The organism is Allosaccharopolyspora coralli, from assembly GCF_009664835.1.
GTDB classification, from domain to species: domain Bacteria; phylum Actinomycetota; class Actinomycetes; order Mycobacteriales; family Pseudonocardiaceae; genus Allosaccharopolyspora; species Allosaccharopolyspora coralli.
Genome location: NZ_CP045929.1, coordinates 399,449 through 627,205 on the forward strand (window position 1 = coordinate 399,449; position 227,757 = coordinate 627,205).

Below are 227,757 nucleotides of genomic sequence, written 5' to 3' on the forward strand. Positions count from 1 at the left end.
TCGCCGCGCCAGCCACAGGAAGTTCTGCGCGCCGCCAGGGCGGTGGAATCCGACGAGGTCCGCGCCGAGCAGGCCACGGACGATCTCGGTCCGCCACGGCAACTGCATGAACAACTCGACCGGCGGGAACGGGATGTGCAGGAAGAACCCGATCCGCAGGTCCGGACGCAGCTCGCGCAGCATCGAAGGAACGAGCTGCAGCTGGTAGTCCTGCACCCACACGGTCGCGCCCTCGGCGCTGACCTCGGCGGTGGCCTCCGCGAACCGCTGGTTGACCCGCCGGTACGACTCCCACCAGCTGCGGTCGAAGACCGGCGAGACCACCACGTCGTGATACAGCGGCCACAGCGTCGCGTTCGAGAATCCCTCGTAGTACTCGCGGAACTCGTCCGACGAGAGCCGGACCGGGCGCAGCGTCATGTCCTCGTCGGTGAACGGTTCGACGTCGACGTCGGCGACACCGGGCCAGCCGACCCACGCGCCGTGGCGTGCCCGCAGGAACGGCTCCAGGGCGGTAACCAGCCCTCCCGGGCTGTGTTTCCATCGTTCGGTGCCGTCGGGGAGACGTTCGAGGTCCACCGGCAGACGGTTCGCGACCACGACGAAGTCGGCCCGCTCGGACTTCTCGCTCACCGGTGTGTTCCTCCTCCGCCGTGCACTTCCCGTGACCCTAACGACTGTTCCTCGCCCGCGCGGGCCGTAAACACGTTCAGTCCAGACGGCGCTCCGCGGGGCGCACGGGCCCGGCCATCCGCGGGCCCGCCATCTTTCGTTCGAGCCGCCCGAGGCCGGTGCGGACCGGACGGGCCAGGAACTCACCGAGCACCACGCCCGCACCCAGCGCGATCCCCGTCGCGACGGCGGTGATGAGCATGGGGACACCGGTGGTGTCTCCGGCGACGGCCAACGTGTAAAGCCCACGGTAGGTGGCCAGCCCCGGCAGCAGCGGCGCCACACCGGCGACAGCGATCACCAATACGGGGATGCGGAGGCGACGCGCGATGATGCCGCCGACGAAACCGACGACCGTGGTCGCGACCGCCGACGACAGGATGGGGCTGGTGCCGGTGAGCTGCAGCAGCGCGAACGTTCCGGCGGCGACCGAACCACCGAGCCCCGCGACGAGCAGCGGTCGGGGCGGCGAGTAGCTGGCCAGCGCGAAGCATGCGGAGGTCGAGGCGCCCGCGAGAGCCATGATCGGCACCCTGAGTGCGGGGGAGTCGATCTGGGCGCCGCCGATGCTTTCGAACGCCCCGCCGACGGCTTCCTGCCCGAAGACCTCCACGGACATGTAGAGCGCGAGCACCACACCCGCGATGAGTCCCGCCGACATCATGGCGATCTCGGCGATCCGGCCGGCCGCGGTCACGTTGTACCCCGTGATCGCGTCCTGCATGGACGCGACGACGGTGAGACCGGACAACAGAACGATGATGCTGGACGCGACGGCGAGCGCGGCGTCGGGCACCACGTTCGTGGAGGCACAGGCGATCGCCACACCGGTGGCTATCGCACCGCCGACGGCCTGCTGGAAGAAGAACGGCAAGGCTCGCTGGTTCAGCCACCGGCCGACGCGGTCGATCAACGCCGTCACCGCTGCGGCGACGAGCGGCAGCCACGGGTCGGAGCCGCCGCCGAGCAGGATCGACAGCGACGCCGCCATGCCCGCCCACGCCATCGTCGCGACCCAGCGCGGGAACGGGTGCGGAGACGTGGTGATCCGGTCGAGCTCCGCGTACGCCTCGGAGGCGGTGATCTGACCCCGGGTGATGCGCCGGACCAGCGATTCGACCTCGGTCAGCCGCGTGTAGTCGTTGGCGCGGTTGCGCACCACGCGCATCGTCGTGATCGGCAGCACCTCGGTGCCGCGATAGCAGGACACGGTGATCGACGTGTAGATGACGTCGACCTCGCAGTGCGGCAGGCCGTACGCGTTGGCCACGCCGAGGATCGTCGCGCTGACGTCGGACGCGCCCGCTCCGCTGGCCATCTGGACCTCGCCGATGCGCAGGCCGAGGTCGAGTACCAGGTGCACGGTCGCGTCGTCCGGCAGCTGCGGCCCGTACACGGCGCTGCGCGACCCGGCGGATTCCTCGGCCGGTCGACGACGCAGCGCTCCCCGAGCGCGCTGCGTGATTCCCACTGCGTGCCTACTTCCCTGTCTTGCCGCGCGCAGGGCGTTGCGCCGTGCACGATCCTCTCGGGGGGCATCGTCGTTCACGACACGACCGTTGCACCTCCGGCTCGTGTCGTCCATCACGAGTTCCCCACACCGCCGCACGGCCCCAGCCCACCCGTGATCGAACCCGCCATCACCGCAGGCCACCACCCCAGCTCAGGTGCCCCGCCAAGATCACCCCCGCGTTCTCTCTCATCCACCAAGTTCCCACCAAACCCATTCAGGTGACCCCCAGCCGCGCCCCGCCCCGTGCGCCCCCGCCGGGTGGCAAATTCGCGCGAATTTGCCACCCCGCCATCCACAGGGGGACCGAGTTGTCCACAGGTACGGCCGGAGGTGCCCGCGCCGCGGAGGGTGAGCGGCCACCGCTTAGGATGACGCCACGCGTCCCACGCGCACGCCGCCGTAGCTCAGCTGGTAGAGCACCCGCCTTGTAAGCGGACGGTCAGGGGTTCGAGTCCCCTCGGCGGCTCCACGATTCACCTGGGAAAACGTCATCGGCAAGCACCACCGGACACGTCCGATGTAGCAACGGATGTAGCAACGCACTCGTTCACAGGTGGTCCTCGAGGCGGTCCAACGCCTCTCGCTGCTCGTCGAGCGAGGCGTGAGCGTAGATGCTCATGGTGATCCGGCTGTCCGAGTGCCCTACGATCCGCGCCACGATGTGCGGCGGCACGCCGACGTCAAGCAGCAGGCTCACGCACGAGTGCCGCAAGTCGTGGAACCGCGTCTCGGGCAGCCCGATCCGGTCACGCAGCGGATGCCAGCTTCGACGCAGATTGCCGGGTTCCAACGGACGACCGATGGTGTTCGTGAACACCAAACCGGAATCCTTCCAGACCTCAGCACTCTCACGCTCCCGAATCTGGCGATCCTGGTGCGCTCGGAGTGCCCGGATACACACGCTCGGCAGCGGGATGGTTCGAGTTGAACCGGCAGTCTTGGTTGGAACTACCATCAACTCCCCGCCGACTCGTTGCAGCGTCTGAACCAGTTCCAACGCCCCTTCGTTGAGGTCGACGTCCTCCCAGCGGAGTCCAAGCAGCTCGGCGCGCCGAAGACCCAGGTAGAGCGCCAGCACATACAAGGCATGCAGGCGGTCATCCTCAGATTCCCGCAGGAGCTTTCTGGCGTCCGCGAGCTCCAAGCCGCGATTAACCCGGTACTTGGGGGTCTTGACCTGCACGAGCGTGGCGACGTTGCGCATGACCAGTTCCTCGCGCATGGCTTGTTGCAGCGCGTTGCGCAAGACGGCGTGGATGAATTGGATGGTGCGCACGGAGAGCCGTTTGTCGCAGCAGCGTCCCAATGCACAGCACTTCTGCTGGTCGACCGGCCGGTCAGCGTCGATGCCGTCGGCGCAACAGCGGCAGTCGTGCTCGAGCCGGGTAAAGAATGCCCGCATCTCGGGGGCTTTGAGGGTGGCGAGCTTCTTCTTACCCAGCCCGGGCACAAGGTAGCGACGAACGACCCCTTCGTAGCCCTGATACGTCTTGGGCCTCCGGTGGCGGACGACATTGGCCAACCAGTGTTCGAGGTAGGCTCCGAGCGTCCACGACTCGGCAGCGACCGGGACGCCGTTGTCGGAGTCGTTGATCTTCTTGCGGAGTTTGCGGTCGGCCTCGGTCTTGGTCTTGGCTGAGACGGTGATCCGCTTGCGGTGCCCGGTCGTGGTTAGCACGTAGGCCGCACCGACCCAGATGCCGTCCTTGCGCTGATAGACCGAGCCTTGCCCGTTCGAGCGCTTCTTGCCACGCTTGTCGGCCATCACAGAGCCCCTTCCATCAGGTGCTCGATGTAGTTGTCGACGGCTTGACGCGGTATGCGTCGTGCTCCTCCGATCTTGACCGAGGCCAGCTCACCGTTGCGGATCAGGTCGAACACGGCCGTGCGACCGACGTCGAGCAGTTTCGCGACCTCTTCCACGCGATACATCAACTTCGTCTCCATCAGTTCATTCCTCCTTCGCAGGTCAGAAAGGTTGTTCGGTGGCTTCCTCCTTGACGGTGTGGCGGTGTTCGCGGGCTTTGGCGGCGGCGGTGTTGGCGAGTTGGGCGTCGGCGGTGGTGTGCCAGCCGATGCCGGCGAAGGTGAGGTGGCCGATGGTGAGGATGTCGGGTTCGTCGCCGGGCTGGACTGTCTTGTCGGGGTAGTCCTCGGCGTGGGCTTGCTGGCGTTTCCAGTTGCGGCGGGCGGCGCGGAGGGTGGCGAGGGTGGTGGAGTAGCGGCGGGATTTGGTGGAGAAGTGTCCGCCGAAGCCGAGTTGGTGTGCCCACCGGTGCAGCCCTGCCCAGGCTTTCTGGAATGCGATGCGCTCGTCGACGTTTTCGTCGAGGCGGGCGATGCCATCCGGTAACTGGCCGATGTACCAGGCGGCGGTGATGAGCCGGCCGGGGTGCGTGTTCATGTCGGCGTAGTAGCCGACGGTGTCGTGGGTGAGCCGGCGGGAGAGGTGCCCGGTGGTTTCGGTGGCTTTGGTGGCGTATTTGGCGAGGTAGCCGGCGACGGCGGTGTCGGTGAGGGCACCGTTGTCGTCGAGGTCCCGGACGGTCAGCCGCACCTGCCGGGTATCGATCGAACGCTCACCCCAGGACAACAGCCATCCGTCGGGTCGTTCGGGGTGGGCCGGGGTGCGGTAGCTGGTGGTCTCCGCGGCTTGGCGCAGGGCGTGTTCGAAGTAGGCGACGTGCAGGCGTGGGTCGGGTGGGGTGATGCAGTCCGGGTCGAGGGGGTCGACGCCGTCGAGACGGACGAGGGCGTGGAAGTGCACGACCCCGCGTGCTTGGAATTCGGCGACTTTGGCGTAGGAGACGCGCAGTTTCACGCCGTAGCGTTTGCCGAGGCGGTCGACTTCCCGGCGCATGTTCTGGCTGGTGTAGCGCCACAGCTCCCCGGCGTAGGCGTTGAACACCACTTGCGCTTGGTGGTCGTAGCAGTCCAAGCAGAACGGCCGGCCCGCGTAGTCATCGCCGGTTTCGTGCCGGCGCAGGCACGAGAACTCGATGCCGTGTTCGCACACGTGCGGATCACGCCGTGGATGGCACGGCTTTCCGGACTTGTGGGCAGTGTGCACGGCCCCGAACGACGGGGCGGCGAGGGTCAGGAACACGGTGGGGTGGTCGGTGACGGTGTCGGGGACACCTTTGCCGCCGAGCAGGCCCGCGTGCACGAGGTGGTAGGTGTCGGCTCGGTAGGTCTCGGCACAGTGCGGGCACACGCTGGCGCGGCGGTTGCCGCAGGCGGTGTAGAGCACCCCATCCGGCATATGTGCGGTGTCGAGGTCGGCGGTCACCTCTCCGGTGCTGGGGTCGGCCGATGTGGTGCGGCCGGCGAGGCGGATGGGGTAGCGGCAGCCGGCGGCCGAAGCGATGTGCCGCAGCCAGCGGTCGTAGCCGGGTTGACTGGCGCGGTGGACGAGGCCGGCGGTGTCGGGTGTCTCGGCGACGGCTCCCGCCCCCAGTACCGAGCGTGTGTGTCCGGTGCTGGGGGTGAGAGTCATGGTCGAGGCGGTCAACGGTTCTCGATCTCCTGAAGTTGGGTTCCGGTCAGGTACAGCCCGCAGGACCGGCAGAGATAGCGGTGTGCCGACTCGTCGGTGTGAGCGGGCGGATGGGCGTCCACTCGGGACAGGTCACTGGGATCGCAGTGCCAGCGATGGGACATCGCGATCTGCGATTCATTCGCCACCTGCACCGGAATCACCCACGGTCTCGGGTGGTGTCGTGGTGCCCCGGGAAGGCCGGATTAGCCTCCAGGTCGCGGGTGGTGGCCCAGACGAACCCGGGAACCGGTTCCCCTTGTGTCCGTAGGACGGGAATCAACCCGTCGGTGTGGACGCATTCGGGGGCGAAGGCTGAATATTGGCCGGTACGGGTGTCGATGCCCAGGCGGAAGCAGTCGACCTCGTTCGTGTCCGGGTATTCGATGAACAGCCACAGTTCATCGACAGCGACGGCCAGTGGATACGTGACGTACATGAGACACACTCCTCCTACGATCGGAATAGCGAGATTTCGTTGCGAGAAACCGAAAAAGGGTGGTTAGTAGGCGATGGTGGTGCGGAGTTGGTGGGCGTAGTCCACGAGCGCGTAAATGTCGGCATCCGAGAGGTAGGCGGATTTCATCCGACGCGGCATGCCACCCTCAGCCAGCAGGAGGCCGATGCCTCGGTCTTCGGGTGCGATATGCGTGGCGGATTGGCCTTGTTTGGCCCAGCCGTGCCCGAGGATGATGTCCGAGGACGCCTCGGTGGTGCAGCGGAACGCGCACCGGAACCCGAACAAGTCCCGCAGGCTGGTGGGGATGATGTCGGCGCTGGGGCGTTGGGTGGCGGCGACGACGATGACGCCGGCGGCACGACCCCGAGCGACCAGGTCACGCACGAGGCGCACGAACTTCTCCTGTTGTTCTTTGCTGCCGATGGTCGCGGAGTAGTAGGCGATCTCGTCGATGACCGCGACGATCACGTCGACCGGGTCGGTCTGGGTGATTTTGCGCCGGCGGACGCGGTCGAGTTCGTCGTAGCGCCAGTCCATGACGCGTTGCAGCTCCTGAAGGCGTGCGAGACCGGCATCGATGTCCGGGCCGACGAACACGTCGGACACGGACTTCCACAGGCCCAACTCGACTTGTTTGCCGTCGAAAAGCCACAGCCGGGTGTCGGTGCACATCGCTGCGTGGGCGACGATGTTGTTCAAAGCGACGGACTTTCCGGAGCCGGGTTCGCCGCCGAGCAGGATGTTGCGGTAGATCAACTCGATGTCCACGCCGTAGCCACGCTCGTCGATGCCGAGATGGACGGGGTCGTAGATGGACAACCCCGACACGGGGACCGGTTTATCCAGGGGTTGGGTGTCAGTCGACATAGTCACTCAGGTCCTCTCCGTTCACGACCACCGCAGCCGCAACGGGCTTCCGGGCGGTCTCAGACGTTTTCGAGTCAGCAGCCGAGGCACCGGTGCGGCGCTCGTCGGCAGGAGTCTCCGAGGCGGCCGTCGGGGCCGGCGGAGTAGGTTTGATCGGCGTCACCGTGGCCGCATCCGGCTCCGCCGGCGCACGGTGTTTCGTGAACCGCGACAACGGCGAACCGACCGCCGAGGCGGCGAGGGGATCGCGGCGGATCACATCGATCGCACACACCGTCGACAGCTTCCGGACCGTGTGCAGCCGGGCGTCCCGGGCCATACACGCTGGGGCGATGTAATCCAGGGCGTCTTCAACGTCCCGAGCGGCCGAACCGGCCGGCAGCCAGACCCAGATCCGTTCACCGGTCTTCGTCGGGCGAGCCCAAAACAACAACGGGTAGTCCCCGTCACGGGTGACCGTGCGGATCTTCGTCTGCCGCAACGACGAGCGGATCCGATGCCGATCGACCACACACCACACGCGCGAGACCACCATCCGCCGGGTGTGCGGTATCGCGAACACGAGTAGTGGGATTCCGATGAGGACACCGCCGGTGAGCCAGGGGTTGCCGAAGGAATCCAGCCAGAAGAACAGCACCAGCCCGAGCACGAGGGTGGTGATTTCGGCGCGCCAGCGCACCAGTGTTCCGAGGATGACGAACCCGACCCACTGTTTCGGTCGGGGCATCATTTCCACCACGTCCACGGTCGCGCCGCGACGGGTGCTGCGAGTAGCCTTAGCCATGCTCAACGCCCTCCCAGGCACAGTTGAGAAGCACGAATGAATGTGGGGAAACGGGGCCGGGTCGAGACGCCTGCCAGCACCCTCGAGCCGGTCCCGTTTCACCTGGTTCGTTAGCGGTGTGCCAGTCCGAATGCGGACTCGGCCTGCTGGATCGACTCCACACAGCCGATCAACACATCAATCACATCGAGCATCTGATCCATCGTGTGAAACCGGACCAACTGCTCACCATCAGCACCATGCAAAACCAACTCGCTGGTGCCGTCGGTGTACTGGATTTCGCGGACGTCGCACTGCATCACAACCGTCCTTCCGTCTCCGGTACGGACAACTGCGAGACCTCGAAGCCAGCCTCGGCGAAGGCGACCTTCGCCATCAGCAGTGAGGCGACGCCGTCCAGATAGGCACGTACACGTGCCATCTCCCGGATTCCATCCCAATCGGGCCATCTACCGGTCTCATTCGAGCGGTAGAGCCGGTTCATCGAGAACACGTGCCAGCTGTGCTTCTCGGCGCACACGGCGCGCCACTGGCACCACCATTGATCGGTCAATTCACTACGAAGCTGCGTCATCACACAAACCTTTCGGTGCGTCCACAAGGGGTGGTGTTCAGGACGCGGCAGCGCCCGAGGACTTACCCGACGCAGTACCGGTCGAGACTGGTGTGATCGACTTCGCGCGATACGCAGTGCCGTTGCGCCCGTTCTGCGCCCACGGAATCGCCTGAAGCTCCGCCGGGGACACCGGCTGACCCTTCGCAACCTTCGGCGGGACAGCACCCGCGACGGTCACGTTGATCACCTCGGCCCCGCCTTCATCCACGGCAACCAGCTGCACAGCAAACAACGGCTCCTTGGTGTTGCGGTCCATCCGCTGCACACCGTTCTGATCATTCTTCGGCTCGGCCTCACGCGAGACCGTGAACGACACCTGCGACACATCAATCAACAGACGCATAACAAAGCCCTCCTCGGCTTTTGTCTACTTTGGTTTCAAACCCCGTCATCGCGGAGTGACACCAGTAGACAGTCGAGGAGGGCGTACGACCCGGACAAACTGTCCGGGTAGGTCTATGAGGGGTCTGGACGGTTCACGTAGGCGTCGTTGACGGTCTGCAGAATCGCAGGCCACGGCAGGTCTTTTCCGGGTGGAGCCTGGCGAGGTTCGTGTAGTGGCCAGACGTCGTCACCGTAGACGAGGTGAACGCCGACCTTCCGCAGAGCCACTAGGTGCTGGTCCCACATGGGTTGCCGAGCATGGGCGGCGTTGACGCGGGGGAACACGACGACGGGCACCACCTGCCCGCCGATGACCTCGCAAGCCGTGGTCAGAAGCTGGTTGTCGGCCAGGCCGAGAGCGAGTTTGGCCACTGTGTTCGCACTGGCCGGCACGACTGCGTAGACGTCGATCGGTGGATGGGGGCTCGATTCCCCGGGCATTCGCGGCTGAATACGCACCTCGTACCCGGTAGCTGCTTCGAGCCTGCGCACCTCACCGAGGTTGTCCAACCACGTGGCGGCGGTGGGGCTGGCAACGATGGCCACCGACCAGCCGGCCTCGATAGCCGGTTGGACGAACTTCTCCCGGATGCGTTCCGCGCCTCCGGCAGCGGTGATGAGCAAGCCGAGGGTGGGGCGCGAGGTGTTCACTGAAGAGCCCTGCAACGCTCGGCAAGTCCGGACAGTGGCGAGGACTTCGCGCCGCCAGTCACCGGTGCTCTGCGATGCATCGCTTTCACCGTTTCGCGGACACCGGGGTTGTGCCGCACGAGCTGGGGAGCCTCGTGTTCGGCGGTCAGCAGGTTCTGCAGAGCCGGTTCGTCCTCGGCAACCATGCTTTGCGCGCGAGCCACGTCGATCATGTGCGTCGCTTGCCGCTCCACGGGCAAGTGCTCTACCGCGATGGACGGACCGTGTTCGACGACGTAGGGCACGTCTCCGAGGTCGAGAGCAGCGGCCAAACGGTGCAGCTCGACGTTCGTTGGCCCGAACCCTGTCTGCCAGTAGTTGCCGTCTTCGTTGAGGCTCCGCGCGACCGAGTGCGCTTGACGGAGCAACTCGGTCGCCGTCTGTCGATCCTGCCGACGAGCGGCAGCGATGGCGGTACGTAGGTGCAACATGCCGAACAGGCTCAACGCGGACGGGTCGCCCTTGGCCATCTGGGGAGAAAGCCAGGTCGACGCGGTGTTACCCAGCGACAGCGCGTCATCGAATCGTCCAACCGCGAGCAGCGCGTGCGTGCCGGCCCGTGCAGCCGAGGCAAGTACGAGCGGGTCGCCAGAGTGATCCGCAGCTTGCATGGCTCGTTCCGCAGCGATCCACGAGAGGTCCGCTTCACCCACCTTGCTCAACGTCGTCGCGGCCAGGTGGTGGGTCCGAGCCGACACAGCCCAGCATGCCCGCACGTCACCCTCGCCAGCATTCGCGGCGTCCTCGAGCTGTTGTGCAGTCTCAATGAGACCGGGAAGTGAGGACACGACACGACCGAGCCTGCCTGATTGGTAGCCGTCCCAGGCTTGCTCGACAAAGTGCGCCGACGAAGTCGGATTCACGTTGATCGGGGCCGCAGCCGCGCCGAACAGGGTGCGGGAGAGCCGACGCGGAGTCATCAGGGCGTCACGAACAGCCGGTATGTCATCGTTCTGCTCGTCGTCTTCCATCAGTACCGGCTGACCGAACAAATCCGGCACAGTCACACGAAGCGCACGAGCAACGTCGGAGATGACGTCGAGCCGACGAATGTCGCGCTCACCGCGCTCGATCTTGCTCAGCCAGGATTCCTTGCGACCAACCAGGTTCGCCAAGACCTCCTGAGTCAGGCCCCGCCTCCGTCGATAGAACTTGATCCGTTCTCCAACGGTCATCTGGTCACCTGCTCCGCGCATGGCTCTGATTTTACCTGGTCAGCACCCGGGGGTACACACCAACACAGGTCATGAGTACAGGAAAACTCCTACACAGCAGGGAAACCGGTTCACGCTGCTTGATCCCCAGCGGATGCGCCAGGTGCACGTGTGCACCCCGCCTTGGCAAGCACGTCCGCGGTCCCATACCACCCGCATTTTGCCTCCAACACCACCTCGGGATCGGCACCGGCCTTCGCGATCTCGGCCGCTAACGTCAGCGGGTCGTTCTCGATGCGAGCGAGGCCCAACCGTTCACCGGCGGCACCCCTGCAGCACGATTACCGCCCGGCGACGGTGCACAGCGATCCCAACAAACTGCTTGCCGTCATACTTCAATACCAGGACCTCCTTCGTCGTGTGAAGTGAGCACCCCGAGCGCTCTCGGACCCAGAAGAGCGGAGGCCCCCGCTCCTTCATCGCATCAGCGCCCGTCCTGCTAGCGGCCCCTGTCAGCGTCGTTGCCTCAATGGAGGTCCCTCTTCTTGCGGCGCACGACTTACCGTAGGTTCAGGCGTCGCCAAACTCGGCGGCGCGCTGTGTCCCATCTCACTTCCGCCGTGGAAGGTGGCGTTCGAGTCGGTTTGCGCTGTAGACACAGCGTCTGTGCGCATTCTGTTCGACCATGCTCGCCCACACCTTTCGGTGATGGCGATCGGCCTACTCCTTGCACTCGTCAGCAGCGCCTCCGGGCTTGCTCAGCCGCTTGCTGTTCGCGCAGTAATCGACGCGCTTGGTGTGGGTGACTCATTGCTCCCACCGGTCCTCGTGCTCTGCACGCTCATTGCTGTCAGTGGCGTTGCTAATGGCGTGAACACCTACTTGCTTGGACGTGTAGGTGAACAGGTGGTCTTCGGTGTTCGTCGCCACCTTTCCTCGAGGCTTGTGCGTCTCCGGGTGCCTGAACTCGACGCGCGTTCTCCCGGCGACCTGATCTCCCGGGCTACTGCGGATACCAACTGGATTCGAACAGCAGCCGCGCTAGCTCCGGTTCAGATTGTCAACGGAACGGTGGGGCTAATTGGGGCCCTTATCCTCATGGCGGTCTTGGATCTGCGACTGTTCGGCGTCACACTAATTGTGCTGATTGTTGTGGGTGGCATCGTCCGCATCGTTATGCCCCGCATTCGAGAGGCCACAGAGCATGCCCAGACTTCTGTCGGACGTGTCGGATCAGCTTTGGATCGCGCGCTCGGCGCGTCGCGCACAGTTAAAGCCGCGGGAGCAGAGGAACGCGAGCAGACGATTGTCGAGCGTGCCTCAGCTGAGGCATACGAGGCTGGCCTCTTAGGGGCCCGGTGGAACGCTGTACTTAGCGTCGTCTCCGAAATGGCATTGCAGGTCTCGTTCCTGATCGTCCTCGGCGTCGGAGGCGCCTTCGTCGCAGCGGGGACACTGTCAGTGTCGACGCTGGTGGCGTTCCTTCTCTATTTGTTCTACATCACCGCCCCCCTCTCTGAACTCGTCCGGGCAACGACCATGATTCAGCAAGGACTCGGTGCGGCCGCACGCGTTTCGGAGGTATACAAGCTAGAAGTTGAGCCTGATGTTGACCACACTCACGCCCCTTCTGAAAAGGAGACGGTAAACGCTCCCGCTCTTGAGTTCGAGGGAGTGCGGTTCAGCTATCCCGGTCGTGAAGAGGTACTCCGCGGAGTCGCGTTTACTGTGCCGGCTGGTTCGCGAGTAGCCCTGGTAGGCCCGTCTGGCGCAGGCAAGTCCACGATCTTTTCTCTGCTGTTGCGGTTTTATGACGCGACAGCGGGGGTCATCCGACTAGACGAGACTGACATCGGTTCCATTAACCGCGGGGCACTACGAAGCCGCATCGGTCATGTCGAACAAGACGCTCCCGTGCTTGAGGGGACGCTGAGGGAGAATCTTTGCTACGCGGCACCGCACGCTAGCGCTAACAGGATCGCTGAAGTCATCCGCGAAACTCACCTGTCCTCTCTTGTTGAGCGTCTTCCGGAGGGAATCGACACCCAACTTGGTGCGCGTGGCGTCACCCTCTCCGGGGGAGAGCGTCAACGCCTCGCGATCGCTCGTGCATTCCTACGGAGGCCGGGATTGCTCCTACTCGATGAGGCCACCGCACACCTCGACGCTCGAACTGAGGATGCGCTGCGAGACACGTTGATGGGCGGCACTACGCATTGCACAGTTTTCGTCATTGCCCACCGCCTGGCCACGGTGCGGGATGCTGACAGAGTCGTCGTTCTTGACCGAGGCTACGTCCGTGCGATCGGAAACCACGAGGAGCTGATCGCACACGATGACCTCTACCACGAGCTCGCCGTCACCCAGCTCCAGTCCGGATGATCGGGTGGTGCGATACAACACGCGGCATGCAGTAGCCGTCCTGCATACGCGCGACACCTGAGGCCAGCGCAGTGGCCGTGCTTGCTTCTGATAACCTGAACTTTGAAACTGCTCACGGTCGGCGGGAGAAAAATGCGTACTGTTGACGAAGGCGTGAGCCCTCGTACACTTTCCCTGCGTCAGCAGTTGGTTCGGTTCGTTCTTATAGGTAGTACTTGCGCAGTGATCGACGCAGGAACTTACTCAATTTTTCTGGCAGCGGGCGCACCTTCGTTCGGCAGCAAGACCGCAGGGTTCATCTTAGGTACCACTGCGTCCTATCTTGTAAATCGGCGGTTTACGTTCAACTCGGACAGCAACGGGCACTCCGTTATGACGGTAGCGCTTTTCGCGGCAGTCTATCTAGCGACTCTTGCTGTCAACGTAGGATCCAATGAACTACTACTCGGGGTGCTCCCCACAGTACCCATCACTGATGGGGAACTGGTACGATACGCGCTTAGCTGGGTGATTGCGCAAGCGCTGAGCACCATTCTCAACTTTATCCTCCTTCGCACTGTCGTGTTCCGTCACTAATTCGCCATTGCAAATCATCCTGACTCTTGCGACGATCGCTTGACCCTGTTTCAGTTTTAGTGAACAACTAAATCAGGCCTATTCGCTTATGGCAGTAGCAATCCTACCGAACTAAGAAAGGGTCACGATGAACGAAAATCAGATGACCGACGAGCCCGTCGCCGCACAAGACTCATATGTGCGTCCCTCGCTGATCGAGATCGGTAGCTTCCGGGACCACACTCGCGGGATCAACGGGACTACTTGGGAACCGCAGCCCCTTACCTGGGCTGGCCCCTGATTTCGGCTCGTCGGACACAGAGGGCTTAATGCTCGAGAACTGCACGAACGGTTCTCCTGGCGGTGAGGCATGGTTCGTCGCATTTCCAGACCAGTCGACCAGCCTCACCGTCGGGGCCGATATCAGCCATCAGGCAACGTCAGTAATTCACCATTCGTCGGGACGACCGTGGATTATCGGCTCGTGGGCCGAATCACAGGTCGCCGCCATTAGACGCGAAAACGCACATATCGCCGTGATTGGGAACGCGGCGGGAGCGCGCAACATTGTTGAGCGTTACATCGACGGCGTCACCAGAATCGAGGACGTCACGCCGCTCGCCAGGGAGCTTCGCGGGTCTTTCTTCATTTTGGCCAAGATTGGTGACCGATGTCGAATCCAGGGTCCTGTCTCTGGGGTCAAGCGGGTGTTTCACTCTGCAAACCGCTCCGGATATTCAGTTGTCGGAAGCCGAAGTGATCTCGTCGCGGCTTGTCTGCCCACCGGCCGAGAGCTCGACTACACATGGCTTTGCGCTCGCTTGGTATACCCGCCGAGCCCGCGATCACTACGCTCTGGATCGCCGTGGCGTGACGTCGAGGCGGTTCCAACCGAAACGTACGCCGCACTTACGGACTCTGGAAAGGTCACCACGCATCGATGGTGGCACCCACCATCGCCCGAGATGACGGTCGCCGAAGCCGCAGAGCCGCTCGGCGAAGCGCTTCGGTCGGCGGTGGCTGCCCGAACCGACGTCGCAGGGCAGAATCTCAGTGCGGACCTATCCGGAGGACTCGATTCCACGCCGCTGTGCCTGCTCGCCTACCAGCTGCGGTCAAGACCGCTCCTGATTACACAGGCGGGTGACGACCGCGCGAACGACGACGCTCGATTCGCTTCCCTTGCGGCAGCGTCGATGCCCGGGTGCAAACACCTCGTCCAGCAACCGCACGAACTCCCGTTACCGTTCTCGGACGCTTTGACAGCGAGTGCCGGACTAGACGAACCTGACTCAGGCTTCCGCAATCGCAGCCGCACCGCGGCCATCGGCCGCCAACTACGCAGCTTTGGCAGTACCATCCATATCGGCGGAGCCGGTGGCGACGAGGTCCTACAGCCGCCTCCAACTTACTTACATGGTCTCATTAGGCGAACCCCCCGCCGTGGCTATCGCTACGTTCAGGCCTTCCGTGCACGCCGCCCGGCCTGCGGCCGCGGCGACATGCTTCACTTCCTCATGAATCAGTCCTCTTACACCGAATGGCAGCAACAGCAGATCGCAGACCTGACGAGCCCCATGCCACGTCATTTGCTGGGTTCTTGGGGGACACCTTTCCGTTTGCCGCCTTGGCTCACCAATGATGCCGTTGAAATTGTTCGGGACTCGCTGACAAATTCACAAAATGATGAGCCATTCGATACAGAGCGTGGCCAGCATGATGCAGCTGAGAGTATAATCAACGCTGGTCGCGTGACCCGAATGACCGGGCAAACTCTTGCACAAGAGTTTCTTTCGTCCGAATTCCCCTTTCTGGATGATCATGTAGTCAATATTGCGCTCTCCGTCCGGCCGGAGGAGAAGGCGGATCCGTGGACTTTCAAGCCCTTGATCCGGGCAGCAATGGAGAGAGAAGTGCCATCCGAGGTTCTGAGCCGATCGACCAAAGCTGATGTGTCGTCCGAAGTTTACGATGGCATGCGAAAATCCCGTGAAGATTTATTGAAGATTTGCACGGAATCCCACTTGGCTGAAGCTGGGCTGCTGGACATAGATTCTCTAGTTGACACTCTAGAGGCGCCACCAAATCCCAACCACCACCCAACCATGCTGAACGAGACACTAGCGACCGAGGCGTGGCTTAGAGCAAACGCTTAAAGCGCGATCAGGAGGACTCGGGTGAAAGTCAACTTATGTCGCCATGTGACCCATTCCGCGTTCCCGGACGGTTCCGCAGTACTTCTCGACGGAAAAGCAGGACGGTACTGGCAACTCAATGAGACCGGGAACCTGATGCTCAAACATCTCCTGTCCGGGCAATCTGCGACAGAGACAGCTCGTCTGATGGGCTCAGAACTTCCTGTCTCCCCTGCGCAGCTGGAGCATGACCTTGCGATATTGATTACTCAGCTCGAGTCGGCCAACTTGGTGAGGCGCAAAAAGTGAGCACGCCAATCCCACTTCCGCCCGCCGCGAGACTGTCTTTGGTCGATCGTGCAGTCGGTCTGACCGCCGTAGGTGCAGCGAGACTCATAGCGCTTACGCCACCCGTCGTGCTCATGCGGCTGCTGCGTCTTCTGCGAACCGGGGCGCGTCCCGCCACGTACCGCGAGGCAGCTCGTGCGCGCGAGATCGTAACCTCGGTAAGCATTATGTGTGCTGGAGAAGGCTGTGTACAACGTTCCATCGCGACCGTTGTGATCAGCCGACTCCGTGGCAGCTGGCCAATATGGCGTTCAGGTGTGCGCCACGACCCGTTCCGAGCACACGCCTGGGTGGAAGCTGAAGGCCATCCGGTTGAAGAGCCCGAAACCACAACTGGGTACACCCCCATCCTCTCGGTCTAGAGCAGGAGTCCGTCCGCAAGACCATGTCCGATTGTCCATCCTCACTTCGATGGCTAGGTCGATGGGCTGCACGCGCCGGTGCAGCTCATGCTGGAGTTGTTGGACGACACGCTGCTTTGGTACGGCGGCCGTGGTGCACGTCGATCAACTGGTTTCTTACCCCGGCATCCCCAAGCCACGCGCCCTTTGCCTGCGTCGAAGACGTTCACGCACCAATGACCGATTCGTGCCCGGTCATGGTCAGCACGTAGGCCGCCCATGAACCGACGGAGGACAACCAATGTGAGGACTTTCTGTACGGTTTCAAGCCGCCCCGGGACGGGGCGGTCGGGCGGCCAACTCCGGCGACCTGGCGCGCCGCTCGTGCCTCGCTCTGCGCCGGGCGGTCGCGACGGGTCGGCACGCCCGCCATCACGTGCGGGGCGTGCGTGAAGGGTGCAGATATCGTCACTCGTCACCTCGAGTCGGTGGTGCCACCCTCTCCGCGCCCGGGATGGTCAAAGCCGAGGTCGACAGCATCAACCCCGCCTTCGGCGTCCCGATCCCGCCGGGGGTCACCTCGACGACGGAAAGGCTGGCCCTGGGTGCGGGGCCGGTAGCGGGATCGGGAGTCCCGGGTTGATGCTGCCGACCTCGGCAGTGCGGCGGGCAAGGACGCGGTAAGGGTGGCGTGCGAGTCATGGCCCGGTGCCGGTAGGCGCACACGGCCGCCGGTTCAGCAACGGCTGTAGCAACCCAGCCCTATCGTGCCGATCCACAAAGGACCAGGCCACGACGATTCCTGCTGGTGTCGAACGAATCCGAACCGACGAGACGTGCGGAACCGTGCCTTGTAAGCGGACGGTCAGGGGTTCGAGTCCCCTCGGCGGCTCCATCGGTGACCAGGGAAACCCCTGGCGGAAGATTTACCGGGGTTCGTTCTTTAGCAACGGCTGTAGCAACCGGCTCAGTCAAGGTGGTTCTCCAGCTTGTCAGGGCTTGCCGTTGCTCTTCGACTGAAGCGTGCGCGTAGATCCCCATCGTCACGCGCATGTCCGAGTTCCCGACGATCTTCGAGACGATGTGTGGCGGGACTCCGACGTCGAGCAGCAAGCTCACGCAGGTGTGCCGGAGGTCGTGGAACCGTTTTTCCGGGTGAACGATCGCCTTGCGCAGGGCGTACCAACTACGCCGGACGTTGTCAGGCTCGGTCGGTGTTCCGATCGTGCTCGTGAAAACCAGGCCGGAGTCCATCCAGACCGCAGCCTCATCACTCTCGCGCTGGTGGCGAGACCGTACGCACCGATAGCCGCTTGTCGCAGCACTGGCCGGGTGTGGCCCCAGGACCTTCTTGACAGTTGGCCAGTTTCCAGCCTTGGACCGTGATCGCATTGGTCGCGGTGCCACGGCGGTCTTCTCAGCGGACGGTGCCAGCCAGTAGAAGGGTGGCCAGCGTGCCGTAGACGCCTGCCGCGAGCCGTTCGAGGAGCGTCCGGGTCGTCGTTCGATGCAGCACCCGGTCCCGGACCGCGCCTGCCAGGTATCCGATCCCGAGATCCGCGAGCAAGCCCAGGGTCTGCAGAATCAAGCCCAGCATGAGCACTGGAGGACCGGATTTTCGGTGGCCTCGCCGAGGAACTGCGGCAGGAACGCGGTGAAAGGGAGCATGATCTTCGGATTGGCGATGTTCACTGCGAAACCACGCCGGAACACGTTGGCCGACTGTTCGGGGGACGGCTCCAGCGGCGACCCGCTCGAACGCCAGGTCGCCCATGCGAGATACGAGAGATACGCAGCGCCGCCGAGCTGGATCACCTCTGCGATGCCCGGCGCAGCGGCAAGGAACGCGCCGACGCCCAGGGCCGTGAGAACGACGTAGACACTGACTGCGGCGGTGATGCCCAAGGCAGCTCGGGTCGCGCCGCCCCGACCGTCTCGCAATCCGGTGGCCACGATGAAGGCCATGTCCGGCCCCGGAGCCAGCAAGAGGACGACGACAGCGGCAATGAAAGCGGGCAGGACACCGAGGTCGACCCACATGTAACCCGTAGACACGGTTTCATAGGTTACGGCGTAGCGGACTGCCCGGGGCCCTGCCTGGGACCGAAGACCTTCGGCGGGCGTTCCGGGTCGCGTGTGTTTCGTCGCGTAGCGTGGCGAGTGATGGCTTTGAACAGCAGCGACAAGGGCACTGAGCCCGAGGGCGAGCAGGCAGACACTTCGGTGCTCGAGTCACAGGACGCGGCACCGGCCGACACGAGCGCTCAGGCGCGCGGCGACGGCAGTGCTGGCGCTGACGACCCTCACAACGTCCCGGCCCAGCCGGGCGGTTCCACGGCCACGGCGACGACCGCCACGGGAGCCTCGGCCACGAGCATGGGAGCGGGGGCTGCGGCCGTCGTCAGCGCCGGGCTCGGGCTGAGTTCCCTGAGCGGCACGTCGCTCGGCGAGATGATGCGTACCCGGCAGGAAATCGTCGGAACGATCGAGCAACAAACCGGCGGGGGTGGTGGCGACCAGATCCAGACCCTCTACGGCGCACCGTGGAACGCGGTCGCGATGGTCAACGGCGTCTTCGCCTTGCTCGCCATCCTCGTCGGTGGGGTCGTGCTGGCCGCGCTGGCCAAGCGGACCGGTGGCGCGCGATGGGTCAACGCCGTCGCACTGGGCGGCGTCGCACTCGGTGTGCTCGGGCTGCTGGTCGCGGGAGGAATGTACCTGGACCTCTTCGCCGGCCCGCCGGTTTTGCCGCAGATGCCCTCCATGCCCGGCGCCCCTGGCTGAGGAACCGCAAGACGTCGGTGCGCCGTGGGCGCAGCGATGAGAGACGACGATGTAGCCCTCGCGCAGCAGGCCAGGAGTGCTCTGGGACGCGGTGAGCGGCGGCGTCTCCCCAGACGGTGGTAAGCGCCCCGCGTCACGCTGTGCTGCGCGTGTCGTCGCACGAGGCTTGCCCGGCAAGCACAATCGACGGAGCAACCGATCCGTCGAGGGGGCCTCATGGCGACGCTGATTGGCGTCCGGACATGGCCGCACGTCGTGGGTGTCTGGCTAGGCTTCCTCGCCGTCGTCGCCGTGATCGCGGTGGTCGGCTCGCTGGCCTCGGTGACCGCGAGCGAGAGCTACACCGAGTTGACCCTGCCTTCGTGGGCACCGCCGTCATGGGTGTTCGGTCCGGTCTGGACTGTGCTGTACGTACTGATCGCCACCGCCGGTTGGCAGCTCTGGCGCAGCGCGGGCCAATGGCGAACGGTGCAGACCGAGCTGAGCCTCTATGCGGTCGGACCGGTGTTGAACGCCGTCTGGACGCCCCTGTTCTTCGGTGCCGGAGCGCCGGTCGCAGCCCTGGTCGACATCGTGCTGCTGGTCGTCGTGGTCGCCGCCACGATCGTCGTGTTCGCTCGCCGGGACGGCGTGGCCGCGCTCCTGCTCGTTCCCTACTGGGCGTGGACGGCCTTCGCGACCGCTCTGAACGCGGCGATAGTCGTTCTCAACTGAACCCCTGGTTTGACACGAGCGCGTCGGCCGGACGAACGCGGTGCACCCCGGCGCCGTGAGCGTCAGTCCTGCGCTGCCGCTGCGAGCCGCGCCCGTTTCCGCGCGGTGACCCGGCTGGGCATGACGCGGTCGAGCTCGGCGTTCACCGCGGCGCCGAGGAGTACCGCGAACGCGGTGAGGTAGAGCCAGAACAGCAGGCCAACCGGGGCGGCCAGGAACCCGTACACGGGGGACTGCTGGAGGATGATCGTCAGGTAGACGCGCAACGCCGCGCTGCCGAGCAGCCACAGCACCAAAGCCAGCACCGCCCCCGGGATGTGTTCACGCCAGGGGGTGCGCAGTGGCACCGCCAACGTGTACAGGGTGGTCAGCACCGCGATCGACCCCAACGCGATCCCCGGCCAGTAGAACCAGTGGATCAGTCCGGACGCTTGTGGTGCGAGCGCGGACAGCCAGCCGGGCCCCACGGCCAGCAACGGCAGCAGCACGATGCCGCTGATCAGCCCGAGGGTGTACAGCAGCAGCGACAGCAACCGTTGGCGAACGATGCTGCGTTGCTCGGCGAGGTTGTACACCAGCGAGATCGCGTCCACGAAGACGTTCAGTGCTGCCGACCCCGACCACAACGCGATGACGAACCCGATCGAGACCACTCCTGCCTGACCGGTACTGAGCACCTCGTCGAGGGTCGGGCGCAGGAGCTGCTCGATGCCCTGCGGCGAGAGGACGGCGCCCGCCGCGGTCTCCAGGGTGCCGCGCACCGCACCGACGGTGTCGGAGCCGATCACTCCGGCGAAGTAGCCGAGCGTGCCGACCAGCCCGAACAGCAGCGGCGGCAGCGACGTGAGCATGAAGAACGCGGCCTCGCCCGCCAGGCCGGTGAGCCGGTGCCGACTGATCACTTCGACGGTGATGCGGACGAGTCGTATCCCGGCGCGGCCGGCGAGGCGCAGCCACGTCAGCCATGTCGGCCTGCTGCTGCGGCTGGCGATCTTCACGCTCCTCCTCCGGTGCCCTCCTGCGGCGGTCTGCGATGCCCATGAGAGTCGCGGAGACGTCCGTTCAGCACGCTGTCGTGATCCAGAACATAGTCTCCTGGCCGGTGGTTCGGGCCGCCCCACCGTGCCGTACCGCTCGGACGTCACGGTTGACTACGACCGTCCTGGGTGGTGAGCAGCCGCGAGTTCCGCTCCTGAGAGGGCATTGTGGAACTTGGGTCTATGGTCCATGACCGGCGTCCCACTTCACGCTTCGCAGCGTTGAGGTCCTCTTGAGTACCACGCGTACACGGCGAGAACCCCTGCCTTGCGAGGCACGAACTCTGAACGCCGGAGCGTCCCACCTTGTCGTGGCTGGTCACGTAGGACCGTGCCCTCCGGGCACAACGGCCAGTTCCCCCATGCACTCTGAGGACGACGAGGTCCCCTGGTCGCCCTCCCGGGAGGCAGACCGGACCGTGTGCAGCGTGCTCGCACGTCGGCGTGTCCGCAGTAGGCCCGATGACGCGGGGAGAATCCTGGAGCCCCCGATGAGTTCCTCCGAACGGAGGGGTCTGACTCCCATGACTGATGACACGACGAACACGCGAACGACGGTCTCGAACATCGGCGTAGCCATGTTCGCCGTCGCTGACCAGGACGCGGCGCGCGCCTTCTACACCGGCAAGCTCGGTTTCGAGCTTCGTGGCGACACCGCGTTCGGCGAGAACGGCGAGATGCGCTGGTTGGAGGTGGCGCCTCCGGGCTCCCGGACCCGGTTGGCGTTGAACCCGGCGATGGGAGGAGCGCCCGGTGGCGGCATGATCGGTGTCGAGACGTCGGACGTGGTCGCCGAGTACGAACGGTTGCGCGCCGTCGGCGGCATCGACCTCGACCCGGAGCCGACGCGCACCTCTGGCGCGCCGCTGCTGTTCATGCTGCGTGACCCGGACGGCAACACCATCGTCGTCGTGGAGGCTCCCGCCGACACGTAGGTGCTCTCGGATGACACACCCCAACGAGGCGAACGGCACTTTCGCCTCACGTGACGAGACGAACGGCACTTTCGCCTCATGTGGCGAGGCGAGCGGCACTTTCGCCTCACGTGGCGAGGCGAACGGCACTTTCGCCTCACGTGACGAGGCGAACGTGCCGCTCACCTGGTGTGAGCGTGGCGCTCGCTCGGTGTGGTTCCGTGTGCGGTCCTTCAGTCGAGGAGTGCGCCGCAGCTGATGTTGGCCGTGGCGGCGGTCATGGTCCGAGCCTTGTCGGAGGCGACGAAGGCAGCGACGTTGCCGAGATCCTCGAGCGACGCGGTCTTGCCGCCGAGAGTCGCCGCTTCGAGCTCCTTCGTGATCGCCTCCTTGTGCGCGAAGTCTGCCGGGATGCTCTCCGGGATGCCGCCCGTTCGCAGGGTCACTACGCGGACCCCGTCCGCCCCGAGCTCGGTGGCGAACTGCCTGCGCATCGCTTCGACGGTGTGCAGTGCGATCTGGAACCCGCCGAGGTAGTGATCGCGCATGGGGTCGCCCTCGCCGCCGAACGCGAGGAGGACGCCCGCGCCCTGGCCGCGCATGTGACGGGCGGCCGCACGCCACACGAGGAACGTCGAACGCACCGCGACGTGGATCGGGCGCTCGAAATCGGACAGGGCCATGTCCGCCATCGGGGTGCCCTGCACGTCCTGTAGTCCGACGAGGGGGAACGCCACGTCGAGGCTGCCCGCACGTGCCGCCACGTCGTCGGCGTGGGCGTGGACGGCGTTTTCGTCGAGCGCGTCGACTTCGGCGGTCTCGGCCGAACCGCCAGCGGCGTGAACCTCTTTCGCCACGACATCGAGGGTGGTGCGGGTGCGCCCGGCGAGGAAGACCCGGGCGCCTTCGGCCGCGAACGTGCGCGCTACGGCGGCGCCGATCGCTCCGGCGCCGTAGATGACGGCGTTCTTGTTCTCAAGCAGCATGTCGACCTCCACGGTGAGTCAGGGCGCGTCCCCCGTACCGACGAGGTAGACCGGCGGAACCGGCGAAAATTGTCGGGGCGCTCGGTATCGTCTCCGGTGTGACGGTCGCGACAGCTGACGACGCCTTTCTCGCGCAGATCGAGCCGCTGCGCCGGGAACTCACGGCGCACTGCTATCGAATGGTGGGCTCGGTGCACGAGGCCGAAGATCTCGTGCAGGAGACGTACTTGCGTGCGTGGCGCGCGCGGGATCAGTTCGAGGAACGGTCGTCGCTACGCACGTGGCTGTACCGGATCGCGACGAACACGTGTCTGACCGCGTTGCGGGGTGCGCAGCGCAGGCCGCTCCCCACGGGTGTGGGCGGGCCGTCGCCGGACGCGCGGGCGACGTTGGCGACCGATACGGACATGCCGTGGCTGGAACCGCTGCCGGACACCGTGGTGTGGTCGAACGCGGCCCCCGACCCCGCCGAGGACGTGGTGACCAGGGACAGCGTGCGCCTCGCGTTCGTCGCCGCGTTGCAGTACCTCACCGCCCAGCAGCGTGCCGTCGTGCTGCTCTGCGACGTGCTGAAGTGGCGTGCCCGGGAAGCCGCGGACGCCTTGGAGGTCAGCGTCGCGGCGGTCAACAGCAGCCTGCAGCGTGCTCGGGCACAGCTGGCGAAGGTCGACGCCGCGGACGTCGAACGCTTGGACAACGCCGACGACCGGGTGCGGGACCTGCTGTCGCGCTATGTCGCGGCGTTCGAAAGCTACGACGTGACCGGGATCGTCGCGCTGCTCACCGAGGATGTGGTGTGGGAGATGCCGCCGTTCACCAGCTGGTTCGTCGGTGCCGACGCGGTTCGTGGTCTCGTCGAGGACCAGTGCCCGGCATCGGCGCCGGGCGACATGCGGATGGTGCCCACCTCGGCGAACGGGTTGCCGGTGTTGGCGGTCTACGAGCGGGACGAAGACGGCGTGCACCGGGCGTTCCAGCTGCAGCAGTTGACGGTGACCGCGGGCGGTGTGTCCCACGTGACCTGTTACTTCGACACGTCGCTGTTCGCGAAGTTCGGCCTGGCCTCCGAGCTGCCTCCCGTGCCCTGAGCGGTCTGCTCCGCGTTCTCCTGGGTGTCGTCGACCTCGCCGGTTTCCGGGGCGGGCAGCTCGGCCGAGACTTCGTAGCCGCCGTCGCGGCACTCCCCGGAAGCGAACTCGCCGTTGAGCAGCGAGACGCGCTCGCGCATCCCGAGCAGCCCGTGACCTCCGCTGGGCAGGTTGGCCCGGGCTCGGAGCCGTGCAGGACCGCCGTTGCGGATGCGGATCCCGGCAGAGTTCGGCGCGAACCGCACCACGACCTCGGTGGACACGAAACCGGCGTGCTTGTGGACGTTCGAGAGCGCCTCCTGCGCGATCCGGTAGAGCGTGCGTTCCACCGGCCCCGGCAGGCCCCTGGCCTCGCCCTCCATCGTCGTCCGCACCGGCAGGCCCGCGTGGCGTGACCGTTCCACCAGGTCAGGAAGGTCCCGCAACGTGGGCTGCGGACCGCGTGAGGACTCTTCGTCGCCGCTGGAACGACGTAGCACGTCGATGACGTCGCGGAGTTCCCCCAGCGCCCGGCGGTTCGTGTCGCCGATCTTGCGCGCCAGCTCGGAGATCTTCGGGTCGGCGTCCGATACGGTCGCTTCGAGCGCGCCGGTGTAGACGACGGCCAAGCCGATGTTGTGCGCGACGACGTCGTGCATCTCGCGAGCGAGACGCGAGCGCTCCTCGGCCAACGCGTTCGCCGCCAGCAGATGCCGCTCGCGGTCGAGGCGTTCGGCGCGCTCGCGCAGATCCTCCACGGCACGGTCCCGTCCCCGCAGGTACATGCCGATGACTCCGGGAGTCACGACGAACGACATCATCATGAACGCCATGTCCCACAGGCTCAGCGGCCCCAGGTCGTCGACCTTCTGCACCAACCACGGATTGAGGTAGTAATTCGCCAGGATCAGCCCCGCGCTGCTCGACGCGGCCACCATCCACGACTTTTCCCACCGGGTGTAGCGGGCCATCGTGCACAGGCACACCGTCAGCATCGGCACGTTGAACCCGACCGCCGTCGCCGCCAGAGCCAGCAGCGTCACCTGCGCCGGGAACCGCCGGCGCGCGATCAGCGCCACGGCCAGCGCGGACATGATCCAGGACGCCCACTCGCCCGCTTCGCCGACGCCGGACTGCCGCACCGCGATCGGGTTCACCCAGAAGATCCCGGCGACGACCATCAGGTCGAACAGCACCGCGCCGGGCGAGGACCACCACAGGAACATCCGTTCCGAGAGCAACCAGCGACCGAGCAGTCGGCTCCGGGCCGTGACCGGGTCGAGCACGCTCAACTCACCACACCGGCGTCGTGCGCGAGGATCGCGACCTGCACCCGGTTCTCGCAGTCCAGCTTCATGAACAGCTGGCTCACGTAGCCCTTCACGGTCGACTCGGTGAGCTGCAACGTCCGGGCGATCGCCGAGTTCGACATCCCGGCGCCGACGAGTTCCAGGATGCTGTTCTCCCGTGGCGTGAGCGTGTCCAGGCGTTCCTGCGCGGCTTTCGCCTTGCCGGGGCTGCCGCCGAACCGGGCCATGACCCGCTTGGTCACCGAGGGGGACAGCATCGCGTCGCCCGCGGCGACCACGCGCACCGCCCGCAGCAGTTCTTCGTAGTGCGTGTCCTTGAGCAGGAAGCCCGACGCGCCGGCCTCGATCGCGGCGTACACGTGGTCGTCGAGGTCGAACATCGTGAGCACCAGCACCTTGGGTGGCGACGACTGGTCCACGATGGCTCTGGTGGCTTCGATCCCGTCCACGTGCGGCATCTGGACGTCCATCACGACGACGTCCGGCTTGCACCTGCGCGCCGCGACCACCGCGTCGGCGCCGTCGCCCGCCTCGTCCACGACGGTGAGGTCCGCGGCGCTGTCCAGGATGACGCGCAGGCCCGCACGTACCAGCTCTTCGTCGTCGACCAGCAGCACGCGAATCACGCGGGACACCGTACCGAGGAACCCCTTCTGCCGACGTGGGACTTTCGTCGGGTATTCGATCTCGGCAGCGGGTGACGCGGGCCGGTCTGCGTGGGTGGTTGCGCGGCGGAGCCGCTGACCCGTCACCACGTACGCGGCTGGCCCTCTGCCTCGGAACCACCTCGCAAGGCCTTCCGCCAGGAGTTCTTCGTCGGTCGTCGGGCGCACAATGCAGGTATGTGCCGAAGCATCAAGACACTCCGCCCGCCGTACGCCGAGCAGGTCACCGACACCGACGTCCGGGCCGCGGCGTTGCAGTACGTCCGCAAGATCTCCGGTTTCCGGCAGCCCGCCGCCCACAACGCCGAGGCCTTCGACAACGCCGTCGACGCGGTCGCTCGGGCCACCGAGGAACTGCTGGATTCGCTGGAGGTCCGGGGCGCCCGGCGCTGACGGGTCTGCTCGGACAGCGACGCTGACCGGGTGTGCGGGTTGGTCTGCGTGAGTGGTTCGTGGCGAAACCTCACCTCGCGGCCGGCTTCGGGATCGTCGACATCGAGTAGCGCCCTGCACCACGTCGACAACCACGTCGCCCCTGGCCTCGCCGGCCACGAGGTGAGAACCCGCCGGTGGCCGGTCTGCGTAGGCGGTGGACAACCCTCGGCGCACTGTTGCTGCCACAGCCTCACGTCGCGCAGCCGCGAAGCGGGAGGTGCGGGCCACGTGAGGGTGACTTGTTGGACGGATCCGTGAGTGCAGCGTGGCGAGTTTTGACCAGGAACTCGACACGCCACCGGATCGGGTGAAATGTGAATCACCACCGTTGTCCGATTTCACCCTCCGCAACTGAGGAGATCAGCGTGGCACTCGCGCGTACTCTGTCGACCCTGGCCGCCGCCGCGCTCGCGGCCGCCACCTTCGCCGCCCCCGCTGTCGCTGCCGACGAACCCTCGGCAGCGCCCGCCCCGTCCGGCGAGGTCAACCCGTACATCATCGACGGTTCCGAGGCCGAGAGCGGTCCGTGGGCCGCTCGCCTGTTCCAGGGCGATCAAGACGTGTGCTCGGCGTCGGTCATCGCGCCCGAGTGGGTGCTCACCGCCCAGCACTGCGTCGAGGGGGCCGGGGACAACATCGGCTTCAACATCGGCGCGCTCGAGCACGCCCAGGGCGAGCGTTTCGACGCCAAGCCGGGTGGGGTGTACGTGCACGACACTGCCGATCTCGCCCTGGTGAACCTCGACCGCCCGACCGACGTCGAGGTCGCCCCGCTGGGCAACCCCGGCGACGTCAACGTGGGCGAGACCGTGCAGGTGTACGGCTGGGGTGCGACCTGCACCGACCGGCCCGAGGGCGAGTGCCAGTCGCCGGTGCTCAAGGTCGCCGACGTCGACGTCACCGACATCGCCTGCCAGGACTACCGCGGTGGCACGGCGGTGTGCGCGAGCCGCAACGACGGCATCACCGCGGGCGGAGACTCCGGCGGACCGATGTTCTCGGGCGACGTCCAGGTCGGTGTCGCGTCGACGAGCGACCGCCAGACCACCACCGCCTACACCAACGTGATCCAGTACCGCGACTGGATCCAGGAGGTCGCAGGCGTCTGATCGCGCCCGCGCGAGGCGAGTGCCCGGTGTCGCTCCGGCGGCGCCGGGCACTCGTGTGTCCGGACGAGAGCATGGTGCCCTTCGCGCTCGTGGCCGGGTGATTCCGGCCGCTGTGACGAACCCGGTCTGGTTCTGCGTCGTGGGCTGTGACACGGTGCGCGGAGTCGCCGGAATTCTTCCGGTGGCCCCGCATGCGAATCTCCGCACGTGGAACGAGCGACGGAGCGCCGGTGTTCGGAGATCGGGACGGGCGCCCGGCTCGACCGTTGCACCAGGGCACGGCCTTGATCGAAATGGGTATCGACCTAAAGTGTGAATTATCGGTAGCACTTTCTCTGCGTGAATTCAACGCCGCTGTCGCGCTCATCACGGGGGGAGTTGCGTTCTTGCTGGTAGCGAGTCCGGGAATCTCTCGTCTGCCTGACGCGCACCCGATGTTCTGTTAACTTGGATAGACATGACCGGCGAGATAACGGCTCAGAACGGCGGCACGCCTCAGGACGCGAGCACGCCGGACGGGCAGCTGCGGTTCGACACTCCGGTCGTGGACGACGGCCCGGCTCTGCACCGGATCACTCGTGATTCGGGCGTGCTGGACGTGAACTCTCCTTACGCGTATCTGCTGTGGTGCCGCGACTTCGCGCAGACGTCCGTGGTGGCTCGGGCCGATACCGAGGTCGTCGGCTTCGTCACCGGCTTCATCCGGCCCGACGCGCCGGACACCGTCGTCGTGTGGCAGGTCGCCGTGGACTCCTCGCAGCGCGGTCGCGGCGTCGCGAGCAAGCTGCTCGCGCATCTGCTCGACCGGATGATTCCGCGTGGAGTGCGCTACCTGGAAACGACCATCACCGCGGACAACGACGCCTCGATCAAGCTGTTCACCGCTGCCGCGCGCGACCGGGGAACCGAGATCGTGCGCAGCGAGCTGTTCGCGGCGGAGCTGTTCCCCGACGCGCACCTCGGCGAGGACCTCTACCGGGTCGGACCGTTCGCCGAGGCCGCAGCGCGGGCGTGAGTCCGGTGTGTGAACGGACAGCAAAGCTTCCTCGCTGGGCAACGATGACGCTGCCCGCCGGGGACCGAGACGTACGAAGCCGGCGGTACCGGCGCACGACGGGTGCGACCGCCAGGCCGAACGGAGGATCGTGAACGACATCTTCAGTGCCTTGGAATCCGAGGTTCGGAGCTACTCCAGAACCTGGCCGACCACCTTCGACCGTGCGCAGGGCAGCTACCTCTACTCCGAGGACGGCAAGCCCTACCTCGACTTCTTCGCGGGAGCGGGCGCGCTGAACTACGGCCACAACAACCCGGCGCTCAAGCGCAAACTGCTCGAGTACATCGAGCGCGACGGGGTGACCCACGGACTCGACCAGGCCACGGTGGCCAAGCGCGAGTTCCTGGAGACCCTGGACGAGAAGCTGCTCAAGCCGCGCGGCCTGGACTACAAGGTCCAGTTCCCCGGGCCGACGGGCACGAACTCCGTCGAGTCCGCGCTCAAGCTCGCCCGCAAGATCACCGGGCGCGAGTCGATCATCAGCTTCACCAACGCCTTCCACGGCATGACGCTGGGGTCGCTGTCGGTCACCGGTAACTCGATGAAGCGGGGCGGCGCGGGCATCCCGCTGGTGCACGCGACCCCGATGCCCTACGACAACTACTTCGACGGGCAGTTCCCGGACTTCCTGTACTTCGAGCGGCTGCTGGCCGACAGCGGTTCCGGGCTCAACGAGCCCGCCGCCGTCATCGTCGAGACGCTGCAGGGCGAAGGCGGGATCAACTCCTCGCGTCCCGAGTGGCTGCGGGGGCTGCGCGAGCTCTGCGACAAGCACGGCATGCTGCTCATCGTCGACGACGTGCAGATGGGCTGCGGCCGTACCGGGCCGTTCTTCAGCTTCGAGCAGGCCGGTATCACCCCGGACATCGTGTGCTTGTCGAAGTCCATCGGCGGCTACGGAAGCCCGCTGGCGATCACGCTGATCAAGTCGGAACTCGACGTGTGGGAGCCGGGCGAGCACAACGGCACCTTCCGCGGCAACAACCCGGCGTTCGTCACGGCCAGCGAGGCACTCCGGCTGTACTGGAGCGACGACGAACTCGAGAAGGGCACGCTGGCCAAGGGCGAGCGCGTCGGCAAGGTGCTCAGCGACATCGAGGACAAGTACGAGGGCGCCGTGTCCAAGGGCCGTGGTCTCGCCAGGGGCCTGGGCTTCGAGGACGTCGAGGTCGCAGGCAAGATCTCGAAGGCCGCGTTCGAGCGCCAGCTCATCCTGGAGACCGCCGGTCCGAAGGACGAGGTCGTCAAGATCATGCCTCCGCTGACGCTCTCCGACGAGGAGCTCGACCAGGGTCTGCACATCATCACCGAGTCGGTGCAGTCGGTGCTCGGCTGACTGTGCTGAACTGATACCCGCCACGTGTGCCGGCCGGCCCGCATTCCACGGGCCGGCCGCTCGTGTTCACGGCGCAAGCATCTTCAAGGAGGAAACGTGATCGTCCGTACTCTCGACGAGATCGAGGACACCGACGCCGACATCAAGACCCCGAACTGGCGTTCCAAGCGGATCATTCTCGCCAAGGAGAAGGTCGGCTTCTCGGTTCACGAGACCACGCTGTACGCGGGCACGGTGAACGACTTCTGGTACGCCAACCACATCGAGGCCGTCTTCATCACCGAGGGCGAGGGTGAGATCGAGGACAAGGCGACCGGCGAGGTACACCAGCTCAAGCCCGGCTCGCTGTACCTGCTCAACGACTACGACAAGCACCAGGTGCGGCCGAAGACGGACATGAAGACCGTGTGCGTGTTCAACCCGCCGGTCACCGGGCGCGAGGTGCACGACGAGAACGGCGTGTACCCGGTGGTCGTCGAGGACGACGAGGCCGCCCCGGCGACCTGATTCCGGTGCCGGTGGTCGTTTCCTCCGGCACCGATTAGAACCCCCACGCGGCGGGTAGCCACGGAACAAGGGTCCAGCGGGACCGTTCCGGGCTGCCCGCCGCTTCGCCGTGCAGCCCAGGTCCGTGTCCGTACTATCGGAAAACACGGCCCACCTCACCGAGGAACCGAGAATGGCGGCGGTGCCGACGGCACCCGGCCGCTCCGGCGGGAATTCGAAGGAGGTGCCGCATCATGACTGTTGCTGCACGCACCCAGGACCGTTATCCGACCCGGGGGACGGAGTCGGCCCTCATGCAACGGGAGGACCCCACGGTGTGGCCGGGGGTGCGCTCCGGCCCGGTCCGTGACGAGGATCTGCACACGCACGAGGCGACGGGTTTTCACACCGTCGAGGGGATGCTCTCGCCCGCGGAGGTTCAGCGGTACTGGCAGGAACTCGAACGGCTCACGCAGGATCCGCGGATCCGGGCCGAGGAACGCACCGTGGTGGAGCCCGGCTCGGACGAGGTCCGGTCGATCTTCGAGGTGCACCGCATCAGCGACCTCATCGGTGAACTCGTGGCGCAGCCGCGAGTGCTCGACCGGGCGCGGCAGATCCTCGGCTCGGACGTCTACGTACACCAGAGTCGAATCAACTACATGCCGGGATTCCGGGGGAACGGGTTCTACTGGCATTCCGATTTCGAGACCTGGCACGCCGAGGACGGGATGCCGGAGATGCGCGCGGTGAGCATGTCGATCGCGCTCACCGACAATTACCCGTACAACGGCGGCTTGATGATCATGCCCGGTGCGCACCGGACATTCGTGTCGTGCGTCGGGCGGACGCCGGACGGCAACTACAAGTCCTCGCTGAAGGAACAGCGGGTCGGTGTTCCGCAGGAGGACGACATCACCCGGCTCGGCTACGAACACGGCATCCGGCAGTTCACCGGGCGAGCCGGTGACGCGTTGTGGTTCGACTCGAACTGCATGCACGGTTCGGGGAACAACATCACGCCGTTCCCGAGGTCGAACGTGTTCGTGGTGTTCAACAGTGTCGAGAATGCTCTGGGCGAACCGTTCGCCGCGGCACAACCCCGCCCCACATTCGTCGCTGCTCGATAAGGTTTACGCGGGGTGCTTTGCGTGGGTGGTCGGGTGGCGTACGTGGCGGAAATCGTTGTCGTCGCCCGGCGCCTGGGAATTGTCAACCTATTGCTGACCCACGCCGACCAGCTGCACGGCGACCGAAGACCAACTCCGAGACTCTGTGACTCACAGACTCCCGGAGTAACAGACTCAGTGCCACACACGCGGAACCGAGTGCCGGGTGGTTCCATGCGCTGACAATCGGCCCGGTGGCCCCTACCGGTGGTTCAGGTCGTGCTGAGCACGAGTGCAGCTACCAGTAGCACGAACATGACCAAACTCAACGCGCCGAATACCGGCAGTGTGCTTGCCCGAGGCTGCTTTTTTCAGGAACTCGTTTTCCATCCGCAGCCGCTGCACTTCGGCTTCCAACTCGCTCAACCGCGCACGCTCCACGGGACTCATCTCGGGCTCGGGTTCCGGGTTCTCCCGCCGCCAGGTGTTGACCCAGTTGCCCAAGGTCCCCTCGTTGATCTGCAACTCCCGGGCCACCTCAGCCACCGGGCGACCAGTGGCAACTACCAGCTGCACCGCCTCGGCCTTGAACTGCGGGCTGAACTTCCGACGCTTCTCCGGCACGGACGCATCCTCTCAGTCGAGAGGCCCTGTCCAAGATCCTTGATACACCTCAGCCCCGACTGGTGGTACACCGGCGATGATCGCGAGGTCGGCTACAACACCGGCAAATACCGCACGCGCGCGGTCTCGAACATGCTGTGGCTGGACGCCGAAACCCTGTCGAGCAAGGACGTCGCGCCCAACAACCGCTACGAGCGCACTGACGATGGGCAGTACCGCTACGACTCGACCCGACAGGCGGACAGTGATGGTCTGCAGGTCAGGGCACTGAGCAACGACGGAGACTACGCCCGCAACGTCATCGAACACGAGGTCGGCATGCCCTACTGCAACCCAGTCGCGGGGATCACCTACGCCAACCAGCAAGACGTTTACCAGAACAACGGACACTGGATTTACGGCTCCCACGACAAGATGCCCGATCACCAGTTCTACCGGGTGGACTTCATCCAGCAGGACCCAAACGACCCAGGTAGTCCGATCATCGAAGAGCGTGACCTGGTGTTCCATCACGAGCTGGAGGACCCCACCTGCCTGGTCGGCCCGGTCTGCGGGTCGTGGCGTTATCAGTACGTCCGCTGATCGCATCCACGTAGGAGGTCACTGGTGAGGAACAACGACCCTTGGAAGATGGCGGCTCGGTGGGGACTGGCGCTCATCATGTTCGGTTTCTTCATGTACTGGTCGGTGTTCCTCGCCAGCCTCGTGGGCTGGAGCCTGGAACCCCGAGGCCTCGAACGAATCACCGCGCGATGGCACATTCTCCTGTTGTCTGTCCTGGCAGGTCTCCTTGCGGTCATCAGCGCGCGGGCTGTGTTGCGCTTCCGGCTGCTGACGAGCTGGCTCGTGCTCGCGGTGGCCCCCGCGTGCTACTTTGCTGTTGTCGAAAGCGGTGCTGTCTGACTCGAAGTCTTGAGCAGGCAACGCCGCGACCAGATGTAAGCAGCCAATGCGCGTCTCCAGGCACGAAAGCACAAGCTGACCGCACCCGCCCGGTCAGCGCTGATCTGTTCGTTGTCCCTGAGACTCCTGTGAGAGCGCCATCATCCGCCCGCTGTGGGGGTTTGCTGGAGAGCTCACCAGTCTCGCACGCGGGATCAAGGTAAAGCAGGTCAACGCGAGCTGACCCCCCGCGGGTAGGCGCACGATCCTGGCTCGCTCTCAGTCACTCTCACGGGGCCATGAATGGCGCTGTCCGCGGCATCAGCGAGTGATGGCCTCGCTGATGCCGGTAGACCCCGTCAGTGACTGGTGATGGGCCCGTCGGCGAGCAATCAGGGGCGGGGCAAACCGCCTGTTCGCCGTCGCCACGCCAACCGTCACTGCCGAAATCAGGCGTGGGCGAAGCCGAGGTAGCGGCGTTCGTTGAAGGCTTCGCCCGAGCAGGAGGCGCCGAGGTCGTGGGCGATGCGCTCGACGACGTCGGCGAGTTCGAGGCGCTTGAGCCAGTCCCGGGGCAGGGCGGCGGTGCCGTGCCGGGCGCCGAGCAGCGCTCCGGTGATCGCCGCCGTCGAGTCGCTGTGCCCGGAGTGGTTCGCGGCCAGCCGGACCGCGTCGGCGAACTCGTCGGCCTTCGGCAGCGCGAGCGCGCAGTAGGCCCCGATCGCGAGCGCCTCCGGCCCGACCCAGCCCTGTCCGAGCCGCTCGACGTGTCCGACGCTCGCGCCGAGCCGGGCCAGTGTTGAGGCTTCGGCGAGCGCGTGCGCCGTCCGTTCGTCCTCGCGCAGGACGCGCCCGGTCGCCTGGTCGATCGCAGCGGGCAGCCGCCGTCCTTGCACGGCAACGAGATGCACGAGCATCGCGTGGGCACCGGCCGAGGCCCATCCGCCCGTGCCGCCGTGGGTGAGGGCCCCGAAACGGCACCCGAGTTCGAAGGCGAGTTCGGGACCGGGCGCGAACCCGGCCGGTGCGGCGCGGTCGAGGCCGCCGCACCCTTGTGAGGTGTTCGCCGGATCGTCCGGGCTGCCGAAGTGGCCCTCTCCGAGCGCGCGCAGGGTCGTGATGCCGGGTGAGCGGTTGGCGTAGAGCTCGGCCTCGGCCAGCAGGCCGGTCGCGCCCGGTGCGGGACCGTCGTCCTGCTGGGTCGTCAACCAGCGCTGACAGGCGGCGGCGACCGAACCGACGGGGTCCCATCGGCGTCCGTGGTTGCCGCTGGTCCACGCGTGCAGGTAGCCCTCGCCGGTGAACAACGTCAACTGGGTGGCGTCGCCGAGCAGTGCCTGCGGTGGTGGTTCGCTGATCCCGGCCGCGCCGTACTCGGCGTGGATGTCGTCGAGTGGCTGGAACTCCACTGGTGCACCGAGGGAATCGCCGAGAGCTCCGCCGAGCAGGCAGCCGATCGCGCGATCGACCACTGTGGACTGTTCTGGTTCGCGGGCGCCGCGCTCGGCGGTCCGGCTTCGAGCGGTGGACACGCGCCGAGCCTACTGGTAGCGAAAGTCGAACGTCAGCGCCTTCCGCGAACTCGCGGGGTGCGGGTGTGACGCGTCCGTTGGGGTGACGAGGCGGCGTGATCGTGCCGATTCGTGCTGGTGCGCGGGTAGATTGCCCTGGTTTGTGCCGTGACCGGCTCGGTCGTCGTATTGATCGGACCCGGTGCGCATGGTCAAATATGAAGGATTATTCGGTTCCCGGGGGAGCATGGCACCGCAGGAGAGCTCGACCACCGCGCCGAGCACGGGCTTCGACTTCCGAGTGCTCGGCCCGCTGGAAGTACTCCACGACGCCGAGCCCCAGCGGCTCGGGCGCCCCCGCGTGCGCGCGACGCTGGCCTGCCTGCTGCTCGAACCGAACCAGGTCGTGTCGATGGACCGGATCATCGAGACGCTGTGGGGGGACGAACCACCGGCGAGCGCGCGCACGATCATCCACGGCTACATCTCCCGCATTCGCAAGCTGTTCGCCGAGAAGGACGACGGCGCCCCGGACGACGTGCCCCAGGTCGTCACGCGCCCGCCCGGTTACCTGATCCGCCTCGACAGCGACCGAGTCGACGCGCATCGGGCGCGTGCGCTGGTCAACCACGCCCAGCACCTCGAACCGGAGGAACGGTCCCGCGTCCTCACGGACGCGCTCACGCTCTGGCGCGGCCCCGTGCTGCAGGACATCGACTCCGAGCGCCTGCACCGCACGGTCGTGCCGAACCTCGACGAGCTGCGGCTGCTCGCGCTGGAAGAACGCATCGACGCGGACCTGGCGTGTTCCCGGCATCAGAGCCTCGTCGTCGAACTGTCCACTGTGGTCGACGAGCATCCGTTGCGGGAACGGCTCGCCGGGCAGTTGATCCTGGCGCACTACCGTTCCGGTCACCGCGCCGAGGCGCAGGCGCGGTACCACGCTCTGCGCGAGAAGCTCTCCCACGAGCTCGGCATCGACCCGGGTCCGGAGCTGCGCAAACTCTACGATCTGCTGCTGCGCGACGATGACTCGCTGCTCACCGGCGAGCAACGCAGGCAGGGATCGGCCGCGGCGCCTGCCCCCGCCGCCTACGTCGCTCGACCCGTACCCGCGGAACTGCCGCCCGCTCCCGCCGGATTCGTCGGTCGCCTCCCGGAGAGCGCCGCCCTCGACGCGATGGTCGAGCAGGACACCGGCACACCGAACCGGCTCGCGGTCCTGACCGGCACCGCAGGGGTGGGCAAGAGCGCCCTGGCGATCACGTGGTCGCACCGGGTGGCTCACCGGTTCCCCGACGGCCAGCTCTACGCCTCCCTGCGCGGATTCGACTCGGAACGGACTCCACTGTCTCCGGCCGAGGCGCTGACGAGCATCCTCAAGACGCTCGGGGTGGCGGCCGACGCGATCCCGGTCGGGCTCGACGACCGGGCCGCGCTGTACCGGTCGCTGCTGGCGGATCGCCGGGTCCTGGTGTTGCTCGACAACGCACGGGACTCCGAGCAGGTGCGGCTGCTGCTGCCTGCCGGAACCAAGTCGCTGGTGGTGATCACCAGCAGGCGCAGGCTCGACGGGCTGGTCGTCGGCAGTGGCGCGGAGGTCCTGCCGCTGGAGACGCTGAGCACCGACGTGGCCGTCGAGTTGCTCGACCGCGCCGGGATCCCCGGGCGATCGACGTCCGAACCCGCCGCGACCCGTCGGCTGGCCGAACTGTGCGGGGGGCTCCCGCTCGCGCTGCGGATCGCGGCAGCACGACTCGCCGTGAGTCCCGGCCGAGGAGCGGGCGATCTCGTGGACGAGCTCACCGACGAACGCGACCGGCTGCACGCTTTCGACGTCGAGGACGCCGACACCAGCGTGCGCCGTGCCTTCGACATCTCGTACCGCAGTCTGCACGCGACGCACGCGAGCACGTTCCGGATGCTGGGGCTGGTTCCTGGCCACACCTTCACCCCGCACGTCGTCGCGGCGTTGTGCGGTACCGAACCGGCCGGTGCCCGCCGGCGGCTGCGGGCGCTCGCGCTCGCGCACCTGGTCACCGAGCCCGAGCCGGACCGGTTCGGAATGCACGATCTGCTCCGGCTCTACGCACGGGACCTGGTGGCCGACGAACACCGCCCGGCCGCCGGTGACGAATCGGCGTTGCGGCGGCTCGTGCACTACTACATGGTCGTCGCCGACCGGGCGCGGCGGTTCCTCCGCCCGCCGCGCGACTCGCTGGATTTCACCGCCGACACCGAGACCGTCTCGCCGGTGATCGGCAGTCGCGCCCAAGCGCTGGAGTGGTTCGACGCGGAGTGGCCGAACCTGGTGGCCACGATCCGCGTGCTGAACGCGCGAGGGATGCACGAACTGTGCTGGCCGCTGGTGCGCTTGCAGTTCAACTACGTGATGGTGCGCTGCCCTTGGGAGGACTGGATCCAGATCTACACCGACGGTCTGGACTCGGCGCGAGCCGTCGACGACACCGTCGGCTCGCTGCTCATGTCCGCCGGGATCGGCGTGGCCTACTCCCGTTCGCAACGTCCGGCACAGGCGCTGCCGCACTACGCCGAGTCCTACCGGGGTGCTCTCGCCGGTGGCGACCCGGGCTGGCAGGCGATGGCGCAGGTCAACATGGGCGCGGTACTGGTGCGCCTGGAACGGTACGACGAGGCGCGCGGGTATTGCTGGGACGCGTTGCAGACCTATCGCACGCTCGGTGACCGGTACCGCCAAGCCGGGGCGCTGAACAACCTCGCCCAGACCGAGCAGGCGGCCGGGCGTCGGGAGGAGGCGCTCTCGCATCTGGTGGAGGCCGAGGCGATGTGCCGCGAGGCCGACGACCTGGAGACGCTCGCCGTGGTGCTCAGCAACTGCGGCGAAGTCAGTCTCGATCTCGGGCGGGCAGCGGAGGCCGAGCGCTATCACCACGAAGCGCTCGACGTCGCGCTCCGGTGCGGTTCGGCGATGCGGCAGGCCTCGGCGTACGTGGGGCTGGGTGACGCGGCCACCGCACGGGGGGACCGTGCGGTGGCCCGGACGCGCTGGGAGACCGCACTCGGCATCCTCGAGACCGTGGCCTCGCGCAGGGCCGGTGAGGTCCACAAGCGACTCGATGAGTTCGTCGAGCACCACTGACCAGCGACGCGACAGGCGTGTAGCGGACGTTTAGCGGTCGTCTAGCCCGGTGTGGAACCGTGATCATCGGTGCGGGTCGACCGTGCGTGACGTGCACCTGGGCGGCCTGGGGGAGTCCGAGGGGGGAACCGTCGCCCGGCCGTCCCGGCCTGTCGTCGCGTGGATGAGCGCAGGCCGGGACGGACCGCCGGGACGCGGTCGGTCGTGACCGCGCCCCGCACGGATGTGGGGGTGAGTGCGGGCCTCCGCGTCGCCGGAGGTCCGCACTCGTCCGTCCGTCGTCCTCACCGACCCTCGCTGCCCGGCACGAGTTCTCGCAGGTCGGGACGCTTGGGGCGGCGCCCGTCGCCGGAGGACCGGCCCTGCAACCGGCGGCCGATCCACGGCGCGAGATGGTGCCGCACCCAGTGCAGGTCTCCGGCGCGCTGCACCTGCCAGGTCTGCTCGCGCCCTGGCGGCAGCGGTTCGCGCCAGTCCGCGTCGACGGGCACGCCGAGCGCCTCGCACGCGCGCAGCGCGACCCGGCGATGTCCCTCCGGCGCCAGATGCAGGCGGTCGTCGCTCCACGCCCGGGAATCCTGCAGGACGGGCATCGACCAGAGATCCAGCACGAGACAGCCGTGGTGTGCGGCGATCGCGTGCACGTGCGAGTTGTAGGTCCCGACGCGTCCGCGGACCCGGCGCATCACCGGGCGCTCGCGCGGGTCGAACCCGGTGCCGACGAGCACCTGCGCACCGGACGCCCGAAGTGTCGCGACCGCATGGTCGAGTTGGGCCGCGAGAGCATCCGGGTCGCCGCTCGGACGGATGAGATCGTTGCCACCCGCCGTGAGCGCGACCACGTCCGGCTCGGCCGAGACGGCGCGCGGCACCTGGTCCTCGATCACCTGGTGCAGGAGTTTGCCGCGTACGGCGAGGTTGGCGTACCGGAACCCGCTCGTTCCGGCGTCGAGCCGCTCGGCGAGCCGGTCCGCCCAACCGCGCACGCCACCGTCCGGGCCCGGATCGTCCATTCCCTCGGTGAAGCTGTCGCCCAGCGCGACCAAGCTCCGCCAGGGGTGCTCCGGAACTCCGTTCCTGCGCATCGTCGGTGTCCTCTCGCCGTGAACCACCGACCGCGGCGGCCGCAATCCGGTGCCGCGATCTCCGGTCACCCTGGCGAAGCGTCGTCGACCTACGCCACCGTCGGTTACGGTCGCGTCGGTTCCGCGCACGGCACCGAGATCGTCGGCGAGGGCGCGTCGTCGCAGCGTGACGAGGCCGTTCTCGATGTGCGCATGCTGATCGTGCGCCCGGCAGCGGCGACCTACCGTGACCAACGGCACGAACGGACGTCGTTTTCCCGCTGTGGCGGAAAACCACCGCTGAGCAGCGTCTCCGCTCGGGCCGCGGGAGGATCCCGCAAAACGGCGATCACCGCGGCGGGCTCCTGCTAGTGTCCTTCGGCGGTAGCAACAGCAATCATGGGGTCACGACCCGGTGATGGCGCGAGTCACGGTGCCCCGAACACCGCACGCCACGATCGGGTCGAGTGGGGAACGGCGACATGCTCGCGCACGTCGGAACCGGGACACCGGGCGGCACGCCCGGCCACGGGAGAACGGCGGCTCACGTCCACCGTGACGGGGTCGCCGAGGAAGGATCAGGGGGAGTGGTGACGTCACCGCAGCATCCGGGGCGGCCGAGCAGGCACGTCGTCGGCCCCGGGGATGTCTCGCGTGGACCGGAGCAGCGTCCCGACGAGTCTGTCCCGCCGGACGGACGGCGCGCGGCGGCGGGCGGTGCACCCGGCGCAGGACAGGGCAACGGGCTCCTGCCGAAGCCCCCGGCTCCCCAGAGCAACGGGATTCCGTCGGACAACGGCGTGCCCCCGAGCCCGTCGCTGCCGCCGAACCCTGCGACTCCGCCCAGCAACGGCGTGCCGCCGAACGCCGGCTCGCCGGCGCCTCCCCGTCCCGTCGCCCCTGCGGCGCCGCGCGCCTTCGATCTGCGCTCGGAGTTCGCGGCGCTCGCCGTCGAGAGCGACCCGTTCGTCTTCTGGGACCGCGCCGAGAGTCTGAACCCACGCTTCGACGCCGAACAAGCCCGTTCCGCTCGGCCTGCGGGGCGTGGCGAGCCGGTGCGGCCCGAGGCCTCCGCGCCGGTGTCGCTCCTGTCGGGCGACCTCGGCGCCGAAGCGCCGCGACGCAACGGCGTCCCGATGGCCCATGGCGAACTGCTCGTACCTCCGCCCGCCGACCAGCCAGGAGCAGTCCCGGATCGGACTGGTCAGCGCCACGACATCGCAGGGGCACTGCCGGTTCCGTCCGAGATGCCCGAGACGTCACGCGAGACAGCCGAAAGGCCCGGACAGGAGTCTGGCTCCGAGGTCGGTCGGTCCGAGACCGGGGCCGAGTCTTCGCTGCCGGAGGTGCCGCGTTTCGGCGGTATGACCGGCCCGCCCCCGAAACCGCGCAGTGCGCGATCCACCGAGCCGGGCCCGGAAGCGAACCAGAAAAGGCCTGCTCCACCCGACTTCCCTGTGGCGCAGGGCGCTGGCGAGCCGGGGTCGTCCGGGGCGCCGGGACCGAGCCACGACGAGTCGCGTCCGCAGCCTCCCGGCGGTTCCTCCGCACCGACCGGCCCGCCGCCGAGCCCGGCGGACGGGCCTGCACACCCGCCGGCCGGGCGCCGCGACGCGGCGAAGCCCGGACGGAACGGGCCCGGACCGAACGGGCCGCTCCCGCCACATCCGGGCCCCGCCGCGGAGGGACCGCCGCGACCTCCGGCGTCCACAACGGACATGGCTCCGCCGCCAGGCCCGCCCCCGCCGCCGGGCGGACCGAACGGACGGCCACCGAACTTTGCCGGCCCGCCGCCCGGTGGCCGCCGCCCGGTGGCCCGCCGCCCGGTGGCCCGCCGCGCGCGGCCCCGCCAGGCGCCGCGCCCCCCGTTCCGCGGGGCCCCGCACGTCCGCCGCTGCCACCTCAAGCCCCTGGGCCGCCTCCGCAGCACCCGCCCCAACAGCTCCCGGAGCAGCAGGAAGAGCAGGCGACGTCCAAACCGGTGCCTGCTCCGAAACCACTGGCTTACCAGCCGCGCGACGACGGCGGCTTCGGCCCCAAGGGCTCCGGTTCGTGGGGCTCGGGCGGTACCCGCAGCAGGCGCCAGGGACGGAATTCCGCCCTGGCCGGGGACGAGGTGACCGAGGCCGACGCGCGCGGCCACGAGTTCAGCACCGGTGGGTACCGGCCGGAGGAAGGCACCGGCAAGGGGCCGCAGTTCCTCGTGGAGGCCGACGACGTCTACGACGAGGAGTACGGCGAGAGCAGACTCGTGGCCCCACCGGTGTTGGGCGAGGCGCCCCCGAGCTTCCGGGACTTCTGATGGTGGACACGATCACGCTGTCGATCCCGGCGGTGGACGTACTCGGCGAGCACCTCGACCTCAACCTCCGGCAGTTCCCGTTCGAGATCCCCCGGCCCGCCGACGATCAGGAACGGGAGCGGGTGGCCGTGCTCGTGCGCGACGAGCTCGAAACCGCGGGGCTCACCCGGTCCGGGCGTCCCGAACCCGAGCTCGAGGACGCGCTCTACCTGCTGTGCAGCTCGGAGGTCGCGATCGCGGTCTCCGGGCTGCTCGACGTCCGCACCGGACACCGGCTCGCGGCGCGGGTCGTGGCCACCGGGGAGGTCGGTGTCCTCGGCCTGCTCGACCGGGGGAACCTGCGGCTGAACTTCCTCGCGCCGGACGAGCTGCCTTCCGCCGCCGTGGGCCTGTTGCCGGACGCCCCGGCCGGCAGCGGCAGTGCCGTCTCGGCCCCGCTGGCCCGTCCCGGTGAGCCCACCGGCGAGGCCTCGGCGGATCTCGCGGCGCTCACCTCCCGGCCCAAGTTCCGCGTCGGCCAGTTCGGCGTCTCCGCCGGGGGCAGACGCGGCCAGCGGTCCCGGCTGCCCGGCCTCACCTGGTTCGACACCGACCGGGGCCGGTACTCGATGAGCACTGAGCCGCGCCCCGACGGGCAGTACCTGGTCGCCGCCCCCGCCGATGGCGCGCGGCTCGTCGGGCTCCTCGGGTCGATGCTCACGCTCGCACAGGGGCGGTGAGGGATTCCTCGCACCGGGTGTGGGGTGACGCCGCGATATCAGGCAGGCTGTGGTTGTACCTGACCGAGGAGTCCGCCCGATGCCCCACCGACGAATGACCGTGGTGCGTTCATGAGCGCGCAGCGGTCGAGCCAGGTCGCGCCGGGTGAACCGGAGTCGCTGACGACGCTGCTCGGCGGCCGGACCAGTGCGATCGACGCCAGCCTGCCACCGGTCGCGTTCGGGCTGGCGTGGTGGCTGTCCGGGCAGTCGGTCCTGGTCGCAGGCGTGGCCGCCGTCCTCGTCGGGTTGATCCTCGCGGTGTGGCGGCTCGTCAGGGGAGCGCGACCGGCGGCGGTGCTGGTGAGCCTGCTCGCCGTGCTCGTCGGGGCGGTGATCGCCGTTCGCACCGGGCAGGCCGTGGACTTCTTCCTGGTCAGGTTGTTGAGCAACGCGGCCAGTGCCGTCGCCTTCGCGGTGAGCGTCGCGGTCCGGTGGCCGCTGCTCGGCGTCGTCGTCGGCACGGTCCTGCGGCAACGCACCCGGTGGCGGCGGGATCCGGCGCTGCTGCGCGCCTACGGACGTGCCAGCTGGGTGTGGGTCGGCCAGTACTTGGTGCGGCTCGTCGTGTTCATCCCGCTGTGGGCGGCGAACTCGGTGCTCGGGTTGACCGTCGCGCAGGTCGTGCTGACCTGGCCGCTCGTGGCGTTGTGCATCGCCGTGAGCTGGTGGGTGCTGCGCCGCTCGCTGCCTGCCGAGCATCCCGGCATCCGGCATCCGCAGGTCGACTGAAACAACGGTGGAACGTGTCCCTGTCTTCCGCAACGACGCTGGTGCTCGGCCTCGACGTCGGAGGCACGTCGAGTCGCGCGGTACTCGCGGATCTCGCGGGCACGACCCTCGGTGAGGGCCGGGCGGACGGTGGGAACCCGAACTCGCATCCGCCCGAACGAGCCGCGCAGCAGGTGACGGCGGCGGCGCGCGAAGCACTCGGCGACACCGAACCGCACCGGATCGCGCGCACGGTCGTCGGCATGGCCGGGGTGAGCAAACTCAGCGACCCGACCGTGGCGGCGGTGTTCCGGAAGGCGTGGTCGGACCTCGGCATCGTGTGCCCGGTCCGGACCGTCAACGACGGCGAGGTCGCGTTCGCTGCGGGAACGTCGGAGCCCGACGGCACGGTGCTCATCGCCGGCACGGGTGCGATCGCCGGGCAGATCCGGGACCACGAGCAGGACCGCGTCGCCGGGGGGTACGGGTGGTTGCTCGGTGACGAGGGCTCGGCCTACTGGCTCGGGCGGGAAGCGGTGCGCACGACCTTGCAGGCGCTCGACCGAGGTGACGATCTCGGTGTGCTCGGCGCAGGCGTGGTCGACTCGCTCGTCGACGAATCCGCGGAGTCGGTCCGCAAAGCGCTCATCACCGGGGCGAACGCGGGCGCGCCGATCGAACTCGCCACCTTGGCGCCGCTGGTGACGACGGCTGTGGACAACGCAGACCCGATCGCGGTCGACATCGTGCGCCGGGGTGCGCAGCACCTGGTCGACACGGCTCGAACGCTGCGTGGAGCGGAGGACACGACGCCGATCGTGCTCGCGGGCAGTCTGGTCGCGTCAGGCAATCCGGTCGGGGACGCGTTGCGTACCGAACTCGCCAACCGGTGCCCCCGCGCCCCGTTGCACGTCGCGGGCCCGGGAGCGTCCGGCGCCGCATGGCTCGCCGCGCGCGCCGTGCGCACCCCTTGAGGCGAACGGCACTTTCGCCTCGTGTGGTGAGGCGAAAGTGCCGTTCGCTCCAGCTCGGGTGTGGTTCAGCGGGTGTGGGTCGTTGAGCGAGTGCGCCGATCCGGTTGAGGCGAACGGCACTTTCGCCTCGTGTGGTGGGGCGAAAGTGCCGTTCGCTTCAGCTCGACCGGGGTCAGCGCGTCCGGGTTTCCTTGCGCAGACCGCGAGGGTGGTCCGGGTCCTCGCCCTTGGCGAGCGCGAGTCCGAGGGCGAGCCGCTGCACCGGGAGTACTTCGAGAACGGGAGCGAGCTCCTCGGCGCACTCCGGAATCTCGATGCGGTGCGAGGCGCCGACGGTGCGGGCGGCGGAGCCGATGGCGCACAGGTCGGCGTCCCGGGCGTGCACGGCCTCGAGCACCTCCCGCATCGCGCCGCCACCGTGACCAGAGCTGATCATGGCGAGCACCGCCGTGTCGGCGTCGACGGCGGCGACGGGCCCGTGGAGCAGGTCTGCGCCGCTGTACGAGCGGGCGGAGACGTAGCTGGTCTCGGCGAGTTTCAGCGCGGCTTCGGAGGCGGTAGCCAGCGAGTAGCCCCTGCCGGTGGTGACGATCTCGTCGGCGAACCGGTACCGCGCGACGGCGTCCTCCACCCCGGTGCGAGTCGATTCCAATGTGGACGATGCGAGGTCGGGAACCGAGGCGGCGGCCGCACCGGAACCGCCCCGCACGGCGTCGACGAGCAGGTACAGCGACAGCAGCGTGGCGCTGTAGGTCTTCGTCGCCGCCACCGCTTGTTCGGCGCCCGCGCGGACGTCGACGGACAATTCGGCCACCGTGTTCAGTTGCGAGTGGGGCGTGTTCGTCACCGCCACGGTCGTGGCGCCGCACTCGCGGGCGGTGCGGGTGACTTCCACGAGATCGGGCGAACCGCCGCTCTGGCTGACCGTGATCACGAGGACCTCTCGCAGGTCGGGCCGGGCGCCGTAGAGCGTGGTGCTCGACGCGGACACCAGCCCGGCGGGCAGTTCGAGCAGCACCTCGGTCAGGTACTTGGCGTACAGGGCGGCGTGGTCGCTCGAGCCGCGGGCGGCCAGCAGCACGAACCGGGGCCGGCGTTCGGTGATGCGGGCGGCGACCTCGGCCACCGCCGCGTGCGCCGCGAGCAGATCGGCGAACATCTGTGGCTGGGCGGCGATCTCGGCGCTCATGTGCGCGCCTGGTCGGGCGTTCGCTTCGTCAGCGGCCTCGGGCATCGGTATCCTCCTAGGTCTAGACCAATCCTAGACCGGCGAGTAGTCTCCCGACACCTGTCGGGCTGCCCGCCTCTACCGGGTCGTGCAAGGCAGTGTCGCGAACAGGAGGGCCCATGCTCGACCCGTCGGCGGCTGGCGGGGCGGACGCCCCGTCGCGCCCTCCGCGTGAGCCCAAGTACTGGGGACTCAAGCAGCACCTGCTCGACAGGGTGCGTTCGCTGCCCGCCGGCTCGCCGATACCCACCGAACGTGCGCTCGCCGCCGAGTTCGACGTGTCCCGTACGACGGTGCGCCAGGCGCTCGCCGAACTCACGGTCGAGGGGCGCCTGGTGCGGGTGCAGGGAAAGGGCACGTTCGTCGCGGCTCCGAAAGTGGCGCAACCGCTCCAGCTCACCTCGTACACGCAGGACACGCTCTCGCAGGGGCGCAGGCCTGCGTCGCGGCTGCTCGACATCGTCGAGGAACCGGCGGACGAGCAACTCGCCCGACTGCTCGGGGTCGGAACGGACGGCATGGTGCTGCGGATGCGCAGGCTCCGTCTCGCCGACGGCGAGCCGATGGCCATCGAGACCACCCATCTGCCGCTGCCCCGTTTTCGCGGCCTCGGTGCGCTGCTCGCCGCGGGCGGATCCCTGTACCGACTCATGCAGGAGCGCTTCGACGTCGAACTGGGCCACGCGGACGAAACCATCGAGACCGCGCTCGCCACTCCCGAGGAAACCGAGCTGCTCGGTGCGGACACCGGGTTGCCGATGCTGTTGCTCTCGCGGCACGTGTTCGACGCGGGTGGAACCACGGTGGAATGGGTCCAGGCGCTCTACCGCGGTGATCGCTACAAGTTCGTCGCCCGCTTGGACCCGCCGCACGGCTGAACGGGTGACCCGTTCACAGTCGAGCCGCAACGCTGTGCCCTGCTGAAACCCGATTTCATTGCCGTTTGTATTCCCGGCGTCCACATTTGAGCCGATTGGCGGCTGTGCGGTGTGAACGGCGGCTGAACACTTGCTGTTCTCCGGGTGGTGATCCACCCCACACAAGAGGAGAACGGAATGGCACGAAGATTCGTAGTCCGAGCGGCTGGGACCGTGATCGTGGCAGCCGGAACGGTGGCGGCATTGACCATGCCCGCGACCGCCGATCAGTCGTCGGAGACCTCGACGACCATCCCCGTCGAGCCCAGTCGGCTGCAGGCCATGCAGCGCGACCTCGGCCTTACCCCGCAGCAGGCCGAACAGCGCCTCGCCGGCGAAGCGAAAGCCAACGCCGCAGACGCGGCCCTGCGTGACTCGCTGGGCGCGGCGTTCGGAGGTTCCCATTTCGACGCCGAGACGAACCGACTCGTCGTCGGTGTCACCGACGCCGGCCGGACGAACGAAGTCCGCGCAGCCGGTGCGGACGCCGTGGTCGTCGACGACAGCAAGCGGGAACTCGACGCCACCGCCGATGCGCTCAGCCGCCACTCCGACGCCGCCTCCGACGGTGTGACCGGCTGGTATGTCGACTCGAAGAGCAACCAGGTCGTCGTGACCACCGCCGTCGGCACCGCCGCTGAGGCGGCCGAGTTCGTGCGCTCGTCCGGTGCGGACACAAGCAGCGTCGACGTCGTCGAGTCGGCCGAATCCCCCCGCACGTACGCCAACGTCTACGGCGGTGACGCGTACTACATGGGCTCGGGTGGCCGATGCTCGGTCGGTTTCGCGGTCAACGGCGGCTTCGTGACCGCCGGGCACTGCGGCACCACCGGAACCAGCACCAGCGAGCCCTCGGGCACGTTCGCGGGCTCGTCGTTCCCGGGTGACGACTTCGCCTTCGTCCGGATCACCGCGGCCGACGTCACCCAGCCGCTGGTCAACATGTACAACGGCCAGGGCCGCGCGGTGTCCGGCTCGCAGGAGGCCGCCGTCGGCGCTTCCGTATGCCGTTCGGGCTCCACCACCGGGTGGTACTGCGGTTCGATCCAGTCGAAGAACCAGACCGTCCGCTACCCGCAGGGCACGGTCTACGGCCTGACCCGCACGAACGTGTGTGCTGAGCCTGGCGACTCCGGTGGCTCGTTCATCTCCGGCAACCAGGCCCAGGGCATGACCTCGGGTGGTTCCGGAAACTGCAGCATCGGTGGCACGACGTACTTCCAGCCGGTCAACGAAGCGCTCAGTCGTCTCGGCGTGAGTCTCAAGACCTACTGAGTCGTCCTCCGCACGCTGACGACAGGTCGGGCCGCGCCGTGATCGGTGCGGCCCGACCCTACTTCGGTCGGAGGTCGGCTCGGGCGCGAGCGATCGGCTCCGGACCAGGTCACGACCGTCCGGTGTCGGAAATGCGCCAAAACGAACCTGTGTTCGGAATCACAGGTGATGATGCTGTCTACCGCTTGGGATGGAGGGCCATCCCGACCGAAGTAGGGAGACAGCATGAGGCGCAGACTCGCGGCCCGCCTGGCCGGATCGGTATTTCTGGCGGCGGGCGTCGTAGGGGCGTTCACCGTGCCCGCGACAGCGAACCCCACCGAGACCATGCCGCAGGGCGCGCTCGACGCCATGCAGCGAGACCTCGGCCTCACCGCCGACCAGGCCGAACAGCGCATCGCCCAGGAAGCCGTCGCGAACGACGCCTTCGCGACACTGAGTTCCTCGCTCGGACAGACCTACGGCGGGTCCCACTTCGACGCCGCGACGGGCAAGCTCGTCGTGGGGGTCACCGACCAGTCGGCGTTCGACCAGGTCCGCGCGGCCGACGCCACTCCCGTCCTCGTCGACGACAGCGAACGGCACCTCAACGCGACCGCCGACGCGCTCTCCGCCGCGGCCGACCGTCAGCCCGAGGGCGTCACCGGCTGGTACGTCGACCCCGCCAGCAACCAGGTCGTGCTCACCACCGCGTTCGGTACCGCCGCCGACGCCGCAGGCTTCGTCGAGTCCTCCGACGCGGACGCCACCTCCGTCGACGTCGTCGAGTCCGCCGAGCAGCCGCGCCTGCTGGAGGACGTGATCGGCGGCAACCCCTACTTCATCGGGAGCGGATCCCGGTGCTCGATCGGGTTCTCCGTCGAAGGCGGTTTCGTGACCGCGGGACACTGCGGTTCGACGGGTGATTCGACCTCGCAGCCCAGCGGCACCTTCGCCGGATCCTCGTTCCCCGGCGACGACCACGGCTACGTCGAGGTCAGCTCCGCGACCCCGGTTGGTCAGGTGAACGACTACTCCGGCGGCACCGTCGCCGTCGCCGGTTCGCAGGAATCCGCGGTCGGCTCCTCGGTCTGCCGTTCCGGTTCCACCACCGGCTGGTACTGCGGCACGATCGAGGCCACCAACCAGAGCGTCAGCTACCCGCAGGGCACGGTGAACGGCCTCGTCCGCACCGACGTCTGCGCCGAACCCGGCGACTCCGGCGGCTCGTTCATCTCCGGCGACCAGGCCCAGGGCATGACCTCGGGCGGGTCGGGGAACTGCAGCCTCGGTGGCACCACGTACTACCAGCCCGTCAACGAGGCGCTGGACGTCTACGGCCTCACCCTGGTCACCGGCTGACGACCGGGTGAGAGGTCGCGTGGGTTGATCTGCGCGGGTGGTTCCGTGGCGGAACCTCAGCGCCCTCCTCGCTGCGGGATCGGTTTCTCGAGTAGCGGCCTACGCTACGAAACCGCTGTCCTCGCGAGGAGGGCGCTGAGAACCCGCGGGCGGCTGGGCTGCGTACGTGGTTACTGCGCAGCGGCTCCGCCGCTGACGAGACACGATGACAGCTCATTCGACCAGGAGTTCTCAGGACAGAGCGGCGCGTAGGGCTTCAGCAGCCGCAGCCGGGTCCTCGGCTTCGGTGATTGCGCGGACGACGACCGCGCGCTGCGCGCCCGCCTCCCGCGCCTCGCTCACGGTGTCCAGATCGATCCCGCCGATCGCGAACCACGGTCGGCCGTGGCCGGAGTGCTCGGCGGCGTGGCGCACCAGGTCGAGTCCGGCCGCGGGACGGCCCGGTTTCGTCGGGGTCGTCCACACCGGACCCGCGCAGAAATAGTCCACACCGGACTCCGTGGCCGCCGAGTCGGCTTGCGCCACGTCGTGCGTCGAACGGCCCACGACGATCCGATCTCCCACGACGCGCCGGGCGAGCCCCACCGGCAGGTCGTCCTGCCCCAGGTGCAGGACGTCCGCTTCGACGGCCAGCGCGAGGTCGGCGCGGTCGTTGACCGAGAGCAGCTTGTCGTGCCGCACACACGCCTCCGCCAGCACCTCCAGCGCGGCGAGTTCGTGGCGCGCCTCCAGCGGCGCCCCGTGCGGCGACTTGTCCCGCAGTTGAATGATGTCCACGCCGCCCGCGAGTGCCGCGTCGGCGAACTCGGCGAGATCGCCCCGCTCGGTCCGTGCGTCCGTGCACAGATACAGCCGGGCGTCGTCGAGGCGGGCGCGAATTCCGTGACCGTCCAGTCCTGGCATGGTCCACAGCCTAGGACCACTCGTGCGCTCGAACCGGTGGCGGTGGGTCACACCGAAGGCTGACGGACGTGCTCCCGGTCGGTACGGTGAGAAGTGGTCCGCACGGGAGTCCGGAGGAACCGGACTGAGAGGGGGCTCACCGCCCCGACCGTCGAACCTGATCCGGGTGATGCCGGCGCAGGGAGCAGGGAAGTGTCGCAGCAACGTTCGCACCGGGTCGCCGTCGTCGGCGGTGGCGTCGTCGGCCTGTCCGTGGCCTGGCGCGCCGCCTCGTCGGGGTCTCGCGTTCGCCTGGTCGACCCGGCCGTGGGCTCCGGCGCGTCGTGGGTCGCGGGCGGCATGCTCGCGCCGATCGCCGAAGCCTGGCCCGGGGAAGAAGAGCTGCTCACGCTCGGTGCCGATTCGCTCGCCCGGTGGCCCGCCTTCGCCGAGGACCTCGCCGCGGACTCCGGTCGCCCGTCAGGGCTTCGCCGCGACGGCACCCTCGTCGTCGGTGTCGACAGCGCCGACCGGGCGGAACTCACGCGCCTCGAAGAACACCTGTCGTCGGTTGGGCGCACCGTCACGCGGCATCCGGGCCGTGAGCTTCGCCGACTCGAACCCGCGCTCGGTCCGGCGGTCCGGGCGGGCCTCGAGGTTCCCGGCGACCTCGCCGTGGACAATCGCGTGACGCTCGCCGCGCTGCGGGACGCGTGCCGGGCACGCGGCGTCGAGTTCGTCGCCGAATCGGCCCGCGCCGTCTCACCCGGCACGGTCGAACTCAACGAAGGGTCGCTGACCTGCGACGTCGCCGTCATCGCGTGCGGTGCGCACTCCGGCTCGCTGCATCCGAAACTCGACGGCAGGCTCCGGCCCGTCAAAGGCGAGATCCTGCGGCTCCGGCACCGGGGCAGCGCCCTGCCGCCGCCGCGCCGCACCATCCGGGGTCCCGTGCACGGCAGGCAGGTGTACCTGGTGCCGCGCGACGACGGGATCGTCGTCGGCGCCACCCAGTACGAAGTGGGGTTCGACACCGATGTCACCGCAGGCGGTGTCCGGGACCTGCTCGCCGACGCCGAGCAGCTCGTGCCCGGCCTCAGCGAGTACGCCGTCGACGAGGTCACCGCGGGCTTGCGCCCCGGCACCGACGACAATCTGCCGATCGTCGAGACCCTCGAGCCCGGCGTCGTCGCCACCACCGGCCACCACCGCAACGGGTACCTGCTCGCGCCGCTGACCGCCGAGACGGCGGTCGAGCTGCTGCAGGACGGAGGACGCACATGACCATCACCATCAACGGCGCCGACCACGGCGTCGAGGCGGACAGCAGCCTCGCGACGATCCTCGCCGCGTACGGCGTCGCCGAGAAGGGCGTGGCCGTCGCGGTCGACGGAGCCGTCGTCCCGCGCGCGTCGTGGCAGGACACGATCGTGCCCGACGGTGCCGCCGTCGAAGTACTCACCGCCGTGCAGGGAGGATGACGTGACCGGCATCGATCCGACCGAACCGCTGGTGATCGCCGGCCGGAAGTTCGACTCGCGGCTCATCACCGGCACCGGCGGGGCGTCGAACCTCGCCGTGCTCGAACGAGCGCTGGTCGCCTCCGGCACCGAACTGACGACCGTGGCGATGCGCCGCTCCGACGCCGAGGGCCGCAGCGGGGTGCTCGACCTGCTCGGACGACTCGGCATCGACGTTCTGCCCAACACCGCAGGCTGCCGGAGCGCCGCCGAAGCCGTCCTGACCGCGCGGCTCGCACGGGAAGCGCTCGAGACGAACTGGGTGAAGCTCGAGGTCGTCGCCGACGACGACACTCTCCTACCGGACCCGGCGGAGCTACTCGACGCCGCCGAACAACTCGTCGACGACGGGTTCGTCGTGCTCGCCTACACCAACGACGATCCGGTGCTGGCGCGGAAACTGGAGGAGATCGGGTGTGCCGCGGTCATGCCGCTCGGCTCGCCGATCGGGACCGGTCTCGGGATCCGCAACCCGCACAACATCGAGATGATCGTGTCCCGGGCGTCGGTGCCGATCGTGCTCGACGCCGGGATCGGCACCGCCTCCGACGCGGCACTGGCGATGGAACTCGGCTGCGACGCTGTGCTGCTGGCGACGGCGGTGACCAGGGCGAACGACCCGGAACGGATGGCTACCGCGATGCGTTCCGCCGTGCACGCCGGCCACCTCGCCGCGCACGCGGGCCGCATCCCGCAACGCTTCTGGGCCCACGCCTCCAGCCCCGACCGCGACACCTGACCCACCCACTCCCACACCTTGTGGACAAAGTCCGCTCTAAGCTCAGCGTTGTGCGGCCTGCGGTCGGGCATAGGGCGTCGACGGTTTCCCTTCCGCCTACGCAGACCGGCCACCGGCGGGTTCTCATCTCGTGGCTGGCGAGGACAGCGTCGACGTGGTGTAGGTGGCTACTCGATGTCGGCGATCCCGCAGCCAGCCGCGAGGTGAGGTTCCGCTACGGAACCGCCAACGCAGATCACCCCGCGACCCTCTCAAGACCACCTATCGGATGCGGTGGCGTTCGGGGCGGACGAAGGAAACGGTGTAGCTCTTCCACGGGTCGTCGTGGCCGAGGGCCCGGTCGATGGCCCCTCGCGCGTGCAACGCGTTCTCCAGCATCGAACTCGCCAACAGCTCGGTCGCCGGGGCGCTGCCCGTCGGCACGTCCGGAATACGCGCCTCGTGCTTGCCGCCGAGCAACGCGTCCACCGCCTGCAACGCCGGGGTCGCCACGGCGCGCTCCTTCTCCGGCCGGAACGCGAGCGAGGCCACGTCCTGGCGCAGCGCGTCGAGCGCGATCGCCGCATCCCGCGTCGCTTCCCGATCCTCGGTCTCCGCGGCCGTGCCGTCGATCAACGCAGGCATCCCGAGCAAGTCCTGGGTACGGCGCAGCGCGAGGACGTGCGCGGACTGGAGCGCCTCGCGCAGGTCCGCGCCCCTGCCGGCGGCACGAACGCTGCGCAGCAACTCCGAGACCGCCCACACCGTCGAGCGCACCGAGCCGCGGACGTTCGGCACCACGCTGCCCGGCAGCACCAGGTAGCTCACGTAGCCGACGATGAGCGCGATCGCCGCGCCGACCGCCGTGTTCCCCGCGAAACTGATCGCCACGTTCGCCAGCGGCCGTCCGAGTTCCATCGCCTGATGGACGACGGTCACGGTGATCAGGGCGCCGAGCAGCACCTGATAGTCCGAGCGCATCCGGTCGGCGCGCAGCATCATGCCCATGATCACCAGCGGAACGAACAGGAACGTTCCCGGTACGAGCGTGATCACGACAGCGAGAGCGACGACCCCGAGCACGGCGCCGCCGGTGCGTTCCAGCGCGCCCGTCATGCTGTCGCGGGCGGCGGGTTGCAGCACCACGTACAGACCGAGCAGCAGTGTCGAGGCCGACGGGTCGCTGAGCAGCAACACGATCACCATGCCGGCGCCGACCGCGAGGGTGCAGCGCAGCGCGTGCCGGAACAGCGACGAGCGCAACGACAGGTGTGCCTTGGCCGCGCCTTTCGCGCGTTCCCACCGGCCGATCCGCGCTTCGGGGGTCGCGGAGATCTCGGACCGTTCCTGCACGGCCGCGCGGATCCGGTCGAGGCCCTGGTTGATGCCGCGCACCGCGGTCGGCAGCTCCTGGCGGCCGCCCTCCAGCACCGCGGCCGCCGGATCACGTCGCGCCTCGGGCGGGAGCCCGGTGCACGCCTTGGCCCGGACGGAGACGGCGAGTTCGGAGGCGATCCGGTCCGCCTCGGCGACGATCCGGCGCAGTTGTTCGGCCTCGGCGCGGTCGGCCCGTCCGGCCTGCGCGAGCAGCGTCTCCCGTGCCGCGCGGAAACGGGACGCCCCGGCGAGCACCTGACCGAGCCAGGTGGCCGCGCCGTCGTTGCGCCACGCCGTCGCGGCGCGCTCGACCACGCCCGGGCCGGGCTCGGTCAGTGTCAGCGCCACCGCGTTCCTGGTCCAGCGGGTGGGGTCGCTCAACCCGATGATCACACGCAACGCGAGGGCGAACAGTGCGCCTGCCCCCGCGGCCGCGAACAGCAGGGCGGCTGGTTGGTCCGTGCCGATCCCGGTCGTCGTGGACACGAGGGTCGCGGCGGCGAAGGTCTGGCCGACGAGCCGGTAGTGCTCACCGAGCGCGGGCAGCATCCCCGCGCCGAACACGACCGCCGCGACGAGCAGGCCCGCCAGGACGGGCACCGACCGCAGCAAGGGGCCGACCGCCATCACCAGCGTCACGGCGGGCACGAACCACGCGAACCGGTGCAGGTCGGCGCGCAGCGACTGCCCACCCGCGCCGACGAGAGCGAACACCGCGGTCAGACCGGCGACCAGGCCGAGCGTGCGGAGGTCGAAGACCCACCCGGCGACGGTGGCGGCCACGGCCGCGACGACCACCATGGTCGTGTACTGGTGCTGGCGCGGATCGGGCGCGCCCGTCCGGGTGGCCAATCGGCGATACACGTCTTTCATCAGCGATACAGCCACGGGTTCGATCATCCCTGATCCGGTCAGTGGTTCGACAGCAGCCGCAGCCTGCGGTGTCGAGGGTCCACTCGACCGGGCTACGCGGCCTTCGTGCAGTGTGTCGGGCCGAGGCCCTGTCGGGTTACCGGCGCGGGATGGAAGTCACCCCACCGGTGGTCAGATCGAGCGCGAGCTCACCCGCCAGAAGGTCGAGACCGGGCCGACGCCGGCGCCGAGCGGATACGCGTGTTCGACGCTGCGGGTGACGAACCGCTTGCCGCACCGGACCGCGTCGGGCATCGAGGCGCCGCGCGCGAGCGCGGCCGTGATGGCCGAGGCGAACGCGTCGCCCGCGCCGTGGGTGTGCTCCGTCGTGTAGCGCGGGCCGACGAGATCGAGCGCCTGCTCGCCGTCGAAGAGCAGGTCGACGCACTCGGGGTCGTCCGGAAGGTGACCGCTCTTGATGAGCACCCATTCCGGTCCGAAGTCGTGGATCGCTTTGGCCGCGTCCCAGAGATCGGCGCGCGTGCGGGCCTCGATCCCGGTGAGCAGCCGTACCTCGTCCAGGTTCGGTGTCACGAGCGTGGCGCGCGGGAAGGCGTCGTGACGCAGGCCGTCGAGAGCGTCCTCGTGCAGCAGCGGTTCCCCGCTGCGGGACGCGGCGACCGGGTCGATCACGAACGGGGTGCGTCCCCCGCGGCCGAAGCCGTGCTTGTCGGCCATCTCGACGACGGCCTCGATCGTCGCGGCGGAGGCGAGCACACCGGTCTTGGCGGCGTCGACCCCGATGTCGGAGGCCACGGCGTCGATCTGGGCGGCGACCACGGCGGGCTCGATCTCGACGAGCCCGGTGACGCCGACGGTGTTCTGCACGGTCACGGCTGTCACGGCGGTCATGCCGTGGACTCCGCAGGAGAAGAAGGTCCGCAGGTCGGCGTGCATTCCGGCACTGCCACCGGAGTCCGAGCCTGCGATGGTGAGCGCGGTCGGCGGTGCGGCGTCGTGCGCGGGAGCCACCGTGTGCGTACCCGGCGCTGCGGGAGCCGAGGGGCCGACGTGGCCCCCGAACGGGGAGGTGTGGGCCCGGCCTCGCGGTCCCTGTGGTTCGTGCATCCCCGTCATCCTAGGCCGACGCCTCGCGCCCCCGTGACCAGCGCCGCTCCCGCCTTGTGTTGGGGCGAACGGCACTCTCGCCCCACATGACGAGGCGAAAGTGCCGTTCGCCTCACCTCAATCGACGACGGGGAGGTAGACGGAGTTGCCGGAGTCGGCGAACTCCTCGGACTTCTCCCGCATCCCGGCCTCGATGGCCTCGACGCTGGTGAGGCCGTGCTCCTCGGCGTATCGGCGCACGTCCTGGGTGATCTTCATGGAGCAGAACTTCGGGCCGCACATCGAGCAGAAGTGCGCCGTCTTGGCGGGCTCGGCGGGCAGTGTCTCGTCGTGATAGGCGAGCGCGGTGTCCGGGTCGAGGGCCAGGTGGAACTGGTCCTGCCAGCGGAACTCGAAGCGCGCCTTCGACAGTGCGTCGTCCCACTCCTGGGCCCGGGGGTGCTCTTTGGCGAGGTCGGCGGAGTGCGCGGCGATCTTGTAGGCGATCACGCCTGCCTTGACGTCGTCGCGGTTCGGCAGACCGAGGTGTTCCTTCGGGGTGACGTAGCACAGCATCGCCGTCCCGGCCTGCGCGATGGTCGCGGCACCGATCGCGGAGGTGATGTGGTCGTAGCCGGGAGCGATGTCGGTGGCCAGCGGCCCGAGGGTGTAGAACGGCGCCTCCTCGCACAGCTCCTCCTCGAGCCGCACGTTCTCGGCGATCTTGTGCATGGGCACGTGCCCGGGACCCTCGATCATCACCTGCACGTCGTGCGATTTGGCGATCCTGGTGAGTTCGCCGAGGGTTTCCAGCTCGGCGAACTGGGCGCGGTCGTTGGCGTCGGCGATGGAGCCGGGCCGCAGTCCGTCGCCGAGGGAGAACGTCACGTCGTAGGAGCGCAGGATCTCGCAGAGCTCGGAGAAGTGCTCGTAGAGGAAGCTCTCGCGATGGTGGGCGAGGCACCACGCGGCCATGATCGAGCCACCGCGGGAGACGATGCCGGTGACGCGCTGCGCGGTGAGCGGGACGTAGCGCAGCAACACTCCCGCGTGGACGGTCATGTAGTCGACGCCCTGCTCGCACTGCTCGACGACGGTGTCCCGGTAGATCTCCCAGGTGAGCTTCTCCGGAGAACCGTCGACTTTCTCCAGCGCCTGGTAGATCGGAACGGTGCCGATCGGGACCGGTGAGTTGCGCAGGATGCGCTCGCGGGTCTCGTGAATTCGTTTGCCGGTGGACAGATCCATGATCGTGTCCGCGCCCCAGCGCGCGGCCCACACCATCTTCTCGACCTCTTCCTCGACGGACGAGGTGACCGCCGAGTTGCCGATGTTGGCGTTGACCTTCACCAAGAAGTTCTTCCCGATGATCATCGGTTCGATCTCGGGGTGCTTGCGGTTGGCGCAGATGACCGCGCGCCCGATCGCGACCTCGTCGCGCACGAACTCGGGGCGGACGCCCTCGCGTGCGGCGATGAAGCGCATTTCTTTCGTGACGGCACCGGCTTTCGCGGCAGCGAGTTGGGTCGGGTGCTCGGTCGCCCATCCTTGCCGCAGCGGTTCAAGTCCCCTGTGGACGTCCACTGTGGCCGGATCGTGGGTGTAGGGGCCCGAGGTGTCGTAGACGTCGAGGTGTTCGCCGTTGGCGAGGTCGATGCGTCGCGCCGGAGTGCGCAGACCCTCGTCGGTGTCGTGGTAGACCTTGCGCGAGCCGCGGATCGGGCCCGTGGTGATGGTGTGCTGGTCGGTGGACGTGTGAGGGCGCACGTCGGCCATGAGCGAATTCACTCCCTACGCCGGCATTATCCGGTCAGGTTCGGGCGGTCGGCGACGCCGGACACGATGTCCAGTCGCCCTCTCAGCGCGCTTCCGGTGCGAGCTCCCGCGTTGCAGTTGTCGAGCCGACCGTAGCGCCCCCGCGACGGCGTGCCAACCCCGTTCACTCCGATGACGGCACGCGCGCCGTCCGGCTACGCTGATGAGCAGGCTCGACCCTGACTGTCAGAGGTGATCGCTACCGTGGGTGCAGACAACGACACAGGAAGTGATCGCGCTGTGACTGCTGAAGTTCTTCTGCCGTCCGCTTGGGAGAACCTGGTTCGGACGTGGCAGGAGCTGGACGTCCCTGAGGGCTGGCGCGCGGAGATCATCGAGGAGAGCATCGTCATGACCCCGCCGCCGGACACCGGGCACAACCTGATCGCCAGCCGAGTGACCAAGGCACTGGTGCGAGCGATTCCCGACGACTGGGAGATTTTCCAGACCCAGGGCGTGTCCGTGCCGCTGCGGAGCAGCGTGTTCATTCCCGACTTGGTGGTGATCCCACGGGAGCGGGTGCCGGGCGGCGATCCTGCCGAGCCGACGCCGATCGAGCACGCACTCCTGGCCGTCGAGATCACCTCGCGCAGCAACGCCGACACGGACCGGAAGACCAAGCTGTGGTCCTACGCGCACGGAGGCGTGCCGCTGTACCTGCTCGTCGATCGGTTCGCCGAGAACGGGCCGGAGGTCATGCTCTACTCGAACCCGGAGAACGGCATCTACCAGGACACTCACCGCGCGCCGTTCGGCAAACCGGTGACACTACCGGCGCCCTGTGAGCTGACGATCGACTCCGGCGAGTTCTGAGTGCTCACATCTCGTCGTCGAACGGGTCGATCGTGAGTGTAGGGGCCGCAGTTGTCATAGAGCCGCGGCGCTCGCCGTTGGCGAGGTCGATGCGCCGCGTCGGCGGTGATGCGGTGCTGGTCGGTGGACGTGTCAGGACGGCCGTGTCGAGTTGCTCCCGACGTCGGCGTGAATCCAGGTCGGGGTCGCGCGGTCGGCTACGCCGGACACGCTGTCCGGCTACGCTGATGAGCAGGCTCGACCCTGACTGTCAGAGGTGATCGCTACCGTGGGAGCAGGCAACGGCACAGGAAGTGATCGCGCTATGGCTGCTGAAGTCCTTCTGCCGTCCGCTTGGGAGAACCTGGTTCGGACGTGGCAGGAGCTGGACGTCCCGGAGGGCTGGCGCGCGGAGATCATCGAGGAGCGCATCGTCATGACCCCGCCGCCGGACACCGGGCACAACCTGATCGCAGACCGAGTACACAAGACGCTCGTGCGTGCGGTCCCGGACGAGTGGGCGATCCTGCAGACCCAAGGCGTCGCGGTCCCGTTGCGCAGCAGCCTGCTCATCCCCGATCTCGTGGTGATTCCGAGGAAACGGCTTGCTGCCTGCGAAGAGCCCGGGCCGACGCCGATCGAGCACGCACTACTCGCAGTGGAAATCACGTCGAACAGCACCACGAACACCGACCGGAAGACCAAGCTCTGGTCCTACGCGCACGGAGGCGTGCCGCTGTACCTGCTTCTCGACCGTTTCGCGGAAGGCGGCCCGGAGACGCTGCTGTATTCGAATCCGTCCGGCGGGATCTGTCAGGACACTCACCGCGCGCCGTTCGGCGAGCTGGTGACGCTCCCGGCGCCCTTTGAGCTGACCATCGACTCCGGCGAGTTCTGAGTGCTCACATCTCGTCGTCGAACGGGTCGGATTCCTCGCGCGGGTCCCACGACAGGCCAGGAACGCCCCACCCGTTGCGTTTGACGGCCTTCTTCCCCGCTCGGGCGTGCCTGCCGACGAGCCGCTCGAGGTAGAGATGCCCGTCGAGGTGGTCGGTCTCGTGTTGCAGGCACCGCGCGAAGAATCCGGTTCCTTCCACGTCCACAGGAGAACCGTCCACAGCAGACCCTTTGACCCGCGCGTGTTCCGCGCGCCCGGTGGGGAAGTTCTCCCCGGGGACCGACAGGCAGCCTTCCCAGTCGTCGTCGGGATCCGGCATCATCCCGTCCGGGCGCTCCGAGGTTTCCAACTCGGGGTTGACGACGACGCCGCGATGCTGCGCGCCGGTGTCGTCCGGGCAGTCGTAGACGAACACCCGCAGGTCCACGCCGATCTGGTTGGCCGCGAGTCCGACGCCGTTCGCGACGGCCATCGTCTCGAACATGTCGTCGACGAGTGTCCGCAGCTCGGCATCGAAGGCTTCGACCCGCCTGGTCGGGTGGTGCAGAACGGGGTCGCCGACGATGCGGATCGGGTGCACAGCCATGGGTCGGACCCTATCGGTCCGCACGGCGTGCGCGGGATCCGTGTCCGCCCGTGCGATCGAGCGCGCCACGCGGGGTCTCGGAACGCAGAGCCCGTGGGCGGGTTCATGATGTAATGAACGCCGGAATCACACGGCTGTGATTCCGGCGGACCCGGGGTGACCCGATCGCGAGGCGAGGAGCTGCATGGACGCCGCCCAGATGTTGACCGCGCAGGAGATCGCGCGCCAGTGCGAGCAGTTGGCGCGCACCGAGGGCCAGCGCAAGTCCGTGGCGACGCCGGTGCGGCACCTGCGGCCCGCCGATCCCGTCACCGAGCCGATCCCGCGGGTGGTCGAGCCGATCGCGACGTCCTCGCCGGAGCTGGCCGCCGAGATCCCGTCGGCGGACGGGGCGCTCGATGAGCGCGAGCGCGGGATCCTCGCGTTCGAACGTCAGTGGTGGAAGCGCAGCGGGGCCAAGGAACGGGCGATTCGCGAACTGTTCGACATGTCCTCGTCGCGCTACTACCAGCTGCTCAACGCGATCCTGGACCGGCCCGAGGCATTCAGGGCCGACCCGATGCTGGTCAAACGTCTCCGCAAGGTGCGCGCGAGCAGGCAGCGCGCGCGGGCCGCCCGACGACTGGGAATCGAGTTGCACTGATGAGCACTCCTGGACCGTCCGGCCGGACCGTGGCCGGCTTCGCCCTCGTCGGTGTGGGCGTGCTGGCCGCCGTGGTCGGCTTCACGACCCTCGGTTCCGGCGAACGGGACAGTGTGGCACAACCGCCGGAGTCCTCGGTGGTGACGCCGCCACCCGAGGAGACGCAGACCTCGGAACTGCAGCTGCCGGGCGAGGAGGAGACGGCGCCTCCCACGCAGGACAGCCCGCCCCCGCGGCCTCCGTCGCCCGCGGACCCCCCACCGGCCGAGCCGCCGCAGCCGCCGCGCCCGCCGGAGCAGGGCGGCGAGCAGAGCGCCGAGGGCACCGTCGTTCGCGTCTACAACAACAGCACGATCTCGGGGCTCGCCGAGCGGGCCGCCGCGGATTTCCGTGGCGTCGGCTCGGTGGTCGCCGAGACCGGAAACTACGCACAGGGCACGATCTACACCACGACGATCTACTACCGTCCCGGCACTCCGGAGGAGGAGCAGGCGCGGTTCCTCGCCGAGCAGTTCGACGCTCGCGCCGAGCCCCGCTTCCCAGGCCTGGCCGAGTCCAGTGACGGGGTCATCGCGATCGTCACGAACGACTACCAAGGTCCGAAGGACGGCAAGTAGTCGTTCGGGTGAGCGACGGTCAGTTCCCACGTTGGGTCGCGTAGCTCTCCAACGACGCCAGTTGCTCGGGATCGAGCGAGGGCCGAACCGATTCTCGCGCGGAGGCGAAGTGTCGCGCGGACACTTCGGCGGCGTCGAGTGACTCCCGCATCGCCGTCAGCGCGGATTCCCGAACCAGTGCGGCACAGTCGGCCGCGGAGTAGCCGTCGAGTTCGTCCGCGAGGGACCTGATGTCCACATCGGACGCGAGTGGGGTGTTCGTCGCGGCCGCCCGGAGGATCTCCGTACGCGCGTCGGAGTCCGGTGGCGGGACGTACACGAGACGTTCGAGCCTGCCCGGTCGCAGCAGCGCGGGATCGATGAGTTCCGGCCGGTTCGTCGCGCCGAGCACGACGACGTCGCGCATCGGCTCCACGCCGTCGAGCTCGGTGAGCAGCGCCGCCACCACGCGGTCCCCGACGCCCGAGTCGGACGACTGTCCGCGGCGGGGCGCGAGCGAGTCGACCTCGTCGAGGAACACCAGCGACGGCGCGGCATTGCGGGCACGCAGGAACAGTTCCCGCACGGCGCGTTCGGACTCGCCGACGAACTTGTCGAGCAGCTCGGCACCCTTCACCGACAGCACGTTGAGCTTGCCGCTGCCTGCGAGTGCCCGCACGAGGAACGTCTTGCCGCAGCCGGGTGGACCGTAGAGCAGCACCCCGCGCGGCGGGTCGACGCCGAGCCTGGTGAACGAGTCAGGGTACTGCAGCGGCCACAGGACGGACTCGGACAAGGACTGCTTGGTCTCGACCATGTCGCCGACCTCGTCGAGGGTCAGGCCTCCAGTTCGCAGTGTGTCCGAAGTAGACATCGACAGTGGTCGAACCGAGGACACCGCGTCGAGCAGGTCCTGCTGGGCGATCCGTGGCTCGGAATCCGTTGCGGTGTCGGCGGATCCGTGTCGCATGGCGGCGCGGACCGCGGCTTCCCGGCACAGCGCGACGAGGTCGGCGGCGACGAATCCCGGCGTCTGCTCGGCGACGTCGTCGAAGGCGACGTCGTTCTCCAGCGGTGCTTGCCGCAGCAGGACGCGCAGCAGGTCCGTCCGTTGCGCCGTGTTCGGGAGGCTGAAGGTGAGTTCCCGGTCCACGAGGCCGGGTTCCCGCAGGCGCGGGTCGACCGACTCGGTCCGCGAGCTGGTGACTACCACGGCGAGCCCTGCGGTGCTGATCGCCTCGCGCAGTGCGTCGAGCGCGACCGTGGCGACCGGCGGCGGGTCGGACGCGGGCAGCAGATCGTCCACATCGGTCACGAGCAGCACGCACCGGGAACCGGCGGTGGCCTCCGCGAGCGCGGACCGCCACCGCTTCGCCGCCGTCGCCGGTTCGAGCGCGGCGATGCTCGGTGCGTTGACCTCGACGAGCGTGGCGCCGACCGACGCGGCCACGGAGCGTCCGAGGGTGGCTTTGCCGACGCCGGCCGGCCCGCTCAGCAGAACGCCGAGCTCCGGTGTCGCGCCGAGGTGGCGCAGCAGGCCGGGCTGATCGAACGAGAGCCGCAGCCATTCGGCCAGGCGCAACGCGTTGTCCTGCGCGCCGACGAGGTCGGTTGTCTCCACTGCGAGCTCGCGAGGGGAGTCCGTGGCCGGCTCATCGGGTGAGTCCACGGGCTCCGGAACCGGCTCGGCGACGGTCGCCGCCGACGAGCCCGGTGCCGGTGGGGGTTCTGCGAGTGCCGCCGACCCGGTGGCGGCGCTCCGCCAGTCCACGACCGTCGAGGGCTGCACCACGACGGCCCCTTCGGGCTCGGTCGAGGCGATGGTGATGAGCTCGGTAGTCCACGTCCGGCCGAGCGTGTTCGACAGCCTGCGACGAACCTCCGGGGCCCCGCCGCGCGTGTGCGGCGCCAGGTCCTGCGGCAACAGCGAGACGGTGTCGCCGGTCCGGAACACCTTGCCGGTCAGCGCCAGCCGGACGGTGTCGGCCGGAACGGACGCCGCGGCGATCCGCGAGCCCGACACCGTCACCCGCCGGGCGGTACTCACCCGGCACGGCGCGACGACGACCTCCGTGCCCTCGGCCAAGCCGAGGTTGCTCAGCGCGATCTCGTCGGCGAGAACGACTCCGGTGGCGGCGCCTCTCTCGGCTGCCGCCGCCAGCGCGACGGTGGTCCTGCTGCCGGTGAGCTGCACGGCGTCCCACGCACGCAGCCCGAGCGCGTCGAGGACCTCGGGGTGCAACCGGACGACGCCGCGCCGGGTGTCGGCGGCCGAGGAGGACAGGCGGAGCGTCAGGGTGATCGATGCGGACACGCCGCCGAGCTTAGTGGCCGCGGGTTGAGGCTGTGGCGGCCACAGTGCGCCGAGGGAATCTACGCAGACCGGCCACGCCTACCACCGACGCGGATCAATCCGCGCGACGCGGTCGCTCACCGCTCCCGGCGGATGCCGAGAGTACGTTTCCCCTGGCGGTTGCGCTGCCCGTTGCGGCGGGCGAGCCGAACCCGGCGAGCGGCGCCTGCGACGCTGCGGCGCAGTGGTGGACGCAGCCCGAGACGGCGCTGCGTACGGCGGATGGCGCGGCGTTCGCGCGGGGGTGCCGACCACGCCTCCGGATGCTGGGCGAGCCACGAGTACCGGTAGACCGCGTACGGCACGTGCGCGAGGTAGACCACCAGCGCCACGGCCAACGAGATCCGCGGGAACACGATCACGCCTGCCGCGAGCAGCGCCACGAGCACGAGCAGCGGCGCGACCATGCGAGGCGGCACCTTCACGGTCTTCAGCGACAGGGTCGGCACCCGGCTGACGGCCAGCGCGGCGATCGCGAGGATCCACAGCATCAGCACGGTCTGGTTCGACCACCAGCCCTGACCGAACTGCGCCGTCAGCAACAGCGGCAGCAGCGCGAGCAGTCCGGCCGCCGGGGCGGGGACGCCGACGAAGAACTCCTTGGTGAACGGCGGTTGTTCGTCGTCGTCGAGCAGGGTGTTGAAGCGTGCGAGCCGCAGCACCATGCACACCGCGAACACGAGGGCCACGACCCAGCCGAGGCGGTTGCCCTGCAGGTGCCAAACGTAGAGCGTCAGTGCGGGTGCGACACCGAACGACATGGCGTCGGAGAGCGAGTCGAGCTCGGCACCCATCTTGGTGGTGGCGTCCAGCAGCCGCGCGATGCGCCCGTCGAGCCCGTCCAGGACGGCGGCCACCGCCACGGCGGCGATGGCGCCGGTGAGCTGCTGGTTGAGGGCGAACTGCACGGCCGACAGGCCCGCGCACATCGCGAGGACGGTGATCGCGTTCGGCAGCAGCCGGACGCCGGGGCTGCTGCGCATGCCGTCGACCGCGCTCACGCCCGCTCGCTTACCCGGGGGACGGGCAGTTCGGCGAGCACGGTCTCGCCGCCGATGGTCCGCTGGCCGGACTCGACGAGGATGCGGGACCCCGCGGGGACGTACAGGTCGACGCGGGAGCCGAACCGGATCAGCCCGTACGTGTGCCCGGCGAGAACCTTGTCGCCTTCGTTGACCGAGCACACGATGCGGCGTGCGACGAGTCCCGCGATCTGCACGACCGCGACGTCGTGGCCGCTCTCGGCACGCAGCAGGACCGAGTTGCGCTCGTTGTCCTCGCTGGCCTTGTCGAGGTCGGCGGAGAGGAACCTGCCCGGCCGGTAGGCCACGGTCGTGGCCTCGCCGGTGACGGGGAGCCGCTGCACGTGCACGTCGAACACGGTGAGGAAGACGCTCACCCGCGTCATCGGCGTGGCCCCGAGGCCGAGTTCCGGCGGCGGGGTGGCCGACTCGACGCGCGAGACGGTGCCGTCGGCAGGGGCGACGGCGATTCCGCCCCGGTCGGGTGTGACACGGCGCGGCTCGCGGAAGAACCAGGCGCACCAAGCGGTGAGGAGGCCTCCGGCCAGACCGGCGATCCGGGAGCGGCGCCGCAGCAGCAGCGTCAGCGCGGCGGCGCCGAGGACGAAGGGGCGCCCGGCGGGGTGCATCGGCGGCACGGTGTCCCTGGCGAGCCTGGCCAGGTGCGCCGGTGTGCTGGTGGGGGCGTGGTCGTCGCTGCTCATCGGGGTGCTTGCCTCGTGGGTCATGGTCGGGGGCGGGAACGTTGCCCGGCGACCGGAGGTCCGGCCGTCTCCGTACAGCATCGCGGACGCCGCGCGGCCGCGGATCGGAGGGGGAGGGGGTCGCTTGCTCGGACCGCCACGGACTCCCGTCGAACAGGGCTCGATAGAGGCCGAGGCGGCACCGGCGCCCCCGAAGCGCCGGTGCCGCCTCGGCACCACGACCGTCAGGCTCCTCCCCGTTGGCGCCTAACGGCCTCCCCTTTGAATCGGATCCGTGCACCCCCCGACGGCACACGCACCCGGTGTGTCCGGTCCTCCCGCCGGCAAGCGAGGCGAAAGGCCAGACGTCTAATCAGAGGAAAAGGATCTACAGTTCGTTACGCTGGTTCCAGTGTAATTGAGGTCACAGGACTGACGTAGCCGCGAACGGAGGACATTGCGGCCTCAATTACGTCACTCTGTGTTTCGCTCGATGGGACATCGAGGGTCACTCGGTTCAGCTTACGTGATCGTCGAGATCCATGCGGGCGCCCATCAGCTCGCCCAGGCCCTCGTAGGGGGTGCCCCGCTCCTCGGAATCCGGGGTACACCGCAGCTCCAGCTCGGCCGTGTCCTCGCCGAGCACCTCGACCATCTCGGTATCGAGCGTCGACAGTGCGTAGTCGTCCCAGAACAATCGCACCGTCAACGTCCAGCCTCCAGTGCGCTGCTCCCAGTGGGCCGAGGACACGTCCCGGCTGTCGACCCACTGCGCGCCCTCGGCTTCCTGCAGGTCCCGCACCGGCGTCGACAGCAGCTCGGCGAGCTGTTCGTTCTCCTGCTGGCGGGCACTGGCCAACACCCCGGCCAGCAGCCGCTGGGTGGTGCTCGCGCTCGACGGCACCAGCACCAGGCCACGGTCGGTGACCACCAGCTCGAACCGGGAGCCCGCCACCTGCACCGAACTCACCAGCCCGGACGGCACGGGCTCCGGGTCCTCGGCAGGCGGTTGCTTGTGGTGCAACGGCACTCCCATGCCCACCAACGTGCGATGCAGGCCAGGGATGTGCTGCGGATCGACCACGGCGGGGCGCACCAGACCGTCGGGGTCGAGGGGTTGCCCGTTCGCCAGGCGGACCTGTGGCCTGCCACCCCAGTCGTGCACGTGGTGGGCCAGCCCCGCACGGACCAGTGCGTCGACCACCGCGGCGCCGAGCAGCTCGGTCAGCGTGTCCACCGCGGCCTGGTCGACGTTCTCCGGGCTCAGCCCCGGGTTGAGCACCGGGTTCACCAGATCCCGGCCGTTGCCTCGGTGGATCGCCTGGAGCACACCGCCGAGCGCCGGGTCGACCGGTACACCGCTCTGCAGCACCGCCGAACTCAACATCGCCGCCTTGTGGGACGCCTGTTTGTCACCCGCGAGCTTGCCCAGTTCGGGCCACGGCGCGCGGGGTCCGAGGCCGTCGATGAGCAGCTCGTCCTCGAGTGCAGGGACCGTGCGACGCGGCTCCCGCAGCAGTGACCACGCGGGCCGCTCGTCGAGGTTGCGGTTGCCGCCGGGCAGCTTCTTCATCGCCGCGATCCGGCGTGCCGTCGTCGGATGCATGCCTCGGGGGCGTTCCTCCTCGATGGCCTTCTTCGCCCGTTCCGCGAGGTCCTGCTTGCGCGGTGGGTGGTCCAGGAACGAGCGGAATCCGAGCAGCACGTCCGGGGTCCGCTCGGCGCAGTTGGCCATGCTGAGGAACTCGTCGCCGTACTCCCGCCAACCGACCTCGATGGCGGTGGTCTTGCGCAGCGCGGTGATCGCTGCCCGCTTGCCTGCGATCTTCACGGCGATCGCGTCCGCGTCCAGCTCCAAGCTCTGGTTCGCCGCGGAGGCCATCGTCTTGTAAAGCCGCGCGTAGCCGTCGAACAGCCACTTCACGACACCGCCGCTGAGGTCGGTCGAGGTCTGCTCGACGCTGACGGTGGCGCGGTAGCACATCGTGCGCAGCTTGCTCGACTCCGCGAGATGGCCCATCTCGTGGGCCAGCACCGAACGCAGCTCGCTGACGGTGAGTCCGGCGACCAGCGGCAGTCCGATCTCCAGGTAGCTTCGGCGGGATCGCAGGCCGAGCAGCGTCGTGTCCTCGCGCACGCAGGCGTTCGGCTCGGAGGTGATGCGGATTTCGTCCGGTGGCCGGGCACCGGCGTCGTCGGCGATCGACTCGACGTCCTGCCACAGGTCAGGCTGCGCGGCGCGAGTCACCGGAACTCCCCTGGGGCGGACCCGGGAGGCGAGCACCGATCGCAGCGTCAGCCCGACGATCACGGCGACGAGCAGCGCGGCGCAGGCGGCGCGCAGGCCGCTGCCGGGGTCGTAGCGGAACGTCACGAGCGCGATCGCGCCGAGGCCGACGACGAGTGCCACAGGAACGGCGAAGAAGCCTGTGTGTAGGGCCAGTGCCAGTGCGGCTCGGGAGGGGCCACGCAAGGTGAGTTACTCCGGTGGTCTCGATCGTGATCGCGTGGACAGCCTACTTACGCCCAATCGTGTGACGGTAGGGGTGTGTGTCACCGTACCCCCAGGCCCCAGCGCTGACCTGCGACGCGAACCCCGATTCCGCCCCGGGCGCTCCCTCGCCCGCCTCCCAAGCCTGTGGACAACCCCGCACCCCTGTGGATGGCGAGGTGGCAAATTCGCGCGAATTTGCCACCCGGCTCAGTCGAGGAGGAGGGCGGTGACGGAGTCGCCGGGCTCGACGCGGGTCGTGGCCGCCGGGAGGTCGACGAGGCAATCGGCCGTGGCCATCGCCGCCAGCAGGTGCGAACCGGCTCCGCCCGCCCACGACACCGAACCGGAGTCCGGGGCGAACCGGCCTCGGCGGAACTGCCGTTTGCCCTCCGGCGAGTCGGCCGCCTCCGTGGTCGTCGCCCGCACCCGGACCCGCTCACGCACCCGGTGACCGCCACAGGCCCGCAGCGCGGACCGCACGAATACCTCGAACGAGACCATCGAACTCACCGGATTCCCGGGAAGCGTCACCACGGCGACGTTGCGGTACGAGCCCGCGCCCTGCGGCATCCCCGGCTGCACCGCGACCTTCCGGAACTCCACACCCTGACCCTCGAAAGCGTCCTTGACCACCTCGTAGGCGCCTGCGCTGACACCGCCCGAGGTGAGCACGAGATCGGTATCGGCCAGATGTGGTTCGAGCTCGGCCTGGAACTCGGCCACGTCGTCGGGCACGAACCGCAGCAGCCGCGCCTCGGCCCCGGCCTGGCGCACGGCGGCGGCGAGCATCGCCCCGTTCGACTCGTAGATCTGTCCCGGCTGCAACGGGACGCCAGGCGCGACGAGTTCCGAGCCCGTCGAGAGCACCAGCACCCGTGGCGGCCGGTGGACCGCCAGCTCCGCGGCGCCGACCGCGGCGGCGACGCCGATCTGTGAGGCACCCAGCGTCGTGCCGTGGGTGAGTACGACCGTCCCCCTCGCGACGTCGTCCCCGGCGCGGCGCACGTTCGCTCCCGGCGAGGGTTCGCGCTGGATGTGTACCTGCTCGACGCCGCCGTCGGTGAGTTCGACCGGCACCACGCCGTCCGCACCGGGTGGCATCTGCGCGCCGGTCATGATCCGGTGTGCCGTACCGGGGCGCAGCGGCGGATTGTCGACGCGACCGGCGGGGACGTCCTCGGCAACGGGCAGCGCGACGGGGCTGTCTGCTCCCGCGCCCGCGAGGTCCTCGACACGCACCGCGTAGCCGTCCATCGCGGAGTTGTGGAACGGCGGCAGCGGAATCGCCGCGGGCAGATCTTCGGCGAGCGCGAGCCCGAGGCACTCGGCGAGCGGGCGTCGCTCGACGGGGGTGGAGGGGAGCAACGCGGCGACGGTCGCGCGGTGCTCGTCGACGGAGAGCATCGGAGCGGGTGAGTTCGACACACTCCGATGATCGACCATGACGGCCCGCCGTGTCGCCCCGGAGCGCGGCGTCCCGCCGGAACCGCGCCGACGGCGATCCCGCACGTGGCAGACTCCGCTTCGCGGGCGCATCGCCCGGGCCCACAGGATCGTGAGGAGGGATCGTGCAGGTCCGCACCCGCCACACCCCGTCGTACGGGGTCGCCCGGCTCGTGCTCGCGCCGGCCGAGTCGGTCCTGGTGGAATCCGGAGCGATGCTGGCGACGAGCTACGGAGTCGCTGTCGAGGCCAGGGCGCACGGCGGGACGTTCACCTCCCGCGCCCGCGCGGCGTTAGGCGGCGAGTCGGTGAACCAGTCCACCTACACCGCGCCGCAGGCCGGGGGCTGGGTCGACGTCGCCCCGAGCCTGCCGGGGGATCTGTCCGTCCTCGAACTCGACGGTCGGACCGGCTGGTGCGCGACCCGGAGCAACTGGCTGGCGTCCGCGAGCACCGTGCAGCAGGACAGCCAGTGGTCCGGGTTCCGGAACCTCTTCGGCGGTGCGGGAGGGTTCCTCACCCACCTGTCCGGGCAGGGACCGACGGTGGTGAGCTGCTACGGCGCGCTCGACGTGGTGACGTTGCAGCCGGGCGAGTTCGTCACGGTCGACACCGGTCACGTCGTCGCCTACTCGGACGCGATGCAGAGTCGGTTGCGGCAGGTCCATCAGGGCGCGCCGCAGTCGATGAAGAGCGGGGAGGGCCTCGTGTTCGACTTCGCCGGGCCGGGTCGAGTGTGGACGCAGACGCGCGATCCGCGCTCACTTCTCTCGTGGCTGCGCGCACATGGGCCCGGCGTGCGTTCGTGAACCGCCCGTTCTCGGTGCTGTGGCAGCACATTCCCGACGTGCGACGTTCACGCACCGTGGTGGGAAAATACCCGTTCGGCCCAGCGATTTCCGGAAACTTGACCAGCATTGAGGCCCGAGATCCGGTGATTCCTCGGGTAGCGTGTCGTTGCTCGATCGGCGTGCGCGCCGGGTACCACTTTCTTGAGGAGGACGCCGTGGCAGCTGGCACGGTCAAATGGTTCAACTCGGAGAAGGGCTACGGATTCATCGCCACGGACGGTGGGTCCGATGTGTTCGTCCACTACTCCGCGATCGACATGTCTGGTTTCCGCACCCTGGCCGAAGGTGACCGCGTGGAATACGAGGTGACGGCGGGGCGGGACGGCCGCACTCAGGCTGACGGCGTCCGCAAGGTCTGACCCGACGCACGACGGCCCGATTTTCCGCGCTCGACGGGAAATCGGGCCGTTGCTCGTCTCGTCCGCGCAACCCCCGTACGGCGAACCGGCGCGCCGGATAGGCTTCTGGCGTGTCGGAAGACCTCACCGGGCGCCGCCTCGGCCAGTACAAGATCGACGAAGCGCTGGGCAAGGGCGGCATGAGCGTGCTGTACCGCGCGACCGACGTCCGGCTCGGCCGCAAGGTCGCGCTCAAGGTCATGGGTGAACACATCACCGGTGACACCGAGTTCCGCGAGCGGTTCGTCGACGAGGCCCGCAACACCGCGGCCATCGACCACGCCAACGTCGTCCCGCTCTACGACTTCGGTGAGATCGACGGCATGCTCTACATCGCGATGCGGCTGGTCGAGGGATCCGATCTCGCGCACCGGATCTCGGACGGGGCGATCGCGCCGCAGCGCGCGCTGGAGCTGCTCGACCAGATCGCCGGGGCGCTCGACACCTTGCACGAGCAGGGTCTCGTGCATCTCGATCTCAAGCCCGCGAACGTGCTGGTGACCGACAGGGAGGCTGCGGCCGAGCACGTGTACCTCGCGGATTTCGGGCTCACCAGGCGCGGCGCGACTGGGCATCGCACGAGCTCGGGCGATTTCCTCGGGTCGCCCACCTACGCCGCGCCGGAACATCTGCGGGGCGAGCCGGTCGACGGCCGCACCGACCTCTACGCCCTCGCATGCATGCTCTTCGCCTGCCTGACCGGCCGACCGCCGTTCCAGGGGGACGTCCAGCAAGTCATTCAGGGGCATCTGAACACCGAGCCGCCCGCCGTGACCTCGCAGGTGGTGCTGCCGAGCAGCATCGACGACGTGCTGCGAAGGGGGATGGCCAAGCAGGCCGACCGGCGGTACGGGACGTGCAAGGAGCTGCTGGCCGCCGCGCGCACCGCACTGTCGGCGGTGGCGCGGCCGGAGGTGCCACCGCCCGCGCGCCCGACAGGCCCTTCCGCGCCGCAACACCGGACGCCGCCGCAGTACGTCCCGCAGCCGCAGGCGCCACCGCCGCAGGCGGCGGGGTACCGGCCTCCGGGGCCCCAGCCCGGCCCGCCGCAGGGCTACGCCCCGGCTTACCGGCAGTCCCGCCCCTTGCCGCCTCCCGGACAGGACCCGGTGCGGCTGCGCCCGCCGATGCCCGCGCAGTCGGCAGCGCCGCTGGCGAGGCGTTCGTCCGGGAACGCGAGGTGGGTGGTGCCGCTCATGGTCGTGGGGGCGGTCCTCGTTCTCGTCGTGATCTTCATCGTGATGGCCACCTCCGGCGGGTCGGGCTCGTCGAGTCCGGAGCCGTCGTCGTCGTACGAGACCTCGGAGTTCGGGCAGGTCCCGACGGTGGTGCCGACGGTCGGCGGCGGGTGACCCCGGTCGGGTGATCAGCTTGCACTCGCCGACCCGGAGTGCTAGACACGGTATTGGCACTCAGCGAGGTTGAGTGCCAAATGGTCGGGACGGTGAGGCCGTTCCCGTCGGCGCCACACGACGGCGTCGCCGGGCGGTCGTCCGTCGCGGGCACCGCCTGGCCACACGAGTCCTGCCGTGGGTGTGCATTCCACCCCCTCGGCGCCCGACAGGTGGAGGACCACACCGCAATGGCCAAGATGATCGCGTTCGACGAGGAAGCCCGCCGCGGCCTTGAGCGCGGCATGAACACCCTCGCCGACGCCGTCAAGGTGACGCTGGGCCCGAAGGGCCGCAACGTCGTGCTCGAGAAGAAGTGGGGCGCGCCGACCATCACCAACGACGGCGTCTCCATCGCGAAGGAGATCGAGCTCGACGACCCGTGGGAGAAGATCGGGGCCGAGCTCGTCAAGGAGGTCGCGAAGAAGACCGACGACGTCGCCGGTGACGGCACCACGACCGCCACGGTGCTCGCTCAGGCGCTGGTGCGCGAGGGGCTGCGCAACGTCGCGGCCGGTGCCAGCCCGATCGCCCTGAAGCGGGGCATCGAGAAGGCGACCGAGGCGATCGCCGAGCAGCTGCTCAAGAGCGCCAAGGAAATCGAGACCAAGGAGCAGATCGCCGCCACCGCGGGGATCTCCGCCGGTGACCGCCAGATCGGCGACCTCATCGCCGAGTCGATGGACAAGGTCGGCAAGGAAGGCGTCATCACCGTCGAGGAGAGCAACACCTTCGGGCTCGAACTCGAGCTCACCGAGGGCATGCGCTTCGACAAGGGCCTCATCTCCATGTACTTCGCGACCGACACGGAGCGCATGGAGGCCGTCCTCGAGGATCCCTACATCCTGCTGCTGAGCTCCAAGGTCTCCAGCGTCAAGGACCTGCTCCCGCTGCTCGAGCAGGTCATGCAGGCGAACAAGCCGCTGCTGATCATCGCAGAGGACGTCGAGGGCGAGGCCCTGTCGACCCTGGTGGTCAACAAGATCCGCGGCACCTTCAAGTCGGCCGCCGTCAAGGCGCCCGGCTTCGGTGACCGTCGTAAGGCGATGCTGCAGGACATGGCCATCCTCACCGGTGGCCAGGTCATCAGCGAGGAGGTCGGCCTCAAGCTGGACAGCGCCGACCTGAGCCTGCTGGGCCGCGCCCGCAAGGTCGTCGTCACCAAGGACGAGACGACGATCGTCGAGGGTGCCGGTGACGACGAGCAGATCGGCGGCCGGGTCAACGAGATCCGCGCCGAGATCGAGCGTTCGGACTCCGACTACGACCGCGAGAAGCTGCAGGAGCGCCTGGCCAAGCTGGCCGGCGGCGTGGCCGTCATCAAGGCGGGTGCGGCGACCGAGGTCGAGCTCAAGGAGCGCAAGCACCGCATCGAGGACGCGGTGCGCAACGCCAAGGCCGCCGTCGAGGAGGGCATCGTCGCCGGTGGTGGCGTGTCCCTGCTGCACGCTGCGGTGGCCGCGTTCGACGGTCTCAAGCTCGAGGGCGACGAGGCGACGGGCGCCAACAGCGTCCGGCTCGCGGTCGAGGCGCCGCTCAAGCAGATCGCCATCAACGCCGGCCTCGAGGGCGGCGTCGTCGCGGAGAAGGTCAAGGGCCTGACCACCGGCCACGGCCTCAACGCCGCGACCGGTGAGTACGAGGACCTGCTCGCCGCGGGCGTGCTCGACCCGGCGAAGGTGACCCGCTCGGCGCTGCAGAACGCGGCGTCCATCGCGGGCCTGTTCCTCACCACCGAGGCGGTCGTCGCCGACAAGCCGGAGAAGTCCGGCGGCGGCGGTGACGCTGGCGCCGACATGGGCGGCATGGGTGGCATGGGCGGCATGATGTGAGCCCTGCTCCCTGAGAGCACCATCACCGAAGGGCCGTCCCCGTTCGCGGGGGCGGCCTTTCGTCGTGCCCGGCCGGGTGGCAAATTCGCGCGAATTTGCCACCCCTCTGTCCACAGGGGGAGGGAGTTGTCCACAGGGCTGCGACGGTCGTGTGCGGTCACGGCGGGGTGGGGGCCTCCACGCAGGGGCACGGCGTGTTTGACTTTGCTCTGCTGTGGGGAAACGGTGGCTCGAAGTCCAGGTGAGGAGGACGGCCTTGTCGTCAGCACGGAGCGGGCGGGCACCACGCGCGATGATCGCCGCCCTCGTCGGCGTCGCACTGGTCGCCGCGGGGTGCACGGGAGGCGGCGAGCCCGAGGGTGGCGGCGCGTCGCCCACCACCACGACCAGCCCCCGCCCGCAGCTGCCCGAGGGAGAACAGGGCCCGTTGCCGCAGGTGACGCCGCAGCCGCTGGCGATGAACCGCATCGGCGACGACGTCGCGGTACGCGACAAGGTCGAGCTCGTCATCGACCCGATGGTCGCCCCGCAGACCGTCGACCTCGCGTCCCGGCTGCTGGAGGAGGCGGGCGCCGCCGAGGTGATCGTCCGCGCACCGGGTGCGCGCGTCGAGGACGCGACCCTGTCGGTGCGGATCGGGGACCGGGCCGGTGCGACCTCGGCGAAGGAACTGCAGGACCTCGGATTCCCGCTGGCCTCGACCGAACCGGAGAGCTACACGCTCGCCGTGCAGGGTGGCGAGCAGCAGCTGATCACCATCGGCGCGGCCGACCCCGCCGGCGTCCATTACGGGGTGCAGACCCTACGGCAACTCACCTCGGAGGGGCGTATCGCCGGTGCCGGGGTGGTGGACCGGCCGTCGATGCCGCTGCGGGGCACGGTCGAGGGCTTCTACGGCAGCCCGTGGACCCAGCAGGAGCGGCTCGACCAGCTCGCCTTCTACGGCGACATGAAACTGAACACCTACATCTACGCGCCCAAGGACGACCCGTATCACCGCGAACTGTGGCGCGAGCCGTACCCGCCCGCCGAGTTCGGCGAGTTGCAGGAGTTGATCGGCGCGGCCGCGGCGAACTTCGTCAAGTTCACCTTCGCGATCTCGCCGGGCACGTCGATCTGCTACAGCGATCCGGCCGACGTCGCGGCGCTGCAGGGCAAGATGCAGGCCGTCTACGACGCGGGCGTGCGGGACTTCTCCATCGCGCTGGACGACATCACCTACACCCAGTGGAACTGTGCGCAGGACGCGCAGCGCTACGGCGAGCCGTCGCAGGCGTCGGCCGGGCAGGCGCAGGTGGATCTGTTGAACACGGTGCAGACCGAGTTCGTCGAGACGCATCCGGACACCGCCCCGTTGCAGTTCGTGCCGACGGAGTACTCGGATATGGAGGACTCGCCGTACAAGTCGGCGTTGCGCGAGCAGTTGCACCCGGACGTGGTGACGATGTGGACCGGCGACGGGGTGATCCCGGAGTCGGTGACGATCGAGGACGCCCAGCAGGCCGGGCAGGTGTGGGGCCGCGAGTTGTTCTTGTGGGACAACTACCCGGTCAACGACTTCCCGGCCTCGGAGGGCAGGCTGCTCGTCGGCCCGTACGCGAAGCGCGAGCAGGGCCTGCACGAGCACCTCAGCGGGGCCGTGTCGAACCCGATGAACCAGGCCGCGGCGAGCAAGGTCGCCGAGACCGGGTTGGCGGACTTCTCGTGGAACTCTGCGGACTACGACCCGCAGCGCGCGTGGCGTGCGGCCGCGGAGTACCTCGCCGGTGACCGTTTCTCCGCCGAGCGCGCGGGTTTCGAGGCCGACCCGGCGACGGTCGATGCGTTGCTGGTGTTCTTCGACCTCAACTACTTCTCCCCGGTGGCGAACGGCTCGCCGTGGCAGGGACCGGCACCGGAACTGCAGCGACGGATCGACGAGTTCCGGGCGCAGTGGTCGGGTGGCGACCGTGCGGCGGCCCTGGAGGGGTTGCGCGGGTACGCGCGGGCGATCGCCGACGCGCCGGAAGCGATCCGCGCCGGTGCGGACCGCGACTTCACCGCCGATTCGGAGCCGTGGTTGCAGGCGACGGACCTGTGGGGAGCGGCGCTGCTCGCCACGGTCGACGGCTTGCAGGCCAGGGCCGAGGGCAACGAGCCGGGTGCGCAGGCGAAGTTCGCCGAGTCTGCCGAGTTCGCGCAACGGGCAGGGCAGATCGAAACCGTGCCGGGAGAGAACGAGCAGCAGGGACCGGTGCGCCTGGCCGACGGTGTGCTCGACGTGTTCCTCCGCGAGGCCCCCGGGCTGTGATCTTTTCGGAGGCGCGGGGTGACCTGGTTGACGGCGGAGCCGCTGACGTTCCGCTACCCGACCCACCGAGCACACTTCCGCCCAATTCCTCAGTCCGCCTCGGGGACGAGAAGCCAGCAGGCTAGGTAGACGAGCACGCCGGTGCCGAATCCGAGCAGCGTCGCGACGACGAGCAGGATGCGGACGAGGGCGGCGTCGATGCCGAGGAGCTGGGCGGCTCCGCCGCACACGCCGCCGAGCATCCGGTCGGTGCGGCTCCGGCGGAACGTGCGGGCCGGTGTGTTCTGGCTGGTGTTGAGTGGTGTGCTGTAGTCCGACATGCTTCCAGCCTGCGCGTTCCGGCGTTCGGCGAACTCGGGGAAGACCCGGGTCGCGGCCCGGATTCGACCCGCTGCCGGGTCGGGGTTCAGGACCGGCGGTAGAGGTCGGTGAGGTCGACGTCGTGGTGTTCCCATTGGTCGTAGAGCGCGTCGCTGCCCGCGCGGGCGACGAGTTGCGACTCCGGCCGGGTGACCGGAATGAGCGTGATGAGTTGCAGTGCCGGTTCGCCGGCGTACGGCACGATGTCGAAGGTGTCCGCGAGGTACGGGTGCGGCCCGGCGAGCGCCCCGGCGATCTCGGTGTCGGGCAGCAGCGTTCGGTCGTTGACGACGAGTGCCCCGTAGCCGATCCGGCTGCGGCTGCCGACGAGTAGTTCGGCCACCACGGCGACGAGGTGGCGGGCGTGGAGTGCCTGGTCGGCGTGGGCGGTGCAGACGAGTTCCTGAGGCAGGGGCGCTCCGGCGAGGTGGTCGCGCAGCCCGCTGGTGAGCATCGAGACGTGGCTGCCGTCGTGGTGGTCGCAGTGGACCAGGTGGTAGCCGCGATCCCGGGTGCCGTCGGGGCCGGTCGCGTCCCGGCTGTCGGCGCCACGGACCCTGCCGACGTGGTGCTCGATGTGGGCCGGGAATCCGCTGAACCTGCTCATGGCGCCTCGCTCGGGGTCTGCGTGGATGCGCCGCGATCATGCCACGCCGGTGGGCCGCCGGAATGTGGTGAGCGGGCCGAAGCCGCGCGCGATCCCAGCTGGGTCGGCACGCACCCAGATCTCTCGACTGTGGACAGTGTGGACTCTCGCATCGTGGAGATCGCACGCGAGCGCGAAGCGGCGGGAGGGATGACACGTCACTTAGGCTCGGCGTATGGCCGCGTACGAGGTGCAGTCCCCGGACGAGTTGGCGAAGGCGCTCGACGGGACCGGCTACCTGCCCGATCCCGGCATCGCCACCGCCGCGTTCCTCGCGCTGAGCATGCATCGGCCGCTGTTGTGCGAGGGGGAACCGGGTACGGGCAAGACCGCGCTGGCCCAGGCTCTCGCCTCGGCTCTCGACGTCGACCTGATCCGTCTGCAGTGCCACGAGGGGATCGACGCGGCGCAGGCGCTCTACGACTGGGACTTTCCGCGCCAGCTACTGCACCTGCGCACGGTCGAAGCCACCGCCGAGACCGCCCTCGACACCGAAGCCGTCGAATCCTCCCTGTACACCGGCAGATTCCTGCTCGCGCGACCACTGCTGCGCGCCCTTCAGGAAGCACCGTGCGTGCTTCTCGTCGACGAGATCGACCGTGCCGACGACGAGTTCGAGGCGTTCCTGCTCGAAGTGCTCTCCGAGTACAGCGTCAGCATCCCCGAATTCGGGCGGGTGCGCGCCGAGGTGCCGCCGATCGTCGTGCTCACCTCCAACCGCACCCGCGAGGTGCACGACGCGCTGAAACGGCGCTGCCTGTACCACTGGCTCGAACATCCCGACCTCGACCGGGAGGTCGCGATCCTGCGACGCAGACTGCCCGGCCTCGACGAGCGGCTGGCGCGGCAGGTCGCCGCCGCGGTGCGCCGAATGCGGGAGCTGCCGCTGCTCAAGCCCCCCGGCGTCGCCGAGGCCATCGACTGGGCTCAGGCGTTGCTGGCCCTCGGCGAAGGCACGTGGGACGTCGACCTCGCGGCGAGGACGCTCGGCGCCGTCCTGAAGTACCGCGAGGACGCCGACCGGGTGCACGCTGCCGGCGCCCTCGACATCTGAAAGGGCATCTGGGAACTTGTCGACGGCGGTACGCGACCACCACCGCAGACCAAGGGCAGTTTCTGAGCGGTGCGAACGTGCACAATGGAGGTGTGGACCACACGCTGCGCGGACTGGTGGGGTTCGCCCGAGCCCTGCGAAACTCGGGCATGCATTGCGGGCCCGGCCGGGTGCAGGCGTTCCTGACCGCGACCGAGCAGCTCGACCTCGCCGACCGGGCGCAGCTCTACTGGGCGGGCAGGCTCACGCTCTGCGCCGACCCGGAGGACCTGCCCCTCTACGACGCCGCCTTCGACTCGTGGTTCGTGGCCCCGGGCGACGGCCCCTCCGCACGCCCTCCGCGTCGTGAGCCCACGCGACGTCGCTCCCGCACTGCGCTGCTCGCCGATACCGACGGGGAGCGCGAGACCGGTGATGCCGAGGAGCTTTCCGTCGCCGCCAGCGAAGCCGAGGTGCTCCGGCGCCGCGACCTCGCCGATCTCGGTGCGGCCGAACGCGAACACCTTCGCCACCTGCTCGCGGAGCTCGACGTGCGCCCTCCGCGACGTCGTGGCCTGCGGCAACGCCCGGCACCGCGCGGCACCCTGGATCCGCGAGCGACGCTGCGCGCACTCGTCGCCTCCGGTGGGGAACCGGTGCGGCTGCCGAAACGGTCCCACGCCACCCGAGCCCGTCGTGTCGTGCTGCTCGTCGACGTGTCCGGCTCGATGGAGCCGTATGCCGACGCGCTGCTGCGGTTCGCCCACGTCGTGGCGCGCCGCGCCCCCGCGAGCACGGAGGTCGTCACGCTCGGCACGCGCATGACCCGCGTCAGCAGGCAGCTGCGGCAACGTGACGCCGACAGGGCGCTGGCCGCGGCTTCTCGCGTCGTGCCCGACTTCTCCGGCGGTACCAGGCTGGGTGAGACTCTGCGCGCGTTCCTGGACCGGTGGGGCCAACGCGGACTCGCGCGTCGCGCCGTCGTCGTGCTGTTCTCCGACGGTTGGGAACGCGGCGACCCGACGCTGCTCGGCGAGCAGATGCATCGGCTGCATCGTCTGGCGCACGCCGTAGTGTGGGCCAACCCGCATGCGGGCAACGACGACTACCGACCCGTGCAGTCCGGCATCCGCGAGGCCCTGCCGTGGGTCGACCGGTTCGTCGCCGGACACAGCCTCGAGGCTCTGCGCGAGGTGTGGCGAACAGTGCTCGACCTCGCCGGGTCGAGTCCCGCGCGATCGGAGGTGCGCAGTGCGTGACGTCTTCGAGCAGGTGATCCAGCGGTGGCGAGCGGGCGAAGCGGTCGGGATCGGGACAGTGGTCGCCACCTTCCATTCCGCCCCTCGGCCCGCCGGGGCGGCGATGCTCGTGACGGAGACCGGTGAGGCCGTCGGCAGCGTTTCCGGTGGCTGCGTCGAAGGTGCCGTCTACGACGAAGCGACCGCCGTGCTCGAGGGCGACGGTGCCCGGATGCAGCGTTACGGCGTCAGCGACGACGACGCCTTCGCGGTCGGACTCACCTGCGGCGGCATTCTCGACGTGTTCGTCGAACGCGTCGACGCGGCGGGCTTTCCCGATCTCGACCGGGTCGCCGACTCCGTGCGAGCCGACGAGCCCGTCGCCGTCGCCACGATCGTCGAGCACCCCGACGCCGACAACGTCGGCTCGCATCTCGTGATCTGGCCGGACGACGTCGGCGAGGCGCGCGGCGCGTTCGGGTCCGAACGCGTCCGGGACGCCGTCGTCGACGACGCCCGGGGGATGCTCGCCGCGGGACGAACCGGTGTTCTGGAGTACGGGCCCGAAGGGCAACGGCGCGGCGAAGGACTCCGGGTGTTCGTCAACTCCTTCGAACCCGCGCCCCGCATGCTCGTGTTCGGCGCCATCGACTTCGCCGCCGCGATGGCGCGGATGGGCGGTTTTCTCGGCTACCGAGTCACCGTCTGCGACGCACGACCCGTCTTCGCCACGCGGAGTCGCTTCCCTGAGGTCGACGACGTCGTCGTCGACTGGCCGCACCGCTACCTCACCGCCGAACGCGACGCCGGGCGGCTCGACGGCCGCACCGCGGTCCTCGTCCTCACCCACGACCCGAAGTTCGACGTGCCCGTGCTCAGCGTCGCGCTCCGCGAGCGACTCGCGTACGTCGGTGCCATGGGCTCCCGACGGACCCACGACGACCGGATCAAACGTCTCCGCGAGGACGGTCTGGACGACGGGGAGCTCGACCGTCTCGCGTCACCGGTCGGTCTCGACCTCGGCGCTCGCACACCGGAAGAGACCGCGGTGTCCATCGCGGCGGAGCTCATCGCCCAGCGGTGGGGTGGCCACGGCACTCCGCTCACCGCCACCTCCGGCCCGATCCACGGCAGCTGACCACGAGGCGAACGGCACTTTCGCCTCGTGAGACGAGGCGAGCGTGCCGTTCGCACCGAACTCGCCGATGGAGCGAACGGCACTTTCGCCTCGTCTGGTGGGGCGAAAGTGCCGTTCGCCTCGGAGCTTGGTGGTGATCTGTCTCACACCCGGCGTGTGATCGCGGAGGGTGTGCGGGTTGTCGCTCGCTGTGGATCTTTCGTGCGCTTGCTGGTTCGGCGTGCGCGTAGGACGCTGCTGGATATGTGACGACAGTCACCTGGCTCAGCCTGTCCCTGATCGTCTCGCCGTGTCCGGCCCGAGGAGGGCACCATGCCGCGCATCACCGTCAACGTCGACGGCTCGTCCTACACCGACGACGTCCAGCCGCGCACGCTGCTCGTGCAATACCTTCGCGAGCAGCTGGGCAAGGTCGGAACCGTCGTCGGTTGCGACACCAGTAACTGCGGAGCCTGCACCGTCCACATGGACGGGCACAGCGTGAAATCGTGCTCCGTGCTCGCAGTCCAGGCCGACGGCCACGACGTCACCACCGTCGAAGGTCTCGCCCGCGACGGACAATTGCATCCGATGCAGGAAGCCTTCCACGACAACCATGCCTTGCAGTGCGGGTTCTGCACGCCCGGGATGATCATGCAGGCGCTCGACCTGCTTGCCGACAATCCCGAGCCCGACGACGAGCAGGTTCGCGAGGGCCTCGAAGGAAACTTGTGCCGCTGCACCGGTTACCAGAACATCGTCAACGCCGTGCAGGACGCCGCCCAGCGCATGCAGCCCGGTGCCGGTCCGCCGATGGAGCAAGCCCAGGAGACCAGCACCAGGACACACGTGGCAGGAGGTCAGTAGGCATGACATCCACACTCGAACCGGAACTCGGTCGCGCGCGCAAGCGCAAGGAGGACGCTCGTCTGATCACGGGGCGGACGCACTGGACCGACAACATGACGCTGCCGGGGATGCTGCATCTGGCGATTCTGCGCAGCCCGGTCGCGCACGCCACGATCTCCTCCATCGACACCGAGGAAGCCCGCCGCATGTCCGGTGTCCAAGCGGTGATCACGGGCCGCGACATCGCCGACGAACAGGGCTCGCTGCCCTGCGCGTGGCCGATCACCGAGGACATGAAGGCGCCGAACGCGCCGCCGCTGGCCGTCGACGCAGTGCACTTCGCCGGTGAAGCCGTCGCGATCGTCGCGGCCCGCAGCGCCGCCGAGGCCCGGGACGCGCTCGACATGATCGACGTCGACTACGAGGATCTGCCCGTCGTCCTGGACATGGAGCAGGCGATCGCCGCCGACTCGCCGCTGGTACACGACGATCTCGGAACCAACAGCAGCGCCACCTGGTCCTTCGACTCGGCCGAGGCGGAAACCGGCGGGGACGTCGAGCAGGCGCTGTCCTCGGCCGAGGTTCGCGTCGACCGGACCTTCCGGCAGCAGCGCCTCATTCCGGCGTTCATGGAACCCCGCTCGGTGGTCGTCGACCCGACCGGGGATCAGACGACGATGTGGTCGGCCACCCAGGTGCCGCACATCCTGCGGCTGATGCTCGCGATGACGCTGGGCGTGCCGGAGCACAAGATTCGCGTCATCGCGCCCGACGTCGGCGGTGGCTTCGGCGGCAAGTTGCAGGTGACGCCGGAGGAGGTTCTCGCCTTCGTCCTCGCCCGCAAACTCAACCGTCCGGTGAAGTGGACCGAGACCCGTTCCGAGACGATGGTCTCCGGGCACCACGGGCGCGACCAGATCCAGAAGCTGTCGATGTCGGCCACCAGGGACGGCACGATCACCGGGCTCAAGGTCGAGCTGCTCGCCGACATGGGCGCCTATCTGCGGCTGGTCACTCCGGGCGTGCCGATCCTGGGTGCGCTGATGTTCAACTCGATCTACAAGATCCCCGCGTACCACTTCACGTGCACCAACGTGTTCACGAACAAGACCCCCACCGACGCCTATCGAGGTGCTGGGCGGCCCGAGGCGACGTTCGGGATCGAGCGGATGATGGACGAGCTCGCCGCCGAGCTCGGGATGGATCCGATGGAGGTGCGGCGCAAGAACTGGATCAACAACGACGAGTTCCCGTACACCACCGTCGCCGGACTCACCTACGACAGCGGAAACTACGAAGCCGCCACCGACAAGGCGATGGAGATGTTCGGCTATCAGGCTCTGCGTGCCGAGCAGGAGGAGCGGCGGCGGATGAACGACCCGGTGCAGCTGGGCATCGGGGTCTCCACGTTCACCGAGATGTGCGGGCTCGCACCGTCCCGGGTGCTGGGCTCGCTGTCGTACGGCGCGGGCGGTTGGGAACACGCCTCGGTGCGGATGCTGCCCACCGGCAAGGTCGAGGTGGTCACCGGGGTGTCGCCGCACGGTCAGGGCCACGAGACGGCGTGGAGCCAAATCGTCGCCGACCGCCTGGGCGTTCCGTTCGACGACGTCGAGATCGTGCACGGCGACACCCAGAGTTCGCCGCGTGGGCTCGACACCTACGGCTCGCGCTCGCTCGCGGTCGGGGGTATGGCGGTCGTCTCGGCCGCGGACAAAGTGATCGAGAAAGCGAAGAAGGTCGCCGCGCACATGCTCGAATGCTCCGAGGACGACCTGGAGTTCGAACAGGGCCGACTCGGCGTGCGCGGAACGGACAAAGGCGTCGGGATCGGTGAGTGCGCGTTGGCGGTGTTCACCGCGCACGATCTGCCGGACGGGATGGAGCCGAGCCTGGACGCCGACGCCACGTTCGACCCCGAGAACTTCTCGTTCCCGCACGGCACTCACTTGTGTGCGACCGAAGTGGACACCGAGACGGGACGAGTGCGGGTCCGTTCGTACGTCTGCGTCGACGACGTCGGTGCCGTGGTCAACCCGCTCATCGTGGAAGGACAGGTCCACGGTGGACTCGCGCAGGGAATCGCGCAGGCGCTGTTCGAGGAGGCGGTGCACGACTCGGAGGGCACCCTCACGACGGCGACGCTGGCGGATTACCTGGTCCCGTCGGCGGCGGACCTCCCGCGCTACGAGACGGGACTGACCGAGACGAAGGCGACGACGAACGCGCTCGGCGTCAAGGGAGTGGGCGAGGCGGGCACCATCGCCTCGACACCGGCCGTGGTCAACGCCGTCGTCGACTCGATACGGCATCTCGGTGTCAACGACGTCGAGATGCCCTGCTCGCCGCAACGTGTCTGGCGCGCAGCACAAGGACGGCGCGCTTCGGGCGCCGAAGCCGCCGAAGCGGGCGGCGGACTCGGATCGATGGGTGGCAGTGGCGGATTCGCCACAGGACAAGGAGGTTCCCGGTGATACCCGCCGCGTTCGACTACGTAGCACCGTCCACAGTGGAAGAAGCATTGTCCGCGCTGGGCCAAGCCGGGGACGATGCGAAAGTGCTCGCCGGCGGCCAGAGTCTGATGCCGGTTCTCCGAATGCGGCTCGCCGACCCGCAACTGGTCGTCGACCTAGGCAAGATCGGGGAGATGAACGGCATCCGCGAAGACGGCGACTCGCTCGTCATCGGTGCGATGACCACTCACCACGAGGTCATGCGGGACCGGCTCGTCCAAGAGCACGCCTCGCTGATCACGTTGGCCACGCGCACCGTCGCGGACCCGCAGGTCCGTCATCGGGGGACCTTCGGTGGTTCGATCGCGCACGCCGACCCGGCGGGGGACACGCTGGCCCCGGCGCTGGCGTTGGACGCCGAGATGGTGGTCGCGAGTGCCGATGGACGACGCAGTGTTCCCGCCGCCGAGTTCTTCCAGGACTACTTCACCACCGCGATCGGCCCCGAGGAACTCCTCGTCGAGGTGCGGATTCCGAAGTGGACCGGGTGGGGTGCCCACTACGAGAAGTTCAACCGCGTCGCGCAGGCGTGGTCGATGGTCGGCGTGGCCGCCGCCATCCGGGTCTCCGGCGGGGCGATCGCCGAGGCTCGGATCGCGCTCACCAACATGGGCCCGACGCCGATCCGGGCCACCGGGGTCGAGCAGGCGCTCGTGGGGCAGTCGCCCACCTCGGAGAGTGTGCGGTCCGCGGCACGGCACGCCACCGAGGGCACCAGCCCCACGGCGGACGCCAGTGCCGACGTGGACTACCGCGAGCATCTCGCCGAGGTGCTCACCGGCAGGGCGGTGATCGCCGCCTCCGGCGTGTGACATCGGGTGGGGGCTTTCCTCCGGGAGAGCCCCGCTCGCTGTCCACAGTGCTCTCAGTCGGCCCGGATCAGGGAGGACTCACCAGTGCAGATGCAGCACAACTTCAGCGTCGGTGTCCCGATCGACGTGGCATGGTCGGCGTTGCTGGATCCCGAGCGGGTGGCGCCCTGCATGCCCGGTGCCAAGCTCACCAAGTCCGAGGGCCACGAGTTCGCCGGCTCGGTGAAGGTCAAGCTCGGCCCGATCTCGTTGCAGTACAAGGGAACCGGATCGTTCACCGAGGTCGACGAGACGGCGCGCCGGGTCGTCATCGACGCCAGTGGCAAGGACGCGCGCGGGGCGGGAACGGCGGCCGCCACGGTGACCGCCGCGCTCACCGACCACGGCGAGGCGACGGCCGTGCGGGTCGACACGGACCTCAAGGTCACCGGCAAACCGGCGCAGCTCGGCAGGGGCCTGATCTCGGAGGTCGGTGGCCGCATCCTGGACCAGTTCGCCTCGTGTCTCGCGGACCGCCTCGCCGGTGAGCAGTCGGGTGCCCGCGAGGCGATCGAGCCGACGGCCGCCGCGGCCGCGAGTACCGGTGCCGCCTCGTCCGGCAAGACCGCCAGTGACCGGGTCGCCGACAACGGCAGCGTCGACGGTGAGGAGGCTGCCGCGGCGGCGCGGCATCCCTCGCGGAGTACCGGGGGCAGGCCGGGATGGCGGGTGACGCAGCCGGAAGGCACCGAGGTCGGCCACACCGAGGTCGTCGCCGCCGACACCGTGGACGAGACCGGGACTTCCGGCAGCGGCCAGCAGGAGCCACAGCCACCGAGGTATCAGGAGCCGGTCGCGCCCGCGCCGGAAGCACCGTCGACCGACCCGATCGACCTGCTCGACACCGCCGGGTATCCGGTGCTCAAGCGAGCCGCCCCGATCGTGGCCGGAGTCCTGGCAGTGGTGTTGCTGCGCAGCCTCGTCCGCCGCCGCAAACGCCGCCGAGTAGAGGCATGCGGGGGTTGATCTGCGTGGGTGGTTGGGTGGCGGAACCTCACCTCGCGGCTGGCTGCGGGATCGTCGACATCGAGTAGCGACCTAGACCACGTCGACGCTGTCGTCGCCAGCCACGAGGTGAGAACCCGCGGGGGGCCGGTCTGCGTAGGTCAGCAGCCGCGCAGCTGCGTCGAGGACGACGTCGACCTGGGTGACATCGGCTTCGATGATGGTGAGGTGTTCGTTGTCGCCGAGCAGGTTGCGCGCGTGGTGGCAGGCGATGACCTCCCAGTCCACATGGGCCACCCGGGCGACGGGGTTGTGGCGGTGGGCGATCTCGTGGACGTTGCCGACCGTGGGGACCCCGGAGCCCAGGTCGAGGAACTGGTCATTACCGTCCTCGGTGACCAGGTGCTGCACCGCGCCGCCGAGGAAGCTTCGGTTGGCTTGGCAGTAGTCGCGTTCGGTAGGGGCCACGCGCAGTCTTGTTCGGCCGTGTCGCGGTCGATGGCGAAGTTGGCGGGCCCGCCGAGTTGGTAGTCATACATCCGCGCATGTTCGGACGGGTCCAGTCGACCTCGGGCAACCCGGCTAGCGGACCGATAACGAGGTTCTCGTGGGGGGGGGCTCCTAGGGCTGGGCAGCGGTTTCGCGCTCGTCGGTCATGACTGGGCTCCTCCAACTACTGCGCAGGCTCCGGGGACGGACACGAGCAAACCTACGTCCTCGGCAGCAACAGCGAACAGCTCACGACACTGCGGCCTGGCCAGCAACGATTCTCGCTAGCGTTCAATCCGTCACGGATCTTCCCCAGCCTCCAGTACAACAGGTCGCTTGACTTGTCACGTAGCATGAAGTCATGACAAGCGCAAGCGTGAAGATGAACGCCCAGGGTCGTGTGTCACTGGTTGCCGATATCCGCAACGCGCTGCACATCACGACTGACACGGACCTGGTGGAATACATCGAGGACGGCCGGGTCGTCATCGAGTCGAAGGCGAACCTGATGCGCCGGATCCAACGCGACGCCACCGCAAGCGACAGCGGCACCGGCTCGGTGACCGACGAGTTGATCCGTGACCGCCGTGCCGAGGCCGCGGCCGAGCGTGCCGAGACGGAGCCGAACGCATGAGCGTCGTGTTCGACGCCAGCGCGCTGATGGCATGGATCTACTCCGAACCCGGAGCCGACGTCGTCGCCGAGTCTCTCGCCGACGAGTCAACGACGATCTCGGCGGTGAACTGGTCCGAGGTGCTGCAGAAGATCGACGCACGCGGCGGGGACGCCGACCAGCTCGGCGAGCGCATCCTCGCCCTCGGAGTGTCCGTCGCAGCCTTCGACTCCGCCGAGGCCCGCGCGGCCGCACGGCTCTACCCGGCCACCCGCACCGCCGGCCTCTCCCTCGGTGACCGCGCCTGCCTCGCCCTCGCCCAGCGTCTCGACCACACCGCACTGACCGCCGACACCGCCTGGACCCGGATCCCCAAGACCACCGGCGTGACCGTCGAACTGATCCGCGACCCGCACCACCGGAGCGCGGCAGGCGTGTAAAGGGTTTCGTTATGCCTGTTCGTCGTCGGGACGCCCGAGTCGGGCGAGCGGCGTGGCGGGCGCGAGCGCTGCTTCTACGTCGATTTCGGGATTGGTGGTGCGCAGCAGGTCGGCACGCCAGCCGCGACTACTCGATCACCGATCTCACCGAGCTGTTCTCCGTCTCCCGTCCGACCGTGCACCGCACCCTGCAGCAAGGCGAGGACGGGCAAGCCCGCTGACCTGCGATCAAGAGCTAGCGTTCAGTTTCTCCCGGTTCTTCCCCAGACCCGGAGAAAGCGATCCCGCAGCGAGGGGCCGCCACCCGACCCACCGACCAAGACCTTCTGTCGGACGCCTTCCTACGCAGCGGCTTCGCGTAGGAGAGCGTCGACGCGTTGCAGCCGGTCGAGCCAGCGTCGTTGGGTCCTCGCCTGGGGCGTGGCGGCGGCGACGAGCGTCGGGTCCGGTGCCGGTGCCTGCCGCGGCACCGACAACCGCCCGTCGACGGGAACGAAGGAATCGGCCACGACGTCACCGTCGAGCAGTGCCGTCGTGCCGAGTCCGCACGCGAACGGCAGCTCAGGCAACGTCCCCGCGAGCGCGAGCTGCGCGGCGAGACCGACGCTGGTCTCCACCGCCGACGACACCACGCACGGCAATCCGGACGCTTCGGCGACCTCGAGGGCCTTGTGCACTCCGCCGAGCGGTGCGGCCTTGATGACCGCGACGTCGGCCGCTCCGGCGACGGCGACGCGGAGCGGGTCGTCGGCGTGGCGGATCGATTCGTCCGCTGCGATCCGGACGTCCACGCGACGCCGCACCTCGGCGAGATCGTCGATCGTCGGACAGGGCTGCTCGACGTACTCGAGTTCACCCGCAGCACGCGCAAGCTCCCGAATGCGAGTCACTGCGGTGTCGACGTCCCACGCGGCGTTCGCGTCCACCCGGATTGCACCGGCGAGACCGAGCGCGTCGCGCACCGCGCGGACCCGTTCCACGTCGTCGGCGGCGGTCTGGCCTCGCTCGGCGACCTTCACCTTCGCCGTCGAACAGCCCGACGAGGTGACGACACGATGCGCCGTCGCTGCGTCGACGGCGGGAACGGTGCAGTTCACCGGCACGCTCTGGCGGACCGGCTCGGGCCAGGGGACGGTGCAGGATTCCAGCGCCGCCGTGAGCCACGGCACGGACTCGGCGTCGGAGTAGTCCTCGAACGGGCAGAACTCGCCCCATCCGGCGGGGCCGTTGAGCAGCACTCCCGTGCGGTAGTCGATGCCTCGGAACCTGCTGCGCATCGGCAGCACGTACACGCGCACCGCGTCGAGGTCCGCCAGGTCGATGAGCTCACGCGCCATGCCTCGATCCTCGCAGCCACTCCCGTCCTCGCCGACCGGGCGGGAGACTCGTAGGTGCTGTCGTCGTGTCGTGTCAGCCGCGGAGCCGCTGAGCGGTCACCACGTGCGCAGCTCGACCGCCACCCGACCCACCGAGCAAGACCACCTGCCCCGAACTGAGTTCTCAGACGACGCTGGGGCGGCCGAGGTCGAAGACGTCCACCTCGAACCGCGCCCACTGCTGGCGCAGCGCGGTCACCCCGTGGTCGAGCACGTAGTTGACCTCGCCGAGCGTCACCGGCAGCAGCGTGAACACCTGGAGCTGCTCGACACCACCGGGGTCGGTGAACCGGGTGAACTCCGGCGGGAACAGCGGGTGGCCTCCCGCGAGCACGCCGTGGAACTCCGTGCCCGGCAGCAGCACGTCCCGGTTCGGCACCATCTGGTCCGGGACGAGGTGGCTGCGCTGGGTGACGAGCAGTTCGGCCGTGACGTCCACGAGGTACCGCGCGGCGGCGGCCTGTTCCTTGTAGACGGTGCAGGCGAGTTCCTGGGCGGGATCGGCGCCGATGGCCTGGAAGCGGAGTCCGGAGCTGATCACCGAGGTCAGGTGGTAGTCGTCGAGCTCGAAGAAGACCAGGCCGTAGCCCCGGTTGTCGCCGCGCACGTTCGGCGGTTCGGCGCCGGTGGGGCGCCCCGCGTGCTGTTCGAGGTTCTCCGCCAGGCCGACGAACCGGTGCGCACCGCCGCCAACCGCGGTGAGGGGCTGCTTGTCGGTCGTCATCCGATCTCCCGTGCCTGCGACTGCCCCGTCACGTTAACCGGTTCGGGGGTTGCATGGACACAAATGTGTCACTCTCAGCATAACGGTCAGGGCGACACCTCGGCTCACCAGGGACTTGCTGCCCTGAACAGCCGAGTCATCGTGCACGGAACGTGCTGTTCCGGTGTCGCTCGGCAAGGTCAGCCGGCGTCGGGCAGCGCGGGGCCGAGCAGGTCGTCCGCGTCGACGATGCGGTAGGCGTAACCCTGTTCGGAGAGGAAACGCTGCCGGTGAGCGGCGTAGTCGGTGTCCAGGGTGTCGCGGGAGACCACCGAGTAGAAGTGCGCCTGGTTGCGTTCGGCCTTCGGGCGCAGCAACCGGCCGAGTCGCTGCGCCTCCTCCTGCCGGGACCCGAACGTGCCGGACACCTGCACCGCGACCGCCGCTTCCGGCAGGTCGATGGAGAAGTTCGCGACCTTGGAGACGACCAGCCGGTTGATCTCGCCCTTGCGGAACGCGTCGAAGAGCGACTCGCGTTCCTTGTTCTTCGTGGAGCCCTCCACGATCGGGGCGTCGAGTGCCTCGCCGAGCTCGTGCAGCTGGTCGAGGTAGGCGCCGATGACCAGCGTGGGCTCGCCGGGATGCTGGTCGAGAATGGCTTTGACCACGGGCACCTTGGTGGCGGCGGTGGCGCAGAGCTTGTAGCGGTCCTCGGCCTCGGCGGTGGCGTACTGCAGGCGTTCGTTGTCGGTGAGCGTCACCCGGACCTCGACGCAGTCGGCGGGTGCGATCCAGCCCTGTGCCTCGATGTCCTTCCACGGAGCGTCGTAGCGCTTCGGGCCGATCAACGAGAACACGTCGCCTTCGCGGCCGTCCTCACGGACGAGGGTCGCGGTGAGCCCGAGCCGACGCCGGGACTGCAGGTCCGCGGTCATCCGGAACACCGGCGCGGGCAGCAGGTGCACCTCGTCGTAGACGACCAGGCCCCAGTCGCGGGAGTCGAACAGTTCGAGGTGCTGGTACTCGCCCTTCGACTTGCGGGTGATCACCTGATAGGTCGCGATGGTGACCGGGCGGATCTCCTTCTTCTCCCCGGAGTACTCGCCGATCTCCTCCTCGGTCAGTGAGGTGCGCTCGATCAGTTCCCGCTTCCACTGCCTGCCCGCGACGGTGTTGGTGACCAGGATCAACGTGGTCGCCTCGGCCTCGGCCATGGCGGCGGCGCCGACGAGGGTCTTGCCCGCGCCGCACGGCAGCACGACGACACCGGAGCCGCCTGCCCAGAACGACTGCACGGCTTGGCGCTGGTAATCGCGCAGCTGCCAGCCTTCCTCGTGCAGCGAGATCGGGTGAGCCTCCCCGTCGACGTAGCCCGCGAGGTCCTCGGCGGGCCAGCCGATCTTGAGCAACGCCTGCTTGAGCCTGCCTCGTTCGCTGGGGTGGACGATGACGGTGTCGTCGTCGATGCGGTCGCCGAGCATCGGCTTGATCTTCTTGTGCCGCATCACTTCTTCGAGCACCGCGCGGTCGAGTGCGATGAGCACGAGCCCGTGCGCGGGGTTGTTCGCCAGCTGGAGGCGGCCGAACCGGCCCATGGTGTCGGCGATGTCGACGAGCAGCGGCTGCGGCACGGGGAACCGTGTGAAGCTGACGAGGGCGTCGACGACCTGCTCGGCGTCGTGGCCCGCGGCGCGCGCGTTCCACAGGGCGAGCGGGGTGATGCGGTAGGTGTGGACGTGCTCGGGGGCGCGTTCGAGCTCGGCGAACGGCGCGATCGCGATCCGGGCGTCGTCGGCCCGTTCGTGGTCCACCTCGAGCAGCACCGTCTTGTCGGACTGCACGATCAGAGGTCCGTCCGTCACGTCCTCGGCTCCTCGGTTCGTCTCGCGATCACAGGGAATCCCCCGGGTTCGTCACCGGCCGCGCGCACGTCTCGGCGACCGCTCGGGTCGTCGGGACGGTCACTACCGGGTTCGGGGGCGCAGCGCTGCACTTCCGGTCGGCGCCACCGACGAGGATACGTGCCCGCATCGTCCCTGTCGGCCCGGTCGAGACCGCGGCGGGAGCGGTGGCGGCCGGTGCGGTCCTGTTCGTTGCCATCAGCGGGCGGCGCTGGCCGGTGGCTTTCGAGCAGAAGCCGCGGCGGTAGGTCGCACCGACACTGCCGAGCGTGACCGATTCGCCGTCACTCGGCACCGGACGAGTCCAGTCGGAGAGTGGCGATCGCGGCGCGGGCCTGCTCCGGCTCGGCGCCGTCGGCGATCGCCGATAGGGCGGCACGCCACGCCGCCGCGAGCACTCGGCCGAGCGGTGGGGCAGCGGGGACCGTCCATCGGTCGAGCGACTCGGCCAACCGATCGTGGTCGGTGGCTACGGGAGGGGCTCCCAGGATGCGGAGGAAGTTCTCGCGGACGGCGAAATCCAGCCCGACGAGCAGCGCTGTGGTCACGGCTGCCGCGCGGTCCGGCCCTCCGGCCGCCACTGCGCCCTCCATTCGGTCCAGGAGGCGCCGTTCCACGTCCGCCCGCACGAACGCGTACAGCCCCAGCTTGCTGCCGAAGTGGTGATAGAGCGCGCCCGTGGTGACATTCGCGGCTGCCGCGAGTCCGGTGACCGTGACCTCCTCGAAGGGGCGGGTGCCGAAGTCCTCGATCGCGGCGAGGGCGAGCCTGCCCTTCGGGGACGTCGATACCGGAATCCACTCGCGCATCCAGCCATAATGCAGTTACGCTCTTCCAAAGTACAGTTACGATACCGGGGGTTCCGCCGTGAAACTCGAGTTCCTGTTCGTCCCGACCTCGGACCTGGCCGCGTCGCTCACCCTCTACCGGGACACCTTCGGATTCACGGAGGTCTGGCGGGAGGGCGAGGCGACCGTCGCGCTGGCGCTCCCCGGCAGCGACGTGCAAGTCATGCTCGACGCCAACGACCCCAAGGCTCCGGTCGGCCCGCTGTTCGTCGTGGACAGCGTCGAGACCTTCCATTCTGGGCGCTCGGAGGCCCTCGGCGTGGTCGAAGCGCCCACCGAGATTCCCGGCGGCTTCCTGGCCACGTACCAGGATCCGGGCGGTGCGACGATCTACGTCATGGACCAGTCGACGGACCAGTAACAGGGTGTGCGGATGAGTCTGCGTGGGTGGTTGGGTGGCGGAACCTCACCTCGCGGCCGGCTGCGGGATCGTCGACATCGAGTAGCGCCCTACACCACGTCGACGCTGTCCTCGCCGGCCACGAGGTGAGAACCCGCCGGTGGTCGGCTCGAAAGGTTCGGTTCCGGACGGACCGCAGCTCGCGGAACTGCGACCATTGGGACGAGGCCGGCGACTCGTGTGTCTGTGTATGCGGTCGGCGCAGGCGCGGGATCGCGCACCGGAACTCTCGTGTCAGGAGTGTGTGATGACGGATCGTGACGAACTCCGGGCCAGCAAGGCGCTGCAGGGGTTGCAGTTCCCGACCACCAAAGCGGACATGGTGGAGTACGCCCGGGAACGGTCGGCGTCGGAAGGCACGCTGCGGGCGTTGGAAGCACTGCCGGAAGGGCAGTACGCCAACCGTGAGCAGGCGGTGGAATCAGTGCCGCAGCGCCCTGAACAGTCGTAACAGAAACGACACGCTCGCCGCGCCGATCTGACGGGCTCAGTGCCGACGACTGTCAGGCGCGGCGGGCGGTGCCCTCGCTCTTGCCGGTGTCCTCGGTGGACGCCTCGGGAGTCGACTCCGGCTGTTCCGCCTCGGCCGCGCGGGCCGTTTCCTGCGCCTGCCTGCGCCGACGCGCTCTCTTGGACTCGCCGGGCGGCGCCACGGCCGGAGCGGTCTCGGACGTGGAGCCGTCTTCGGACGCCTGCTCCGTGGCGGACGCGTCGGCAGGTTCCGGCTCTTCGGCCGCTGCCCTTTCGGAAGCTGAGTCTTCGGGACCAGCTTCTTCGGAGGCGGCTTCCTCGGAGATTGGCTCGTCGGCGACCGGGGATTCGGCAGCCCTCGTCGTCGCAGAGTCCTCGGATGTCTCCGGCTCGGCAGTGGAATCCGCAGTGGACTCTTCCGGGGCGTCGGAGCCGGAAGCCGCAGTGACGTCCTCGGCCGGGGGCGCGTCGCTGCGCTGCTCGGCGGCCGGCGGGATCTCCGTCGAGCCGCGCCCCCACCGCCACCAGCGCGGCCGCCGGGTGCGCGGTTCGCCAGCATCGGCGGGTGCCTCGGCGGCGGGGATGGGCTGGCGCAGGAGACGGGCCACTTCGCCGCGCAGGTGAACGAAGGTCTCCGACTCGCGGGTCGAGATCTGGTCCCGCTCGCGGCCGAGGTCGACGGGCAGTTCGGCGACGATCGAGGCGGGCGAGGTGGACAGCACCAGGATCCGGTCGCCGAGGTAGACGCTCTCGTCGATGTCGTGGGTGACCAGCAGCACCGTGGTGTCCTGCTCGCGGCGCACGCGCAGCAGCAGGTCCTCCAGTTCGAAGCGGGTCTGGGCGTCCACGGAGGCGAACGGTTCGTCCATCAGCAGCAGCGCCGGACGACACGCCAGTGCTCGCGCGATCGCGACGCGTTGCTGCATGCCGCCGGAGAGCTGCCACGGGTACTTCGTCGCCGAGGCGTCCAACCCCACCGAGGCCAGCGTCTCGGTCGCCCGCTCCCGCCGTTCGGTGCGGCTCAAGCCCCTGGCACGCAGCGGGAACTCGACGTTGCCGCGCACCGTCATCCACGGGAACAGCGAACGCCCGTAGTCCTGGAACACCACCGCGAGGTCCTCGGGAACGCTCGTGACGAGGTCGCCGTGCAGCCGGACCTCGCCGGTGGTCGGTTCGAGCAGGTGGGCGATCGCCCGGAGCAGGGTCGACTTGCCGCACCCGGACGGTCCGACGATGCAGGTCAACTCGCCTGCTTCGACGCGGAAGCTCAGGTCGGATACGGCCGTGTGCCCGTTGGCGCCTGCGTAGGTGTGGCCGAGTCCGGTCACGTCGAGCATGGTCGGCACGGAAGGCTCCAGGTTCGTTCGGTCAGTCGGGGGGCCGAGTCGCGCCGAGGACGGTGCGCTCGACCGCGAGCAGGGCGGTGTTGAGCAGGTTGCCGAGGACTCCGAGCAACACGATCCCCGCCCACAGCCGGGTGTAGTCGAAGTCGTACTGGGCGAGCTGCATGGCATGGCCGATGCCGTCGGTGGCGCCGACGAGCTCGGAGATGACCATCATGATCAGCGCCAGGGCGAGGCTGATCCGCAGACCCGCGAAGATCTTCGGCAGCGCGCTCGGCAGCACGACGTCGAGGATCCAGTACGTCCGGGGGAGACGGAACGCGCGCGCGGTCTCGACCTTGACGGCGTCGACCGAGCGTGCCCCGTCGGCGCTGTTGAGCAGGATCGGCCACACGCAGCCGAACACGATCGTGGCGAGCTGCATGCGGGGGCCGATGGAGAACAGCACGAGGAACACCGGCACCAGCGCGGGCGGCGGGATCGCACGCATGAACGACAACAGCGGGCCGACGTAGGCCAGCGCGGCCTGCGAACGGCCGAGCAGCAACCCGCCCGCGACACCGAGCACCGCCGCCACCAGCCATCCGGTCAGCAGCCGGGTCACGCTCGGCACGATCTCGGTAAACGCCGCGTCGGTCAGCAAACCCTGGGACAGGGGCCCGCTGAACCAGGCGTCGACGCCGGAGCCCACGATCGCCACCGGCGTCGGGAAGAACGGGCTCCCGATCTGCGCGGCGGCCCATTGCCAGAGCAGGACGGCCACGACGACCACCGTCCACCGCTGCACGAACCCGCTCAGTGCTCGGCGGGGAGCCGCGACCACTGTCGTCATGTCGCCGCCCCCGCGGGAGCCCAGGTCACCCAGCGGCGCTGAGCACCGGCCATCCCGGCGTTGACCAGGTAGCCGAGGATCCCGGCGAGCACCGTGCCCGCCATGACCTGATCCATGCGTCCGCCTCCGCTGCCTGCGATGAAGATGAACTGGCCGAGTCCGCCCGCGCCGCCCGCGAGCATCTCGACGCTGATGAGCACGATCAGCGCGGTGCTCGCCGCCAGCCGCAGCCCGGTGAGCACGAACGGCGCCACACTGGGCAACTGCACCCGCAGCAGCACGAGATGCCGGGGCAGGTTGAACGCCCGAGCGGTCTCGACGTGCTGGCCGTCGATCTCCCGCAGCGCGTACATCGTGTTGAACAGCAGCGGCCACACCGCCGCGTACACGGCGAGCAGGATCTTCGACTCCGGTCCACTGCCGATCGCCACCAGCACGAGGGGGATCAACGCGACCGACGGGATCGGACGCAGGAAGTCCACCAGCGAGCCGACCGCGGTCCGCAACACCGGCACGCTGCCGAGCAGCAGCCCACCGGGGATCGCGACGACCGCGGCCAGACCCATCGCGATGGCCCACGCCAGCACGGTGGCGATCACGTCGAGCACGAAGTCCCGCTCGCCGAGCAGCCGAACGAGTTCGGTGAGCACGACCGACGGCGGCGGCAGGTACTCCTGCGGTGCGAGGCCGGAGCGGGCGACGAGTTCACACAGCACGAGGAACACGGCCACGCCGACCACACTGCGGAGATGATTCCGCATCGTTGACGATCCGTCCGTTACGCGCGTGATCAGTTCTCGGGAGGAGCCTGGAACAGCAGCGGCTCCACCTGGAAGTTCGGCGGCAGCTCGCCGTTGGCCTGCATCAGCTCCGCGACCCGCTGGAGCCGTCCGGCTTCGAGCGTGGTCGGGAACACGCCGAGCCGGACCAGCGCGGCCGTCTTCTCGTTGATCTTGGCGTAGGACGGCAGCACGTTCTCGACCTGGGCGCGGTCCTGGCTGGCCTCGGTCTGGGCGCGGGTCATCACCCGCTGGAAGGCCGCCGCGGTCTTCGGGTTCTCCTCGACGAATTTCTGGGTGCCCGCGTAGCCGGCGATCGGGATGTCGGCGGTCGGGCCGGTGGCGGTGTCGACGAGGGTCTTCGCGCCGAGCTGGTTGGCCTGGGAGATGAACGGCTCGATCATCGAGGCGGCCTGGACGTCACCGCGCTGCAGGGCGGCAGGCATGTCCGGGAACGGCATGACGACGAACTCGACGTCCTCGGGCTGCACGCCGCGGGTCTGCATGGCGGCGATCAGGCTCAGTTCGTTGAGGTTCTTGCGCGTGTTGACGGCGACCTTCTTCTTGCCGTCCTTGAGGTCGCTGACCTTCTCGACGCCGTTGCCCGGCATGGTCATCGTCAGGAACATGCCGTCGTCCGCCTGGTAGCCGTCCGAGACGATCTTGAGGTCGAGGATCTGTTCCTGCTGGGCCTTGAAGAACGACACCCAGTTGCCGAAGGTCACGTCGAGTTCGCCGTTGGCCAGCAGCGGGATACCGGCGGCGCCACCCTGAATGGGCTGGAGTTCGACCTCGAGGCCGGCCTCCTTGAAGTAGCCGCGCTGGATGGCCATGTGCAGCGGCGCCACGTCGATGGCGGGCATGGTGCCGACGGTGATCTTGGACTTCTCCAGGCCGCCGGTCCCGGAACCGCCCTCGTCGGCTTCGGAGCCGCTGAGCAGGCCACAGCCCGACGCGAGGAACAACAGACAGGTCGTCGCAACAGCGAGAAACATCCTCGACACCGGTCTACGGGTTACGTGACCGATTCGGACGTCGGGTCGATGCATGGTGGGATCGCTCTCTCACGTGAACGGGCGGGCCTGGCGGACGTGGTGAACAGAGGCACTCTCCTGGGTCGATACTCGAAGCGTCAACCTACGAGTAGGTGAGTGCCCTGCGGCTTTGGTCACTTTCTGCAAGCGGCAGCGGGGGCCACACGGCTACCGGAGTCGCTTTCGGACAGTCGTGCGTCCTAACAGGTGAGAGCGGCATCACAGACTCCCGGGTTGTTTCCCACATTTTCACTGAGCGGTTCGCGCGGCTTGGACACTCTCCGTGCGTGAGCATTTCTCGTCACGGGCGTCGCGCAGTCGCCCTGATCGGGGGATCATTGCCCCTGATGCGCTACGGACCGTGGGTCGACCCGCTTCCCCCTCGGTGCTGGTCGCCAGTACGCTGAGCCCGCAGTGGGGAGCAGGCTGGCCCTGGTCCGGCAGCCTGCCGACGAGGGAGCCCCATCTTGTTCCCTTGTCGCTGAGCTGCAAATATGAGCTGTTCGTGTCGGCAGTCCCCCGAGGTCGGCACGGGAAACGCCCCATCGCGCTGTCGGAGTGAGGAAGCCCGGAGTGGCCCGAGCAGAGAGTGGTCCCGATCGGCTCAACGTCGACGGGACAGCAGGTGCGCAGCCCCCCCGAACGGGCGATGACTCTGCTACTGACGGTAAGCGTTCCGTGACGCTCGGAAGCGGCGGTTTCTCCGCGCGTCCGGGCGAGGGCGACGGGGGGTCACGCTGGCAGCTTCGCCACTGGCGGTTGCGGACGAAGCTGCTCACGGTCCTGCTCGTCCCGTCGATCGCGGCGGTCACGTTCGGTGCGATCCAGGTCGTCAACGACTACCAGCAGGCCGACGTACTCGAGCACAACCAGATCCAGGTCGAGCTGGACACGCAGGCCAGTTTCCTCGCCGACCAGCTGCAGCGCGAACGTGACCTCACGGTCGACTACATCGCTTCGGGACGCAGCACGCCCCGCACCGAGCTGGACCGCCAGCGCCAGGCGGTGGACCGTTCGGTCAACGGCTTCCGGGCGAAGGTCGACGACGTCGAGACCGACCACGCCGACCACGACGCCGGTTTCGACGAGACCGCGAACAAGTTCGTGCAGGCCGCGGCGAACCTCGACCGGTTGCCGAGCCTGCGCGAGGTCGCCGACGGCAGCGCCTACCCGCCCGACGCCGCACTCCGTGCCTACACCGACTCCGTCGAGAGCCTGCTCAACCTGGGCGAACAGGGCATCACGACGTTCAACAACCCCGACCTGGTCCGGATCTACCTCGCCACCAACGCGCTCTCCCGCGTCAAGGAACAGGAGTCGATCAAGCGCGCCAGGCTCACCCAGGCGCTGCACGAAGACGGTTTCGAAGCCGCCGAACTGCGCGACTACCTCGCCGCCGACGCCCAACGCGACGCCTCGCTGACCGAGTTCCGCAAGTGGGCCACGCCCGAGCAGGTCCAGGCCTACGACGACACCGTCACCGGTCTGCAGGTGGACCAGGCGAACAACATCGAAGAGCGCGCGATCGTCCGTTCGCAGAACGGCGAGTCGATGGGCGAACTCACCCCGGCGTCGTGGCTGCAGGCCCAGGGCGAGAAGATCGAGCGCAGCTCCACCGTCGGCCAGCAGTTGCGGGGCGCGTTGCGCACGGAGGTCGACGACTACGCCGCAGCCGCGAACACCCGGATGTGGGTCGAGGCGTCGCTCATCGTCGCCACGCTCGCGCTCGCCGGGTTCATCGCGTTGCTGGTCGCCCGGTCGCTGCTCCTGCCGCTGCGGACCCTGCGCCGCAGCGCGCTCAACGTCGCGCAGTACCGGCTGCCCGAAGCGGTTCAGGCGATCCTCAACGACGGCGCCTCCGACGCCTCGGGCCGCAAGATCGACCCCGTCCCGGTGCACACCAGGGAAGAGATCGGGCAGGTCGCGCGGTCGTTCGACCAGGTCCACGAGCAGGCGCTCAACCTCGCCGCCGAGCAGGCGTTGCTGCGCACGAACGTCAACGAGCTGTTCGTCAACCTCGCCCGCCGCTCTCAGACGCTGGTGCAGCGGCAGCTCGGGCTCATCGACACGCTGGAACAGGACGAGCAGGACCCCGACCAGCTCAGCCAGCTCTTCGAGCTCGACCACCTCGCGACGCGCATGCGGCGAAACAACGAGAACCTGCTCATCCTCGGCGGCACCGACCTCACGCGGCGAATGATGAAGCCGGTCCCGCTCTCCGAGGTGCTCGGTGCGGCGGTCTCCGAGGTCGAGCAGTACGCCCGTGTCGCCATCGCCGAGACGCCGGAACTGGCCGTGCAGGGCCGCGCCGTCAACGACATCGTGCACCTCATCGCCGAGCTGCTGGAGAACGCCACCGTGTTCTCCAACCCGGACACCGAGGTCGGCATCCGCACCGCCTACCGCAGGGCGGAGCTGGTCCTGGAGATCCGCGACCGGGGTGTCGGCATCGACGCCGGTGAGCTCGACGAGATCAACTATCGGCTCGGCAGGCCACCCGAGGTCGACGTCGCGGTCTCGCGGCGCATGGGTCTCTACGTCGTCTCGGTGCTGGCTCGCAGGCACAACATCGCGGTCTCGCTGGAGAACAACGCCGACCTCGAGGGCGGGGTCACCGCCACCGTGCGGATCATGGGCGAGTACGTCTCGCAGCTCACCCCGGACGGCCCGGTGCCGATGCAGGACGCCCGCGGCGGTGGCGACGAGCGCGACCCGCTGACCGAAACCGGATCGCACACCGGTCTCGCCGCCGCGTTCGGCCACGCGGGCGCCGGTGACCCCGCGCCGACCCGCGGATCCGACGCGGTCAACGGGTTCGCCCCGCAGCCCGCGTGGCAGGACGCCGGTTTCCCGACGGCCGACGACTGGGATACCGACTACTCGGACGAGGGTCGCTGGAGCGAGACCGACGAGCAGTTGCGTCACGAGTACTCGGTGCAGGTCTCCGAGAGCGGCGGATTCGGCGCTACCGACGTGCCCCGATGGGACAGCGGCGCCGAGGACGAACCGCACGCCGGCGAACCGGAGCCCGACGAAGAGCCCACGTCCACCTCGTTGTCGCCGCTGATCGCCGGATTCGGTGGCGCGAACGGATTCGGTGCGGACCACTCGGACGACACCGACGACCGGGCGGACGACGTACACGAAGGACAGTGCGGTACGCCGCCGGGGATCGAGGACCCGGGCGGGCTGTTCCACAGCCCCTTCGAGGAAGCGAAGACGTCCCAGTTCGAGCCGGTGACCCCGCCCGACGAGGGACTCCCGAACGGCAGCGCCGTGGACACCGGTGCCGCCGAGACCGAACAGCCTTCCCCGTTCGCGCCGCTGGGGTCGCCGGAGCCCGCCGAGGCCGACGACGCGCCGACGCAACGCCTACCGATCTACGAGGCCGTCTTGTCGCAGTGGTTCCGCGAAAGCGATGGCGCCGACGCCGAGCCCGGATTCGGCGAGCTGTCCGAGACCGACGGACCGTTCGAAGCCGCGGAGACCGCGTCGGAGGCGCCGACCTCGTCCGGCGACGATTCCCGGTCGAGCACCGGGCCTGGGGACACCGTCCTGACGGGCAGGCCACTGCCCACCGCTCGCGGTGAGGACCCCGGATGGGGTTCCGCCGACGCCGGGTGGGAGGCCGCCGACGCACTGGCCGAACAGACCAGGAAGGCCGAGGAGAGCACCACCACGGCCGGCTTGCCCAAACGGGTACCGAAATCGAACCTGCTGCCCGGTTCCGCCGCGCAGAAACCGCAGCCGAGTACCCCGCGAAAGCCTGCCGCGCCCCGGTCGCCCGACGCGGTCCGTGGCAGGATGTCGAACTTCCAGCAAGGAATTCGCCGGGGTCGGCACGCCAAGGCCGAACCAGTCTCGACCGAACAGCCCCGCTCGAATCCGAGCCGTCACGAGGAGCAGGAGTGACCGGGTCCGTCCAGCATCCCATGAGCAGCAACAGCAACAGCTTCAGTTGGCTGATCACCGACTTCGTGCGCCGGGTTCCCGGTGTCGCGCACTCGGTGGTGGTCTCCGCCGACGGTCTGCTGCTCGCAGGCTCCCAGGGCCTGCCCCGGGACCGCGCCGAGCAGTTGTCGGCGGTCGCTTCCGGGCTCGTCAGCCTCACCCAGGGCGCCGCCCGCTGTTTCGAGGCCGGCGACGTCACCCAGACGGTGGTGGAGATGGAGCAGGGCTACCTGTTCCTCACGTCCATCAGCGACGGCTCGTGCCTGGCGGTCCTCGCCGCGCCCAACGCCGACATCGGGCTGGTCGCCTACGAGATGACCTTGCTCGTCGAGCGCGTCGGCCGCCAGCTCACCCGGAGCTGCGTGCGCAGCTGCAGGGAATGGGCCGATGAGACGCACTGCCCGATTCGAGGGGAGTTCGCGATGACCAGCGGGCCCGACCCGAACTGGGACGGAGATCTCTACCGCCTGTACCAGCAGCGCGGCGACGCCGACGCGTGGCAGGACGACTTCGTCGAGGCGGCAGGGGACCAGGCTCGCGGGCAGGATCCGTGGTCGAACGCCTACGGCGCCGACTACCGGTCCGGGGAATACGGGCGGTCGCTGTTCGGCGGCCCGGGTGCCGACCTCATCGGATCCGGCCGCTCGTCGGACCGGGCGTCGGCGGACCGCTCTGCCCGGCGCGGGACCCCGTCCGGCGGGGGTCCGCCGTCGATCTCGCAACCGTTGCCGCCGGTGTCGCAGTCGATGCCGTCGATCTCGGCCTCGATGCCGACGCTGGGGGCCCAGCAGGCACCGGCGCCGGACGCGTCGAACGACACCGGCTCGTTGGTGCGGCCCTACGCCAGGACCAGGGGGCGCACCCGAACCGAATATGATCTCGCCATCGAGACGCTGGTCTCCACCAGTGTGCGCGGCCGCGACCAGTCGAGCCCGGCCACGCCGGAACACCGCTCGATCGTCGGGCTGTGCGAGGAGGCTCGCTCGGTGGCCGAGATCGCGGCCCACCTGCGCCTGCCGCTCGGCGTGGTGCGGGTGTTGATCGGCGACATGGCCGGTCTCGGTCTGGTCCTGATTCACGAGAGTGGCATGGTCGTCGGGGACCGACCTTCCATGGAGTTCTTGGAAAGGGTGCTCAGTGGGCTTCGCAGGCTCTGACCCCCGGTCGGCGGGGAACAACGGCGGCGGGAAGACCTCGACGAAGATCGTCGTCGCCGGCGGTTTCGGCGTGGGCAAGACGACGTTCGTCGGCTCGGTCTCCGAGATCGTGCCGCTGACGACGGAAGCGGTCATGACGGAGGCGAGCGTCGGGGTCGACGACCTCAGCGCCACCCCCGGCAAGTCGACGACGACGGTCGCGATGGACTTCGGTCGGGTGTCCCTGGACTCCGACCTGATCCTGTACCTGTTCGGCACACCGGGCCAGCATCGGTTCTGGTTCATGTGGGACGACCTGGTGCGCGGCGCGATCGGTGCGGTCGTGTTGGTCGACACGCGTCGGCTCGCGGACGCGTTCGCCTCCATCGACTTCTTCGACGACCGCGGCCTGCCGTACGTGGTCGCGGTGAACTGCTTCGACGGGGTGATGCATCACCGGATGGAGGACGTCCGGGAGGCGTTGACCATCGACGAGTCGGTCCCGATGGTCACCGTCGACGCCCGCAACCGGGAGTCGACGAAGCAGACGCTGATCACGCTCGTGCAGCACGCCATGCGCCAGCGCATGGCCGCCACCCAACGCTGACGCTCACCTGTTCGAGGGCACGCACGCGGGTGATCTGCGTGGTGGTCCCGCGCCCTCTCAAAGTCGAGGCGAACGGCACTTTCGCCTCGTCTCACGGGGCGAAAGTGCCGTTCGCTCCATGGATCGGGTCATTCGTCGACGACGGCGACCGAGGTGATGCGGTGCAGCGGAAAGTTTCCCAGCTCGCCGCTGCCCTGGTCGTAGCCCTGCAGGATGCCGCCCCCGACGGTCACCGGTGCGACGACGCGTTGCGTCGCTCCGCCGTGCGCGTCGACGAACCCGAGCCAGACGGAGCGCTCGTGCGTGGCGGCGTCCCGGAGGAGTTCGAGAGTGGCGCTCGCGCTCGGACGCCCGCGTTCCGGAGTCACCGCGCTGCCACGCCGGGCGGTGCTCGCGCGATCGCCGGCGCGGACCTGACGGACGAGTTCGGCGAGTTTGTCCTCGCTCGGAGTCGGCAGGGCCGCAGGGGCGGGCTCGCGGCCCATCGCCCGCACCCGTGGTCCCTTGGCGGTGAGGTCGAGAACCTGGCCGTCCGGGCCTTCGGCGACCGGGGCGAACCCGGCCGACCGCATGGTGTCGACCACCTCGCTGAGCGGCAGCGGACTCACCAGCACAGTCGGCGCGATCTTGCGCAACTCGAGGTCGGCGAGCGCGGCGGAGGCGAGGACTTCCGCGAGCAGAACCTCGTCGTCGCAGCGCAGAAAGGCTGATGCGGTCCCGGCGCGCAGCCGCCCGTGGCGCCGCGAGACGTCGTCGATCAGGTAGGTCAACGCCTGCGGCACCGGCGTCCGGGACCGCTCGCGGAAGAACGCGTGCAGGTCGTCGGCGCTGCGCCCGGCGTCGTACGCGCGGCGCACGCTCGACTCGCTCACCCGGAAGACCGTGGCGCTGCCTGCAGACTCCACGTCGGCGATCTGGTGCATCTCGGCGGCGAGGTCGGGCTCCAGCCGCCCCGGTGCCACGACCGTCAGGTCGGCCTGAACGAGAACATGGTCGAGCGGTTCGGGCAGCGACTCGCCGAGCAGTTTCGCGGCCTCCGACGAGCCGTCGAGCAGTGCTCTGCCCGCCGTGGGAAGCGCGCCGAGAGCGACGACACCGATCGCGGTCGCCTCGGCGACGGACCACCGGACCAGATCGTCGCGGAGTCGACCACCGCGACGCGGCGCCCGCCACGCCAGAACGGCCGCCACGTCGGCGGCGTCCCGGATTCCGTGCCCCGAGGGGAGTTCGTCGAGCAGCGTGAGCACGCGGCGCCGGTCTCGCGGCGCGTTCGGCCGGCGAAGCTGTTCGGACAACGGCCCGAGCGGTTTGTCCTTCTCGTCCCGGGCGCCGATGAGTCCGGGCAGGCGCGGCAAATCCAGCCAGGTCTTCGCCACCACCGCCCACTGCTGTTCCGGCATGGACGAGCGCCACGTGTCGGACTGTGTCGTGGGCACCCACTGTGGCGCCTCGTCGTCGGTGCGTGCGAGCAGTCCGGCTGCCACGGCCAGCTCGACCAGCAGGGCGAGCCGGTCCTCGTCGACGTCGACGTCCTTGGCGGTCCGGCGCAGCTCCCGCACGCCGACGCCGCCCGAGCGCAGGACGTCCGGTGGGTCGTCGCCCCACGCGTCGAGCAGCGATTCCATGTGCCGCAACAGTTCCAGCACGGCGCCCGCCGAGGTCGAGTCCACTGTGTGCTGTTCGCGTTCGACGAGGTCGAGGATCGGTTCCTCCGGCTGCACCGTCCCCATCGGACAGTCGCCGCGGACGGCGAACGCCATCTCGCGAGGCAGCTCCACGGTCTGCTTGTCGCGACGCAGCAGCAGACTCCGCGCCAGCAGTCGTTCCGCGGGCGAGTCCGAGTCCGCGCGCGGTCGCTCGAGTGCGGCGTCCCTGGTCCGTCCGAGTGGTGAGCCGTCGGCGAGCTTGTCGACCAGTGCGCGTTCACCGTCGTCGAGGGCGGCGACGGCTTCCTCGGCCTCGGCTCGTGCGAGCGACGACGGACGCCCCAGCCCGCCAGGCGTCGACGGCACCGCCTCGCGCAGCGTCGTCGGGACCGCCAGTCCGTCGTCGTCGCCCCACACCAGGGCATGAGCGCGCAGCAGTTGCACGGTGCGGCGCACCCGTTGCGGGGTGACCTCGGAGCCGAGCAGCTCGGCGAGCGCCTCGAGCGACGTCGGCTCCTGGTCGGCATCGAGCACGACCAGCGCCTCCAGCGTCGACAGCGCGAACGCGTCCAGCTCCTCACAGGCGCGTGCCACCGACGAGCGCACGCCCGCGCGCGTCGCCAGCACCGACGAGTCCGCCGGTGGCGGCGCGGCGAGGTCGGGCCGCGCGCGGAGCAACTCGACGAGTTCCTCGTCGCCGCGGTCCCTCAGCCATTCGGTCAAGGACGCATTGGGCATCCTCACCAAGATAACGACCCGGCTCCACCGCGCCCGCTCCATGGGGCAAACTGGAACGCGCACCACACCCCGGACCCGCAGTGGTGTGACGAGTACAGGAGGACCACGTGGCCAGCGGCAAGAAGGTGAACGAAGAGCGCGTCGACCCGGCATGGCCGCAGGTGCAGGACGGCGAGCACGCCGTCAGTGAGTTTCTCGCCGACAAGCAGGGTGCGCTGTCCCCGTTCGGCGACACGAGCTTCCCGCTCACCGAGGAGACACTCGGCTACCGGCACCCGGTCACCCGCGTCAACTGGAGCTGATCGCCGCCCCGAGTGGCGGGAAACACACGTGACCGGTGAGTAACCCACCCGGGGGTCACGGCTGGTGGGGACGGTTCTAATCTCGACGTCGACGTCGACGTGAGAGGTTGTGCCATGCCTGTTCCCGGCCCCGGTTACTCGATCACCGTGCGCGTCGAGGCGCCGCCGTCGGCGAGCGCGGCGGGAGACCTCGCGGGCGCGATCGGCCGGGCGGGCGGTGTCATCACGGCGTTCGACGTCGTCGAGTCCCACGCGGACCGCATCGTCGTCGACATCACCTGCAACGCGCTCTCGTCCGATCACGCCCAGGAAGTCCAGGACGTTCTGGAGTCCCTGCCCGGTGTCCGGGTTCGCAAGGTCTCCGACCGGACCTTCCTCGTGCACCTCGGTGGCAAGATCGAGGTCGCCTCCAAGGTCGCGCTCGCCAACCGCGACGACCTCTCCCGCGCCTACACGCCCGGTGTCGCCCGGGTGTGCACGGCGATCGCGGAGAACCCGGAGGACGCGCGCCGGCTGACCGTCAAGCGGAACTCCGTGGCCGTGGTCACCGACGGCTCCGCCGTGCTGGGGCTCGGCAACATCGGGCCCGCCGCGAGCCTGCCGGTGATGGAAGGCAAGGCCGCCCTGTTCAAGAAGTTCGCGGGCGTCAACGCCTGGCCGGTGTGCCTGGACACCCAGGACACCGAGGAGATCATCCGCACCGTCGAGCTCATGGCGCCCGTCTACGGCGGCATCAACCTCGAGGACATCGCCGCCCCTCGCTGTTTCGAGATCGAGGCGCGGCTGCGCGAGAAGCTGGACATCCCGGTCTTTCACGACGACCAGCACGGCACGGCCATCGTCGTGCTCGCCGCGCTCCGCAACGCCCTACGCGTCGTCGACAAGGACCTCTCCGAGTGCCGCGTCGTCGTGTGCGGGGTCGGCGCGGCAGGCTCGGCGATCATCCGGCTGCTGCAGCACAAGCACCCGGGCGACATCGTGGCCGTGGACGTCGACGGCATCGTGCACCGGGAGCGCGGCGACGCCGACGCCAACCTGCGCTCGATCGCCGAGACCACCAACTCGGACAACCGGACCGGGTCGTTGTCCGACGCGGTCAAGGGGGCCGACGTGTTCATCGGCGTGTCGGCGCCGAACCTGCTCAGCGCCGAGGACGCCGCGGCCATGAACCCCGGCGGCATCGTCTTCGCGCTGGCCAACCCGGATCCGGAGATCGACCCGCTCGAAGCGCAGAAGCACGCGAAGGTCGTCGCCACCGGCCGCAGCGACTACCCGAACCAGATCAACAACGTTCTCGCGTTCCCCGGTGTCTTCCGTGGTCTGCTCGACGCGCACGCGCGCGAGATCACCGACGAGATGATGGTCGCGGCGGCCAACGCCGTCGCCGACGTCGTGGACGGCGAGCGGGTGAACGCCTCGTTCATCGTGCCGAGCGTGTTCGACTCGACCGTCGCTCCCGCCGTCGCGGAAGCCGTCCGCAAGGCCAGTCCGGCCGTCGAGGACTGACCCGAGGGGCGAACGGCACTTTCGCCTCGTCTGATGAGGCGAAAGTGCCGTTCGCTCCGAGTGTCGCGGCCGGTCCGGTCGGCGGAGTCAGAACTCGGAGTCACCCCACTCGGTCACGGTGACCTCGTCGCCGACGGCGAGCTTGCCGGTTCCGAGCACCGCGAACTTCGCGCCGAACGCCAGGCTCTGCGCGCGAGATCGGCGATAGGTCGCCAGCGTCGACAACGGCTCCGGCCCCCGCTTGCGTCCGGTCTCGGGATCGACCGTCGTGACGACGCATCGGTCGGCGAGTTTCGCGTACGCGATTTCCGTCTCGCCGATCCGCAGCGTGCGGGCCCGGTCCTCCGCATGCGGCTCCCAGCCGGTGACCACGATGTTCGGCCGGAACCGGTGCATCGCGACCGGTTCGACCCCGCGCTCGGCGAGGCGTTCGGTGAGCAGCGTGTGTGAGGCGGAGGAGAGCACGTGCACGGCGCAACTGTCGGCGAATGCCGAGGTCCCCGTCACGAGCCCGTCCGTGACGCGGTCGTTCTCCGGCGGAATGCGCACCACGCGGCACGAGACGCCGAGCGCGTCGCCGAGCCACTCGGCGGCGCCGTCACCCTGGTCGATCCCGCGCAGCGCCGTCCCGAGCGAGCGGACCTCGCAGCGGGGCGACTCCACGTCGACGCCGAAGCGAAACGGTTCGACGCCCGGGGCGCACAGCGTGAGTTCCGTGCCGTCGGCGCTGATATCCGGGGTGATCAGTGCCAGACGCGGGTGTTTGCGCTGGGTGAGCCCGGTGCCCTGGTCGTCGACCACGAGGAACGTCCGATCGTGCTCCAGCCCTGCCCTGGTGAGCAGGGCGCGTGGCACTGTGCTCCCCGCGCACCCTTTGACCGGGAAAAACGTCAACGCCGCGACCGTGGCCATGCCGCGAATCTAGCAGCGCGGCCACGAAGACCAACCCGCAGAAGCTCGAAACGATCAGCCTCCCGGCCGGTGCGCGGTCGGGTTCCTCTACGCTCGACGCATGGCGCAGGACGAGCTCTCCCACGTGGACCGCGACGGCGCCGCACGGATGGTGGACGTCTCCGAGAAGCAGGCCACCGCCCGGACCGCTGTCGCCACCGGCGTGGTCCGCACGACCCGCGACGTCATGGCGCTGCTGCGGCGGGACGGGTTGCCCAAAGGCGACGCGCTCGCCACCGCCCGTCTCGCGGGAATCATGGCCGCCAAACGCACTCCGGATCTGGTGCCGCTGTGCCACCCCATCGCGCTCAGTGGTGTCACGGTCGAGCTCGAGCCCGGCGAGGACAACGTGACCATCACGGCCACCGTCCGCACGACGGACCGCACCGGGGTGGAGATGGAGGCGCTCACCGCCGTCACCGGCGCCGGACTCGCCCTGCACGACATGATCAAGGCCGTCGACCCGGCCGCCGTCCTCGACCGCGTGCGCGTCGAACGCAAGGACGGCGGCAAGACCGGAACGTGGGTGCGTGAGACATGAGAACCGCACGCGTCATCGCTGCCTCGAACCGTGCTGCCGCGGGGGTGTACGAGGACAGGACCGGGCCCGTCATCGTCTCGTGGCTGCGCGAACGCGGCTACGACGTGCCGGAACCCCGCGTCGTCGGAGACGGTGAACCCGTCGGTGAAGCACTCCGCGAGGCCGTCGACGACGGAGCTTCGGTCGTCATCACCACCGGCGGCACCGGCATCAACCCCACCGATCGCACACCCGAAGTCACCGCACAGATCCTCGATTACCCGGTTTCGGGTCTCGCCGACGCGATCCGCACCGCTGGATTGCCGCACGTTCCCACTGCGGTGCTCTCTCGCGGGCTGGCCGGGGTCAGCGGCAGAACCCTCGTGGTGAACCTTCCCGGCTCCCGCGGAGGAGTCAACGACGGACTGGGCGTGCTCGACGGCGTGCTCGACCACGCGGTCGAACAACTCCACGGGGGAGACCACGATCGGGTCGCGGGCGAGGGCGCGCCCCGAGCCGAGGTGCTCCGCGCCGGTGTCACCGATACGCCTCTCGACGTGCAGGCGCTCGCGTCGCTGGTCGACCATCGCGCCGCCGGAGCGGTTGTCACCTTCGGCGGCGTGGTCCGCGACCACGACGGCGGCAAAGGGGTCGACAAGCTCCATTACGAAGGGCATCCGAGCGCGCACGAGGTCATCGCGGACGTAGCCGTCGAGATCGGCGCTCGGGCCGGCGTTCGCGCGCTCGCCGTCGAACACCGCATCGGGTCGCTGGCCATCGGCGATACGGCGCTCGCCTGCGCCGTCTCCGCCGACCATCGTGGCGACGCCTTCGCGGCCTGTTCCGACCTCGTCGACGAAGTGAAGCGGCGGCTGCCGATCTGGAAGCACCAGACGTTCACCGACGGAACCGAAGAGTGGGTCAACTGCCCGTAACTCGGGCTGGCGCTCAGCACCGCCAAGGCACTCACCGGCACGGCGACTTCACGCAAGCGTCACTGCTTCCCACCACCGCACCCGGCGAGTCCGGCAATCCCCGATCAGCGAGCTGCCCCAACCAAGGCCTCACCCCTGTGGACAACTCGCCGCCCTGTGGACAGCGGGGTGGCAAATTCGCGCGAATTTGCCACCCGGACGCAGAAGTGCCCCGCCGCTTCGGGGGTCGCGGTGGGGCACTTCTGGCGATCGCCGGGGCGTGCGGGCCGAGCCGATCACTCGGCTCGCACGCCACTCGAGGCGATCACTGCACGTCGAGCTTCTGGCCCGGGAAGATCATGTGCGGGCTGCTGAGCACGTCGCTGTTCTGCTCGAAGACGTCCTGGTAGTCGACGCCGTACTTCTTGGCGATCTTGCCCAGGGTGTCACCCGTCTGAACCGTGTAGTCGGCGCCGCTGGACTTCACGGAGCTCTCGGACGAGCTCGAGCTGGACTCCGAGCTGGAGCTGCTGGAGCTGGAGGTCTCCTCCTGCGAGCTCGACGTCGAGCTGCCGCCCGAGGTCGAACCGCTGGTCCAGTTGGTCTTCGAGGTGCAGGCCGGCCACGCACCGGGACCCTGGCCCGCGAGGACCTTCTCGGCCACCGCGATCTGCTGCTCGCGGGTGGCGTCCTTGGCGTTCGCGGCGTACTGCGTGCCGCCGAAGGCCGCCCAGGTGGACGGGGTGAACTGGAGACCGCCGGAGAAGCCGTTGCCGGTGTTGGCGCTCCAGTTGCCGCTGCTCTCACACTGCGCCAGCTCGTCCCAGTCGGCCGCGTTGGCCGGGGCCGCGACCGCCAGCGGGGCGGCGACGACGGCGCCGGCGACGGCGACGCGAGCGAGGTTACGACTGGCGTTGGAAGTCTTGCGGTGCTTGCCCATGTCCCTCTCTCCAAGCCGCGCCTGTGGGAGCACCCGGACCTTGCGAGCCCGGTCGGCTTCGGGGGCCGACGTGACCTTCCGGGCGTTCGGGGCGCCCGGTGGCGGTTCTCCTGCCCCTGTCCGCTGTTCTTTCGTTCGGGGTAAGAAGCCCGCCGGACAGGGTTCGGCGCTGCGGGCTTCCAGTCCTTGCCGGTCGGTTCGGGGCCGACCGAGAAGCGACAGTACGTAATCGAGAAGTGGATCGGAAACCTGAGCAATGGTGACGCTCGTCACAGTAACGTTGCGAGAACGCTGACGATCTGACCTAAAACTGCTGATCAGGGAGCTGTTATGAGTCCGTATCCGGTTCGAGATCGATCACTGCCGGTGAGGCTTGGATCACCCCTTCGGCGACAGCGTGAACGGTCGCCGAAGGGGCCTCAAAAGGACATCCAGGCCGAAAGAGTGCGTGGACGAGGTGCTCGGCCGGGTCTCCGGAAAACCGTTCACGTGTCACCGTGCGACAGCGGTGGACGACTGTCCGGGCATCTGTGGGTGACGGACCCCCGGCCGGGTTAACGCGGAGCGCGTCGCGCGGGAGGCGACATCGAAATGTCACTCGTCCGAGGGTGTAAGACACGCCGAGGTGTCCGGTAGACGCGGGCGCGCGTGCGCCCACAGAAGAGAGAGGTAAGGAACTCGGCCGCACGTGGCCACGCACGGTCGTCGGCGCGTCAACCTCCGGCGAACGGGGGCAAGACGTCCAAGGTCGCCCCGTCCGGGACGGCGACCGAACGGTCCCGCACGGCCAGCCCGGCCAGGAGGAAACTGCAAGCCGGAAGCACGCTCGCCAGGCTTTCGTGCCGGTCGTGCAGTGCTCCGATCACGGTCGCCGCATCGTGCGGCCTTCCGTCCGCCTCGAGACGGACGGTCTCCTCGGCGACCCCCGCGGCCGCTCGGGCGCCCGCGAAGTACCGCACGTGCACCGAAACCGCTCCCGGTGCGCTCGAATCCGTCTTCGCGACGTGTGCCGCTTGATCCACCACTCAGCCCCCGATCGCGCTCATCGGCCGGGACGGCTCGGCGAACCCCTGTCCGTCGACGCCGTGCCCTTCGGCCTTGGCCCACATCTCGCCGCGCCAGAGCCGGGCGAGTTCGGCGTCGTCGGCGCCGTCACGCATCGGTCCGCGCAGGTCGGTCTCGGTGTTCGAGAACAGGCAGGAGCGCAGTTGCCCGTCGGCGGTGAGCCGGGTCCGGTCGCATGCGGAGCAGAACGGCCGGGTCACCGAGCCGATCACGCCCACCGTGCCGGGGCCGCCGTCCACGAGCCAGCGTTCGGCGGGGGCCGAGCCGCGTTCGGCCTCGTGCGGGGTCAGGGCGAACTCGCGGTGCAGCAGTTCGAGGATCTCGTCGGCGGTGACCATCTGGTCCCGGTCCCAGCCGTGCTGGGCGTCGAGAGGCATCTGCTCGATGAAGCGCAGCTGGTAGTCGTGCTCGAGGCAGAATCGCAGCAGGTCGCCTGCCTCGTCGTCGTTGATCCCGCGCATGAGGACGGCGTTGACCTTGACCGGATGCAGCCCGGCCGCCGCGGCGCCGCGTAGACCCGCCAGCACTGCGTCGAGCTTGTCGCGACGGGCGAGTTCGCGGAACCGGTCGGCGTGCAGTGTGTCCAGCGAGACGTTGACCCGGTTCAGTCCCGCGTCGGCGAGCGGCCGGGCGAACCGGTCGAGGTTGATCCCGTTGGTGGTCAGCGAGGTCTTGGGGTTGCCGGGCAGCGCCGAGGTGGCGGCGATGACGTCGACGAGGTCCTTGCGCAGCAACGGTTCCCCGCCGGTGAACCGGACCGTCGTGATGCCGAGGCTCTCGACGGCGAGCCGGATCAGCCTGATCATCTCGTCGGTGTCGAGTAGTTCGTCGCGCCCGAGCCACGGCAGCCCTTCGGCGGGCATGCAGTAGGTGCATCGCAGGTTGCATTTGTCGATCAGGGACACGCGCAGGTCCCTGGCCACCCTGCCGAATCGGTCGACGAGTTCGGGCGTGTCCGGACGCGCCGAGGTGTCGGTCGGGGTGCGTACGACCGGAATTCCCAGCTCCACGGCATTCACGGCACCGAGACTAACCGTGAGGTGCGACACCGATCGACCCGTTCACCATCCGGGACGACATGCGATCACGCAGATACGGTACGAGGCTCTGGATTTCTCCGCAGATGCGGAACTAGAGTCCTGTTCATGCCGCAGTATCGGATCTCGGAGATCGCCGGGCTGTTCGCGGTCAGCGACGACACTGTCCGGCGCTGGCTGGACGCGGGGCAGCTCGCAGCGGAGCGGGACGCGTCGGGTCGGCTCGCGGTCGACGGTGCCGCACTCGCCCGGTTCTCACGTGAGCAGGCACAGGCCACGCCGGACCCGTCCGGGGTGGGCCGCTCCGCCCGGAACCGCATGGTCGGCCTTGTCACCGAGGTCGTCTCGGACACGGTGATGTCGCAGGTGGAGATCCAGTGCGGGCCACATCGGGTGGTGTCGCTGATGAGCACCGAAGCGGTCCGTGACCTGGAACTGGAACCCGGAGCCCTCGCGGTCGCGGTGATCAAGTCGACCAACGTCGTCGTCGAAACACCAGGGGAGTCGTGATGCGCTGGATCAGCAGGATCACCGCAGCGGCGGCCGTGCTCGTGCTGGGCGCGAGCTGTGGCCAGGGGCGGCAGGGAGCCGACTCAGGCGCAGAAGGCGGCGAGCGCGAACTGACGGTCTTGGCGGCGGCGTCGTTGACCGATCCGTTCGAAGAGGTCGCGGCCCGCTTCTCGGAACAGAACCCTGGGGTGCGCGTGCGGTTCGACTTCCAGGGCTCGTCGACACTCGCCGAGCAGATCATTCAGGGACGACCCGCGGACGTGTTCGCCTCGGCCAACGAGAAGAACATGACGAAGGTCGTCGACGCCGACGCGGCGACCGGGAAGGCGGAGCCGTTCGTGACCAATCGGCTCACGATCGCCGTCCCGCCCGGAAACCCGGCGGGGATTCGGTCGCTCGCCGACCTCGCCGCCCCTGGAAAGGCCGTGGTGACCTGCGCGGACCCGGTCCCGTGCGGGGCAGCGACCAACGAGGTGGAGCAGGCTTCCGGGGTGCGACTTAACCCGGTCAGTGAGGAGAACGACGTCACGTCGGTTCTGCAGAAGGTGCAGGCAGGGGAGGCCGACGCCGGGCTCGTGTACGTCACGGACGTGCGTTCGGCGCAAGGCCGGGTCGAGGGGATCGACTTCCCCGAGTCGCGGCAGGCGCTCAACATCTACCCGATCACCACGTTGCAGGACGCGGCGCAGCCGGAGTTGGCGGCCGAGTTCGTCCGGTTCGTGCAAGGTCCCGAGGGACGTGAGGTTCTGGAACGCGCCGGGTTCGGGGCGCCGTGACGGGCCCGGCCGGGGTGCGTGAGTTCGGCACGCGGCCGTCTCGGTCGGGGGTGCCGCTGCCGCTGTGGCCGTTCGCGGCCCTGGGGCTCGCGCTGGTGGTCCTGCCGGTGCTCGGGCTGTTTCTCCGGGTCGAACCGACGCGGCTTCCCGCTCTGCTGCTCAGTGACACGGCGCTGTCGGCGCTCTGGTTGTCGGTGAAGACGTCCTTGCTCTCCACTGTCCTGTCAGTGCTGCTGGGCGCACCGCTGGCGATGGTGCTGGCTCGAGGCTCGGTTCCGGGGGTGCGGGTGCTGCGGGCTCTCGTGTTGCTGCCGCTGGTCCTGCCTCCGGTGGTCGGCGGTCTCGCCATGCTGTACCTGCTCGGTCGCACGGGTCCGTTGGGAGGACCGCTGGACGACCTGTTCGGCGTGACCGTGCCGTACACGACGGCGGCGGTGGTGCTCGCGCAGACTTTCGTGGCGATGCCGTTCCTGGTCGTCGGGCTCGAAGGCGCGTTGCGCTCCGCCGGCGGTGCCTACGAGAAGGTCGCCGCCACGCTCGGAGCCGGGCCGTGGTCGGCGTTCCGCCGGGTGACCGTGCCCCTGTTGCTGCCCGCGCTCGGGTCGAGCCTCGTGCTCACGTTCGCGCGTGCACTCGGTGAGTTCGGTGCGACGATCACCTTCGCGGGCAGTCTGCAAGGCGTGACGCGGACGTTGCCGCTCGCCGTGTACACCGAGGCGCAGTCCGATGTGGACGCTGCGGTGGCGATGTCGTTGCTGCTGGTCGCGTTGGCCCTGCTGGTGATCGTCCTCGCGCGTCCCAAGGCGGTGGAAGGACAGCTGTGAGCGAAGGACTCGACGCCGACGTCGACGTGCTGCGTCGCGCGTTCGCGCTCCGCGTCGCGATGCACGCCCCGCCCGGTGAGGTCGTGGCGGTGCTCGGGCCGAACGGTGCAGGCAAATCCACTTTGCTCGCCGCCCTGTCCGGGATGCACGACCCGGACCGGGGCCGGATCGCACTCGGCGAGCGAGTGTGGTTCGACTCGGCGCAACGCGTGAGCGTGCCCACCCACAAGCGCGGGGTCGGACTGCTCGCTCAGACGCCGCTGCTCTTCCCGTACCTGTCGGCGCTGGACAACGTCGCGTTCGGGCCGCGTTCGGCCGGGCAGAGCAGGGCCCAGGCGGGTGAGGCCGCCGCCGGGTGGCTCGAACAGGTCGACGCGCTCGTCCTCGCCGACCGCCGTCCCGCGCAGCTCTCGGGTGGTCAGGCGCAACGCGTCGCGCTCGCGCGTTGTCTGGCCGCCGAACCCGAACTGTTGCTGCTCGACGAACCGCTCGCCGCCCTCGACATCGACGCCGCGCCTGCGATGCGCGGCCTGCTGCACCGGGTGCTGGAGGGTCAGCGGACACCGACGGTGCTGGTCACCCACGACGTGCTGGACGCGGTCGTGCTCGCCGACCGCGTCGTGGTGCTGCACGAGGGTGAGATCGTCGAACAAGGGCCGACGCGGACGGTCCTGACCCGCCCGAAGGCCGCGTTCACCGCGCGCATCGCCGGGCTCAACCTGCTCAGCGGACTGCTGGACGGTGACTCGGTGCGCGCCGAGGACGTGGTCGTCAGTGGCCGCATCGCCGAGGAAGGTCGCCCGGGCGAACCGGCGGGTGCCGTGTTCGCGCCCACCGCCGTGGCCGTGCACCGCGAGCGCCCGCACGGGAGCCCGCGCAACGCCGTGCGTGTCAGGCTCGACGCGGTGGAGCCGCGTGGTGACGTGGTCCGGCTCAGAGGCACCGTCGACGGTCCAGCGGACGGGACGGCGCTGGCAGCCGACGTGACCGCCGCCGCGACGGCTGACCTGCGACTCGGAGTCGGGGAGTGCGTCTGGTTCGTCGTCAAGGCCACCGAAGTGGCCATCCACCCGCTGTCCGGGGGATCATCGCGCGCGTGACTGACACCGCGTGGACCTACCTCATGGACATGGACGGCGTGCTCGTGCACGAAGAGCACATGGTTCCCGGCGCGGACGCGTTCATCAGCGCGCTGCGCGAAGCGGGCAACCCGTTCATGGTCTTCACCAACAACTCGATCTACACCCCGCGTGACCTGCGAGCCCGGTTGTTGCGCAGCGGATTGGACATCCCGGAGTCGGCGATCTGGACTTCGGCGCTGGCGACCGCGCAGTTCCTCGACAACCAGCGGCCCGGCGGTTCGGCGCACGTCGTGGGCGAGTCCGGGCTCACGACGGCGCTGCACAACATCGGCTACGTGCTCACCGACCGGGAGCCGGACTACGTGGTTCTGGGGGAGACCCGGACCTACAGCTTCGAGTCGATCACCAAGCTGATCCGGCTGGTCGAGGGCGGGGCGCGGTTCATCGCGACGAATCCCGACGAGAAGGGGCCGAGCCCGGAAGGGTCGCTGCCCGCGACGGGCGCGGTCGCGGCGCTCATCGAGCGCGTCACCGGCAGGGCGCCGTACTACGTCGGCAAGCCGAATCCGCTGATGATGCGCTCGGCGCTGCGCACACTGGGTGCGCACTCGGAGAACACACTGATGATCGGCGACCGGATGGACACCGACGTACGTTCGGGGCTCGAAGCGGGGTTGCAGACGATCCTGGTGCTCACCGGCATCTCGGGGGAGCACACGGCGGAGCGCTACCCGTACCGGCCGACAAAGGTGATCCGTTCCATCGCCGACCTCGTCGACCACGTCAAGGATCCGTTCGGGGCCTGAGAGTGGATTCGGGGACTGTCCTTGGTGCGCGTAGGGCACGGTCATACGTGCCCAGCCGCAGCACAGTGAGGGGCTCCGGCGTCCGGCTGGATTCCCCGCGGGTCACGCCCGGTCGAGGTCGCGGCGGAACCGTCGGGGAGGCTGCGGCGTGCTCGGGGGGTCTTCGAGCGCGGCCTCGACCCGGTTGAGTTCGTCGGCGAGCTGCTCTGCGGCGTCCCTGACGAGCTCGGCCCGGCCGCTCAACGAGCCCGACCAGTGCCGCTGTGCTGCGGCGAGGCGGTCGAGCAGGTCCGCTTGCAGGCGCAGGCGTTCGACCTGCGTCCAGGTGGCGGGCTCCGCCCGGCCTGACTCGCGCAGAGCGCGCTCGATGGCGGCCGCGACCCTCTCCAACTCCAAGTCGGTGATCATGACACCCCCGCGTCGGGACCGGTTTCCTTGAGGTGAGAGGCGAGCACGGCCACCGTAATACGGAACTGTGTGTCAGATCACGTGCGACACGGTCACCGGGCCGGGCTCGGCACGCCGGGCTGGTCGGTGTCCACGATGCGTTTACCCATCGGCAGCAGCGAGACCGGGACGAGCTTGAAGCTCGCGATTCCCAGCGGGATGCCGATGATCGTCACGCACAGTGCGAGGCCCGTGACGATGTGCCCGATGGCGAGCCACCAGCCTGCGAGGATCAGCCACAGCAGGTTGCCGATGGCCGCGCCCGAGCCGGCGCCCGGCTCGTCCACGACGCGGCGGCCGAACGGCCACAACGCGTAGTTCGCCATTCGAAACGAGGCGATCCCGAAGGGGATGCCGATGATCGTGATGCACAGCAGCACGCCGGCGACCAGGTAGCCGACGGCCATCCAGAAGCCGCTGAACACGAGCCAGATGATGTTGAGCAGCAGAGCCATGACACCAGCGTGCCAGGTGCCCGGCCGCGCGTCCTCGGTGATCTCTCCGAGGCGGCCTCAGGGGCTCACGCGTGCAGCTGACCTCGGAGAACCGTCACCGCTCGACCCGCCAGCCCGACGCGGGTCCCTCGGAGCGTGACCTGAACCTCGCCGCCTCGGGGTGAGGCCTGCTCGGCGGCGAACCGTTCTCCATGGCCGGTGCGGCCCAGCTTCTGCGACCAGTACGACGCGAGGATGCAGTGCGCCGATCCGGTCACCGGGTCCTCGGGGACCCCGACGTTCGGAGCGAACACGCGGCTGACGAAGTCGAGTCCGGGACGGTCCCCGGCGGCCGTGACGATGACGTCGTGCGCGTCGTCGAGGGCGTCGAGGTCGGGGTGCAGTGCGCGGACCTCGGCGGCGGAAGCGACCTGCACCAGTACCCAACTCTTGCCCTGCGCGCACGCCTCGATGGTGACGCCGGGAAGGGCGTCGACGACTTCCTCCGGCGGCTCCACCGGCTCGGCCAGGCCCAGCGGAAAGTCCATCTCGATCGTGCCGTCGGCCAGTGAAGTGCACGCGAGCTCACCGCTCGCGGTCGTGAACCGCTGCTCGTCGCCCAGCACGTGCGCGGTCGCGAGCGTGGCGTGCCCGCACAGGTCGACCTCGGTGGTCGGCGTGAACCACCGCAGCGACTTCGGCTCGTCGGCGGCGCCGCCGGTGACGACGAACGCCGTCTCCGAGTGGTTCAGCTCCGCGGCCACCGACTGCATCCACGCCGTCTCCGCAGGAGCGTCCAGCAACACGACTCCGGCCGGGTTGCCACTGAACGGGGTGTCGGTGAACGCGTCGACGACGTAGACATCCATTCCCTGAGCTTATCTCTGCCGGACGAGCGATGATCGTCACCGGCGGGCAGCGACACCGCGGGCAGGGGCTCGACCGCGACGACGCGGCTGGGCGATGATGGTGACGCAGAGCACGCGAGCCGGAGGTAGCAGTGGACACCAACGAACAGACCTTGCCGAGCTACTCCTCCGGCACGTCGGACGTTCCGCTGCTCGGCGACACCATCGGGGACAACCTCGACCGCACTGCCGCCGCGCACCCCGACCGCGACGCGCTCGTCGAGTTCGCCACCGGCCGCCGCTGGACCTACCGCGAGTTCGTCGCCGACGTCGACGCCCTCGCCCACGGGCTCCTGGAACGCGGAATCGTGAAGGGCGACCGCGTCGGGATCTGGGCCCCCAACCGTTCGGAATGGACCCTCACCCAGTACGCGACCGCGAAGATCGGGGCGATCCTGGTCAACATCAATCCCTCGTACCGGAGTCACGAGCTCGAATACGTCCTCAACCAGGCGGGCATCCGGATGCTGGTCTCCGCCGAGTCGTTCAAGACCTCGGACTACGTGGGCATGATCGACGAGGTGCGCGGCCGGTGCCCGACCCTCGAACAGGTCGTCCACGTCGGCACCGGCGACTGGGACGGGCTCTTCCGGCGCGATGCGGATGCGCAGGTGCTCCGCGACGCGCAGCGCGCGTTGTCGGCGGACGACCCGATCAACATCCAGTACACCTCGGGCACCACCGGATTCCCGAAGGGCGCGACACTGTCGCACCACAACATCCTCAACAACGGCTTCTTCGTCGGCGAGCTCTGCGGCTACACCGAGCGGGACCGGGTCGCGATCGTGCCGCCGTTCTACCACTGCTTCGGCATGGTGATGGGCAACCTCGCCTGCACCAGCCACGGCTCCGCGATGGTCGTCCCGTCCGAGGCGTTCGAGCCGCAGTCCGTGCTCGACGCGGTCGCGACCGAACGCTGCACGTCGCTGTACGGGGTGCCGACGATGTTCATCGCCGAAATGGATCTGCCGACCTTCGACGACTACGACCTGAACTCGCTGCGCACCGGGATCATGGCGGGCTCGACCTGCCCGGTCGAGGTGATGAAGCAGGTCATCGATCGGATGGGCATGTCGGAGGTTGCCATCTGTTACGGCATGACGGAAACCTCTCCGGTGTCCACGCAGACCCGCGCCGACGACTCCCTGGAACGGCGAGTGTCCACCGTCGGCCGCGTCGGCCCGCACCTCGAGATCAAGGTCATCGACCCGGTCACCGGACTGACCGTGCCCCGAGGCGAGTCGGGTGAGCTGTGCACGCGCGGGTATTCGGTGATGCTCGGGTACTGGGAGCAGCCCGACAAGACCGCCGAGGCCGTCGACGCCGCCCGCTGGATGCACACCGGCGATCTCGCCACCATGGACGAGGACGGCTACGTCAGCATCACCGGCCGCATCAAGGACATGGTCATCCGTGGTGGGGAGAACATCTATCCCCGCGAGATCGAGGAATTCCTCTACACCCACCCGGACATTCTCGACGCGCAGGTCGTCGGGGTGCCGGACGCGCGCTACGGCGAAGAGCTCTGTGCCTGGGTGCGCCTGCACGCGGGAGCTTCCGAACTCACCGCCGAGACGCTGCGTGAGTTCTGCACGGGCAAACTCGCGCACTACAAGATTCCCCGGTACGTGCATGTCGTCGAGGAGTTCCCGATGACCGTCACCGGCAAGGTCCGCAAGGTCCAGATGCGCGAGGAATCAAAGCAGCTCCTGGAGCTGTAGCCACAGGACGCGCCATTCACCGCTTTGGTCACCCTGCGTAACCGCAAATTCGCGCGAATTTGCCGCCCACACCGGTGCGAACGGCACTCTCGCCCCACAAGACGAGGCGAGAGTGCCGTTCGCACCACCATCTCGCTGCCGGCTCAGCGGGCGAGCCCGCACCCGCCGTGACACAGAGGTATCACCGTGCGTGGTCGCGGCGAGGGCGAACGATGAGGCGAACGGCACTTTCGCCCCACAAGACGAGGCGAGAGTGCCGTTCGCACCACCGTCTCGCTGCCGGCTCAGCGGGCGGCGTCGGCGAGGGCGGCTTCGTCCTCGGCGCCGAACTGTTCCTCGAGCTGCTCCGGGGAGGCGTCCACGTCGATGTCGGCGAGGTTCGCCCCGCGCGCCGACGAGATCGCGCCGAGCCTCCGCGTGGCACGGTCGCCCGCGTACGCCGAGAGTTCCTCCAAGTCGAGCTGGAACGGTGGCTCCTCCGGCGCGTCGTCCGGTTGCCACTGGATCTGTTCCACGGCCAGCGGCAGGAGTTCTTCCATCCGCTTCTCGACGATCTCCCAGTTCGCTTCGTCGGCCGCCACGTGCCTGCGGCAGGTGAACGTGCCCCACGCCATGTGCCTGCGCTCGTCGTCGCCGATGCGCCGCACCACTTCCTGCATTCCGGGCATGATCCCGCGCGCCGCGCAGATCTTGTGCCACGCGTAGTAGCCGGTGAGCGCCAGCGTTCCCTCGATCACGTGGTTGTAGGTCACGGAAGCGCGAACCTGGTTGGCGGGGCTCGGGTCGCGGTGCAGGGCGTGCAGCGACTCGGGCAGTGCCTCGTAGAACAGGGCGCGGTAGCCGGGGTTCTCTTCGACGTGGCTGTGCAGGTCCTCGGTGAGTCCGACGGCGTCCATCCACAGCCGGAACGCCTGGGTGTGTTTGGCTTCTTCGAAGCAGAACTGCGAGAGGTACAGCTCGTCGCCGAACCGTCCCTCCGTGGCCATCGCGGCCATGAACGGCTGAATGTCCTGGGTGACGGCCTCCTCTCCGGCGATGAACTGCGAGCACAGCATCGCGACGCTGCGGCGCTCCTCGTCGTCGAGGTTCTGCCAGTCCTGCGCGTCCTGGCTGAAGTCGATCCCCGCCGGGTCCCAGAACTTCTTGTTGCCCTTCGTGAACAGGCGCAACGGCAACGAGTCCCAGCGGAGTCCACCGGCACGGAGGGAGTGGAAGTGCTCGCGGTGCGCGGTCAGCTCGGCGGTCATGAGGACTCCCGGTGGCGAGGGCGTGTCGGACGCCACAGCATTTTCGGTACTGAACAGTTCCGCGTCAAGGGATCGGTAGCCTGGCCCGGTGACCTCCCGCCTCGGACCGGTCGTGGGATTCGACCTCGACCTCACCCTCATCGACGTCCGGCCCGCCATGACCGAACTGTTCGCACGGCTGTCCCGCGAGTTCGGCGTCGAGCTCGACGGTGAGCACTTCGCCGCGAACCTCGGTCCGCCGCTGCCCGACGTCATCCGCGCTTACGGCTTCGACGAAGAGCTGGTCGAGCGCCTCGTCGCGCGGTTCCGGGAGTTGTACCCGGCCACGGCCATCCCGGTGACGACCATGATGCCGGGAGCCGCGGCCGCACTCGACGCCGTGCGCGCGGCCGACGGCTCCACGCTCATCGTCACCGGCAAGTACGAACGCAACGCTGCCCTGCACATCGAGGCCCTCGGGTGGGAGATCGACCGGCTGCGCGGCGATGCGTTCGGTGCCGACAAGGGTGCCGTTCTGGCCGAGTGCGGAGCCGATGTCTACGTCGGCGATCACGTCGGGGACGTGCGTGGCGCGAAGGTGGCCGGGGCGCTCGCCGTCGCGGTGGCGACAGGGCCCCACGACGCGGACACGTTGGTGGAGGCCGGTGCGGACGTCGTCCTGGGCGACCTCACGGAGTTCCCCGACTGGCTGAAGACGCGCTGACCTCCTGGTGTCGCTACCCAGAGAGAACGTCCACACAGGACTGGCGCGATGCGGTCGACCCGCCACGAACGTCGAACGCCGAGCTCGTAACCGGTAGTATTCGGCCGGTTACGCCGGAAGTGCTCGACGATCTCGTGAGCGGAGGAGCAACGATGGCCGGACGCCTCGAAGGCAAGCGGACGTTGGTGACGCACGCGGACCGATACCTCGGCCCACCTGTGGTCGAACTCTTCTCGTCGGAGGGCGCCGATGTGGTCGCCGACGAGTCCGTTCTGGACGAACCCGACGCGGCGCAGGGCCTGGTCGCCAACGTCGGGCACATTGACGTCCTGGTCGCGAACTTCGCGGGGCCCCGGGAGTACATGCCGGTCACGAACATGCTGGTCGGCGCCGACAGCTTCGCCGACCAGGACTTCCAGGCCTACCTCGACGCGCTCGTGTGGCCGTTCCTGCGGATCGTGCGCGCCGTGCTGCCGCAGATGATGGAACGCCGCGCAGGCAAGATCGTGGGCGTCACCAGCGCCACCCCGGAGCGCGCGATCCCCGGGCTGAGCGTGTACTCGGCCGCCCGCGGAGCGCAGAACGCGTTCCTGCAGGTCGTCGGTAATGAAGCGGCGCCGTACAACGTGCAGGTCAACGCTCTCGGGCCCGCGCACATCGAGAACAACATGTACTACACCGACGAGATGCTGGCCGACGAGTCGGTGCGCCAGCAGTTCGAGGCTCAGATTCCCGCCGGGCGACTCGGCACCGGTCCCGAGGCGGCCGAACTGGCGTTGTCCCTGGCGAGTTCGGGCAGCGATTTCCTCGCCGGTCAGGTCATTCCGATCTCCGGTGGCTGGACCACCTGAGCCGCTGCGGTGTTCAGTCGGCTCGGGTGCGTCGACGCGAGCGCACGAGCATCGACACCAGCCCGACGGCCAGTCCGGCCGGCGCGAGCAGCGCGGCGAGGTTGAGCCACACCGGGAGGTCGCTGAACCCGGCCGCGAACAGGACGAAGATCGCCACCACGGCCAGCAGTCCGGCCGCGAACAGAATCAGCGCCACGTGCGTTGCCGTCGACTGCGATGCCTCGTCCATGGCGTCGAGTCTAGGCGCCGCCGCAGTACCCGCCGAAAATCGGGCGAATACGCGGTACCTGACTCGTGCGTCGGCAGAGTGTGACTCGTCCTGGCTGTGCGCAGCGGTCGACGCCAGAGTTTGTGACATGATCAGGAAATGCATCTGTCGCAACGGTTCGACTGGCGGGGGCACTCCGTCGCGTGGGATCACGTCGGAGGATCCGGGCCTGCGGTGGTGATGTGCCACGGGACGCCGTGGTCCGCCCAGGTGTGGGTTCCGTTCGCGCAGGCTCTGAGCCGGGAATTCTCGGTCTACTTGTGGGACATGGCTGGCTTCGGCCAGTCCACCAAGCACGCGGACCAGCCCGTCGACCTCGGCACCCAAGCCGAGCTGTTCGATGACCTGCTGCGTCACTGGGATCTGGCCTCGCCGCACGTGATCGCGCACGACTGGGGCGGCGCGGTGGCGTTGCGGGCGCACCTGCTCCACGGAGCGGCATACTCTTCGCTCGCATTGGTCGACGTGGTGGCGCTTCGCCCGTGGGGTTCCGACTTCTTCCACCTCGTCGCAGAGCACAAGGACGTGTTCGCATCCCAGCCCGGGTTCGTTCACCGGGGAGCGTTGGAGGCCTACATCGCCGGTGCCAGTCATCGGGGACTGTCGAGCGAGCAGATGGACGTCCTGACCGCTCCATGGCTGTCGGATGAGGGTCAGCGCGCCTTCTACCGGCAGATCGCTCAAGCCGATCAACGCTTCACGGACGAGATCCAGGACCTGTACTCCGAGATCGACCTCCCGGTGAAGATCGTCTGGGGACGTGAAGACACGTGGATCCCTGTCGACAGGGCGACGCGATTGGCCGAGATGATCCCCGACGCCGACGTCGAGATCATCGACGAGGCCGGGCACCTGATCCAGTACGACGCCCCGATCCACCTCGCAACGGCCTTGCAGCGGTGGCTGCTGCACGTCCGCACGTAACCACCGGTCGCACGCGCCTTGTGGCTGGAGAAAGAGGGGTAAGTGGGTTGATCTGCGTGGGTGGTGCCGTAGCGGAACCTCACCTCGCGGCTGGCTGCGGGATCGTCGACATCGAGTAGCGCCCTAACGCAAGAGGAGTTCTGCGTAGTGTTGCTGAAGGGCCTGCATTTCGTCAGGTGAACGGGTCGCAACCTGCTTGCCCAGCTCCGCTTGGATGCGGTCGAGAAGGTGGTGCCACCCGGCCGCGTTCCGGGACAGAATGGTGATCGGGTCGTCTCCAGCGGCGACACCGCTCATCAGATGCATATGCCAGTGCGTTTCCAGCCCAGCGAGGCCAGATGCGTCTGTTCGGTGAGTACTGCGGTAGCGCCGTCGCTGTGCTCCAGCAGTCCGTGTCGGGCGGGCGCACGGCGGCACTTCGGGTGTCCGGCCGGGTACCCTAGAGTGACGCGTCCTGGAACGCTCGAGCCGCACGGCCGACCGGGGCGCGTTCGTCGTGCCGGGGAGAGCACCCGTGCGGCGCAGCGCAGCGGCCCGGCGAGGTGGTCACTGCAGGTGGAGGCGACGACGACGGTCGCACCCGGCTTCGTGAGCGGGTGGGTGGCCGAGCGACAGGGAACGGTGAGGACAGTGCCGACCGGCAAGGTCAAGTGGTACGACGCGGACAAGGGTTTCGGATTCCTGACCCAGGACGCTGGTGAGGACGTCTACGTGCGCTCCACCGCTCTGCCGTCCGGGGTGGAGGCGCTGAAGACGGGCCAGCGGGTCGACTTCGACATGGCGCAGGGGCGTCGTGGGCCGCAGGCGCTGAAGGTCACCCTGCTCGACCCGCCGAAATCGGTGGCGGAATCGCAGCGTCGCTCGCCCGACGAGCTGCACGGCATGGTCGAGGACATGATCAAGCTGCTCGAGGCCCGCGTGCTGCCGGACCTGCGCCGCGGCCGCTACCCGGACCGGAAGAACACCAAGCGCGTCGGCGAGGTCGTCCGCGCCGTCGCCCGCGAGCTCGACCCCGGCGCCTGAGCGGGACGCCCCGCCCTCACGACTGGGGTGTGACGACCCACGTTCCGGCCAACGCGAACTGGATTCCCCCGTCTTCGGCGGGCAGCAGGACGCCGGAGTACTGCTGCACCTCGACGCGGGTGAACTGCGCGTCGTCGGCGGGTGGCCGCGCCGTGTAGGTGCGTCGTTCGTCGGGGGTGAACACCGAGCTGCGGTCGGCGACCTCCTGGCCGTTCGGCAGCCGGTACATCATCGCCACCTGCCAGGGTGCCGACGAGACCTCGCTCGGCACCGAGATCTGCACCGGCGAACCCGGCGGCACCCGCAGGTCCCCGATCGCGTCCGGATTCGGCGGTGAGCACTCCGTGCCGATCGCGTTGCAGAACTGGGCGGCCTCCACCCGGATCGATTCGCCGTGGGCGTAGAACGTGATCTCCGGGCTCTCGGGGGAGCCGGAAGCGGGAGTGCCGCAGCCGGCGAGCGCAAGGCCGGCGGCAGCCAGCAGCGCAGTCAATCCTCGGTGCACGCCGTGAGCCTACGTCGCCTGCCGCGCGCGTTCGGTAGCCGGTTCCGGTGCTCGGCGCAGGCGCGGAATCAGACTGCCACCGCGCCCGGCGGTGACGGTCTGGGCGAACCCGAGTGCGAGCAGCCCGGCGACGACCGTGAATCCGATCCAGTACTCCGGCGGCAACAAGACCCCGAGCGCGCCGCCGAGGACCCAGCTGAGCTGCAGGATCGTCTCGGACCGCCCGAACGCCGATGCGCGGGACCGTTCGGGCATGTCGCGCTGAATGACGGCGTCGAGGCAGACCTTGGCCAGCGCGCTGGCGCTCGCCCCGACGAGGGCGACGACCACCGCCAAGGGCAAACCCGCGAACACGGCGGCGACGGTGGTCGCGGCGAGCACGCCGCCGAGGCACGCGATAATGAGCTGGTCGGGCTTGTGGAAGGTGAGCTGCGCACCGACGGCGTTGCCGAGGAAGCTCCCGGCGCCCGCCGCACCGCCGACGAGTCCGAGCAGGCCGAGCTGCATCACCGGGTCCGTGACGCCCGCCTTGATGACGAAGGCGGCGAAGAGCGTCAGGAACCCGGTCAGCACCCGGATCGAGCCGTTGCCCCACAGCGCCACGACGACGTGGCCGGTCATCGGCGTGCGCTGCTTCTTCGAGCGTGCGTGGCTGGTGATGACTGCGGGAACCTCGCCCGCGGTGCTTTCCACCCACGCCGGGATGCGCAGGCACAGCCACGCCGCGAACGCGGCGAGCGCGGCCATGTACCAGAGCGCGCCTTCGGAGCCGAACAGGTAGGCGCAGCCGGAAGCGACGGCGCCGAACACCCCGCCCGCGGCCATGCCGAAAGTCGTCAGCCGCGAGTTCGCCTTGGTGAGAGTGATCTCGTCGGGCAGCACGCGCGGGGTCATAGCGGCCTTGAGCACCCCGAACGACTTCGACATGACCATGCAGCCCAGCGCCGCCGGATACAGCAGCCAACTGTCGAAGTTGAGCGCCATCACCACCGCGAGCACGACCCGGATGCCGAACGACGCGGCGAGCGCACCGCGCCTGCCTTGCTGGATGCGGTCGAGCGCCGGGCCGATCACGGGCGCGATCAGCGCGAACGGTGCGACGGTGATGAGCAGGTAGAGCGCGACCTTGTCGCGGCTCTCGGCGGTCGCGGCCGAGAAGAACAGGGTGTTCGCCAGGGCAACGGCCATCGCGGCGTCGACGGCGTAGTTGCCCATCACGGCATAGATGAACTTGCCGAGCCCGGATCGGTCGGCCCCGTCGGCGTTGGCGGCGGAGAAGAACAGCCGCACCGCTCGCTGGCTCAGGTTCCGGGTCCGCCAAGCGGCGACCCGCGTGACGGTGAGTTTGCGTGGCGGTTCGTTGCCGCGCCGCGGTTCGTCCGGCTGCTCCGGAGGCGGCTCCTCCTGCGGTTCATGCCTGCCCGGGTGGTCCCTGGGCAGCGGCGGGAGCCTGCGCGAGCGGTTCGTGCGTGCCGTGGCGTAGTCCGGGTCGTCGTCCCACGGGTAGCGACGAGACGGTTCGGAACGGTTGCGGCTGCCGTGTTCGGCGCGGTTGCGCTGGTCGTCCCCGGCACGGTTCCGGTGTTCGGCGCCGTTGCCCGGCCGGGTCCGGCCTTGGTGGGTGACGCGTCCGCGACGGTGCCCGGCGCTCCACCCGGCCCGGCCGCGCGGTTCGTCGTCTCGTCGGGCAGCCATGCCTGCCATCTTGCCGTATCGGTCCCGGGGCGCAGGATCATGCCGGGACGAACCGCACACGGTAGAGGTGCGGCCAGTACTTGCCGGTGAGCAGGAACTCGTCGGTGCCGTCGACGGCGGCGATGCCGTTGAGCACGTCGGCCTCCGCCGCGTCCTCCGGCGGCAGCAGCCCTGACGCGTCGACGACGCCGGTGACCTGCCCGGACCCGGGGTCGATGCGCACGATCCGGTCCTGGCCCCACACGTTCGCGAACACCTCGCCGCCGACGCACTCGAGCTCGTTGAGTTCGGTCACCGGCCGCTCGTCGAGCGTGACCTCGACGGAGCCGGTCTCATCGAACGTCACCGGGTCACGGAACGTCAGCTCGTCGCTGCCGTCCGACATCACCATCCGCTGCCCGTCGTGGCACAGGCCCCAGCCCTCGCCCTCGTAGCCGACCCGCCGGACCTCACGCAGCGACTCGCGTTCCCGCACCAGCGCGACCTCGTTCTTCCAGGTCAGCTGCCAGATGCGGTCCCCGGCGACGGTGATGCCCTCACCGAACTCCTCCGGGGCGAGCGGCATTTCGGCCAGCGTCCGCCCGGTGCGCTGATCGACGGATCTGATCACCGAGCTCTCGTATTGTCCGGTCCCTTCGTAGAGGATGCCCCCGGCGAGTTCGAGTCCCTGGGTGAAGGCGGTGCGATCGTGCGGAAGGACCTCCATCACGTCGACTCGCAGGTGTGGGACGCTTCCCGTGTGCCACAAGCCCTGATCGGACTGCTCGCGGTGTGCCTGGCCGTCGCCGTTCCCTGGTTCCTGCGTTACCGCGCAGCTCGCTGGCAGCGCGACCAAGCCCGCCAGCACGAGGGCGAGCAATCCGCTGTGTCGTCGCATCCGCACGCGGTCAGCGTGACACGGGCGTCGGAGGACTCGGAGGCGTGCGGCACAATCAACGGTGTGACGTCTCTGTCTGCTTCGATCAGCAGCCCGGCTTCCGGTGGTCGTGCCGGCGGTGCGGGTCTCGGCCATGCTGCCGGTGTGGATGCCGCGTACACCCCGGACGACGACCGGCGGGACAGGGTCGTGCCCGATCCCGATCCCCGGCTGGTCGCGTCGGTAGACCTCGCACGCACCGCCGCCGAGGACGAGACCGGGTCCGGTTCGGACGGGCCGGTCGGTGCCCACGTGGGGGTCGAGCCCGAGGCGGAGGGTCTCGCGACGCACCTGTTCGAGTCGACCGATCCCGGGTACGTGGGCTGGCGTTGGGCGGTGACCGTCGCCACTGTCGGCCCGGGCGAGCCGGTGACGGTGAGCGAGGTCGTGCTGCTGCCCGGTCCGCAGGCGCTGACCGCGCCCGACTGGGTGCCGTGGAACGAGCGGATCGAACCGGGTGACCTCGGCGCGGGCGATCTGTTGCCGAGCAGCGCCGACGACCCGCGGCTGGTTCCCGGCTACGTGCTCAGCGACGACCCGGCGGTCGAGGACGTGGCTCGCGACATCGGGCTCGGGCGGGAACGCGTGCCGAGCCGTGAGGGCCGCTTGGACGCCGCGGAGCGCTGGTACGAGGGCGAGTTCGGCCCGGACACGGACATGGCCCGGCAGGCACCGGGTGCGTGTGGCACGTGCGGCTTCTTCCTGTCGCTTGCTGGTTCGATGCGCGCGGCGTTCGGGGTGTGCAGCAACGAGGTCGCGCCCGCCGACGGCCGAGTCGTGCACGTCGAGTTCGGCTGCGGCGCGCATTCGGAGGCCGAGATCGACACGTCCTCGACGGTGCCGGTCGCCCGGGTCGTCTACGACGACACGACGCTGGACTACGAGTCTCGCGAGGACTCGCCTGCTCCCGAGGCCAGGGGGTGACCGACCCTTTCGGCACGGCCGCGCTGCGCAGCGCGGTGTTGCAGGCCTGGGACGCCTCGCCGACCCGGTTCCGGGAGGACGCGAACGCCGAAGGCGACCTGCGAGTCGGCGGGTACCGGGATCGGTTGCTCGTGGAGCTCGTCCAGAACGCCGCCGACGCCGCCGACGGAGCCGGCAAGCCCGGCTCCGTGTGGGTGCGGCTGGTCGACGGCGAGTTGCGGGTGGCGAACACGGGCGCGCCGCTGACGGTCGCCGGTGTCGAGTCCCTGGCTTCGCTGCGCGCGTCGGCGAAACGCGAGGGCGCCTCGGTGGGGCGGTTCGGCGTGGGTTTCTCGGCGGTGCTCGGAGTCTCGGACGACCCGTCGATCGTCTCGTCCACGGGTGGGATCCGGTTCTCCGCCTCGGCGACGCGTGAGCAGGCTGTTCAGCGTTCGGGAGTCGCCGACGAGGTGGCTCGCCGTGAAGGCGACGTACCGGTGCTGCGGTTGGCGTGGCCCGACGACGGGCAGCCGCCGGAGGGCTACGACAGCGAGGTGCGGCTGCCGCTACGTCCCGGCGTGGACGCGACGGAGTTGCTCGCGGCGTGCGCCGAGCAGGCCGCGGACCTGTTGCTGGCGCTGCCGTCGGTCGGGGAGATCCGCGTCGACGACCAGGTGTGGCGCAGGCACGACCGCGACGGCGACGCAGTCGACGTAGACGGGCCGGACGGAACGCGGCGATGGGTGGTGCACCGCGCGTCCGGCAACCTCCCGGAGTCCACGATGGCCGGTTTGGCCGTGGAGGAACAGCGGCACTCGCGATGGTGGGTGTGTTGGGCGGTGCAGCTCGACGAGGACGGTGCTCCGGTCGACGCGAGCGGCGACGTGTTGCACGCGCCGACGCCCACGGACGAACGAGTGTCGTTGCCCGCTCGCCTGTTGGCGGGTGTCCCGCTGGAGCCGGACCGGCGCCGGGTGGCGAATTCGCGCGCGTCCGAAGCGGTCTTGGTGTTCGCCGCGGAGTGCTACCCGGAACTCGTGTCCAAAATGGACCCGGAGCGCCGCGCCTCGCTGGTTCCGACGCCGGACTTTCCGCTGTCCGATGTGGACGAGAAGCTGCGACAGGTGGTGACCGACCGTCTCCGGGTGTCGGCATGGCTGCCGTCGGCGGCCGGGCGCGCGGTCGCCCCGCATGCGGCTCGTGTGCTCGACTTCCCGTCGGCTGAGCTGGTGAAGCTGCTTACCGACCTCGTTCCCGGGCTTGTGATCGCCGAGCTCTCGGAGCCCCGTTTTCGGCAGCGGCTGGCGGCACTGGAGGTCACCCGGCTCGGCCCGGCGGAGATCGTCGAGGCGGTGACGGGAGTGCAGCGTCCGGCATCGTGGTGGTACCGGCTCTACGCGGCGGTGGCTCCGATCGAGGAGTCGGATCCGCGAGCCCGCGACGACTTCGCTGCTTTGCCGGTGCCTTTGGCCGACGGACGCACCGTGACCGGACCCCGCGACGTCCTACTGGGAGCCGACGGCGACGACCCCGGCGCTTTGTTGTCCACTCTGGACATTTCAGGCTTGCGGATCGCCGCTGCGGAAGCGAGTCACCCGCTGTTGGAGAAACTCGGCGCGCATCGGGCCGGCCCGGGCGAGCTGCTCGACGCACCGCCGTTGGCGGACGCCGTACGCAGGAGCGTCGCGGACGCACGCGCGGGCGCGGACACGGGGCCGCTGGTGGAGGCGGTGCTGCGGCTCGCCTCCGGAGTCGCCTCGCGGGACTGGCTCGGCGCGTTGGCGCTTCCGGACTCCGAGGGTGATCACCGCAGGGCCGACGAGTCACTGCTTCCGGACGCGGCGCTGCGTACGGTTCTGGATCCCGAGTTCCTCGGCGGTGACGGCCCGCTGTCGGTGCTGGATGCGGAGTTCGCCGCCAGGTGGCCGCGGGAGCTGCTGACGTCGGTGGGCGTGCTGGACGGCTTCGCCGTGCACGTCGAGGAATCTCCCGTCGAGGCGCCCGAGGAGTTCGCGGACGGCGAGCAGTGGTGGCACGAGCAGGAAACGTGCGAGCAGTGGCCGCCGTCGCGGATCAGCGGCGTCCGCGACCTCGACCTGGTCGCTGCGGACGCGTGGCCGGAGGCGCTGCGCCTGCTCGTCTCGGAACCGGACACGTTGCGAGCCTTGCGGGAACCCGGCGGGCACGCCTCCTGGTGGATCGCACGGTTCGCGACGTTGGCGGGGCGCCCGCCACGATTCTGGCGGCTCGAGGAGGCCGACGAGCTCTCCGGGCTGTACGACCCGGTGCCGGACGTCGGGCTGGACGTCGAACCGTTGCGGTTGGCTGGTGTGCGCCAGGAGTTGCGAGTAGCCGATACCGACGACGCCGCCGACCTCCTGGCTCGGCTGGCGGAGCGGGAACGCGCCGTCCGTGCGGGCACCGCGGTTCGGGCGCACCGAGCGCTGGCCGACGCGGTCGCGTGTGACGTCGTGGACACCGACGACCTGGAACCGCCGCGCGCGGTGCGGTCGCTGTCGGGCGCGGTGGTGGACGCGCACCGGGCGGTCGTACTCGACGAACCGTGGCTGCTCGGCGTGCTCGACGCGCCGCTCGTCGTCGCGGGCGGCAGCCCCGACCAGCTCGACGCCGAAGCGCTCGCCGAACTGCTCGACCTACCGCTGGCATCGGAGGACCCGGCCGCGCGGATCGAAGACGCTGGCACGGTCCAACAATGGCGCGACGCGGCACGCGTACCCGCTGCGTGTGAACTACTCGGCGTCCCGGTGCCTGCGGGCACGGTCGCTGTGCACGAGACACTGACGGTGCGGGTCGCGGACGGGGAGCGGCGGGTGCACTGGTGGGTCGACACCGACGGCGCCGTCCACGCGGACCACACGCCGGACGGGCTCGGACGTGCCCTCGCCTGGGCGACGGGACACTGGCCGGACCGCTTCGCGCTCACGGCCCTGCTCGCCGACCCCGAAGCCACCACCCTCCTGCGCTGACGAAGCGAACGGCACTCTCGCCTCACGACACGGGGCGAAGGTGCCGTTCGCTCCAAATCCCGGGTGGGGTGAACGGCACTTTCGCCTCACGACACGGGGCGAAGGTGCCGTTCGCTTCAAATCCCGGGTGGGGTGAACGGCACTTTCGCCTCACGACACGGGGCGAAGGTGCCGTTCGCTTCGAATCCCCGGGTGAGGTGAACGGCACTTTCGCCTCACCACACGGGGCGAAGGTGCCGTTCGCTTCAAACGGATCGCCGCTCAGCGGTCGTCGTTGTCCCAGTCGCCGAAGACGGCGGGGGCGACCGGGGGCAGCCCGAGGTCTTCCCACGCTTCGTCGGTGTCGAGCATGTACTTGTTCTCGTGCTCCTGGTCGTCCTCGCCGGGGGCTCCGCGCCCGCGCGCGCCGGGCGCCATCGCGCCTCCGCCCATGCCGCCGCGCGCACCCGCGCCGCCCGCGACTCCGCCACCGGTGCTGCCCGACCCGCCGAGGCCGCCGGTGCCCGCGCGGCCGCCGGCGCCGAGGTTGTTGCCACCCGAGCCGGAGCCGACACCCGAGCCGGAACCTCCGCCCACACCGGAGCCGCTACCGCCGCCGAGACCGCCCACTCCGGCACGTCCACCGGCGCCGAACCCGGAGCGTCCGCCTGCGCCGGAACCGCCGCCGGAACCGCCACCGACACCCGTGGCGCCGCGGCCTCCGGAACCGCCACCGACACCCGTGGCGCCGCGGCCTCCGGAACCGACGCCCGTTCCGCCGCGGCCTCCGGAGCCGCCGCCGACGCCCGAGCCGCCACGGCTCCCGGAGCCGCCCCCAACGCCGGGAGCGCCGATCACGCCGCCGCTGATACCTCCAGGAGTGCCTGCACCACCGGAGCCGCCGACACCAGCTCCGCCGGGTACGCCGGCACCAGCACCGCCGGGGCTGGGCGACCACGCCGAGCCGCTTCCCGCGGGGGAGCCGGTCCCGGCCGAGGCACCACCGCCGACACCGGATCCGCTGCCCGATGCAGGGTCCACGCCCGTGGCGGAGCCGTGGGGGAACGAGCCCTGATATCCGGAACCGGCGGCCACCGAGCTCCCGCCGCCCACCGTGCTCGTGTCGCTGCTCAGGCCGCTACCGGTGTAGCCGTTGCCGCTGCCCACGGTTGCCTTGCCGTGCGGTTGGGCGTCGCCCGGCGCGTAGGTCATCTCCGGGGCCTTCGGGTAGTGCGGCAGGCCCTGGTTCACGCTGCTGACGCCGTTGCTGTAGGTGTCGTAGTGAGCCTTGGCCTCCTGCGCCTTCGCGGTGGCCTGACGCTCCTGCTGCTGCAGGTCGGTCTCCGAACCGGTCAGCCACGCGCCGCCCTTCTCGAGCATGTTGTCCGTCGCCGTGACCTCCACCGGCTCCGGCATGCTGTCGCGGACGCGAGAGAAGTTCCCGACCTGGGCCTCGGCGCTGCTTCCCACCGCGTCCGACACCTGCTGCGCGTCCATCGCGAACTGGCTCATCGGCCGACTCGCCGCGTTGTGCGCCTCCGCCGCCTGGCCCGTCCAGACGACCCCGGCCTGCTTGTTCGCGTCCTCGATGAGGTTCGCGACTTCGTCGAAGTCGGCAGCGATGTCGTTCTTCCAGGTGCGAACCGAGTCGACCAGCTGGCCGGTGCCCTTGCCGCCGTGGATCTGGTTGTACTTCTCGGGGTGGTTGAAACCGACCTGATTCATGATCTCGTCGGAATTGCCCGAATCCGACGTGCGGGTGACGACGTACCCGCCCACGATAATGGGTAGCACCATGGCTGTTTCCTTAAAGATTCGGGTGTGGCATCAGGACTTCGGAGGGAGGTTGCTGAGCGCCGAGGCAGCCGCTTTCTCAGCGATTGCGCATGCGTCCTGCATTTTGGCTTCATCGCTGTAGACAGCCCCGTCGATCATCAGAGTGTCGTGGTCGTTGACTCCGACGATGACGCCGCAAGTTACGTCCGAAGCGTCTACCTTTGCAGCAGGATGGCCTCCGATATCAAGCTCGGTGTAATTCGTGAAGAGATCCTTGTTGCTCTGGATTCGCCCGAATCCTCCGCCGTTCACCGTGTCCGGTGTCACGCTGACGCTCGCGTTCGAGTCGTCCCACACACAGATGCCTTGTCCCCACTCAGACTCTTCGATAACGGGTGGTTCGGTCCCAGCGCCTACGGCGGCGAGATTGTCGGGTGTCAAGCCCGAACACGGGTCCTCCGCGACCGCACCCATGTCTTTGGGATTCTCCACCTGGGAGGCGGGTGGTGGAGGCGCCGCAGAGTTCTCTGTAGTGGGCGCCCCGGGTGTGGGCGAAGGGGCTTGGTCACCCGCACCGCATGCTGCGACCACGAGTATGGACGCGAGGCAAGCTGAGGTGGCGATCACACGGCGTAGCACGACGACTCCTCAAGTCCTTGTTGGCGTGGCGGACTCGTCAGCCTGCTGATAGCCCTGCTGGGCGCTCTTGAGCTGCTCGATCTGGTGTTTCACGCGGTTGATTCCGTCGGTCACGGCGTCGAGAAGGCTGCCTGGACCATTGGTTGCCATGTCGTTGAGTGCTTGAGCCAGATTCTTACTGACTTCGTCGTTCCCAGGTGCGCCGACCGTGCTCAAGCGGCTTGCCTGCCGTCGAATCGACTGCAGCTTCTGCTGGGCGTCTTCGTACTTGGCGATGAGGGCGGGGATCTGGTCGAGCTCGACGGAGAACGACGCCGCCTGGGCGGTGCCGCCGGAGTTCACGGCGGTGTTGACGACGTAGCGGGCACCGGAGCCGGGGACAGCCCCGGAGGGTGAGTTGTCCAGCATTCCTGTCTCCTCCTTTCCTGGCGTGGGTTCTGTTGTGTGCGCTGATCGCGACGATCGGTGTCATCCTGCCAGGGCAGCGGCCGGATATGGGCAGATGTGACGTACCGGGTACCGAGTCGGTTCCGCGGTCCTCCGTTCGGAGCAGCCGCCTCGTCACCACTGGGCGTTGCGATGAGTGCGAGCGGCGATCTCGCCGAGGACACGGTCGAGGGTGGCAGTGTCGGCTCCGGCGAGGACGCGCTGGTTTCCTGCGTTGTAGAGCGCCACGCGCCCGTGGGCGACGTCGAAGACGTTCACGGTCTCCTCGCCCCGGTGCTCCTTTCCGTGCCGGTCCCAGACCGTCACGCCGAGCTGTCCGGCTCCGGACTTGTCCGCGTCGAGGATCTGAGTCATCGCGCGGTAGCCGTCGACGTCGACACCTTTCGCACGCAGGATGCGGTGAATGGACCGTTGGTCCGGCTCGCCGTCGCGGGCGGCTTCGGTGGCGGCGGCGCGCAGTTCGACGAGGTCGACACTCATTGGCGGTGTACGCATCGGTGCGCTCTCGGGCAGCAACGCCATCAGCGAGCGGACCTCGTCGCCTGCCCGAACCTCGTCGATCACGATCCGGTCGTCGGCGACGACGGTGCGCACGGCGAGCTGGCCGGCTCGGTCCACGCACGCCCGCAGCTCGTGGCCCTGGGTCGCCGAGAACCGCAGGTCGTACTCCACGGCCGTGTTCGAGTACGTCGCGATGAGGTCCCACACGTCGTCGGAGACCTGGCCGCCGCGCTCGATCAGGCCTCGGCGCCGACACTCGTCCTCCGCCTCCCGGAACGCGACACGTTGGTCGGCGGGACGCGCCCCGTAGTGGCTGTAGGTCGCCACCATCGGCACGCGAGTCAGCTTCGCCGTCTCGGCGAGGATCGCGAACTCGAACCGGTTGACGTCGATCTTCAGGCCCACGTGTTCTCCCCAGCACCTTTGGACTGTCGCGACGGGAGACTATCGGGTCATCGGCGAGAAAAGGGCGTGAACCGCCGAAACCGAACGATTCTCCCGAGCGCGCGGCCGCGTGAGCCTTTTTGGTGGCTATAGCAACCAAAAAGGCTCACGCGGCTTTAGTCGAGTCCGGAGAGGCCTTTCCACGCGCCGCGCGAACCCCGCCGGGACGCCGACCGCTGCCACCAGAACACCGCGTAGCCGACGAAACCGAGTACGACTCCCGTCAGGCTGGTCCAGAACTCGATCCCCGGGCCCACGGTCAGCGCGAAGAACACGAACGCGGCCATCCACACGAGCGTCGCGGCGAGCACCACCGGGGTCGGCTCGACGAGCGGCGACGGCAGGCCGGGCACCGGGCGAGAGTGCTCCGCCGCGGCGGGGGTGCTGTCGTGTTCGTCGGCCACATCGTGCAGGCTACCCGGGGCACCGTGCTGGATGGTGGGAGCGCATGACGGACAAAAAGAACACCGCACGCGGAACAGCCGTGCTCGACCGGTACTTCCGGATCAGCGAACGCGGATCGAGCCTCACGCGAGAGCTGCGCGGCGGGCTCGTCACATTCGTCACGCTTGCCTACATCATCGTGCTGAACCCGCTCATCCTCGGCAATTACTCGGCCGACGACGCGGGCGCCACCCGAGACGTGGTGGGCGACATCCTGCCGGTGCCGCAGGTCGCCGCCGCCACCGCGCTCGTCGCCGGCGTGATGACGATTCTGTTCGGCCTCATCGCGAACTACCCGTTCGCCTTCGCCGCCGGTCTCGGCATCAACACGCTCGTGGCGGTCACGATCGCGCCACAGGTGACGTGGCCGGAAGCGATGGGGCTCGTCGTCATCGACGGGCTGATCATCCTCGTGCTCGTGGCGACCGGGTTTCGCACCGCCGTGTTCAACGCGGTGCCACCAGAGCTGAAAGCCGCCATCGCGGCGGGAATCGGGGCTTTCATCGCCTTCGTCGGGCTCGTCGACGCGGGCTTCGTGCGCCGCCTTCCGGATGCCGCCGACACCACCGTGCCGGTCGGACTCGGCATCGACGGCTCCATCGCGTCCTGGCCCACCGGGCTGTTCGTCCTCGGCTTGATCTTCACGAGTGTGCTCGTCGCCCGCAACGTTCGCGGCGGCATCCTCGTCGGCATCCTCACCACGACCGTCGTGGCGATCGGGCTGGAGTCGATCGTGGGAGCCGGGCCGTCCCAGGGCGTCAACGAGTACGGCTGGAACCTCGGGTACCCGGCGTTGCCGGAACAGGTCTTCAGCCTCCCCGACCTGGCGCTGATCGGCGACATCTCGTTCGGCGCGTGGACGCGGCTGCCCGCGCTGGCGTGCGCGATGCTCGTGTTCACCCTCGTGCTGGCGAACTTCTTCGACGCGATGGGGACCATGACCGGACTCGGCAAGGAAGCGGGCCTGGCCACCGACGACGGGAAGCTGCCCGGCATCGGCAAGGCACTCGCGGTCGAGGGCGTCGGCGCCGTCGCGGGCGGGGCAGGCTCGGCGAGTTCGAACACGGTCTTCGTGGAGTCCGCGGCCGGGATCGCCGAAGGCGCGCGGACCGGTCTGGCCAACGTCGTCACGGGGCTGCTGTTCCTCGCGGCCATGTTCTTCACCCCGCTCTACGAGGTCGTGCCCGTGGAGGCTGCGGCGGCGGCGTTGGTCATCGTCGGCGCGATGATGATCGCCCAGGTGCGGTTCATCGACTTCACCGACTTCACGATGGCGCTGCCCGCGTTCCTGACGATCGTGATCATGCCGTTCACCTATTCGATCGCCAACGGCATCGGTGCCGGGTTCATCAGCTACGTGGTGCTGGCGACCGCGAGCGGGCGGGGGCGTTCGGTACACCCGCTGATGTGGGTGGTCTCCGCCGCGTTCGTGCTCTACTTCGTCTCCGGCCCCGTCTCCGCCGCCCTCGCCACCTAACCCCCCCAAAACGGTGGGGACAACTCCGCCGCCTGTGGATGGAGGGGTGGCAAATTCGCGCGAATTTGCCACCCGGGGTGAGGGATGTCTCGGAGAGGGGGTGGGGTTATTAGGTAAACTAAGGATGTGGCCGTGAAGTCCGAGACCGACGTCGTAGAACGGGAACGCGCGCTCACGGGGAGGCTGCGCGTCGCGGTTGTGCGGCTGACTCGGCGCCTCCGCGCGCAGACGCCGGACGACGCGGTGACGCTCACCCAACTCTCCGCGATGGCGTCGCTGCGCAAGTCCGGTACGGCGTCCCCGGGCGAACTGGCGGCCCAGGAGGGTGTGCGGCCACCGTCGATGACCAGGGTGATCGCTGCGCTCGAGGACAAGGGCCTGGTCACCCGCCACGCGCACCCCACCGATCGCAGGCAGGCGATCGTGGAACTCACCGAGGCGGGGCACGCGCGGATCGAGGACGAGGTCCACGCCCGCGAGCGGTGGCTCGACCTCCGGTTGGCCGAGCTGGACGACGAGGAACGTGCGGTGCTCAGCCGCGCCGCGGAAATCATCGACCGCATGTCGGGGAGCTGAACAGCCCGCAGTGACAACATCCGCTCCGAGGGACGAACACGACACACCCGGAGCGAGTCCTACCCGGCCGAATCAGTCCACATCGGACTCCGGCGGCGGAATGTTCCGCTCCCTGCGCGAGCGGAACTACCGTTATTACGCCTCCGGTCAGGTCGTGTCCCTGACCGGGACGTGGATGCAGCGTGCCGCGCAGGACTGGTTGGTCCTCGAACTCTCCGGCGGGAGCCCGGTCGCGCTCGGTGTGGCCGTGGCGTTGCAGTTCCTGCCGTCGCTGTTCCTGACCCTGTGGGCGGGTGTGCTCGCCGACCGCTTCGACAAGCGCACCCTGCTGATCTTCCTGCAGAGCGGGCTCGGCGTCTGCGGACTGGTGCTCGGGCTGCTCGACACCACCGGAGCCGTCGCGTTGTGGCACGTCTACGTGCTGTGTTTCGTGCTCGGGGCGTTCGCGGCCGTCGACGCGCCGGTGCGACAGTCGTTCGTGGTCGAGATGGTCGGGCCTGCGCAGCTCACCAACGCGGTCGCGCTGAACTCCATGACGTTCAACCTCGCGCGCATCGTCGGGCCTGCCGTGTCGGGCGTGCTCATCACCCTCATCGGCACCGGCTGGGTGTTCCTGCTCAACGGGTTGAGCTCGATCGCCGTGGTCGCCGGGCTCGTGGCGATGGACGTGTCGCGGCTGCGCCGTCCTGAGCAGCAGCCGCGGGAGAAGGGGCAGCTTCGGGCGGGACTCGAGTACGTGCGGCAACGCCCGGACCTCGTCGCGATCATGGGTGTGACGTTCTGTATCGGCACGTTCGGAATGAACTTCGAGAGTGCGTTCGCGGTGATGGCACGCAACGTCTTCGGCAGCGGCGCCGACGGCTACGGGCTGCTGATCACGATGCTCGCGGTGGGAACGCTGAGCGGCGCGACCTTGGCTGCCCGACGCAGCGCGCGCGGCGGACCGCGGTTGCGGCTGGTGTTCGGCGGGGCCGCCTCGTTCGGTGTGCTGCTGATGCTCGCGTCGCTGATGCCGACGTACTGGACGTTCGCGGTGGCGCTGATCCCGGTCGGCATCGCCGTGATGACCTTTACGACCAGCGCCAACGCGACGACTCAGCTCGCGGTGTCCCCGGCGATGCGGGGGCGGGTGATGGGGTTGTACATGCTGCTGTTCTTCGGCGGCAAACCGCTCGGTGGACTGGCGACCGGCTGGCTCGCCGAGGTCTTCGGTGGGCGGTCGCCGCTGTTGCTGGGCGGGGCGGTGTCACTGCTGGCTGCGCTGGTCGGGGCGGTGATCGTGCGTCGTTCGCGGTCGAAACCGGCGCAGGACTTGCCCCGGTAGACAGGTTAGGCTAACCTAAAGCTCGTCCGCTTCGTGGTGGGAGCGGCAGTCAGTTCGGGAACTGGATTCGGCCCCGGCCTCCGCACGGAGACCGGGGCCGAATCGTGTCCGGAGAGCACTTCGGGGCCCTCCCTGAGGAAGGCCCCGAAGCGTTTCGGCAGATCAGCTTGTCGGAGCACTCACTGCCGAAGTCGTGATCACTCGCCTCACGCGGTGGGCAGCCGCAGGCCGTTGAGGCCGTTGCGCGCGTCCTCGAAACGCTTGCCGACCTCGGCCCAGTTGACGACGTTCCACAACTGCTTGACGTAGTCCGCCTTCACGTTCTTGTACTGCAGGTAGTAGGCGTGCTCCCAGATGTCGAACGCGAGCAGCGGGGTGGTCGCGATCGACAGGTTGGAGTGGTGGTCGCGGAGCTGCTGAGTCAGCAGCCGCTGGCCCACCGGGTCCCACGCGAGCACGCCCCAGCCGTTGCCCTGGATCGTGGTGGACACGGCCTCCATCTGGGCCCGGAACTTGTCGAACGAGCCGAAGTCCTGGTCGATGGCGGCGGCCAAGTCGCCGGTGGGCTTGTCGCCCCCGTCCGGGCTCAGGCCCTTCCACCAGCTGATGTGCAGGGAGTGTCCGGCGAGGTTGAAGGCCAGCGTGGTCTCCAAGCCGACGATCTGGGAGAAGTCACCCTTGTCGCGGGCCTCGGCGATCTTGTCGATCGTGTCGTTGGCACCCTTGACGTAGGTGGCGTGGTGCTTGCTGTGGTGCAGCTCGTTGATCTCACCCGAGATCGCGGGCTCCAGCGCCGCGTAGTCGTAGTCCAGCTCGGGCAGAACGTACTGGGCCATTGTGAGCGTCTCCCTCGGCCTCGGTCGCTGTCAGAAGTGTCTTGCAACTGCAATCTACTTGCAAGAAGGCCCGGTATGCACACGTGGCGCGGAGATCGGTGCCCGGCGAGGGTGATCACAGTCCGTTGACCTGCGTCGGGCGGTCAGGCAGGATCTCCGGTTGAACTTCGCGAACGGGAGAAGTCCGGTGAGGCCGTGGTCCGCCACGTCCGATTCCGGCGCTGACCCGCAACGGTAGGCCGCGTTTCGCGGCGAGCCCGATCGCCCGCTCGCGCAGAGACTCCATCGACCGCCGCGGTCTGCGGTCGGGGTCTGAGCCCGTCGACGCCGGTGTCGCGGGGTCGGGCACGTCACGGGCCGCCCGACCGGAAGGCACCCATGCGCGGCCGTCTCCGCCTGCTCGCCCTCATCGCCGTCAGTACAGTGCTCGCCGCGTGCGGTACTTCCGCACCACCGCAAGCAGCGGAAGGTCACCGCGTCGACAACTGCGGGCGCACCCAGGTGTTCGCCGAGCCGCCGCAGCGGGTGGTCAGTCTCAACCAGCACGCCACCGAGATCCTCGTCGCGCTCGGGCTCGGAGACCGCCTCGTCGGCACCGCGTATCCCGACGACACGCAGCCGCCGGAGTCGGTGGCGGCGGAGTTCGACCGGGTGCCGCAGCTGGCCGAGAAGTACCCGTCGGTGGAGACGATCCTCGAAGCGGAGCCGGATCTCGTCGTCGGCGGTTACTCCAGCGCGTTCCGGGAATCGGACGGCCGGGGCCGCGAGTCGTTGGAGGACATGGGAATCGCGACGCTGCTGCTCTCGGAGTCCTGTGTGGAGGGTGCCGCGACGTCCGGGATGGAGCTGCTCCTGTCGGACATCACGATGTTCGGCGAGGTGCTCGGATTGCGGGAAGCGGCGCGGGAACTCAACGCCGACATCGCGAACCGGGTCCGCGCGGTGGAAGAACGCCTGCGCGACAAGGCGCCCGTCGACGTGTTCGTCTACGACTCCGGCGAGAACGCGCCGATGACGCTCGGCGGGCGCGGTGTCGGTGCCGACGTGCTCCAGCGTGCGGGCGCCCGCAACATCTTCGCCGACGTCGACGAGACCTTCGCGGACGTGAGCTGGGAGGAAGCGGCTGCGCGGCAGCCCGAGGCGGTGATTCTCCTCGACTACCTCGGCGCGCCGGTCGACCCCAAACGGGACTTCCTGCGAGGGCATCCGCTCATGTCCGGCACGCCTGCCGTCCGCGACGGGCGGTTCCACCGAATGCAACTCGTCGAGCTCACCGAGGGGATCCGGTTCCCCGACGCCGTCGAAGACCTCGCCGAGGCGCTTCACGGCGTATGAGGTCCCTGTCCGTGCGGGCCGGACTGCTCGTTCCCGCCCTGCTGGTCGCATTGCTGCTCGCGGTGTGTCTGGCCGTCGCGGTGGGTTCAGTGTCGCTGCCCTTGTCCCAGGTGGGAGGCATTCTCGCCGAGCCGGTTCTGCCGTGGCTGATCGAGCCCGAGTGGACGCGGGTGCGGGAGGCGATCGTGTGGGAATCGCGGATGCCGCGGGTGGCGACGGCGGTAGTCGTCGGCGCGGCGCTCGCGGTCGCCGGGGCACTCGCGCAGACCGTGACCGCGAACCCGATGGCCGACCCGTACCTGCTGGGCGTGTCCCAGGGTGCGGGGTTGGCGGTGTCGATCCTGACCGTCTTCGGGCTGGGAGCGGGGCTCGCCGGGTATGCGACCTTGCCGGTGGCGGCGTTCCTCGGTGGACTGCTCGCGCTGGCGGCGGTGATCGCGGTGGCGGGCCGTTTCGGTTCTGTGACAGCGCTGATTCTGGGAGGGATCGCGGTGGGGCAGATCGCGAGCGCGCTGATGACGGTGGTGCTCTACACGGCTGAGAACTCCGGGCAGGTCGCGCAGGTGATGTTTTGGATGACCGGGGGTCTCGGTTCGGCGCGCTGGGAACTGCTCGCGGTTCCGGCGGCCGTTCTCGTCGTCGGTCTCGTCGCGGCGGTGGCGATGGGGCGCTGGCTGGACCTGCTGCACGCTGGGGACGACGCGGCGGCAGCGAGCGGAGTCGATGCCCGAACAGTGCGGGTGCTGAGCCTGGTCGGTGTCTCTCTCGTCGCCGGAACGGCGGTGGCGATCTCGGGCGGGATCGGGTTCGTCGGGCTGCTCGTGCCGCACGCCGCACGGTTCCTCGTGGGTGGTGGTGCCAGGAAGCTGCTGGTGACGTCGGCGTTGCTGGGGGCGGTGTTCCTGGTACTGGCGGATCTCGCCGCGCGCACGGTGGTGGCACCCTCGGAGCTGCCGGTCGGCGTGCTCACCGCCCTCGTCGGCGGCCCGGTGTTCCTCCTGATGCTCGCCCGGCGGCGACACCCCGTGTGGTGAGGCGAGTGCCGTTCACCTTGTGTGGTGGCGCGAACGGCACCTTCGCCTCGTGTGGTGAGGCGAACGGCACCTTCGCCTCGTGTGGTGGGGCGAACGGCACCTTCGCCTCGTGTGGTGGGGCGAACGGCACTTTCGCCTCGTGTGGTGAGGAGAGCGGTTCACCCTGTGTGGTGGGGCGAAGGGCACTTTCGCCTCGTGTGGTGGGGCGAGGGTGCCGTTCGCCCCGACGGAAGGCGGAGTGATGGCGGTTCGGACCGAAGGGTGGAGCGTCCGGCTCGACGGCCACGACATCGTGTCCGAAGTGGACATCGACGTCCGGAAGGGCGAGGTGTTCGGGATCGTCGGGCCGAACGGCAGCGGCAAGACCACCCTGCTCCGCTCCCTGTACCGGGCGCTGAATGCCTCCGCCGGAGCTGCCGAGGTCGCCGGTCTCGCGGTACCGACGACGCCACGGCGCCGGCTGGCCACGGTGCTCGCGGCCACCGTGCAGGAGCCCGTCCCCAGTGCCGCGTTCACCGTGCGGGACGTGGTCGGCCAGGGCAGGACGCCGCATCTCGGTCTGCTGCAGCCTATCCGGGACGCCGACCGCACGATCGTCGCGGACGCCCTGCGCGCCACCGCCGTCGAGCAGCACGCCGACCGCGACGTCCGCACGCTCTCCGGCGGCGAACGCCAGCGAGTCGCCATCGCCCGCGCACTCGCGCAACGGCCCGAGGTACTGGTGCTGGACGAACCCACCAATCACCTCGACCTGCGCCACCAGTTCGCGGTGCTCGAGCTGCTTCGCGAACTCGCGGCCGGGGGTCTCACCGTGGTCGTGACGATGCACGACCTGCGGATGGCCGTCTCGTACTGCGACCGGCTCGCGGTGCTCGACGAAGGCCGTCTCGTCGCCACCGGAGCACCGAGCGACGTGCTCGGCCCCGACTTGCTGGCGGACGTGTTCGGCGTGCGCGGAAATCTTCGCCGAAACGGGCAGCGCTGGACGCTCGACCTCGAAGGGACGGTCTGAGCGGTCAGTCCAGCGGCCAGCTGTGCACGGGCTCGCCGATGTTGGTGAGCTCGACGTAGCGATGCAGCATCTCCGCGAGCGCCGCCCGGCGTTTCATCCCGGACCGTTCCAGGCTGACGACGAGATCGCGTTGCCACGACGCTCCGGTCTGGCGGGTCAGACAGCGTTGCTCGATCACTCCGAGATGGTGTTCCCGTGCACGATCCGAGACCCCGCACATGCGCAACCCTTCGTGCGCCATCGGCAGCAGCCTGCGCAGCACCAACTCGTCGGGCGCGATCCACCCGGTGCCCGGCCAGTACAACAGCGAGTCCATCCCGTTGCGGGCGCCCGTGTAGAAGTTCTCCTCCGCCGCCTCGAACGACATCTGCGTCCAGAGTGGACGGTCTTGTTCGGTCAGCGACCGTTGCACGCCGTAGAAGAACGCCGCGTTGGCGAGCACGTCGATCACCGTGGGGCCGGACGGCAGCACCCGGTTCTCCACCCGGAGATGCGGAACACCGTCGGTGATGTCGTAGACCGGTCGGTTCCACCGCCAGATCGTCCCGTTGTGCGCACGGAGTTCGGCCAGCGACGGCGCCTGCCCCGCGTCGAGAGCGCCGACAGGATCCTCTTCGACCGGTTCCGGCAGCAGGGCGGGAAAGTAGCGGACGTTCTCCTCGAACAGGTCGAAGATCGAGGTGATCCAGCGCTCCCCGAACCACACCCTCGGCCGCACGCCCTGGTTCTTGAGCTCGACCGGCCGCGTGTCGGTGGACTGCGTGAACAACGGAACCCGGGTCTCGTGCCAGAGAGCCTTTCCCAGCAGGAACGGTGAGTTCGCACCGATCGCCAGTTGGACCCCCGCAATGCACTGCGCCGCGTTCCAGTGCGCGGAGAAGTCTTCCGGCGCCACCTGCAAGTGCAGCTGCACCGACGTCGACGCCGACTCGGGCAGGATCGAGTCCGCGTACGAACGCAGATGTTCCTTGTCGCCGCCGTCGAGCGGGCGGCCCTCCATCTCGAGCAGCATCTCCTCGCCCTTGGCGCGGAAGATCTGCTCGTTGAGCAGCGCGTAGCGCGGGGGTTTCGACAGCCAACGCGGGTCGAGGTGCTCGGTGAACATCGTCGGCAGCGTGCCGATCATGACCATTTTCGCGCCGGCGTCGTGAGCCTTGTGGTCCGCGCCGATCAGTGCGCGGCGCAGCTCGTCCTCCAGCAGGAGCGCGTTCTCACCCGCCAGCGCTCGCGGCCGCACGTTGATCTCCACGTTGTGCTGGCCGAGTTCGGTGGTGAACGACTCGTCGTCGATCTTCTGCAGCACGACCGAGTTCGACATCGACGGAGCCATCGTCTCGTCGACGAGACTGAGTTCGATCTCCAGCCCCATCTGCTGGTGCGGGAAGGAGAAGTTGCCGTCGGCGAGCATCCGGGCGAGTGCGTCGAGCCCCCGCTGCATCTTGTCCCGGTACCGCTGCCGGTCGACCGACCTGAATGTCCGGTTCGTCTCGTCCGTGCCCATGCCGCACTCCCCCGCTTCGGTTGGTCGGCACGCCAGAGAATTCACCGTGACACACGCCCCGAGGCCGGGCCAGCGGCCAAAACGGTGTTCCGGCAGGCCACGCGTGGTGGTCGAAATCCCTGCCGGAGCGGGCTTGCTGCGCCGTCGGGACCCATCGCGGATGGCTGATCGGCTTCGGCGTCGGGCCGATCGGAGCAGGCCCGCGGCTCAGGCCAGGGCCGGGTATCACACAGCGTCGCGACCGGGCCCGCGAGCCACAGTGACCGGCGCGGGGGTGTGGCGACGGCGACCGAGCGCCCACCACGTCACGGTGGCCGCGAGTGCCACCCCGAACATCACCAGAGCCATCGGAAGCGCCGACTCGACGCCGCCGAGACCGACGAGGGGAGCGGCGAGCGCGCCGATCACGAACTGGCACGCCCCCAGCAGCGCGGAAGCACTGCCGGAAACCTCCCGGTGATCGGCCAACGCCAGCATCGCCGCATTCGGCATCACGAACCCCATGCACGAGATGAGGACGAACATCGCTGCCAGTACCGCCACCAACGGGAGCCCCGCCGCCACCGTCGTGACGAGAACGGCCCCGGAAACGGTGGCCGCGATCAGCGCCCTGCCCAACAGCTGCTGTTCGGTGGCGACGCGGCCCGCGAGCAGACCGTTGATCTGCCCGCACGCGACGAGGCCGACCGAGTTCAGCCCGAACGTGAGCGCGAACGCCTGGGGCGACATGCCGTAGACGTCCTGCAACACGTACGACGATCCGGAGACGTAGGCGAACATCACCGCGATACCGAAACCGGCGGCCAAGGCATTACCGAGGAACGACCGGGTGCGCAGCAACATGCCGAACGTGCGCGCGGTCGCCCGCCACTTCAACGGCTGCCGCCAGCGTTGCGGCTTCGTCTCGGGGAGGGCGAACGCCACCACGGCCAGCAACAACGCGCCGAACCCGGCGAGCACGACGAAGACCCCGCGCCATGTCGTGTAGGTGAGCACGCCGCCGCCGATCACCGGCGCCAGAATCGGCGCGAGGCCGGTCACCAGCATCAACGCGGAGAAGAAGCGGGTCGCCTCGGCACCCGAGTACAGGTCGCGGATCGCCGCCCGCGCGATGACCATCCCGGCCGCAGCGCTGAGACCCTGCACGAGCCTCAGCACGGTCAGCTGCTCCACGGAGACGGCGACCGCACACAACACCGACACCACCGTGTACAGCGACACCCCCACCAGCAGGGGGCCGCGCCTGCCGACGGCGTCGCTGACCGGGCCCGCGATGAGCTGCCCGAACGCCAAGCCCAGCAGCACCGTCGTCAGGGTCAGCTGTGCCTGCGCCGAGGACGTCCCGAGAGCCGTGGTCAGCTGCGGCAACGCGGGCAGGTACATGTCGACCGACAACGGGCCGAACGCGGTGAGCCCACCGAGAATCAGCGCGAACCGCAGTTTCGAGCCGCGCGGCGCCGGTTCCGGCGGGTCCGAGGCGACACCGACCGTCGCTTCCGCGAGTGTTCCCGCGGCGACCTCGGGATCGTGCCTGGTCACGTCGGCGCGCGCGCTGGTGACGTCGTCGCCCGGGGGCATGGGGCTCCTCGCGGTCGGGGTGCGGCGTGGTGGTGGCAGTCAGTCCGGGCGCCACACCGTTCTACCCGAACGGTCGCGTGTCGTTCCCGTTCACCTCCGTCAGGTGTGACGAACTCGACCGAGGCAGAGGGCGCGCGGGTTGATGTGCGTCGGTGGTTCCGCGGGTGGCGGCCCACGCAGCTGACGGGACCCGGCAGGGCTCGATGCCGCGGCGGAACACCCCGGCGCGAGATGCGAAAATGAGCACGTGGCGACGGTGATCGAAGTGACCGAGGTCGACGACCCCCGCGTGGACGACTTTCGCGACCTCGCCACCGCCGACCGCCGACCGGACCGGCCCGGGGGACGCGGGCTCGTCATCGCCGAAGGCGTCGTCGTGGTGGAACGGCTCCTCGCCTCGCCGTACCCGGTGCGCTCGCTGCTCGGGGTGCGCCGCAGGCTCGACGCACTCGCCGAGCCGCTCGCCGCCGTCGACGTTCCCGCGCACGTCGCCGAGGCCGACGTGATGGCCCGGGTGGTCGGATTCCATCTCAACCGGGGTGTGCTCGCCGTCGCCGACAGAGCCCCTGTCCCGGACCTCGACGTGCTGCTCGCGCGCAGCAAGCGGGTCGCGGTCCTCGAAGGCATCGGGGACCACGAGAACCTCGGCTCGCTGTTCCGCAACGCCGCCGCGCTCGGTGTCGACGCGATCCTGCTCGGTCCCGGCAGCTCCGACCCGCTGTACCGGCGCAGCGTTCGGGTGTCGATGGGACACGTGCTGCGGGTGCCGTTCGCTCCGGTCGAGAGCATGTCGGCGGTGTTCGAGGCGCTGACCGCTCACGGCTACCGGACCGCCGCCCTCACCCCACGCCCGAACGCAGTGCCGCTGCGCGAGGCCGAACTGGACGACGACAAGGTCGCGGTCCTGCTCGGCTCCGAAGGCCCCGGACTCACCGAGGAGGCCCTTGCCGGTGCGGACACGACAGTGCGCATTCCGATGGCCGACGGTGTCGACTCGCTCAACGTCGCCACCTCCGCCGCCGTCGCTTTCCACGCGATGAACGGGGCCGCATGACGCCGAAGGTGGAACTGGGCGTCGCCGACGGTCGCCCGGTGCTCGTGATCGCTCCGCAGCGGCGGGAGATCGATCCCGCCCACTGCCGACTGCCACCCGGGCTCGTCGACGCGCTACAGGAATGGGCGCGGATCGCCGCGAGCGTCCAGGAAGCCGACGCCCGCGCCGACGCCGTGTCCCGGCGCGGGCGCCAACTCGCCGCGCGAGTCGCGCAGTCGCTCGGCGACGAGATCGGATACCACGATCCCGTGACCGGCGACGTTCACCGGGTCGTCCACCGCAGCGAACCGCCCGAGTCGACGCCGTGGGCGACCGGGCTCACCGTCGCCGCGATCGTCGCGGCGATCACGGCGACCGCGCTCGTCATTGTCACCGCCGGTCTCACCCAGGTGAACGTGCTGCTCGCGATCGCCGTCAACCTCGCCGTGGCCGCCGGATTCGCACCGTCCATCTGGCTCGGGCGGCGCGTGCTCGTGTGGCGCTGGGTCGCCTACGGCGTCGCAGCGGGGATCGTCCTGGCCTGGATCGGCCTGCTGTTCAGCCTGCTCGGGGCTTGAGAAGGCATTTCGGAACGTGGGCAGAGGGTCCGATACCGCGGTGTAGGAGAACCCCTGCCTGAGGAGGGACGAACTGGAACGGAGCCTCGCACCGTGCCGCGACTGATCGGGTGTGAGGCGTGCCCTACGGCACACATGCCAGTCCCCACACGCCCTCTGACGCGCCGAGGCGTGAGCCGCCGTCAGCGGTGGGAGCGGACTCCCAGCAGGACGTCCTCCCAGGACGGGACGATCGGATGGTTCTTGCGGCCCCGACGCGGCGACTCCGGCGCGCGCTGGTCCTCCGGCGCCTCCGCAGACTCCTCCGGGTCGGTGAGCGGCAGCTCCTCGACCTCGGCCATCGGAGGCTCGTCGACCTCGGCGACCGGAGGCTCCTCGGCCTGCACCGGCTCCACCGGTTCCGGCTCCGGGGCGGGTTTGCGCTCGGCGCGCTGCGGCATGTCCAGCGGCGGGATCGACGGGGTGGCGCTGCGCCGCGGCTGCGGCGGGGCAGCGGTCGGTTGCTCCGCGACCGGGAGGCTCTGCTGACCCTCGTCGGTCTCCTCGTCCTGGTCGAGCTCGAGCGCCTCCCGTGCCAGTTCCGTCACCGGGCGCACCGTGCGCAGCGGGCGATTCGGCGCCGGGTCGAGCAGGTCGGCGGCGTGATCGTCCAGCGCGGCCACCGTGCCGCCGTGCGCGCCCGGGTGAAAGACCCAGCGCGCGACGTTGTCCGAGCGGCCCGCGTTCCAGCGAAGCTGCACGACCCACTTGCCGTCGTCGCCCCGCCACGAGTCCCAGCTGGTCTCCGCGTAGTCGTGGCCGCGCATCCCGAAGGTGTGCGCCACGACCTCACCGAGCGTCTGCACGTCCGGCCCGTCCTCCCGGACCGGGTGCGCGCGCTGGGCCATCTCCGCGGTCCGGGTCCGCTCGAGCAGCACCGGGTAGGCGTAGCGCTCCACCTTCTGCTCCGGGATTCCCGACGAGGCCGCGACCTGCTCCACCGAGGCGCCCGACCGGATCCGTGCCTGGATCTCCCGAGGACGCATCTGGGCCTCCAACTCGATCTGCACCTGGCCGAGTCGGGTCAGATCGCCGCGGGCGGCCGCGCGCAGCCGCTCGTCCGCGGGCACCGAGAAACGGTCGCCCGTCTCCGGGTCCTCACAGACGACGGTCTCACCGTCCTCGTCGAGCCCGACCACCCGCAGCGCTCGCATATGCCAGCCTCCCGCCGACTACATGTCACCAAGCTGTGACGATAGCGCGGCGCGGCGTCTTGACGAGTGAGGCGCGCCGGGCCGCACAGTTCGTTGTCACCATCTTTCCTGATCTGACGTGATTCCGCCGCCGCAGTGACGCGGATCGATCCGCCCGACGAATGCCGCTGCCGGGACCGTCCGAGATGGACGAATCCCCGGGCTCCACTGGGAACCCGGGGATTCGGCGCTGTGCGGGGAGAAAACGGTTGATCAGCGCAGCCGCGGGACGAGCCAGTCGATCGCACCGGTCAGCTTCGTCACGTCGTCCGGCTCGATCGCGGGGAACGTCCCCACGCGCAACTGGTTGCGGCCGAGCTTGCGGTACGGCTCGGTGTCGACCACCCCGTTGGCGCGCAACGCCTTGGCGAGGGCGGCCGCGTCGATCGAGTCGTCGAAGTCGAGCGTGACCACGACCTGCGAGCGCTTCGCCGCGTCGTCGACGAACGGCGTGGCGAACTCCGAGGACTCCGCCCACTGGTACAGCCGCTGCGAGGACTCCTTCGTGCGCTGCGTGCACCAGTCCAGTCCGCCCTGCGCGAGCATCCACTCGATCTGGTCGGCCAGCAGGAACAGCGTCGCCACCGCGGGCGTGTTGTAGGTCTGGTCCTTGCGCGAGTTGTCCAGCGCCGTGGTCAGCGACAGGAACTCCGGCACGTAGCGGTCCGAGTCGCCGATCTCGCCGATCCGCTCGATCGCCTTCGGGCTCATCGCCGCGATCCACAACCCGCCGTCGGAGGCGAAGCACTTCTGCGGTGCGAAGTAGTAGACGTCCGCGTTGGCCGCGTCGAACGGCAGGCCGCCCGCTCCGGAGGTCGCGTCGACGGCGATCAGCGCGTGCTCCGAACCCGCCGGGCGGGTGGGCTCCAGCATCACGCCGGTGGAGGTCTCGTTGTGTGCCCAGCCGATGAGGTCGGCGGTCGGGTCGGCCACCGGGTCCGGGGCGTCGCCGGGCTCGGCGGAGATCACGATCGGGTCGGCCAGCCACGGTGCGGCCTCGGTGGCCTTCGCGAACTTCGAGGAGAACTCGCCGTAGGTGAGGTTCAGCGCGCGCTCCCGGACCAGCCCGAACGCCGCGGCGTCCCAGAACGCCGTGGTGCCGCCGACGCCGAGCACCACCTCGTAGCCGTCCGGCAGCGAGAACAGCTGGGACAAACCTTCACGGACCCGCCCGACCAGCGACTTCACCGGCTTCTGCCGGTGCGAGGTGCCCATCACGGCCGCGCCTTCGTCGGCGAGCTTCGCGAGCTGCTCGGTCCGGACCTTGGACGGTCCGCAGCCGAACCGGCCGTCAGCGGGGGCGAACTCCGCGGGCAGCTGCAGCGTGGTGGGGTCGGTGTGCGTGTCGGCCTGCGTCATGCCGGCGCCTCCGGTCGTGGTTGTGCGAACACGGTTCATGGCCAGATGACCGGCGCCGTTGCCGGTTCGAATGCGGTCGAGCCGCGGGACCGGGCCGTCGCGAACATGGGGTCGCGTGCTCCGGTCCTTCGCCCTCGGCCGTGTCGGAGTCGACTCCGACGGCCTGCTCCAGAACCTACTGCTCCGGGGCGCCGGTAGCCAATATCGCAGGTCACAGCCGACCAAATCCGCGGGGCGAACGGCACTTTCGCCTCACCACACGAGGCGAAAGTGCCGTTCGCTCCACAGCATCGTCACTCGGACGGGTGAGTTCAGCTCGCGGGGGCGGGGAGGGGTGCCACCCCGCCCCAGCCGGCGACGTCGTCGAGCGAGCGGGACTCCGGACCGACGTACTTCGCCGACGGACGCACCAGCCGACCGGTGCGCTTCTGCTCGAGCACGTGAGCCGACCAGCCCGCGGTCCGGGCGCAGGTGAACATCGCGGGCATCATCGGCGGCGGGACCTCGGCGAAATCCAGCACGACGGCGGCCCAGAACTCGACGTTCGTCTCGATCGCGCGGTCCGGACGGCGCTCGCGGAGCACCGACAACGCCGCCTGCTCCAGCGCGGCGGCGGCATCGAAACGGGGCGCGGCGAGACGGCGGCAGGTCGCACGCAACACCCGCGCACGAGGGTCCTCGGCGCGGTACACGCGGTGCCCGAAGCCCATGAGCCGCTCACCACGGTCCAGGATGCCTTCGACCACACCGCGCGGATCGCCGGTGCGCTCGACCTCCTCGACCATCGGCAACACGCGGGCGGGCGCTCCCCCGTGCAGCGGACCGGACATGGCGCCGACGGCGCCGGAGAGGGTCGCCGCGACGTCGGCGCCGGTGGATGCCACGACGCGGGCGGTGAACGTGGAGGCGTTGAGCCCGTGCTCGGCCGCCGAGACCCAGTAGGCGTCGAGAGCTTCGACGTGCGCGGGGTTCGCCTCGCCGCGCCACCGGGTCAGGAACCGCTCCGTGGCACCGGCGTGGGCGTCGACCTCAGGCTGCGGCACCGGAGACTGTGCCCCACGAGCAGACTGGGCGACGAAGTCCAGGGCGAGGGCGGAGGTCCAGGCCAGGTGGTCCCGAGCCTGGGCGTCGTCGACGTCGAGCAGCGGGCGCATGCCCAGCGTCGGTGCCAACGTGGCCAGGGAACTCTGTGCGTCCACGCGAACGTCGCCGGTGGAGACCGGCAGCGTCATGGGCGGTGCTGGCGGCAGCGCGTCGCCGAACCGGCCGTCGACCAGCAACGACCACACGTCGCCGAACGGGACACGGCCCGCCAGGTCCTCGATGTCCACGCCCCGGTATCGCAGCGCGCCGCCGTCCCGGTCGGGCTCGGCGATCTCGGTGTGGAACGCGACGACGCCTTCCAGCCCCGGACTGAACGTCGTCTCGGGAGGGGTCGGTGCGTGGGAAGCTGCCTGAGCTGCGGACATGATTGCCTCGTCTCCTCGCTGAGCCGGTCCGACGGAGCGTTCCGACGGCTGTGGATGGTGCGTGGCGGGGTGCGAGGTTGCGACGAGGCGGCCCTGGCGTTGGACAACAGTGCACCCGCGGGTGGCGCGGCGGCAATCATCCGACCCGGGCCGGGTGCATGACAGTGATCACATTCGGCTTCGAGGCGGGCTCGCAGCGTTCCGGCTGTGCCGGGCTCGTGGGTTATGGGCATGTTGGTGAGCGGGGCTTGAGTGTTCAGTGTGTGACCGAACACTGAATTGATTACGGAATCGATCGGGCCGACGCCTGGCATTCGGCACGTGTTCGCGCCGCGTTTACGGTCGAGTGGTCGGCGCTGTCGGCTGCTTCGCACGTTCGCGGGCTGTCGTCAGGGCCTCGCACCCCGTACTGTCCGGCGTCAGCCGCAGGACACGCCCAGTCACCACGAGCGCGCCCAGCCACGTCGGGCGGACCCAGGGAGGACGAGCCGATGACGCCCGAGGCGAAGACCACGCTGCCCTCGATGCGCGTGTCCTACGAGGCCGGAGCGCTCGACGAGACGTTCCTCGCCGACACCTGGCACGAGCAACTGCAGCTCTGGTTCGACGAAGCGGTGGGCGCCGAACTGCCCGAACCGAACGCCATGGTCCTCGCCACCGCCGACGCGGACGGGATGCCGTCGTCGCGAACCGTGCTGTGCAAGGGGTTCGACGAGCGTGGGCTCGTGCTCTTCACCAACTACACCTCGGCGAAAAGCCACGACCTGTCCGCGACGCGGGTCGCGGCGGCCACGTTCCCCTGGTACGCGATGCAGCGCCAGGTCAACGTGCGCGGCGAGGTCGAGAAGGTGCGGTCCGACGAGACCGCGGAGTACTGGGCGCAGCGGCCCCGGGGTTCACAACTCGGCGCGTGGGCGTCACCGCAGTCGCGGGTGGTCACCGGACGCCCGGCCTTGCAGTCGGCGCTGACCGGCATCGAGCGTCGGTTCGCCGACGCGGAGAAGGTGCCGGTGCCGCCGCACTGGGGCGGCTGGCGGATCCGGCCGGACGTGGTGGAGTTCTGGCAGGGGCGCCCGGACCGGCTGCACGACAGGCTCCGATTCCGCCGCGAGGGCGAGTCCTTCACCGTCGAGCGCCTCGCCCCCTGACCCGGCCCCAGCCGCGAGCCTCCCCACCCCGACCGGAGCCCTCCAGCCTCCCGTCACCCACCCACGCCCCCTGTGGACAACTCCACCCCTTGTGGACAACGAGGTGGCAAATTCGCGCGAATTTGCCACCGGGATCCGGCCGTGCGCGACGGTCGTGGACCGGCTGCCGGGCGGTTCCGTCGAGGCCGTGGGCAGCGGGTGGAGGGCAGGGGAGTCTCCGGGCTCACGGTTCGTGAATCTCCGAGTGACCACATCGGGTTGTGGACAACTCCGCCCCTTGTGGACAACGAGGTGGCAAATTCGCGCGAATTTGCCACCCCCCTGGGCGGGTGAGGGGCGGGGATAGAGTCCGGGGGATGGGTGTGCGCGGGCGGGAGCTGGGGGAGTCGCGCGCAGGACGCACCGCAGCTTTGGGAAGGCTGCTCAGCACGGTCTTCCTCGACACGCGGCCGCTGCGGTACCCCGCGTACCGCAGGCTGTGGATCTCGACGATCGTCACCACGGTCGGCGCCTCGCTGAGCACCGTCGCGGTGCCCACGCAGCTCTACACGATCACCGGAACGTCGGCTTACGTCGGCCTCGCGGGGTTGTTCGGGCTGATGCCGCTGCTCGTGTTCGGGCTGTGGGGCGGCGCCGTCGCGGACACTGTGGATCGGCGGAAACTCCTGCTGATCACGAACACGGGATTGGCCGCGACCGCGGTCCTGCTGTGGCTCGTCGCGGCAGCCGACGTGCGCTCGCCGTGGGTGGTGCTCGGTCTGTTCTCGCTGCAGCAGACGTTCTTCGCGGTGAACTCGCCCGCACGGATGGCCACGATCGCGCGCCTGATCCCGCTGCACCTGCTCGCGCCCGCGCAGGCGCTCGGAGCGACCGTTTTCACGTTCGGCTCGATCATGGGCCCGCTGATGGCCGGCTCGTTGCTCGCCGTCACCGGCCTGCCTGTGCTGTACCTGATCGACGCCGTCGCACTGAGCCTCGCGCTCTGGGCGATCGTGCGTCTGCCCGCGTTGCCTCCGCAGGAAGGCGCCCCGACCTCGGCGGGGCTGCGCTCGGTGATCGACGGGTTCCGGTACCTCACCCTGCACAAGGTGCTGCTGGCCTCGTTCGTCCTGGACATCATCGCCATGGTGTTCGGGATGCCCCGAGCGCTGTTCCCCGAGATGGCCGAGCGCACCTTCGGTGACCCGCCGGGAGGGGGCACCGCGCTCGGGTGGCTGTTCGCGGCGATCCCGATCGGGGCGTTCCTGCTCGGGGTCGTGTCCGGTTGGCTGCATCGCTTTCAGCGGCACGGTGTCGGAGTCACCCTCGCCGTGCTCGCCTGGGGTGTCGCCGTGGTCGCCTTCGGCATGACGGACGTGCTGTGGCTGGCCGTGCTGTTCCTCGCGATCGGCGGAGCCGCGGACCTGATCAGCATGGTCTACCGCAGCGCCATCCTGCAGGCGGCAGCCACCGATTCGATGCGCGGCCGCATGCAGGGCGTGTTCGTCGTCGTGGTGGCCGGAGGACCGAGGCTCGCCGACACGCTCCACGGCGCCGGCGGCGCCGCGCTCGGCACTCAAACCGCGGTCGCCGGCGGCGGAGTGCTCGTCGTCGTGTTCACCGTCGTCGCGGCTCTGTGCATGCCGGCCTTCTGGCGCTATCGGGCGCCGGTCGAGGAAGCCGAACCGGGACGGACGGAACCGCAACACCATCCCTGACCTGGTTCGTTCACGGTTCGGGGGGCGGTTTTAGCCCGTCCGGGTGGCCGGTGCACACTCTCCCGCATGGCGAACGAGACCACCGTGAGCCCCGACGCGTCGGGAGGCCCGGAGAACCCTGGCCTCAAGAGGGTGATGGGGCCCAAACTGCTGTTGTTCTTCGTGATCGGAGACATCCTCGGCACCACGATCTACTCGCTGACCGGCAAGGTCGCAGGCAAGGTCGGCGGCGCGCTGTGGGTGCCGTTCCTCGTCGCGTTCGTCGTGGCGTTCCTGACCGCGTTCAGTTATCTGGAACTGGTCGGCAAGTACCCGAAGGCGGGTGGCGCGCCGCTCTACGTCCACCGCGCGTTCGGGATCCACTTCCTGACCTTCCTCATCGCGTTCGCCGTGATGAGCTCGGGCATCACCTCCGCCGCGTCCGCCGCGCAGGCGTTCAGCGGCGACTACATGGAGGAAGTCATCGGCACCGGCGTGCCGTCGTGGGGCATCGCGATCGGCTTCGTCCTCCTGCTGGCCGCGATCAACCTTCGTGGCGTCAGCGAGTCGGTGAAGATGAACATCGTGCTGACGTGCATCGAACTCGGTGGTCTCGCCATCGTCATCGCGACAGGCCTGTTCGCCCTGTTCGGCGGGAGTTCGAATCCGGACGTCACGCCGGACCCGTCCCGGCTGCTGGAGTTCAACCCGGATTCCTCGCCGTTGCTGGCGATCACCTCGGCGACCGCCTTGGCGTTCTTCGCGATGGTCGGCTTCGAGGACTCGGTGAACATGGCCGAGGAGACGAAGGACCCGGCCAAGACGTTCCCGCGAGCCCTGTTGCTGGGCCTCGGCGTCACCGCCCTGATCTACCTGGTGATCGCGGTGATCACTTCGACGTTGGTGCCGACGGACGAGCTCGCCGCCTCCGACGGTCCGCTGCTGCTCGTCGTGCAGGCCGCCGCGCCGTGGTTCCCCGCCGTGCTGTTCTCGGCCATCGCGCTGTTCGCCGTCACCAACACCGCGCTGATCAACATGCTGATGGCCAGCCGTCTGCTGTACGGCATGGCGAACGAGAAGATCATCCCGAAGCAGTTCGGCTCGGTGTACCGCAAACGGCAGACTCCGTGGGTCTCCATCCTGTTCACGAGCATCATCGCGATCGCGCTGGTGAGCACGTTGGAGATCGAGAACCTGGGCAGCACGACCTCGTTGCTGTTGCTGACCGTCTTCGCCGTCGTGAACGTGGCCGTTCTGGTGCTGCGGAAGGAAAAGGTCGAGCACGAGCACTTCCGCGCCCCGACCTGGGTGCCCGTGCTCGGCGCGATCACCTGCGCGTTCTTCGCGAGTCCGTTCTCCGGGCGGCCCGCCACCGAGTACGTGATCATGGGGCTGTTGCTGGGCGTCGGTGTGTTGTTCTGGGTCGTGAACTACTTCGTCACCGGCCGCACGCGGTTCAACGCGGAATCCCTGCAGAAGTAGCCACCGTCGGCTCGGAGCCCCGCACGCTCGGTGCGGGGCTCCGAGCCGTTCCGAGCGACGCTCAGTTCTGTTCGAGCAGGTTGTTCATGGTGTCGATCTCGGCTCGCTGAGAGTCGATGATCTGCTGCGCGAGCTGCTTGGCCTCGGGGTTCTGTCCGTCGTCGAGTTCGGTCCGAGCCATCGTCACCGCGCCTTCGTGATGTTCGATCATCATGGTCAGAAACATCCGGTCGAACTGTGCGCCTTCTGCCTGGCCGAACCGTTGCATCTGGTCGGGCGACATCATGCCCATGTCACCGTGATCCATACCGTGCATGTCGGACGGCGATTCCGGCACACCCCAGTCCCGGAGCATGCCGGACATCGCCTGAATCTCCGGTCCTTGGGCGGCCTCGATCTGCCGGGCGAGGTCCTTGACCTGGTCGGACTGGGCGCGCTCGGGAGCGGGACGGGACATCTCGATCGCCTGTTCGTGGTGCGGGATCATGCCCTGAAGGAAGGCGACGTCGGCCTGGTTGTGCCCGCCTTGCTCGGCCTCCGGATTCTGGGACTGTTCGGTGTTCGGCGGAGTTGCGGGGGCCGGATTCGTGTTCTCGCCGGTGCCGCCGCATCCGGCGAGCAGCGCGGCCGCGGCGACGGCCGCCGCCGCGGAACGGAGCACGTGGGTGCGTTGCATGGTGTGTTCCTCGTCTTTCGGCATCGTGACGTGTGTTTCGGGAACTGCGTGCATGGCCGTTTCGGCTCGAAGGGTCGAAACGGCCGCACACGAGCTCTCACAGCCGAAGTACGCACAGCATCGCGAGCCTGCGGGGAACGGGTAACGCCGGCCGGAACCGGTGCAGCCCGGGGCGTCGTTCCGAACTCGCCCGGGGCAGTCGCACCCGGATTTCGCCGGTCACCGCGGAAAAGAGCAGCAGTGCGAAGCCGAGCATGATCGTCAGACACAGGTGCAGCACGTCGTGTGACGACGAGCCGTGTGTCTCGTCGCCGAGTCCGGTGGTTGCCGGGGAGGTCGTGACCTCGCCCGCTTCCACACGCACAGGCTCGTCATGTGCCCGGTGGTGCTGTGTCTGCGCGGCACTGCCTGCGGGCGAAGGCACCTCGTGCGCCTGATCGTGAAGTCCGGGCGCATGGTGCATGACCATCACGGCGAACGTAAGGAGGATCAACAGCCCCCACCGGTAGATCCCGGACGTTCGCCGCATACCGCCACCGTACAGCGACGCACGCGGGGCGGCCGCCGCGCCGACGAACCCCTTGCGAGAGTGGTCGGGTTGGTCTGCGTGGCCGCTACGCATCGATCGAGGCGGGAACGGGCCGGTCGGCCTCGACCCGCACCGGGGTCTGTGTCGTGGTGCTGCGGAACCGTCGCAGCCGCAGGCTGTTGCCGACGACGAAGACGCTGGAGAAGCCCATAGCGGCGCCGGCGATCATGGGGTTGAGCAGCCCGGCGGCGGCCAGTGGCAGCGCGGCGACGTTGTAGGCGAAGGCCCAGAACAGGTTCCCCTTGATCGTGCCCAGGGTGCGGCGGGCGAGCCGGATCGCGTCGGCGGCCACGCGCAGGTCGCCGCGCACCAAGGTCAGGTCGGAAGCCTGAATGGCCACGTCGGCGCCGGTTCCCATGGCCAGGCCGAGTTCGGCCTTGGCCAGCGCGGCGGCGTCGTTGATGCCGTCGCCGACCATGGCCACGACCCGCCCGTCGTGCTGCAGCCGGGTGACGACGTCGACCTTGTCCCTGGGCAGCACCTCCGCGATGACTTCGTCGATGCCGACCTCGGCCGCGACGCTGCGGGCCACCGACTCGTTGTCCCCGGTCAGCAGGACCGGGCTGAGGCCGAGCCCGCGCAGTTCGGCGATCGCTTCCGCCGAGGTCGGTTTGACGGTGTCGGCCACCTCCAGCACGGCGCGGGCCGCGCCCGCCCACGCCACCGCGATCGCGGTTCGGCCTTGGCGTTCAGCGTCGGTTCGGACGGCGGCGAGCTCGTCGGGCAGCGGCTGACTCCACTGCTCCAGCAATGCGGGCCGGCCCACCAACACGGCTTCGCCGTCGACCACGGCCTGCACGCCCAGCCCTTCGACGTTGGTGAACTCGTCGACCGTCGGAAGCGCCCCCAGCCGCTCGGCAGCTCCGTTCGCGATGGCCTTCGCGATCGGGTGCTCCGATGCCTGCTCGGCCGCCCCGGCCAGGCGTAGCGCCTCCGCTTCCTCGGCCCCGACGGTGTGCACTGCGACCAGTGACATCTGGCCCGTCGTGACGGTGCCGGTCTTGTCCAGCACGACCGTGTCGATCCGCCGGGTCGACTCGAGCACCTCGGGCCCCTTGAGCAGAATGCCCAGCTGGGCACCCCGGCCGGTGCCGACCATGAGCGCGGTGGGTGTGGCCAGTCCGAGCGCGCACGGGCAGGCGATGATCAGCACGGCAACGGCGGCGGTGAACGCTGCGGCCGCACCGGCACCGGCGAGCAGCCAGAAGGCCAACGCCGCGAGAGCCAACAGGATCACAGCAGGCACGAACACCGCCGAGATGCGGTCGGCCAGGCGCTGGACCGCCGCCTTGCCGTTCTGGGCGTCCTCGACGAGCTTGGCCATCTGAGCCAGCTGCGTGTCCGAACCGACACGGGTGGCACGCACCACGAGCCTGCCGCCGTCGTTGACCGTGGCACCCACGACCGAGTCCCCGACACCGACTTCGACCGGGACGGACTCCCCGGTGAGCATGCTCGCGTCGACTGCGGAGTTGCCCTCTTCGACCACGCCGTCGGTGGCGATCTTCTCGCCGGGCCGGACCACGAACCGGTCACCCTCGACGAGTTGCTCGGTGCCGATGCGCTGCTCGCGGCCGTCGCGGAACACCGCGACTTCCTTGGCGCCGAGTTCGAGCAGCGCACGCAGGGCGGCACCGGCGCGGCGCTTGGAGCGGGCCTCGAAGTAGCGGCCGGCCAACACGAACGTGGTCACTCCGGCCGCGACCTCGAGGTAGATGTTCCCGGCGCCGTCCGTCGGCCGGATGGTGAGCTCGAACGGGTGAGTCATGCCGGGCATGCCTGCGTCACCGAAGAGCAGGGCGTAGAGCGACCAGGCGAAGGCCGCCAGGGTTCCCATCGAGATCAGGGTGTCCATCGTGGCCGCGCCGTGGCGCAGGTTGGTCCACGCCGCCCGGTGGAACGGCCACGCTCCCCAGACGACCACGGGCGCCGCCAGGGTCAGCGAGATCCACTGCCAATAGGTGAACTGCAGCAACGGCAGCATCGCCATCGCGATGACCGGCACCGACAACGCCGCGGAGATGAGCACCCGGTCCCGCAGTGCCGTGGTCGGGTCCTCGGTGTCGGTGCTCGTCCCACCGTTCGGCTGGTCGGCGGAGGTCGATTGCGCTGGGAGTGCGGTGGAGTACCCGGCGGCCTCGACCTGGCCGACGAGCCGGTCGGGATCCAGCTCGGCGGGGTAGGTGACTTTGGCCTTCTCGGTGGCGAAGTTGACCGTGGCGGTGACGCCGTCCAGCTTGCCCAGCTTCCGCTCGACACGGGCCGCACACGAGGCGCAGGTCATGCCGCTGATGGCCAGCTCGACCTCGTGAGTGGGGCCGGGCTCCGTGCCGGTGACCGTGCTCATGCAGCTGCTCCTGTTGTTCGCGACACCGGATCGGTGCCTGCTGGATGGTGGCGCATGCCGTGCGGGCATACCAGGCGACTGGCGCCTCCAGGTCGGAGACTCCACATGTATACCCCTAGGGGGTAGTAGTATGTCAAATCCGAGCCCGGTCAGTGGTGTGCAGGAAAGCTGTGTGCCCGTATCGGTTCGTGCTCACGCGGTCCGAAGTGTTCTCCGGCCGATCGACGGCTCCCGATGGTTAGGGTGGGGATGTGAGCGATCGTGTCCCCACGACCGGCAGGCAGTTCGAGATCCGGCACGATGCGACCCGCGCCGTCGTCACCGAGGTCGGCGCGGCGCTGCGGGTGTTCGAAGTGGACGGTGTGCCGTACTCCGAAACCTACGCCGCCGACGACACCCCGCCCGGCGGCGCGGGTGCGGTCCTGGTGCCCTGGCCGAACCGGGTCGCCGACGGACGGTGGACGCTGGAACGCGAGCCGCAGCAGCTCGCGCTCACCGAACCCGAGCGCGGCAACGCCATCCACGGTCTGGTGCGGCACACGGCCTGGACCGTCGTCGAGCACGCTGAGTCCACAGTGGTACTCAACGCGATGGTGCCGCCGCAGCCGGGCTGGCCTGCGCCGTTGCTGACGTCGATCGGGTACCACGTCGACGCCGCAGGGCTCACCGTCACGCACACCGTGGAGAACCTTGGCGCCCGTGCCGTGCCGTTCGGCGTCGGTGTCCACCCGTACCCACGCGCGGGTCGCGCCGAGACTGACGAGTGCACGCTGCGGCTCGCCGCCGGCAGCGTCGTTCCCGTCGACCCGGAACGGTTGCTGCCCGTGCGGCCGCCTCGCGCGCTCGAAGGCTCCGAACAGGATTTCCGGTCGGGCCGTGCGATGGCGGGGGTGCTGCTGGACACCGCCTTCGGTGGCGCGACACCCCGTCCCGACGACCCGGACGGCAAGGTCCGCCACCGGCTCACGCACCCGTCCGGGCAGGGAGTCGAACTCTGGGCCGACCCGGTCTTCGGCTGGGTGCAGGTCTACACGGCCGACGACTACCCCGGCCGCGGACGGGCGGTGGCGATCGAGCCCATGACCTGCCCGCCCGACGCCCTGAACTCGGGAACCGACCTCATCGTGCTCTCCCCGGCCGAGTCCTGGATGGCCCGCTGGGGCCTGCGTCCGCTGGGCTGAGGCCCACATTCATGGGGCGAACGGCACTCTCGCCTCGTGTGGTGGGGCGAAAGTGCCGTTCGCCTCGTCACTTCGTGCGTAGGCCGCGGCCGATGAGCATGCGCTGGATCTGGTTGGTCCCTTCGAAGATCTGCAGCACCTTCGCCTCGCGCATGTAGCGCTCGGCGGGGAAGTCCCGCGTGTACCCGGCTCCGCCGAGCACCTGAACGGCGTCGGTCGTGACCTTCATGGCGGCGTCGGTGGCGACGAGCTTGGCCACGGACGCCTGCTGTCCGAAGGGGAGTCCTGCGTCGCGACGCCGGGCCGCGTCCAGGTACGTCGCCCGCGCGGAGTGCACGGCGGCGGCCATGTCGGCGAGTAGGAATTCGAGGCCCTGGAACTCGATGACGGGTTTGCCGAATTGGTGGCGTTGCTCGGCGTAGTCGACCGCGAGATCGAGTGCCGCCTGCGCGAGCCCGACCGCGCACGCGGAAATGCCGAGGCGGCCGGAGTCCAGTGCGGCCAGTGCGATCTTGAGTCCGTCTCCCTCGTTGCCGACGAGCCGTTCGCCGTCCAGGTGCGCACCGTCGAAGATCAGGTCCGTGGTGGGCGAACCGGTGAGGCCCATCTTGTGTTCCGGCGCGCCTGCGCTGAGGCCGGGCGTGGTTCCGTCGACGAGGAAGCAGCTGATGCCCAGCGGCCCGTCGTCCGAGGTGCGGGCCATCAGGGTGTAGAAGTCCGCGACACCTCCGTGGGTGATCCACGACTTCGTCCCGGTGACGGCGTAGGCGTCAGCGGTGCGCTCGGCACGGGTGCGCAGCGCGGCGGCGTCGGAGCCCGCGTGGGACTCCGAGAGCGCGTACCCGCCGAGGGTTTCGCCGCCGAGCATGGCGGGCAGCCACTTCGCGCGCTGCTCGTCGGTGCCGAAGTTCGCGAGCGGGTAGCAGGCCATGGTGTGCACGGACAGGCCCACGCCGACGGTCATCCATGCGCTGCTGATCTCCTCGAGGACCTGCAGATACACCTCGAAGGGTTGTGCGGCGCCGCCGTACTCCTCCGGGTAGGGCAGACCGAGTAGCCCGGAGGCGCCGAGGGTGCGGAACGCCTCGCGGCCGAACCGGTTGTCGGCTTCGTGGTCCGCGGCGGCCGTTGCGAGCTCGTTGCGGGCGATGTCCCTGGTGAGGGCGAGGAGATCGGTTGCTTCGGGGGTGGGAAGCAGGCGTTCGACAGGCATGGCGGTGGATGCTCCGAGTGCCGTGGGTGGTCCGTCCCGTCGGCGACGGGTACCAATGAGAGTACTGTAGGACTGGTGTCAGTACTATAGCTGTGCGGGCGCGAGTGCCACCCGAAGGTGGCAGCACCCACCTCGCCGGACGGGCACCCGTGCTGTGGCAGGCTCGATCCATGACGCTGTCGCAGGGGGAATCTGGGAACGTGGGTACGTGGTCCGGTGCCGCCGCCCCCGCTCGTGCCGCACTGCGTCGGGGTTCTCCCGAGTACCGGGTGTCCGCGGCGAGAACCTCTGCCTTGCGAGGCACGAACGGGAACGCCGGAGCTGGCCACCCTGCTCGAGCTGAACTTCCGACGCCGTGCCCTACGGGCACCACTGCCAGTTCTCCCACGTCGTGTCAGGGGGTCGCCGTGCGCTGGATTTCTGCGATCACGCCGGTCCGATGGCCGCGCCCCAGGCGCGGAGGGGGCCCACGGTGAGCCCTCGCGCGGGGACCGTCACCGAGCCCGGAGCCTCCCGACGCTCCTCCGCCGACGCCCGCCGCGCCGATCTACTCGACCGGCTTCGAGATCTGTTCCTGGCCGAAGGATTCGCTCACTTCACCCTTGACGACCTCGCCGCGCGGCTGCGCTGCTCGAAGTCCACGCTCTACACGCTCGCGGGCAGCAAGGAGCAGCTCGCCGTCCGGGTCGTCGGCCACTACTTCAAAGGCGCCACCGCCACCGTCGAACGCCGTGTCCGCAGCGTCGACGGTGCCCGGGACAAGGTCGGCGCCTACCTCGACGGTGCGGCCGCGGCGTTGCGCCCCGCCTCGCGTGCGTTCATCGAAGACATGGCGGCCAACACGGCGACCCGCGCCACCTACGAGGCGAACGCGCGTGCCGCTGCCGGCCAGATTCGTGCCTACCTCGACGAAGGCGTTCGGGAGGGCGTGTTCCGAGCGGTCCACGTCGGCCTCGTCGCCGAGATGATCGGGATGACCATCACCGGCATCCAGCGCGGCGACGTCGGCGAGCGCACCGGGCTCACCGACGCCGAAGCGTTCGCGGAGCTGTCCCGCTTCCTGCTCGGCGGACTGAGTCGTGGGCCGGGGGAGCCGACGTGATCGTCGTCGGCGGCGACGCGCTGGTGGACCTGGTTCCGGACCCCTCGACCGGTGACGGCGAGCTGGGGCCGCTGCACCCGCGCCTGGGTGGCGGTCCGTACAACGTGGCCATCGCGCTCGGCAGACTCGGTGCGCCTGCAGGGTTCTTCTCCCGGATCTCCACCGACCAGTTCGGGGACAAGCTCGTCGAACGCCTGTGCAGGTCCGATGTGGACATCCGGCTCGTCCAGCGCGGCCCGGAACCGACGACGCTCGCGGTCGTCGGCCTCGCCGAGGACGGCACCGCGCGCTACAGCTTCCACACGTGCGGCACGGCCGGGCGTGCCGTGTGCGACCCAGGCCCGCTGCCCGACGACGTGAGGGCACTGTCGTTCGGGACGTCGGCGATGGTGCTGCGGCCGGGCGCGGCGGTCTACGAGGCGTTGCTGGAGCGCGAGGCCGCCCGCGGACGGTTCATCGCGCTCGATCCCAACGTGCGGCCCGCGCTGATCGACGACCCTGCACGGTGTCGCGAGCGGTTCCGCGAGTGGTTGCCGTCGATCGGGTTGCTGAAGCTCTCGATCGAGGATGCCACATGGCTGGTGGACGACCCCACGGCCGATCTCGTCGAGGCCTTGCGCGAGTGGTCTTCGGAGGGCCCGGCGGCCGTGGTGCTCACCAGGGGAGCGTGCGGGATGTCGGTACTTACCGGCGACGGCGACTTCGTCGACGTCCCCGCCCGTCCAGCCCAGGTGGTGGACACGATCGGTGCGGGCGACACGGTGCAGGCGGCCCTGTTGGCCTGGCTCGACCGCCACGGGTTGCTGTCCACGGCGGCGGTGCGCAGGCTGGGGGCCGAACAGTGGCGGGCAGCGCTGACCCATGCGGCGGCCGCCGCCGCGATCACCGTCGCGCGGCCGGGCGCGGAACCCCCCTTCCTCGCCGAGGTGCCCGGTTGAGGATCACTGGCGCGGTGGGAGAGAAACGCCACCGGAAATTGCCGTGGAGATCTCCTTCGAGCATTTTTTCGTCCGGCACGAATTGACTCCGGGGCGAGCCGGATGCGGTGACGTGGCTTCGGCCACGCATCCGGATTCGATCGATTGATCGATTGCGGACAGCGGTGACACAGCGTGGCAGTGCCTCCGCAGGGTGGTTGCACTGCCGCGCAGACCGGCTACGTGACGTGAAAATCGTGCGGGTTCGGGGCGGTGGGAGATGTGATCGTGGTCCCACCTGCGTATCGGGGATAACACGATTGCTGCGCGATCGGGGGAAAGCGGTCTAGCGTGACATCTGACAGGACCCCAACGGGGCGGTGCTGCGACGGCACGGACACCTCCGACCGTCGTGCGCGATTCGAACGCACCCCACCTGAACGCGTTCGGGATCGCCCAGACGGTGCTGCCCCCGACGAGCGCGAGAGGTTCCCGAATGCCCGACGACGCGACCGCCAAACGTACCGTCGCGCTGCGCTACGACGGCGGCGAGCACGAAATGGACGTGGCTGTGCCCACCGAGGGTGCGCCCGGCGTGGACCTCGGCAAGCTGATGGCTCAGACCAATTTGGTGACGCTCGACCCGGGCTTCGTCAACACGGCGGCTTGCAAGTCCGACATCGCCTACATCGACGGAGACGCCGGCATCCTCCGCTACCGGGGGTACCCGATCGAGGAGCTGGCGTCGCAGTCCAACTTCATGGAGGTCAGCTACCTGCTGATCTACGGTGAGTTGCCCACCCAGCAGCAGTACGACGAGTTCGCGGGACGGATCCGCCGCCACACGCTGCTGCACGAGGACCTCAAGCAGTTCTTCGACGGTTTCCCCCGCGACGCGCACCCCATGCCGGTGCTCTCGTCCGCGGTCTCGGCGCTGTCGACCTTCTATCAGGACAGCCTCGACCCGTCCGACTCCACGCAGGTCGAACTCTCCACGGTCCGGCTGCTGGCGAAGCTGCCCACCATCGCGGCCTACGCCTACAAGAAGTCCGTTGGCCAGCCGTTCCTCTACCCGGACAACTCGCTCGGGCTGGTCGAGAACTTCCTGCGCATGACCTTCGGGTTCCCCGCAGAGCCCTACGACGTCGATCCGGCACTGTCCCGCGCACTGGATCTGCTGTTCATCCTGCACGCCGACCACGAGCAGAACTGCTCCACCTCGACGGTCCGGATGGTCGGCTCCTCCGAGGCGAACCTGTTCGCCAGCGTCTCGGCGGGCATCAACGCCCTGTTCGGTCCCCTCCACGGCGGCGCGAACAGCGCGGTGCTGGAGATGCTCGAAGGGATCCAGGCCAACGGCGGCGACGTCGACGACTTCGTCAACCGGGTCAAGAACAAGGAGCCCGGCGTCAAGCTCATGGGCTTCGGGCACCGGGTGTACAAGAACTACGACCCCCGCGCGGCCATCATCAAGAAGACCGCCGACGAGGTGCTCAGCAAGCTCGGCGCCAACGACCCGCTGCTCGACATCGCGCTCAAGCTCGAAGAGAAGGCGCTGGCCGACGACTACTTCGTGGAGCGCAAGCTCTACCCGAACGTCGACTTCTACACCGGCCTGATCTACAAGGCGATGGGCTTCCCGACGAAGTACTTCACCGTCCTGTTCGCGCTCGGCAGGCTGCCCGGCTGGATCGCGCACTGGCGGGAGATGCTCGACGACCCGGCCCGCAAGATCAGCCGTCCGCGGCAGGTGTACACGGGCTACCCCGAGCGGGCCTACACGCCCATCGGGAACCGCTGAATCCTTCTCGTGAACGATTGTCTCGGGGTGCGCAGTCCTTGCGAGGGCCCGCACCCCGAGAGGGCCTTGTGAACCTGGGGTGAACGCCCGGACGTGCTCGCGTGCGTTCCGGGTAGCGTCGCGGCATGAGCGGTCCGGCGATCTTGTGGTTCCGGCGGGACTTGCGCCTGCGCGACCACCCTGCGTTGCTCGACGCCGCGGCGGCCGCGGACGGGCGAGTGCTCGCGGTGTTCGTGCTCGATCCCGCGCTGCTCGAACCGTCCGGCGCGGTTCGTCGGACGTTTCTGTTCCGGTGTCTGCGCGCGCTCGACGAGCAGCTCGGCGGGCGGTTGCTGGTGTTGCGCGGCGACCCGGTCGAGGTCGTTCCCGAGCTGGCGCGGTCGGCCGGTGCCGTGGGCGTGCACGTGTCCGCCGACACCGGTCCCTACGGGCGCGAGCGGGATGCGCAGGTGCGGCAAGCGCTCGAAGCGGACGGCGTCGGGTGGCATCCGAGAGGATCGCCGTACGCGGTCACGCCGGGGCGGGTCACCAAGAACGACGGTTCGCTGTACAAGGTCTACACCCCCTTCCGCCGCGCCTGGGGGGATCACGGCTGGCCACGTCCGGCGGACTCCGACGAGACGTCGGCGCGTTGGCTGGACGGGAGCATTCACGGCGGGGTGTCGATCCCGGACGACGAGGTTCACGATCTTCCGCTGCCGGACGCGGGCGAGTCGGCGGCGAACGATGCGTGGCGATCGTTCCGCGAGTCCGGCCTGCACGACTACGAGGGTGCACGCGACCGGCCGGACCGTTCCGGCACCAGCCGCATGTCGCCGTATCTGCGGTGGGGCTGCGTGCATCCGAGGACGCTGCTCGCCGACCTCGCGGGCGATCGCAGTCAGGGAGCGTCGAGTTACCGCAACGAGCTGGCCTTTCGCGACTTCTACGCCGACGTGCTCTGGAACTGGCCGAGCAGCGCCCGGCACAACTTCGACCGCCGGTTCGACCGCATCCGGCTGGACTGGGACCGCGAGCTGTTCGCCGCGTGGCGCGAGGGGCGCACCGGGTTCCCGATCGTCGACGCGGGAATGCGTCAACTGCTCGCCGAGGGCTGGATGCACAACCGAGTACGCATGATCGTGGCGAGCTTCCTCGTCAAAGATCTGCACCTGCCGTGGTGGTGGGGTGCGCGGCACTTCATGCACCGGCTGGTCGACGGTGACCTGGCCTCGAACCAGCACGGCTGGCAGTGGGCGGCGGGCAGTGGCACGGACGCGGCGCCGTACTTCCGGATCTTCAACCCCACCACTCAGGGCGAGAAGTTCGATCCCGACGGCGCGTACGTCCGCTACTACGTCCCGGAGCTGCGCGGCATCGACGGCAAGGCCGTGCACCAGCCGTGGAAGCTCACCGCGCAGCGGCCTGAGGGATACCCGCAGCCGCTGGTCGAGCACGCCGCTGAGCGTCGCGAAGCCCTGGCCCGCTACGCCGAGATCAAGAACGCGTAATGGTGGAGCGAACGGCACTTTCGCCCCACCACACGAGGCGAAAGTGCCGTTCGCACCACCACACAGGGTGAACCGCTCTCGCACCGCCACACGAGGCGAGAGTGCCGTTCGCACCGCCACACGAGGCGAAAGTGCCGTTCGCACCACCACACGAGGCGAGAGTGCCGTTCGCACCACCACACAGGGTGAACCGCTCTCGCACCGCCACACGAGGTGAAAGTGCCGTTCGCCCCGTGATGTGGCTAGCTCACCACGCCTTGCAGTGCCTGAGTCACCAGGTACTCCACCGGTGCTCGGGCCCGCTCCCGCGCCGCGGGTGTGAGTCCGAGGCGGGTTCGTCGGTCGAGGACGTCGTCGGCGTCGAGCGCCCCCTCGTGGCGCACCGCCCACACGACCTCGGCAGCGGTGAGGCGTGTTCCGGGCGCGACGGCGTCGGCGAGATCCGCGTCGAGTTCGGCGAGTGCGGCGAGCCGGGGTGCCTCGGTCCCGTACTTGCCGACGAGGTGCGGGTCGGCGTCGATCGTGGCGAGCCGCGCCGGTTCGGCGGCACCGACCAACGGCACCGCTCGAGTGCGGGACGGCCCTGCGGCAAGACTCGCCTGCGTGAGTGCCGTGTCGACGGCGTCGGCTGCTGTTCGGCGGTAGGTGGTCAGGCTCTCACCGAGGGCGGTCACGAGCCCGTCTGTTCCGGTCACCACGGTGGGGTGGCCTCGTCGTTTCGTGGCGCCGTTATTTTCCACAAAGGACTGTGTCGCGCTGAACGACTCCAGTACGTGGCGACGTTCGAGCGGCGTATCGAGAACGTTCCGCATCGTCAGAAGCAGCGAGTCCACATCGGAGCCTGCCGATGCGTCGAGTGTGGACGCCTCCTCGTCCAGGGGTTCGTCGGTGACACCGAGAAGTGCGTGGCCTTCGGGTTGCGGCAGTACGAAAGCGGCTTCACCGCGGCGCCCGGAAGGTGGGCGCGTCACCGCCGTGGCGGCGATTCCCGCCGCATCGGGATCGATGACCAGGTGTGCGCCACGCCGGTGCCGGAGCCGGACGCCGGGGTCGAGCTGGGCGGCCCACGAACCGGTCGCATTGATCACGGCAGCGGCGCGCAGGCGCAACGATTCGCCGCTGCGGCGGTCGACGATGTCGGCGCCGTCGTGGTGCAGCGCCCGCGCCCGCACGCGGGTCAGCACGCGGGCGCCGAAACCGGCCGCCGTCCGCGCGAGCGCCACCACGAGTCGTGCGTCGTCGACGAGCTGTGCCTCGAAGTGCAGGACCCCACCGCGCAGCCCTCGTCTGTGCAGCCCCGGAACGAGCGCGAGTGCCTCTGCCGCGGGCGCTCGGTGCGGCGGCGGAAGCAACACGGACGGGGTGCCTGCGGTGCGTCGCAGACCGTCCCGCGCTGCGGCTTCCGCCACGAGCATGCCTTCCGTTCTGCGCGACACGTGCTCGTGCAACGGGGCGAGCTGCGGCACGGCTCGGGTGAGGTGGGGCGCGGTGCGGGTCATGAGGATGCCGCGCTCCACGGCAGCCTGTCGCCGTGCCCAGGGCGAGCTACGGCCCGGATGGCCGCCGTGGAGCAACTTGCTCGTCCAGCGTGACGCGCCCCATGCGAGGTCGTCGGATTCCACCAAGGCGACCGACAGGCCGCGCGCGGCCGCATCCAGGGCCGCGCCCGCGCCGGTCACGCCGCCGCCGACGACGAGCACGTCGAGTCGGTGCCCGTCACCGAGCGCGCCGAGTTCTCGTTCGCGCCGACCGAGGTTCAGCGAGGTCGCGCGAAGCGAGCCCGCAGGCAGCGGCGTGGTGGTCACCGGAACTCCCAGCGCTTGTCGGATCAGAGCGTGACGAGCATCTTGCCCTTGTTCCGGCCCTCGAGCACTCCGAGGAACGCGTCCGGGGCGTTGCGTAGTCCGTCCACAATGGTCTCGGAGTACCGCAGGCTGCCGTCGGCGACCCACGGCGCCACGTCGGCGAGGAAGTCGTCCTTGCGGTGCCCTTCGTCGGCGACGATGAAGCCCTGCATCGACAGGCGCTTGGTGACGAACTGGAACATGTTGCGCGGACCCGGTTCCGGGCTGGTGGCGTTGTACTGGGACACCGCGCCGCAGGCGGCGATCCGGCCGAAGTCGTTCATCGCGGCGATGGCGGCTTCGAGGTGGTCACCGCCGACGTTGTCGAAGTACACGTCGACGCCGTCGGCAGCCGCGGACCGCAACTGTTCGCCCACCGGGCCGTCCTTGTAGTTGAACGCCGCGTCGAAGCCGAGTTCGTCGACGAGATGCCGGACCTTCTCGGGCGACCCGGCGCTGCCGACCACCCGCTTCGCGCCGCGCAACTTGGCCATCTGCCCGACGAAGGACCCGACGGCACCCGCAGCCCCGGAGACGAACACGGTGTCGCCGTCGCGGAAACGTGCCTTGTCGAACAGGCCGACGTAGGCGGTCATCCCCGGCATGCCGAGCACACCGAGGTAGGCGTTGAGCGGTGCGACGTCCTCGGACACGACGGTGGCGTGTTTCGCGGACAGCGTCGCGTACTCGCGCCAGCCGAGCTGGTGCAGCACGTTCTGGCCGGGCCGGATGTCCGGTGAGTTCGACGTCACGACCTCCCCGACCGCGCCGCCGTCCAGCGGTTCGCCCAGCTGGAAGGGGGGAACGTAGGACTTGGCGTCGTTCATCCGCCCGCGCATGTACGGGTCGACGCTCATGACCTTGTTGCGGACCAGGATCTCGCCGTCGCCGGGTGCGCGTACCGGTGCTTCGACGACGTCGAAGTTCTCCGGTGTCGGTCGTCCGTGCGGGCGGGACGCGAGCCGGACCTCGAGTGCCTGTTCCGGAGCTGCCTGTGCCGTCACCGAACCTCCAATTACGAAACTAATTTGTGCCGTAATTTTACGCGGGCCGCTCGACCGCGGCCACCGTCGCGGCGGTCACCGAGCGGTAGGTGAACCCCAGCCGCGTGTAGAGCGCGATCGCCGCCGGGTTGTCCCGGTCGACCATCAGCGACACCGCTCCGTGCTCGTCGTAGAGCCGCTCGGTGAGCCAGCCGCACACCTGCCGTGAGAGGCCGCGACCGCGGTGCCTCCGGTGCGTGGCTACACCGCCGATGAACCCCAGCTCCCGCGCAGGCCAGCAGTCGGCCGCCACCGACAGCAGCGCACCGGAGGCGTCGCGAACTCCCGCCCAGCGACGCGCCCCCGGATCGCCCGGAACGACGTAGGCCGACGGGTTCGCCGACGCGAGCAGCGCAGCCACCTCGTCGATCTCGGGTTTCGGCAGCCACTCCGCGGACCAGCCGCGCACCGGCTCACCGACGAGATCCATCCACCCGAACGTGCCCACCTCGCGCGTCACTCCTCGTGCCGCGACCTCCCGAGCGGACTCGGTCGTGCCGAGAGCACGCAACTTTCCCTCGCGGGGCAGCGGGACGCGGCCCAGCAGTGCCGCGACCGCCTCCGGGCCGCCGGTGAAGACGAGCCGGTCGTTGCGGTTGAGGCCCGGGGCGTACACCACCACGGCGTCGTCGAGCCGCCACGCCGACCCCGCCTCGTGCGGGTAGTCGTCCTCCAGGGCTTGCGCCGCCCAGATCAGCATCGGCTCCGAGGTCGCCGCCGCCACGTCGTGAGCGGTCTCCAGCTGCTCCATGCTCTCGATCCTGCCGGATCGTCCCGCCCACCGGTCCGCGCCCGAGCGGGTGCAGCGGTCAGAGCGCACTGGGGAACTGGCTTTGTGTCGGTAGAGCACGGTCATACGTGACCAGCCTCGGCAGGGTGAGGGGCTCCGGCATTCGGAGCCCGCGCCTGGCACAGCGGGGTTCTCGCCGCGTACGGCCTGGTACTCGAGAGGACCTCAACGCCGCGAGGCGCGGACTGGGGCGGCGGTATCGGACCACCCCCCCAGTTCCACTTGCCCTCTCAGTCTTCGGGCCCGCGGCGTCGGGAGCGCCAGGGGCGTCGCGGGAGCCAGGACGTCGCCCGCCAGCCCGGCTGCCCGAGGGTGTCCCGCAGTTCTAGGTAGGCGACCTGCACCCGCCGGATCGCCTCCGACGGCGCGCAGGGTTCGGCGTCGGAATCCGCGTCCGGCATCCGCGAGACCTGCATCCACTTCTCGTCGAACAGGGCGTCCATGGCGTGGTCCCAGCGTTTTCGGACGCCGTCCACCACCTCCGCGTGCTCGGCCTCGGCTTCGGTGAGTCGCGCCCGTCCGTCGGGGAGCTCGTCGCGGAGCCGCTGCGCCTTCGCGCGCTCGTGGTCGCGGAGCTGCTGGGCTCCTTGCGTGGCGAGCGCGGCCACTTCCCGGTAACGGTCGGCAGCCGAGAGCGGCGGCTCAGTCACGGGATTCCTCCCTCGTGCCGTCGCCCGCCCGCGGACTCGGCATCGTGATCTCGTCCGACCGGGTGTCGAGCTCGAACGGGAGCACGACTTCGGGGCGGGAATGCAGGGAACGGTCGAAGAAGAGCCCACGCCGCGCGCGGGGCGACCAGTTCACCGGCTGGCCGGCGGCGAACGCGGTGAGCTCCGAGCCGTGCACGTCGAAAGCCAGCCACGCCCCGATGTCATCGACGGGCCCCATGCCGAGGCTGTGCTTGAGACGCTGCACGCTGCGCCACCATCCGACCGTGTGCACCCGCAGTTCCGGTCCCTGTTTGAGAATCGTGCGCAGCCGATCCAAGCCACTGGCGTTGCTCGCCGGATCCTTGCGCTCCCACGTGGTGTGGGCCGCGTCCGCCGCGTACAGCAGCAGGCACTCCGTGACCTCGCCGCCGGAGGCCGTGCCCGCACCGCCGCCGGACGTGCTGCGCTCGTCGATCACGGCCGCGAGCCGGTCCAGCGCCCCGGTGGCGTCGTCGAGTCCGACATGGTCGACCTCGTGTCCCGCCGCACGCAGCTCCGTCACGACCGCGCCCACGGCAGGTGCGACCTCGTCGACGAGCCCCGCGATCGTGAACCGGATCGTTCCCGGCGCGTACTGCTGCCCCAAGGACAACGCGGCGGCCCCGAGTACGTTCGACGCGTCTACCCGCACCGAGCCGAGCACGGCGATGTTGCGGCCGGGTGACCGGTCCAGCCGGACCGCCGCCGGAGTGCCTTCGACGTCGATGACCTGCCCGAGCACGGCCGACCGTTCCAGGCCTGCGCGCGGTCTCCGAGACAACCGGGGCAGGTGCGAGCCGTCGAAGAGGCGGGGCCTGGTCGTGGACGGTTGCCTGGCCTCCCACAGTCGCTGCTGCAATGCGTACATCGTCTCCGGTGCGGTTGCGTCCGGCAGCCGAGCGACCTCGTTGCCGTGCCGAACCCCGGACTCGTGGTTGACGACCGCGTGCCAGCGGGGCAGTTCGACCGCAGCGGAGTTGTCCTGCACGAGCACCCGCCGGGCCTTCGGCAGTGCGATCCGCAGGATGAACTGTTCGAACACGGCGGGCTTGCCCCAGAACGCCTCGATACCGGACACGTCCTGGCTGGCGAGCACCAGGTGGATGCCCTGCGAACGGCCGCGCCGTGCGACGTCCTCCAGCAACGCCGTCGCTTGCGACGAGACCGGGTCCCGCTCGGCGAACAGGTACTGGAACTCGTCGATGACGGCCACGATGCGCGGCCAGCGTCCCTCCGGGTCCTGCGCGCGCAGCTCCTCGAGCTTGGTGACTTCGTGCGCCTTCGCCGCGTCCGCGCGGCGGCGCATCTCGTCGGCGAGGAACTTCAGCAGCGCCAGACCGAACTCGCGGTCGGCGTTGACGTTGACCCCGACGACGTTCGCGTGCGGCAGCCAGCTCGGGTCTCGCGTACCGGGCGTGAACTGGGAGAACGACACGCCTTCCTTGAAGTCGAGCAGGTAGAGCTCCAGTTCGTCCGGCGAGTAGCGGGCGGTGAACGCGCCGATCATGCCGTACAGGAAGTTCGTCTTGCCGGAGCCGCTCGGGCCGCCGACGAGCGCGTGCGGACTCGCGTCGCCGAGCGTCAACCACACCGGCTCGCCCTCGCGGAAGCCCACGGGTGCCTGCAGTCCGGTGGTCGAGCGGCACGCCCACAGCTGCTCGGGCACCAGATCGTCGAAACCGCGGACGCGGGAGCGCTGGGCGACGAAACGCTCCGAGATCGCCTTGCACGCGCGCGTGGCGTCCTTTCGCGGCATCGGCGGGTCCGGCGTCATGACCGCGGCTGGACCCGACATGCTGCACCGAGCCCCGTCCGTGTTCAGGTGCACCGACTCCATCGCGCTGTTCACCGACAACCGCAGGTTCACCGCCACCAGCTGAATCCCGCAGTCGAGGCCGCTGCGTGCGACTCGGTGCAACTTCTGCTGTTGCTCGTCGGGCAGTTGTTGCCCGTCGCCGAACAGCACCGCGATCCGCCACGGTTCCCCGCGGTGCCCGGTCTCCGCGGCGAACGACCGCAGCGAGGTGTGCCCGCCGAGCAGCGCGCCGGTGTGGATCCGGCGGATGTGCTCGGAGAGCTCGTCGAGCAGGTCGTCCAGGCGCGTCGGGTCGTGCATCGTCACCAGGCCCGACCGGGTCAGCGGGTGCAGGCCCGGCAGGGTTCCGGTGAGCTGCGCGACGTCCCACACGTGGACCCGCACCAGCCCCGGCCGGAACTGGCTCAGCACCCGCAGCAGCAGGTTCTGGACGAGCCCCTCGGCGGCTTCGCCGGTGTCGTCGGTGCTGACGTGCAGGTGCGACTCGTCCAGCAGCGGCACGGCGACGGGGAACGGGGACGGGTCTGCAGCGTCGGGAACGTGTGCCTCGCCGAGGCGCCACAGCTCCGGTGGGGAGTGCGTGTCGGCGGAACCGACGGTGCCGAGCCAGTCCCGCCACGGCAGACCGGCGCTGCCGCGAGCGACCTCGTCGACGAGCGACGTGAGCTCCTGCGGGCCGTACGCGGTCCAGTCCGCGTAGCACTCGTCGCGTTCTCGGACGGCCTCGCCCCACGCCGATTCCCGCGATGCGGCGGGGAGTACCTCGGTGGTGTGCTCGGGCGCGTCCGATTCGTCCCCGGTCTTCGGCGCGGCCTCGGTGCTCTCGTCGAGCAGCGCCGGCTCCCGTGCGACCTCGCACACTCCGTGCTCGGCGATGCGGAGCGCGAACTCGCGATGCCCGTGCTCCGAACGGGCACGGTGCAGCGCGGCGTCAGCGGAGCCGAGTGCAGCGGCGATCGCGGTACGCAGGCCTTCGTAGGCCGACTGGACTCGCGAGCGACGCTCGTTGCGTGGTCGCACACCTCACCTCGGTAGACGTGTCGCTGAACGTGATCAAGATACCACTGCCCGAGGTCGCCGGGGGCTCACAACCGGCCGGCGAAGTCCCCCAGAAGTGCACCGCTGCGGTCGAGCAGATCGATCGCGCGGGTGATCTGGTCGTCCGCCCGGAACAGGCCGGGCGGCACCACGGTCTCGGGGTGGTGCGGGTCGAGCGAGGCCAGTGCCGCCTGCGCCTCGACCAGGGCGCTGCGGCTGGTGGCGAGCTCGCCGCGCGCCCGCGTCATGTGCTCCTCGACGCCGTGCAAGGCCTGGAGCAGTTCGTGCAGCGCCGACACTCAGAGCCGACCGGCGTAGCCCTCGGTGGAGGAGATGCTCGCGTTGATGGTGCCCTGCACCCCGCTGAGGCTCTGCGTCGCCTCGGCCAGCATGCCGTGCGCCTGCATGATCTCCTCCTGGCCACTTCCCTGCGTCGCGTCGGCGAGCGCCTGTTGGGCCTCCTCGAGGGACATACTCGCCTGCTGCAGTGCGGCGACGCTCTCCGACGCCTTCTGGTTGGCCAGGGCGATGCCTGCCCGAACCTCTTCCACGCCTGCCATCTGTCCGGGTCCTCCGAGTTCTCGCAAAAAGGTGCGCACTGCCGCTCGCAGGCGCGATCACGCGGACAAGTTAGCGCCTCGGGGTCGTGGGGGTGCAGGCAGGGCGGGAGTCTCGTATCCAGGGCGGCAATCGCGAATGCTGTTCGGATCACAACATCACTCGCTCGGGTGGAACAGTGACGGACACGAGGGATTTCCGAGAATTTTCCGTGAATTCAACTCACACTGCCGGTGTTCCAGTGTGGAGTTCCCGAGTCCACCATGGACGGAACGGTGGAGGTCAGCTCGATCGCCGCGATTCCCGACGGTGGTGTCGGGGCCGCCGACCACCGTGCGGTGGCCACCGACGCTCCCGCTCGGGGCCGTGACCAGCCGACACCACCCAGCCGCGCCACCGCGTCCGCCACGATCTCCGCCGGCTCCCCCTCCGCGGGTCCGAGGTCCCACTCCACCCGCACCATCGGCGGCCGCTCCGCACTCCCGAGCAACGTCACCGAACGCGACACCCTGCTCGCCACCGCCCGAGCGGGCCACTCCGCCGCCGCGTGCCGCTGCGTGACGACGTCCACGACCATCCCCAGCCGAGGTCGCACGCGCCCGTGCTCGTCCACGTCGGCCAGCCCCGGTTCCGGCTCCGGCGGCGGCAACAGATCCGGATCCTCATCGGCGAAGACCGGCGCGCCCGCGTCGCCGACCCACGCCTCCACGAGCAACCGCTCTCCACCGGGTACCAAGGCCTCGACGAGCTCCGGATCGTCCACGACGCTCCACGCGGTCGGCGACTCGCACGACACGCGGTGCCGCGGGAACTCCGGCCCCAGCTCGCGCAGAAACGTTCGTACCGCCCGGGACAATGCCGCGGGGCCCGCGCCGGAGGAGCTCGCCGGCAGACTGATCGTCACGGACCAGCACCCCGGTTCCTCGTCCGAGCAGTCGCCGCACTCCACGATCCGGCCGCCCACCCGATGCAGCAGGGACTGGCACGCACGACGCGCCGCCCGGTCGTCGTCGGCGGCGACGACCACGGTGATCATGAGTTCCAGCTCGTCCATCGCTCGACCATTCTGGCGCACGATCGACATCGCCGGCGGACGGACCTCGGTGCCGGCGCACCCGGTCACCACGCCCAGGCACGGGGCCGACACGTCGCCGCCGGCGCCCCGATGGACGCCGGCGGCGACGCTTCCCGTATCCCTGAGTCGCGTGTGAGGCGTGCCCTACGGGCCCCCGAGCCAGGTCACGGCTCTGCTGTCAGGTGGAGTCGGTCGTGGCCGAACCGCCCGTGCTCGAGCTGCCGGACCCCGAGCTGCCGGAGCTCGAACCGCCGGAGCGGGACGTGCTGGTGCTCGAGCTGCCGGACCCCGAGCTGCCGGAGCTCGAACCGCTCGTGCCTGACGTGCTGGTGCTCGAGGTGCCGGAACCGCCGCGGTGCGAGCTGTCGTCGATGTCGAAGCGCTCCTTGCGCACTTCGCCCTGAACCGTCTGCTCCTCGGTGACGGTCTCGGTGTTGATCGTGACGCGCTCGACCGGAACGGACTCCGTGTTCACCACGGCACGCTCGGCGTGCAGGACGATCTCGTCGTCGGCCTCGCCGATCTCGGTTCGCGACTTCGCGGACGCGGTTATGTCGGTCTGTTCGGTCTCGCTGATCGGGTGCCTTTCGATGCGCACCTCCTCGCGGCTCAACGGCACCGTCACCGACTGCTGCTCGGTCACGACGTACTTGCGAAGCCGCACTCTGCCGGACTCGACGTTCTCGGTGTCGACCCGCAGCCGCTCTTCGGACCGCGTCATCTCGTGTGGGATGGTCCCCGACGACGACGTCGACATGCCGGACGACGTCGCGGTCGAAGTCCCTCCTGAGGTCGTCGTGGACTCGTCCGCACGATGCTGGCCGCCCTGACCCTCCGGTGCCCGCATCCGCCACGACGGGTCCGCCGAGGTGCTCTCGCTCTCGGGAGTCTTCGCCGCCGTCGCCGTCGGTGACGCACTCGCCGAGGTGGAGGTCGCCGACTCCGACGCGGACATGCTGCTCGTCGACGCGGTCGTGGTGTCCTCCGAGGCCAGTGACGTGTCGCTGGTGTCCGACACCGACGTGTCCGAAGCGCTCGCGGTGTCCGAAGAGGACGACGAACCGCGCGAGCCTGCCGCCGCGGCGCCCACGCCGGCCACTCCCGCTGCGCCCGCAGCGGTCGCCGCGCCGCCTCCGGAGGAACCGGCCTCGGACATCGTCCCGCTCGTCTCTGTGGCCCCGGTCGTGGGCTGTGCGGGCACCTCGCCCTCCGGCGCCGCCATCGCCGCGTCCGATCTCGTCCCGCTCGCCGTCTCCGCCGTGTCGGACATCTCGGTGCCGGCCATGTCGCTGCCGGTCTCGGACTGCTGGGCCGAGGTCGCCTCCGCGCCGGAGGTGCTCTCGTCTTCGGCCCCACCACCCCGGGAACCCATCGCCATTCCACCCGCGGCCGCGCCGCCTGCGGCGGCTCCGGCCATCGCGCCGCCGGACCCTTGCCCCGAGCCCTGGTCGCCGGCTGCCTGGCTCTGTTCACCAGCCGCTCGGCTCTGTTCGTCACCTGCCTGCGACTCCTGATCGCTCATCCCGGTGCCGCGCTGCACGCCGTAGTAGCTGTAGAGGTCCTGGCCTTCCTTGTCGGACAGGTGACCGTGCTGGGTCGAGACCTTCGGAGCATCCTTCACCTTGCTCTTGGTGACCCCGACATTGATTCCCTTGTCGCCGGAAGACGCCCCGGCCAGCGGCACGAAGGTCTCCTTGGTGCCGAACATGCCGGTGCGAACGGTGACCCACTCGGGTTGGTGCGTGGCATCGTCGACGTAGACGTTGCCGACGCGGCCGATCTTGTCGCCCTCCTGATCGAACACGTCGTTGCCGATGAGATCCTGAGCGCGCTTGACGTCCTTCATGGAAACCGCCTCACCTCGGTGCTGGGGGAGGACCGGACCGCCCGGTACGCAGACGAAACGTCAGGACGGCGCGAGGTCCTGCCTACCGGGACCCACTGCGTTCACGCTGCGCCCGGACCCGGGGACCCGCAACCGGATCCCCGCCTTTGCTCACACTTTCGGGGGACGCGACACGCCCGGTCCTCAGCGGCTGATCTCCCGACGGACGAACGCGACGACGTCGCGGATCACGTCGGCGCCGTTGGTCTCGTTGAACACCTCGTGCCGGGCGCCCGCGTAATGGTGCTCGTGGAAGTTGCGGCCGCGGATCCGGTCGATGCCGGTCCGGGTGTCCTCGGCAGGCACCAGCTCGTCGTCCTCGCCGTGCAGCCACAACGTCGGGAGGTCGAGCTGTGGACCCTCGTGGATCGCCAGCAGGCAGCGGTCGATCGCCATCAACGTGCTCCGCTTGAACGCCCCGTGCCACACGAGCGGATCGGCGACGTAGTCGCGACCCACCCCCAGGTCCCTGGACAGCGACTCCGGGTCGATCGGGGTGTCCGGGAGCTGCGTGTTCTCGAGGAGATCGAGCACGTGCCAGGTCCCCAAGACCGGTGCGGACAGCACGACTCCCCGGAACTGCTCCTGATCGCGTTGGGCGAGCCGGGTCGCGAACATACCGCCGAGTGAATGTCCGATGAGGACGACGGGCAGTTCGGGATGTTCGGCGGCGAGCCGCGCGTGCAACGCCTCCAGGTCGTCGACGATGCGTTCCGCGTCGTCGATCAGCACCCGTTCACCAGGGGACCGGCCGTGACCGCGGTGGTCCGGCGCGCACACCAGCGCTCCCTCCGCCACGAGCTGGTCGGCGACTCGGTGATAGCGCCCGCCGTGTTCGCCGTACCCGTGGACGACGAGAGCGAGCCACGTCGGCTCCGGCGGTGCCCAGGTGCGGACGAACACGTCACCGTTGGAGCAGGGGACGAGATGTTGCGTCGGGTCCGCCATGGCCACCACGACAGCACATGCCGGGCCGCGTGGCCAGCATCGATCGCTGTGCGGTCGCCGGCGGTGTCAGCGGGCGTTGTGGAACTTGGGTGTGTGGTCCGGGACCGCCGCCCCAGTTCGTGCCTCGCGGCGTTGGGGTCCTCGTGAATACCACACGTGCGCGGCGAGAATCCCTTCCTTGCGAGGCACGAACTCCGAACGGAGCCCCTCACCCTGCCCCGGCTGGTCTATGACCGCCCTACGGGAACACGTGCCGGTTCCCAGATGCGCTCTCACTCGCGATCAGCCGGGGCACGGTGCGACGCCGGTGCTGGACGATCCACCCAGTTCCCAGCTGCGCCCTCAGTGGTAGGCCGTGCCGTCCACCGAGCCCTGGCCGCACACCGGGCCGAACGGCCACTCGACGGGCAACGGATCGGTCTCGTCCGGCGGGATCACCTCCGCACCGGCCGGGGTCGGTGCGCACGGCTCGGTGACCGGTTCGTCGCCGTGCGGCACCACGGACCAGTGCAGTGTCGCCGCGGCCGCGTCACCGGGAGCCAGCTCGATCAGGGTCGGGCCGGGGTTCGCGTTCCGGGTGAAGTCGGTGGGCAACGGACGACCCTCGGCGTCGACGAGTTGCAGGCCACCGTAGCCGTACAGCGTGCAAGTCTCCCCGCTGTCGTTGCGCAGCACGAGGTCCGCGTGACGCTGACCCGCACCCGGATTCCCGGGCTGCAGAATGCCGCTGAGCATCGACGTGTGGCAACGCTGCACCTCCGCCTGCTGCAACTCATCCTGCTGCACCTCGGATTGCTCCGGGGCGGGTCCGCTCGCCTCGGAGTCCTCAGTGGAAGGTGCGGGCGCCGGTGGCGGGGGAGGCTCCGGTGCGGTCGCGGGCTGTTCCGCTTGCTGTGGTGCGGGCGGAGCCGCGGGGACTTGCGCCGCGAGGTCGTCGGTCGCCCGGCCGCAGCTGGCGAGCAGCAAGCCCGCCAGCACTGCGCCGGTCGCCTGTACCGCGCGCAGTCCCGGTCGTCCGGGCCGTCGCCGGATCACGGTGAACTCGTCCACGTCGACCACCTCCACAGTGCCACCACCGTTGGGTCGGTTCCTGCCGGATCCTCTACAGGCAAGACGTTCGACAGCCGTCGCGGTTGCCCGGAAGCGCCGACATCACCCGTGTGCGTGGCACGACCTCGTACTCCGCGCCGGATCCACTGTGCGGCGTGGTCGGCGGGTCCGCAGCGAGGTCGAGTCACCGCCGGGACGAGTGGGACGTGAGTGCTCTCGTGGGGTGCTCACGCTCCTCCGAACAGACGAGATCTTGCACTGATCGGTGGGACTGCCGACGCGTCGACTTCGATACCGTGGTGATCAACATCCGACACCGAGCGTGAGGGGGAGAGATGGCCGAGCGCATTCCCGGCATCGACGTCGCGAGATACCAAGGTGAGCCGGACTGGGGCGCGGTCCGTGGCGCCGGGTACGCCTTCTCCTACATCAAAGCCACCGAAGGAATCGGATACGTCAGCCCGACGCTCGATTCCCAACTCGCCGGTGCGCGCGGGGCCGGACTGGTCACCGGGCTGTACCATTTCGCGCGTCCCGACACGAATTCCCCGCAACAGGACGCGGCCGATTTCGCCGGTCAACTGGCCCGCCTGGACTCCTCGGCCCACGGGAACCTTCCACCGTGTCTGGACATCGAGGTCGAGGGCGGCGACCTGAGCGCCTGGGTGAAGGGATTCATCGACGCGCTTCGCGGGCACACCGGCCGACACGAGATCATGGTGTACGCCTCGGCGTCCTGGTTCGCCGACAAGCTCGGCACCGACGCATGGGCCGACCCCGGCGTGTTCCTGTGGGTCGCGCACTACGGGCGTGAGCCGGGATCGCCCGGCTACCTCACCGACCGGGTGGTGCTCCATCAGCACGCCTCCGACGGCCAGGTTCCGGGTATCGCAGGCAACACCGACCTCAACGTGTCCTTGGTGGATCTGCCGGTGCTCACCGGCGGCGGTGCCCCGCCCCCGCCGCCACCTCCGCCGCAGGAGACCTACGTGGTGCAGGCCGGCGACACGCTCTCCGGCATCGGGGCGCAGCTCGGCGTCGACTGGCGGGCGATCGCGGAGGCCAACGGCATCAGCGATCCCGACATGATCTACGTCGGGCAGGTTCTGGTCATCCCGCGCTGACCCGGGACGGTGCGGCGCCCGCGCCGTCGGTCACCCCACCGGGGTTCGGGCGAGTACGGCGCCGAGCCCGTATGCGAGGCCCATGACGCCGAGCTCGGCGCCGATCCAGGTGAGCAGGGCGGTCCGGTGGTGCCGGAGGATGCGCGGGAGCAGACGCCAGCGCACGTGGGCCCCCAGCGCTCCGAGCACCACCAGGAAGACCGCCTTGACCAGCACGAGCTGGCCGTAGCGGGTGGTGACCAGTCCGGCGAGCCCCACGCCGGGCGTGAGAACCAGCTCGGTGACGGCGTTGACCAGGCCGGACAGCCCCACCAGAGCCAGCGCGACACCGGCGAGCGTCGAGTAGCGCGGCAGTGTGGTCGCGAGCAGACCGCGCAGCGGCGCAAGGCAGAGCGCCACCGCGAACAGGCCGCCTGTCCACACCGCCGCGCCGACGACGTGCAGCTCGACGGACAACACCGCGAGACCGTGCGCACCGCCGGTCGTCAGATGCCCGGTCAGCGGGACCGGAACGAGCCCGAGGATCGCGAACGCCGGGGCAAGCACCGGATGCATCTCCCGGCCTCGCGCCGCCACGAAGCTCAGCGCGGCCGTCACGAGTGCGCACGCGCCGCTGACCAGTAGCCCGGTGGCCGCAGGCAGGCCGAAGGTGTAGCGCAGGACGGTCTTGACACCCTCGCTGCCGGGCGCGACCTCGGCTGCCTGCAGCGGCAACGAGACCAGGCAGCACAGTACCCAGAGAAGCGCGGTCGCGATCGCCGCTCGCCGAGCCGCGGTCAGCGCTGCCTGGGTGCGTGCGCGACCGTGCTGTGCGGACAGCAGCGGCAACAGAGCCAGCCCCACCGTGCTCGCCGCGACCAAGTGCAACAGCACCCGCACCGTGGGAAGGCCGAAACGGACGAGCGGGTCCGTGCCCGGCAGTCCCGGAATGTCGCCCGTCCAGGTGGCCACGGTTCCGAGGACTGCGGCGAGTACCCCGGTGAACATCATCGTGATGGCGACGACCCCGCGTCCGTCCCACCACAGCCCGGTCGGAGTTCGCTGTTCGCTCGGCTTCGGGAGCACGTCGTGCATCCTCGCACTCGCCGGTTCGGCATTTCGCCGAGCCAAGCTGTCACATGACGTGATCGAATGATCACAAAACGGCAGAAGGAAGGATTCCGGGGTGCCGGCTGTGTGACGTTCGCGGTTGTCGTGTGAGTCACCGTCGAACTGTCCGTCTCGATGTGCTCCGGCCGTGTGCGGTGCTGTTTTCGCCACCGTGATGAACGCGCCGACAACGTGGTCGGCGAGTGGATCTTCGAAGCGCAGCGGGGACGTGCAATCCTGACAAACTCTTCAGTGCTCCTGTTCTAGAGTCGTGGTTGTGAACCCGGTGATCGGATCGAGCGCGCCGCGGACTCGGCGGGTCGAGTCCGCCACCGCAGTGCGTCCCGGTACGAGCGCCGAGGTGCATTCCCCCGCATTCCTCGCATCGACCACGTGCCGTGTCGGCGTGATTCGCGGTGCTGTGGGTCCGATGGCCCCAAAGCACCGTCGACACCGGGAATCCCCGACGCCCGGAATCGGGGAAGATCCTGAGCGCCGCCCGCCGGCCGTCAGGGAGATTGGGGGTCGGACCCCCGATGTGGCGAGGCCCCGGAATACGCGAGCTTGACGTCGTGAACACCGACAGGACACCGAACAGCCAGGGCGGCCGGGAGGCTGCCGGGTCGAACGTGGTCGAGCACAGTGGAGGGGTGAGACTGGGGGCAGTGTCGCTGGGAGGGCATTGTGGAACTGGTGTGGGTGGTCCGGTACCGCCGTCCCGGTTCGTGCCTCGCGGTGTTGGGGTCCTCTTGAGTACCAGGCGTACGCGGCGAGAACCCCTCTCTTGCGAGCCACGAACCGGAACGCCGGAGCCCCTCACCGTGCCCCGGCTGATCACGTATGAGCGTGCCCTACGGACACCAAAGCCAGTTCCCCAATGCGCGCTGAGGGAGGAGAACGGGGTGAGCCGCGGCGAACGGCGCCGGGCGTTTCCGGCGCGAGGACGACACGAGGTGGTGCCGAGGTGCAGCATCCCCACTTCGTCGGGGCGTGATGCACGATGATCACTGTGGCGGTCCTGCTCGCAGCTGTGGGCGCGTGCGGTTTCGCGGTGGGGGCGCGGCTTCAGCACGGTGCGGTGCACGAGACGATCGGTGATCGTGGGCTGCACCTGCGGGCCCAGCTGCATCTCGTACGTAACCCCCGATGGTTGGCGGGTCTTGCCGCGTTGGGCACCGGAGTGGTGCTGCACGTGTGCGCACTCGGGCTGGCTCCACTGAGCGTCGTTCAACCGGTCGGGGTCCTGGCGCTGCCGATCACCGTGCTGCTCACGGTGCGGGAACGCAGTCACCACTTTCGCGAGGTGCAGGGCAGTATCGGTGTGGCAGTCGTCGCGGCGACGGCGGGAGTGGGGGCCTTCGTGCTGCTCGCCGTGGGCAGCGCACGAGGAACGCCGGTCACCGACGGCGACGAACGCACCGCGACCCAGCTCATCGTGGTCGCCGTCCTCGCCGTCGCCCTCATCGGACTCGCCACCAGGTCGAAACTGCGGTGCATCACCTTCGCGGCCGGATGCGCCATCGCCCACGGGTACGTCTCGCTGCTGATCCGCGGCATCGCCCAGGACTTCGGTCCGTTGGGGATCGGGGCGCTCGACCTGTTCCCGCTCGTGGGCATCGTCGGAGCCGCGCTCGTCGGGGCGTGGCTGTTGCAACACGCCTACGCCAGCGGTCCACCGGACCTCGTCGTGGCCTGTTTGACGGTCATCGATCCGCTGGTCGCGGTCGGACTCGGGATCGGGCTGCTTGGTGAGGCGGATCATGTCGGGGCCACCACCGCGGTCCTGCAGGTGGCGTGTGCGATCGTGGCGTGTACGGGTGTGTTCGCGCTGGCGAAGTTCCATCCCGACACGCAGCGTTCCGACGACGCCCCCAGCGCACCGGCTGGTGGGCACACCGGTGGGCACACTGCTCTCGCCGGGCCGAACAGGACCGACCGTTCCCACAGGAGTACGACGTGACCTCCCCCATCCTCAGTCGACGGCCGCTTCGGATCGTGATCGGCGCGGTGACCTTCCCACCGGACGTCAATGGCGCCGCGGTCTTCGCGCAACGGCTGGCACGGGGGCTCGCCGCGCACGGCCACGAGGTGCACGTCGTCTGCCACTCTCCGACGTCGTTCTCCACCCAGGAGAGCGCGGACGGGATCACCGTGCACCGCGTCGGCTCGTACGCGACGGGCGTGCACGGCACGATCCGGATGATGTCGCCGTGGAAGGCCTCGCGGGAGGCGGGCAGGCTGCTCGACGAGATCCGGCCGGACGTGGTGCACGTGCAGTCGCACTTCTACATCACCCGGGGACTCGTCAACGCTGCCCGTGCTCGGGGGATCGGGCTCATCGCGACGAACCACTTCATGCCGGAGAACCTGTTCGGCTACCTGAAAGTGCCGAGGATGCTGCAGGGGCTGGCCACGAAGCTCCTCTGGAGCAACTTGGTCCGTCACTACAGCAAGGCGGAGATCGTCACCGCGCCGACGCCTCGTGCGGTGAACCTGCTGCAGGAGAACGGGTTCGCGAAACGGGCGATGGCGCTCTCGTGCGGCATCGACGTGCAGCGGTACGCGACCCCGGCGCGCCGGTACCGGGCGCAACACCCGGATCGTGAGACCAGGAACGTGCTGTTCGTCGGCAGGCTCGACGAGGAGAAGCACATCGACGACCTGCTGCGGGCGACCGCGGTGTTGCGGGAGACGGTGCCGCTGCGGTTGGAGATCGTCGGCGAGGGCAGCCGCCGGGCGGCGTTCGAGCAGCTCGCCGACGAACTGGGCATCGCCGACCTCGTGCATTTCGCCGGGTTCGTCAGTGACGACGAGTTGCTCGACGCCTACGCGCGGGCGGATCTGTTCGTGATGCCGAGTATCGCGGAACTGCAGAGCATCGCGACACTGGAGGCGATGTCGGCAGGGACACCGGTGGTGCTGGCGAACGCGATGGCGCTCCCGCACCTGGTGCACGAGGGCGAGAACGGTGTCCTCTACCCACCACGGGACGTGCATGCGCTGGCGCGCGCGATGGGCGAGATCCTGCGCGACCGCACGGTGATCGAGCGGATGGGTGTTGCGGGTGAGCGGCTGGTGTATCAGCACGACATCAGCGTGGTGCTCGACCGGTTCGAGTCGCTGTACCGGCACGTCATCGACCCGGAGGAGAGCGCGCAACCCGCCGAGATCTACACCGGCCTGGCCAGCTGACGCCCGGTGACGACCGTGACCGACGACGAGCGTCCCCCACGTGGAGTGGAACGGATCCTGGGCTCGCGGCTGCACTGGTGGAGCTACGGGCATGGCGACGACACGGGCCGGGGCGACGGCGTGGCCGACGACCAGGCGGCCCCCGCGGTGGTCATGGTGCACGGGCTGCGCGGCACCCATCACGGGTTGGAACCGATCGTCGAGCACCTGCCGGGGCGCCGGATCGTGATACCGGATCTGCCGGGATTCGGGATGTCGACGCCGATGAGCGGCGCCCACGACGTCGACGGCTACGCGGCAGCCGTCACGGCACTGATCGACGTGCTGGGGTCCCGTCCGGTGGTCCTGCTCGGTCACTCGTTCGGCTCGATGGTTGCTGCGCGGGTGGCCGCTCGCTCGCCACACCTGGTTGACCGGCTGGTGTTGGTGAACCCGATCGCGACCCCTGCGCTGCAGGGGCCACGGGCTGTGCTGTCCCGGCTGACCTCGGCCTACTATGCGATCGGCAAGGCGCTGCCGCGCCGCGCGGCGCGGCCGTGGTTGTCGCATCGCTGGGTGGTGGCGGCGACCAGTCGCGCGATGACGCGCACCCGCGACCCCCGGATTCGCCGGTTCGTCCACGACAATCACCTCCTGTACTTCAGCCGGTTCCACAGTCCGGCGTTGTTGAGCGAGACGTTCGAGGCCTCGGTGTCGGGCACGGTGGTCGACGACGCGCCGTCGATCACCGTGCCGACGCTGCTCGTGGCGGGCGAGACCGATGAGATCGCGCCCGTCGCCGGTCAGCGTGCGTTGGCAGGTACCGTCGCCGACGCTCGGCTGGTCGTGGTGCCCCGGGTCGGACACCTGATCCACTACGAGACGCCGGCCGTGGCGGCCCACGAGATCGACGCGTTCCTCGCCGCAACGCCGGAGACGCACCGATGAAGGTGTTCGTCGACGCACGCTGGACCCGCACCGACGCCCCGGACGGCATCACCAGGTTCGGGGCGAACCTCATCGCGGCCCTGCACGAGTTGCATCCCGTGACGATGCTGATCCACGACGAGCGGCAGCTTCGCCTGTTGCCCGCACACGTGCCGCATGTGCGGATCAACAGTCCGTTCTCGCCGCGTGAGCTGCTCGTGTCGCGGACGTTGCACCGTCTCGGTGCCGACGTCGTGTTCAGCCCGATGCAGGTGATCGGCGGTTTCGGGCGTCGGTATCGGCTCGTGCTCACGTTGCACGACCTGATCTACTACCGCCATCCGGAGCCGCCGGGTTTCCTGCCCGCGCCGGTTCGGCTGGTGTGGCGCCTGTTCCATCGAGCGTTCTGGCCGCAGCGAGTGCTGTTGAACCGTTCCGACGCCGTGGTGACGGTCAGCGAGACCACCGCGCGGCTCATCGCCGAGCACCGCTTGACCACTCGCCCCGTGACCGTCGTTCCGAATGCCCCGCCCGTCATGGCGGAGCTCGAGGACGGAGGCGGCCGAGGGGAGCGTCGCGATCTGCTGTACATGGGTTCGTTCTTGCCGTACAAAAACGTCGAGACGTTGATTCGGGGCATGGCGCGGCTTCCTGGATATCGCTTGCGTCTGCTGAGTTCGATTCCGCCGGAGCGGCAAGCGGAACTACGCGCATTGGTTCCTCCCGGTAGCGACGTCGTGTTCCACAACGGTGTGAGTGACGAGGAGTACCGCGAACTGCTCGGTGGCGCCGCGGCGTCGGTGACGGCGTCCCGGGACGAGGGTTTCGGGCTTCCGGTTATCGAGGCGATGAACGTCGGAACTCCGGTGGTGTGCAGCGAACTGGAGATTTTCCGTGAGGTGACAGGCGGTCACGCGTTGTTCTTCGCGACCGAGTCGGCGGAGGAGTTCGCCGCGGCGGTGCGGACACTCGAGGACGCATCGTTGCGCCGGGAGCTGACCGATCACGCACGGGGACGCGCCGCGGACTTCACGTGGCAACGATCGGCGGAACGACTTCTCGAGGTACTCGAGTCCTCGTCGGACCGAACACGGTCAGTGTGACCAGATCTGAATCGCCCGCACCAGAAATGGCGTGTGTGGTGTGTGGGTGCGTCCAGGATAGGTGGTGAAATCGGCCTCGGAGGAACAGTCGGCGTCTTGGTAGGCGGTGACCGGCCGATCGAGCGAGTTGGCGAACGACCGCGCTTGCCGGCCCTCCGGAAGCGGAATGCATTCCTCGAGCGCGATCGTCCGCAGGTCCGCCTCGTACACCGCGCCGCGGTACTCCACGTCCGTCCATGAGCAGAACACACCCGCCTCGCAGTCGGGCAGCTCGGCGGAGGCGGCCGAGGCGGAACCCGCTCCCGAGAGGGTGGTGGCCATCGCGAGGATGCCGACGGTGACCAACCGCCCGACGCTCGAACGCAGGACACGGGGCCACGGGCGGGAAGAACAACGGCGGCTGCTGACGACGGCGGGCAGTGAGGCACACGACGGCATGACGGATTCCTTTCACAGCAAGGGAAATGAGCCGGACCGATCGGCCCGATACGATCACTCTTCCCGACGCTGCCCGCCGGTCGCCAGCGATCAGGGTGGATTCACCTCGACCGGGTGGTCTCCGACGCTGCCCGCGGACAACCACGAGGAAAGCCGGCGCCCGTGGGAGCATCACCCGGTCTGGAGAGCCCGGGCCCGACGGGGCCTCGGCGTCCGTGACGAACGCAAGGACGTGTCGGCTGGGACCACGAAGCGAAGCGGCTCGCCCCGGTGTTCACCGGCGACGCCGCATCCACACAGGACGAATCACTGGCTACCGACGCCGAGACGCTCGAGCGAGCGGCTGATGCGGACCGCTCCCTGGCGGACGGCACGTTCCACGTTCCATCGCCGCGCGCGGAGCTCGTCGAGCGGAAGCGAGATCGCGACCGAGGCGACGACGACACCGTTGGCCGCGTGTACCGGAGACCCGAGACACGCCAGTCCGTTCTGGAACTCTCCGCTCTCCAGTGCGACCTGCGAACCGCTGATGTGGGTGAGTTGCTCCTCGAGAATCTCGCGGTCGCAGATGGTGCTCGGCGTGACCGCTTGCAGCCCCGCGTGCTCGAAATAGGCGGAGCGCTGGTCGAACGTCATCGAGGCGAGCATGATCTTGCCGAAAGCGGTGGAATGGACCGCCTCGTGGAATCCGACGTCGAGCGGCCGGATGCGCGGGCGCCGATCGGAGTCCTCGATGTGCGCGATGACGATCTCGGTGTCCCGGTACACCGCGTAGTACGCGGCCGCGTCGGCTTGGTGATGCACGATGCTGATCGCGTTCTCGACGTCCGGGTGGACGGCGAGTTGCCGGGACAGGGTTTCGCCGAGATCACGCGCCCGGCGGCCGGGAACGTAGACGTCCCGGTCGGCGAGGTGAACGATCTGCCCGTCATCGAGCAGTGTGGTGATGATGTACCGGATCGTCGCCATCGGGAGCTCGAGGTCTGTGGCGAGCTGTTGCGCGCTCACTCCGCCCGGGGCCTCGCCGATGGCTTCGAGTGCTCGCAGCGCCTGACTGATCGGGTGCGGCGTGTCCGGTTCCGGCACCGAGCCTCCGGGCGAGTCTGCGTGTCCCGCGCGGTCTCGGGCGTCGCCGGTGCCCCCACGCGTGGGGGTTCGGCCGGCCGCCTCGAATGCCGAACGCGTGCTCATGTTTGTCACGGTAAGCGCCACCAGCCGACTCAGCACTCCTTATTACTCTGTGTCATCGACCACGGCGATGCGGACGTTCGGGTGGGGATACGTCGTGCAGGGCCGAGTGCACGACAACTGAGGGAGAAGCCGACGTCACGTTCGGGCGAATTCGTCGGCACGTCGACGGAGTCGTGTAAACACTGCGTAGTGCTCGGCGCGGAGCCTGGTCATGCGCGCCGACGTGCGGTCTCATGGGCCGATGCGAACTACCGTGTTGGGCCGATCAGGCCTCGAGGTGTCCCGAGTCGCGTTCGGTACCTGGCAGCTCGGAGGCGAGTGGGGTTCGTTCGACGAGGACGCCGCGGTGCAGGCGATCCGGCGTGCCAGGGACCTCGGTGTGACCTTCTTCGACACCGCGCACGCCTACGGCGCGGGGATGTCCGAACAGGTGCTGGGCACAGCGCTGCGGGACGAACTCGACAGCGACCGGGACGCGGTGGTCGTCGCGACCAAGGGCGCGATCGACCCCGGCGGCGAACGTCCCCGAGACGCGACCCGGGCGTCGCTGCGCAAGGGTGTCGAGGACAGCCTGCGTGCGCTGCAGCTCGACTACGTGGACCTGTATCAGGTGCACTGGCCCGACCCGAGCACGCCGGCCGAGGAAACGGCCGGTGCACTGCAGGAACTCGTGGACGAGGGCAAGATCCGCCATGCCGGGGTGTCGAACTACGACGCGGTGCAGATGGCCGCCTTCGACCGGATCCGTCCGGTGGAGACACTGCAGCCGCCGTACCACCTGTTCCGGCGCGGCATCGAGTCCGCGATCCTGCCGTACGCGCGGGACAACGACATCGGCGTGCTCGCCTACAGCCCGTTGGGCAGCGGCCTGCTCACCGGTCGGCTCGCCACCGACACCACGTTCGATTCCGACGACTGGCGCTCGCAGGCCACGGCGTTCCGTGGCGAGACGCTTCGGCAGAACCTGGCGGTGGTAGACCGGCTGACCGAGTTCGCCGGCTCGCGCGATCTCACGGTCGGGCAGTTGGCGATCGCGTGGGTGCTCGCGCAACGGGGTGTGCACGTGGCGATCGTCGGTGCCCGCAGCGCCGCGAACATCGAGAGCAGCCTCGCGGCGGCCGACGTGGAGCTCTCGCGCGACGATCTCGGCGAGATCGAGCGGATCGTCGCGGACGGCGTCGAGGTCGAGGGCGCCAGCCCGGAAGGCGTTGCCTGAATCGGCCGCCGAATCAAGGGCACTTCGCCGCCACCCGGCTCGTTGAACAGCCACACACCCGTGTCCGAGCATCGGCCGCCCAACGGAACGACCCACCGCCCGTGACCGCCCCTGTCCCGTCGCCCGGGACGTCGTATGGATGAGGAGTTCGACCAGATGCAGGGTTTGATGCAGGACCGCCCGCTCGAGCTGCCGCACCTGTTCCACCGCGCCGAGCAGCTCTTCGGCACCAAGACCATCACGACGACCACCGCGAACGGTGAGGTGACCAGCACCTACGCCGAATGGGCCCAGCGTGTCCGGCGGTTGGCGACCGCGCTCGACGACCTCGGTGTTCCGGACGACGCGCGGGTCGCGACGTTCGCCTGGAACAGCCAGCGCCACCTGGAGTTGTACTTCGGCGTGCCGTGCACCGGGCGTGTGCTGCACACCCTCAACATCCGCCTGTTCCAGGACCAGCTCACCTACATCGTCGAGCACGCGGACGACCGCGTGGTCTTCGTCGACCGCTCCCTGCTGCCGGTGCTCTGGCCGATGGTCGACGGCCTGACCAGCCTCGAACACGTCGTGGTCATGGACGACGGCGCGGACGCGGAGATCCCGGACGACCCGCGTATCCGGGACTACGAGGAGCTGCTCGCCGCCAGCGCCCCCTTCGAAGGCAGGTTCACCGTCGCGGACGAGAACCGCGCCGCGGCGATGTGCTACACCTCCGGCACCACCGGAAACCCGAAGGGCGTCGTCTACTCGCACCGGTCCACGGTGCTGCACTCGATCGTCAGCCTGACCGCCGACAACCTCGGCCTCAGCGAGCGAGACGTGGTGCTGCCGGTGGTGCCGATGTTCCACGTCAACGCGTGGGGCCTGCCGTATTCGGCGGTCCTCGCGGGTGCCTCGTTGGTGTTCCCGGGGCCCGCGATGAAGCCGGAGGCGCTCGTGCGGATGATCGAGGCACACCGCGTCACGTTCACCGCGGGTGTGCCCACGATCTGGATGGGCATGGTGCCGCTTCTGCGCGATCACGACCTCTCCAGCTTGCGTTCGGTGATCGGTGGTGGCTCGGCCATCCCCACCACGCTCTCGGAGTCGTGGCGGGAGGCGATCGGGTTGCCGATCACGCAGGCGTGGGGCATGACCGAAACCAGCCCGCTGGGATCGTCGGCCACGCCACGCAGCCACCATGATCAGTTCACCGCCGAGCAGCTCGTCGAGTTCCGTGCGACGCAGGGCCAGTCGGTGCCGCTGGTCGATCTGCGAATCGTCGATCCCACCACCGACGAGGAGGCGCCTTGGGACGGAGAGTCCGTCGGTGAATTGCAGGCGGCGGGACCGTGGATCGCCTCGGCCTACTACGGCGCCGGGGTCGGCACGGACGCGTTCACCCGCGACGGCTGGCTGCGGACCGGCGACGTCGCCACCATCGACACCTATGGGTGCGTGCGGCTCGTCGACAGGACGAAGGACCTGGTGAAGTCCGGTGGCGAGTGGATCTCCTCGGTGGAGCTCGAGAACCACATCATGGCCCTCCAGGGTGTCGCGGAGGCGGCGGTGATCGCCAAACCGGACGAGAAGTGGGACGAACGGCCGGTCGCGTGCGTGGTGACTGCCGAGGGCATCGAGCTCACCCAGGACGGAATCCTCGACCACCTGCGCAGCCGCGTCGCGAAGTGGTGGCTGCCCGACGAAGTGTGGTTCGTCGACGAGATCCCGAAGACGAGCACCGGGAAGTTCTCCAAGAAGACGCTGCGGGAGGAGCTGCTCGACTGAGCGTGCGACCATGATCCGGAGCGAGCGGCACTCTCGCCTCGTGAGGTGAGGCGACGGTGTCGTCGCGCCGTGACGTGTCACTACGCTGGGTGAGTACTTCGGTGTCGTGCGTGGGTTCCGCAGTGCGCTCACACTGGGTCGGGTACCGCAGCTGGAGGTCGGATGGCCGCTGACAACCCGGATCCGAGGATCCACTTGCGCTCGGATGCCGACGTCGTGGGCTTGTTCGGGGCCTCGCTGCGCCAGTACGCGGTGTACACGCTCTTGCCGGACGGAACCGTGAGTAGTTGGAACCCCGGGGCCGAACGGATGACGGGGGTGGCGGCGGCGGACGTGATCGGCAGGAACATCTCGATGTTCTACACGCCCCAGCAGATCGCGGAGGGCGTTCCCGAACACCTGCTGCAGCGCACCGCCGAGCTGGGGACGTCCTCCGAGGAGGGGTGGCGGCTCCGGCAGGACGGGACGATCTTCTGGGCGCACGTGTCCACCACGGCGCTGCACAGTGAGACGGGGGAGCTGCGTGGTTTCGCCCGGATCACGCGGGACGAGACGGAGACGCACAACCGGCTGGAACGCTCGTTGCGGCAGTTCAGGGACCTTTTCGCGCTCACGCCGGTGGCGATCGGGCTGTTCAACCGATACGGGTACGTACTCGACTCGAACGAGGCCTTGTGCTCGTTGCTCGGTTATCAGCCGGACGACGTGCACGGTGCGCACGTCTCGAAATTCGTTCACTCGGACGAGCCGCAGCGTGCCTCCGTCCTCGCCGGGTACGCGACGGGGGAGCCCCCGGACGTGCCGTCGACCCAGGAGTGGTCGCTGGTCACCGTCGACGGTGCGCGGGTGTATTGCTCGGTGCACATGGCGCGGTCCACGGCCGCGACCGGCCACCCGTTCTGGTTGATCGCATTCGAGAACGTCACCGAACGGCATCACCACGCGGAGGAACTGCGCAACTGGGCGATCCACGACGAGGTGACGGGGTTACCCAACCGGGCGGGAGTGCCCCCGCTGCTCGCGGTGCCGGATCCCGAGAGACTCGCCGTGTTCTACTGCGACGTCAACAAGTTCCGGCGCATCAACGAGTCACTCGGTCACGGCGCGGGAGACGAACTGTTGGGCGCGCTCGGACGACGGTTGCGAGCGACGCTTCCGGACGGATGGTCGGCAGCCCGCTTCGCAGGCGACGAGTTCGTCATCGTGTGTCCCGATGCGGAGGCGGCCGGCGGGATCGAACGCGCGGCGACACTGGTGGACCAGTTGTTCCGGACGACCGTGCCGCTGCGGGGTGAGTACGTGGACGTGTCGGCGTCGATCGGCGTCGCGTCGTGTTCGGACGGTATCGCCGTGGACGACCTCGTCCGCCTCGCCAGTGCCGCGGACCTGCACTACAAGGGTCCGAAAGCGGGGTCGATCGCACTGGCATCAGCCGAACTGATCGAATCCGTCGGACTGCAGCTGCACCTCGAGGGTGAACTCCGCGACGCCCTCGCCAACGACGCGCTTCACCTCGAGTATCAGCCGATCGTGGGTGCCGACGGGGACGTCGTCAGTTGTGAGGCTCTGGTCCGGTGGTGGCATCCCGAACGAGGGCTGCTCAGCCCCGGCGTGTTCCTGCCGGTCGCCGAACAGGGCGGTCTGATGCGTGAGCTCGACCGGTGGGTGCTGCGGCGCGCCCTCACGGAGGCGGCGCAGTGGCCGGTGTCGCACAACGGATTTCCGGTCAGCGTGTCGGTGAACCTCTCCGAACTGTTGCCTGGCGAGTCGGAGCTGGTCGACGACCTCACCGCGCTCGTCCGGGACACCGGGATCACGTGGGAACGCATCGTTCTGGAGATCGTCGAAACGGCGCTGATCGACCTGCCCGAGTCGGTACTGAAGAGGATGCGTGAGCTCGCGGGCCGGGGCGTGCGGTTCGCCGTGGACGATTTCGGCACCGGCTACTCGTCGTTGGGCAGGTTGAAGGAAATCCCGGCGGAGATCATCAAAGTCGATCGCCGTTTCGTGGCCGACGTGGCCACCGACAAGTGGGACCACGCGTTGGTGAAGGCGATCGTCGACATCACCCACGCGGCCGGTGGTCGGTGCATCGGGGAAGGTGTGGAGACCCTGGAGCAATTGGAGACGCTCTCGGCGATCGGTGTGACCGCCTACCAGGGGTGGCTGTTCGCCCACGCCATGCCTTCCGCGGAACTGTGCACCCTCATCCGCAACGGTGTGTCCGTTCCGATGCGTGGCTGAGGGGCGTTGTGGAGCTGGGGTCGGGGGTCCGGTACCGCCGTCCCAGTTCGTGCTTCGCGGCGGGGGGGTCCTCGTGAGTACCACGCGTACGCGGCGAGAACCCCTGCCTTGCGAGGCACGAACTCCGAACGCCGGAGCCTCTTACCTTGCTCCGGCTGGTCACGTATGAGGCGTGCCCTACGGGCACCAAGACCAGTTCCCGAACGCACTGAGTCATACGCGGCGGAGCATGTCCGCGGTGACGTCGGCCGGACTCGTGCAGCCGGCGAGGGCGAGGGTGAGGTCGAACTCGGCGATGATGTTGCGGACCGCTTCGTACACGCCTCGCTGCCCGGCGAGTCCGAGCCCGTACACGTAGGGGCGTCCGACGAGGACGGCGCGGGCGCCGAGGGCGAGTGCGGTGAACACGTCGGCACCGCCCCGGACGCCGCTGTCGAAGAGGACCGGTACGGTCCCGTCCACCTCGCGCACGACTTCGGGGAGCGCGTCCAGTGAGCCGATGGCCCCGTCGACCTGTCGGCCGCCGTGGTTGGACACGACGATGCCGTCGATGCCGTGGTCCAGCGCCCGCCGCGCGTCATCCGGATGCTGCAGTCCTTTGAGGACGATCGGCAGGGAGGTGCGCTCGCGCAACCACTGCAGCTGGCCCCAGTCCAGGGCAGGGTTGGAGAACACGTCGATGAACGTTTCGACGGCGGAGCGCGGCAGCGGCGAGCGCAGATTCCGCAAGAGCGGGCCCGGGTACCGCCGAGCCATGGTCAGCAGCGATCGCACGGCGGTGAGCGTCGGGCGGTCACCGGCGGAGGCGGGTACGCGACGCTCGGCGATCTCGGTGAACACGGGGTCGCTGGTGTACTGCGCGATACCCATGCCGCGGCTGAACGGCAGCCACCCGATGTCGAGGTCGCGGGGGCGCCAACCGAGCAGCCCCGTGTCGAGGGTGACCACGATCGCCGAGGCCCCGATCGCCTCGGCGCGGGCGACGAGGCTCTCGGCCAGCCGGTCGTCGTTCGGCCAGTACAGCTGGTACCAGGACGGCGTGGTGCCGAGTTCCCCGGCGACGTCTTCCATCGGTGCGGATGCCTGCGTGGAGATCACCATCGGCGTGTCCAGTTCGGATGCGGCGCGCGCCACCGCGAGGTCGGCCTCGGGGTGTGCCAGCTCGAGCACTCCGATCGGCGCGAGCAGCACCGGCGCGGGCAGCCGACGGCCGAACAGCTCGACGGAACCGTCCCGGCGCGAGGTGTCCCGCAGCATCCTCGGCACGATCCGCCACCGGTCGAACGCCGTCCGGTTGGCCCGCGCCGTGCTCTCCTGCCCGGCGGAACCGGCAACGTAGCGCCACGCCTGCTTGGTCATGCGACGTTCGGCGGCTGCCGCCAGTTCGCGAGGGGAGACCGGAACGCGTGGTGAGCGACCGAAGACGCCTGCCCGGTAGATCAGCGACTGGGCTGCCCGGCCGAACGTCTCGCCGGGATGCTGTTCGGGCACGGTCACTCCTCGACACGGACTGCGGTGGTGTTCCGAACGGTTCTAACGAGTAGGCGAACCCGGCGCAACGGTCTCGCGGTGGCGTGGCTCCGGGCGTGCGGGTCGAATGGTCTGCGCGGTGCACTGAAGGGAGCGGCGATGCGGCACGGGGTGCGCTCGATGAGCGGCTGGATCACCCGCGGCGAGCCACCGGGAGGTGGGCTCGACGAGTTCGCGAGCCCGGCCGAGGTCACCGGTGCGTTGCAGCGTTCGGGCGAGACCGTCTCGTTGTTGAGCGTTCAGCATCCGCATCGCACGATCACCGCTCGCCGGGGCGGACTGACCCTGGATGACGTGCTGCCCCGCGCTCGCGCCCAGCTCGACGAGCTACGTCGGCGCCGTTATCGGCGGGCCGAGGACGTGGTGCTGCCGTATCGGGTCAGCGGGTCCGACGGCACGGCGTTCGGCATGCTCTGCCTGGTCGACCCATCGGCCGCAGGCCGCGACGGTCTGCCGAACGTGCGCCACGGTGAGGACGTCTACCCGGCCGTGGTCGCCGAGCGCGCAGCGGTACTGGCCGGGCTTCGTTGTGCTACGAGCGCCGCGATGCTCGTGCCCACATCGCCGCTGCCGGAGTTGGGCAGCGCTCTCCGAGACGTGACCACGCGCCTCGGCGGCCCGGTGGTGTCCTTCAGCGACGAACGAGCACGTTCCCACGAGCTGTGGGAGATCGGTCCCGGCGACGACCAGAACGCACTGTTGCGGATCGCGGCGGCGCATCCGTTGCTGGTCGCCGACGGCAATCACCGCATCGCCGCGGCGCGCGAGTCGGGGGTAGGCGGGATGCTCGCGCTCATCACCGACGGCCCGGACGTGCGAATCGGGCCTCTGCATCGGGTGATGCGCGACGTTGACTGGTCGGTCCCTGAGTTCGAGCAACGGTGCAGACGACACGGCCTCACGGTGCGGTCCTCGGTGGACGGAGCAGCGCAGGGGCGACTCGCGGTCCGCCTGCGTGGCGCCTCCTTCGAGATCGACGTGCCGAGCACCGTCGAGCCCGAGCGCGTCGGCAGGGATTACTGGTTCGCCGAGCGCGTGCTCATCGACGAGATCTTCGATCTCGACTCGGAGAGCAGCGACGTCCGGTGCCTTCCCGGTTCGGCGTTGCCGGAGCGCGGCCTGCCTGCGGAGACGGGCGCTGCGGTGTTACTGGCCCCGTTGACCTGGACTGACGTGCGGCACGCGGTACGGCTCCACCGGCCGACGCCGCGCAAGAGCACCTACTTCACCCCGAAACCCCGCAGCGGCGTCTACCTCGCCGATCTGGGGTGAACGCGTCGATCATCGCCCGGCGTGATAGCGACGGTGCAGGTCGCGGATCTGGTCGGCCAGGTCGGGGTCTGGGCCGTCGACGGTGGCGCCGGGGACGATGTCGCGGATCGGCAAGGGGCGAACCGGTCCTGCTGGGACGTCGAGTTCGGTGAGCCAGCTGCTCAGCTGCGCCGAGGAGCTGGCGTACACGATGCGACCGAGTCCGACCCATCCGTGCGCCGCGGCGCACATCGGGCAGTGTTCACCGGAGGTGTACAGGGTCGCGGCGGCGCGCTGCGTCTCAGTGAGGTGTGTTGCGGCCCAGCGCGCCAGCTCGAACTCTGGGTGCTTCGTGGAATCGCCGCCACTGACTCGGTTGTGGTCCTCGGCGAGCACGGTTCCGTCGTCGGCGACCAGGATAGATCCGAACGGCTCGTCACCTGCTTCGAGCGCGGCCGTCGCCAACTGCACCGCGCGACGGATGTGCTGCTTGTCGTACTCCTCCACGACGCTCCTTTCTCTTGCGGCAAACCCAGGCTTATTCGACTCGGCCGGTGAGGGCAAGTGTGTGCCCGAGCCCGACGAACGCCGCGGCGAACGTGCGCCGCATCCATGCCATCACTTTCGGTCGCGACAAGACCCGATCCCGCATGATCGCAGCCAGCGAGCCGTACAGTACGAACGTCATCGCCATGAACACTGCGCTGAGGGCGATCATCCGCGAGAACAGGCTTTGGCCAGGCGTCACGAAATGCGGCAGGAACGCCAGGAAGAAGATCGACAGCCTGTGCCGGGTGTGACCGTCACGATGAACGAGGTCAGCAAGCACTCGACAGTCACGGCACGCCCCTGGTTGGTGAGTATTCCCGTGCAGACTACGCGCGGAGTCCAGCACATACCGCTGCAAACGGGTGACGCACGCGGGGTGCGTTAACAAACGGGGCGCCGCCGCGATGGTGGGGGTAACGGTGCCGATGTCCTGGTGCCGTCCCTGTCACCTGCGCTGAGGAACACTGCTGTGAACGTTGTCCGTGTCGCGAGCGTGATCGTTGCCGTGATGGTCGTGTCGGCGGCCGTCTGGGCGCTGTCGTCCCCACGAGACGTCGGAATGGAACGGCCTGCGCAGCCTCTGCTGACGGCGGTCCCTACGCCGGAACCGCAGGAGAAGGGCGACACGGACGGGCGTGACCCGGTGAACGACCCGCTCGCCTACACCGACAGCGGCACCGGACCCGGCGGTGTGGCCCCGGACGAACGCGAGATCGCAGGTGAGCCACCCACCCCGCGAGGCGCCGGTGCGCAGGACGGACAACAGTTCGAGCGGTTCACGCCGGAGCCGCTGCCCACCTTCACTCCACAGCCCCGGTACCCGAGCAACCCCGGCCCGTCCGGACTGCCGGAACTCGGTGGCGAAGAGTTCCAGACGTGCCTCGACGTCGTCGGGAAGATGGACTTGGGCTTGATCTTCGAGTGCCTGCGCGGTGACGGCGGGTCGTGACCCGCCCCGACGGGACCGGCCGCTGTTCGCAGCCTGACGCGTCACCGGTAGGCTACGGGGAGGTCGACCGTGTCGGCCGTGCCCTCGTAGCTCAGGGGATAGAGCATCCGCCTCCTAAGCGGAGGGTCGTAGGTTCGAATCCTACCGAGGGCGCATCGCTTGACCTGGCGAAACTCCCCAGCGGAGCGCTGCGGATGAAGGTCTACGCGGGCATCGACCCCGTGACGAAACGCCGCACTAACTCACTGATGCGGTTTCCGGCAGGCGACTCGCCAGAAGCCGAAGCGGAGCGCATTCTGACGCGGCTGCTGAACTCACGAGGGTGCCAGGAGCTCGTTCTCTGTTGGGCCAATCCGAATAATCAGTACTGTAGTTTCCGATTGAAACGGACGAAGCACCCAGAAAGGCGCCGACGCGACATCGCTTGTCGACATGCATTGGAACGTGTCGTCACTCGTCGCAGGAACAGGGAACTACAGTAAGATCAACCCTCATTTTTTGCCCCCTACTCGTCCCACTCAGCCGGTTCAATGTCGGCGAGCGCGTCCGTCCGCTGCGCAAACGTCGCCGCACGTGTCGGCGTTGGGGGCGTGAGTCTTTTTGGTGGTCAGAGCAACCAAAAAGGCTCACGCGGAACTGGTCGTAGCGACTCATTCCTGCACCGGGATTCGACCGGGTACGTGCTCGTTCCGGAAGCGCGCGAGACGGAGTCCGGTTGGCGGGTCGGCAGCTCGTCCGGCCGGGAGCACGCGAATCCGTCCAAGGTGGTCGAAGCGTCACCTCGGTGCTGGCCTACACCGCGCGGCCAGACTCCACCGGCACGGGACGGGCGACAGCGGGATGCGGGTACGCGGACAGGTCAGTCCTGGTGGCTACAGGATGTTTACAGGCCGTTCGACCGCTTGTCAGCAGGTTTCGGGAAAAATCGGGAGAAGATCGAGAAAGGACAGGCCGACAGCGGCGTCGTGACGTCCTTCGAAGCCACGTACGCCGACACAGGAGAAGTCGTCCATGTCCCAAACCGATGGCGCCCAGGATCCTCGCCTGAAGCGTTTCGTCGTGATCGCCGCCGCGGTGCTCGCCGCCGTCGCCGGGTTCGTCAACTCAGTCTTTCTGACGTCGTTGTTCCATCCGGTCAGCCATGTCACAGGCTCGTTGTCGCAGTTCAGCATGGATCTGCACGACGGCGTGCACGAACGCGGGGGCAACCTCGCCGAGATGGGAACGTTGGTGACGATCCTGCTCGCCTTCTTCGTCGGCGCGATCGCAGCCGGGACCATCGTCGGCCCCAACCGTCTGGTGACCGGCCGTCGTTACGGTGTCGCGCTGCTGGCCGAAGCCGCACTGCTGGGGGCGGCTCCGCTGGCGGGCATCGAGCTGGGGCTGATCGCCGCGATGGTGCTGGCCGCCGCCGCCTGCGGGCTGCAGAACGGGGTGTTCTCCAACTATCGCGGCATGGTGATGCGTACGAGCCACATGACGGGAACGATGACCGACCTCGGTGTCCTCATCGGAGGCATCCGCCACCAGCACTCCCCGCTGTGGAAATACCTACTGCTGACCGCGACCCTGGCGACGTTCGTCGCCGGTGGTGTCGTCGGCGCTCACATGGCGACCATGGTCGGCATCCACGCGCTGTGGGTACCGGCGCTGTGCTGCGCCGTGCTCGGCCTCTCCTACACGAGCTTTCGTCACGGCCAGTACGTCGGCAGCAAGAGCCAGGTGAGCGACCGTGAGCCGACGCATGTTTGATCTTGTCCGCCCGCTGTACACCGCCACCGTGGCAGTCCTCCCGTCAGGCGAGGTTGCGGTGTCCGCACGGGCAGTGCTGATCCAGCGGTGCGATGCTCTGCGTCGGTACCCTTCGGTGTCGTAGACCATTCCTGTCAGGAAGGACGTCATGTCGCTGTTCAAGAAGGCTTCGGAGTTCGCGAAAGGCCCACAAGGCAAGAAGATGATGGATCAGGCGAAGAAGTTCGCTTCGGACCCGAAGACGAAGTCCAAGCTCAACGAGTTCAAGAAGAAGTTCAACGGCGACAAGTGACCGAACGCGTTCGCAGAGGCTGCGCAGTGCGGCTCAGGCCGATGGGCGTGGGCCTCTGCGATGCGTTTCCCCGCAGGTATAACGCTAGGTGGTTTCGGCGAAGCGTTCGGTGTCGTGGGACTTCCCGGCGACGATGAGCAGGTCGTCGGGGCGCACGATGGTGTCCGCCGTGGCGTAGGTGAACCCTTCGCCGCGCCGTTTGATGCTCACGACCGTGATGCCGTATCGGGTGCGCAGTTGGCTGTCGCCGAGTGGCCGCCCGACCGCTTCGGCGGGCGCGGCGGTTTTGACCAGGGTGTAGTCGTCCTCGAATTCGATGTAGTCGAGCATCCTGCCCATGACCAGGTGCGCGACGCGTTCGCCCATGTCGTGTTCGGGCAGCACGAGGTGGTGTGCGCCGACTCGGTCCAGGATCTTGGCGTGCTGTCGGGAGAGCCCTTTGGCCCAGATGTTGGGGATACCGAAGTCGACGAGGACCGAGGTCGTCAGGATGCTGGCTTCCAGGTCGGCGCCGATGGAGACGACGGCCCGAGGGGAGCGGTGCACTCCGAGCTGTCGCAGGGCGTCGATGTCGGTCGAGTCCGCGACGGCGGCGTGGGTGACCACGTCGGCGTACTGCTGCACAACCTTTTCGCGGGCGTCGATCGCGAGAACTTCGGTGCCCTGTTCCATCAGTGCCTGCGCCAGCGAACCGCCGAAACGGCCCAGACCGATGATGACCGCGCGGTTGTCGGTGTTGTTGTTCCTAGCCAACGATGGGTCGCTCCTTGGGTCGTTCGTAGCGGCGCGGGCGCTCGCGCAGTGCAAGAGCCGCGCCCAGGGTGACAGGGCCCAGCCGGCCGATGAACATCAGCAGCGTCAACAGTAGTTGCGCTGTCGGTGGCAGGTGCGGAGTGATGCCGGTGGACAGGCCGACCGTGGCCATCGCCGAGATCGACTCGAAGAGGACGGCGTCGAGGCTGAAGTCCGTGACGGTCAGCAACGTCATCGTGGTGACGGTGATCAGGCCGGCGCTGAGCAACGCGATCGTCAACGCCTGACGCTGGACTCCGTCGGAGAGGCGGCGACCCATCACGTGCACGGTGGGTTCGCCGCGGAGCTCGGCGATGATCACGAACGCCAGGAGCGCGAACGTCGTCACCTTGATGCCACCGGCAGTGCTCGCACTACCGCCACCGATGAACATCAGGACGTCTTGAGCGAGCAGGCTCGTCGCGGTCATGTCGCCGGTGTCGATGCTGTTCAGGCCGCCGGATCGGGGCATCACGGCCGCGAAGAAGGCCGCCAGTAGCTTGGTGGGCACTCCGAACACACCGAGCGTGCGCTCGTTGTCCCACTCGCTGACAGCGATGAACGCGAAACCCACGACGAGAAGTGCGCCGGTGGTGATCAACGTGATCTTGGTGTGCAGGGACCACCGTCCGCGGTGTCGCCGTCGCAGTCGACGGCCTAGTTCGAACAGCACCGGAAAGCCCAGACCGCCGGTGAGTACCGCGCATGCGATCGTGAGCGTGATCCACGGATCGTCCACGAAACGCATCATGCTGTCGCTGTAGAGCGCGAGCCCGGAGTTGTTGAACGCCGACACCGCGTGGAACACACCGGAGTACATCGCGTCGCCGAAGCGGTATCCGTACCCCAGCATCAGCCGCGTGGACAGCACGACGGCGACGACGATCTCGATCACGATGCTGAGGCTGATCACGCCCACGACGACCTTGCGCACGTCGCCCAGTTGGAGGCTTCGAGTCTCGCTCTGCGCGGTCAGTTCCATTCGCAGGCCGAACCGGCGGGAGACCAACAGGCCGAGCAGCGAGGCCAGGGTCATGATGCCCAGGCCGCCGGCCTGGACGAGTGCGAGGATGACCACTTCCCCGAACGTCGACCAGTGGGTCCCGGTATCCACCACCGCCAGACCCGTCAAACACAGCGCGGAGGTCGCGGTGAACACCGACGCCACGATGTCGGTCGGCTCGCCACGCTCGCTGGCAACCGGCAACATCAAGAGCACGGTGCCCACGATGATCGTCGCCGCGAAGCCGGCGACGACACCGCGAGCAGGACTCCCCGACGCCGGTGTCAACCTACGCAGCGTCCGCCACGCCCCCCGTCGCATCTGGGCGACCGGGCCGGGGCGACTCACGCCCTCACCTCACCGGTACCGGCCCTGAACCAGTCATCCACCGGGCGAAGGCTAGTCCTCGCTGACCCGCCACCTCGCTCGAGGTGCGGGGAGCTGCGCTCACGCTTGTCGTCACGTGGCGTCTACTGCTTGGTGCTGTGTAGCCCCACTTCGGCAATGCCCGTTGCCGAGCCGGACGCCAGTGTCAGCGTGGTGGTCAAGAGCCCGGGGAAGCGATCTTCGAGGTCGTCGTTGCGAAGCCGGACGAAGCATCGCTTGCCCTCTTCGCGGGTGCGCGTGATTCCGGCCGATCGCAGCACTTTGAGGTGGTAGCTGAGCGTGGAGTTGGCGATCGGCGCGTCCAGGTCACCCCAGGCCCGCTCTTCGCCGTCGCTGAGGAGTCGAACGAGTCCCAGACGGATGGGGTCGGCTAATGCGTGCAGCACCGTGGGGAGGTTGAGGGACTCCATCGAGGGGTGTGTTGCGGCAGCCACTCCTCGATCGTACTCTGACAATCGTTCGATGTTCGTCGATTATAGAATGGATACTGGGGATGAGGCGTGTCGGAGCTGCCGGTTATCCGGTGTGGCTGTTGTGCTTGTTCGTCGGGATGCTCGCCCTCGGCACCGACGAGTTCGTGATCTCGGGGATCTTGCCGGACGTGGCCCGCGACCTCGAGGTGACGCCAGGAACCGCGGGACTGTTGGTCACTGCTTTCGCGATCGCGTTCGCCGCCGGGGCGCCGATGCTCGCGTTCCTGACCGACAGACTGAACAAGAAATCGGTGCTGACCGGGGCATTGGTGATTTTCGCGGTGGCCAACGCTGCGGTCGCGGTCAGCGACGAGTTCACCCTCACCCTGCTGCTGCGGGTCGTCGCCGGGCTGGCAGCCGCCGCTGTGTCGCCGACCTGCATGGTGATCGCAGGGATGGCCGCCCCCGACGGAGAGAGCGGCCGATACTTGGCGGTGGTCACTGCGGGACTCACCGTCGCCCTGTTCACCGGCGTGCCGTTCGGGGCGTTCCTCGGTGACGCCCTGACATGGCGGGCGACCTTCGTGTTGATCGCGCTCGTCGGTGTGCTCGTGGCCGTCTTGAGTGCATTGTGGCGATTCCATTGCTCGGCACGCTCTGGCTCGCGATCGCAGTCGCTTGCGCCGCCGTCCGTCCGGCTCCCGCCGCCGACTGCCCACACGCGTCCGCCTCAACGACTGCGACGTAGCCAACTTCTCAAGGGCGCGTCGTGGTTCCCCATCGTGACGCGACGCGGTTCTTCCGGCCTCAGCCGCGCCTTGCCGATGTCAGGCTGACGACAGCCGACAGCGACGACAGAATTGTCATGACGCGGGCGCGGCTCCGGGGCGCTACCGTGGGCGCGTGAACAGCCGAGAGGTGCCCGGTGGGGTTGTGCACGAGCTGCCCGCAGACTTGAGCGAGGCGCTGCTCGCGAACCCCACGGCACTGGCTGCCTGGGCGGACATCACACCCTTGGCCCGCAACGAGTTCATCTGCTGGGTCGAGGACGCCAAGCAGACGGCGACTCGGGGGCGCCGCATTCGCCGGACTCAAGAAGAGTTGGGAGAAGGCCGGCGCCGACCCTGCTGCTGGCCCGGGTGCCGACACCGGGAGCGCGTGGGCAAGTAGCAGGCGTGCGGTGCGTCGGGCTCGAGAGTGAACGGGCCGCCGGATCCGGCGGCCCGTCCGTTCGAATCCGCGTCAGGACAGGAAGTCGAGCAGCGCGCGGTTGAACTGCTCCGGGTGCGTGGTGTTGAGGCCGTGCGGGCCGCCCTCGATCAGGGCCAGCGAGCCGTGGGCGAGTGTCTCGTGGGAGCGCTTGCCGCTGACCTCGAACGGCACGATCATGTCCGAGTCGCCGTGGATCACCAGCGTGGGCACGGAGATCTCGGCGAGCTCGTCCCGGAAGTCGGTCAGGCCGAACGCGCCGACGCAGTCCAGGGTTCCCTTCGGCGACGCGAACGACGCGATCTCGCGGTGGTAGAGACGGGTGGGTTCGCTGACCAGGTCGGAGCGCTCGCCCGTGGCGAAGAAGTTGGTGACGAACCCGTCGAGGAACGCGATGCGGTCGCCGCGCACGCCGTCGCGGAACTGCTGGATCGTCGCGTCGTCCAACCCGCCGCCGGGGTTGTCCGAACTCTGGTAGAGGTACGGCGGGACGGCAGCGGCCAGCACGGCCTTGGACACGCGGTCGGTGCCGTAGCGGCTCAGGTAGCGGACGACCTCGCCGCCGCCCATCGAGAAGCCGACCAGGGTCGCGTCCCGCAGGTCGAGGTGGGTGAGCAAAGCGTTCAGGTCGGCGGCGAACGTGTCGTAGTCGTAGCCGCCCCACGGTTGTGAGGAACGACCGAAACCGCGGCGGTCGTAGGTGATCACGCGGTGGCCCGCTTCGACGAGCACGGGCACCTGGTTCTCCCAGGCCCGGCCGGACAGCGGCCATCCGTGGATGAGCACCACCGGATTTCCCGAGCCGTGGTCCTCGTAGTACAGCTCGACCTCGGCGCTGTTCTCGGTGCCGACTCGCACCAGTGCCATGACGAATCCTCCTTCCGGCTCGATGATCGATCAGGTGGTCAGGACCATGCGGAACCGCGCCTCGTTGGTGATCATTTTTTCGTAGGCGTCGGCCGCTTCGTCCAGCGGCACGGTCTCGATCATCGGACGGATGTCCGTGAGCCGGCTGAATCGGAGCGTGTCCTCGGAGTCCTTCGAGGTGCCGGAGGGATGTCCGACGATCGAGGCGCCCGGCATGATCAGTGAGGGAGCGGCCACTTGCAGCGGGTCGTTCGCCGCGCCGAGCACCAGCAGCTGCCCGCGTGGCGCGAGGCCGGGCACGGTTTGGGAGGCCGCTTCGCCACTGGACGCGGTCGCGAGCACGACCTGCGCTCCGCCGAGCTCCGTGAGCGCCTGGCCCGGGTCGGTGGCCTGGCTGTCGATGTGGTGGTGCGCGCCCAGCTTTCGCGCGAGGTCGGCCTTGGCGGGACCGCGGGAGATCGCGACGACCTCCATGCCCATCCGGGCGGCGAACTGAATGCCGAGGTGGCCCAGGCCGCCGACGCCGAGCACCGCGACGCGGTCACCCGGCCGAGCGGTGCTCTCCCGCAGTGCGTGATACGTGGTCACGCCTGCGCACAGCAGCGGTGCGGCCTCGGTCGAGGAGAGTTCCTCGGGTATCCGGGCCAAGGCGTCGGCCGAGACGACCACGTAGTCGGCGTAGCCGCCGTCGAACGTGATCCCGGGGACGGGGCTGTTCGGGCAGGTGACGAAGTCGCCTCGCCTGCACGACTCACAGTGGTGGCAGGAGCCGCCGAACCAGCCGACCCCAACGCGCTCTCCCTGCTGCCAGGGCCCGGTCACCGCCGGGCCGAGTTCGTCGATCACGCCCACGATCTCGTGGCCGGGAACGATCGGATACGGGGTGCTGGGTAGCACTCCTTCCTTGGCCCACATGTCGCTGTGACACACCCCGCACGCCTCGACCCGCACCCGGACCTGATCGTCGCGGACCTGGGGCATGTCTCGTTCGACCAGTTCGAGCGGAGCGCCCGCTCGGGCAACCTGCACGGCTCGCATCGTTGCTCCTCGATCGCGTCGTTGTGCTGGGGTGGTCCTCCCGGGCACGGCCCCCCGTGGGTCGTGCGTGCGCACCGGGCCCATGCGTGCCCGGAAGGACCGGATCGGGTGGCCGCTCAGGCCAGGGAGGCGGTCAGTTCGAGGTGGATCCCGTCGGGATCGCTGAACGAAAGGATGGCCAGCCCGGAGTCGGGCAGGTCGATGACCTCTCCGTGGGTGACCCCGGCGGCGTCGAGCCGGTCGCGGGCGGTCACCAGTTCGTCCCGTGAGTCGACCCAGAAGCTGAGGTGGTCCAGGCCGGTGTTTTCGGAGTCGAACCGCTGTCCCGACGGGGCCACCGGGCGAAGCCCGAGGAGTTCTCCGCCGGGGGTTTGGTACACGGTGCCGCCGTAGAACTGCTCCGGCGATTCCCGCACCGCCGCCTCGTCGGCGCGATCGGAACTGTCGATGACCACGGGCCAGCCGAGCACTTCGTCGTAGAACGCCTTCGAGCGGGCGATATCTGTGACGGTCAGTCGCACGTGGGCGAATCCGGAACTACTGATCAGAGCCACGGAGAACGTCCTCCAGTCCTCGTCGAGACCGTTCCGAGCCGGTGTCAGACCGTGGCCCGCAGCGTGACGTCGATGTTGCCGCGGGTGGCCTTCGAGTACGGGCAGGCCTGGTGAGCCTTGTGCATCAGGTCGTCGGCGGCCTGCTGGTCCATACCCGGGAAGTGGCCGGTCATCGTGGCGTTGAGACCGAAACTGGTCTCGTCCGGTCCGATGCCGACTTCCGCGTCGACGGTTGTTCCGTCGGGAACGGTGACGTCGTCGTTTCTGGCCACGAGCCGCAGTGCGCCGTGGAAGCACGTGGCGTAGGCCGCGGCGAACAGCTGCTCGGGGTTGGTGCCCTGGCCGTCGCCGCCCATCGCGGTCGGCATTCGCACCGGCACGTCGATCTGCTTGTCCGACGAGCGAACCTGCCCGTCTCGGCCGCCGCCGCTGGAGACGGCTTCCGCGGTGTAGACGATGCTCATGTCGTTCCTCCTTGCGATACGGGGTGTTGCGGGCAGTTCAGTATCGATCCGCGTCGGACGCCGGAAGATTGGCCGGTGTCCGGGTCTCCTGGCCGTTGACCGTGGCTCCGGCGTGGGCGATGTGCGGGGTGTGTTGCAGGAAGTCGGCCGGGAAGTCCAGGCGCGGTTGCGACAGTTTGTCCAGAGTGGACATTTCGTCGGTGCTCAACTCGATCTCCAGCGCGGACAGGTTGGCTTCGAGTTGGTCGAGCCGACGCGCGCCGATGATGGTCGAGTGCACCCGGCAACGCTGCTGGACCCACGCCAGCGCAACAGCCGCCACCGACACGCCGTGACCGTCCGCGATCGCCCGCAGCTGGTCGATCAGCGCGTAGTCCTGTTCGGACAACTGGCCCGTCAGGTTCGGTCCGCGGTCGGACTGCGCGGTTCCCGCGTTCTCCCGCGTGTACTTGCCGGACAGCAGACCACCCCGGAGTGGACTCCACGGGGTGACACCCAGGCCGAGGTCCTCGGCCATGGGCAGCAGCTCGCCTTCCACGGTGCGCTCGAGCAACGAGTACTCGACCTGCAACGCGGTCAGCGGTGTCCACCCGCGCGACTGCGCCAGCGTGTGCGCCTGGGCGGTCTTCCATGCCGGGGTGTCGGAGAATCCGACATAGCGCACCTTGCCCGCGCCGACTAGGTCGTCGAGCGCCCGCATCGTCTCCTCGATCGGAGTGTCCTGGTCCCAGGCGTGCATCCAGTAGAGGTCGATGTGGTCGGTCCGCAACCGGCGCAGCGACTCCTCGACCGCACTCATGACCGCCTTGCGTCCGGTGCCGCCACCGTTGGGATCACCGGGGTAGAGGTTGGCGAAGAACTTCGTGGCCAGCACCACGCGGTCACGGAGCCCCGGGTGGTCGGCGAAGTGATCGCCGATGATCTTCTCCGAGTGGCCGTTCGTGTAGATGTTGGCGGTGTCGACGAAGTTGCCGCCGCGCTCCAGGTAACGCGAGAGCACGGCGCGCGACTCGTGCTCGTCGGCACCCCAGCCCCAGTCCTGTCCGAACGTCATCGTGCCCAGGCACAACGGACTCACCCGGAGTCCGGAGCGCCCCAGCGTCACGTACGAGTCCAACATCGCGAACCTCCCGTTCGCTTACGGGGTGACGAGCACCTTGAGTGCCTCGCGGTCGCTCATCGCGCGGTAGCCCTCCGGAACTTGTTCGAGGCCGACCGTGCGGTCGAAGACCCGGCCGGGCTGGATCTCGCCGGAGAGCACGTCCTCCAGCAGCTCGGGGATGTAAGCGCGCGACGGCGCGACACCGCCGACGATGGAGACGTTGCGGAAGAACACGTGGGAGAAGTCCAGGCGGCCCTTCTCGTACTGCGGCACACCCACTCGGGACACCGCGCCACCGGCGCGGACGACCCCGAGCGCCGTCTCCAGGGCCTGCTCGGTGCCCACGCACTCCAGTACCGCCGGGGTGCCGTTGCCGCCGGTGAGTTCGCGTACCCGCGTGGCGCCTTCTTCGCCTCGCTCGGCGACGACCTCGTCGGCGCCGAACGAGCGACCGAGATCGGTGCGATCGGGGTGCCTGCCCATCAGGACGACCTGCTCGGCGCCGAGCCGCTTGGCGGCCAGCACCGCCGAGAGACCGACCGCGCCGTCACCGATCACGGTGACTCGCGAACCGGCTCCCACCCGCGCGCAGATCGCGGCGTGATGGCCGGTGGCGAACACGTCCGAGAGGGTCAGCAACGACGGCATCAGCGGGTCGTCCGCCGAGACCGGCAGCTTCACCAGCGTGCCGTCGGCCAGCGGCACCCGGGCGGCTTCCCCTTGGCCGCCGTCGGTGCCTGCGCCCCAGCCGCCGCCGTGCTCGCACGAGGAGGTCAGCCCCTCGGCGCAGAACTCGCAGGTGCCGTCGCTGATCAGGAACGGTGCTACGACCACGTCGCCGGGGCCGAACCCGGTCACGGCGGAGCCGACTTCCTCGACCACACCGATGAACTCGTGCCCGATCCGATCTCCGGTCGCGGTGGCCTCCCGTTGCTTGTACGGCCACAGGTCGCTGCCGCAGATGCAGGCTCGCGTGATCCGCACCAGCGCGTCGGTGGGCTCGGCCAGCTTCGCGTCCGGCACGTCTTCCACCCGGACGTCACCGGCGCCGTAGATCAACGTGGCTCGCATTCGTCCTCCGGTAGTCATCGTCCACCAAGAAATGGTGCTCCAGGTCCTTGCACACTAGGTACACGATCTGGGCCTACGCAACATCGCGGCGCAACGGGTGGGCGGCTCGGAACAAAGCCGGATCGCGCACCACGAACCCGTGCTCCAGGCGTTCCCCGCTCCCGGTCTGCCTACACTCGGATGCGGTGAATCAGGGGCACACCAGCACCTGGGCCACGAGGACTTTGAGTCCGAGCTGCGTGCCGTCTACCGTCGGGCCATGGCGACATCGCAGGCACAACACCCCGACGACCTCGAGGGTGCGCAGGACCTTCAGCTGGAGAACCAGCTGTGCTTCGCGCTGTACGCCGCGTCGAGGGCCGTCACCGAGCTGTACCGCCCGCTGCTCACCGAGTTGGGGGTGACCTACCCGCAGTACCTCGTGCTGCTGGTCCTCTGGGAGCGCGACACCCGTCCGGTCAAAGACCTCACCGAAGCCTTGCAGCTCGACTACGGCACCGTGTCACCACTGTTGAAACGACTCGAAACCCACGGGTTGGTCACGCGGCGCCGTGCCAGCGACAACGAGTCCCGCGTGCTGGTCAGCCTCACCCCCGCAGGCCGCGAGCTGCGCGCCCGCGCCACCGGCATCCCGCACGCGCTGCGCTGCGCGCTCCAGCGTTCCGACCATGGCGCCAACCGCGAACTGATCGACACCCTGCAGCGAGTCACCGCCGCCGCACAGGCAGCCGAGCCGCTGACCGTCACGGACGACGACGCCTCGTAGGGACTCCTGGCAGACAGTGTTGCTTGGTGGTCGGGTTGAGCACGTGGTGTCCATACAGATCAACCCGCGCACTCTCACTCGCCCTCGGAAGCCTTCCGTCGCTTGACCGAGCCGAGTGGTTCGGGCGCTTGGAGCCGGTACCGCACGCCGAGCACGCGGATCACGAAACACACCGCCGCGGCTGCGAGCGCGGCAGGCAGCCCGTAGAAGCCGAGTTCGAAAGCGATCACGGTGATCACGGCCGCCACCAAGGCCGGGAGGGCGTACAGGTCGCTGCGCAGCACCGTCGGAATGCGCAGGACGAGCATGTCCCGGATCGTGCCGCCGCCCACTCCGGTCACCACTCCCAACAGGAGCGCGGGGCCGATCCCGAGACCGAAGTCGAGTGCTTTGCTCGCGCCGATGACCGCGAACGTGCTCAACCCGATCGCGTCGAGCACCATGATCGGGGTACCCAGCCGGTCGAGCGCCTTGCTGAGCGCGAACGCGATCAGTCCACCGGCGACGGCGAGCGCGAAATAACGCCAGTCGCGGAACGTGGCAGGCGGTATCGCCCCGATGAGGACGTCGCGGATGACGCCGCCGCCCAGCGCGGTGATCATGCCGAGGGCGACGACGCCGACCACGTCGAGCCGTGCGACGCGGACCGCGGTCAACGCCCCGTTGAGTCCGAACGCGAAGGTCCCTGTCAGATCCAGTGCGACCAGCAGCGGCGGTTGGTAGGTCATGCGACTTGCATACCCCGTGACGGGCGTCGGTGTCGCGTGGGCGCTCCACGATCCCGTGTCGACCCGGGCGGTCGAATGAGCGGACGTCGCTGTCGCGATGCGATCACTGGAATCCGACTGGCTCGCCGCGCCGTAGAGTCGCATCGTGCGCATCGACATCGTGGTCTACGACGGAGTGGACGAGATGGACGCTCTCGGTCCGTTGGAGGTGTTCCGTCGAGCAGAACGCCTGGGGGCCGAGTTCCGGACCGAACTCGTCACGCGTGAGCCGCAGCAGCACGTGACGGGTAGTTACGGCCTCCGCTTCCTTCCGGACGCCACCTACTCACCTGGCGCGGACCTCCTGATCGTGCCTGGTGGCGGCTGGGCCGCTCGCACCGAAGCGGGCGCATGGGGCGAAGTCGAGCGCGGAGACTGGCTGCCACTGCTCACAGACGCCGCCACCCGAGCCGTGACGGCCGGAGTGTGCACCGGATCCATGCTGCTGGCACACGCCGGTGTGATCGGTGCTCGACGCGCGAACACGCACCACGCCGCTCAGGACGATCTGCGGGCCACCGGCGCCACTGTGGTCACCGACCGGGTCGTCGACGACGGCGACGTCCTGACCGCGGGCGGGGTGTCCAGCGGTGTCGATCTCGCCTTGTGGATCGTCGAGCGATTCGCTGATCGCGAGTTCGCGGACCGAATCGCCACGCACATGGAGTACGACCGAGTGCGGCCGGCGGACACTTCCGGCGCGGGGTCGTAGCTCACGGCGAGGTGATCGCGTTGTCGTGGGCGGAGTGGTCGATCTCCACGCGGTTGCGACCCGCGCGTTTCGCACGATAGAGCGCGGCGTCGGCGGCGGCGAACAGGCTGTCGAGGTGCGCGGGACCCGCGGCGACACCGATGCTGACCGTCGGAGGCTGGGCGGTGGCGCCGACGGCGAGGCGCCAGTCATGGGAGTCCACCGCCGCCCTGATCCGCTCGGCGACGAGTGCTCCGGCGTCGGCCCCCGCGTTGTCGGGGTCGAGGAGCAGGACGATGAACTCGTCGCCTGCCCACCGGATGAGCAGATCCCGGCTGCGAGTCTCGCTCCGGAGCAGGTGCGCCACCTCCTGCAGCGTGACGTCCCCCGCGGCGTGCCCGGACTCGTCGTTGACGCCCTTGAACCAGTCGACGTCGATGAGGATCAGCCACGGTACCCGGCCCTGCGCGGCGGTTTGCTCCAGCAGCTCCGGTGCCTGCCGTTCGAGACCGAGCCGGTTCGTCAGCCCGGTCAGCGGGTCCCGGGTGGCCGCCTCCTGCGCAGCGGACGCCAGCTGCTGCGCCTGCACCGCGACGCGACGCTGTTCGAGCGCTTGCCCGAGCCCTTCCTGCAAGGTCGAGACAGTCACCGAACTCGCGTTCACCGTGCGGCGCAACGCCTCCGCTTCCCCGACGGAGTCGCCGAGTTCGTGGCAGATCGCGGCGAGATCGTCGGAGAACTGCATCACCAGCAGCGTGTCCCGGATGCGTTCTCCCGCCTCCAGAGCGCGGCTCGTCTTCGTCCGTGCCAGCTCCAGATCGCCCGCTTCGCGGTGGATGGAACCGAGCGCCCAGTACGCCGTCGCCGAACAGAACACGTCCTGCTCGGCGATGCTCTGCTCCAGCGCGGACTTCGCGCGTCGGTGCGCTTCGTCGGCTTGCCCGATCCCGAGCAGCGCACGGGCGCTGCCCGACAGAGCGCGTCGTGTGACCGGTCCGTCGTCGCCCCGCCGGAGTGCCTCGTCGAACCGGTCGAGCGCCTGCTCGTAGCACTGCATCGAAAGCGCATCGACGTGCAGAGCCCGCGCGACCAGTGCCGTCGCCTCCCGGAGCAGGCAGTGGGCCAGGGCAGACTCGTCGCCCGACTCGCGTGCCACCTCCACGGCCAGCGACAACAGCCCCAGCGCCGACGTGCGATGACCTTCCAGCAGGTATCCCAGCATGCTGAGGGTGTGCGCGGCGGCGGGGCCGCTCGGCTCGTCACGATCGAGTTCGGCCCAGCCCTCGGCGGCGAGTTCCAGTGCCAGGGAGATCCGGCCGAGCCGCCACGCCATCAACGCGCGGTGCACCAGCACCGTCGAGCGTGGCCAGTCGTCATCCACGACCCCGGGTGCGGGACAGATCAGCTCCTCGAACCCCTCCTGACATTCGTCCACGCGCCCGGAATCCAGCAGTGACCGCAACCTGTGGTCCTGCTCCGGAATCAGCCCCTCGAGGAGGGGACGTTGGTGATGCCGCACCACGCCTCTCGCAGCTCTTGTCCGACTGGGATGCCGGATCCAGGCTACCGGGAGCGTCCACGCCTGTACTTCTCGTGATGGACGACATCCTCCAGCGGCAGGCGTGTGCGCCAGCCGTGCCGCTCCAGATCCGGTGTCTCGGCGAGCTGCCGGACCGTCCCCAGACACAGCCACGCCACCGGGCGCACGCCCTGCGGAATGTCCAGCAGTCGTCGCAGAAAGTCCTCCCGATAGAAGCTCACCCACCCGACACCGAGGCCTTCGGCTGTCGCGGCGAGCCACAGGTTCTGGATCGCCAGGCACACCGAGTACAACCCGGCGTCGGCGATCGCGTGCCGGCCGAGAACGGCCGGCGCACCGCGATCAGGGTCGTAGGTGACGACCACTCCGAGCGAGGACTCCACGACCCCCTCGACCTTGATCTTCGAGAAGGTCTGCGCGCGCTCACCGCTCAGTTCGGCGGCGAACGTGCTCCGCTCGGCCAGGACGTGCTCGCGGAACGCCCGGCGGGTGTCCTCGCCGCGGACGACCACGAAGTCCCACGGCTGCGTCAACCCCACGCTCGGCGCGCTGTGCGCGGCGGTGAGTACCCGGCGCAGCGTCTCGTCGGGGAGAGGTTCACCGGTGAACTCCGAGCGCACGTCGCGGCGTCGGTGCATCACGTCGTAGAGCTCTGCCGCCGAGGGCGGGACTGCGGACAAGGATGAGGAGAAGGGGCCTGCGGTGTTCACCCGGACATCCTGCCGGGCCTTCGCTGCCGCCACCATGCCCCGGTGCCTCGGCTCACGGCGCGGGTGGTGGGAGGGAGAACGACCCGTTGGACGAGGGAGAGGCGATTCATGTTTTCCTCCCGAGAGGCGCACACAGCCGCTGTGACCATGCATGTTTCCTCCTGTCGCCGGGTACGACGGGAGGAGGAACGAGAAAGGAGACGACGCGATGAAGTCGGGTATCCATCCCGAGTACGGGCCGGTGGTGTTCCAGGACCGCTCGACGGGCAAGCAGTTCTTCACCCGCTCGACCGCGACGTCGGAGACCACCGTCGAGTGGGAGGACGGCAACACCTACCCGCTCATTCACGTGGACGTGACCTCGGATTCGCATCCGTTCTGGACCGGCAACCAGCGGGTCCTCGACAGCGAGGGGCGCGTCGAGAAGTTCCGCCGCCGCTACGGCGACCGGCCCGGCCGCAACGGCGGCCGCTGAGCCGTTCCCGGGCCGCGACGCACGGCCCGACGTGCCGAAGGCGGAGCGTTCCGCCGCGCTCACGTCGTGCGCAGTACAAGCGGCCCGGTGCACTCTGTGGCATGAGTCCGTGGTGAGCGACCGCACACCGCTCGGCCCGTGCGAAGGCACGCCCCGCGCGTAACCCTTCGTCTCCACAGACACCCACGCCCACCCGAGCCCCGTGACACCACCGGCACATTCGCGCGAATTCGCCACGCCCTGACCAGGCCCTTTGCGCCCGGGGTGGCAAATTCGCGCGAATTTGCCACCCCGCTGTCCACAGGTGGGGGGAGTTGTCCACAGGGGGCGGAGCGGGGGTGTTGCGATGGGTGGCGCGGTGGGCTTCTCAGGTGCTTCTCAGAACTACGGGGAACACTGTCCTCATGCGGATCCTCGTCGTCGACGACGACCGGGCCGTGCGCGAGTCACTGCGCCGGTCGCTGCAATTCAACGGCTACCAGGTGGAACTCGCCGCGGACGGTCAGCAGGCACTCGACTGGTTGTCAGGGCAACGCCCGGATGCGCTCGTCCTCGACGTGATGATGCCGAGGGTCGACGGCCTCGAGGTCGCTCGTCGTCTTCGCAGCATCGGCGACGACCTGCCGATCCTGGTGCTCACCGCCCGCGACGCCGTCTCCGACCGGGTCGCCGGTCTCGACGCGGGAGCAGACGACTACCTGCCGAAGCCGTTCGCCCTGGAGGAGTTGCTCGCCCGGCTGCGGGCACTGCTGCGTCGCGCGACCCCGCCGGAGGAGGTGGACGGCCGCGCGCCGGAGGTGCTCCGGTTCGCCGATCTCGAACTCGACCCCGGCACTCGCGAGGTGCGACGCGGGGAGCGTTCGATCAGCCTCACCCGCACCGAGTTCGCCCTGCTCGAACTGCTCATGTCGCACCCCAAGCAGGTCCTCACCCGTGGTCGATTGCTGGAGGACGTGTGGGGATACGACTTCCCGACCTCGGGTAACGCGCTGGAGGTCTATATCGGCTACCTACGGCGCAAGACCGAGGCCGACGAGGAACCGCGGCTGATCCACACCGTGCGCGGTGTCGGCTACGTGCTGCGGGAGACGCCACCGTGACCCTTCGCCGGATGCTTGCCGCGGTGCGTGCGGGCGGGCCGGCCGCAGGGCGCTGGCAACGCGTCTCGCTGCGCAACCGGGTCACGCTGCTCGGCGCCTTGTGCGTGGCGGGCGCGGTCGCGCTGATCTCGCTGGGCGCGTTCTTCACCGTCCGCGACAGCTTGTACGAGCAGGTCGACAGCAACCTCATGGAGCGCGCGAACCAGGCCGTCTCCGGGCCGCAGGTACTGGGACCGGATCTGCAGTCCGCGCCCGCGGCGTTCTACGCTGCGGCGAACCTGAAGATCAGCCTCGTGCTCGCGGACGGTACCGAGATCTCGGGCAGGGGGCAGCGGCCACCGTCGGGTCTGCAGGAACTCGCCGTGGCGCAGGGACAGATCCCGCACTCGCTGCGCACCGACGAGGGCAGCGACACGCGAGTGGTGGCGTTGCCGTCGGGTCAGGACCGTGCCCTGGTCATGGCCCAGTCGCTGCGTCCGACGAAGAACACCTTGGCGCAGCTGAGCATCGTGCTCGTGGTGATCGGCGGCTCCGGGATCCTGCTCGCGGCGGCCGCAGGGACCGCCGTCGCACGCGGCGGGCTGTTGCCGGTGCAGCGGCTGATGGCCGCGACCGAGCGGATCGCGCGCACCGGCGACCTGCGCCCGATCCCGGTCAGCGGCGACGACGAGCTCGCCCGGCTGACCACCAGCTTCAACAAGATGCTCGGTGCGCTCGCGGAGTCGCAGGAGCAGCAGCGCAGGCTCGTCGCCGACGCGGGACACGAGTTGCGCACGCCGCTGACCTCGCTGCGGACGAATCTGGAGCTGTTGATGGCCTCCGACGAGCCGGGCGCTCCGACCCTGGCGTCGGAGGACCGCAAGGAGATGCTCACCGACGTGCGCGCGCAGATCACCGAGTTGTCGGCACTGGTCGGTGATCTCGTCGAGCTGGCCCGGGAGGACGCACCCCAGGCTGTGCACGAGCCGGTCGAACTCGTCGACGTGGTGGAGCGTGCGCTGAGTCGTTCTCGTCGCCGAGCGGGCGACGTCGACTTCGATGTCCGCGTGCAGCCGTGGTCGATGCTCGGGGACGCCACCGCGCTGGAGCGAGCGGTGGTCAACCTCCTCGACAACGGCGCGAAGTGGAGCCCGGCGGGAGGGACCGTGCGGATGGAACTCAGGCCCGACACGGAGCCCGGCTTCACGGTCCTGGAGGTCGCGGACGCGGGGCCGGGGATCGAACCCGACGACCGCCCCCACGTGTTCGAGCGCTTCTACCGCTCGTCGGACGCGCGCACGCTGCCCGGCTCGGGATTGGGGCTCGCGATCGTCAAGCAGGTCGCCGAGCGCCACGGCGGGCAGGTCGGGGTCGGCGACGCCCCGGAGGGCGGGGCGCTGCTGACGATGCGGCTACCCGGCCGAAGCACGCGTTCGCACGAGGAAACCCAACAGTAACGAACATCGGCACCTCGCGTTGGGTCCGTCACCCGGACTTTCGGTGTTCGGTTGTGTTGACTTACGGTTTCAGGTGTCCCTGTTTCGGCGAAGCTCCGCCTGGACGGGAGCCCCATCGGCCCGAACGGAATGAGTGCAGTGCTCGCACGACAACGTCAAGAGATGATCCTCGACGAGGTCCGCCGCGCCGGGGCGGTGCAGGTGAGCAACCTCGTGCTACGCCTGGGCGTCTCCGACATGACGATCCGTCGCGATCTCGACGCGTTGGCTCGCGGCGGGCTCGTGGAGAAGGTGTACGGCGGTGCGACGTCGACGCTCGGACGCAGCACCGACGAGCCCGGCTTCGAGGCGAAGTCGGTGCGGCAGCTCGCCGAGAAGGAGGCCATCGCCCGCGCCGCCACCGAGTTCGTGCGGCCCGGCACCGCGATCGGCCTCACCGCGGGTACCACGACGTGGACGCTCGCCCGGTTTCTCGACGACGTCGCCGACCTCACCGTCGTCACGAACTCGGTCCGGGTCGCCGACGTTCTCCAGCAGCGCGGGCGGACCGACCGCACCGTCGTGCTCACCGGTGGGATCCGGACACCGTCCGACGCGCTCGTCGGGCCGGTCGCCGTCCAGTCGCTGCGCTCCCTGCACCTGGACCTGGTGTTCCTCGGAGTGCACGGCATGGCGGCCAAAGCCGGGTTCACCACACCGAACCTGCAGGAGAGCGAGACGAACAGGGCGTTCGCGGAGGCCGCGAGCAGGCTGGTGGTCGTCGCAGACCACGCCAAGTGGGCCACCGTCGGCATCTCCACCATCGTCGGGTTCGACGAGGTCGACGTGCTCGTCACCGACGACGGGCTGCACTCCGACGCGCGCAGGATGCTCAGCGAGGAAGTGCACGAACTCGTGGTCGCCGACCTCGACTCTCGCGGGGGTAGCGCATGAGAATCACACCGCGAACCCTGGCCGACGGCCGCGAGATCGTCTACTACGACACGGACCCGTCGGCGCCGCCTCGCGACGCCGACGACCTCAGGGACCTGCCCGCGCAGGCACCGGCCTCGGAGATGCGGCGTGATCCGCTGACCGGCGAGTGGGTCGGGCTCGCCGCGCACCGGCAGACGCGCACGTACAAGCCGCCTGCCGATTCCTGTCCGCTGTGCCCGTCGGCGCCGGGCAAGCCGAGTGAGATTCCCGAAAGCGACTACGAGGTCGTGGTCTTCGAGAATCGGTTTCCGTCGTTCGCGCAGGTCACCGGTGAATCGGGGACGGCTCCGTGCCAGCCGTTGGTGCCGTCGGAACCGGCGCGCGGCCGGTGCGAGGTCGTGTGCTTCACCCCGGAGCACACGACGTCCTTCGGGCAGCTCTCCCCCGAGCATGCCCGCACCGTCGTCGACGTGTGGGCGGAGCGGACCCGGGTGCTGTCCGCGACACCAGGCGTCGAGCAGGTGTTCTGCTTCGAGAACCGTGGCGAGGACATCGGCGTGACGCTGCATCACCCGCACGGTCAGATCTACGGGTACCCGTTCGTCACCCCCAAGACCGCGACGATGCTGCGCGTGGCGTCCGAGTACTTCGACGCGCACGGGACGCACGTGCTCGGGGACGTGCTCGCGGCCGAGCGGGCGTGCGGTGACCGTGTCGTGGTCGCCGGTGAGCACTGGACGGCGTTCGTCCCGGCCGCCGCGCGGTGGCCGGTCGAAGTGCAGGTGGTGCCGCATCGGCGAGTGCCCGACCTGGTCGCGCTCACCGAGGCCGAACGCGACGACTTCGTCGCCGTTCAGCTGGACGTGCTGCGTCGGCTCGACGCGCTCTACGACGCACCGCTGCCCTACATCGCCGCATGGCACCAGGCACCGGTTCGCACCGGCCGAGAGTTCACGTGGCTGCACCTGGAGCTGTTCTCGGTGAAGCGGTCCGCCGACAAGCTCAAGTACCTCGCCGGGTCGGAGTCCGGGATGCGCGTCTGGATCAACGACGTGAAGCCGGAACAGATCGCCGAGCGGCTCCGTGCGGTCTGACCGGCTTTTGTGCTCGTGAGTCACGGTCGTACGTGATCAGCCGCGGCAGAGTGAGGGGCTCCGGGGCGGCGGTGCCGGACCACCTACCCCAGTTCCACAATGCGCTCTGAACCAGCCGATTCGTGTTCAGCTCCTAGGCCCGTCTCAGGTGCATCTCAGCTCGACGGGGGAGAGTGTGGGGTATGGCCGACAACGACCCCCGTCCGAACGGCGCCGGTGACGAGACCGCCGCCGGCGGACCTCAGCCGCACGGCTCGCCAGAGCAGGCCGGGGCGGCCCCGGAGCACACCACACGACCCCAGCAGTCCGGAACGCCGGAGGGCCTGGGCACGCCGCCTGCGGGCGCCGGACACTACGGCGAGAACCCGCCGACGGCGCAGTTCCAGCCGTATCCCGGCAGCGGGAGCCCGAACGACCCCGGCCAGCAGGGCCGGTACGGGCAGAGCCAGTACCCCCCAGGCGCGTACTCACAGGGGCACTACGGGCAAGGCGAACAGGACGCGAGCCAGCAGCACGGCTACTACCCGATGAGCCCGGTTCACCAGCCCGAGAACCAGGGCAAGCGCCGAGGAGGCGGGGGCAAGCTCGTCGCGGGCGCGGTCGGGCTCGCGCTGGTCCTGGGACTCCTCGCAGGCGGGGCAGGTGGTCTCGTCGGTTACCGGATGGGAGCCGAGAACACCCCGGGTTCGACGTCCCTCAACACGCCGTCTCCCGCGCGCAGCATCAACAACGCCCCCCAGGGTTCGGTGCAGGCCGTGGCCGACAAGGTGCTGCCGAGCGTGGTGCAGCTACAGGTGAACTCCGCGCAGGGCTCTGGTGAGGGGTCCGGTGTGGTGATCTCCGAGGACGGCTACATCCTCACCAACAACCACGTCGCCGAAGGCGCCGAGCGCGGACAGATGACGGCGCTGTTCCACGACAATCGCAGCGCCCCGGTCAGGGTTGTCGGCAAGGACCCCAGATCCGACCTCGCCGTGGTCAAGGCCGACATCACCGGACTGCAGCCTGCGGAGTTCGGCAGCTCCGGTGACCTGCCCGTCGGCTCGGACGTCGTCGCGATCGGCTCGCCGTTCGGACTGTCCGGCACGGTCACCAGCGGCATCGTCAGCGCCAAGGACCGGCCGGTGCGCGCAGGCGGTGAGAGCGGGCAGCAGAGCAGCGTGCTCAACGCGCTGCAGACCGACGCCGCCATCAACCCCGGCAACTCCGGTGGGCCGCTGGTCGACATGGAGGGGCGGGTCGTCGGGATCAACTCGGCGATCTACAGCCCCGGGTCCGGCCAGCAGCAGGCCGGGTCGGTGGGGCTCGGCTTCGCCATCCCGAGTGACCAGGCGCGACGGATCGCCGACGAACTGCTCCGGACCGGGTCGGCGACGCACACCACGCTCGGGGTGCAGATCACCGATGCTCGCCGAGCAGGCGCGCTCGTCGCCGAGGTCGTGCCCGGCAGTCCCGCGGAGCGGGCCGGACTGAGGCAGGGCGAAGTGGTGACGAAGATGGACGACCGGGCCATCCGCGACGCCGACACGCTCGTTGCCGCCGTCAGCGCCGAGACGCCCGGGGCGCAGGTGACGCTGACCGTGGCCGGCGAGGGCGGAGGCGGTGAACGCACCGTCGACGTCACCCTCTCCGGCCAGAAGTAGGGGGCTCGATGACACTCCGACGGGATTGCGGCGGTTACCGAACCGGACGAGGGGACGGTCGAGACGGAGCTGTCGGCCGGTACCTCGCCGATCAGGTCGGAGACTCCGCCACGGGCCGGGTCTTCGACACCGCCGTTGGTGACCCTGCCGTGGCCGACACCGCTGTTCCCGACGCACGGGAGGCCGAGGACACGGCATCGGTCGGCGAACTCGGATCTGTCGAGGATCGGACATGGCGGTCACTCGCCGCAGGCGGTGTCACCGGCGGCGCGGAGCGAAAACGGCGAAGTGTGGGCGCATTGTTCACCGACAGCAAGGAGTTCAGCGACATGGTTGACCGAGCGAGCGGTCTCGTGGATCGGGAGAGGGGAGAACCGCCGGAAATGATCGCCGAGTTCGATCTGACCACCGAGGGGCTTGCTACTACGGTGAACGACATGGAACGCAGCGCGCAGCGGTTGGGTAGGGCTCTGGTCGTCGTCGTCGACGACCGGGTCGCCCACGGGGAGCAGGAGAACAACATCGGTGCCCTGGTCACCGAGTTGCTGGAGGAAGCCGGGTTCATCGTCGACGGTGCCGTCGCGGTGGCCGGGGAGACCGTCGACATCCGCAACGCGTTGAACACCGCGGTCATCGGCGGTGTGGACGTGGTGATCACCGTCGGCGGCACGGGAGTCTCGCCGCGCGACGTCACGCCGGACGCGACGGCAGGCGTCCTGGATCAGCCCATCCCGGGGATCGCCGAAGCACTGCGCGGTTCCGGCCTGGCGGCCGGAGCGGTGGATGCGGGCATCTCGCGCGGTCTCGTCGGTGTCTCCGGCAGCACCCTGGTCGTCAACCTGGCCGGTTCCCGCGCCGCGGTCCGCGACGGAATGGCCACGCTGACACCACTGGTCGCGCACGTCATCGAGCAGCTGTCGGGCCTCGAACCGGCCTGACCGGCGTCGCTGAGAGTGCATTCGGGAACTGGCTTTCGTGCCCGTAGGCATGGTCATACGTGATCGCCCAGGTTCCACAATGCACTCTGGGAGCGTGCCCGTGCTGACGGCGGAACCTCACGCAGTCTGACGACCGCTGAGGTTCCGCCACCCGACCCACCCTGAACAGAACCGTCTGACCGGAGTTCTCAGGTCTCCTTCGGCCCCTGGCCGGGCTTCGGGTCCTGCCCGCCGTCGCCGTCACCGTTCTGGTCGCGCTTGAGTGCGTCTTCGACCTTGTTGCCGTAGGTCTCGATCTTGTCGTGGTACTTGCCGCCGGTGGCCTTGTCCAGACCCGACTTGGCGGCGTCGATGCCCTTACCGGCGTGCGGGCCGGCCTTGTCGGCGAGTTCGCCCGCCTTGCCCTTCGCCTGCTCGGCGAAGTTCTTGGCCTTGTCCAGGAAACTCATCTTCTGCCTCCGTGGCTCGGAACGCTGCGCGTGTCCGCATCGTCGATCGGTGCGACCGACGCGGCGCGAGCGCTTCGTGGACTCATGGTGACACCATGATCACCGTTGCGGTAGTGCGGCTGTGACCCGGGCGGGTTGTCGTGTCCGGGGTTCGGTGGAGCAGGATGGGCGCATGGCTCGTGAACAGCACCCGTCCGAGACCGAGCGGGCGCGCAGGCTCGCCGAAGTTTTCGGTGACGTGTTGCCCGACACCACGTCCGACGAGCGACGGAGCGGCAGTACCGGCGACGAGCCCGAGGGGCGGGACGAGTCGGAGCGTTGGTACCGGGAGAACCGGCCACCGCATCACGACCCGAGTTGAGCGCCCGTCGCACAAAAGCCAGTTCCCCCGATGCACTCTCGGCGCCTGTTCTTGTCTTGATGCCCGGCAGGTCTCGCGCCGCGGCCCGAGAACAGGCAAAGCTCCGGATTTTGCAGGTTGTCGCTCGCGATGCCGGCGGCGCCGCTGCGTCGGTGCTGGTAGTCGAGGCGAGGCCAACACCGCGAGCGGCAAGCTGGGGCGCCGAAAGCGATCACCACCGCAGAGCCCAGACACTGCTCAGTTGCGGTCCGGGTGCTGCTGCGTGGACTGAGCCGAGGTGAGGTTCTCGTCCGCGAGGCCGTCCAACTCGGGCAGTCCTTGTTCGCGACGGAGCAGGTTGCGGATCTCGAGCAGCAGTTCCACGTCGGTCGGCTCGGCAGGACCTTCCTCCTCGCCCGCCTTGCGGCGCTCCTGGATCTTCTGCATCGGCATGACGAACAGGAAGTACACGACGCCCGCCGTGATGAAGAACGTGACGAACGCGTTGATCACGGCCGCGACGTCGATCGTCGAGGCCTCGTTGCCCGCCACGATCTGGAAGCTCAAGCCGCTGACGTTGTCGCCACCGGCGGCGGCGATGAACGGCTTGATGATGTTCGTGGTGAACGCGGTGACGAGTGCGGTGAACGCGCTGCCGACGACGACGGCGACGGCGAGGTCGATGACGTTGCCGCGCATCAGGAAGTCCTTGAAGCCCTTGAACACAGCTGCTCCTTGTCGGTCGGGTTCGAGGTTGGTCGGATTCGTGGGACCGATTCGCGTGATCGGATCGTAGACAGCGTGCGTTCGGATTCGTCGATGACGCGGCCGAGCGGGGAAGAGTCAGCGGAGTGTCACTGTCACGGCGTGCGTCAACGCGTCGGCAGCGACCTGAGCCGCACGATCGCCGGGCACGGCGACGACCAGCAGTCTGCCCTGTTCCCCCGCTGTGTCGAGACTCGGCCCGACCGCCAGGACCGGCACGTTCTCGGCCACCACGGCGCCCGCATCCGGCGAGGTCGATTCCGCGGTGGTGACGACGTCGACGCGCCGACCCTGGTGCAGCAGATCGGCGACGTCGGGGTCGGCGAGACGAACCGGGACCGCGACGTGCCCTTGGTCGCCGCTGGTGAGCCGGGTCAGCTCCGGTCCGACGAGACGCACGTCGGTAAGCGGCTCACCGGCACGGGTTGCCGCGGCGAGCACTCGCCCCGTGGCCTGCGAGGAGTCCGTCAGCGCACCGTTCGGCACGTGCTCGGCGGGCACTTGTCGCGGTGTCACGTCGTCGGGGCCGAGCGGCCGTCCGGGCGCGAGGTCGCGTTCGGCGACGAACACGGTCGCCTCTGCGGGCGCTGTGGTCGCCGAGGGCTGGACCGCCAGGACGGCGGCGAGTACGAGAAGTGCGGCTGCGGCGATCCGGCGCAGGAAGGTCACCCGAGTGCCGGGCCCTTGCGGCAGGTGCGCGAGTAGCCGCTCACGAAGTGCGCGCCACCGGCGCGAGTGGGAATCCATGCCCCGAAGCTAGGCAGAGGGAGACCGGCTCGGACAGGACAAGTAGGCGAACTGTGGACAACTCGACGGCCTGTGGACAACTCCGCGCAGGCTGGTGTCTGGCTGGCTGACCAGCCACGATGCCGGTCACACGAGGTCCACACACGCGTGAACCCGCCGTCCCGAGGACAGCGGGATCACGCAGAAGAGTGGGTTCAGGATGCCGAGGCGGTGGCCTTCGACCCCGACGAGCCGGACGAGCTGCCGGAGTCGCCGGACCCGGAAGAACTGGCCCCGGACGAGCTGGAGCCCGACGAGCCGGACCCGGAGGAGTCGGAGCTGCCGGAGCCGGACGAACCGGAGTCGCTGCCGGACGAGCTGCTCGATCCGTTCCCGCTCGTGACCGAGCCGGAGCGGCTATCGGTGCGGTAGAAGCCGCTGCCCTTGAACACGATCCCGACGGCGTTGAAGAGCTTGCGCAACCGCCCCTCGCACTGCGGGCAGTCGGTGAGCGAGTCCTCGCTGAACGACTGCACGACCTCGAAGTCGTGTCCGCACTCGGTGCACGCGTACTGGTACTTGGGCACGGCCGTCAACCTCCGGGGGTTCGCCATCGGCGCTCGACTCGGCGGAGCACCTGGTCGCCGGGAGCCTCGACGCGGCCGGCACGTGCGGCAACACCGGAAGCTCCGTGGTCGAGTCCGAAGCCGCCAGCAGTGCTGGCGTTCACGGGCTCCTGTTTGGCACTCGAAGACACGGAGTGCCAGCCTCCATGATGCGGCACGAGTGGCACTCGCTGCAAACACAGGTCCGTCACACAGGTAGCCGGACCACACCTCGTTCGGGCGTCATCACAGCCGTCATGCGTACGTCGTGTTCCTCACCGGGCAGGGCTTCGACGAACTCGGTGTCACCGACGACCGCCACGAGCTCGACCTCCCGGCGAGCCGCGCCCAACGAACGGTCGTAGTACCCGGCACCTTTGCCGAGCCTGATGCCGTGACGGTCCACCGCGAGCGCGGGGACGAACACGACCTCGGCGCGGCCGACGGCCTCGGCGCCGAGCCGCTCACCGCTCGGCTCCAGCAGCCCGAACGCCGCTCGCTCCAGCGAGTCCGGACCGGTGTAGCGGGCCCACTCGAGTGGCCCCCTGCCGACGACGACCGGCAGCAGTACCTCGACACCCGTTTCGTGCAACCGGTCCAGCAACGCCAGCTCGCCCGGCTCGTCACCGACGGGCACGTAGCAGCACACGGCCCGCGCGCCGGTCCGGGCGACGACCTCCAGCGCGAGGCGGGTGAGCGCCGATGCCTGCAGCGCACGCCGCTCCGCGGGCACGGTGGCGCGATCACGTGTCAGCGTCTCGCGCCACTGTTGTTTGGACAGGGGGGAGTGGGCCGGTCGAGTCACGAGGACGCATCGTAGTCAACTTGGCTAGGCTCGCGGACCATGAACAGCCCGACGCGCTCGCCCCGGACTGCCGCGTTCCAGACCGCCATCGTGCCCGCGGCCGGGTTGGGAACGAGGTTCCTCCCGGCGACCAAGGCCGTCCCGAAGGAGCTGCTTCCCGTCGTCGACACCCCCGGTATCGAGCTCGTCGCCGGTGAGGCGGCCGAGTCGGGGGCCGAACGGCTCGTCGTCGTCACGTCGGCGGAGAAGCGCGCCGTGACCGACTACTTCACGTCCGCGCCCGAGCTGGAACGGACGCTCGAAGAACGTGGGAAGACGGATCTGCTTCACAAGGTGCGACGCGGCCCCGCGCTCATCTCCGCCGAGACCGCGATCCAGGACAAGGCACTGGGGCTCGGTCACGCGGTGGGATGCGCCGAGCCGAACCTCACCGCGACGGAGGAAGCCGTCGCCGTGCTGCTGCCGGACGACCTGGTGCTGCCTGCCGGTGTGCTGAGCCGGATGGCCGAAGTGCGGGAGCGACAGGGCGGCAGTGTTCTGTGTGCCTTCGAGGTGGAGCCCGACAAGGTCTCGTCGTACGGGGTCTTCGACGTCTCCGCGACCGACGACGACGACGTCAAAGCCGTGCACGGCATGGTCGAGAAGCCCGCGCCCGCCGATGCGCCGTCCCGGCTGGCTGCCGCAGGCCGCTACCTGCTCGACCGGGCGATCTTCGACGCGCTGCGCCGGATCGAACCGGGCGCGGGTGGTGAACTTCAGCTCACCGATGCCGTAGCGTTGCTGATCTCCGAGGGGCATCCGGTGCACGTCGTGATTCACCGAGGTGCGCGACACGACCTGGGAAATCCTGGCGGTTTCCTCAAAGCTGCGGTGGACTTCGCGCTGGAGGATCCCGAGTACGGGCCGGACCTGCGGGACTGGCTCGGCGCGAGGGTGAACAGGAGCTGAGGGCGCCGCCGCGCCGACCCCGGGTGGTGCGGCGGAGCCGGTCCGGGAAGAGGTCGACACGATGAGGTCAGTAGACGAACAGATCGCCCGCGTTCTCGCTGCCGCGGTGCGGCCGTCACCGGTGCGCGTGGCGATCTCCGAGGCGCAGGGATTGCTGTGCGCCGAAGAGGTCGTGGCTGAACGTGCGTTGCCCGGGTTCGATCAGGCCGCCGTCGACGGCTATGCGGTGCGCAGCGTGGACGTGCACTCCGATTCGGACGACGGCGCGGTGCTACCGGTGGTCGGAGAGATCCCTGCCGGATCGCGGCAGCCGCGTCGATTGCAACCCGGCCAGGCAGTCCGGGTCGACACCGGCGCACCGCTGCCCACTCTGGCGGACGCGGTGGTGCCGCTGGACCACACCGACGAACACCCCGCGAAGGTGACCGTCCGCAACCCGGTGCCGTCGGCGGCGTACGTCCGGCGCACCGGCGAGGACGTGCAGACCGGCGACGTCGCCGTGCGGCGCGGCACGACGATCGGTCCCGCACAGGTGGGTCTGCTCGCGGCGGTAGGCCGCAGCAAGGTCCTCGTGCATCCTCGGCCACGGGTCTCGCTGATCTCGGTGGGTGACGAGCTCGTCGACGTCGACCGCACGCCCGGTCAGGGGCAGGTCTACGACGTGAACTCCTACGCGCTCGCGGCGGCGGCGCGCGATGCGGGCGCCGAGGTCACCCGGGTCGGCATCGTCGACGCCGACCCGCAGCGGCTGCGAGAGGTCGTCGAGGGGCGTCTGCTGCTCTCGGAGATCGTGGTGATCGCCGGGGGTGTCGGTGGCTCGGCGGGCGCCGACGTGGGCGCGGCGTTGCAGGAACTCGGCGATTTGGACGTGACGCGGGTGGCGATGCATCCGGGCTCGGTGCAGGGGTTCGGCCGGCTCGGTCCGGACTCGGTGCCGACGTTCCTGCTGCCTGCAAACCCGGTCAGCGCGCTGGTGGTCTTCGAGGTGCTGGTGCGGCCGCTGATCCGGTCGGCGCAGGGCAAGGCGAATCCGCACCGTCGCACCGTGACCGCGAGCCTGACCTCCCCGGTGACCTCCACCAAGGGACGTCGGGGCTTCCTGCGCGGCCAGCTGCTGCGCGACCCGGACACCGGCTCGTATCTTGTGCAACCGCTGGGAAACTCGGGTTCGCACCTGCTCGCGTCACTGGCGGAGGCGAACTGCTTGGCTGTCGTCGACGACGACGTCACCGAGATCTCCGCGGGCGAGGACGTGCGGATCAGTTACTTGTCCCAGCGCAGTTGACGACCGGCGAGGGGTTGAGAGGTCGATGCAGGGCGCCGCGCTCGATCGTGGTCGCAGCCCCGGGTGGCCGGCGTTGCTCGGGCCGCTGGTGGTGCCTGCCGGTGTCGTCACGTTGCGCCCGCCGAAGCTGCGGGACGGCTCGGTGTGGAGTATGTGCCGGCTCCGCGACCGCAACTACCTGCAGCGGTGGGAGCCCACGTCGATGGGCACGTGGGAAAGCCGCAACGCGAAGCTCGCGTGGCCCGCGCAGTGGAGTGCGCTGCGCTCGATCGCCCGTCGCGGCGATGGCCTGCCGTTCGTGATCACTGTGGACGGTGTGTTCGCCGGTCAGTTGACGGTCGGCAACGTGGTGCGGGGCGCGTTGCGTTCCGCGTGGGTCGGCTACTGGGTGACCGAGCAGCGCGCGGGTGGAGGCGTCGCGACGGCGGCGGTGGCGCTCGCGGTGGACCACTGTTTCGGCCCGGTCGGCCTGCACCGGCTTGAGGCGACGGTGCGGCCGGAGAACGAGCCGAGTGTGCGAGTGCTGGAGAAGTCCGGCTTCCGTCGTGAGGGCCTCTTCGAGCGCTACCTGGACGTCGCCGGTGCGTGGCGCGATCACTACGTGTACGGCACGACGGTCGAGGACCACCCGGAAGGACTGGTCTCCGAGCTCGTCCGGTCGGGACGCGCGCGACGCTCGTGATCACTCACACGCGGGTGTGACACCGCCGACACGCCGACCGTCCGGTGTAGATCACTGCTCCATTCGAGGGTTTTCTTGTCGCTACCGGAACCATTGCGTCTCGGCGTGGCTCAGAGACAGATGTGACTGTTGTGGCTAGCGTGGTGATCGTTGATTTCTGCCGATGGCCAGGGGGAGGTGGCGAGGCATGCCCAGTTCGTTGATCTTCGTTGCGCTGGCGGCGGCCTGGTTGGTCGTGCTGGTGCCCATGTTCTCCCGCCGCAGGCAGGAAGTCGCCAAGACCGCGGACTCCGCGCTGGCCGCTCGGGTGGTCAGGCGGGGCAGTGGCACGC

The 227,757-nt window shown here is 69.0% G+C and carries 221 protein-coding genes, 2 tRNA genes, 3 pseudogenes and 1 riboswitch (2 of these 227 only partly in view); of the genes and pseudogenes, 117 read left to right on the forward strand and 109 right to left on the reverse strand.

Annotated elements, in window-relative coordinates:
- Together GIY23_RS01875 and GIY23_RS01880 are read right to left on the reverse strand one after the other, a co-directional pair.
- A protein-coding gene (locus GIY23_RS01875; RefSeq protein ID WP_154075078.1) for an alpha,alpha-trehalose-phosphate synthase (UDP-forming) crosses the window boundary here: on the reverse strand, positions 1–633 show its 5' portion. It extends 792 nt beyond the left edge of the window; only the first 633 of its 1,425 coding nucleotides appear in the window; it begins with the start codon at positions 631–633; the stop codon falls past the left edge of the window.
- A gap of 76 nt (positions 634–709) precedes the next feature.
- Positions 710–2,143: a threonine/serine exporter family protein gene (locus GIY23_RS01880; RefSeq protein ID WP_154075079.1), complete on the reverse strand. Its 1,434-nt coding sequence runs from the start codon at positions 2,141–2,143 to the stop codon at positions 710–712.
- Between the two features lie 435 nt (positions 2,144–2,578).
- On the opposite strand from GIY23_RS01880, the gene GIY23_RS01885 reads away from it, so the two are divergent.
- A tRNA-Thr gene (locus tag GIY23_RS01885) sits at positions 2,579–2,654 on the forward strand.
- 78 nt (positions 2,655–2,732) lie between these two features.
- Here GIY23_RS01885 and GIY23_RS01890 read toward each other — a convergent pair.
- The 12 genes from GIY23_RS01890 to GIY23_RS01945 all read right to left on the reverse strand — a co-directional run bounded on the left by GIY23_RS01890 (position 2,733) and on the right by GIY23_RS01945 (position 10,717).
- Positions 2,733–3,950, reverse strand: a complete 1,218-nt coding sequence (locus GIY23_RS01890; RefSeq protein ID WP_154078541.1) for a tyrosine-type recombinase/integrase — start codon at positions 3,948–3,950, stop codon at positions 2,733–2,735.
- Positions 3,950–4,132 carry a helix-turn-helix domain-containing protein gene (locus GIY23_RS01895; RefSeq protein WP_154075080.1) on the reverse strand — a complete coding sequence of 61 codons (183 nt, stop codon included), beginning with the start codon at positions 4,130–4,132 and terminating at the stop codon, positions 3,950–3,952. The genes GIY23_RS01890 and GIY23_RS01895 overlap by 1 nt, the downstream gene beginning before the upstream one ends.
- Before the next feature lie 22 nt (positions 4,133–4,154).
- Positions 4,155–5,681 (reverse strand): replication initiator, encoded by a 1,527-nt coding sequence (locus tag GIY23_RS01900; protein ID WP_228717498.1) that lies wholly within the window; start codon positions 5,679–5,681, stop codon positions 4,155–4,157.
- Between the two features lie 11 nt (positions 5,682–5,692).
- Positions 5,693–5,875 carry a hypothetical protein gene (locus GIY23_RS01905; RefSeq protein WP_154075082.1) on the reverse strand — a complete coding sequence of 61 codons (183 nt, stop codon included), beginning with the start codon at positions 5,873–5,875 and terminating at the stop codon, positions 5,693–5,695.
- A gap of 5 nt (positions 5,876–5,880) precedes the next feature.
- Positions 5,881–6,159 carry a hypothetical protein gene (locus GIY23_RS01910; protein WP_154075083.1) on the reverse strand — a complete coding sequence of 93 codons (279 nt, stop codon included), beginning with the start codon at positions 6,157–6,159 and terminating at the stop codon, positions 5,881–5,883.
- A 63-nt stretch (positions 6,160–6,222) separates the two neighbouring features.
- The gene (locus GIY23_RS01915; protein ID WP_228717499.1) at positions 6,223–7,008 is read right to left on the reverse strand and encodes an FtsK/SpoIIIE domain-containing protein; all 786 of its coding nucleotides are present in this window, start codon (positions 7,006–7,008) and stop codon (positions 6,223–6,225) included.
- A 28-nt stretch (positions 7,009–7,036) separates the two neighbouring features.
- Positions 7,037–7,831: an RAD23 family protein gene (locus GIY23_RS01920; protein ID WP_154075085.1), complete on the reverse strand. Its 795-nt coding sequence runs from the start codon at positions 7,829–7,831 to the stop codon at positions 7,037–7,039.
- Positions 7,832–7,941: 110 nt separating this feature from the next.
- Positions 7,942–8,130, reverse strand: coding sequence for a hypothetical protein (locus GIY23_RS01925; RefSeq protein ID WP_154075086.1), 189 nt, complete (start codon positions 8,128–8,130; stop codon positions 7,942–7,944).
- Positions 8,130–8,405, reverse strand: a complete 276-nt coding sequence (locus GIY23_RS01930; RefSeq protein ID WP_154075087.1) for a hypothetical protein — start codon at positions 8,403–8,405, stop codon at positions 8,130–8,132. Before GIY23_RS01930 ends, GIY23_RS01925 begins: the two co-directional genes overlap by 1 nt.
- 37 nt (positions 8,406–8,442) lie before the next feature.
- Positions 8,443–8,790 (reverse strand): hypothetical protein, encoded by a 348-nt coding sequence (locus GIY23_RS01935; protein WP_154075088.1) that lies wholly within the window; start codon positions 8,788–8,790, stop codon positions 8,443–8,445.
- Positions 8,791–8,903: 113 nt separating this feature from the next.
- On the reverse strand, positions 8,904–9,482 hold the full coding sequence (locus GIY23_RS01940; protein WP_222850215.1) for a flavoprotein: 579 nt from the start codon (positions 9,480–9,482) through the stop codon (positions 8,904–8,906).
- Positions 9,479–10,717: a helix-turn-helix domain-containing protein gene (locus GIY23_RS01945; protein WP_154075090.1), complete on the reverse strand. Its 1,239-nt coding sequence runs from the start codon at positions 10,715–10,717 to the stop codon at positions 9,479–9,481. The genes GIY23_RS01940 and GIY23_RS01945 overlap by 4 nt, the downstream gene beginning before the upstream one ends.
- Before the next feature lie 666 nt (positions 10,718–11,383).
- On the opposite strand from GIY23_RS01945, the gene GIY23_RS01950 reads away from it, so the two are divergent.
- From GIY23_RS01950 to GIY23_RS01970, 5 genes are all read left to right on the forward strand, one after another.
- A complete protein-coding gene (locus tag GIY23_RS01950; RefSeq protein WP_154075091.1) occupies positions 11,384–13,057 on the forward strand; it encodes an ABC transporter ATP-binding protein in 1,674 nt (557 codons plus the stop codon).
- Between the two features lie 132 nt (positions 13,058–13,189).
- Positions 13,190–13,633, forward strand: a complete 444-nt coding sequence (locus tag GIY23_RS23340; RefSeq protein ID WP_154075092.1) for a GtrA family protein — start codon at positions 13,190–13,192, stop codon at positions 13,631–13,633.
- Between the two features lie 944 nt (positions 13,634–14,577).
- On the forward strand, positions 14,578–15,768 hold the full coding sequence (locus GIY23_RS01960) for an asparagine synthase (protein WP_187351993.1): 1,191 nt from the start codon (positions 14,578–14,580) through the stop codon (positions 15,766–15,768).
- Positions 15,769–15,813: 45 nt separating this feature from the next.
- Entirely contained in the window at positions 15,814–16,056 is a 243-nt protein-coding gene (locus tag GIY23_RS01965) for a PqqD family peptide modification chaperone (RefSeq protein ID WP_228717669.1), read from the forward strand.
- Positions 16,053–16,457 (forward strand): lasso peptide biosynthesis B2 protein, encoded by a 405-nt coding sequence (locus tag GIY23_RS01970; RefSeq protein ID WP_154075095.1) that lies wholly within the window; start codon positions 16,053–16,055, stop codon positions 16,455–16,457. Before GIY23_RS01965 ends, GIY23_RS01970 begins: the two co-directional genes overlap by 4 nt.
- Before the next feature lie 741 nt (positions 16,458–17,198).
- On the opposite strand, the gene GIY23_RS23345 is transcribed toward GIY23_RS01970, so the two are convergent.
- From GIY23_RS23345 to GIY23_RS01985, 3 genes are read right to left on the reverse strand one after another with little or no spacing between them, the layout of a single operon-like run.
- Positions 17,199–17,828 carry a tyrosine-type recombinase/integrase gene (locus GIY23_RS23345; protein WP_154078542.1) on the reverse strand — a complete coding sequence of 210 codons (630 nt, stop codon included), beginning with the start codon at positions 17,826–17,828 and terminating at the stop codon, positions 17,199–17,201.
- A gap of 25 nt (positions 17,829–17,853) precedes the next feature.
- Positions 17,854–18,024: a hypothetical protein gene (locus GIY23_RS01980; RefSeq protein WP_187351995.1), complete on the reverse strand. Its 171-nt coding sequence runs from the start codon at positions 18,022–18,024 to the stop codon at positions 17,854–17,856.
- The gene (locus GIY23_RS01985; RefSeq protein ID WP_154075097.1) at positions 18,021–18,491 is read right to left on the reverse strand and encodes a LysE family translocator; all 471 of its coding nucleotides are present in this window, start codon (positions 18,489–18,491) and stop codon (positions 18,021–18,023) included. The genes GIY23_RS01980 and GIY23_RS01985 overlap by 4 nt, the downstream gene beginning before the upstream one ends.
- A gap of 108 nt (positions 18,492–18,599) precedes the next feature.
- Here GIY23_RS01985 and GIY23_RS01990 point away from each other — a divergent pair, with 108 nt between their 5' ends.
- Both GIY23_RS01990 and GIY23_RS01995 read left to right on the forward strand, forming a co-directional pair.
- A complete protein-coding gene (locus tag GIY23_RS01990) occupies positions 18,600–19,220 on the forward strand; it encodes a hypothetical protein (protein ID WP_154075098.1) in 621 nt (206 codons plus the stop codon).
- 216 nt (positions 19,221–19,436) lie between these two features.
- Positions 19,437–19,934 (forward strand): TspO/MBR family protein, encoded by a 498-nt coding sequence (locus GIY23_RS01995; protein WP_154075099.1) that lies wholly within the window; start codon positions 19,437–19,439, stop codon positions 19,932–19,934.
- A 62-nt stretch (positions 19,935–19,996) separates the two neighbouring features.
- Here the strand turns inward: GIY23_RS01995 and GIY23_RS02000 are convergent, their stop codons facing one another.
- A complete protein-coding gene (locus tag GIY23_RS02000; RefSeq protein WP_154075100.1) occupies positions 19,997–20,932 on the reverse strand; it encodes a YihY/virulence factor BrkB family protein in 936 nt (311 codons plus the stop codon).
- A gap of 563 nt (positions 20,933–21,495) precedes the next feature.
- Between GIY23_RS02000 and GIY23_RS02005 the strand changes: the two genes are divergently transcribed.
- Complete coding sequence (locus GIY23_RS02005; protein ID WP_154075101.1) at positions 21,496–21,906, forward strand: VOC family protein; 411 nt, start codon at positions 21,496–21,498, stop codon at positions 21,904–21,906.
- A 212-nt stretch (positions 21,907–22,118) separates the two neighbouring features.
- Here GIY23_RS02005 and GIY23_RS02010 read toward each other — a convergent pair whose 3' ends face one another.
- Positions 22,119–22,871 carry an SDR family NAD(P)-dependent oxidoreductase gene (locus tag GIY23_RS02010; RefSeq protein WP_154075102.1) on the reverse strand — a complete coding sequence of 251 codons (753 nt, stop codon included), beginning with the start codon at positions 22,869–22,871 and terminating at the stop codon, positions 22,119–22,121.
- A gap of 98 nt (positions 22,872–22,969) precedes the next feature.
- Between GIY23_RS02010 and GIY23_RS02015 the strand changes: the two genes are divergently transcribed.
- Positions 22,970–23,959, forward strand: a complete 990-nt coding sequence (locus GIY23_RS02015) for a sigma-70 family RNA polymerase sigma factor (protein ID WP_154075103.1) — start codon at positions 22,970–22,972, stop codon at positions 23,957–23,959.
- Here GIY23_RS02015 and GIY23_RS02020 read toward each other — a convergent pair.
- Positions 23,896–25,224, reverse strand: coding sequence for a sensor histidine kinase (locus tag GIY23_RS02020; protein WP_187351996.1), 1,329 nt, complete (start codon positions 25,222–25,224; stop codon positions 23,896–23,898). The genes GIY23_RS02015 and GIY23_RS02020 overlap by 64 nt on opposite strands.
- 2 nt (positions 25,225–25,226) lie before the next feature.
- On the reverse strand, positions 25,227–25,874 hold the full coding sequence (locus tag GIY23_RS02025; protein WP_154075105.1) for a response regulator: 648 nt from the start codon (positions 25,872–25,874) through the stop codon (positions 25,227–25,229).
- 216 nt (positions 25,875–26,090) lie between these two features.
- Here GIY23_RS02025 and GIY23_RS02030 point away from each other — a divergent pair, with 216 nt between their 5' ends.
- The 6 genes from GIY23_RS02030 (at position 26,091) to thpD (ending at position 31,466) form a co-directional block, all read left to right on the forward strand.
- Positions 26,091–26,306 (forward strand): DUF2277 domain-containing protein, encoded by a 216-nt coding sequence (locus GIY23_RS02030; protein WP_154075106.1) that lies wholly within the window; start codon positions 26,091–26,093, stop codon positions 26,304–26,306.
- 407 nt (positions 26,307–26,713) lie between these two features.
- Positions 26,714–27,457 (forward strand): S1 family peptidase, encoded by a 744-nt coding sequence (locus tag GIY23_RS02035; protein ID WP_154075107.1) that lies wholly within the window; start codon positions 26,714–26,716, stop codon positions 27,455–27,457.
- A gap of 457 nt (positions 27,458–27,914) precedes the next feature.
- Positions 27,915–28,472, forward strand: a complete 558-nt coding sequence (gene ectA, locus GIY23_RS02040; RefSeq protein WP_154075108.1) for a diaminobutyrate acetyltransferase — start codon at positions 27,915–27,917, stop codon at positions 28,470–28,472.
- A gap of 130 nt (positions 28,473–28,602) precedes the next feature.
- Positions 28,603–29,850: a diaminobutyrate--2-oxoglutarate transaminase gene (gene ectB / locus GIY23_RS02045; protein ID WP_154075109.1), complete on the forward strand. Its 1,248-nt coding sequence runs from the start codon at positions 28,603–28,605 to the stop codon at positions 29,848–29,850.
- Positions 29,851–29,946: 96 nt separating this feature from the next.
- Entirely contained in the window at positions 29,947–30,357 is a 411-nt protein-coding gene (locus GIY23_RS02050) for an ectoine synthase (protein ID WP_154075110.1), read from the forward strand.
- 233 nt (positions 30,358–30,590) lie between these two features.
- The gene (gene thpD, locus GIY23_RS02055) at positions 30,591–31,466 is read left to right on the forward strand and encodes an ectoine hydroxylase (protein ID WP_154075111.1); all 876 of its coding nucleotides are present in this window, start codon (positions 30,591–30,593) and stop codon (positions 31,464–31,466) included.
- Between the two features lie 240 nt (positions 31,467–31,706).
- Here thpD and GIY23_RS02060 read toward each other — a convergent pair whose 3' ends face one another.
- Positions 31,707–32,069 carry a transposase gene (locus tag GIY23_RS02060; protein WP_154075112.1) on the reverse strand — a complete coding sequence of 121 codons (363 nt, stop codon included), beginning with the start codon at positions 32,067–32,069 and terminating at the stop codon, positions 31,707–31,709.
- A gap of 39 nt (positions 32,070–32,108) precedes the next feature.
- On the opposite strand from GIY23_RS02060, the gene GIY23_RS02065 reads away from it, so the two are divergent.
- Both GIY23_RS02065 and GIY23_RS02070 read left to right on the forward strand, forming a co-directional pair.
- Positions 32,109–32,651 carry a hypothetical protein gene (locus tag GIY23_RS02065; RefSeq protein WP_154075113.1) on the forward strand — a complete coding sequence of 181 codons (543 nt, stop codon included), beginning with the start codon at positions 32,109–32,111 and terminating at the stop codon, positions 32,649–32,651.
- A 24-nt stretch (positions 32,652–32,675) separates the two neighbouring features.
- On the forward strand, positions 32,676–32,972 hold the full coding sequence (locus GIY23_RS02070; RefSeq protein ID WP_154075114.1) for a hypothetical protein: 297 nt from the start codon (positions 32,676–32,678) through the stop codon (positions 32,970–32,972).
- Positions 32,973–33,400: 428 nt separating this feature from the next.
- Here GIY23_RS02070 and GIY23_RS02075 read toward each other — a convergent pair whose 3' ends face one another.
- A complete protein-coding gene (locus GIY23_RS02075) occupies positions 33,401–34,483 on the reverse strand; it encodes an ADP-ribosylglycohydrolase family protein (RefSeq protein WP_228717500.1) in 1,083 nt (360 codons plus the stop codon).
- 226 nt (positions 34,484–34,709) lie between these two features.
- On the opposite strand from GIY23_RS02075, the gene GIY23_RS02080 reads away from it, so the two are divergent.
- The gene (locus tag GIY23_RS02080) at positions 34,710–37,583 is read left to right on the forward strand and encodes an AfsR/SARP family transcriptional regulator (protein WP_154075115.1); all 2,874 of its coding nucleotides are present in this window, start codon (positions 34,710–34,712) and stop codon (positions 37,581–37,583) included.
- Between the two features lie 284 nt (positions 37,584–37,867).
- Here the strand turns inward: GIY23_RS02080 and GIY23_RS02085 are convergent, their stop codons facing one another.
- Positions 37,868–38,668 (reverse strand): SGNH/GDSL hydrolase family protein, encoded by an 801-nt coding sequence (locus GIY23_RS02085; RefSeq protein ID WP_154075116.1) that lies wholly within the window; start codon positions 38,666–38,668, stop codon positions 37,868–37,870.
- Between the two features lie 18 nt (positions 38,669–38,686).
- Here GIY23_RS02085 and GIY23_RS02090 point away from each other — a divergent pair, with 18 nt between their 5' ends.
- The 5 genes from GIY23_RS02090 (at position 38,687) to GIY23_RS02110 (ending at position 43,392) form a co-directional block, all read left to right on the forward strand.
- A complete protein-coding gene (locus tag GIY23_RS02090) occupies positions 38,687–39,019 on the forward strand; it encodes a hypothetical protein (RefSeq protein WP_154075117.1) in 333 nt (110 codons plus the stop codon).
- A gap of 1,609 nt (positions 39,020–40,628) precedes the next feature.
- Entirely contained in the window at positions 40,629–40,949 is a 321-nt protein-coding gene (locus GIY23_RS02095; protein ID WP_154075118.1) for a hypothetical protein, read from the forward strand.
- On the forward strand, positions 40,949–41,668 hold the full coding sequence (locus GIY23_RS02100) for an ESX secretion-associated protein EspG (protein WP_154075119.1): 720 nt from the start codon (positions 40,949–40,951) through the stop codon (positions 41,666–41,668). Before GIY23_RS02095 ends, GIY23_RS02100 begins: the two co-directional genes overlap by 1 nt.
- A 111-nt stretch (positions 41,669–41,779) precedes the next feature.
- Positions 41,780–42,439: a DUF3159 domain-containing protein gene (locus tag GIY23_RS02105; RefSeq protein WP_154075120.1), complete on the forward strand. Its 660-nt coding sequence runs from the start codon at positions 41,780–41,782 to the stop codon at positions 42,437–42,439.
- 14 nt (positions 42,440–42,453) lie between these two features.
- Complete coding sequence (locus GIY23_RS02110) at positions 42,454–43,392, forward strand: N-acetylglucosamine kinase (RefSeq protein WP_228717501.1); 939 nt, start codon at positions 42,454–42,456, stop codon at positions 43,390–43,392.
- Between the two features lie 172 nt (positions 43,393–43,564).
- Here GIY23_RS02110 and GIY23_RS02115 read toward each other — a convergent pair whose 3' ends face one another.
- Positions 43,565–44,626, reverse strand: coding sequence for an SIS domain-containing protein (locus tag GIY23_RS02115; RefSeq protein ID WP_154075121.1), 1,062 nt, complete (start codon positions 44,624–44,626; stop codon positions 43,565–43,567).
- 113 nt (positions 44,627–44,739) lie between these two features.
- Between GIY23_RS02115 and GIY23_RS02120 the strand changes: the two genes are divergently transcribed.
- From GIY23_RS02120 to GIY23_RS02130, 3 genes are all read left to right on the forward strand, one after another.
- The gene (locus tag GIY23_RS02120; RefSeq protein ID WP_154075122.1) at positions 44,740–45,498 is read left to right on the forward strand and encodes a GntR family transcriptional regulator; all 759 of its coding nucleotides are present in this window, start codon (positions 44,740–44,742) and stop codon (positions 45,496–45,498) included.
- A gap of 177 nt (positions 45,499–45,675) precedes the next feature.
- On the forward strand, positions 45,676–46,812 hold the full coding sequence (locus GIY23_RS02125; protein ID WP_154075123.1) for a S1 family peptidase: 1,137 nt from the start codon (positions 45,676–45,678) through the stop codon (positions 46,810–46,812).
- Between the two features lie 225 nt (positions 46,813–47,037).
- Positions 47,038–48,153, forward strand: a complete 1,116-nt coding sequence (locus GIY23_RS02130) for a S1 family peptidase (RefSeq protein ID WP_154075124.1) — start codon at positions 47,038–47,040, stop codon at positions 48,151–48,153.
- Positions 48,154–48,384: 231 nt separating this feature from the next.
- Here GIY23_RS02130 and thiE read toward each other — a convergent pair whose 3' ends face one another.
- Complete coding sequence (gene thiE / locus GIY23_RS02135; RefSeq protein WP_154075125.1) at positions 48,385–49,056, reverse strand: thiamine phosphate synthase; 672 nt, start codon at positions 49,054–49,056, stop codon at positions 48,385–48,387.
- 92 nt (positions 49,057–49,148) lie between these two features.
- A riboswitch (TPP riboswitch) is annotated at positions 49,149–49,257 on the forward strand.
- Here thiE and thiO point away from each other — a divergent pair.
- The 3 genes from thiO (at position 49,249) to thiG (ending at position 51,294) form a co-directional block, all read left to right on the forward strand.
- Entirely contained in the window at positions 49,249–50,319 is a 1,071-nt protein-coding gene (thiO, locus tag GIY23_RS02140) for a glycine oxidase ThiO (protein ID WP_154075126.1), read from the forward strand. It overlaps the preceding riboswitch by 9 nt.
- A complete protein-coding gene (gene thiS, locus GIY23_RS02145; RefSeq protein WP_154075127.1) occupies positions 50,316–50,516 on the forward strand; it encodes a sulfur carrier protein ThiS in 201 nt (66 codons plus the stop codon). Before thiO ends, thiS begins: the two co-directional genes overlap by 4 nt.
- Position 50,517: 1 nt before the next feature.
- Complete coding sequence (gene thiG, locus GIY23_RS02150; protein WP_323847472.1) at positions 50,518–51,294, forward strand: thiazole synthase; 777 nt, start codon at positions 50,518–50,520, stop codon at positions 51,292–51,294.
- 261 nt (positions 51,295–51,555) lie between these two features.
- Here thiG and GIY23_RS02155 read toward each other — a convergent pair whose 3' ends face one another.
- The 3 genes from GIY23_RS02155 to thiC all read right to left on the reverse strand — a co-directional run bounded on the left by GIY23_RS02155 (position 51,556) and on the right by thiC (position 56,385).
- Positions 51,556–53,538, reverse strand: a complete 1,983-nt coding sequence (locus tag GIY23_RS02155) for an FUSC family protein (protein WP_154075128.1) — start codon at positions 53,536–53,538, stop codon at positions 51,556–51,558.
- A gap of 156 nt (positions 53,539–53,694) precedes the next feature.
- Positions 53,695–54,630 (reverse strand): bifunctional hydroxymethylpyrimidine kinase/phosphomethylpyrimidine kinase, encoded by a 936-nt coding sequence (gene thiD / locus GIY23_RS02160; protein ID WP_154075129.1) that lies wholly within the window; start codon positions 54,628–54,630, stop codon positions 53,695–53,697.
- A gap of 117 nt (positions 54,631–54,747) precedes the next feature.
- Entirely contained in the window at positions 54,748–56,385 is a 1,638-nt protein-coding gene (gene thiC / locus GIY23_RS02165; protein ID WP_154075130.1) for a phosphomethylpyrimidine synthase ThiC, read from the reverse strand.
- A gap of 279 nt (positions 56,386–56,664) precedes the next feature.
- On the opposite strand from thiC, the gene GIY23_RS02170 reads away from it, so the two are divergent.
- Together GIY23_RS02170 and GIY23_RS02175 are read left to right on the forward strand one after the other, a co-directional pair.
- Positions 56,665–57,237 (forward strand): Uma2 family endonuclease, encoded by a 573-nt coding sequence (locus GIY23_RS02170; protein ID WP_222850217.1) that lies wholly within the window; start codon positions 56,665–56,667, stop codon positions 57,235–57,237.
- A 304-nt stretch (positions 57,238–57,541) separates the two neighbouring features.
- A complete protein-coding gene (locus GIY23_RS02175) occupies positions 57,542–58,114 on the forward strand; it encodes a Uma2 family endonuclease (RefSeq protein WP_154075132.1) in 573 nt (190 codons plus the stop codon).
- Positions 58,115–58,118: 4 nt separating this feature from the next.
- On the opposite strand, the gene GIY23_RS02180 is transcribed toward GIY23_RS02175, so the two are convergent.
- Complete coding sequence (locus GIY23_RS02180) at positions 58,119–58,700, reverse strand: peptide deformylase (protein ID WP_154075133.1); 582 nt, start codon at positions 58,698–58,700, stop codon at positions 58,119–58,121.
- Between the two features lie 340 nt (positions 58,701–59,040).
- On the opposite strand from GIY23_RS02180, the gene GIY23_RS23265 reads away from it, so the two are divergent.
- Together GIY23_RS23265 and GIY23_RS02190 are read left to right on the forward strand one after the other, a co-directional pair.
- Positions 59,041–59,343, forward strand: coding sequence for a DUF3263 domain-containing protein (locus GIY23_RS23265; RefSeq protein WP_407646859.1), 303 nt, complete (start codon positions 59,041–59,043; stop codon positions 59,341–59,343).
- Positions 59,343–59,960, forward strand: coding sequence for a LytR C-terminal domain-containing protein (locus GIY23_RS02190; protein ID WP_154075135.1), 618 nt, complete (start codon positions 59,343–59,345; stop codon positions 59,958–59,960). Before GIY23_RS23265 ends, GIY23_RS02190 begins: the two co-directional genes overlap by 1 nt.
- A gap of 19 nt (positions 59,961–59,979) precedes the next feature.
- On the opposite strand, the gene GIY23_RS02195 is transcribed toward GIY23_RS02190, so the two are convergent.
- From GIY23_RS02195 to moeA, 5 genes are all read right to left on the reverse strand, one after another.
- Positions 59,980–62,253 (reverse strand): AAA family ATPase, encoded by a 2,274-nt coding sequence (locus GIY23_RS02195; RefSeq protein WP_187351998.1) that lies wholly within the window; start codon positions 62,251–62,253, stop codon positions 59,980–59,982.
- 116 nt (positions 62,254–62,369) lie between these two features.
- Positions 62,370–63,275 carry a CDP-diacylglycerol--serine O-phosphatidyltransferase gene (gene pssA / locus GIY23_RS02200; RefSeq protein ID WP_154078547.1) on the reverse strand — a complete coding sequence of 302 codons (906 nt, stop codon included), beginning with the start codon at positions 63,273–63,275 and terminating at the stop codon, positions 62,370–62,372.
- Between the two features lie 14 nt (positions 63,276–63,289).
- Positions 63,290–64,018: a phosphatidylserine decarboxylase gene (locus GIY23_RS02205; protein ID WP_154075136.1), complete on the reverse strand. Its 729-nt coding sequence runs from the start codon at positions 64,016–64,018 to the stop codon at positions 63,290–63,292.
- A 496-nt stretch (positions 64,019–64,514) separates the two neighbouring features.
- Positions 64,515–66,407, reverse strand: coding sequence for a M48 family metallopeptidase (locus GIY23_RS02210; RefSeq protein ID WP_228717502.1), 1,893 nt, complete (start codon positions 66,405–66,407; stop codon positions 64,515–64,517).
- A gap of 291 nt (positions 66,408–66,698) precedes the next feature.
- On the reverse strand, positions 66,699–67,934 hold the full coding sequence (moeA, locus tag GIY23_RS02215; RefSeq protein WP_154078548.1) for a molybdopterin molybdotransferase MoeA: 1,236 nt from the start codon (positions 67,932–67,934) through the stop codon (positions 66,699–66,701).
- A gap of 125 nt (positions 67,935–68,059) precedes the next feature.
- On the opposite strand from moeA, the gene GIY23_RS02220 reads away from it, so the two are divergent.
- The 5 genes from GIY23_RS02220 (at position 68,060) to GIY23_RS02240 (ending at position 74,696) form a co-directional block, all read left to right on the forward strand.
- Positions 68,060–68,743, forward strand: coding sequence for a TIGR00266 family protein (locus GIY23_RS02220; RefSeq protein ID WP_154075138.1), 684 nt, complete (start codon positions 68,060–68,062; stop codon positions 68,741–68,743).
- A 197-nt stretch (positions 68,744–68,940) separates the two neighbouring features.
- On the forward strand, positions 68,941–69,144 hold the full coding sequence (locus GIY23_RS02225) for a cold-shock protein (RefSeq protein WP_154078549.1): 204 nt from the start codon (positions 68,941–68,943) through the stop codon (positions 69,142–69,144).
- A gap of 110 nt (positions 69,145–69,254) precedes the next feature.
- A complete protein-coding gene (locus GIY23_RS02230; RefSeq protein ID WP_154075139.1) occupies positions 69,255–70,535 on the forward strand; it encodes a serine/threonine-protein kinase in 1,281 nt (426 codons plus the stop codon).
- Positions 70,536–70,765: 230 nt separating this feature from the next.
- Positions 70,766–72,406, forward strand: a complete 1,641-nt coding sequence (groL, locus tag GIY23_RS02235; protein ID WP_154075140.1) for a chaperonin GroEL — start codon at positions 70,766–70,768, stop codon at positions 72,404–72,406.
- A 256-nt stretch (positions 72,407–72,662) separates the two neighbouring features.
- Positions 72,663–74,696 (forward strand): beta-N-acetylhexosaminidase family protein, encoded by a 2,034-nt coding sequence (locus tag GIY23_RS02240; RefSeq protein ID WP_228717503.1) that lies wholly within the window; start codon positions 72,663–72,665, stop codon positions 74,694–74,696.
- Positions 74,697–74,785: 89 nt separating this feature from the next.
- On the opposite strand, the gene GIY23_RS02245 is transcribed toward GIY23_RS02240, so the two are convergent.
- Entirely contained in the window at positions 74,786–75,016 is a 231-nt protein-coding gene (locus tag GIY23_RS02245; protein ID WP_154075141.1) for a PspC domain-containing protein, read from the reverse strand.
- An 86-nt stretch (positions 75,017–75,102) separates the two neighbouring features.
- Positions 75,103–75,663, reverse strand: coding sequence for a suppressor of fused domain protein (locus tag GIY23_RS02250; RefSeq protein ID WP_154075142.1), 561 nt, complete (start codon positions 75,661–75,663; stop codon positions 75,103–75,105).
- A gap of 214 nt (positions 75,664–75,877) precedes the next feature.
- Between GIY23_RS02250 and GIY23_RS02255 the strand changes: the two genes are divergently transcribed.
- The 7 genes from GIY23_RS02255 to GIY23_RS02285 all read left to right on the forward strand — a co-directional run bounded on the left by GIY23_RS02255 (position 75,878) and on the right by GIY23_RS02285 (position 84,269).
- Complete coding sequence (locus GIY23_RS02255; protein WP_154075143.1) at positions 75,878–76,756, forward strand: AAA family ATPase; 879 nt, start codon at positions 75,878–75,880, stop codon at positions 76,754–76,756.
- A 92-nt stretch (positions 76,757–76,848) separates the two neighbouring features.
- On the forward strand, positions 76,849–77,994 hold the full coding sequence (locus GIY23_RS02260; protein ID WP_154075144.1) for a vWA domain-containing protein: 1,146 nt from the start codon (positions 76,849–76,851) through the stop codon (positions 77,992–77,994).
- The gene (locus tag GIY23_RS02265) at positions 77,987–79,111 is read left to right on the forward strand and encodes an XdhC family protein (protein WP_154075145.1); all 1,125 of its coding nucleotides are present in this window, start codon (positions 77,987–77,989) and stop codon (positions 79,109–79,111) included. Before GIY23_RS02260 ends, GIY23_RS02265 begins: the two co-directional genes overlap by 8 nt.
- A 312-nt stretch (positions 79,112–79,423) precedes the next feature.
- Positions 79,424–79,957, forward strand: coding sequence for a (2Fe-2S)-binding protein (locus GIY23_RS02270; protein ID WP_154075146.1), 534 nt, complete (start codon positions 79,424–79,426; stop codon positions 79,955–79,957).
- A 2-nt stretch (positions 79,958–79,959) separates the two neighbouring features.
- Complete coding sequence (locus tag GIY23_RS02275; protein WP_154075147.1) at positions 79,960–82,413, forward strand: xanthine dehydrogenase family protein molybdopterin-binding subunit; 2,454 nt, start codon at positions 79,960–79,962, stop codon at positions 82,411–82,413.
- Positions 82,410–83,264, forward strand: coding sequence for an FAD binding domain-containing protein (locus GIY23_RS02280; RefSeq protein ID WP_154075148.1), 855 nt, complete (start codon positions 82,410–82,412; stop codon positions 83,262–83,264). Before GIY23_RS02275 ends, GIY23_RS02280 begins: the two co-directional genes overlap by 4 nt.
- 90 nt (positions 83,265–83,354) lie before the next feature.
- Positions 83,355–84,269: an SRPBCC family protein gene (locus GIY23_RS02285; protein WP_323847499.1), complete on the forward strand. Its 915-nt coding sequence runs from the start codon at positions 83,355–83,357 to the stop codon at positions 84,267–84,269.
- A gap of 72 nt (positions 84,270–84,341) precedes the next feature.
- On the opposite strand, the gene GIY23_RS02290 is transcribed toward GIY23_RS02285, so the two are convergent.
- A complete protein-coding gene (locus GIY23_RS02290) occupies positions 84,342–84,722 on the reverse strand; it encodes an SAM-dependent methyltransferase (protein WP_228717671.1) in 381 nt (126 codons plus the stop codon).
- A 376-nt stretch (positions 84,723–85,098) separates the two neighbouring features.
- Between GIY23_RS02290 and GIY23_RS02295 the strand changes: the two genes are divergently transcribed.
- The 3 genes from GIY23_RS02295 to GIY23_RS22755 are packed head-to-tail and all read left to right on the forward strand — an operon-like array spanning position 85,099 to position 86,011.
- Positions 85,099–85,371 (forward strand): AbrB/MazE/SpoVT family DNA-binding domain-containing protein, encoded by a 273-nt coding sequence (locus GIY23_RS02295; RefSeq protein ID WP_154075150.1) that lies wholly within the window; start codon positions 85,099–85,101, stop codon positions 85,369–85,371.
- Positions 85,368–85,790, forward strand: a complete 423-nt coding sequence (locus GIY23_RS02300) for a type II toxin-antitoxin system VapC family toxin (RefSeq protein WP_154075151.1) — start codon at positions 85,368–85,370, stop codon at positions 85,788–85,790. Before GIY23_RS02295 ends, GIY23_RS02300 begins: the two co-directional genes overlap by 4 nt.
- A gap of 11 nt (positions 85,791–85,801) precedes the next feature.
- A complete protein-coding gene (locus GIY23_RS22755) occupies positions 85,802–86,011 on the forward strand; it encodes a hypothetical protein (RefSeq protein ID WP_222850219.1) in 210 nt (69 codons plus the stop codon).
- A gap of 120 nt (positions 86,012–86,131) precedes the next feature.
- Here GIY23_RS22755 and GIY23_RS02310 read toward each other — a convergent pair whose 3' ends face one another.
- The 5 genes from GIY23_RS02310 to GIY23_RS02330 all read right to left on the reverse strand — a co-directional run bounded on the left by GIY23_RS02310 (position 86,132) and on the right by GIY23_RS02330 (position 90,579).
- On the reverse strand, positions 86,132–87,127 hold the full coding sequence (locus tag GIY23_RS02310; RefSeq protein WP_154075152.1) for an o-succinylbenzoate synthase: 996 nt from the start codon (positions 87,125–87,127) through the stop codon (positions 86,132–86,134).
- Between the two features lie 163 nt (positions 87,128–87,290).
- Complete coding sequence (locus GIY23_RS02315) at positions 87,291–87,890, reverse strand: suppressor of fused domain protein (protein WP_154075153.1); 600 nt, start codon at positions 87,888–87,890, stop codon at positions 87,291–87,293.
- A gap of 179 nt (positions 87,891–88,069) precedes the next feature.
- A complete protein-coding gene (locus GIY23_RS02320) occupies positions 88,070–89,731 on the reverse strand; it encodes a DNA repair helicase XPB (RefSeq protein ID WP_154075154.1) in 1,662 nt (553 codons plus the stop codon).
- Between the two features lie 28 nt (positions 89,732–89,759).
- A complete protein-coding gene (locus GIY23_RS02325; protein ID WP_154075155.1) occupies positions 89,760–90,065 on the reverse strand; it encodes a hypothetical protein in 306 nt (101 codons plus the stop codon).
- Positions 90,055–90,579 carry a TetR/AcrR family transcriptional regulator gene (locus GIY23_RS02330; RefSeq protein ID WP_154075156.1) on the reverse strand — a complete coding sequence of 175 codons (525 nt, stop codon included), beginning with the start codon at positions 90,577–90,579 and terminating at the stop codon, positions 90,055–90,057. Before GIY23_RS02330 ends, GIY23_RS02325 begins: the two co-directional genes overlap by 11 nt.
- Before the next feature lie 58 nt (positions 90,580–90,637).
- On the opposite strand from GIY23_RS02330, the gene GIY23_RS02335 reads away from it, so the two are divergent.
- Both GIY23_RS02335 and GIY23_RS02340 read left to right on the forward strand, forming a co-directional pair.
- Positions 90,638–90,979 carry a VOC family protein gene (locus GIY23_RS02335; RefSeq protein ID WP_154075157.1) on the forward strand — a complete coding sequence of 114 codons (342 nt, stop codon included), beginning with the start codon at positions 90,638–90,640 and terminating at the stop codon, positions 90,977–90,979.
- A 286-nt stretch (positions 90,980–91,265) separates the two neighbouring features.
- Positions 91,266–91,469, forward strand: coding sequence for a DUF2795 domain-containing protein (locus tag GIY23_RS02340; RefSeq protein ID WP_154075158.1), 204 nt, complete (start codon positions 91,266–91,268; stop codon positions 91,467–91,469).
- A gap of 568 nt (positions 91,470–92,037) precedes the next feature.
- Here GIY23_RS02340 and GIY23_RS22890 read toward each other — a convergent pair.
- From GIY23_RS22890 to GIY23_RS02360, 4 genes and pseudogenes are all read right to left on the reverse strand, one after another.
- Positions 92,038–92,835, reverse strand: a pseudogene (locus GIY23_RS22890) (ABC transporter ATP-binding protein); the annotation flags it as partial.
- A 22-nt stretch (positions 92,836–92,857) separates the two neighbouring features.
- Complete coding sequence (locus GIY23_RS02350; protein WP_154075160.1) at positions 92,858–93,664, reverse strand: ABC transporter permease; 807 nt, start codon at positions 93,662–93,664, stop codon at positions 92,858–92,860.
- The gene (locus GIY23_RS02355) at positions 93,661–94,425 is read right to left on the reverse strand and encodes an ABC transporter permease (RefSeq protein WP_154075161.1); all 765 of its coding nucleotides are present in this window, start codon (positions 94,423–94,425) and stop codon (positions 93,661–93,663) included. The genes GIY23_RS02350 and GIY23_RS02355 overlap by 4 nt, the downstream gene beginning before the upstream one ends.
- Positions 94,426–94,454: 29 nt before the next feature.
- Positions 94,455–95,438, reverse strand: a complete 984-nt coding sequence (locus tag GIY23_RS02360) for an ABC transporter substrate-binding protein (RefSeq protein ID WP_222850220.1) — start codon at positions 95,436–95,438, stop codon at positions 94,455–94,457.
- 717 nt (positions 95,439–96,155) lie between these two features.
- On the opposite strand from GIY23_RS02360, the gene GIY23_RS02365 reads away from it, so the two are divergent.
- From GIY23_RS02365 to GIY23_RS02380, 4 genes and pseudogenes are all read left to right on the forward strand, one after another.
- Positions 96,156–99,389, forward strand: coding sequence for a sensor histidine kinase (locus GIY23_RS02365; RefSeq protein WP_187351999.1), 3,234 nt, complete (start codon positions 96,156–96,158; stop codon positions 99,387–99,389).
- Between the two features lie 20 nt (positions 99,390–99,409).
- Positions 99,410–99,819 (forward strand): annotated as a pseudogene (locus GIY23_RS02370) (roadblock/LC7 domain-containing protein).
- Positions 99,791–100,585: a DUF742 domain-containing protein gene (locus GIY23_RS02375; protein ID WP_407646820.1), complete on the forward strand. Its 795-nt coding sequence runs from the start codon at positions 99,791–99,793 to the stop codon at positions 100,583–100,585. The pseudogene GIY23_RS02370 and the gene GIY23_RS02375 overlap by 29 nt, the downstream one beginning before the upstream one ends.
- Positions 100,566–101,171, forward strand: coding sequence for a GTP-binding protein (locus GIY23_RS02380; protein ID WP_154075165.1), 606 nt, complete (start codon positions 100,566–100,568; stop codon positions 101,169–101,171). Before GIY23_RS02375 ends, GIY23_RS02380 begins: the two co-directional genes overlap by 20 nt.
- 128 nt (positions 101,172–101,299) lie before the next feature.
- On the opposite strand, the gene GIY23_RS02385 is transcribed toward GIY23_RS02380, so the two are convergent.
- Positions 101,300–103,555, reverse strand: a complete 2,256-nt coding sequence (locus GIY23_RS02385; RefSeq protein WP_154075166.1) for a helicase-associated domain-containing protein — start codon at positions 103,553–103,555, stop codon at positions 101,300–101,302.
- 107 nt (positions 103,556–103,662) lie between these two features.
- On the opposite strand from GIY23_RS02385, the gene GIY23_RS02390 reads away from it, so the two are divergent.
- Positions 103,663–103,857, forward strand: coding sequence for a hypothetical protein (locus GIY23_RS02390; RefSeq protein ID WP_154075167.1), 195 nt, complete (start codon positions 103,663–103,665; stop codon positions 103,855–103,857).
- 114 nt (positions 103,858–103,971) lie between these two features.
- Positions 103,972–105,363, forward strand: coding sequence for an NAD-dependent malic enzyme (locus tag GIY23_RS02395; protein WP_154075168.1), 1,392 nt, complete (start codon positions 103,972–103,974; stop codon positions 105,361–105,363).
- A gap of 87 nt (positions 105,364–105,450) precedes the next feature.
- Here GIY23_RS02395 and GIY23_RS02400 read toward each other — a convergent pair whose 3' ends face one another.
- Positions 105,451–106,275: an MOSC domain-containing protein gene (locus tag GIY23_RS02400; protein ID WP_154075169.1), complete on the reverse strand. Its 825-nt coding sequence runs from the start codon at positions 106,273–106,275 to the stop codon at positions 105,451–105,453.
- A 100-nt stretch (positions 106,276–106,375) separates the two neighbouring features.
- Between GIY23_RS02400 and moaC the strand changes: the two genes are divergently transcribed.
- Positions 106,376–106,855, forward strand: coding sequence for a cyclic pyranopterin monophosphate synthase MoaC (gene moaC / locus GIY23_RS02405; protein ID WP_154075170.1), 480 nt, complete (start codon positions 106,376–106,378; stop codon positions 106,853–106,855).
- Complete coding sequence (locus GIY23_RS02410) at positions 106,852–107,769, forward strand: molybdenum cofactor biosynthesis protein MoaE (RefSeq protein WP_154075171.1); 918 nt, start codon at positions 106,852–106,854, stop codon at positions 107,767–107,769. Before moaC ends, GIY23_RS02410 begins: the two co-directional genes overlap by 4 nt.
- 304 nt (positions 107,770–108,073) lie before the next feature.
- Here GIY23_RS02410 and GIY23_RS02415 read toward each other — a convergent pair whose 3' ends face one another.
- The 3 genes from GIY23_RS02415 to moaA all read right to left on the reverse strand — a co-directional run bounded on the left by GIY23_RS02415 (position 108,074) and on the right by moaA (position 110,763).
- Positions 108,074–108,688 (reverse strand): transglycosylase family protein, encoded by a 615-nt coding sequence (locus GIY23_RS02415; RefSeq protein ID WP_154075172.1) that lies wholly within the window; start codon positions 108,686–108,688, stop codon positions 108,074–108,076.
- Positions 108,689–109,401: 713 nt separating this feature from the next.
- Entirely contained in the window at positions 109,402–109,653 is a 252-nt protein-coding gene (locus tag GIY23_RS02420; RefSeq protein WP_154075173.1) for a MoaD/ThiS family protein, read from the reverse strand.
- Between the two features lie 60 nt (positions 109,654–109,713).
- A complete protein-coding gene (gene moaA / locus GIY23_RS02425) occupies positions 109,714–110,763 on the reverse strand; it encodes a GTP 3',8-cyclase MoaA (protein WP_154078551.1) in 1,050 nt (349 codons plus the stop codon).
- A gap of 135 nt (positions 110,764–110,898) precedes the next feature.
- Here moaA and GIY23_RS02430 point away from each other — a divergent pair, with 135 nt between their 5' ends.
- The 5 genes from GIY23_RS02430 to GIY23_RS02450 are packed head-to-tail and all read left to right on the forward strand — an operon-like array spanning position 110,899 to position 114,788.
- Positions 110,899–111,300 (forward strand): TOBE domain-containing protein, encoded by a 402-nt coding sequence (locus GIY23_RS02430; protein ID WP_154075174.1) that lies wholly within the window; start codon positions 110,899–110,901, stop codon positions 111,298–111,300.
- Positions 111,300–112,076, forward strand: coding sequence for a molybdate ABC transporter substrate-binding protein (gene modA / locus GIY23_RS02435; RefSeq protein WP_154075175.1), 777 nt, complete (start codon positions 111,300–111,302; stop codon positions 112,074–112,076). The genes GIY23_RS02430 and modA overlap by 1 nt, the downstream gene beginning before the upstream one ends.
- A gap of 50 nt (positions 112,077–112,126) precedes the next feature.
- Complete coding sequence (locus tag GIY23_RS02440) at positions 112,127–112,900, forward strand: ABC transporter permease (protein ID WP_187352119.1); 774 nt, start codon at positions 112,127–112,129, stop codon at positions 112,898–112,900.
- Between the two features lie 59 nt (positions 112,901–112,959).
- Positions 112,960–114,000 (forward strand): sulfate/molybdate ABC transporter ATP-binding protein, encoded by a 1,041-nt coding sequence (locus GIY23_RS02445; protein WP_154078553.1) that lies wholly within the window; start codon positions 112,960–112,962, stop codon positions 113,998–114,000.
- Positions 114,001–114,023: 23 nt separating this feature from the next.
- Entirely contained in the window at positions 114,024–114,788 is a 765-nt protein-coding gene (locus GIY23_RS02450; RefSeq protein WP_187352120.1) for an HAD-IIA family hydrolase, read from the forward strand.
- 102 nt (positions 114,789–114,890) lie between these two features.
- Here GIY23_RS02450 and GIY23_RS02455 read toward each other — a convergent pair whose 3' ends face one another.
- The 3 genes from GIY23_RS02455 to GIY23_RS02465 all read right to left on the reverse strand — a co-directional run bounded on the left by GIY23_RS02455 (position 114,891) and on the right by GIY23_RS02465 (position 116,538).
- Positions 114,891–115,196, reverse strand: a complete 306-nt coding sequence (locus tag GIY23_RS02455) for a hypothetical protein (protein ID WP_228717504.1) — start codon at positions 115,194–115,196, stop codon at positions 114,891–114,893.
- Between the two features lie 92 nt (positions 115,197–115,288).
- Positions 115,289–115,690, reverse strand: a complete 402-nt coding sequence (locus tag GIY23_RS02460) for a YccF domain-containing protein (protein WP_154075177.1) — start codon at positions 115,688–115,690, stop codon at positions 115,289–115,291.
- Positions 115,691–115,755: 65 nt separating this feature from the next.
- Positions 115,756–116,538, reverse strand: coding sequence for a PhzF family phenazine biosynthesis protein (locus GIY23_RS02465; RefSeq protein ID WP_154075178.1), 783 nt, complete (start codon positions 116,536–116,538; stop codon positions 115,756–115,758).
- 131 nt (positions 116,539–116,669) lie between these two features.
- Here GIY23_RS02465 and GIY23_RS02470 point away from each other — a divergent pair, with 131 nt between their 5' ends.
- Complete coding sequence (locus GIY23_RS02470; protein WP_228717505.1) at positions 116,670–118,298, forward strand: AMP-binding protein; 1,629 nt, start codon at positions 116,670–116,672, stop codon at positions 118,296–118,298.
- A 284-nt stretch (positions 118,299–118,582) separates the two neighbouring features.
- On the opposite strand, the gene GIY23_RS02475 is transcribed toward GIY23_RS02470, so the two are convergent.
- On the reverse strand, positions 118,583–119,545 hold the full coding sequence (locus tag GIY23_RS02475; RefSeq protein WP_154075179.1) for a R2-like ligand-binding oxidase: 963 nt from the start codon (positions 119,543–119,545) through the stop codon (positions 118,583–118,585).
- An 88-nt stretch (positions 119,546–119,633) separates the two neighbouring features.
- Between GIY23_RS02475 and GIY23_RS02480 the strand changes: the two genes are divergently transcribed.
- Both GIY23_RS02480 and GIY23_RS02485 read left to right on the forward strand, forming a co-directional pair.
- A complete protein-coding gene (locus GIY23_RS02480; protein WP_228717506.1) occupies positions 119,634–120,248 on the forward strand; it encodes an HAD family hydrolase in 615 nt (204 codons plus the stop codon).
- Positions 120,249–120,400: 152 nt separating this feature from the next.
- Positions 120,401–121,099: an SDR family oxidoreductase gene (locus GIY23_RS02485; protein ID WP_154075180.1), complete on the forward strand. Its 699-nt coding sequence runs from the start codon at positions 120,401–120,403 to the stop codon at positions 121,097–121,099.
- 13 nt (positions 121,100–121,112) lie between these two features.
- Here GIY23_RS02485 and GIY23_RS02490 read toward each other — a convergent pair whose 3' ends face one another.
- Positions 121,113–121,328 carry a hypothetical protein gene (locus GIY23_RS02490; protein ID WP_154075181.1) on the reverse strand — a complete coding sequence of 72 codons (216 nt, stop codon included), beginning with the start codon at positions 121,326–121,328 and terminating at the stop codon, positions 121,113–121,115.
- A 138-nt stretch (positions 121,329–121,466) separates the two neighbouring features.
- Here GIY23_RS02490 and GIY23_RS02495 point away from each other — a divergent pair, with 138 nt between their 5' ends.
- The gene (locus GIY23_RS02495) at positions 121,467–122,291 is read left to right on the forward strand and encodes an alpha/beta fold hydrolase (protein ID WP_154075182.1); all 825 of its coding nucleotides are present in this window, start codon (positions 121,467–121,469) and stop codon (positions 122,289–122,291) included.
- 630 nt (positions 122,292–122,921) lie between these two features.
- Positions 122,922–123,314 (forward strand): cold-shock protein, encoded by a 393-nt coding sequence (locus GIY23_RS02500; protein ID WP_154078556.1) that lies wholly within the window; start codon positions 122,922–122,924, stop codon positions 123,312–123,314.
- A gap of 16 nt (positions 123,315–123,330) precedes the next feature.
- On the opposite strand, the gene GIY23_RS02505 is transcribed toward GIY23_RS02500, so the two are convergent.
- The 3 genes from GIY23_RS02505 to GIY23_RS02515 are packed head-to-tail and all read right to left on the reverse strand — an operon-like array spanning position 123,331 to position 126,220.
- The gene (locus tag GIY23_RS02505; RefSeq protein ID WP_154075183.1) at positions 123,331–123,819 is read right to left on the reverse strand and encodes a DUF2771 family protein; all 489 of its coding nucleotides are present in this window, start codon (positions 123,817–123,819) and stop codon (positions 123,331–123,333) included.
- A 9-nt stretch (positions 123,820–123,828) separates the two neighbouring features.
- Positions 123,829–125,514: an MFS transporter gene (locus tag GIY23_RS02510; RefSeq protein ID WP_154075184.1), complete on the reverse strand. Its 1,686-nt coding sequence runs from the start codon at positions 125,512–125,514 to the stop codon at positions 123,829–123,831.
- A gap of 37 nt (positions 125,515–125,551) precedes the next feature.
- Positions 125,552–126,220, reverse strand: coding sequence for a glutaminyl-peptide cyclotransferase (locus tag GIY23_RS02515; RefSeq protein ID WP_154078558.1), 669 nt, complete (start codon positions 126,218–126,220; stop codon positions 125,552–125,554).
- Here GIY23_RS02515 and GIY23_RS02520 point away from each other — a divergent pair.
- On the forward strand, positions 126,203–127,354 hold the full coding sequence (locus GIY23_RS02520) for a DUF3027 domain-containing protein (protein WP_323847474.1): 1,152 nt from the start codon (positions 126,203–126,205) through the stop codon (positions 127,352–127,354). The genes GIY23_RS02515 and GIY23_RS02520 overlap by 18 nt on opposite strands.
- Positions 127,351–130,320: a sacsin N-terminal ATP-binding-like domain-containing protein gene (locus GIY23_RS02525; protein ID WP_154075185.1), complete on the forward strand. Its 2,970-nt coding sequence runs from the start codon at positions 127,351–127,353 to the stop codon at positions 130,318–130,320. Before GIY23_RS02520 ends, GIY23_RS02525 begins: the two co-directional genes overlap by 4 nt.
- Positions 130,321–130,581: 261 nt before the next feature.
- On the opposite strand, the gene GIY23_RS02530 is transcribed toward GIY23_RS02525, so the two are convergent.
- The 5 genes from GIY23_RS02530 to GIY23_RS02550 all read right to left on the reverse strand — a co-directional run bounded on the left by GIY23_RS02530 (position 130,582) and on the right by GIY23_RS02550 (position 134,510).
- Positions 130,582–132,096: a PPE domain-containing protein gene (locus GIY23_RS02530; protein WP_154075186.1), complete on the reverse strand. Its 1,515-nt coding sequence runs from the start codon at positions 132,094–132,096 to the stop codon at positions 130,582–130,584.
- 30 nt (positions 132,097–132,126) lie between these two features.
- Positions 132,127–132,714 (reverse strand): DUF3558 domain-containing protein, encoded by a 588-nt coding sequence (locus GIY23_RS02535; protein WP_154075187.1) that lies wholly within the window; start codon positions 132,712–132,714, stop codon positions 132,127–132,129.
- 9 nt (positions 132,715–132,723) lie between these two features.
- Positions 132,724–133,122: a hypothetical protein gene (locus GIY23_RS02540; RefSeq protein ID WP_154075188.1), complete on the reverse strand. Its 399-nt coding sequence runs from the start codon at positions 133,120–133,122 to the stop codon at positions 132,724–132,726.
- Between the two features lie 153 nt (positions 133,123–133,275).
- Positions 133,276–134,067, reverse strand: a complete 792-nt coding sequence (locus GIY23_RS02545) for an ESX secretion-associated protein EspG (RefSeq protein WP_154075189.1) — start codon at positions 134,065–134,067, stop codon at positions 133,276–133,278.
- A 155-nt stretch (positions 134,068–134,222) separates the two neighbouring features.
- The gene (locus GIY23_RS02550; protein ID WP_154075190.1) at positions 134,223–134,510 is read right to left on the reverse strand and encodes a DUF2530 domain-containing protein; all 288 of its coding nucleotides are present in this window, start codon (positions 134,508–134,510) and stop codon (positions 134,223–134,225) included.
- Between the two features lie 44 nt (positions 134,511–134,554).
- Here GIY23_RS02550 and GIY23_RS02555 point away from each other — a divergent pair, with 44 nt between their 5' ends.
- From GIY23_RS02555 to GIY23_RS02565, 3 genes are all read left to right on the forward strand, one after another.
- Positions 134,555–136,027 (forward strand): NCS2 family permease, encoded by a 1,473-nt coding sequence (locus tag GIY23_RS02555; protein WP_154075191.1) that lies wholly within the window; start codon positions 134,555–134,557, stop codon positions 136,025–136,027.
- 132 nt (positions 136,028–136,159) lie between these two features.
- Positions 136,160–136,603 (forward strand): MarR family winged helix-turn-helix transcriptional regulator, encoded by a 444-nt coding sequence (locus tag GIY23_RS02560; protein ID WP_154075192.1) that lies wholly within the window; start codon positions 136,160–136,162, stop codon positions 136,601–136,603.
- A gap of 100 nt (positions 136,604–136,703) precedes the next feature.
- Positions 136,704–137,927: an MFS transporter gene (locus GIY23_RS02565; protein ID WP_154075193.1), complete on the forward strand. Its 1,224-nt coding sequence runs from the start codon at positions 136,704–136,706 to the stop codon at positions 137,925–137,927.
- 206 nt (positions 137,928–138,133) lie between these two features.
- Here the strand turns inward: GIY23_RS02565 and GIY23_RS02570 are convergent, their stop codons facing one another.
- Positions 138,134–138,763 carry a superoxide dismutase gene (locus GIY23_RS02570; protein WP_154075194.1) on the reverse strand — a complete coding sequence of 210 codons (630 nt, stop codon included), beginning with the start codon at positions 138,761–138,763 and terminating at the stop codon, positions 138,134–138,136.
- Between the two features lie 378 nt (positions 138,764–139,141).
- Between GIY23_RS02570 and GIY23_RS02575 the strand changes: the two genes are divergently transcribed.
- The 3 genes from GIY23_RS02575 to GIY23_RS02585 all read left to right on the forward strand — a co-directional run bounded on the left by GIY23_RS02575 (position 139,142) and on the right by GIY23_RS02585 (position 142,144).
- Complete coding sequence (locus tag GIY23_RS02575) at positions 139,142–140,098, forward strand: helical backbone metal receptor (RefSeq protein ID WP_154075195.1); 957 nt, start codon at positions 139,142–139,144, stop codon at positions 140,096–140,098.
- The gene (locus tag GIY23_RS02580) at positions 140,095–141,132 is read left to right on the forward strand and encodes a FecCD family ABC transporter permease (protein WP_154075196.1); all 1,038 of its coding nucleotides are present in this window, start codon (positions 140,095–140,097) and stop codon (positions 141,130–141,132) included. Before GIY23_RS02575 ends, GIY23_RS02580 begins: the two co-directional genes overlap by 4 nt.
- 241 nt (positions 141,133–141,373) lie before the next feature.
- On the forward strand, positions 141,374–142,144 hold the full coding sequence (locus tag GIY23_RS02585; RefSeq protein WP_154075197.1) for an ABC transporter ATP-binding protein: 771 nt from the start codon (positions 141,374–141,376) through the stop codon (positions 142,142–142,144).
- A gap of 4 nt (positions 142,145–142,148) precedes the next feature.
- Here GIY23_RS02585 and GIY23_RS02590 read toward each other — a convergent pair whose 3' ends face one another.
- Both GIY23_RS02590 and GIY23_RS02595 read right to left on the reverse strand, forming a co-directional pair.
- Positions 142,149–143,645 (reverse strand): glutamate--cysteine ligase family protein, encoded by a 1,497-nt coding sequence (locus tag GIY23_RS02590; RefSeq protein ID WP_154075198.1) that lies wholly within the window; start codon positions 143,643–143,645, stop codon positions 142,149–142,151.
- 225 nt (positions 143,646–143,870) lie between these two features.
- A complete protein-coding gene (locus GIY23_RS02595; protein WP_154075199.1) occupies positions 143,871–145,223 on the reverse strand; it encodes a multidrug effflux MFS transporter in 1,353 nt (450 codons plus the stop codon).
- A 247-nt stretch (positions 145,224–145,470) separates the two neighbouring features.
- Between GIY23_RS02595 and GIY23_RS02600 the strand changes: the two genes are divergently transcribed.
- Both GIY23_RS02600 and GIY23_RS02605 read left to right on the forward strand, forming a co-directional pair.
- Complete coding sequence (locus tag GIY23_RS02600) at positions 145,471–146,277, forward strand: TrmH family RNA methyltransferase (protein ID WP_154075200.1); 807 nt, start codon at positions 145,471–145,473, stop codon at positions 146,275–146,277.
- On the forward strand, positions 146,274–146,834 hold the full coding sequence (locus GIY23_RS02605; protein WP_154075201.1) for a DUF2537 domain-containing protein: 561 nt from the start codon (positions 146,274–146,276) through the stop codon (positions 146,832–146,834). The genes GIY23_RS02600 and GIY23_RS02605 overlap by 4 nt, the downstream gene beginning before the upstream one ends.
- 182 nt (positions 146,835–147,016) lie before the next feature.
- On the opposite strand, the gene sepH is transcribed toward GIY23_RS02605, so the two are convergent.
- The 3 genes from sepH to GIY23_RS02620 form a co-directional block, all read right to left on the reverse strand.
- Entirely contained in the window at positions 147,017–148,027 is a 1,011-nt protein-coding gene (sepH, locus tag GIY23_RS02610) for a septation protein SepH (RefSeq protein ID WP_154075202.1), read from the reverse strand.
- A gap of 252 nt (positions 148,028–148,279) precedes the next feature.
- Positions 148,280–149,425, reverse strand: a complete 1,146-nt coding sequence (serC, locus tag GIY23_RS02615) for a phosphoserine transaminase (protein WP_154075203.1) — start codon at positions 149,423–149,425, stop codon at positions 148,280–148,282.
- A 311-nt stretch (positions 149,426–149,736) separates the two neighbouring features.
- Positions 149,737–150,894: a citrate synthase 2 gene (locus tag GIY23_RS02620; RefSeq protein WP_154075204.1), complete on the reverse strand. Its 1,158-nt coding sequence runs from the start codon at positions 150,892–150,894 to the stop codon at positions 149,737–149,739.
- A 491-nt stretch (positions 150,895–151,385) separates the two neighbouring features.
- On the opposite strand from GIY23_RS02620, the gene pdxH reads away from it, so the two are divergent.
- From pdxH to GIY23_RS02635, 3 genes are all read left to right on the forward strand, one after another.
- Positions 151,386–152,042, forward strand: a complete 657-nt coding sequence (pdxH, locus tag GIY23_RS02625) for a pyridoxamine 5'-phosphate oxidase (protein ID WP_154075205.1) — start codon at positions 151,386–151,388, stop codon at positions 152,040–152,042.
- Between the two features lie 356 nt (positions 152,043–152,398).
- Positions 152,399–153,739, forward strand: a complete 1,341-nt coding sequence (locus tag GIY23_RS02630; RefSeq protein ID WP_154075206.1) for an MFS transporter — start codon at positions 152,399–152,401, stop codon at positions 153,737–153,739.
- Between the two features lie 66 nt (positions 153,740–153,805).
- Positions 153,806–155,200, forward strand: a complete 1,395-nt coding sequence (locus GIY23_RS02635; protein WP_154075207.1) for an APC family permease — start codon at positions 153,806–153,808, stop codon at positions 155,198–155,200.
- Between the two features lie 61 nt (positions 155,201–155,261).
- Here the strand turns inward: GIY23_RS02635 and GIY23_RS02640 are convergent, their stop codons facing one another.
- The 3 genes from GIY23_RS02640 to GIY23_RS02650 all read right to left on the reverse strand — a co-directional run bounded on the left by GIY23_RS02640 (position 155,262) and on the right by GIY23_RS02650 (position 158,812).
- The gene (locus GIY23_RS02640; RefSeq protein WP_154075208.1) at positions 155,262–155,876 is read right to left on the reverse strand and encodes a DUF305 domain-containing protein; all 615 of its coding nucleotides are present in this window, start codon (positions 155,874–155,876) and stop codon (positions 155,262–155,264) included.
- A 97-nt stretch (positions 155,877–155,973) separates the two neighbouring features.
- Positions 155,974–156,405: a hypothetical protein gene (locus GIY23_RS02645; RefSeq protein WP_154075209.1), complete on the reverse strand. Its 432-nt coding sequence runs from the start codon at positions 156,403–156,405 to the stop codon at positions 155,974–155,976.
- Between the two features lie 85 nt (positions 156,406–156,490).
- Entirely contained in the window at positions 156,491–158,812 is a 2,322-nt protein-coding gene (locus GIY23_RS02650; RefSeq protein WP_154075210.1) for a heavy metal translocating P-type ATPase, read from the reverse strand.
- Between the two features lie 251 nt (positions 158,813–159,063).
- Here GIY23_RS02650 and GIY23_RS02655 point away from each other — a divergent pair, with 251 nt between their 5' ends.
- On the forward strand, positions 159,064–159,993 hold the full coding sequence (locus tag GIY23_RS02655; RefSeq protein ID WP_154075211.1) for an aldose 1-epimerase family protein: 930 nt from the start codon (positions 159,064–159,066) through the stop codon (positions 159,991–159,993).
- Between the two features lie 67 nt (positions 159,994–160,060).
- Here the strand turns inward: GIY23_RS02655 and GIY23_RS02660 are convergent, their stop codons facing one another.
- Positions 160,061–161,206, reverse strand: coding sequence for an acyl-CoA dehydrogenase family protein (locus GIY23_RS02660; protein WP_154075212.1), 1,146 nt, complete (start codon positions 161,204–161,206; stop codon positions 160,061–160,063).
- A 472-nt stretch (positions 161,207–161,678) separates the two neighbouring features.
- Between GIY23_RS02660 and GIY23_RS02665 the strand changes: the two genes are divergently transcribed.
- The 4 genes from GIY23_RS02665 (at position 161,679) to GIY23_RS02680 (ending at position 166,516) form a co-directional block, all read left to right on the forward strand.
- The gene (locus GIY23_RS02665) at positions 161,679–162,308 is read left to right on the forward strand and encodes a TetR/AcrR family transcriptional regulator (RefSeq protein WP_228717509.1); all 630 of its coding nucleotides are present in this window, start codon (positions 161,679–161,681) and stop codon (positions 162,306–162,308) included.
- Positions 162,305–163,246, forward strand: a complete 942-nt coding sequence (locus GIY23_RS02670; RefSeq protein WP_154075214.1) for a carbohydrate kinase family protein — start codon at positions 162,305–162,307, stop codon at positions 163,244–163,246. Before GIY23_RS02665 ends, GIY23_RS02670 begins: the two co-directional genes overlap by 4 nt.
- A gap of 475 nt (positions 163,247–163,721) precedes the next feature.
- Positions 163,722–165,026, forward strand: a complete 1,305-nt coding sequence (locus GIY23_RS02675; RefSeq protein WP_154075215.1) for a citrate synthase — start codon at positions 163,722–163,724, stop codon at positions 165,024–165,026.
- A gap of 125 nt (positions 165,027–165,151) precedes the next feature.
- On the forward strand, positions 165,152–166,516 hold the full coding sequence (locus GIY23_RS02680) for a cryptochrome/photolyase family protein (RefSeq protein WP_154075216.1): 1,365 nt from the start codon (positions 165,152–165,154) through the stop codon (positions 166,514–166,516).
- A 242-nt stretch (positions 166,517–166,758) separates the two neighbouring features.
- Here GIY23_RS02680 and GIY23_RS02685 read toward each other — a convergent pair whose 3' ends face one another.
- The 11 genes from GIY23_RS02685 to GIY23_RS02740 form a co-directional block, all read right to left on the reverse strand.
- The gene (locus GIY23_RS02685) at positions 166,759–168,321 is read right to left on the reverse strand and encodes a glycerol-3-phosphate dehydrogenase/oxidase (protein ID WP_154075217.1); all 1,563 of its coding nucleotides are present in this window, start codon (positions 168,319–168,321) and stop codon (positions 166,759–166,761) included.
- 23 nt (positions 168,322–168,344) lie between these two features.
- Positions 168,345–169,364, reverse strand: a complete 1,020-nt coding sequence (locus GIY23_RS02690) for an NADP-dependent oxidoreductase (protein ID WP_222850223.1) — start codon at positions 169,362–169,364, stop codon at positions 168,345–168,347.
- 37 nt (positions 169,365–169,401) lie between these two features.
- Complete coding sequence (locus GIY23_RS02695) at positions 169,402–170,154, reverse strand: GNAT family N-acetyltransferase (RefSeq protein ID WP_187352000.1); 753 nt, start codon at positions 170,152–170,154, stop codon at positions 169,402–169,404.
- 269 nt (positions 170,155–170,423) lie between these two features.
- On the reverse strand, positions 170,424–170,843 hold the full coding sequence (locus GIY23_RS02700) for a hypothetical protein (protein WP_154075220.1): 420 nt from the start codon (positions 170,841–170,843) through the stop codon (positions 170,424–170,426).
- A complete protein-coding gene (locus tag GIY23_RS02705; RefSeq protein ID WP_154075221.1) occupies positions 170,836–173,718 on the reverse strand; it encodes an FtsK/SpoIIIE domain-containing protein in 2,883 nt (960 codons plus the stop codon). Before GIY23_RS02705 ends, GIY23_RS02700 begins: the two co-directional genes overlap by 8 nt.
- 65 nt (positions 173,719–173,783) lie before the next feature.
- Positions 173,784–174,035 carry a hypothetical protein gene (locus GIY23_RS02710; RefSeq protein ID WP_154075222.1) on the reverse strand — a complete coding sequence of 84 codons (252 nt, stop codon included), beginning with the start codon at positions 174,033–174,035 and terminating at the stop codon, positions 173,784–173,786.
- Positions 174,036–174,296: a hypothetical protein gene (locus GIY23_RS02715; protein ID WP_154075223.1), complete on the reverse strand. Its 261-nt coding sequence runs from the start codon at positions 174,294–174,296 to the stop codon at positions 174,036–174,038.
- Between the two features lie 215 nt (positions 174,297–174,511).
- Positions 174,512–175,348: a hypothetical protein gene (locus GIY23_RS02720; protein WP_154075224.1), complete on the reverse strand. Its 837-nt coding sequence runs from the start codon at positions 175,346–175,348 to the stop codon at positions 174,512–174,514.
- Positions 175,349–175,547: 199 nt separating this feature from the next.
- The gene (locus GIY23_RS23350) at positions 175,548–177,215 is read right to left on the reverse strand and encodes a PRC and DUF2382 domain-containing protein (RefSeq protein WP_407646823.1); all 1,668 of its coding nucleotides are present in this window, start codon (positions 177,213–177,215) and stop codon (positions 175,548–175,550) included.
- A gap of 183 nt (positions 177,216–177,398) precedes the next feature.
- Positions 177,399–178,202: an alpha/beta hydrolase gene (locus tag GIY23_RS02735; RefSeq protein WP_154075225.1), complete on the reverse strand. Its 804-nt coding sequence runs from the start codon at positions 178,200–178,202 to the stop codon at positions 177,399–177,401.
- A gap of 342 nt (positions 178,203–178,544) precedes the next feature.
- Entirely contained in the window at positions 178,545–179,252 is a 708-nt protein-coding gene (locus GIY23_RS02740) for a DUF4232 domain-containing protein (RefSeq protein WP_228717510.1), read from the reverse strand.
- Between the two features lie 335 nt (positions 179,253–179,587).
- On the opposite strand from GIY23_RS02740, the gene GIY23_RS02745 reads away from it, so the two are divergent.
- On the forward strand, positions 179,588–180,376 hold the full coding sequence (locus GIY23_RS02745) for a GH25 family lysozyme (RefSeq protein WP_154075226.1): 789 nt from the start codon (positions 179,588–179,590) through the stop codon (positions 180,374–180,376).
- Between the two features lie 30 nt (positions 180,377–180,406).
- On the opposite strand, the gene GIY23_RS02750 is transcribed toward GIY23_RS02745, so the two are convergent.
- On the reverse strand, positions 180,407–181,450 hold the full coding sequence (locus GIY23_RS02750) for a copper resistance D family protein (protein ID WP_154075227.1): 1,044 nt from the start codon (positions 181,448–181,450) through the stop codon (positions 180,407–180,409).
- 1,015 nt (positions 181,451–182,465) lie between these two features.
- Between GIY23_RS02750 and GIY23_RS02755 the strand changes: the two genes are divergently transcribed.
- The 4 genes from GIY23_RS02755 to GIY23_RS02770 are packed head-to-tail and all read left to right on the forward strand — an operon-like array spanning position 182,466 to position 186,666.
- Positions 182,466–183,425, forward strand: coding sequence for a DMT family protein (locus tag GIY23_RS02755; protein ID WP_154075228.1), 960 nt, complete (start codon positions 182,466–182,468; stop codon positions 183,423–183,425).
- Positions 183,422–184,657 (forward strand): glycosyltransferase, encoded by a 1,236-nt coding sequence (locus GIY23_RS02760; protein WP_154075229.1) that lies wholly within the window; start codon positions 183,422–183,424, stop codon positions 184,655–184,657. The genes GIY23_RS02755 and GIY23_RS02760 overlap by 4 nt, the downstream gene beginning before the upstream one ends.
- Positions 184,658–184,663: 6 nt before the next feature.
- Positions 184,664–185,584, forward strand: coding sequence for an alpha/beta fold hydrolase (locus GIY23_RS02765; RefSeq protein ID WP_228717511.1), 921 nt, complete (start codon positions 184,664–184,666; stop codon positions 185,582–185,584).
- Positions 185,581–186,666 (forward strand): glycosyltransferase family 4 protein, encoded by a 1,086-nt coding sequence (locus tag GIY23_RS02770; RefSeq protein WP_154075230.1) that lies wholly within the window; start codon positions 185,581–185,583, stop codon positions 186,664–186,666. The genes GIY23_RS02765 and GIY23_RS02770 overlap by 4 nt, the downstream gene beginning before the upstream one ends.
- On the opposite strand, the gene GIY23_RS02775 is transcribed toward GIY23_RS02770, so the two are convergent.
- Together GIY23_RS02775 and GIY23_RS02780 are read right to left on the reverse strand one after the other, a co-directional pair.
- Positions 186,658–187,104 carry a peptidase inhibitor family I36 protein gene (locus GIY23_RS02775; RefSeq protein WP_154075231.1) on the reverse strand — a complete coding sequence of 149 codons (447 nt, stop codon included), beginning with the start codon at positions 187,102–187,104 and terminating at the stop codon, positions 186,658–186,660. The two genes, GIY23_RS02770 and GIY23_RS02775, sit on opposite strands and share 9 nt — an antisense overlap.
- A 306-nt stretch (positions 187,105–187,410) precedes the next feature.
- Positions 187,411–188,295 (reverse strand): IclR family transcriptional regulator, encoded by an 885-nt coding sequence (locus GIY23_RS02780; RefSeq protein ID WP_154075232.1) that lies wholly within the window; start codon positions 188,293–188,295, stop codon positions 187,411–187,413.
- A 241-nt stretch (positions 188,296–188,536) separates the two neighbouring features.
- Between GIY23_RS02780 and GIY23_RS02785 the strand changes: the two genes are divergently transcribed.
- The 3 genes from GIY23_RS02785 (at position 188,537) to GIY23_RS02795 (ending at position 193,522) form a co-directional block, all read left to right on the forward strand.
- On the forward strand, positions 188,537–189,511 hold the full coding sequence (locus GIY23_RS02785) for an aldo/keto reductase (RefSeq protein ID WP_154075233.1): 975 nt from the start codon (positions 188,537–188,539) through the stop codon (positions 189,509–189,511).
- Positions 189,512–189,667: 156 nt separating this feature from the next.
- Positions 189,668–191,278, forward strand: coding sequence for a long-chain fatty acid--CoA ligase (locus GIY23_RS02790; protein ID WP_154078561.1), 1,611 nt, complete (start codon positions 189,668–189,670; stop codon positions 191,276–191,278).
- Positions 191,279–191,440: 162 nt separating this feature from the next.
- Positions 191,441–193,522: a putative bifunctional diguanylate cyclase/phosphodiesterase gene (locus GIY23_RS02795; protein ID WP_154075234.1), complete on the forward strand. Its 2,082-nt coding sequence runs from the start codon at positions 191,441–191,443 to the stop codon at positions 193,520–193,522.
- Between the two features lie 213 nt (positions 193,523–193,735).
- On the opposite strand, the gene GIY23_RS02800 is transcribed toward GIY23_RS02795, so the two are convergent.
- Positions 193,736–195,013, reverse strand: a complete 1,278-nt coding sequence (locus GIY23_RS02800; protein WP_222850224.1) for a lactate 2-monooxygenase — start codon at positions 195,011–195,013, stop codon at positions 193,736–193,738.
- Between the two features lie 159 nt (positions 195,014–195,172).
- On the opposite strand from GIY23_RS02800, the gene GIY23_RS02805 reads away from it, so the two are divergent.
- On the forward strand, positions 195,173–196,324 hold the full coding sequence (locus GIY23_RS02805) for a DUF1015 family protein (protein WP_228717513.1): 1,152 nt from the start codon (positions 195,173–195,175) through the stop codon (positions 196,322–196,324).
- Positions 196,325–196,333: 9 nt separating this feature from the next.
- Here the strand turns inward: GIY23_RS02805 and GIY23_RS02810 are convergent, their stop codons facing one another.
- Together GIY23_RS02810 and GIY23_RS02815 are read right to left on the reverse strand one after the other, a co-directional pair.
- Positions 196,334–196,810 carry a nucleoside deaminase gene (locus tag GIY23_RS02810; RefSeq protein ID WP_154075237.1) on the reverse strand — a complete coding sequence of 159 codons (477 nt, stop codon included), beginning with the start codon at positions 196,808–196,810 and terminating at the stop codon, positions 196,334–196,336.
- A gap of 31 nt (positions 196,811–196,841) precedes the next feature.
- The gene (locus GIY23_RS02815) at positions 196,842–197,132 is read right to left on the reverse strand and encodes a hypothetical protein (RefSeq protein WP_187352001.1); all 291 of its coding nucleotides are present in this window, start codon (positions 197,130–197,132) and stop codon (positions 196,842–196,844) included.
- A gap of 189 nt (positions 197,133–197,321) precedes the next feature.
- Here GIY23_RS02815 and GIY23_RS02820 point away from each other — a divergent pair, with 189 nt between their 5' ends.
- The 4 genes from GIY23_RS02820 (at position 197,322) to GIY23_RS22565 (ending at position 199,845) form a co-directional block, all read left to right on the forward strand.
- Complete coding sequence (locus GIY23_RS02820) at positions 197,322–197,801, forward strand: hypothetical protein (RefSeq protein ID WP_154075238.1); 480 nt, start codon at positions 197,322–197,324, stop codon at positions 197,799–197,801.
- An 80-nt stretch (positions 197,802–197,881) separates the two neighbouring features.
- Positions 197,882–197,954, forward strand: a tRNA-Arg gene (locus GIY23_RS02825).
- Between the two features lie 858 nt (positions 197,955–198,812).
- Positions 198,813–199,553, forward strand: coding sequence for a YoaK family protein (locus tag GIY23_RS02830; protein ID WP_154075239.1), 741 nt, complete (start codon positions 198,813–198,815; stop codon positions 199,551–199,553).
- Between the two features lie 148 nt (positions 199,554–199,701).
- Positions 199,702–199,845 carry a hypothetical protein gene (locus GIY23_RS22565; protein ID WP_187352002.1) on the forward strand — a complete coding sequence of 48 codons (144 nt, stop codon included), beginning with the start codon at positions 199,702–199,704 and terminating at the stop codon, positions 199,843–199,845.
- 84 nt (positions 199,846–199,929) lie between these two features.
- Here GIY23_RS22565 and GIY23_RS02835 read toward each other — a convergent pair whose 3' ends face one another.
- The 3 genes from GIY23_RS02835 to GIY23_RS02845 all read right to left on the reverse strand — a co-directional run bounded on the left by GIY23_RS02835 (position 199,930) and on the right by GIY23_RS02845 (position 202,461).
- Entirely contained in the window at positions 199,930–200,598 is a 669-nt protein-coding gene (locus GIY23_RS02835) for a potassium channel family protein (RefSeq protein WP_154075240.1), read from the reverse strand.
- Positions 200,591–201,988, reverse strand: a complete 1,398-nt coding sequence (locus tag GIY23_RS02840; RefSeq protein ID WP_456061930.1) for a TrkH family potassium uptake protein — start codon at positions 201,986–201,988, stop codon at positions 200,591–200,593. The genes GIY23_RS02835 and GIY23_RS02840 overlap by 8 nt, the downstream gene beginning before the upstream one ends.
- Positions 201,989–202,110: 122 nt before the next feature.
- Complete coding sequence (locus tag GIY23_RS02845; protein WP_154075241.1) at positions 202,111–202,461, reverse strand: ArsR/SmtB family transcription factor; 351 nt, start codon at positions 202,459–202,461, stop codon at positions 202,111–202,113.
- A 59-nt stretch (positions 202,462–202,520) separates the two neighbouring features.
- Between GIY23_RS02845 and GIY23_RS02850 the strand changes: the two genes are divergently transcribed.
- Together GIY23_RS02850 and GIY23_RS02855 are read left to right on the forward strand one after the other, a co-directional pair.
- Positions 202,521–203,276: an MFS transporter gene (locus tag GIY23_RS02850; protein WP_154075242.1), complete on the forward strand. Its 756-nt coding sequence runs from the start codon at positions 202,521–202,523 to the stop codon at positions 203,274–203,276.
- A 67-nt stretch (positions 203,277–203,343) separates the two neighbouring features.
- The gene (locus tag GIY23_RS02855) at positions 203,344–203,610 is read left to right on the forward strand and encodes a YdeI/OmpD-associated family protein (RefSeq protein WP_154075243.1); all 267 of its coding nucleotides are present in this window, start codon (positions 203,344–203,346) and stop codon (positions 203,608–203,610) included.
- A 72-nt stretch (positions 203,611–203,682) separates the two neighbouring features.
- Here GIY23_RS02855 and GIY23_RS02860 read toward each other — a convergent pair whose 3' ends face one another.
- The 6 genes from GIY23_RS02860 to GIY23_RS02885 form a co-directional block, all read right to left on the reverse strand.
- Complete coding sequence (locus GIY23_RS02860) at positions 203,683–204,516, reverse strand: alpha/beta fold hydrolase (protein WP_154075244.1); 834 nt, start codon at positions 204,514–204,516, stop codon at positions 203,683–203,685.
- 30 nt (positions 204,517–204,546) lie between these two features.
- Positions 204,547–205,554 carry an alcohol dehydrogenase gene (locus GIY23_RS02865; RefSeq protein WP_154075245.1) on the reverse strand — a complete coding sequence of 336 codons (1,008 nt, stop codon included), beginning with the start codon at positions 205,552–205,554 and terminating at the stop codon, positions 204,547–204,549.
- Positions 205,555–205,670: 116 nt separating this feature from the next.
- Positions 205,671–206,108 carry a VOC family protein gene (locus GIY23_RS02870; protein WP_154075246.1) on the reverse strand — a complete coding sequence of 146 codons (438 nt, stop codon included), beginning with the start codon at positions 206,106–206,108 and terminating at the stop codon, positions 205,671–205,673.
- A gap of 44 nt (positions 206,109–206,152) precedes the next feature.
- Positions 206,153–206,572: an organic hydroperoxide resistance protein gene (locus GIY23_RS02875; RefSeq protein WP_154075247.1), complete on the reverse strand. Its 420-nt coding sequence runs from the start codon at positions 206,570–206,572 to the stop codon at positions 206,153–206,155.
- A gap of 37 nt (positions 206,573–206,609) precedes the next feature.
- Positions 206,610–207,692 carry an aldo/keto reductase gene (locus GIY23_RS02880; RefSeq protein WP_154075248.1) on the reverse strand — a complete coding sequence of 361 codons (1,083 nt, stop codon included), beginning with the start codon at positions 207,690–207,692 and terminating at the stop codon, positions 206,610–206,612.
- A gap of 18 nt (positions 207,693–207,710) precedes the next feature.
- On the reverse strand, positions 207,711–208,745 hold the full coding sequence (locus GIY23_RS02885; protein ID WP_154075249.1) for a zinc-binding dehydrogenase: 1,035 nt from the start codon (positions 208,743–208,745) through the stop codon (positions 207,711–207,713).
- Positions 208,746–209,004: 259 nt separating this feature from the next.
- Between GIY23_RS02885 and GIY23_RS02890 the strand changes: the two genes are divergently transcribed.
- Positions 209,005–209,511, forward strand: coding sequence for a MarR family winged helix-turn-helix transcriptional regulator (locus GIY23_RS02890; RefSeq protein WP_154075250.1), 507 nt, complete (start codon positions 209,005–209,007; stop codon positions 209,509–209,511).
- A gap of 74 nt (positions 209,512–209,585) precedes the next feature.
- Here GIY23_RS02890 and GIY23_RS02895 read toward each other — a convergent pair whose 3' ends face one another.
- Entirely contained in the window at positions 209,586–210,239 is a 654-nt protein-coding gene (locus tag GIY23_RS02895; RefSeq protein WP_154075251.1) for a trimeric intracellular cation channel family protein, read from the reverse strand.
- Between the two features lie 145 nt (positions 210,240–210,384).
- Between GIY23_RS02895 and GIY23_RS02900 the strand changes: the two genes are divergently transcribed.
- Complete coding sequence (locus tag GIY23_RS02900) at positions 210,385–210,990, forward strand: DJ-1/PfpI family protein (protein ID WP_154075252.1); 606 nt, start codon at positions 210,385–210,387, stop codon at positions 210,988–210,990.
- 1 nt (position 210,991) lies between these two features.
- Here GIY23_RS02900 and GIY23_RS02905 read toward each other — a convergent pair whose 3' ends face one another.
- Together GIY23_RS02905 and bluB are read right to left on the reverse strand one after the other, a co-directional pair.
- Entirely contained in the window at positions 210,992–212,431 is a 1,440-nt protein-coding gene (locus GIY23_RS02905; protein WP_228717514.1) for a GGDEF domain-containing protein, read from the reverse strand.
- Positions 212,432–212,532: 101 nt separating this feature from the next.
- Positions 212,533–213,189, reverse strand: coding sequence for a 5,6-dimethylbenzimidazole synthase (gene bluB / locus GIY23_RS02910; protein WP_267313246.1), 657 nt, complete (start codon positions 213,187–213,189; stop codon positions 212,533–212,535).
- A gap of 238 nt (positions 213,190–213,427) precedes the next feature.
- On the opposite strand from bluB, the gene GIY23_RS02915 reads away from it, so the two are divergent.
- The 7 genes from GIY23_RS02915 to GIY23_RS02945 all read left to right on the forward strand — a co-directional run bounded on the left by GIY23_RS02915 (position 213,428) and on the right by GIY23_RS02945 (position 220,820).
- A complete protein-coding gene (locus GIY23_RS02915; protein WP_154075254.1) occupies positions 213,428–213,694 on the forward strand; it encodes a type B 50S ribosomal protein L31 in 267 nt (88 codons plus the stop codon).
- A gap of 404 nt (positions 213,695–214,098) precedes the next feature.
- Positions 214,099–214,794, forward strand: coding sequence for a response regulator transcription factor (locus tag GIY23_RS02920; protein ID WP_154075255.1), 696 nt, complete (start codon positions 214,099–214,101; stop codon positions 214,792–214,794).
- A gap of 11 nt (positions 214,795–214,805) precedes the next feature.
- Positions 214,806–216,230 (forward strand): HAMP domain-containing sensor histidine kinase, encoded by a 1,425-nt coding sequence (locus GIY23_RS02925; protein WP_154075256.1) that lies wholly within the window; start codon positions 214,806–214,808, stop codon positions 216,228–216,230.
- 138 nt (positions 216,231–216,368) lie between these two features.
- The gene (locus GIY23_RS02930) at positions 216,369–217,163 is read left to right on the forward strand and encodes a DeoR/GlpR family DNA-binding transcription regulator (protein ID WP_154078564.1); all 795 of its coding nucleotides are present in this window, start codon (positions 216,369–216,371) and stop codon (positions 217,161–217,163) included.
- On the forward strand, positions 217,160–218,239 hold the full coding sequence (gene galT, locus GIY23_RS02935; protein WP_154075257.1) for a galactose-1-phosphate uridylyltransferase: 1,080 nt from the start codon (positions 217,160–217,162) through the stop codon (positions 218,237–218,239). The genes GIY23_RS02930 and galT overlap by 4 nt, the downstream gene beginning before the upstream one ends.
- A gap of 182 nt (positions 218,240–218,421) precedes the next feature.
- On the forward strand, positions 218,422–219,882 hold the full coding sequence (locus GIY23_RS02940) for a S1C family serine protease (RefSeq protein WP_154075258.1): 1,461 nt from the start codon (positions 218,422–218,424) through the stop codon (positions 219,880–219,882).
- A 437-nt stretch (positions 219,883–220,319) separates the two neighbouring features.
- Entirely contained in the window at positions 220,320–220,820 is a 501-nt protein-coding gene (locus GIY23_RS02945) for a MogA/MoaB family molybdenum cofactor biosynthesis protein (protein ID WP_154078565.1), read from the forward strand.
- Between the two features lie 188 nt (positions 220,821–221,008).
- On the opposite strand, the gene GIY23_RS02950 is transcribed toward GIY23_RS02945, so the two are convergent.
- Positions 221,009–221,269, reverse strand: coding sequence for an antitoxin (locus tag GIY23_RS02950; RefSeq protein ID WP_154075259.1), 261 nt, complete (start codon positions 221,267–221,269; stop codon positions 221,009–221,011).
- 172 nt (positions 221,270–221,441) lie between these two features.
- Between GIY23_RS02950 and GIY23_RS02955 the strand changes: the two genes are divergently transcribed.
- Positions 221,442–221,630: a hypothetical protein gene (locus GIY23_RS02955; RefSeq protein ID WP_154075260.1), complete on the forward strand. Its 189-nt coding sequence runs from the start codon at positions 221,442–221,444 to the stop codon at positions 221,628–221,630.
- Positions 221,631–221,867: 237 nt separating this feature from the next.
- On the opposite strand, the gene mscL is transcribed toward GIY23_RS02955, so the two are convergent.
- Positions 221,868–222,335, reverse strand: coding sequence for a large conductance mechanosensitive channel protein MscL (gene mscL / locus GIY23_RS02960; protein ID WP_154075261.1), 468 nt, complete (start codon positions 222,333–222,335; stop codon positions 221,868–221,870).
- 117 nt (positions 222,336–222,452) lie between these two features.
- Positions 222,453–223,121 carry a Flp pilus assembly protein CpaB gene (gene cpaB, locus GIY23_RS02965; protein ID WP_154075262.1) on the reverse strand — a complete coding sequence of 223 codons (669 nt, stop codon included), beginning with the start codon at positions 223,119–223,121 and terminating at the stop codon, positions 222,453–222,455.
- A 147-nt stretch (positions 223,122–223,268) separates the two neighbouring features.
- Between cpaB and GIY23_RS23270 the strand changes: the two genes are divergently transcribed.
- The gene (locus tag GIY23_RS23270; protein WP_323847507.1) at positions 223,269–223,532 is read left to right on the forward strand and encodes a hypothetical protein; all 264 of its coding nucleotides are present in this window, start codon (positions 223,269–223,271) and stop codon (positions 223,530–223,532) included.
- Between the two features lie 14 nt (positions 223,533–223,546).
- Here GIY23_RS23270 and GIY23_RS23275 read toward each other — a convergent pair.
- Together GIY23_RS23275 and GIY23_RS02975 are read right to left on the reverse strand one after the other, a co-directional pair.
- Positions 223,547–223,714: pseudogene (locus tag GIY23_RS23275) on the reverse strand (FmdB family zinc ribbon protein); the annotation flags it as partial.
- Between the two features lie 199 nt (positions 223,715–223,913).
- Positions 223,914–224,510 (reverse strand): 5-formyltetrahydrofolate cyclo-ligase, encoded by a 597-nt coding sequence (locus tag GIY23_RS02975; RefSeq protein ID WP_154075264.1) that lies wholly within the window; start codon positions 224,508–224,510, stop codon positions 223,914–223,916.
- A gap of 39 nt (positions 224,511–224,549) precedes the next feature.
- On the opposite strand from GIY23_RS02975, the gene GIY23_RS02980 reads away from it, so the two are divergent.
- The 4 genes from GIY23_RS02980 to sepX all read left to right on the forward strand — a co-directional run.
- A complete protein-coding gene (locus tag GIY23_RS02980) occupies positions 224,550–225,458 on the forward strand; it encodes a UTP--glucose-1-phosphate uridylyltransferase (RefSeq protein ID WP_154075265.1) in 909 nt (302 codons plus the stop codon).
- Positions 225,459–225,519: 61 nt separating this feature from the next.
- Positions 225,520–226,743, forward strand: a complete 1,224-nt coding sequence (gene glp, locus GIY23_RS02985; RefSeq protein ID WP_154075266.1) for a molybdotransferase-like divisome protein Glp — start codon at positions 225,520–225,522, stop codon at positions 226,741–226,743.
- Positions 226,744–226,768: 25 nt separating this feature from the next.
- Positions 226,769–227,425, forward strand: a complete 657-nt coding sequence (locus GIY23_RS02990; protein ID WP_154075267.1) for a GNAT family N-acetyltransferase — start codon at positions 226,769–226,771, stop codon at positions 227,423–227,425.
- 187 nt (positions 227,426–227,612) lie between these two features.
- Positions 227,613–227,757, forward strand: partial view of a divisome protein SepX/GlpR gene (sepX, locus tag GIY23_RS02995; protein WP_154075268.1) — the 5' portion only. 749 nt of this gene lie beyond the right edge of the window; only the first 145 of its 894 coding nucleotides appear in the window; its start codon is at positions 227,613–227,615; its stop codon lies beyond the right edge, outside the window.

Bases quoted from the DNA above. Each gene is read 5' to 3' on its own strand.
- GIY23_RS01890 (WP_154078541.1), bottom strand. From the start codon at position 3,950: ATGGCCGACAAGCGTGGCAAGAAGCGCTCGAACGGGCAAGGCTCGGTC.
- GIY23_RS01895 (WP_154075080.1), bottom strand. From the start codon at position 4,132: ATGGAGACGAAGTTGATGTATCGCGTGGAAGAGGTCGCGAAACTGCTC.
- GIY23_RS01900 (WP_228717498.1), bottom strand. From the start codon at position 5,681: ATGACTCTCACCCCCAGCACCGGACACACACGCTCGGTACTGGGGGCG.
- GIY23_RS01910 (WP_154075083.1), bottom strand. From the start codon at position 6,159: ATGTACGTCACGTATCCACTGGCCGTCGCTGTCGATGAACTGTGGCTG.
- GIY23_RS01920 (WP_154075085.1), bottom strand. From the start codon at position 7,831: ATGGCTAAGGCTACTCGCAGCACCCGTCGCGGCGCGACCGTGGACGTG.
- GIY23_RS01925 (WP_154075086.1), bottom strand. From the start codon at position 8,130: ATGCAGTGCGACGTCCGCGAAATCCAGTACACCGACGGCACCAGCGAG.
- GIY23_RS01930 (WP_154075087.1), bottom strand. From the start codon at position 8,405: ATGACGCAGCTTCGTAGTGAATTGACCGATCAATGGTGGTGCCAGTGG.
- GIY23_RS01935 (WP_154075088.1), bottom strand. From the start codon at position 8,790: ATGCGTCTGTTGATTGATGTGTCGCAGGTGTCGTTCACGGTCTCGCGT.
- GIY23_RS01945 (WP_154075090.1), bottom strand. From the start codon at position 10,717: ATGCGCGGAGCAGGTGACCAGATGACCGTTGGAGAACGGATCAAGTTC.
- GIY23_RS01950 (WP_154075091.1), top strand. From the start codon at position 11,384: ATGGCGATCGGCCTACTCCTTGCACTCGTCAGCAGCGCCTCCGGGCTT.
- GIY23_RS23340 (WP_154075092.1), top strand. From the start codon at position 13,190: ATGCGTACTGTTGACGAAGGCGTGAGCCCTCGTACACTTTCCCTGCGT.
- GIY23_RS01960 (WP_187351993.1), top strand. From the start codon at position 14,578: ATGACGGTCGCCGAAGCCGCAGAGCCGCTCGGCGAAGCGCTTCGGTCG.
- GIY23_RS23345 (WP_154078542.1), bottom strand. From the start codon at position 17,828: ATGCGATCACGGTCCAAGGCTGGAAACTGGCCAACTGTCAAGAAGGTC.
- GIY23_RS01990 (WP_154075098.1), top strand. From the start codon at position 18,600: ATGGCTTTGAACAGCAGCGACAAGGGCACTGAGCCCGAGGGCGAGCAG.
- GIY23_RS01995 (WP_154075099.1), top strand. From the start codon at position 19,437: ATGGCGACGCTGATTGGCGTCCGGACATGGCCGCACGTCGTGGGTGTC.
- GIY23_RS02005 (WP_154075101.1), top strand. From the start codon at position 21,496: ATGACTGATGACACGACGAACACGCGAACGACGGTCTCGAACATCGGC.
- GIY23_RS02010 (WP_154075102.1), bottom strand. From the start codon at position 22,871: ATGCTGCTTGAGAACAAGAACGCCGTCATCTACGGCGCCGGAGCGATC.
- GIY23_RS02030 (WP_154075106.1), top strand. From the start codon at position 26,091: ATGTGCCGAAGCATCAAGACACTCCGCCCGCCGTACGCCGAGCAGGTC.
- ectA (WP_154075108.1), top strand. From the start codon at position 27,915: ATGACCGGCGAGATAACGGCTCAGAACGGCGGCACGCCTCAGGACGCG.
- thpD (WP_154075111.1), top strand. From the start codon at position 30,591: ATGACTGTTGCTGCACGCACCCAGGACCGTTATCCGACCCGGGGGACG.
- GIY23_RS02080 (WP_154075115.1), top strand. From the start codon at position 34,710: ATGGCACCGCAGGAGAGCTCGACCACCGCGCCGAGCACGGGCTTCGAC.
- GIY23_RS02085 (WP_154075116.1), bottom strand. From the start codon at position 38,668: ATGCGCAGGAACGGAGTTCCGGAGCACCCCTGGCGGAGCTTGGTCGCG.
- GIY23_RS02100 (WP_154075119.1), top strand. From the start codon at position 40,949: ATGGTGGACACGATCACGCTGTCGATCCCGGCGGTGGACGTACTCGGC.
- GIY23_RS02105 (WP_154075120.1), top strand. From the start codon at position 41,780: ATGAGCGCGCAGCGGTCGAGCCAGGTCGCGCCGGGTGAACCGGAGTCG.
- GIY23_RS02115 (WP_154075121.1), bottom strand. From the start codon at position 44,626: ATGCCCGAGGCCGCTGACGAAGCGAACGCCCGACCAGGCGCGCACATG.
- GIY23_RS02120 (WP_154075122.1), top strand. From the start codon at position 44,740: ATGCTCGACCCGTCGGCGGCTGGCGGGGCGGACGCCCCGTCGCGCCCT.
- GIY23_RS02125 (WP_154075123.1), top strand. From the start codon at position 45,676: ATGGCACGAAGATTCGTAGTCCGAGCGGCTGGGACCGTGATCGTGGCA.
- GIY23_RS02130 (WP_154075124.1), top strand. From the start codon at position 47,038: ATGAGGCGCAGACTCGCGGCCCGCCTGGCCGGATCGGTATTTCTGGCG.
- thiE (WP_154075125.1), bottom strand. From the start codon at position 49,056: ATGCCAGGACTGGACGGTCACGGAATTCGCGCCCGCCTCGACGACGCC.
- thiS (WP_154075127.1), top strand. From the start codon at position 50,316: ATGACCATCACCATCAACGGCGCCGACCACGGCGTCGAGGCGGACAGC.
- thiD (WP_154075129.1), bottom strand. From the start codon at position 54,630: ATGCACGAACCACAGGGACCGCGAGGCCGGGCCCACACCTCCCCGTTC.
- thiC (WP_154075130.1), bottom strand. From the start codon at position 56,385: ATGGCCGACGTGCGCCCTCACACGTCCACCGACCAGCACACCATCACC.
- GIY23_RS02175 (WP_154075132.1), top strand. From the start codon at position 57,542: ATGGCTGCTGAAGTCCTTCTGCCGTCCGCTTGGGAGAACCTGGTTCGG.
- GIY23_RS02180 (WP_154075133.1), bottom strand. From the start codon at position 58,700: ATGGCTGTGCACCCGATCCGCATCGTCGGCGACCCCGTTCTGCACCAC.
- GIY23_RS02190 (WP_154075135.1), top strand. From the start codon at position 59,343: ATGAGCACTCCTGGACCGTCCGGCCGGACCGTGGCCGGCTTCGCCCTC.
- pssA (WP_154078547.1), bottom strand. From the start codon at position 63,275: ATGCGCAGCAGCCCCGGCGTCCGGCTGCTGCCGAACGCGATCACCGTC.
- GIY23_RS02205 (WP_154075136.1), bottom strand. From the start codon at position 64,018: ATGAGCAGCGACGACCACGCCCCCACCAGCACACCGGCGCACCTGGCC.
- moeA (WP_154078548.1), bottom strand. From the start codon at position 67,934: ATGGTCGATCATCGGAGTGTGTCGAACTCACCCGCTCCGATGCTCTCC.
- groL (WP_154075140.1), top strand. From the start codon at position 70,766: ATGGCCAAGATGATCGCGTTCGACGAGGAAGCCCGCCGCGGCCTTGAG.
- GIY23_RS02245 (WP_154075141.1), bottom strand. From the start codon at position 75,016: ATGTCGGACTACAGCACACCACTCAACACCAGCCAGAACACACCGGCC.
- GIY23_RS02250 (WP_154075142.1), bottom strand. From the start codon at position 75,663: ATGAGCAGGTTCAGCGGATTCCCGGCCCACATCGAGCACCACGTCGGC.
- GIY23_RS02255 (WP_154075143.1), top strand. From the start codon at position 75,878: ATGGCCGCGTACGAGGTGCAGTCCCCGGACGAGTTGGCGAAGGCGCTC.
- GIY23_RS02270 (WP_154075146.1), top strand. From the start codon at position 79,424: ATGCCGCGCATCACCGTCAACGTCGACGGCTCGTCCTACACCGACGAC.
- GIY23_RS02275 (WP_154075147.1), top strand. From the start codon at position 79,960: ATGACATCCACACTCGAACCGGAACTCGGTCGCGCGCGCAAGCGCAAG.
- GIY23_RS02285 (WP_323847499.1), top strand. From the start codon at position 83,355: ATGCAGCACAACTTCAGCGTCGGTGTCCCGATCGACGTGGCATGGTCG.
- GIY23_RS02295 (WP_154075150.1), top strand. From the start codon at position 85,099: ATGACAAGCGCAAGCGTGAAGATGAACGCCCAGGGTCGTGTGTCACTG.
- GIY23_RS02300 (WP_154075151.1), top strand. From the start codon at position 85,368: ATGAGCGTCGTGTTCGACGCCAGCGCGCTGATGGCATGGATCTACTCC.
- GIY23_RS22755 (WP_222850219.1), top strand. From the start codon at position 85,802: ATGCCTGTTCGTCGTCGGGACGCCCGAGTCGGGCGAGCGGCGTGGCGG.
- GIY23_RS02310 (WP_154075152.1), bottom strand. From the start codon at position 87,127: ATGGCGCGTGAGCTCATCGACCTGGCGGACCTCGACGCGGTGCGCGTG.
- GIY23_RS02315 (WP_154075153.1), bottom strand. From the start codon at position 87,890: ATGACGACCGACAAGCAGCCCCTCACCGCGGTTGGCGGCGGTGCGCAC.
- GIY23_RS02330 (WP_154075156.1), bottom strand. From the start codon at position 90,579: ATGCGCGAGTGGATTCCGGTATCGACGTCCCCGAAGGGCAGGCTCGCC.
- GIY23_RS02340 (WP_154075158.1), top strand. From the start codon at position 91,266: ATGACGGATCGTGACGAACTCCGGGCCAGCAAGGCGCTGCAGGGGTTG.
- GIY23_RS02350 (WP_154075160.1), bottom strand. From the start codon at position 93,664: ATGACGACAGTGGTCGCGGCTCCCCGCCGAGCACTGAGCGGGTTCGTG.
- GIY23_RS02355 (WP_154075161.1), bottom strand. From the start codon at position 94,425: ATGCGGAATCATCTCCGCAGTGTGGTCGGCGTGGCCGTGTTCCTCGTG.
- GIY23_RS02360 (WP_222850220.1), bottom strand. From the start codon at position 95,438: ATGTTTCTCGCTGTTGCGACGACCTGTCTGTTGTTCCTCGCGTCGGGC.
- GIY23_RS02385 (WP_154075166.1), bottom strand. From the start codon at position 103,555: ATGCCCAATGCGTCCTTGACCGAATGGCTGAGGGACCGCGGCGACGAG.
- GIY23_RS02395 (WP_154075168.1), top strand. From the start codon at position 103,972: ATGCCTGTTCCCGGCCCCGGTTACTCGATCACCGTGCGCGTCGAGGCG.
- GIY23_RS02400 (WP_154075169.1), bottom strand. From the start codon at position 106,275: ATGGCCACGGTCGCGGCGTTGACGTTTTTCCCGGTCAAAGGGTGCGCG.
- moaC (WP_154075170.1), top strand. From the start codon at position 106,376: ATGGCGCAGGACGAGCTCTCCCACGTGGACCGCGACGGCGCCGCACGG.
- GIY23_RS02410 (WP_154075171.1), top strand. From the start codon at position 106,852: ATGAGAACCGCACGCGTCATCGCTGCCTCGAACCGTGCTGCCGCGGGG.
- GIY23_RS02415 (WP_154075172.1), bottom strand. From the start codon at position 108,688: ATGGGCAAGCACCGCAAGACTTCCAACGCCAGTCGTAACCTCGCTCGC.
- GIY23_RS02430 (WP_154075174.1), top strand. From the start codon at position 110,899: ATGCCGCAGTATCGGATCTCGGAGATCGCCGGGCTGTTCGCGGTCAGC.
- modA (WP_154075175.1), top strand. From the start codon at position 111,300: ATGCGCTGGATCAGCAGGATCACCGCAGCGGCGGCCGTGCTCGTGCTG.
- GIY23_RS02445 (WP_154078553.1), top strand. From the start codon at position 112,960: ATGCACGCCCCGCCCGGTGAGGTCGTGGCGGTGCTCGGGCCGAACGGT.
- GIY23_RS02450 (WP_187352120.1), top strand. From the start codon at position 114,024: ATGGACATGGACGGCGTGCTCGTGCACGAAGAGCACATGGTTCCCGGC.
- GIY23_RS02455 (WP_228717504.1), bottom strand. From the start codon at position 115,196: ATGATCACCGACTTGGAGTTGGAGAGGGTCGCGGCCGCCATCGAGCGC.
- GIY23_RS02460 (WP_154075177.1), bottom strand. From the start codon at position 115,690: ATGGCTCTGCTGCTCAACATCATCTGGCTCGTGTTCAGCGGCTTCTGG.
- GIY23_RS02465 (WP_154075178.1), bottom strand. From the start codon at position 116,538: ATGGATGTCTACGTCGTCGACGCGTTCACCGACACCCCGTTCAGTGGC.
- GIY23_RS02475 (WP_154075179.1), bottom strand. From the start codon at position 119,545: ATGACCGCCGAGCTGACCGCGCACCGCGAGCACTTCCACTCCCTCCGT.
- GIY23_RS02485 (WP_154075180.1), top strand. From the start codon at position 120,401: ATGGCCGGACGCCTCGAAGGCAAGCGGACGTTGGTGACGCACGCGGAC.
- GIY23_RS02490 (WP_154075181.1), bottom strand. From the start codon at position 121,328: ATGGACGAGGCATCGCAGTCGACGGCAACGCACGTGGCGCTGATTCTG.
- GIY23_RS02495 (WP_154075182.1), top strand. From the start codon at position 121,467: ATGCATCTGTCGCAACGGTTCGACTGGCGGGGGCACTCCGTCGCGTGG.
- GIY23_RS02510 (WP_154075184.1), bottom strand. From the start codon at position 125,514: ATGGCTGCCCGACGAGACGACGAACCGCGCGGCCGGGCCGGGTGGAGC.
- GIY23_RS02515 (WP_154078558.1), bottom strand. From the start codon at position 126,220: ATGGAGGTCCTTCCGCACGATCGCACCGCCTTCACCCAGGGACTCGAA.
- GIY23_RS02530 (WP_154075186.1), bottom strand. From the start codon at position 132,096: ATGGTGCTACCCATTATCGTGGGCGGGTACGTCGTCACCCGCACGTCG.
- GIY23_RS02540 (WP_154075188.1), bottom strand. From the start codon at position 133,122: ATGCTGGACAACTCACCCTCCGGGGCTGTCCCCGGCTCCGGTGCCCGC.
- GIY23_RS02555 (WP_154075191.1), top strand. From the start codon at position 134,555: ATGACGGACAAAAAGAACACCGCACGCGGAACAGCCGTGCTCGACCGG.
- GIY23_RS02565 (WP_154075193.1), top strand. From the start codon at position 136,704: ATGTTCCGCTCCCTGCGCGAGCGGAACTACCGTTATTACGCCTCCGGT.
- GIY23_RS02570 (WP_154075194.1), bottom strand. From the start codon at position 138,763: ATGGCCCAGTACGTTCTGCCCGAGCTGGACTACGACTACGCGGCGCTG.
- GIY23_RS02575 (WP_154075195.1), top strand. From the start codon at position 139,142: ATGCGCGGCCGTCTCCGCCTGCTCGCCCTCATCGCCGTCAGTACAGTG.
- GIY23_RS02580 (WP_154075196.1), top strand. From the start codon at position 140,095: ATGAGGTCCCTGTCCGTGCGGGCCGGACTGCTCGTTCCCGCCCTGCTG.
- GIY23_RS02585 (WP_154075197.1), top strand. From the start codon at position 141,374: ATGGCGGTTCGGACCGAAGGGTGGAGCGTCCGGCTCGACGGCCACGAC.
- GIY23_RS02590 (WP_154075198.1), bottom strand. From the start codon at position 143,645: ATGGGCACGGACGAGACGAACCGGACATTCAGGTCGGTCGACCGGCAG.
- GIY23_RS02595 (WP_154075199.1), bottom strand. From the start codon at position 145,223: ATGCCCCCGGGCGACGACGTCACCAGCGCGCGCGCCGACGTGACCAGG.
- GIY23_RS02605 (WP_154075201.1), top strand. From the start codon at position 146,274: ATGACGCCGAAGGTGGAACTGGGCGTCGCCGACGGTCGCCCGGTGCTC.
- sepH (WP_154075202.1), bottom strand. From the start codon at position 148,027: ATGCGAGCGCTGCGGGTGGTCGGGCTCGACGAGGACGGTGAGACCGTC.
- serC (WP_154075203.1), bottom strand. From the start codon at position 149,425: ATGACGCAGGCCGACACGCACACCGACCCCACCACGCTGCAGCTGCCC.
- GIY23_RS02620 (WP_154075204.1), bottom strand. From the start codon at position 150,894: ATGTCCGCAGCTCAGGCAGCTTCCCACGCACCGACCCCTCCCGAGACG.
- pdxH (WP_154075205.1), top strand. From the start codon at position 151,386: ATGACGCCCGAGGCGAAGACCACGCTGCCCTCGATGCGCGTGTCCTAC.
- GIY23_RS02630 (WP_154075206.1), top strand. From the start codon at position 152,399: ATGGGTGTGCGCGGGCGGGAGCTGGGGGAGTCGCGCGCAGGACGCACC.
- GIY23_RS02635 (WP_154075207.1), top strand. From the start codon at position 153,806: ATGGCGAACGAGACCACCGTGAGCCCCGACGCGTCGGGAGGCCCGGAG.
- GIY23_RS02640 (WP_154075208.1), bottom strand. From the start codon at position 155,876: ATGCAACGCACCCACGTGCTCCGTTCCGCGGCGGCGGCCGTCGCCGCG.
- GIY23_RS02645 (WP_154075209.1), bottom strand. From the start codon at position 156,405: ATGCGGCGAACGTCCGGGATCTACCGGTGGGGGCTGTTGATCCTCCTT.
- GIY23_RS02650 (WP_154075210.1), bottom strand. From the start codon at position 158,812: ATGAGCACGGTCACCGGCACGGAGCCCGGCCCCACTCACGAGGTCGAG.
- GIY23_RS02660 (WP_154075212.1), bottom strand. From the start codon at position 161,206: ATGCCTGTCGAACGCCTGCTTCCCACCCCCGAAGCAACCGATCTCCTC.
- GIY23_RS02675 (WP_154075215.1), top strand. From the start codon at position 163,722: ATGCCCGACGACGCGACCGCCAAACGTACCGTCGCGCTGCGCTACGAC.
- GIY23_RS02680 (WP_154075216.1), top strand. From the start codon at position 165,152: ATGAGCGGTCCGGCGATCTTGTGGTTCCGGCGGGACTTGCGCCTGCGC.
- GIY23_RS02695 (WP_187352000.1), bottom strand. From the start codon at position 170,154: ATGGAGCAGCTGGAGACCGCTCACGACGTGGCGGCGGCGACCTCGGAG.
- GIY23_RS02715 (WP_154075223.1), bottom strand. From the start codon at position 174,296: ATGGCAGGCGTGGAAGAGGTTCGGGCAGGCATCGCCCTGGCCAACCAG.
- GIY23_RS02720 (WP_154075224.1), bottom strand. From the start codon at position 175,348: ATGGACGAGCTGGAACTCATGATCACCGTGGTCGTCGCCGCCGACGAC.
- GIY23_RS23350 (WP_407646823.1), bottom strand. From the start codon at position 177,215: ATGAAGGACGTCAAGCGCGCTCAGGATCTCATCGGCAACGACGTGTTC.
- GIY23_RS02735 (WP_154075225.1), bottom strand. From the start codon at position 178,202: ATGGCGGACCCGACGCAACATCTCGTCCCCTGCTCCAACGGTGACGTG.
- GIY23_RS02745 (WP_154075226.1), top strand. From the start codon at position 179,588: ATGGCCGAGCGCATTCCCGGCATCGACGTCGCGAGATACCAAGGTGAG.
- GIY23_RS02750 (WP_154075227.1), bottom strand. From the start codon at position 181,450: ATGCACGACGTGCTCCCGAAGCCGAGCGAACAGCGAACTCCGACCGGG.
- GIY23_RS02755 (WP_154075228.1), top strand. From the start codon at position 182,466: ATGATCACTGTGGCGGTCCTGCTCGCAGCTGTGGGCGCGTGCGGTTTC.
- GIY23_RS02770 (WP_154075230.1), top strand. From the start codon at position 185,581: ATGAAGGTGTTCGTCGACGCACGCTGGACCCGCACCGACGCCCCGGAC.
- GIY23_RS02775 (WP_154075231.1), bottom strand. From the start codon at position 187,104: ATGCCGTCGTGTGCCTCACTGCCCGCCGTCGTCAGCAGCCGCCGTTGT.
- GIY23_RS02780 (WP_154075232.1), bottom strand. From the start codon at position 188,295: ATGAGCACGCGTTCGGCATTCGAGGCGGCCGGCCGAACCCCCACGCGT.
- GIY23_RS02785 (WP_154075233.1), top strand. From the start codon at position 188,537: ATGCGAACTACCGTGTTGGGCCGATCAGGCCTCGAGGTGTCCCGAGTC.
- GIY23_RS02790 (WP_154078561.1), top strand. From the start codon at position 189,668: ATGCAGGGTTTGATGCAGGACCGCCCGCTCGAGCTGCCGCACCTGTTC.
- GIY23_RS02795 (WP_154075234.1), top strand. From the start codon at position 191,441: ATGGCCGCTGACAACCCGGATCCGAGGATCCACTTGCGCTCGGATGCC.
- GIY23_RS02805 (WP_228717513.1), top strand. From the start codon at position 195,173: ATGAGCGGCTGGATCACCCGCGGCGAGCCACCGGGAGGTGGGCTCGAC.
- GIY23_RS02830 (WP_154075239.1), top strand. From the start codon at position 198,813: ATGTCCCAAACCGATGGCGCCCAGGATCCTCGCCTGAAGCGTTTCGTC.
- GIY23_RS22565 (WP_187352002.1), top strand. From the start codon at position 199,702: ATGTCGCTGTTCAAGAAGGCTTCGGAGTTCGCGAAAGGCCCACAAGGC.
- GIY23_RS02850 (WP_154075242.1), top strand. From the start codon at position 202,521: ATGAGGCGTGTCGGAGCTGCCGGTTATCCGGTGTGGCTGTTGTGCTTG.
- GIY23_RS02860 (WP_154075244.1), bottom strand. From the start codon at position 204,516: ATGGCACTGGTGCGAGTCGGCACCGAGAACAGCGCCGAGGTCGAGCTG.
- GIY23_RS02865 (WP_154075245.1), bottom strand. From the start codon at position 205,554: ATGCGAGCCGTGCAGGTTGCCCGAGCGGGCGCTCCGCTCGAACTGGTC.
- GIY23_RS02875 (WP_154075247.1), bottom strand. From the start codon at position 206,572: ATGAGCATCGTCTACACCGCGGAAGCCGTCTCCAGCGGCGGCGGCCGA.
- GIY23_RS02880 (WP_154075248.1), bottom strand. From the start codon at position 207,692: ATGTTGGACTCGTACGTGACGCTGGGGCGCTCCGGACTCCGGGTGAGT.
- GIY23_RS02885 (WP_154075249.1), bottom strand. From the start codon at position 208,745: ATGCGAGCCACGTTGATCTACGGCGCCGGTGACGTCCGGGTGGAAGAC.
- GIY23_RS02890 (WP_154075250.1), top strand. From the start codon at position 209,005: ATGGCGACATCGCAGGCACAACACCCCGACGACCTCGAGGGTGCGCAG.
- GIY23_RS02895 (WP_154075251.1), bottom strand. From the start codon at position 210,239: ATGACCTACCAACCGCCGCTGCTGGTCGCACTGGATCTGACAGGGACC.
- GIY23_RS02915 (WP_154075254.1), top strand. From the start codon at position 213,428: ATGAAGTCGGGTATCCATCCCGAGTACGGGCCGGTGGTGTTCCAGGAC.
- GIY23_RS02920 (WP_154075255.1), top strand. From the start codon at position 214,099: ATGCGGATCCTCGTCGTCGACGACGACCGGGCCGTGCGCGAGTCACTG.
- GIY23_RS02925 (WP_154075256.1), top strand. From the start codon at position 214,806: ATGCTTGCCGCGGTGCGTGCGGGCGGGCCGGCCGCAGGGCGCTGGCAA.
- galT (WP_154075257.1), top strand. From the start codon at position 217,160: ATGAGAATCACACCGCGAACCCTGGCCGACGGCCGCGAGATCGTCTAC.
- GIY23_RS02940 (WP_154075258.1), top strand. From the start codon at position 218,422: ATGGCCGACAACGACCCCCGTCCGAACGGCGCCGGTGACGAGACCGCC.
- GIY23_RS02945 (WP_154078565.1), top strand. From the start codon at position 220,320: ATGGAACGCAGCGCGCAGCGGTTGGGTAGGGCTCTGGTCGTCGTCGTC.
- GIY23_RS02950 (WP_154075259.1), bottom strand. From the start codon at position 221,269: ATGAGTTTCCTGGACAAGGCCAAGAACTTCGCCGAGCAGGCGAAGGGC.
- GIY23_RS02955 (WP_154075260.1), top strand. From the start codon at position 221,442: ATGGCTCGTGAACAGCACCCGTCCGAGACCGAGCGGGCGCGCAGGCTC.
- cpaB (WP_154075262.1), bottom strand. From the start codon at position 223,121: ATGGATTCCCACTCGCGCCGGTGGCGCGCACTTCGTGAGCGGCTACTC.
- GIY23_RS02980 (WP_154075265.1), top strand. From the start codon at position 224,550: ATGAACAGCCCGACGCGCTCGCCCCGGACTGCCGCGTTCCAGACCGCC.
- glp (WP_154075266.1), top strand. From the start codon at position 225,520: ATGAGGTCAGTAGACGAACAGATCGCCCGCGTTCTCGCTGCCGCGGTG.
- GIY23_RS02990 (WP_154075267.1), top strand. From the start codon at position 226,769: ATGCAGGGCGCCGCGCTCGATCGTGGTCGCAGCCCCGGGTGGCCGGCG.